This is a genomic window from Nocardioides sp. cx-173, assembly GCF_021117365.1.
Lineage (GTDB): Bacteria > Actinomycetota > Actinomycetes > Propionibacteriales > Nocardioidaceae > Nocardioides.
Map to the genome: position 1 here is coordinate 792,308 of NZ_CP088262.1, position 218,129 is coordinate 1,010,436.

Annotated in this window: 236 protein-coding genes and 1 pseudogene (2 of these 237 running past the window's edge); 133 read left to right on the plus strand and 104 right to left on the minus strand. The window is 72.2% G+C overall.

The annotated features are described in order from the left end of the window. Positions 1-534, plus strand: the 3' portion of a protein-coding gene (locus LQ940_RS03685; RefSeq protein ID WP_231243216.1) for a cystathionine beta-synthase. It extends 870 nt beyond the left edge of the window; only the last 534 of its 1,404 coding nucleotides appear in the window; the start codon falls outside the window, past its left edge; it ends in the stop codon at positions 532-534. A 4-nt stretch (positions 535-538) separates the two neighbouring features. Here the strand turns inward: LQ940_RS03685 and LQ940_RS03690 are convergent, their stop codons facing one another. The 3 genes from LQ940_RS03690 to LQ940_RS03700 are packed head-to-tail and all read right to left on the minus strand — an operon-like array spanning position 539 to position 3,490. Beyond that, entirely contained in the window at positions 539-1,519 is a 981-nt protein-coding gene (locus LQ940_RS03690) for a quinone oxidoreductase family protein (RefSeq protein WP_231243427.1), read from the minus strand. Between the two features lie 2 nt (positions 1,520-1,521). Next, the gene (locus LQ940_RS03695; protein ID WP_231243217.1) at positions 1,522-2,322 is read right to left on the minus strand and encodes a citryl-CoA lyase; all 801 of its coding nucleotides are present in this window, start codon (positions 2,320-2,322) and stop codon (positions 1,522-1,524) included. A 22-nt stretch (positions 2,323-2,344) separates the two neighbouring features. After that, complete coding sequence (locus LQ940_RS03700) at positions 2,345-3,490, minus strand: CaiB/BaiF CoA transferase family protein (RefSeq protein ID WP_231243218.1); 1,146 nt, start codon at positions 3,488-3,490, stop codon at positions 2,345-2,347. A 151-nt stretch (positions 3,491-3,641) separates the two neighbouring features. Here LQ940_RS03700 and LQ940_RS03705 point away from each other — a divergent pair, with 151 nt between their 5' ends. After that, the gene (locus tag LQ940_RS03705) at positions 3,642-5,099 is read left to right on the plus strand and encodes an amidohydrolase family protein (RefSeq protein ID WP_231243219.1); all 1,458 of its coding nucleotides are present in this window, start codon (positions 3,642-3,644) and stop codon (positions 5,097-5,099) included. 21 nt (positions 5,100-5,120) lie between these two features. Here the strand turns inward: LQ940_RS03705 and LQ940_RS03710 are convergent, their stop codons facing one another. Further along, complete coding sequence (locus LQ940_RS03710; RefSeq protein WP_231243220.1) at positions 5,121-5,921, minus strand: IclR family transcriptional regulator domain-containing protein; 801 nt, start codon at positions 5,919-5,921, stop codon at positions 5,121-5,123. Positions 5,922-6,025: 104 nt separating this feature from the next. Between LQ940_RS03710 and LQ940_RS03715 the strand changes: the two genes are divergently transcribed. From LQ940_RS03715 to LQ940_RS03730, 4 genes are all read left to right on the plus strand, one after another. Then, positions 6,026-6,886, plus strand: a complete 861-nt coding sequence (locus LQ940_RS03715) for a hypothetical protein (RefSeq protein WP_231243221.1) — start codon at positions 6,026-6,028, stop codon at positions 6,884-6,886. Beyond that, on the plus strand, positions 6,883-7,245 hold the full coding sequence (locus LQ940_RS03720; RefSeq protein WP_231243222.1) for a hypothetical protein: 363 nt from the start codon (positions 6,883-6,885) through the stop codon (positions 7,243-7,245). Before LQ940_RS03715 ends, LQ940_RS03720 begins: the two co-directional genes overlap by 4 nt. 61 nt (positions 7,246-7,306) lie before the next feature. Further along, positions 7,307-7,753 (plus strand): Zn-ribbon domain-containing OB-fold protein, encoded by a 447-nt coding sequence (locus LQ940_RS03725; RefSeq protein ID WP_231243223.1) that lies wholly within the window; start codon positions 7,307-7,309, stop codon positions 7,751-7,753. Then, positions 7,750-8,940 (plus strand): lipid-transfer protein, encoded by a 1,191-nt coding sequence (locus tag LQ940_RS03730; RefSeq protein WP_231243224.1) that lies wholly within the window; start codon positions 7,750-7,752, stop codon positions 8,938-8,940. The genes LQ940_RS03725 and LQ940_RS03730 overlap by 4 nt, the downstream gene beginning before the upstream one ends. Here LQ940_RS03730 and LQ940_RS03735 read toward each other — a convergent pair. Genes LQ940_RS03735 through LQ940_RS03745 form a run of 3 tightly spaced genes read right to left on the minus strand, consistent with a single transcriptional unit; the run spans position 8,937 to position 11,850 of the window. Next, positions 8,937-9,638 (minus strand): hypothetical protein, encoded by a 702-nt coding sequence (locus LQ940_RS03735; protein WP_231243225.1) that lies wholly within the window; start codon positions 9,636-9,638, stop codon positions 8,937-8,939. The two genes, LQ940_RS03730 and LQ940_RS03735, sit on opposite strands and share 4 nt — an antisense overlap. A gap of 14 nt (positions 9,639-9,652) precedes the next feature. Beyond that, the gene (locus LQ940_RS03740) at positions 9,653-10,429 is read right to left on the minus strand and encodes a tryptophan synthase subunit alpha (protein WP_231243226.1); all 777 of its coding nucleotides are present in this window, start codon (positions 10,427-10,429) and stop codon (positions 9,653-9,655) included. Next, the gene (locus LQ940_RS03745; RefSeq protein WP_231243227.1) at positions 10,426-11,850 is read right to left on the minus strand and encodes an FAD-dependent oxidoreductase; all 1,425 of its coding nucleotides are present in this window, start codon (positions 11,848-11,850) and stop codon (positions 10,426-10,428) included. The genes LQ940_RS03740 and LQ940_RS03745 overlap by 4 nt, the downstream gene beginning before the upstream one ends. Positions 11,851-12,010: 160 nt before the next feature. Between LQ940_RS03745 and LQ940_RS03750 the strand changes: the two genes are divergently transcribed. Continuing rightward, a complete protein-coding gene (locus LQ940_RS03750) occupies positions 12,011-12,988 on the plus strand; it encodes an AraC family transcriptional regulator (protein WP_231243228.1) in 978 nt (325 codons plus the stop codon). Positions 12,989-12,992: 4 nt separating this feature from the next. Here the strand turns inward: LQ940_RS03750 and LQ940_RS03755 are convergent, their stop codons facing one another. Beyond that, a complete protein-coding gene (locus LQ940_RS03755; protein ID WP_231243229.1) occupies positions 12,993-13,355 on the minus strand; it encodes a YchJ family protein in 363 nt (120 codons plus the stop codon). 74 nt (positions 13,356-13,429) lie between these two features. On the opposite strand from LQ940_RS03755, the gene LQ940_RS03760 reads away from it, so the two are divergent. Beyond that, positions 13,430-14,824 carry a sigma 54-interacting transcriptional regulator gene (locus LQ940_RS03760; protein ID WP_231243230.1) on the plus strand — a complete coding sequence of 465 codons (1,395 nt, stop codon included), beginning with the start codon at positions 13,430-13,432 and terminating at the stop codon, positions 14,822-14,824. Further along, positions 14,817-16,859: a vWA domain-containing protein gene (locus LQ940_RS03765; RefSeq protein ID WP_231243231.1), complete on the plus strand. Its 2,043-nt coding sequence runs from the start codon at positions 14,817-14,819 to the stop codon at positions 16,857-16,859. Before LQ940_RS03760 ends, LQ940_RS03765 begins: the two co-directional genes overlap by 8 nt. Before the next feature lie 7 nt (positions 16,860-16,866). Here LQ940_RS03765 and LQ940_RS03770 read toward each other — a convergent pair whose 3' ends face one another. Next, entirely contained in the window at positions 16,867-17,718 is an 852-nt protein-coding gene (locus tag LQ940_RS03770) for an ABC transporter substrate-binding protein (protein WP_231243232.1), read from the minus strand. A gap of 23 nt (positions 17,719-17,741) precedes the next feature. Here LQ940_RS03770 and LQ940_RS03775 point away from each other — a divergent pair, with 23 nt between their 5' ends. From LQ940_RS03775 to LQ940_RS03800, 6 genes are read left to right on the plus strand one after another with little or no spacing between them, the layout of a single operon-like run. After that, entirely contained in the window at positions 17,742-18,392 is a 651-nt protein-coding gene (locus LQ940_RS03775) for an AzlC family ABC transporter permease (RefSeq protein ID WP_231243233.1), read from the plus strand. Next, complete coding sequence (locus tag LQ940_RS03780; RefSeq protein ID WP_231243234.1) at positions 18,389-18,694, plus strand: AzlD domain-containing protein; 306 nt, start codon at positions 18,389-18,391, stop codon at positions 18,692-18,694. The genes LQ940_RS03775 and LQ940_RS03780 overlap by 4 nt, the downstream gene beginning before the upstream one ends. 13 nt (positions 18,695-18,707) lie before the next feature. Continuing rightward, positions 18,708-19,487, plus strand: a complete 780-nt coding sequence (locus tag LQ940_RS03785; protein ID WP_231243235.1) for a sulfite exporter TauE/SafE family protein — start codon at positions 18,708-18,710, stop codon at positions 19,485-19,487. Continuing rightward, positions 19,484-20,116 (plus strand): YigZ family protein, encoded by a 633-nt coding sequence (locus tag LQ940_RS03790; protein ID WP_231243236.1) that lies wholly within the window; start codon positions 19,484-19,486, stop codon positions 20,114-20,116. Before LQ940_RS03785 ends, LQ940_RS03790 begins: the two co-directional genes overlap by 4 nt. Beyond that, on the plus strand, positions 20,113-20,832 hold the full coding sequence (locus LQ940_RS03795; protein ID WP_231243237.1) for a VOC family protein: 720 nt from the start codon (positions 20,113-20,115) through the stop codon (positions 20,830-20,832). The genes LQ940_RS03790 and LQ940_RS03795 overlap by 4 nt, the downstream gene beginning before the upstream one ends. A gap of 9 nt (positions 20,833-20,841) precedes the next feature. Further along, positions 20,842-21,363: a DinB family protein gene (locus LQ940_RS03800; protein WP_231243238.1), complete on the plus strand. Its 522-nt coding sequence runs from the start codon at positions 20,842-20,844 to the stop codon at positions 21,361-21,363. A gap of 3 nt (positions 21,364-21,366) precedes the next feature. Here the strand turns inward: LQ940_RS03800 and LQ940_RS03805 are convergent, their stop codons facing one another. After that, on the minus strand, positions 21,367-22,707 hold the full coding sequence (locus tag LQ940_RS03805; protein ID WP_231243239.1) for an ABC1 kinase family protein: 1,341 nt from the start codon (positions 22,705-22,707) through the stop codon (positions 21,367-21,369). 651 nt (positions 22,708-23,358) lie between these two features. On the opposite strand from LQ940_RS03805, the gene LQ940_RS03810 reads away from it, so the two are divergent. Then, complete coding sequence (locus LQ940_RS03810) at positions 23,359-24,645, plus strand: HNH endonuclease signature motif containing protein (RefSeq protein ID WP_231243240.1); 1,287 nt, start codon at positions 23,359-23,361, stop codon at positions 24,643-24,645. A gap of 77 nt (positions 24,646-24,722) precedes the next feature. Here LQ940_RS03810 and LQ940_RS03815 read toward each other — a convergent pair whose 3' ends face one another. Both LQ940_RS03815 and msrA read right to left on the minus strand, forming a co-directional pair. After that, positions 24,723-25,139 carry a VOC family protein gene (locus LQ940_RS03815; protein ID WP_231243241.1) on the minus strand — a complete coding sequence of 139 codons (417 nt, stop codon included), beginning with the start codon at positions 25,137-25,139 and terminating at the stop codon, positions 24,723-24,725. Between the two features lie 76 nt (positions 25,140-25,215). Then, entirely contained in the window at positions 25,216-25,863 is a 648-nt protein-coding gene (gene msrA / locus LQ940_RS03820; RefSeq protein ID WP_231243242.1) for a peptide-methionine (S)-S-oxide reductase MsrA, read from the minus strand. A 131-nt stretch (positions 25,864-25,994) separates the two neighbouring features. Here msrA and LQ940_RS03825 point away from each other — a divergent pair, with 131 nt between their 5' ends. Genes LQ940_RS03825 through ilvA form a run of 4 tightly spaced genes read left to right on the plus strand, consistent with a single transcriptional unit; the run spans position 25,995 to position 31,117 of the window. Beyond that, positions 25,995-27,164 carry a cystathionine gamma-synthase gene (locus tag LQ940_RS03825; protein ID WP_231243243.1) on the plus strand — a complete coding sequence of 390 codons (1,170 nt, stop codon included), beginning with the start codon at positions 25,995-25,997 and terminating at the stop codon, positions 27,162-27,164. Continuing rightward, positions 27,157-28,545, plus strand: coding sequence for a glutamate mutase L (locus LQ940_RS03830; RefSeq protein WP_231243244.1), 1,389 nt, complete (start codon positions 27,157-27,159; stop codon positions 28,543-28,545). The genes LQ940_RS03825 and LQ940_RS03830 overlap by 8 nt, the downstream gene beginning before the upstream one ends. 9 nt (positions 28,546-28,554) lie before the next feature. After that, entirely contained in the window at positions 28,555-29,919 is a 1,365-nt protein-coding gene (locus LQ940_RS03835; protein WP_231243245.1) for an AI-2E family transporter, read from the plus strand. Continuing rightward, positions 29,912-31,117 carry a threonine ammonia-lyase gene (ilvA, locus tag LQ940_RS03840; RefSeq protein ID WP_231243246.1) on the plus strand — a complete coding sequence of 402 codons (1,206 nt, stop codon included), beginning with the start codon at positions 29,912-29,914 and terminating at the stop codon, positions 31,115-31,117. The genes LQ940_RS03835 and ilvA overlap by 8 nt, the downstream gene beginning before the upstream one ends. A gap of 4 nt (positions 31,118-31,121) precedes the next feature. Here ilvA and greA read toward each other — a convergent pair whose 3' ends face one another. Beyond that, a complete protein-coding gene (gene greA, locus LQ940_RS03845) occupies positions 31,122-31,625 on the minus strand; it encodes a transcription elongation factor GreA (protein WP_231243247.1) in 504 nt (167 codons plus the stop codon). Between the two features lie 145 nt (positions 31,626-31,770). Further along, the gene (locus tag LQ940_RS03850) at positions 31,771-32,187 is read right to left on the minus strand and encodes a DUF4307 domain-containing protein (protein WP_231243248.1); all 417 of its coding nucleotides are present in this window, start codon (positions 32,185-32,187) and stop codon (positions 31,771-31,773) included. Positions 32,188-32,216: 29 nt separating this feature from the next. On the opposite strand from LQ940_RS03850, the gene mca reads away from it, so the two are divergent. The 4 genes from mca to LQ940_RS03870 all read left to right on the plus strand — a co-directional run bounded on the left by mca (position 32,217) and on the right by LQ940_RS03870 (position 36,425). Further along, on the plus strand, positions 32,217-33,113 hold the full coding sequence (gene mca, locus LQ940_RS03855; RefSeq protein ID WP_231243249.1) for a mycothiol conjugate amidase Mca: 897 nt from the start codon (positions 32,217-32,219) through the stop codon (positions 33,111-33,113). 12 nt (positions 33,114-33,125) lie between these two features. Next, the gene (locus tag LQ940_RS03860; protein WP_231243250.1) at positions 33,126-33,347 is read left to right on the plus strand and encodes a myelin proteolipid family protein; all 222 of its coding nucleotides are present in this window, start codon (positions 33,126-33,128) and stop codon (positions 33,345-33,347) included. Between the two features lie 61 nt (positions 33,348-33,408). Further along, complete coding sequence (locus LQ940_RS03865) at positions 33,409-34,629, plus strand: serine/threonine-protein kinase (RefSeq protein WP_231243251.1); 1,221 nt, start codon at positions 33,409-33,411, stop codon at positions 34,627-34,629. Then, positions 34,626-36,425: a thiamine pyrophosphate-requiring protein gene (locus LQ940_RS03870; protein WP_231243252.1), complete on the plus strand. Its 1,800-nt coding sequence runs from the start codon at positions 34,626-34,628 to the stop codon at positions 36,423-36,425. The genes LQ940_RS03865 and LQ940_RS03870 overlap by 4 nt, the downstream gene beginning before the upstream one ends. A gap of 8 nt (positions 36,426-36,433) precedes the next feature. Here the strand turns inward: LQ940_RS03870 and trxA are convergent, their stop codons facing one another. Together trxA and trhA are read right to left on the minus strand one after the other, a co-directional pair. Further along, complete coding sequence (gene trxA, locus LQ940_RS03875; protein WP_231243253.1) at positions 36,434-36,814, minus strand: thioredoxin; 381 nt, start codon at positions 36,812-36,814, stop codon at positions 36,434-36,436. Between the two features lie 32 nt (positions 36,815-36,846). Next, positions 36,847-37,578: a PAQR family membrane homeostasis protein TrhA gene (gene trhA / locus LQ940_RS03880; protein WP_231243254.1), complete on the minus strand. Its 732-nt coding sequence runs from the start codon at positions 37,576-37,578 to the stop codon at positions 36,847-36,849. Positions 37,579-37,685: 107 nt separating this feature from the next. On the opposite strand from trhA, the gene LQ940_RS03885 reads away from it, so the two are divergent. The 4 genes from LQ940_RS03885 (at position 37,686) to LQ940_RS03900 (ending at position 41,302) form a co-directional block, all read left to right on the plus strand. Then, complete coding sequence (locus LQ940_RS03885; protein WP_231243255.1) at positions 37,686-38,459, plus strand: isoprenyl transferase; 774 nt, start codon at positions 37,686-37,688, stop codon at positions 38,457-38,459. Positions 38,460-38,727: 268 nt separating this feature from the next. Next, entirely contained in the window at positions 38,728-40,074 is a 1,347-nt protein-coding gene (locus LQ940_RS03890; protein WP_231243256.1) for a PhoH family protein, read from the plus strand. Between the two features lie 197 nt (positions 40,075-40,271). Then, entirely contained in the window at positions 40,272-40,949 is a 678-nt protein-coding gene (locus LQ940_RS03895) for a lytic transglycosylase domain-containing protein (RefSeq protein WP_231243257.1), read from the plus strand. Between the two features lie 101 nt (positions 40,950-41,050). Then, complete coding sequence (locus tag LQ940_RS03900) at positions 41,051-41,302, plus strand: hypothetical protein (RefSeq protein ID WP_231243258.1); 252 nt, start codon at positions 41,051-41,053, stop codon at positions 41,300-41,302. A gap of 100 nt (positions 41,303-41,402) precedes the next feature. On the opposite strand, the gene LQ940_RS03905 is transcribed toward LQ940_RS03900, so the two are convergent. Genes LQ940_RS03905 through LQ940_RS03915 form a run of 3 tightly spaced genes read right to left on the minus strand, consistent with a single transcriptional unit; the run spans position 41,403 to position 44,331 of the window. Next, a complete protein-coding gene (locus LQ940_RS03905) occupies positions 41,403-42,110 on the minus strand; it encodes a class I SAM-dependent methyltransferase (RefSeq protein WP_231243259.1) in 708 nt (235 codons plus the stop codon). Positions 42,111-42,115: 5 nt separating this feature from the next. Then, complete coding sequence (locus LQ940_RS03910) at positions 42,116-42,952, minus strand: SDR family oxidoreductase (RefSeq protein ID WP_231243260.1); 837 nt, start codon at positions 42,950-42,952, stop codon at positions 42,116-42,118. Next, entirely contained in the window at positions 42,949-44,331 is a 1,383-nt protein-coding gene (locus LQ940_RS03915; protein ID WP_231243261.1) for a class II fumarate hydratase, read from the minus strand. Before LQ940_RS03915 ends, LQ940_RS03910 begins: the two co-directional genes overlap by 4 nt. Positions 44,332-44,383: 52 nt before the next feature. Between LQ940_RS03915 and LQ940_RS03920 the strand changes: the two genes are divergently transcribed. Both LQ940_RS03920 and LQ940_RS03925 read left to right on the plus strand, forming a co-directional pair. Then, positions 44,384-44,752 carry an ArsR/SmtB family transcription factor gene (locus LQ940_RS03920; protein WP_231243262.1) on the plus strand — a complete coding sequence of 123 codons (369 nt, stop codon included), beginning with the start codon at positions 44,384-44,386 and terminating at the stop codon, positions 44,750-44,752. Then, a complete protein-coding gene (locus LQ940_RS03925; RefSeq protein WP_231243263.1) occupies positions 44,749-45,270 on the plus strand; it encodes an SRPBCC family protein in 522 nt (173 codons plus the stop codon). The genes LQ940_RS03920 and LQ940_RS03925 overlap by 4 nt, the downstream gene beginning before the upstream one ends. Here LQ940_RS03925 and LQ940_RS03930 read toward each other — a convergent pair. Beyond that, entirely contained in the window at positions 45,249-45,938 is a 690-nt protein-coding gene (locus LQ940_RS03930) for a hypothetical protein (RefSeq protein ID WP_231243264.1), read from the minus strand. The two genes, LQ940_RS03925 and LQ940_RS03930, sit on opposite strands and share 22 nt — an antisense overlap. Positions 45,939-46,009: 71 nt before the next feature. After that, positions 46,010-46,309 carry a TFIIB-type zinc ribbon-containing protein gene (locus LQ940_RS03935; protein ID WP_231243265.1) on the minus strand — a complete coding sequence of 100 codons (300 nt, stop codon included), beginning with the start codon at positions 46,307-46,309 and terminating at the stop codon, positions 46,010-46,012. Between the two features lie 82 nt (positions 46,310-46,391). Here LQ940_RS03935 and LQ940_RS03940 point away from each other — a divergent pair, with 82 nt between their 5' ends. From LQ940_RS03940 to LQ940_RS03950, 3 genes are all read left to right on the plus strand, one after another. Beyond that, positions 46,392-47,009, plus strand: coding sequence for a hypothetical protein (locus tag LQ940_RS03940; RefSeq protein ID WP_231243266.1), 618 nt, complete (start codon positions 46,392-46,394; stop codon positions 47,007-47,009). A 51-nt stretch (positions 47,010-47,060) separates the two neighbouring features. Next, positions 47,061-47,264, plus strand: coding sequence for a hypothetical protein (locus LQ940_RS03945; RefSeq protein ID WP_231243267.1), 204 nt, complete (start codon positions 47,061-47,063; stop codon positions 47,262-47,264). Positions 47,265-47,371: 107 nt separating this feature from the next. After that, on the plus strand, positions 47,372-48,229 hold the full coding sequence (locus tag LQ940_RS03950; RefSeq protein ID WP_231243268.1) for an SDR family oxidoreductase: 858 nt from the start codon (positions 47,372-47,374) through the stop codon (positions 48,227-48,229). Between the two features lie 23 nt (positions 48,230-48,252). On the opposite strand, the gene LQ940_RS03955 is transcribed toward LQ940_RS03950, so the two are convergent. Beyond that, the gene (locus tag LQ940_RS03955) at positions 48,253-49,956 is read right to left on the minus strand and encodes a fumarate hydratase (RefSeq protein ID WP_231243269.1); all 1,704 of its coding nucleotides are present in this window, start codon (positions 49,954-49,956) and stop codon (positions 48,253-48,255) included. A gap of 130 nt (positions 49,957-50,086) precedes the next feature. On the opposite strand from LQ940_RS03955, the gene LQ940_RS03960 reads away from it, so the two are divergent. Further along, positions 50,087-51,811: a sulfatase-like hydrolase/transferase gene (locus LQ940_RS03960; RefSeq protein WP_231243270.1), complete on the plus strand. Its 1,725-nt coding sequence runs from the start codon at positions 50,087-50,089 to the stop codon at positions 51,809-51,811. Here the strand turns inward: LQ940_RS03960 and LQ940_RS03965 are convergent. After that, complete coding sequence (locus LQ940_RS03965) at positions 51,808-52,971, minus strand: hypothetical protein (RefSeq protein WP_231243271.1); 1,164 nt, start codon at positions 52,969-52,971, stop codon at positions 51,808-51,810. The two genes, LQ940_RS03960 and LQ940_RS03965, sit on opposite strands and share 4 nt — an antisense overlap. Before the next feature lie 147 nt (positions 52,972-53,118). Between LQ940_RS03965 and LQ940_RS03970 the strand changes: the two genes are divergently transcribed. From LQ940_RS03970 to LQ940_RS03995, 6 genes are all read left to right on the plus strand, one after another. Then, complete coding sequence (locus LQ940_RS03970; protein ID WP_231243272.1) at positions 53,119-54,240, plus strand: ABC transporter substrate-binding protein; 1,122 nt, start codon at positions 53,119-53,121, stop codon at positions 54,238-54,240. Between the two features lie 2 nt (positions 54,241-54,242). Next, a complete protein-coding gene (locus LQ940_RS03975; RefSeq protein ID WP_231243273.1) occupies positions 54,243-55,169 on the plus strand; it encodes an ABC transporter permease in 927 nt (308 codons plus the stop codon). Beyond that, positions 55,166-55,951, plus strand: a complete 786-nt coding sequence (locus LQ940_RS03980) for an ABC transporter permease (protein WP_231243274.1) — start codon at positions 55,166-55,168, stop codon at positions 55,949-55,951. The genes LQ940_RS03975 and LQ940_RS03980 overlap by 4 nt, the downstream gene beginning before the upstream one ends. Then, entirely contained in the window at positions 55,948-57,030 is a 1,083-nt protein-coding gene (locus LQ940_RS03985; RefSeq protein ID WP_231243275.1) for an ABC transporter ATP-binding protein, read from the plus strand. Before LQ940_RS03980 ends, LQ940_RS03985 begins: the two co-directional genes overlap by 4 nt. Positions 57,031-57,040: 10 nt before the next feature. Next, positions 57,041-57,697, plus strand: coding sequence for a DUF1707 SHOCT-like domain-containing protein (locus tag LQ940_RS03990; RefSeq protein ID WP_231243276.1), 657 nt, complete (start codon positions 57,041-57,043; stop codon positions 57,695-57,697). 148 nt (positions 57,698-57,845) lie between these two features. Next, positions 57,846-58,820, plus strand: a complete 975-nt coding sequence (locus LQ940_RS03995; protein ID WP_231243277.1) for a type IV toxin-antitoxin system AbiEi family antitoxin domain-containing protein — start codon at positions 57,846-57,848, stop codon at positions 58,818-58,820. A gap of 233 nt (positions 58,821-59,053) precedes the next feature. Here LQ940_RS03995 and LQ940_RS04000 read toward each other — a convergent pair whose 3' ends face one another. The 5 genes from LQ940_RS04000 to LQ940_RS04020 form a co-directional block, all read right to left on the minus strand. Next, positions 59,054-60,325, minus strand: coding sequence for an ABC transporter ATP-binding protein (locus tag LQ940_RS04000; RefSeq protein WP_231243278.1), 1,272 nt, complete (start codon positions 60,323-60,325; stop codon positions 59,054-59,056). A 4-nt stretch (positions 60,326-60,329) separates the two neighbouring features. After that, positions 60,330-61,169 (minus strand): carbohydrate ABC transporter permease, encoded by an 840-nt coding sequence (locus LQ940_RS04005; protein ID WP_231243279.1) that lies wholly within the window; start codon positions 61,167-61,169, stop codon positions 60,330-60,332. Between the two features lie 4 nt (positions 61,170-61,173). Then, positions 61,174-62,124 carry a carbohydrate ABC transporter permease gene (locus tag LQ940_RS04010; RefSeq protein WP_231243280.1) on the minus strand — a complete coding sequence of 317 codons (951 nt, stop codon included), beginning with the start codon at positions 62,122-62,124 and terminating at the stop codon, positions 61,174-61,176. After that, positions 62,121-63,455 (minus strand): extracellular solute-binding protein, encoded by a 1,335-nt coding sequence (locus LQ940_RS04015; RefSeq protein WP_231243281.1) that lies wholly within the window; start codon positions 63,453-63,455, stop codon positions 62,121-62,123. Before LQ940_RS04015 ends, LQ940_RS04010 begins: the two co-directional genes overlap by 4 nt. 85 nt (positions 63,456-63,540) lie before the next feature. Beyond that, positions 63,541-64,473, minus strand: a complete 933-nt coding sequence (locus LQ940_RS04020; RefSeq protein ID WP_231243282.1) for an alpha/beta fold hydrolase — start codon at positions 64,471-64,473, stop codon at positions 63,541-63,543. Positions 64,474-64,562: 89 nt separating this feature from the next. On the opposite strand from LQ940_RS04020, the gene LQ940_RS04025 reads away from it, so the two are divergent. Then, positions 64,563-65,399, plus strand: a complete 837-nt coding sequence (locus LQ940_RS04025) for an esterase/lipase family protein (RefSeq protein ID WP_231243283.1) — start codon at positions 64,563-64,565, stop codon at positions 65,397-65,399. Here the strand turns inward: LQ940_RS04025 and glpX are convergent. From glpX to LQ940_RS04055, 6 genes are read right to left on the minus strand one after another with little or no spacing between them, the layout of a single operon-like run. Then, positions 65,364-66,380, minus strand: coding sequence for a class II fructose-bisphosphatase (glpX, locus tag LQ940_RS04030; protein ID WP_231243284.1), 1,017 nt, complete (start codon positions 66,378-66,380; stop codon positions 65,364-65,366). The two genes, LQ940_RS04025 and glpX, sit on opposite strands and share 36 nt — an antisense overlap. Positions 66,381-66,401: 21 nt before the next feature. Continuing rightward, complete coding sequence (locus LQ940_RS04035) at positions 66,402-67,385, minus strand: ABC transporter ATP-binding protein (RefSeq protein WP_231243285.1); 984 nt, start codon at positions 67,383-67,385, stop codon at positions 66,402-66,404. After that, on the minus strand, positions 67,367-68,167 hold the full coding sequence (locus LQ940_RS04040; RefSeq protein WP_231243286.1) for an ABC transporter permease: 801 nt from the start codon (positions 68,165-68,167) through the stop codon (positions 67,367-67,369). The genes LQ940_RS04035 and LQ940_RS04040 overlap by 19 nt, the downstream gene beginning before the upstream one ends. Then, on the minus strand, positions 68,164-68,901 hold the full coding sequence (modA, locus tag LQ940_RS04045) for a molybdate ABC transporter substrate-binding protein (protein ID WP_231243287.1): 738 nt from the start codon (positions 68,899-68,901) through the stop codon (positions 68,164-68,166). Before modA ends, LQ940_RS04040 begins: the two co-directional genes overlap by 4 nt. Next, the gene (locus LQ940_RS04050) at positions 68,901-69,296 is read right to left on the minus strand and encodes a TOBE domain-containing protein (RefSeq protein WP_231243288.1); all 396 of its coding nucleotides are present in this window, start codon (positions 69,294-69,296) and stop codon (positions 68,901-68,903) included. The genes modA and LQ940_RS04050 overlap by 1 nt, the downstream gene beginning before the upstream one ends. A 24-nt stretch (positions 69,297-69,320) precedes the next feature. Then, the gene (locus tag LQ940_RS04055; protein ID WP_231243289.1) at positions 69,321-70,577 is read right to left on the minus strand and encodes an SLC13 family permease; all 1,257 of its coding nucleotides are present in this window, start codon (positions 70,575-70,577) and stop codon (positions 69,321-69,323) included. A 35-nt stretch (positions 70,578-70,612) separates the two neighbouring features. On the opposite strand from LQ940_RS04055, the gene LQ940_RS04060 reads away from it, so the two are divergent. Then, a complete protein-coding gene (locus LQ940_RS04060) occupies positions 70,613-71,167 on the plus strand; it encodes a DUF4245 domain-containing protein (protein WP_231243290.1) in 555 nt (184 codons plus the stop codon). Here the strand turns inward: LQ940_RS04060 and LQ940_RS04065 are convergent. Both LQ940_RS04065 and xseA read right to left on the minus strand, forming a co-directional pair. Further along, positions 71,164-71,382, minus strand: coding sequence for an exodeoxyribonuclease VII small subunit (locus LQ940_RS04065; RefSeq protein WP_231243291.1), 219 nt, complete (start codon positions 71,380-71,382; stop codon positions 71,164-71,166). The genes LQ940_RS04060 and LQ940_RS04065 overlap by 4 nt on opposite strands. Further along, positions 71,379-72,629 carry an exodeoxyribonuclease VII large subunit gene (gene xseA, locus LQ940_RS04070; RefSeq protein ID WP_231243292.1) on the minus strand — a complete coding sequence of 417 codons (1,251 nt, stop codon included), beginning with the start codon at positions 72,627-72,629 and terminating at the stop codon, positions 71,379-71,381. The genes LQ940_RS04065 and xseA overlap by 4 nt, the downstream gene beginning before the upstream one ends. Positions 72,630-72,829: 200 nt before the next feature. Between xseA and LQ940_RS04075 the strand changes: the two genes are divergently transcribed. Further along, positions 72,830-73,831 (plus strand): 4-hydroxy-3-methylbut-2-enyl diphosphate reductase, encoded by a 1,002-nt coding sequence (locus LQ940_RS04075; RefSeq protein WP_231243293.1) that lies wholly within the window; start codon positions 72,830-72,832, stop codon positions 73,829-73,831. On the opposite strand, the gene LQ940_RS04080 is transcribed toward LQ940_RS04075, so the two are convergent. Together LQ940_RS04080 and LQ940_RS04085 are read right to left on the minus strand one after the other, a co-directional pair. Then, a complete protein-coding gene (locus LQ940_RS04080) occupies positions 73,809-74,237 on the minus strand; it encodes a GtrA family protein (RefSeq protein ID WP_231243294.1) in 429 nt (142 codons plus the stop codon). The genes LQ940_RS04075 and LQ940_RS04080 overlap by 23 nt on opposite strands. Positions 74,238-74,269: 32 nt before the next feature. Further along, a complete protein-coding gene (locus LQ940_RS04085) occupies positions 74,270-75,331 on the minus strand; it encodes a glycosyltransferase family 2 protein (RefSeq protein WP_231243295.1) in 1,062 nt (353 codons plus the stop codon). Between the two features lie 170 nt (positions 75,332-75,501). Between LQ940_RS04085 and LQ940_RS04090 the strand changes: the two genes are divergently transcribed. Then, the gene (locus LQ940_RS04090; RefSeq protein WP_231243296.1) at positions 75,502-76,122 is read left to right on the plus strand and encodes an L-threonylcarbamoyladenylate synthase; all 621 of its coding nucleotides are present in this window, start codon (positions 75,502-75,504) and stop codon (positions 76,120-76,122) included. Between the two features lie 12 nt (positions 76,123-76,134). Here LQ940_RS04090 and LQ940_RS04095 read toward each other — a convergent pair whose 3' ends face one another. Genes LQ940_RS04095 through LQ940_RS04110 form a run of 4 tightly spaced genes read right to left on the minus strand, consistent with a single transcriptional unit; the run spans position 76,135 to position 79,692 of the window. After that, the gene (locus LQ940_RS04095; RefSeq protein ID WP_231243297.1) at positions 76,135-76,563 is read right to left on the minus strand and encodes a DUF6542 domain-containing protein; all 429 of its coding nucleotides are present in this window, start codon (positions 76,561-76,563) and stop codon (positions 76,135-76,137) included. A 19-nt stretch (positions 76,564-76,582) separates the two neighbouring features. Continuing rightward, positions 76,583-77,668, minus strand: coding sequence for a DNA recombination protein RmuC (locus tag LQ940_RS04100; protein WP_231243298.1), 1,086 nt, complete (start codon positions 77,666-77,668; stop codon positions 76,583-76,585). Between the two features lie 46 nt (positions 77,669-77,714). Further along, complete coding sequence (locus LQ940_RS04105; protein ID WP_231243299.1) at positions 77,715-78,491, minus strand: exodeoxyribonuclease III; 777 nt, start codon at positions 78,489-78,491, stop codon at positions 77,715-77,717. A 4-nt stretch (positions 78,492-78,495) separates the two neighbouring features. Further along, a complete protein-coding gene (locus tag LQ940_RS04110; protein ID WP_231243300.1) occupies positions 78,496-79,692 on the minus strand; it encodes a cysteine desulfurase-like protein in 1,197 nt (398 codons plus the stop codon). A 68-nt stretch (positions 79,693-79,760) separates the two neighbouring features. Between LQ940_RS04110 and ychF the strand changes: the two genes are divergently transcribed. The 3 genes from ychF to LQ940_RS04125 all read left to right on the plus strand — a co-directional run bounded on the left by ychF (position 79,761) and on the right by LQ940_RS04125 (position 81,730). Beyond that, positions 79,761-80,837, plus strand: a complete 1,077-nt coding sequence (gene ychF / locus LQ940_RS04115) for a redox-regulated ATPase YchF (RefSeq protein WP_231243301.1) — start codon at positions 79,761-79,763, stop codon at positions 80,835-80,837. Between the two features lie 57 nt (positions 80,838-80,894). Next, on the plus strand, positions 80,895-81,398 hold the full coding sequence (locus tag LQ940_RS04120) for an HIT family protein (protein ID WP_231243302.1): 504 nt from the start codon (positions 80,895-80,897) through the stop codon (positions 81,396-81,398). Between the two features lie 86 nt (positions 81,399-81,484). Further along, complete coding sequence (locus tag LQ940_RS04125) at positions 81,485-81,730, plus strand: addiction module protein (protein ID WP_231243303.1); 246 nt, start codon at positions 81,485-81,487, stop codon at positions 81,728-81,730. Between the two features lie 429 nt (positions 81,731-82,159). Here LQ940_RS04125 and LQ940_RS04130 read toward each other — a convergent pair whose 3' ends face one another. Together LQ940_RS04130 and LQ940_RS04135 are read right to left on the minus strand one after the other, a co-directional pair. After that, complete coding sequence (locus LQ940_RS04130) at positions 82,160-82,819, minus strand: hypothetical protein (RefSeq protein ID WP_231243304.1); 660 nt, start codon at positions 82,817-82,819, stop codon at positions 82,160-82,162. A gap of 197 nt (positions 82,820-83,016) precedes the next feature. Beyond that, complete coding sequence (locus LQ940_RS04135; protein ID WP_231243305.1) at positions 83,017-83,550, minus strand: DUF2243 domain-containing protein; 534 nt, start codon at positions 83,548-83,550, stop codon at positions 83,017-83,019. A 165-nt stretch (positions 83,551-83,715) separates the two neighbouring features. Between LQ940_RS04135 and LQ940_RS04140 the strand changes: the two genes are divergently transcribed. From LQ940_RS04140 to LQ940_RS04150, 3 genes are all read left to right on the plus strand, one after another. Then, complete coding sequence (locus LQ940_RS04140; protein WP_231243306.1) at positions 83,716-84,159, plus strand: GreA/GreB family elongation factor; 444 nt, start codon at positions 83,716-83,718, stop codon at positions 84,157-84,159. A 58-nt stretch (positions 84,160-84,217) separates the two neighbouring features. After that, the gene (locus LQ940_RS04145; protein WP_231243307.1) at positions 84,218-85,678 is read left to right on the plus strand and encodes a serine/threonine-protein kinase; all 1,461 of its coding nucleotides are present in this window, start codon (positions 84,218-84,220) and stop codon (positions 85,676-85,678) included. Positions 85,679-85,742: 64 nt separating this feature from the next. Then, entirely contained in the window at positions 85,743-86,549 is an 807-nt protein-coding gene (locus LQ940_RS04150; RefSeq protein ID WP_231243308.1) for a thioesterase family protein, read from the plus strand. A 28-nt stretch (positions 86,550-86,577) separates the two neighbouring features. Here the strand turns inward: LQ940_RS04150 and LQ940_RS04155 are convergent, their stop codons facing one another. Beyond that, positions 86,578-87,654: a hypothetical protein gene (locus LQ940_RS04155; protein ID WP_231243309.1), complete on the minus strand. Its 1,077-nt coding sequence runs from the start codon at positions 87,652-87,654 to the stop codon at positions 86,578-86,580. 42 nt (positions 87,655-87,696) lie between these two features. On the opposite strand from LQ940_RS04155, the gene LQ940_RS04160 reads away from it, so the two are divergent. After that, on the plus strand, positions 87,697-88,371 hold the full coding sequence (locus LQ940_RS04160) for a (deoxy)nucleoside triphosphate pyrophosphohydrolase (protein WP_231243310.1): 675 nt from the start codon (positions 87,697-87,699) through the stop codon (positions 88,369-88,371). Here the strand turns inward: LQ940_RS04160 and LQ940_RS04165 are convergent, their stop codons facing one another. Further along, positions 88,372-89,436, minus strand: coding sequence for a hypothetical protein (locus LQ940_RS04165; protein WP_231243311.1), 1,065 nt, complete (start codon positions 89,434-89,436; stop codon positions 88,372-88,374). 25 nt (positions 89,437-89,461) lie between these two features. Between LQ940_RS04165 and mshB the strand changes: the two genes are divergently transcribed. Genes mshB through LQ940_RS04180 form a run of 3 tightly spaced genes read left to right on the plus strand, consistent with a single transcriptional unit; the run spans position 89,462 to position 92,512 of the window. Then, the gene (gene mshB, locus LQ940_RS04170) at positions 89,462-90,376 is read left to right on the plus strand and encodes an N-acetyl-1-D-myo-inositol-2-amino-2-deoxy-alpha-D-glucopyranoside deacetylase (protein WP_231243312.1); all 915 of its coding nucleotides are present in this window, start codon (positions 89,462-89,464) and stop codon (positions 90,374-90,376) included. Between the two features lie 3 nt (positions 90,377-90,379). Beyond that, positions 90,380-90,727 carry a hypothetical protein gene (locus LQ940_RS04175; RefSeq protein WP_231243313.1) on the plus strand — a complete coding sequence of 116 codons (348 nt, stop codon included), beginning with the start codon at positions 90,380-90,382 and terminating at the stop codon, positions 90,725-90,727. A gap of 9 nt (positions 90,728-90,736) precedes the next feature. Continuing rightward, positions 90,737-92,512 (plus strand): VanW family protein, encoded by a 1,776-nt coding sequence (locus LQ940_RS04180; protein ID WP_231243314.1) that lies wholly within the window; start codon positions 90,737-90,739, stop codon positions 92,510-92,512. 100 nt (positions 92,513-92,612) lie between these two features. On the opposite strand, the gene LQ940_RS04185 is transcribed toward LQ940_RS04180, so the two are convergent. From LQ940_RS04185 to LQ940_RS04265, 17 genes are all read right to left on the minus strand, one after another. Further along, a complete protein-coding gene (locus tag LQ940_RS04185) occupies positions 92,613-93,593 on the minus strand; it encodes a type IV toxin-antitoxin system AbiEi family antitoxin domain-containing protein (protein WP_231243315.1) in 981 nt (326 codons plus the stop codon). Positions 93,594-93,766: 173 nt separating this feature from the next. Further along, on the minus strand, positions 93,767-94,561 hold the full coding sequence (locus LQ940_RS04190; protein WP_231243316.1) for an ABC transporter permease: 795 nt from the start codon (positions 94,559-94,561) through the stop codon (positions 93,767-93,769). Beyond that, positions 94,558-95,340 carry an ABC transporter permease gene (locus LQ940_RS04195; protein WP_231243317.1) on the minus strand — a complete coding sequence of 261 codons (783 nt, stop codon included), beginning with the start codon at positions 95,338-95,340 and terminating at the stop codon, positions 94,558-94,560. Before LQ940_RS04195 ends, LQ940_RS04190 begins: the two co-directional genes overlap by 4 nt. Next, the gene (locus tag LQ940_RS04200; protein ID WP_231243318.1) at positions 95,333-96,151 is read right to left on the minus strand and encodes an ABC transporter ATP-binding protein; all 819 of its coding nucleotides are present in this window, start codon (positions 96,149-96,151) and stop codon (positions 95,333-95,335) included. Before LQ940_RS04200 ends, LQ940_RS04195 begins: the two co-directional genes overlap by 8 nt. Positions 96,152-96,208: 57 nt before the next feature. Beyond that, positions 96,209-97,282 carry an ABC transporter substrate-binding protein gene (locus LQ940_RS04205; RefSeq protein ID WP_231243319.1) on the minus strand — a complete coding sequence of 358 codons (1,074 nt, stop codon included), beginning with the start codon at positions 97,280-97,282 and terminating at the stop codon, positions 96,209-96,211. 162 nt (positions 97,283-97,444) lie between these two features. Beyond that, complete coding sequence (locus tag LQ940_RS04210) at positions 97,445-100,105, minus strand: molybdopterin-dependent oxidoreductase (protein WP_231243320.1); 2,661 nt, start codon at positions 100,103-100,105, stop codon at positions 97,445-97,447. Next, entirely contained in the window at positions 100,102-100,908 is an 807-nt protein-coding gene (locus tag LQ940_RS04215; protein ID WP_231243321.1) for an FAD binding domain-containing protein, read from the minus strand. The genes LQ940_RS04210 and LQ940_RS04215 overlap by 4 nt, the downstream gene beginning before the upstream one ends. Before the next feature lies 1 nt (position 100,909). Then, positions 100,910-101,719 carry a MurR/RpiR family transcriptional regulator gene (locus tag LQ940_RS04220; protein WP_231243322.1) on the minus strand — a complete coding sequence of 270 codons (810 nt, stop codon included), beginning with the start codon at positions 101,717-101,719 and terminating at the stop codon, positions 100,910-100,912. After that, a complete protein-coding gene (locus tag LQ940_RS04225; RefSeq protein ID WP_231243323.1) occupies positions 101,716-102,948 on the minus strand; it encodes an allantoate amidohydrolase in 1,233 nt (410 codons plus the stop codon). The genes LQ940_RS04220 and LQ940_RS04225 overlap by 4 nt, the downstream gene beginning before the upstream one ends. After that, the gene (locus LQ940_RS04230; protein ID WP_231243324.1) at positions 102,945-104,174 is read right to left on the minus strand and encodes a pyridoxal-phosphate-dependent aminotransferase family protein; all 1,230 of its coding nucleotides are present in this window, start codon (positions 104,172-104,174) and stop codon (positions 102,945-102,947) included. The genes LQ940_RS04225 and LQ940_RS04230 overlap by 4 nt, the downstream gene beginning before the upstream one ends. Positions 104,175-104,250: 76 nt before the next feature. Beyond that, complete coding sequence (allB, locus tag LQ940_RS04235; protein WP_231243325.1) at positions 104,251-105,582, minus strand: allantoinase AllB; 1,332 nt, start codon at positions 105,580-105,582, stop codon at positions 104,251-104,253. Beyond that, positions 105,582-106,469 (minus strand): factor-independent urate hydroxylase, encoded by an 888-nt coding sequence (gene pucL / locus LQ940_RS04240; protein ID WP_231243326.1) that lies wholly within the window; start codon positions 106,467-106,469, stop codon positions 105,582-105,584. Before pucL ends, allB begins: the two co-directional genes overlap by 1 nt. Position 106,470: 1 nt before the next feature. Then, positions 106,471-106,788 carry a hydroxyisourate hydrolase gene (uraH, locus tag LQ940_RS04245; protein WP_231243327.1) on the minus strand — a complete coding sequence of 106 codons (318 nt, stop codon included), beginning with the start codon at positions 106,786-106,788 and terminating at the stop codon, positions 106,471-106,473. Further along, complete coding sequence (gene uraD, locus LQ940_RS04250; RefSeq protein ID WP_231243328.1) at positions 106,785-107,279, minus strand: 2-oxo-4-hydroxy-4-carboxy-5-ureidoimidazoline decarboxylase; 495 nt, start codon at positions 107,277-107,279, stop codon at positions 106,785-106,787. The genes uraH and uraD overlap by 4 nt, the downstream gene beginning before the upstream one ends. Before the next feature lie 38 nt (positions 107,280-107,317). Then, on the minus strand, positions 107,318-108,826 hold the full coding sequence (locus LQ940_RS04255) for an AtzH-like domain-containing protein (RefSeq protein ID WP_231243329.1): 1,509 nt from the start codon (positions 108,824-108,826) through the stop codon (positions 107,318-107,320). Next, positions 108,823-109,908: an acetamidase/formamidase family protein gene (locus LQ940_RS04260; RefSeq protein WP_231243330.1), complete on the minus strand. Its 1,086-nt coding sequence runs from the start codon at positions 109,906-109,908 to the stop codon at positions 108,823-108,825. The genes LQ940_RS04255 and LQ940_RS04260 overlap by 4 nt, the downstream gene beginning before the upstream one ends. A 66-nt stretch (positions 109,909-109,974) precedes the next feature. Further along, on the minus strand, positions 109,975-110,886 hold the full coding sequence (locus LQ940_RS04265; protein ID WP_231243331.1) for a GNAT family N-acetyltransferase: 912 nt from the start codon (positions 110,884-110,886) through the stop codon (positions 109,975-109,977). Positions 110,887-110,976: 90 nt separating this feature from the next. Between LQ940_RS04265 and fdxA the strand changes: the two genes are divergently transcribed. Both fdxA and dapC read left to right on the plus strand, forming a co-directional pair. Next, positions 110,977-111,303: a ferredoxin gene (gene fdxA / locus LQ940_RS04270; protein ID WP_231243332.1), complete on the plus strand. Its 327-nt coding sequence runs from the start codon at positions 110,977-110,979 to the stop codon at positions 111,301-111,303. Positions 111,304-111,310: 7 nt separating this feature from the next. Then, positions 111,311-112,417, plus strand: coding sequence for a succinyldiaminopimelate transaminase (dapC, locus tag LQ940_RS04275; protein ID WP_269217229.1), 1,107 nt, complete (start codon positions 111,311-111,313; stop codon positions 112,415-112,417). Here dapC and LQ940_RS21710 read toward each other — a convergent pair. From LQ940_RS21710 to LQ940_RS04295, 3 genes are read right to left on the minus strand one after another with little or no spacing between them, the layout of a single operon-like run. After that, entirely contained in the window at positions 112,414-113,670 is a 1,257-nt protein-coding gene (locus LQ940_RS21710) for a calcium-binding protein (RefSeq protein WP_269214714.1), read from the minus strand. The genes dapC and LQ940_RS21710 overlap by 4 nt on opposite strands. Before the next feature lie 26 nt (positions 113,671-113,696). After that, positions 113,697-114,956 (minus strand): calcium-binding protein, encoded by a 1,260-nt coding sequence (locus LQ940_RS04290; protein WP_231243333.1) that lies wholly within the window; start codon positions 114,954-114,956, stop codon positions 113,697-113,699. Between the two features lie 31 nt (positions 114,957-114,987). Next, positions 114,988-115,950, minus strand: coding sequence for a hypothetical protein (locus LQ940_RS04295; RefSeq protein WP_231243334.1), 963 nt, complete (start codon positions 115,948-115,950; stop codon positions 114,988-114,990). Between the two features lie 149 nt (positions 115,951-116,099). On the opposite strand from LQ940_RS04295, the gene LQ940_RS04300 reads away from it, so the two are divergent. Then, entirely contained in the window at positions 116,100-116,660 is a 561-nt protein-coding gene (locus LQ940_RS04300; RefSeq protein WP_231243335.1) for a LemA family protein, read from the plus strand. Positions 116,661-116,732: 72 nt separating this feature from the next. Here the strand turns inward: LQ940_RS04300 and LQ940_RS04305 are convergent, their stop codons facing one another. Both LQ940_RS04305 and LQ940_RS04310 read right to left on the minus strand, forming a co-directional pair. Further along, the gene (locus tag LQ940_RS04305) at positions 116,733-117,596 is read right to left on the minus strand and encodes an aldo/keto reductase (RefSeq protein ID WP_231243336.1); all 864 of its coding nucleotides are present in this window, start codon (positions 117,594-117,596) and stop codon (positions 116,733-116,735) included. Positions 117,597-117,642: 46 nt separating this feature from the next. After that, positions 117,643-118,257, minus strand: coding sequence for an alpha-ketoglutarate-dependent dioxygenase AlkB (locus tag LQ940_RS04310; protein ID WP_231243337.1), 615 nt, complete (start codon positions 118,255-118,257; stop codon positions 117,643-117,645). A 113-nt stretch (positions 118,258-118,370) separates the two neighbouring features. Here LQ940_RS04310 and LQ940_RS04315 point away from each other — a divergent pair, with 113 nt between their 5' ends. The 3 genes from LQ940_RS04315 (at position 118,371) to LQ940_RS04325 (ending at position 122,471) form a co-directional block, all read left to right on the plus strand. Beyond that, positions 118,371-119,147 (plus strand): ABC transporter ATP-binding protein, encoded by a 777-nt coding sequence (locus LQ940_RS04315; RefSeq protein ID WP_308217433.1) that lies wholly within the window; start codon positions 118,371-118,373, stop codon positions 119,145-119,147. 5 nt (positions 119,148-119,152) lie between these two features. Further along, positions 119,153-121,681, plus strand: a complete 2,529-nt coding sequence (locus LQ940_RS04320) for an ABC transporter permease (RefSeq protein WP_231243338.1) — start codon at positions 119,153-119,155, stop codon at positions 121,679-121,681. Between the two features lie 76 nt (positions 121,682-121,757). Further along, positions 121,758-122,471 carry a GntR family transcriptional regulator gene (locus tag LQ940_RS04325; protein WP_231243339.1) on the plus strand — a complete coding sequence of 238 codons (714 nt, stop codon included), beginning with the start codon at positions 121,758-121,760 and terminating at the stop codon, positions 122,469-122,471. Positions 122,472-122,498: 27 nt separating this feature from the next. Here the strand turns inward: LQ940_RS04325 and LQ940_RS04330 are convergent, their stop codons facing one another. Next, a complete protein-coding gene (locus LQ940_RS04330; protein ID WP_231243340.1) occupies positions 122,499-122,858 on the minus strand; it encodes a hypothetical protein in 360 nt (119 codons plus the stop codon). 82 nt (positions 122,859-122,940) lie between these two features. On the opposite strand from LQ940_RS04330, the gene LQ940_RS04335 reads away from it, so the two are divergent. Further along, positions 122,941-123,651: a copper homeostasis protein CutC gene (locus tag LQ940_RS04335; protein WP_231243341.1), complete on the plus strand. Its 711-nt coding sequence runs from the start codon at positions 122,941-122,943 to the stop codon at positions 123,649-123,651. Beyond that, positions 123,648-123,908, plus strand: coding sequence for a DUF4031 domain-containing protein (locus tag LQ940_RS04340; protein ID WP_231243342.1), 261 nt, complete (start codon positions 123,648-123,650; stop codon positions 123,906-123,908). The genes LQ940_RS04335 and LQ940_RS04340 overlap by 4 nt, the downstream gene beginning before the upstream one ends. Here the strand turns inward: LQ940_RS04340 and LQ940_RS04345 are convergent. Genes LQ940_RS04345 through LQ940_RS04355 form a run of 3 tightly spaced genes read right to left on the minus strand, consistent with a single transcriptional unit; the run spans position 123,849 to position 126,642 of the window. After that, positions 123,849-124,487 carry an HD domain-containing protein gene (locus LQ940_RS04345; RefSeq protein WP_231243343.1) on the minus strand — a complete coding sequence of 213 codons (639 nt, stop codon included), beginning with the start codon at positions 124,485-124,487 and terminating at the stop codon, positions 123,849-123,851. The two genes, LQ940_RS04340 and LQ940_RS04345, sit on opposite strands and share 60 nt — an antisense overlap. 46 nt (positions 124,488-124,533) lie before the next feature. Then, entirely contained in the window at positions 124,534-125,394 is an 861-nt protein-coding gene (locus LQ940_RS04350) for an oxygenase MpaB family protein (protein WP_231243344.1), read from the minus strand. 36 nt (positions 125,395-125,430) lie between these two features. Beyond that, entirely contained in the window at positions 125,431-126,642 is a 1,212-nt protein-coding gene (locus tag LQ940_RS04355) for a carboxypeptidase-like regulatory domain-containing protein (RefSeq protein WP_231243345.1), read from the minus strand. A 173-nt stretch (positions 126,643-126,815) separates the two neighbouring features. Between LQ940_RS04355 and LQ940_RS04360 the strand changes: the two genes are divergently transcribed. Further along, positions 126,816-127,355 carry a hypothetical protein gene (locus tag LQ940_RS04360; protein WP_231243346.1) on the plus strand — a complete coding sequence of 180 codons (540 nt, stop codon included), beginning with the start codon at positions 126,816-126,818 and terminating at the stop codon, positions 127,353-127,355. On the opposite strand, the gene LQ940_RS04365 is transcribed toward LQ940_RS04360, so the two are convergent. The 3 genes from LQ940_RS04365 to LQ940_RS04375 form a co-directional block, all read right to left on the minus strand. After that, positions 127,352-129,004, minus strand: coding sequence for a DNA repair helicase XPB (locus tag LQ940_RS04365; RefSeq protein ID WP_231243347.1), 1,653 nt, complete (start codon positions 129,002-129,004; stop codon positions 127,352-127,354). The two genes, LQ940_RS04360 and LQ940_RS04365, sit on opposite strands and share 4 nt — an antisense overlap. Positions 129,005-129,128: 124 nt before the next feature. After that, the gene (locus LQ940_RS04370; RefSeq protein ID WP_231243348.1) at positions 129,129-129,671 is read right to left on the minus strand and encodes a CGNR zinc finger domain-containing protein; all 543 of its coding nucleotides are present in this window, start codon (positions 129,669-129,671) and stop codon (positions 129,129-129,131) included. A gap of 9 nt (positions 129,672-129,680) precedes the next feature. After that, positions 129,681-131,945: a helicase C-terminal domain-containing protein gene (locus LQ940_RS04375; RefSeq protein WP_231243349.1), complete on the minus strand. Its 2,265-nt coding sequence runs from the start codon at positions 131,943-131,945 to the stop codon at positions 129,681-129,683. 42 nt (positions 131,946-131,987) lie between these two features. On the opposite strand from LQ940_RS04375, the gene LQ940_RS04380 reads away from it, so the two are divergent. The 3 genes from LQ940_RS04380 to LQ940_RS04390 are packed head-to-tail and all read left to right on the plus strand — an operon-like array spanning position 131,988 to position 135,296. Beyond that, positions 131,988-132,809, plus strand: coding sequence for a PP2C family protein-serine/threonine phosphatase (locus LQ940_RS04380; RefSeq protein WP_231243350.1), 822 nt, complete (start codon positions 131,988-131,990; stop codon positions 132,807-132,809). Then, a complete protein-coding gene (locus LQ940_RS04385; protein WP_231243351.1) occupies positions 132,806-134,092 on the plus strand; it encodes an FHA domain-containing protein in 1,287 nt (428 codons plus the stop codon). Before LQ940_RS04380 ends, LQ940_RS04385 begins: the two co-directional genes overlap by 4 nt. Before the next feature lie 16 nt (positions 134,093-134,108). Continuing rightward, positions 134,109-135,296: an RDD family protein gene (locus LQ940_RS04390; RefSeq protein WP_231243352.1), complete on the plus strand. Its 1,188-nt coding sequence runs from the start codon at positions 134,109-134,111 to the stop codon at positions 135,294-135,296. A 99-nt stretch (positions 135,297-135,395) separates the two neighbouring features. Here the strand turns inward: LQ940_RS04390 and lepB are convergent, their stop codons facing one another. From lepB to LQ940_RS04400, 3 genes are all read right to left on the minus strand, one after another. Beyond that, a complete protein-coding gene (gene lepB, locus LQ940_RS04395) occupies positions 135,396-136,124 on the minus strand; it encodes a signal peptidase I (protein WP_231243353.1) in 729 nt (242 codons plus the stop codon). A 74-nt stretch (positions 136,125-136,198) separates the two neighbouring features. After that, positions 136,199-136,333, minus strand: a complete 135-nt coding sequence (locus LQ940_RS21715; RefSeq protein WP_269211812.1) for a hypothetical protein — start codon at positions 136,331-136,333, stop codon at positions 136,199-136,201. Between the two features lie 38 nt (positions 136,334-136,371). Next, the gene (locus LQ940_RS04400; RefSeq protein WP_231243354.1) at positions 136,372-138,516 is read right to left on the minus strand and encodes a S8 family serine peptidase; all 2,145 of its coding nucleotides are present in this window, start codon (positions 138,514-138,516) and stop codon (positions 136,372-136,374) included. A 55-nt stretch (positions 138,517-138,571) separates the two neighbouring features. Here LQ940_RS04400 and LQ940_RS04405 point away from each other — a divergent pair, with 55 nt between their 5' ends. Both LQ940_RS04405 and LQ940_RS21720 read left to right on the plus strand, forming a co-directional pair. Further along, entirely contained in the window at positions 138,572-139,186 is a 615-nt protein-coding gene (locus tag LQ940_RS04405) for an HAD family hydrolase (RefSeq protein ID WP_231243355.1), read from the plus strand. Positions 139,187-139,236: 50 nt separating this feature from the next. Further along, complete coding sequence (locus LQ940_RS21720) at positions 139,237-139,632, plus strand: cold-shock protein (protein WP_269217231.1); 396 nt, start codon at positions 139,237-139,239, stop codon at positions 139,630-139,632. A gap of 7 nt (positions 139,633-139,639) precedes the next feature. On the opposite strand, the gene LQ940_RS04415 is transcribed toward LQ940_RS21720, so the two are convergent. Then, positions 139,640-141,040 (minus strand): MFS transporter, encoded by a 1,401-nt coding sequence (locus tag LQ940_RS04415; protein WP_231243356.1) that lies wholly within the window; start codon positions 141,038-141,040, stop codon positions 139,640-139,642. A 78-nt stretch (positions 141,041-141,118) separates the two neighbouring features. Between LQ940_RS04415 and LQ940_RS04420 the strand changes: the two genes are divergently transcribed. After that, positions 141,119-141,907, plus strand: coding sequence for a DUF3027 domain-containing protein (locus LQ940_RS04420; RefSeq protein ID WP_231243357.1), 789 nt, complete (start codon positions 141,119-141,121; stop codon positions 141,905-141,907). A gap of 66 nt (positions 141,908-141,973) precedes the next feature. Here LQ940_RS04420 and LQ940_RS04425 read toward each other — a convergent pair whose 3' ends face one another. Then, positions 141,974-142,492: a Dps family protein gene (locus tag LQ940_RS04425; protein WP_231243358.1), complete on the minus strand. Its 519-nt coding sequence runs from the start codon at positions 142,490-142,492 to the stop codon at positions 141,974-141,976. An 89-nt stretch (positions 142,493-142,581) separates the two neighbouring features. Then, on the minus strand, positions 142,582-142,905 hold the full coding sequence (locus tag LQ940_RS04430; RefSeq protein ID WP_231365069.1) for a DUF2530 domain-containing protein: 324 nt from the start codon (positions 142,903-142,905) through the stop codon (positions 142,582-142,584). Positions 142,906-142,964: 59 nt separating this feature from the next. Between LQ940_RS04430 and LQ940_RS04435 the strand changes: the two genes are divergently transcribed. The 8 genes from LQ940_RS04435 (at position 142,965) to trmB (ending at position 151,606) form a co-directional block, all read left to right on the plus strand. Then, on the plus strand, positions 142,965-144,422 hold the full coding sequence (locus tag LQ940_RS04435; RefSeq protein WP_231243360.1) for an NCS2 family permease: 1,458 nt from the start codon (positions 142,965-142,967) through the stop codon (positions 144,420-144,422). Positions 144,423-144,540: 118 nt separating this feature from the next. After that, positions 144,541-144,987: a MarR family winged helix-turn-helix transcriptional regulator gene (locus tag LQ940_RS04440; protein ID WP_231243361.1), complete on the plus strand. Its 447-nt coding sequence runs from the start codon at positions 144,541-144,543 to the stop codon at positions 144,985-144,987. Next, complete coding sequence (locus LQ940_RS04445) at positions 144,984-146,237, plus strand: MFS transporter (RefSeq protein ID WP_231243362.1); 1,254 nt, start codon at positions 144,984-144,986, stop codon at positions 146,235-146,237. Before LQ940_RS04440 ends, LQ940_RS04445 begins: the two co-directional genes overlap by 4 nt. A gap of 197 nt (positions 146,238-146,434) precedes the next feature. Beyond that, the gene (gene rpsL, locus LQ940_RS04450; protein ID WP_028644777.1) at positions 146,435-146,809 is read left to right on the plus strand and encodes a 30S ribosomal protein S12; all 375 of its coding nucleotides are present in this window, start codon (positions 146,435-146,437) and stop codon (positions 146,807-146,809) included. Continuing rightward, positions 146,809-147,279, plus strand: coding sequence for a 30S ribosomal protein S7 (gene rpsG, locus LQ940_RS04455; RefSeq protein ID WP_134738135.1), 471 nt, complete (start codon positions 146,809-146,811; stop codon positions 147,277-147,279). The genes rpsL and rpsG overlap by 1 nt, the downstream gene beginning before the upstream one ends. 74 nt (positions 147,280-147,353) lie before the next feature. Beyond that, complete coding sequence (fusA, locus tag LQ940_RS04460; protein WP_269217232.1) at positions 147,354-149,465, plus strand: elongation factor G; 2,112 nt, start codon at positions 147,354-147,356, stop codon at positions 149,463-149,465. 79 nt (positions 149,466-149,544) lie between these two features. After that, complete coding sequence (tuf, locus tag LQ940_RS04465; protein WP_231243363.1) at positions 149,545-150,738, plus strand: elongation factor Tu; 1,194 nt, start codon at positions 149,545-149,547, stop codon at positions 150,736-150,738. A gap of 145 nt (positions 150,739-150,883) precedes the next feature. Beyond that, the gene (gene trmB, locus LQ940_RS04470) at positions 150,884-151,606 is read left to right on the plus strand and encodes a tRNA (guanosine(46)-N7)-methyltransferase TrmB (RefSeq protein WP_231243364.1); all 723 of its coding nucleotides are present in this window, start codon (positions 150,884-150,886) and stop codon (positions 151,604-151,606) included. Between the two features lie 11 nt (positions 151,607-151,617). Here trmB and LQ940_RS04475 read toward each other — a convergent pair whose 3' ends face one another. Beyond that, entirely contained in the window at positions 151,618-152,424 is an 807-nt protein-coding gene (locus LQ940_RS04475) for an RDD family protein (RefSeq protein ID WP_231243365.1), read from the minus strand. Between the two features lie 73 nt (positions 152,425-152,497). Between LQ940_RS04475 and LQ940_RS04480 the strand changes: the two genes are divergently transcribed. Continuing rightward, positions 152,498-153,493, plus strand: a complete 996-nt coding sequence (locus LQ940_RS04480; protein ID WP_231243366.1) for a stage II sporulation protein M — start codon at positions 152,498-152,500, stop codon at positions 153,491-153,493. A 109-nt stretch (positions 153,494-153,602) separates the two neighbouring features. On the opposite strand, the gene LQ940_RS04485 is transcribed toward LQ940_RS04480, so the two are convergent. From LQ940_RS04485 to LQ940_RS04505, 5 genes are all read right to left on the minus strand, one after another. Further along, complete coding sequence (locus LQ940_RS04485; protein WP_231243367.1) at positions 153,603-154,895, minus strand: DUF58 domain-containing protein; 1,293 nt, start codon at positions 154,893-154,895, stop codon at positions 153,603-153,605. Positions 154,896-154,922: 27 nt separating this feature from the next. Then, the gene (locus LQ940_RS04490; protein WP_231243368.1) at positions 154,923-155,915 is read right to left on the minus strand and encodes an AAA family ATPase; all 993 of its coding nucleotides are present in this window, start codon (positions 155,913-155,915) and stop codon (positions 154,923-154,925) included. Further along, entirely contained in the window at positions 155,912-156,976 is a 1,065-nt protein-coding gene (locus tag LQ940_RS04495) for a DUF4350 domain-containing protein (protein ID WP_231365070.1), read from the minus strand. Before LQ940_RS04495 ends, LQ940_RS04490 begins: the two co-directional genes overlap by 4 nt. Before the next feature lie 83 nt (positions 156,977-157,059). After that, positions 157,060-157,698, minus strand: coding sequence for a DUF4129 domain-containing protein (locus tag LQ940_RS04500; protein WP_231243370.1), 639 nt, complete (start codon positions 157,696-157,698; stop codon positions 157,060-157,062). Beyond that, complete coding sequence (locus LQ940_RS04505) at positions 157,695-158,645, minus strand: hypothetical protein (protein ID WP_231243371.1); 951 nt, start codon at positions 158,643-158,645, stop codon at positions 157,695-157,697. The genes LQ940_RS04500 and LQ940_RS04505 overlap by 4 nt, the downstream gene beginning before the upstream one ends. Positions 158,646-159,257: 612 nt before the next feature. On the opposite strand from LQ940_RS04505, the gene rpsJ reads away from it, so the two are divergent. The 33 genes and pseudogenes from rpsJ to rplQ all read left to right on the plus strand — a co-directional run bounded on the left by rpsJ (position 159,258) and on the right by rplQ (position 178,478). Next, a complete protein-coding gene (rpsJ, locus tag LQ940_RS04510) occupies positions 159,258-159,566 on the plus strand; it encodes a 30S ribosomal protein S10 (RefSeq protein ID WP_139977667.1) in 309 nt (102 codons plus the stop codon). 10 nt (positions 159,567-159,576) lie between these two features. After that, positions 159,577-160,236, plus strand: coding sequence for a 50S ribosomal protein L3 (gene rplC, locus LQ940_RS04515; RefSeq protein ID WP_231243372.1), 660 nt, complete (start codon positions 159,577-159,579; stop codon positions 160,234-160,236). A 115-nt stretch (positions 160,237-160,351) separates the two neighbouring features. Beyond that, a pseudogene (gene rplD, locus LQ940_RS04520) lies at positions 160,352-160,948 on the plus strand (50S ribosomal protein L4); the annotation flags it as partial. An 11-nt stretch (positions 160,949-160,959) separates the two neighbouring features. Continuing rightward, positions 160,960-161,265 (plus strand): 50S ribosomal protein L23, encoded by a 306-nt coding sequence (gene rplW, locus LQ940_RS04525; RefSeq protein ID WP_231243374.1) that lies wholly within the window; start codon positions 160,960-160,962, stop codon positions 161,263-161,265. 24 nt (positions 161,266-161,289) lie between these two features. Further along, positions 161,290-162,126: a 50S ribosomal protein L2 gene (rplB, locus tag LQ940_RS04530; RefSeq protein ID WP_231243375.1), complete on the plus strand. Its 837-nt coding sequence runs from the start codon at positions 161,290-161,292 to the stop codon at positions 162,124-162,126. 5 nt (positions 162,127-162,131) lie between these two features. Continuing rightward, positions 162,132-162,413, plus strand: coding sequence for a 30S ribosomal protein S19 (gene rpsS, locus LQ940_RS04535; RefSeq protein ID WP_231243376.1), 282 nt, complete (start codon positions 162,132-162,134; stop codon positions 162,411-162,413). Continuing rightward, positions 162,410-162,856: a 50S ribosomal protein L22 gene (gene rplV / locus LQ940_RS04540; RefSeq protein ID WP_231243377.1), complete on the plus strand. Its 447-nt coding sequence runs from the start codon at positions 162,410-162,412 to the stop codon at positions 162,854-162,856. The genes rpsS and rplV overlap by 4 nt, the downstream gene beginning before the upstream one ends. Then, positions 162,856-163,701: a 30S ribosomal protein S3 gene (gene rpsC / locus LQ940_RS04545; protein ID WP_231243378.1), complete on the plus strand. Its 846-nt coding sequence runs from the start codon at positions 162,856-162,858 to the stop codon at positions 163,699-163,701. Before rplV ends, rpsC begins: the two co-directional genes overlap by 1 nt. A gap of 3 nt (positions 163,702-163,704) precedes the next feature. After that, positions 163,705-164,124 (plus strand): 50S ribosomal protein L16, encoded by a 420-nt coding sequence (gene rplP, locus LQ940_RS04550; RefSeq protein WP_231243379.1) that lies wholly within the window; start codon positions 163,705-163,707, stop codon positions 164,122-164,124. Next, positions 164,124-164,369: a 50S ribosomal protein L29 gene (rpmC, locus tag LQ940_RS04555; RefSeq protein ID WP_231243380.1), complete on the plus strand. Its 246-nt coding sequence runs from the start codon at positions 164,124-164,126 to the stop codon at positions 164,367-164,369. The genes rplP and rpmC overlap by 1 nt, the downstream gene beginning before the upstream one ends. Then, positions 164,366-164,650 carry a 30S ribosomal protein S17 gene (rpsQ, locus tag LQ940_RS04560; RefSeq protein WP_231243381.1) on the plus strand — a complete coding sequence of 95 codons (285 nt, stop codon included), beginning with the start codon at positions 164,366-164,368 and terminating at the stop codon, positions 164,648-164,650. The genes rpmC and rpsQ overlap by 4 nt, the downstream gene beginning before the upstream one ends. Positions 164,651-164,738: 88 nt before the next feature. Then, positions 164,739-165,107 (plus strand): 50S ribosomal protein L14, encoded by a 369-nt coding sequence (rplN, locus tag LQ940_RS04565; protein ID WP_231243382.1) that lies wholly within the window; start codon positions 164,739-164,741, stop codon positions 165,105-165,107. A gap of 3 nt (positions 165,108-165,110) precedes the next feature. After that, positions 165,111-165,482 carry a 50S ribosomal protein L24 gene (rplX, locus tag LQ940_RS04570; RefSeq protein ID WP_231243383.1) on the plus strand — a complete coding sequence of 124 codons (372 nt, stop codon included), beginning with the start codon at positions 165,111-165,113 and terminating at the stop codon, positions 165,480-165,482. Continuing rightward, on the plus strand, positions 165,482-166,060 hold the full coding sequence (gene rplE / locus LQ940_RS04575; RefSeq protein ID WP_231243384.1) for a 50S ribosomal protein L5: 579 nt from the start codon (positions 165,482-165,484) through the stop codon (positions 166,058-166,060). Before rplX ends, rplE begins: the two co-directional genes overlap by 1 nt. A 1-nt stretch (position 166,061) precedes the next feature. Further along, positions 166,062-166,247: a type Z 30S ribosomal protein S14 gene (locus LQ940_RS04580; protein ID WP_011757321.1), complete on the plus strand. Its 186-nt coding sequence runs from the start codon at positions 166,062-166,064 to the stop codon at positions 166,245-166,247. A 73-nt stretch (positions 166,248-166,320) separates the two neighbouring features. After that, on the plus strand, positions 166,321-166,728 hold the full coding sequence (gene rpsH / locus LQ940_RS04585) for a 30S ribosomal protein S8 (RefSeq protein ID WP_091025724.1): 408 nt from the start codon (positions 166,321-166,323) through the stop codon (positions 166,726-166,728). Positions 166,729-166,756: 28 nt separating this feature from the next. Next, positions 166,757-167,296 carry a 50S ribosomal protein L6 gene (gene rplF, locus LQ940_RS04590; protein WP_231243385.1) on the plus strand — a complete coding sequence of 180 codons (540 nt, stop codon included), beginning with the start codon at positions 166,757-166,759 and terminating at the stop codon, positions 167,294-167,296. A gap of 1 nt (position 167,297) precedes the next feature. Further along, positions 167,298-167,681: a 50S ribosomal protein L18 gene (rplR, locus tag LQ940_RS04595; RefSeq protein WP_231243386.1), complete on the plus strand. Its 384-nt coding sequence runs from the start codon at positions 167,298-167,300 to the stop codon at positions 167,679-167,681. Positions 167,682-167,715: 34 nt separating this feature from the next. Beyond that, on the plus strand, positions 167,716-168,354 hold the full coding sequence (gene rpsE, locus LQ940_RS04600) for a 30S ribosomal protein S5 (protein ID WP_231243387.1): 639 nt from the start codon (positions 167,716-167,718) through the stop codon (positions 168,352-168,354). Beyond that, entirely contained in the window at positions 168,354-168,545 is a 192-nt protein-coding gene (gene rpmD / locus LQ940_RS04605) for a 50S ribosomal protein L30 (protein WP_231243388.1), read from the plus strand. The genes rpsE and rpmD overlap by 1 nt, the downstream gene beginning before the upstream one ends. Positions 168,546-168,549: 4 nt before the next feature. Then, positions 168,550-168,990, plus strand: a complete 441-nt coding sequence (rplO, locus tag LQ940_RS04610; RefSeq protein WP_231243389.1) for a 50S ribosomal protein L15 — start codon at positions 168,550-168,552, stop codon at positions 168,988-168,990. A gap of 186 nt (positions 168,991-169,176) precedes the next feature. Then, positions 169,177-170,475 carry a preprotein translocase subunit SecY gene (secY, locus tag LQ940_RS04615; protein ID WP_231243390.1) on the plus strand — a complete coding sequence of 433 codons (1,299 nt, stop codon included), beginning with the start codon at positions 169,177-169,179 and terminating at the stop codon, positions 170,473-170,475. 99 nt (positions 170,476-170,574) lie between these two features. Further along, positions 170,575-171,150 (plus strand): adenylate kinase, encoded by a 576-nt coding sequence (locus LQ940_RS04620; protein ID WP_231243391.1) that lies wholly within the window; start codon positions 170,575-170,577, stop codon positions 171,148-171,150. A gap of 8 nt (positions 171,151-171,158) precedes the next feature. Continuing rightward, a complete protein-coding gene (gene map, locus LQ940_RS04625) occupies positions 171,159-171,977 on the plus strand; it encodes a type I methionyl aminopeptidase (RefSeq protein WP_269217233.1) in 819 nt (272 codons plus the stop codon). Between the two features lie 299 nt (positions 171,978-172,276). Continuing rightward, positions 172,277-173,269: a TerC family protein gene (locus LQ940_RS04630; protein ID WP_231243392.1), complete on the plus strand. Its 993-nt coding sequence runs from the start codon at positions 172,277-172,279 to the stop codon at positions 173,267-173,269. A gap of 72 nt (positions 173,270-173,341) precedes the next feature. Further along, positions 173,342-174,376: an LLM class flavin-dependent oxidoreductase gene (locus tag LQ940_RS04635; RefSeq protein ID WP_231243393.1), complete on the plus strand. Its 1,035-nt coding sequence runs from the start codon at positions 173,342-173,344 to the stop codon at positions 174,374-174,376. Between the two features lie 246 nt (positions 174,377-174,622). Continuing rightward, a complete protein-coding gene (infA, locus tag LQ940_RS04640) occupies positions 174,623-174,844 on the plus strand; it encodes a translation initiation factor IF-1 (protein ID WP_026145687.1) in 222 nt (73 codons plus the stop codon). A gap of 32 nt (positions 174,845-174,876) precedes the next feature. After that, on the plus strand, positions 174,877-174,990 hold the full coding sequence (rpmJ, locus tag LQ940_RS04645; protein ID WP_137756603.1) for a 50S ribosomal protein L36: 114 nt from the start codon (positions 174,877-174,879) through the stop codon (positions 174,988-174,990). A gap of 198 nt (positions 174,991-175,188) precedes the next feature. After that, entirely contained in the window at positions 175,189-175,563 is a 375-nt protein-coding gene (gene rpsM, locus LQ940_RS04650; protein ID WP_231243394.1) for a 30S ribosomal protein S13, read from the plus strand. A gap of 65 nt (positions 175,564-175,628) precedes the next feature. After that, positions 175,629-176,033, plus strand: a complete 405-nt coding sequence (rpsK, locus tag LQ940_RS04655) for a 30S ribosomal protein S11 (protein ID WP_091025736.1) — start codon at positions 175,629-175,631, stop codon at positions 176,031-176,033. A gap of 28 nt (positions 176,034-176,061) precedes the next feature. After that, the gene (gene rpsD, locus LQ940_RS04660; protein ID WP_231243395.1) at positions 176,062-176,670 is read left to right on the plus strand and encodes a 30S ribosomal protein S4; all 609 of its coding nucleotides are present in this window, start codon (positions 176,062-176,064) and stop codon (positions 176,668-176,670) included. Positions 176,671-176,783: 113 nt separating this feature from the next. Further along, entirely contained in the window at positions 176,784-177,797 is a 1,014-nt protein-coding gene (locus LQ940_RS04665) for a DNA-directed RNA polymerase subunit alpha (RefSeq protein ID WP_231243396.1), read from the plus strand. Between the two features lie 105 nt (positions 177,798-177,902). Then, positions 177,903-178,478: a 50S ribosomal protein L17 gene (rplQ, locus tag LQ940_RS04670; protein WP_231243397.1), complete on the plus strand. Its 576-nt coding sequence runs from the start codon at positions 177,903-177,905 to the stop codon at positions 178,476-178,478. Between the two features lie 90 nt (positions 178,479-178,568). Here the strand turns inward: rplQ and LQ940_RS04675 are convergent, their stop codons facing one another. After that, complete coding sequence (locus tag LQ940_RS04675) at positions 178,569-179,534, minus strand: ketopantoate reductase family protein (RefSeq protein WP_231243398.1); 966 nt, start codon at positions 179,532-179,534, stop codon at positions 178,569-178,571. 103 nt (positions 179,535-179,637) lie between these two features. Here LQ940_RS04675 and LQ940_RS04680 point away from each other — a divergent pair, with 103 nt between their 5' ends. Beyond that, positions 179,638-180,132, plus strand: a complete 495-nt coding sequence (locus tag LQ940_RS04680) for a SigE family RNA polymerase sigma factor (RefSeq protein ID WP_231243399.1) — start codon at positions 179,638-179,640, stop codon at positions 180,130-180,132. After that, positions 180,132-181,406, plus strand: coding sequence for a hypothetical protein (locus LQ940_RS04685; RefSeq protein WP_231243400.1), 1,275 nt, complete (start codon positions 180,132-180,134; stop codon positions 181,404-181,406). The genes LQ940_RS04680 and LQ940_RS04685 overlap by 1 nt, the downstream gene beginning before the upstream one ends. Here LQ940_RS04685 and LQ940_RS04690 read toward each other — a convergent pair. Then, a complete protein-coding gene (locus LQ940_RS04690; protein ID WP_231243401.1) occupies positions 181,403-181,759 on the minus strand; it encodes a GntR family transcriptional regulator in 357 nt (118 codons plus the stop codon). The genes LQ940_RS04685 and LQ940_RS04690 overlap by 4 nt on opposite strands. A gap of 50 nt (positions 181,760-181,809) precedes the next feature. Between LQ940_RS04690 and LQ940_RS04695 the strand changes: the two genes are divergently transcribed. After that, positions 181,810-182,673 (plus strand): carbohydrate kinase family protein, encoded by an 864-nt coding sequence (locus LQ940_RS04695; protein WP_231243402.1) that lies wholly within the window; start codon positions 181,810-181,812, stop codon positions 182,671-182,673. Between the two features lie 13 nt (positions 182,674-182,686). On the opposite strand, the gene LQ940_RS04700 is transcribed toward LQ940_RS04695, so the two are convergent. Further along, positions 182,687-184,345, minus strand: a complete 1,659-nt coding sequence (locus tag LQ940_RS04700) for an FAD-dependent oxidoreductase (protein ID WP_231243403.1) — start codon at positions 184,343-184,345, stop codon at positions 182,687-182,689. Between the two features lie 34 nt (positions 184,346-184,379). Between LQ940_RS04700 and truA the strand changes: the two genes are divergently transcribed. Beyond that, positions 184,380-185,168: a tRNA pseudouridine(38-40) synthase TruA gene (truA, locus tag LQ940_RS04705; RefSeq protein ID WP_231243404.1), complete on the plus strand. Its 789-nt coding sequence runs from the start codon at positions 184,380-184,382 to the stop codon at positions 185,166-185,168. After that, positions 185,161-185,793, plus strand: a complete 633-nt coding sequence (locus LQ940_RS04710) for a class I SAM-dependent methyltransferase (protein ID WP_231243405.1) — start codon at positions 185,161-185,163, stop codon at positions 185,791-185,793. The genes truA and LQ940_RS04710 overlap by 8 nt, the downstream gene beginning before the upstream one ends. Here the strand turns inward: LQ940_RS04710 and LQ940_RS04715 are convergent. The 5 genes from LQ940_RS04715 to LQ940_RS04735 are packed head-to-tail and all read right to left on the minus strand — an operon-like array spanning position 185,751 to position 190,638. Then, positions 185,751-187,091: an ABC transporter substrate-binding protein gene (locus LQ940_RS04715; protein WP_231243406.1), complete on the minus strand. Its 1,341-nt coding sequence runs from the start codon at positions 187,089-187,091 to the stop codon at positions 185,751-185,753. The genes LQ940_RS04710 and LQ940_RS04715 overlap by 43 nt on opposite strands. Next, positions 187,088-188,224, minus strand: coding sequence for a branched-chain amino acid ABC transporter permease (locus LQ940_RS04720; protein WP_231243407.1), 1,137 nt, complete (start codon positions 188,222-188,224; stop codon positions 187,088-187,090). Before LQ940_RS04720 ends, LQ940_RS04715 begins: the two co-directional genes overlap by 4 nt. Then, entirely contained in the window at positions 188,224-189,102 is an 879-nt protein-coding gene (locus tag LQ940_RS04725) for a branched-chain amino acid ABC transporter permease (protein WP_231243408.1), read from the minus strand. The genes LQ940_RS04720 and LQ940_RS04725 overlap by 1 nt, the downstream gene beginning before the upstream one ends. Positions 189,103-189,119: 17 nt before the next feature. Next, positions 189,120-189,812: an ABC transporter ATP-binding protein gene (locus LQ940_RS04730; protein ID WP_231243409.1), complete on the minus strand. Its 693-nt coding sequence runs from the start codon at positions 189,810-189,812 to the stop codon at positions 189,120-189,122. A 10-nt stretch (positions 189,813-189,822) separates the two neighbouring features. Further along, positions 189,823-190,638 (minus strand): ABC transporter ATP-binding protein, encoded by an 816-nt coding sequence (locus LQ940_RS04735; protein WP_231243410.1) that lies wholly within the window; start codon positions 190,636-190,638, stop codon positions 189,823-189,825. A gap of 153 nt (positions 190,639-190,791) precedes the next feature. On the opposite strand from LQ940_RS04735, the gene LQ940_RS04740 reads away from it, so the two are divergent. Further along, positions 190,792-192,036: a PucR family transcriptional regulator gene (locus LQ940_RS04740; RefSeq protein ID WP_231243411.1), complete on the plus strand. Its 1,245-nt coding sequence runs from the start codon at positions 190,792-190,794 to the stop codon at positions 192,034-192,036. Positions 192,037-192,044: 8 nt separating this feature from the next. On the opposite strand, the gene LQ940_RS04745 is transcribed toward LQ940_RS04740, so the two are convergent. The 4 genes from LQ940_RS04745 to LQ940_RS04760 all read right to left on the minus strand — a co-directional run bounded on the left by LQ940_RS04745 (position 192,045) and on the right by LQ940_RS04760 (position 196,455). Next, entirely contained in the window at positions 192,045-192,977 is a 933-nt protein-coding gene (locus LQ940_RS04745; RefSeq protein WP_231243412.1) for a phosphotransferase, read from the minus strand. 106 nt (positions 192,978-193,083) lie between these two features. After that, positions 193,084-194,232: an acyl-CoA dehydrogenase family protein gene (locus LQ940_RS04750; RefSeq protein WP_231243413.1), complete on the minus strand. Its 1,149-nt coding sequence runs from the start codon at positions 194,230-194,232 to the stop codon at positions 193,084-193,086. Between the two features lie 15 nt (positions 194,233-194,247). Continuing rightward, entirely contained in the window at positions 194,248-195,423 is a 1,176-nt protein-coding gene (locus LQ940_RS04755; protein WP_231243414.1) for an acyl-CoA dehydrogenase family protein, read from the minus strand. Positions 195,424-195,483: 60 nt separating this feature from the next. Next, the gene (locus LQ940_RS04760; RefSeq protein WP_231243415.1) at positions 195,484-196,455 is read right to left on the minus strand and encodes a phosphatase PAP2 family protein; all 972 of its coding nucleotides are present in this window, start codon (positions 196,453-196,455) and stop codon (positions 195,484-195,486) included. A gap of 110 nt (positions 196,456-196,565) precedes the next feature. Between LQ940_RS04760 and LQ940_RS04765 the strand changes: the two genes are divergently transcribed. Both LQ940_RS04765 and LQ940_RS04770 read left to right on the plus strand, forming a co-directional pair. Next, on the plus strand, positions 196,566-198,266 hold the full coding sequence (locus LQ940_RS04765; RefSeq protein ID WP_231243416.1) for an ABC-F family ATP-binding cassette domain-containing protein: 1,701 nt from the start codon (positions 196,566-196,568) through the stop codon (positions 198,264-198,266). After that, a complete protein-coding gene (locus LQ940_RS04770; protein ID WP_231243417.1) occupies positions 198,263-199,291 on the plus strand; it encodes a GNAT family N-acetyltransferase in 1,029 nt (342 codons plus the stop codon). Before LQ940_RS04765 ends, LQ940_RS04770 begins: the two co-directional genes overlap by 4 nt. 48 nt (positions 199,292-199,339) lie before the next feature. Here the strand turns inward: LQ940_RS04770 and LQ940_RS04775 are convergent, their stop codons facing one another. Beyond that, positions 199,340-200,611 carry a S1C family serine protease gene (locus LQ940_RS04775; RefSeq protein WP_231243418.1) on the minus strand — a complete coding sequence of 424 codons (1,272 nt, stop codon included), beginning with the start codon at positions 200,609-200,611 and terminating at the stop codon, positions 199,340-199,342. Positions 200,612-200,701: 90 nt separating this feature from the next. Here LQ940_RS04775 and LQ940_RS04780 point away from each other — a divergent pair, with 90 nt between their 5' ends. Together LQ940_RS04780 and LQ940_RS04785 are read left to right on the plus strand one after the other, a co-directional pair. Then, the gene (locus tag LQ940_RS04780; protein WP_231243419.1) at positions 200,702-201,667 is read left to right on the plus strand and encodes a YihY/virulence factor BrkB family protein; all 966 of its coding nucleotides are present in this window, start codon (positions 200,702-200,704) and stop codon (positions 201,665-201,667) included. Positions 201,668-201,751: 84 nt separating this feature from the next. Then, positions 201,752-202,159: a nitroreductase family deazaflavin-dependent oxidoreductase gene (locus tag LQ940_RS04785; RefSeq protein WP_231243420.1), complete on the plus strand. Its 408-nt coding sequence runs from the start codon at positions 201,752-201,754 to the stop codon at positions 202,157-202,159. Here LQ940_RS04785 and LQ940_RS04790 read toward each other — a convergent pair. Both LQ940_RS04790 and LQ940_RS04795 read right to left on the minus strand, forming a co-directional pair. Continuing rightward, positions 202,125-202,811: a ceramidase gene (locus tag LQ940_RS04790; RefSeq protein WP_231243421.1), complete on the minus strand. Its 687-nt coding sequence runs from the start codon at positions 202,809-202,811 to the stop codon at positions 202,125-202,127. The genes LQ940_RS04785 and LQ940_RS04790 overlap by 35 nt on opposite strands. Positions 202,812-202,962: 151 nt before the next feature. Beyond that, a complete protein-coding gene (locus LQ940_RS04795; protein ID WP_231243422.1) occupies positions 202,963-204,252 on the minus strand; it encodes a citrate synthase in 1,290 nt (429 codons plus the stop codon). A gap of 152 nt (positions 204,253-204,404) precedes the next feature. On the opposite strand from LQ940_RS04795, the gene LQ940_RS04800 reads away from it, so the two are divergent. From LQ940_RS04800 to LQ940_RS04810, 3 genes are read left to right on the plus strand one after another with little or no spacing between them, the layout of a single operon-like run. Continuing rightward, positions 204,405-205,853 (plus strand): hypothetical protein, encoded by a 1,449-nt coding sequence (locus tag LQ940_RS04800; protein WP_231243423.1) that lies wholly within the window; start codon positions 204,405-204,407, stop codon positions 205,851-205,853. Further along, positions 205,853-206,248, plus strand: a complete 396-nt coding sequence (locus LQ940_RS04805; protein WP_231243424.1) for a hypothetical protein — start codon at positions 205,853-205,855, stop codon at positions 206,246-206,248. Before LQ940_RS04800 ends, LQ940_RS04805 begins: the two co-directional genes overlap by 1 nt. After that, positions 206,241-206,873, plus strand: coding sequence for a hypothetical protein (locus LQ940_RS04810; RefSeq protein ID WP_231243425.1), 633 nt, complete (start codon positions 206,241-206,243; stop codon positions 206,871-206,873). The genes LQ940_RS04805 and LQ940_RS04810 overlap by 8 nt, the downstream gene beginning before the upstream one ends. Before the next feature lie 54 nt (positions 206,874-206,927). Here the strand turns inward: LQ940_RS04810 and LQ940_RS04815 are convergent, their stop codons facing one another. Next, positions 206,928-208,217: a citrate synthase gene (locus tag LQ940_RS04815; RefSeq protein WP_231243422.1), complete on the minus strand. Its 1,290-nt coding sequence runs from the start codon at positions 208,215-208,217 to the stop codon at positions 206,928-206,930. A 274-nt stretch (positions 208,218-208,491) separates the two neighbouring features. Here LQ940_RS04815 and rplM point away from each other — a divergent pair, with 274 nt between their 5' ends. From rplM to LQ940_RS04835, 4 genes are all read left to right on the plus strand, one after another. Further along, a complete protein-coding gene (gene rplM / locus LQ940_RS04820; protein WP_231242190.1) occupies positions 208,492-208,935 on the plus strand; it encodes a 50S ribosomal protein L13 in 444 nt (147 codons plus the stop codon). A gap of 33 nt (positions 208,936-208,968) precedes the next feature. Then, a complete protein-coding gene (gene rpsI, locus LQ940_RS04825; RefSeq protein ID WP_231242189.1) occupies positions 208,969-209,469 on the plus strand; it encodes a 30S ribosomal protein S9 in 501 nt (166 codons plus the stop codon). Positions 209,470-209,479: 10 nt separating this feature from the next. Further along, positions 209,480-210,826: a phosphoglucosamine mutase gene (glmM, locus tag LQ940_RS04830; RefSeq protein WP_231242188.1), complete on the plus strand. Its 1,347-nt coding sequence runs from the start codon at positions 209,480-209,482 to the stop codon at positions 210,824-210,826. A gap of 143 nt (positions 210,827-210,969) precedes the next feature. After that, positions 210,970-211,677, plus strand: coding sequence for a hypothetical protein (locus tag LQ940_RS04835; protein WP_231242187.1), 708 nt, complete (start codon positions 210,970-210,972; stop codon positions 211,675-211,677). 21 nt (positions 211,678-211,698) lie between these two features. Here LQ940_RS04835 and coaA read toward each other — a convergent pair whose 3' ends face one another. Then, positions 211,699-212,685 carry a type I pantothenate kinase gene (coaA, locus tag LQ940_RS04840; protein WP_231242186.1) on the minus strand — a complete coding sequence of 329 codons (987 nt, stop codon included), beginning with the start codon at positions 212,683-212,685 and terminating at the stop codon, positions 211,699-211,701. A 66-nt stretch (positions 212,686-212,751) separates the two neighbouring features. Between coaA and glmS the strand changes: the two genes are divergently transcribed. The 5 genes in view from glmS to LQ940_RS04865 are tightly spaced (at most 31 nt apart) and all read left to right on the plus strand, a layout consistent with a single transcriptional unit that may run on beyond the window. Then, the gene (gene glmS, locus LQ940_RS04845) at positions 212,752-214,596 is read left to right on the plus strand and encodes a glutamine--fructose-6-phosphate transaminase (isomerizing) (protein WP_231242185.1); all 1,845 of its coding nucleotides are present in this window, start codon (positions 212,752-212,754) and stop codon (positions 214,594-214,596) included. 13 nt (positions 214,597-214,609) lie between these two features. Beyond that, positions 214,610-214,963, plus strand: coding sequence for a holo-ACP synthase (locus LQ940_RS04850; RefSeq protein WP_231242184.1), 354 nt, complete (start codon positions 214,610-214,612; stop codon positions 214,961-214,963). Positions 214,964-214,989: 26 nt separating this feature from the next. Beyond that, entirely contained in the window at positions 214,990-216,369 is a 1,380-nt protein-coding gene (locus LQ940_RS04855; RefSeq protein ID WP_231242183.1) for an NAD(P)H-hydrate dehydratase, read from the plus strand. Between the two features lie 31 nt (positions 216,370-216,400). Continuing rightward, the gene (gene alr / locus LQ940_RS04860; protein WP_231242182.1) at positions 216,401-217,540 is read left to right on the plus strand and encodes an alanine racemase; all 1,140 of its coding nucleotides are present in this window, start codon (positions 216,401-216,403) and stop codon (positions 217,538-217,540) included. Then, positions 217,537-218,129, plus strand: partial view of an alpha/beta fold hydrolase gene (locus LQ940_RS04865; protein ID WP_231242181.1) — the 5' portion only. It continues 496 nt past the right edge of the window; the window shows 593 of its 1,089 coding nt (coding positions 1-593); its start codon is at positions 217,537-217,539; the stop codon falls past the right edge of the window. The genes alr and LQ940_RS04865 overlap by 4 nt, the downstream gene beginning before the upstream one ends.

Here is a 218,129-nt window from a genome sequence, read left to right on the forward strand (position 1 = left end):
GGCACCCCGGAGGGCGAGAACGCCGTCATCGTCGTCCTGCTGCCCGACTCCGGGCGCGGCTACCTCACCAAGGTGTTCAACGACGAGTGGCTCGGCCAGTACGGCTTCGACAGCGGCCAGGAGCCCGCGGCGCAGACCGTCGGCGAGGTGCTCCGCGGCAAGTCCGGGCAGCTGCCGCAGCTGGTCCACACGCACCCGAGCGAGACCATCGCCGAGGCGGTGCACATCCTGCAGGAGTACGGCGTCTCGCAGATGCCGGTCGTGCGCGCCGAGCCGCCGATCGTGGCGGCGGAGGTCGCCGGTTCGGTCTCCGAGCGCACCCTGCTCGACGCGCTCTACGCCGGCACCGCCCGCCTGACCGACCCCGTCGAGGACCACATGTCCCTGCCGCTGCCGACGATCGGCTCGACCGAGGACGCTCGGGACGCCGTCGCGCTGCTCGGCGACGCCGACGCCGTACTGGTCCACGAGGACGGCAAGCCGATCGGCGTGCTCACCCGCCAGGACCTGTTGACGTTCCTGACCCGCGGCTGAGCCGCTAGTCCCGCAGGTCGACGACCGCGCGGCCGTGGACCTCGCCGTTGGCCTGGCGGGTCCAGGCCTCGCCGACGCGGTCGAGGCCGAAGACCTCGTAGGGGACCGCCAGGCGGCCGGCGGCGGCGTGCTCCTCGATGCGCGTCATCGCGTCGCTGCGCTGCTCGGCGGTGAGGTCGTTGTTGGTGTAGCCCAGGATCGTGCGCGAGCCGCTGCGCAGCTGGGCGGAGGAGAACGTCGCGGTGGCGCCGGCGCTGCTGCCGAGGTTGACCAGCCGGCCGTGGGGCGCCAGGCAGCCGAGCGCCGCGGTCGCCGGTACGCCGCACAGCGGGTCGAGCACCAGGTCGACCTCGCCCACGGTCTCGCGCATGCGCTCGGTCAGGCTCTCGGCCGAGTCGTCGCGGGCCAGCGCCACGAACCCGTCGGCGCCCAGGTCCAGCGCGTCCTGGTGGGCCTCGGGTTCGAGGGCGGCCCCCCAGACCGCCCCCGCCCCGTGCAGTCGGGCGGCCTGAAGCGCCACCCGCCCGACGACTCCGCTGGACCCCAGGACCAGCACCCGCTCGCCCGCCTCCAGCCCGCCGCGCAGCAGCAGCGCCGTCCATGCGGCGATGGCCGACAGCCCGAGCGCGGCGAGGTGCTGCTCGTCGACCGTCCCGGAGAGGACCACCAGCTCGGCGTCCGCCACGACCACCCGCTCGGCGAGGCTGCCGTCGCCCGGGGCCATCCCGGCCGACGTGGGGAACCACACCGGCGTCCCGGCCGGCACCGAGGCCGACGACTCCACCACCCCCACGCCCTGGACGCCCGGGACGTACGGCGTCGCCGGCTCCCCGAAGTACGACGTGCCGCTCGCGCACAGCAGGTCGAGCGGCGTGATCGGGGCCGTGACCGTGCGGACCAGGGCCTGCCTTGGCCCCGCCGACGGCGCGGGGTGGTCGCCGACGACCGGCGGCTGCCCGCACCGGGCGACGAGGGCCGCGCGCATGGTCACGACCGGGCCTCCGGGTCGACGTAGACCGCGTTGCGGTCGACGGTGTCGTAGATGGCGGCGGCCACGCCGGGGCTGCGGATCTCCTCGGCGATGTGGCCGAGGAGCCCGGCGCACCGGGCCAGCAGCACCGTCCCTCGCAGCAGCTCCTGGGGGATCCCGAGGTCGGCGAGCGCGGCGCCGCTCACCCCGGCGCCGTTGAGCGGCAGCCGCTTGCCCAGCACCTGCTCGTGGGTGCGGCCGATGGCCTCGAAGAGCGCCAGGTGAGGGCCGTAGAGGCCCTCCTCGTGGGCGATCTGCACCAGTCGCGGCGTGCGCGGGTCGCCGTCCTTGTGCACGGGGTGCCCCAGCCCCGGCACGAAGCGCCCCGCCTCGTGCTGGGCGCGCACGGCCTCGAGCGCGACCGCGTCCCAGCCGGCCTCGTCGGAGGGCGGCGTCTCGAGCCCGGCCAGCACATCGCCCAGGAAGCGCCCGGTGTCCTCCGTGACGCCCAGGAAGCGCGAGCCGCCGCCGAGCAGCCCGGCCGCGAGCGCGCCCTGGATCGAGTCCGGCGCGCTGAGGAAGGTTACCCGGGTCGCGATCGCGGTGGGGGTGAACCCGTGGTCGGCCAGTCCGATGAGCACGGCCTCGAAGAGCCGGCTCTGCTGCGGGGTGGGGCGCTCCAGGGTGATCAGCCAGTAGGCCAGCTCGCCGAAGGAGACCCGCCCCATCAGCTCCTCGGTCACGTCGTGGCCCAGCAGCGACATCGTGGCGAGGTCGGAGGTGCCCAGCGAGGTCGGGAACTGTGGTGCGTCGGCCATGGCGGCGCCCTTCGGTCGGTGGTCAGGCGGACGGGAGACCGAGCCAGGCCCGGACCTCGTGCCCGTGCTCGTCCAGTGCGGGCGGCGGCAGGTCGTAGCGGGTCGGGCTGGCGCTCATCCGGATCGGGTTGCGGACGGTCGGGACGTCCCCGGCGAGCACGACCGGCTCCAGGCCCAGCCGCTCGGCGAGCTCGACCCCGCCCCGCACGTCGTTGATCGGGCCGCACGGGACGCCGGCCTCGGTGAGGACGTCGAACCACTCGTGCGCCGAGCGCTTCGCCAGCGCCTCCAGCAGCAGCGGGCGCAGCTCCTCGCGGTGATCGTTGCGCCGGCCCACGCGGTCGAAGCGCTCGTCGTCGGCGAGCTCCGGCACGCCCAGCGCGTCGACGAGACGGCGGAACTGCCCGTCGTTGCCGGCCACGACGATCAGCTCGCCGTCGCCGGTCGCGAGGGGCTCGTAGGGGAAGAGGCTCAGGTGGGCGTTGCCCATCCGGTGCGGCACGACGCCGCCGGCGACGTACGCCGAGCTCTGGTTGACCAGCGAGGAGAGGGCGGTCGAGAGCAGGTTGGTCTCGACGTGCTGGCCCTCGCCCGTGGCGTCGCGGTGCCGCAGCCCGGCCAGGATCCCGATCACGGAGTTCAGGCCGGTCATCACGTCGAAGACCGAGATCCCGGCGCGGTAGGGCGGACCGTCCGGGCTGCCGGTCAGGCTCATCAGCCCGGACATGCCCTGGACCAGCAGGTCGTAGCCCGGCAGCGCCGCACCGCCGGCGGCGCCGAAGCCGCTGATCGAGCAGTAGACGCTGGCCGGGTTGCGGCCGGCGACGGCGTCGTACCCCAGGCCGAAGCGATCGAGCCCGCCCGGCTTGAAGTTGTGGATGAAGACGTCGGCGCGCTCGGAGAGGGCGTGCGCCACCTCGAGGTCGCCTGGGTCCTTGAGGTCGAGGGCGATCGAGCGCTTGTTGCGGTTGATCGCCAGGTAGTAGGTGCCGACCTCGTCGCGCGTCGGGGGCACCCAGTGCCGGGTGTCGTCGCCGTCCGGGCTCTCCACCTTGACCACGTCGGCGCCCAGGTCGGCCAGCAGCATGGTGGCGTAGGGGCCGGCCAGCACCCGGGAGAAGTCGGCGACCAGCACCCCGTCGAGGGGTCCGCGCGGTGCTGGGCTCATCGAGACTCCTGTAATGCGGACGACTGTCCGCAAACTGTCGCCCGCTTCAAGGTGCCTGTCAAGGCGTACGAACGGGCCTTGACAGGTGACGGGCGTTACACGAGGGTACCGAGCACGGACATCTGTCCGTTGAGTCGACACGGAGGCCGCCATGACCGACAGCAGCGACACCCAGTCCGTCGCCGGCGCCCCCGCGGTGGTCTTCCGTGGCGGCACCGTCCTGACCATGGACGAGCGGCGCACCGTGCTGGAGAACGCCGACGTCCTGGTCGTGGGGGAGCGGGTCGAGGCGGTCGGGCCGGCGCTGGAGGTGCCCGAGGGCGCCGCCGAGATCGACGCCTCCGGCGGGATCGTGATGCCCGGCATGATCGACACCCACCGGCACATGTGGCAGACCGCGCTGCGCGGCTACGGCGCGGACTGGACGCTGACCCAGTACTTCGTGTGGAACTACCTCGAGCACGGCAAGCACTTCCGCCCCCAGGACATCTACGCCGGCAACCTGCTCAGCGGCCTCGAGGCGCTGGAGGCGGGCGTGACCACCAGCGTCGACTGGTCGCACAACCTGCAGACGGTCGAGCATGGCGAGGCCGCCGTCGACGCGCTCGAGGAGGTGCCGGGCCGCTTCGTGTTGGCCTACGGCAACATCCAGGCCGGCCCGTGGGAGTGGGCGACCTCGCCGGACTTCCGCTCCTTCGTGGAGCGCCGCATGAAGCGCACCGACATGCTCGGCTTCCAGATGGCCTTCGACGTCACCGGCGACCCGGCGTTCCCCGAGAAGGCGGCCTTCGAGGTCGCGCGCGAGCTGGGTGCCCCGGTGACGACGCACGCCGGGGTCTGGGGCGCCACCAACGACGACGGCATCCGGCTCATGCACGACCACGGGTTCATGACCCCCGAGACCGTCTACGTCCACGCCGCCACGCTGAGCGAGGACTCCTACCACCGGATCGCGGCCACGGGCGGCCACGCGTCGGTCTCGGCCGAGAGCGAGTCCAGCTGCGGCCAGGGCTACCCGTCGAGCTGGGCCCTGCGCCGCTACGGCGTGCCGATCTCGCTGTCGGTCGACACCAGCGTGTGGTGGAGCGGCGACGCCTTCTCGGCGATGCGCTCGACGCTGTCCTCGGACCGCACCCGCGAGCACCACGAGGCGCACGCCGCCAACGAGACCGTCACCCACATCGGCCTGCGCGCCGCCGACGTCGTGGGCTGGGCGACCCGCGGTGGCGCGCGGGCGCTGGGCCTCGACGACGTCGTGGGCAGCCTCGAGGCCGGCAAGAAGGCCGACGTGGTGCTGATCAAGAACGACGCCTCGCCGGTGATGTTCCCGGTGCTCAATCCCTACGGCCACGTGGTCTTCCAGGCGCAGCGCGGCGACGTGCACACCGTGCTCGTCAACGGCCGCCTGGTGAAGCACGAGCACCGGCTGGTCGACGCCGACCTGGCGAAGGCGCGCGCGGCGGTCGAGGACACCATCGAGCACCTGCGCAGCACGCTCGGTGAGGACGAGTGGCTGGCCGGCATGAGCCCGGAGATCCCGGAGTCCAAGGTGCTGGACAACCCCTACACCTACACCGACTACGCCGACTCCTCGACGCACCGCCGCTGAGCCGGCGGCGGTAGGGGAGGCTCAGCGATGCGGCTCGGTCATCGGTCGCGACAGCCACAGGGACCAGTCTGCGGAGATCTCGCCGGCGGCCTGGATGAGCATCGGCAGGTAGCTGCCGGTCAGGGTCTCGACGCTGGTCTCGGCGGCGTGGACGGTGACGTTCATGGCGGCGCGCACGGCGCCCTCGCCGTCGCGCACGGGGACCGCGACCGAGCGGACGCCGCGCGCGAGCTCCTCGTCCGCGAGCGCCCAGCCCCGGGCACGCACGTCTCGCAGCTCCTGCTCCAGCGCGTCGCGGTCGGGCTCCGGCTGTGTCAGGCCCGAGCGGGTCGGCAGCGCCAGCACCCGCTCGCGCTCCTCGGCGCTCAGGGCGGCGAGCAGCACCTTGCCCTGAGAGGTGAGCGTCGCGGGGAACAGCGTGCCGATCTCGACGCGCAGCGCGATGATCTTGGGCACCGCCGCGCGGGCGACGTAGACGATGTCGGAGCCGTCGAGCTGCGACATCGAGGACGACTCGCCGGTGCGGGCGACCAGGTCCTCCAGGTGCGGGCGCGCCATCTCCCACAGCCCGAGCGAGCTCGCGTACGCCGAGCCGAGCCGCAGCACCCGCGGGGTCAGCGTGAAGCCGCCCTTGCCGGAGCGGACGAAGCCCAGCTCCTCCAGGGTGAGCAGCAGCCGGCGGGCGGTCGGCCGGGCGAGGCCCGTGGCCGTGGCGATCTCGCTGAGGCTCTGCTGGCGGTGGGTGGCGTCGAAACAGGCGATCACGTCCAGACCGCGTGCCAGCGCCTCGACGAAGTCCGCGCTCTGCCCTCGACCTGCCATGCCTGCATGTTCGCACAGCGGACGCTCCGAGTGCGGTATTGGTGCTCGTCGATCCGCATGCCGGACGAACGTACGTCTCATCCCGCCGAGAGGAGCCGCTGACGATGGCGAAGCTGGTCGCGATCCTGGCCACCACCCACCACCCGTTCTACTACCGCACCAGCCGGCTGGCGCCGGAGGAGGCGCCGCCGTTCGCCGCCGAGTGGGTGAGCAAGGTGGCGTCCTACCGCGAGACCCTGACCCGGATGCGCCCCGACCTGCTGGTGATGGTCGGCTCCGACCACTTCCACCAGCTCTGGCTGGACAACATGCCGCAGTTCCTGGTCGGCAAGGCGCCGTTCTACGACGGCAACTGGGAGAACGAGACCCGCGAGTTCGGTCTGCCCAAGCTCCTCTTCCGGGGCCACGAGGAACTCTCGGAGTACCTGCTGCGCGAGGGCATCGACAAGGGCTTCGACCTGGCGTTCTCCAACGAGCTGCGCGTCGACCACTCGATCACCTGCCCGATCTTCACGGTCCGCCCGCAGAACGACCTGCCGATCGTGCCGATCTACACCAACATCTTCGCCCCACCCCTGCCGCGCCCCGAGCGGTTCGTGCGGTTCGGTCAGACCATCCGCGAGCTGATCGACGCCTGGCCCAGCCACCTGCGGGTCGCCGTGATCGGCACCGGCCATCTCTCGCTCGAGCTCGGCGGGCCACGCCAGTTCGGCCCGCACGGGCCGGACCCGGACTTCGACGCCAAGGCGGTCGAGTGGATCCGCAGCGGCGACATCGACGGCTGCCTGGCCAACGTGACGCTGGACAGCCTGCACGCGCCGGGCAACGCCACGCACGGCTTCATGGACTTCATGCTGATGATGGGCATCGCCGGCTACGCGCAGGCCGACTACGCCGACCACCTCGACCTCTTCCACACGATGGAGGCCTACTTCACCTGGTATCCGAACGGAGTCGAGGCATGAGCAAGTACCTGGTCAACAAGTTCCTCTTCACCGTCGACCGCGACCACGCGCTTACCGAGAGCTATCGCGAGGACCCGGCCGGCACCGTCGCCTGGTGGGAGGACGAGGAGGCCAACCGGATCCTCAACTGCATCACCGCCGAGCAGAGCACCTGGCTCTCCTTCACCGACGCCGAGCGCCAGGCGCTGGCCACCCACGACCACGTGGCGCTCTTCGAGCTCGGGGCGCACCCCTTCCTCACCCTCACGCTGTGGATCGCGATGTTCGAGCGCGACTTCGAGGAGCCGCTCGGCATGCAGCTCGACTACGCCGCCAAGCTGGCCCACGTCGAGCTGCCGTACCCCGACATCGCCACCTGAGCCGTGCGGGCCGTCCCCGGCTAACATGGAACGTGTTCTAGTTCTGCGACCCGGAGGCGACATGACGGCGACCCCTGCCATCGAGGGCTGGTTCACGACGGGCGCCGACCCGGCGCTGCTCGGCAGCCGGTGCACGCCCTGCGCGACGGTGTTCTTCCCGAAGGTGGACGGCTTCTGCCGCAACCCGGCCTGCTCCGGCGAGACCTTCGAGGAGGTTCCCCTGTCGCGGCACGGGCGGGTGTGGTCCTACACCGACGCGCAGTACCAGCCGCCGCCGCCGTACGTCCCGGCCGCCGAGCCCTACGAGCCGTTCGCGCTCGCGGCCGTCGAGCTGCCCGAGGGCCTGGTCGTGCTCGGCCAGGTCGCCCAGGGCTACGGGGTCGCCGACCTGAGCGTCGGCCAGGAGGCCGAGCTCGTGGTCGAGACGCTCTACACCGACGAGACGGGCGAGCGCACGATCTGGCGCTGGAAGCCGGTCGTGGAGCTGGGACAGGAGGCCGACCAGTGAGCACGGAGGTCGCGATCGCCGGCGTGGGGATGCACCCTTGGGGCAAGTGGGGCAGGAGCTTCGTCACCTACGGCGTGCACGCGGCCCGGGAGGCGCTGGCCGACGCCGGCATCGCGTGGACCGACGTCGACCTCGTCGTCGGCGGCGAGACCGTCCGCAACGGCTACGCCGGCTACGTCGCCGGCGCGACGTTCGCCCAGGCGCTGGGCTGGAACGGCGCGCGGGTCGCGACGTCGTACGCCGCCTGCGCGACCGGGGCGCAGGCCCTCGACACCGCGCGCGCCCGGATCCTCGCCGGGATGTGCGAGGTGGCGGTGGTGATCGGCGCGGACACCACGCCCAAGGGATTCCTGGCGCCCAACGCGGGGGAGCGGTGGGACGACCCTGACTGGCTGCGCTTTCGGCTGCTGGGGATGACCAACCCGGCGTACTTCGCGCTCTACGCGCGCCGGCGCATGGACCTCTACGGCGCGACGCAGGCCGACTTCGCCCAGGTGAAGGTGAAGAACTCCAGGCACGGCCTGCACAACCCCTACGCCCGCTACCGCAAGGAGGTGTCGGTCGACGACGTCCTCGGCTCGGCGGTGGTCTCCGATCCCCTGCACCTGCTGGACATCTGCGCCACCTCCGACGGTGCGGCGGCGGTCGTGCTGACGAGCGTCGACTACGCGCGCCGGCACGGGCGCGACTCGCCCGTGCGGGTGCGGGCGGTCTCGACGGTGACCCCGACCTTCCCGCACACCGTCCTGGACATGCCGAACCTCTCCACCGACTCCAGCGCGGTCGCCGGGGTGCCGGAGCGGACGTTCAAGGAGTCCCTTGCCCGGGCGGCCTACGAGGAGGCCGGGATCGGCCCCGAGGACGTCGACGTCGCGGAGGTCTACGACCTGTCCACCGCGCTCGAGCTGGACTGGATCGAGGACCTCGCCCTGTGCCGGCGCGGCGAGGCCGAGGCCCTGCTGCGCGCCGGCGACACGACGGTCGGCGGCCGGATCCCGGTCAACCCGTCCGGCGGCCTCGCCTGCTTCGGCGAGGCCGTCCCCGCCCAGGCCCTGGCCCAGGTCTGCGAGCTCACCTGGCAGCTGCGCGGCCAGGCCACCGGCCGCCAGGTCGAGGGCGCCCGCGTCGGCATCACCGCCAACCAGGGCCTCTTCGGCCACGGCTCCTCGGTGATCCTCTCGACCTAGGTCGCGAGGCCCAGCTCGACCACGAGCTCCTCACGGAGCCGCTGGGCGGGCCTCCACCACGCGGGCACGGCGGTTCGCTCCCACGCTGCAACGGGGACCAGCCCGCGCGCCGCGAGGGTGGTCATCACGAGGCTCTCCGCTTCCGGATCGCGGGCGAACGCGAAGGGGTTGCGGTATCGCCCGTCCCGGAGCCGGGGGTACTTCGCATCGTCCTCGGCGATGAGGCGCAGGAGCTCGTGGCCACGTCCCTCGACGTAGGAGAGGTAGGCGCGGTCGAAGGGCCCCACCTGTCGCCTGGTGTCGGGGTCGTTGCGCACCCACTTGGACCAGTCGAAGCCGTAGAGGAAGTCGTGCAGGTACTGGAACCCGACGCTCGAGCTGCCGCCGTAGATCCGCATGATCCGCGTGTACAGCAGCTCGTAGCCCTGGATCAGCTCGATCGGGTCTCGCGCCGCGATCGCCTGCCGGAGCAGGCTCTCGGCGAGGTAGCCGAAGTCCCAGAAGATGTTGTTCGGGAAGTGTCGCGCCGACTCGACCACGATGCGCTCGAGCGAGGAGAGCAGCTGACCTGCCGTCCCCTCCTCGAGATGGGTGTCGGCGAGCCAGCGCGACGGGTCCTCGCACCGGGGTGCTCGCCGGGGGTCGAGGGTCCGCGGCTCCAGGCCGTGGTCGAGCAGGACAGCGTCAAGCCAAGGCACGGTGCTCTCTCCCCTCAGGCCCGGGGACGGGCGCATGCTTCGTGGACCTCGGTCAGCCAGCGCTCGAAGGAGTCGAGGCCGCGGGCCAGCTGCCGCATGGCCTCGGTCCCGATCGCCACGCCGTCCACGCCGGCGACGCCGCGGATCCGAGCCACGTCTCCCGCGCTCCGGATGCCGAAGCCGCAGAGGACGGTGGAATCGGGCGCGTGCCTCTTGATGCCCTCGACGGCCGACCGGATCACCGCGGTGGGCAGCATCGTGCCACCGGTCCGATCGGCGACCCCGAGGTAGATCAGGGCCGGAGCCTCGACGCTGCGCAGCTCGTCGCCCAGATCCCCGGACAGGGCGGAGACGAAGCGGACCAGGCCGGGTCGAGGCCCGACGCCGGATCGCACGGCGTGCTCGACCCTCACGTCGTCGGTCATGACGGCGTCGATCGCAGTGCCGAGCTCCTCGCCGGCGAAGGCGGCCGCGTCGCGCCCCCCGTCCGCGATGTGGATCAGCAGGTTGGGCCGGAACTGTGCATAGAACCGCAGCAACGCGGTGTCGGACAGTCCCAGCCCGGCGGACTCGTCGTGCGCCTCTCGGATCGTCCGGCTCACCGGCGAGTCCCGCCAACGGGCCACGGGAAGGCCGCACTCCACGACGTCGACGCGCCGTTCACGCAGCAGGTCGAATGCGCGCTCGGAGCGTGATCGGGAGGGGAAGCCGTGGACGAGGTAGACCGCCAGAGCCAGCCGACCAGTGTCGCCGGCGGCGCGGATCGCCTCGACGACGCCGAGGTTCGTCACGGTCGTCTCGAGGTGGCGGCGACCGCTCTTGCCAGCACTGCCGGATCGGCCAGGGTCGCGGGATGACGCAGCATGTAGGTCACGTCGTTGAATGCGCGCGTGACCTCGCCGTCGAGCAAGGTCGCGGCGGTGATCTGCTCCATGGCCCAGCGCTGCTGCCGTACGTCGTCGGGCACCTCGGTCCCCTTCTCCGCATCGAGGCGAGCGGCGTCGCCCCCGGCCGAGACCGCCCAGGCCGCGTCCACGACCACGCCCTGAAGCTCGAAGAACCGCCGAGCAGCCGTGCCGAGATCGGGCTCGCCCCCGAGGTAGAGCGCCAGGCAGGACGCATGCAGCGCGGCCGAGCTCATGCCCTGGCCGTAGATGGGGTTGAACGACGCGACCGCGTCGCCCACGCTGACCAGGCGCGCGGGGAAGTGGCTCGCCTGGGTGAAGTGGCGACGTCGGCTCTCGGCCTGGTGGTAGGTCACCACGTCGCGCGTGAGCGCTCCGGCAGTGGCCTCGGAGAAGACGCCGGGCAGCCCGGCGCAGGCGGCGCGGAACTCCTCGATCGTGCGCCCGGGCCGGCTCGCGCCGTAGCCCATCAGCATGACGAGCCACTGCTGGTCCTCGATCGCGTTCGCTGCGGCGACCGACACCCCGCCCGAGGGGTACTCGGGCGAGAAGAGCCCCAACGCGCCGGCTGTCGCCAGTTCCGCGAGCGTCACCGGCCGCTCGAACAGGGCTGTCGCGTAGTTGATGGGGGCTTCCAGCCGCTCGAGCTGCGGTTCGGTGTACCCGCTCGCCCTGAGCCAGCTCGACAGCCTGCTGGAGCGTCCCATGGCATCCACGACGAAGTCCGCTTCGAGCACCTCGGTGCTCCCATCGCCCCGGCCTCCCTCCGCGGCCGGGGCGTACTCGACGGCGCTGACCGCATCGTCGACGTACTGCAACCCGGTGGCCCGCCCCCGCACGACGGAGACGTGGGGAAGAGAGGTCACCCGGTCCCGGATCAGGGCCTCCAGGAGGGGCCGTCCGATCGCGAGCAGGTGATGGCCCGCACCGTCCGGCGCTTGACGCACGCCGTCGAAGGCGGTGACCGCCTGGTCCGGACCGACCAAGGAGGCGCCGCGGCTCTGTGCCTCCTCCGTGATGCCCGGAGCCCACCGCTCCAGCCACAGGTGGCCGGCCGGGAGCAGCGTGTGCACCTGCTGGTCCTGGGGGACTCCGGGACGCGAGCCCCCCGGCGCCAGGGGCTCGTCGGCCTCGATGACGACCACCCGGCGGGCGTGGTCGGAGAGCACCCGCGCGGCCAGGAGCCCCGCGATGCTGCCGCCGATCACGCAGGCCGTGTCCAGAAGCACGGACAGGTCTCCGTGCGGGTCTCCGGGCGGGCTGACCCGGACGATCTCTTCGAAGAGGGGGAGTGGGGACTCGGTCATGGAACCAGCTTCCGTCGGTGGAGGTCGCGTCCACGGTGGTCCGACCGGAGCCTCTGCGTCTTGTGCCAGCCGGTCGTCCGGTCGGTACCTCCGTGCCACGCCGGATCCGGAGCCGCTCGCACGCAGCTGCGTCCCTTCTCGACGCACGTAGCCTGTCGTGGTGGACCGTGCCGAGGGCATCGTGGGCTGGCGGGTCGGCGGTGCCTCGCGCCCCGTCCTCGACATCACGGTGCCCTATGCCGACGAGCGCCGGAACCAGGCATTGCTGAGGGAGTGGCGACGCCAGGCCGGCGCATCGTTCCCGGTGCCGCCGCTCAGGCTGCCGCGGCGCAGCGAAGGGTCCTATCGGGTCCGCATCCGCGCCTACGAGCTGCTCGACCTCCCGGTCCAGGACCAGTACAGCGACGCGGTCGCCGGGAGCACCGGAGGCGAGGGTGGGCACTACGGGGACGAGGTCGTCACCCACGTCACCCTCAGCGGGGAGTGGCGGTTCGCATCCCGGGGCCAGGAGTCCCGGGTGGGAGCCGGGATGCTGGCCGTGCGACGCAACGAGCGACCCTGGGACTTCGAGGTCGCCCGCGGGACGCGAGCGATCGCGGTGGTCCTGCCGGCCAGCGCGGTCCGGTTCCCGGCGGGGACGGACCTGGTCGCCACCGATCAGGCGGCTCCCGCCGCACGGCTGCTCCTCGCCCAGCTGCGTCTGTTCGCAGAGGTCTCGGGCGACCTCGGGCTCGCCGCCACGACGGCGGCACGCGACGCCACGGTCGAGCTGTTCCAGGGCCTGGTGAACGACCAGGTCAACGACGACGCGAGCTTCGCTCCGGCGCTTCTGGAAGCGGCCAAGGGCCTGATCGAGGCCCGCCTGCTCCACGATCCCGACATCGACCCCCGATCCATCGCGGAGGCGCTCCACGTGTCTCCTCGCACGCTTTACCGGGTCTTCGCCGAGGAGGCCGCGCCGTCGGTGATGGCCTACGTCCTCGGGCGGCGCCTCGAGCGCGCCCGGGCCGAGCTCCTCTCCACGCGCCTGACCGTGTCCGAGCTGGCCGGCCGCTGGCACTTCGCCGACGGCAGCCACTTCGCCAAGGCGTACAAGAGGCGGTTCGGCGAGACACCGACCGCCAGTCGCCGGTCGTGAGCCGCTACGCGTCCTCGCCGACGTAGACCCAGTCGCCGCGCCGCAGCTCGAACGTGCTTCGCTCGCGCCGCTCGCCGGCGACCCCGTCGCGCGTGTACGACGCCACGAACTCCACCCAGTCCTCGCCGGAGTCGACGATCTCCAGGCCGGTCCACGTCAGCGCCGGGTCCGGCTCGATGGCGTCCGGGCGGGTGCGCGGGTGCCACGTCCGGAAGACGTAGTCGAGGTCGTCGACGGCGTAGGCCGCGTAGCGTGCGCGCATCAGCTCCACGGCGGACACCGCGGTGGCCGAGCCGCGGTGCAGGCGGCCGCAGCAGGCGTCGTACGTCGCGCCGCTGCCGCAGGGGCACGTCTGCTGCAGGCTCATGGACGGCACCCTAGGCCAGCGCCCAGAGGCCTTGGACCCGGCACCGGGATTGCGCAGGTGGTTAGGTTTGAGGTGTGACTTCCACTACGGCTCCGACCATCTCCACCGTCGGCGAGCTGCGCGCGTCCGGCCATGTCGCCAAGACGCTGCGCACCGAGATCCGCGACAACCTCCTCGCCGCCCTCGCCGAGGGCCGCGACCCGTGGCCGGGCCTGCACGGCTTCGAGACCACGGTCATCCCGCAGCTCGAGCGGGCGCTCATCGCCGGCCACGACGTGGTGCTGCTCGGCGAGCGCGGCCAGGGCAAGACCCGGATCCTGCGTACGCTCGCGGGCCTCCTGGACGAGTGGACGCCGGTCATCTCCGGCTCGGAGCTGGGCGAGCACCCCTACGAGCCGATCACGCACGCCTCCCAGGCGGCGGCGGCGAGCTACGGCGACGACCTGCGCATCTCGTGGCGCCATCGCAGCGAGCGGTACGCCGAGAAGCTGGCCACGCCGGACACCTCGGTCGCCGACCTCATCGGCGACGTCGACCCGATGAAGGTGGCGGAGGGCCGCTCGCTCGGCGACGTCGAGACCATCCACTTCGGCCTGATCCCGCGCAGCCACCGCGGCATCGTCGCGATCAACGAGCTCCCCGACCTCGCCGAGCGCATCCAGGTCGCGATGCTCAACGTGATGGAGGAGCGCGACATCCAGATCCGCGGCTACGTCCTGCGGCTGCCGCTCGACGTCCTGGTCGTGGCCAGCGCCAACCCCGAGGACTACACCAACCGCGGCCGGATCATCACCCCGCTCAAGGACCGGTTCGGCGCCGAGATCCGCACCCACTACCCGAACGAGCTCGACGCCGAGATCGCGGTGATCCGGCAGGAGGCCGACCTCGTCGCCGAGGTCCCGGACTACCTGGTCGAGATCCTGGCCCGCTTCACCCGCAACCTGCGCGAGTCGTCCTCGGTCGACCAGCGCAGCGGCGTCTCGGCCCGCTTCGCGATCGCCGGCGCCGAGACCATCGCTGCCGCGGCGATCCACCGCGCCACCGTCCGGGGCGAGGACGCGGCCGTGGCCCGCGTCGTCGACCTGGAGACCGCGGTCGACGTCCTGGGCGGCAAGATCGAGTTCGAGTCGGGCGAGGAGGGCCGCGAGGACGAGATCCTGACGCACCTGCTGCGCACCGCCACCGCCGAGACCGTCCGGGCCCACTTCCGCGGCCTCGACCTCGGGCTGCTGGTCGACGCGATCGAGTCCGGCGCGATGGTCACCACGGGCGAGCAGGTCACCGCCCGCGACTTCCTGACCGGGCTGCCGGTGCTGGGGGAGTCGGAGCTCTACGACGACATCTGCGACCGGCTCGACGCCACCAACGACGGCCAGCGCGCCGGCGCTATCGAGCTCGCCCTCGAGGGCCTCTACCTCGCCCGCAGGATCGGCAAGGACTCCGACGGATCCGAGACCGTCTATGGCTAGGTCCCGCGCCAGCCGCTTCCGGCGCTACGACGGCGGCGACCCGCTCGCGCCGCCGGTCGACCTCGCCGAGGCGCTCGACGCCATCGGCGAGGACGTGATGGCCGGCTACAGCCCTGAGCGGGCCATGCGGGAGTTCCTGCGCCGCGGTGGCAAGGACCAGCAGGGCCTGGACGACCTGGCCCGGCGCGTGGCCGAGAGGCGCCGCGACCTGCTCCAGCGTCACAACCTGGACGGCACCCTGCAGGAGGTCAAGGAGCTCCTCGACCACGCCGTGCTCGAGGAGCGCAAGCAGCTCGCCCGGGACGCGATGATGGACGACGCCGAGCGGGCCTTCGCCGAGATGCGCCTGGAGAACCTCCCCGACTCCACCTCCGCGGCGGTCAGCGAGCTCTCCGACTACCAGTGGCAGAGCCGCGAGGCCCGCGAGGACTACGAGAAGATCAAGGACCTGCTCGGCCGCGAGATGCTCGACCAGCGCTTCGCCGGGATGAAGCAGGCCCTCGAGAACGCCACCGACGAGGACCGCGCCGCGGTCAACGAGATGCTGCAGGACCTCAACGGCCTGCTGGAGAAGCACCACCGCGGCGAGGACACCACCGCGGACTTCGACGAGTTCATGGACAAGCACGGGGACTTCTTCCCGGAGAACCCGCAGAACATCGACGAGCTCCTCGACGCCCTCGCCCAGCGGGCCGCCGCCGCCCAGCGGATGCGCAACTCGATGACCCAGGAGCAGCGCGACGAGCTCGACGCGCTGGCGGCGCAGGCGTTCGGCTCGCCCGAGCTCATGCAGTCGCTCGCGCAGCTCGACGCCAACCTCCAGTCGCTGCGTCCCGGCGAGGACTGGGGCGGCTCCGAGCGGCTCGAAGGCGAGGAGGGGCTCGGCCTCGGCGACGGGACCGGCGTACTCCAGGACCTGGCGGACCTCGACGCCCTCTCCGAGCAGCTCTCGCAGTCCTACGGCGGCGCCCGCATGGACGACGTCGACCTGGACAAGCTGTCCCGTCAGCTCGGCGACCAGGCGGCGGTCGATGCGCGCACCCTCAAGGAGCTCGAACGCGCCCTGCGCGACAGCGGCACCCTGCGCCGCGACTCCAGCGGCCAGCTCAAGCTCACCCCCAAGGCGATGCGCCAGCTGGGCAAGGCGCTGCTCAAGGACGTCGCCGACAAGATGTCGGGGCGCCAGGGGCAGCGCGACCTGCGCCAGGCCGGGGCCGCGGGCGAGCGCTCCGGCGGCACCCGCGAGTGGGCCTTCGGCGACACCGAGCCCTGGGACGTGACCCGCACCGTCACCAACGCCGTGATCCGCACCGTCTCCGAGGGCGGCGACGCCAGCCACGGCGTCCGGCTCGAGATCGGCGACGTCGAGGTCACCGAGACCGAGGCCCGCACCCAGGCCTGCGTGGCGCTGCTCGTCGACACGTCGTTCTCGATGGCGATGGACGGCCGCTGGGTGCCGATGAAGCGCACGGCGCTGGCGCTGCACACGCTGATCAAGTCGCGCTTCCGCGGGGACGCCCTGCAGCTGATCTCGTTCGGGCGGCACGCGCAGGTGATGGACATCGAGGAGCTCACGGCGCTCGACGCGATGTGGGACAAGGGCACCAACCTGCACCACGCGCTGCTGCTGGCCAACCGCCACTTCCGCAAGCACCCCAACGCCCAGCCGGTGCTGCTGATCGTCACCGACGGCGAGCCGACCTCCCACCTGGAGGCCGACGGCGAGGTCTACTTCTCCTACCCCCCGCACCCGCTGACCGTCGCGTACGCCGTACGCGAGCTCGACAACGCCGGCCGGCTGGGCGCCCACACGACGTTCTTCCGCCTCGGCGAGGACCCCGGCCTGGCTCGATTCATCGACTCCATGGCCAAGCGCGTCGACGGCAGCGTGGTGGCCCCCGAGCTCGACGACCTCGGCGCCGCGGTCGTGGGCTCCTACCTCGGCTCCCGCCAGGGCGGCAGCAGCCCCATGGGCGACCTGCGCGGTGCCTACGGCGACTGGTTCGGCGGCCGCGGCTTCTGGGCCGGCGGCTGATCCATCGTCAGTGGGGTGCGCGGAGCAGTCGGGCGAGCTCCTCGACGCCGTCGACCAGTCGCGGGGCCGGGCGCGCCCAAGAGGCGTCGGCGTCGACGGCGTGCACGGGTACGCCGGGCGGCAGGACGCCCCTGGTGACCAGCTCGTCGGCGAGGGCCTGGGCTCCGTCGAGGTCGTAGCCGCAGGGCGCGACGATGACGACGTCGGGGCGGGCGTCGTGGACGGCCTGCCAGGTGACGCGCACGGAATTCGCCCCCGCGGTGCCGAGGGCGACCTCGCCACCCGCGGCCTCGATCATCTCCGGGATCCAGTGGCCCGGAGCGAACGGCGGGTCGGTCCACTCCAGCAGGGCGACGCGCGGTCGCGGCCCGGCGGGTACGCCGGCGCGCACCGCCGCCAGCCGGTCTCGCAGCGACGTGACCAGCGCGTCGGCCTCGCCCTCGTGGCCGGTGGCCTTGCCGAGCACCAGGACCGAGTCGAGCACGTCCTCCAGCGTGTGCGGGTCGTGCGTCAGCACGTCCGCCGTACAGCCCAGGTGCGCGAGCGCGTCGTCCACGACCGAGACGTCGACCGCGCAGACCGCGCACAGGTCCTGGGTGACGACCAGGTCGGCGTCCAGGCCGGCGAGGGCGCCCGCGTCGAGGCGGTACAGGTCCTCCCCGCGCGCCACCGCCTCCGACACGAACGCGTCGATCTCCGCCGGGGTCAGGCCCGCCGGCATCGCGGAGCTCGACACGACCCGACGCGTCCGGGCCTCGCGTGGGAAGTCGCACTCAAAGGTCACGCCGACCACAGCGTCCCCCGCGCCCAGGGCGAAGAGGATCTCGGTAGTGGCGGGCAACAGCGACACGATGCGCACGCATCCACCCTAGGGTTGGGCGCGTGAACGAGGCGTTTCGTCGGGGGGTGCGCCTGGGTGTGCCCTTCTCCCTGGCCGGCTTCCTGATCTCGCTGTCGTTCGGCGTGCTGGCGGTGCGCTCGGGCTTCACGCCGCTCCAGGCGATCGTGATGTCGGCGGTCGTCCACGCCGGCTCGGCGCAGTTCGCGGGGCTCTCCATCGTGGACGCAGGCGGCGGCGCGCTGCCCGGCGTCCTCGCCGGAAGCCTCATGAACGCCCGTTTCCTGGCCATGGGCATCGCGATCGCGCCGTCCCTGACCGGGGGACCGCTGCGCCGGGCCGTCGAGGCCCAGGCGGTCGTCGACCCGTCGTGGGCGCTCGCCAACCAGGGCGACGGGACCTTCGACCGGTGGCAGCTGATCGGCTCCACCGTGCCGCAGTACGTCGGGTGGGTCTCCGGCACCGTGGTCGGCGCCTTCGCGGGCGACCTGCTCGGCGACACCGACCGCTTCGGGCTGGACGCGATCTTCCCGACCTTCTTCGCCGGCCTGCTGCTCGCCGAGCTGCGCAACCCCCGCGCGCGCCCGGTGGCGCTCACGGGCGCCCTGATCGCGCTGGCGCTGGTGCCGTTCACGCCGCCGGGGATCCCGATCCTGGCGGCGTCCGCCGCCGCGCTGGTGGGGCTGCGCCGATGACCGTCTGGCTGCTCATCGGTGGGATGGCCGTGCTCACCGCGGTGATCAAGGCGGCGGGACCGGTCCTGCTCGGCGGGCGCGAGCTGCCGGCCCGGGCCATGGGGGTCGTGGCCCTGATGCCGCCGGTCCTGCTCACCGCGCTCGTCGTGACCTCGACCCTGTCCGACGGGCGCCGGATCACCGTGGATGCCAGTGTGGTGGGCGTCGCCGCCGGCGCGCTGCTGCTGTGGCGCCGCTGCCCCTTGGTGCTCGCCGTCCTCGTCGCGGCCGGGGTGACCGCGCTGGTCCGCGCCCTGGCCTGACTACGGTGTTCGCGTGGACGACCCGACCCTGACGGTGCTCGCGCTGCTCGGGCTCGCGGCGCTCGTGGCGGGCTACGTCGACGCGGTCGTGGGCGGTGGCGGCCTGGTGCAGCTGCCCGCCCTGCTGCTGGGCCTCCCGGACGCGACCCCGGTGCAGATCCTCGCCACCAACAAGCTGGCGTCGTTCTGCGGCACCACCGTCAGCTCGGCGACGTACTACCGCCGGATCAAGCCGGACCCGCGCACGTTCCTGCCGCTGATGCTCCTGGCGTTCCTCGGCTCGGCCAGCGGCGCCGGGATCGCGTTCCTGATCCCGCGCTCGGCGTTCGACCCGATCGTCCTCGTCGTCCTGGTCGCCGTCGGGGCCTACGTCGTGCTCAAGCCGGGGCTCGGCGGCCGGACCGCCCTGCGCTTCGCCGGGCGCCGGCACACGGTCGCCGCGATGGCCATCGGCTTCGTGATCGGCTTCTACGACGGCGCGCTGGGCCCGGGCACCGGCAGCTTCTTCGTGTTCACCCTGGTCGGCCTGCTCGGCTACTCGTTCCTGGAGGGCTCCGCCAAGGCCCGCCTGGCCAACTGGGCCACCAACCTCGGCGCCCTGGTGGTCTTCGTCCCCCAGGGCGTCATGCTCTGGAAGATCGGTCTCGTGCTCGGCGTGGCCAACCTGGTCGGCGGCTACCTCGGCGCCCGTACGGCGGTCGCGCGCGGCGCGGGGTTCGTCCGGGCGTTCTTCATCGTGGTCGTGTCCGGGTTCGTCATCCGCATCGGCGGGGGGCTGGTCGGCCTGTGGTGACCAGCTACCTCACGATCGCCCGCGACGCGCAGGCCGAGATCGAGGTGCGCCGCTCGCGCTTCCTCTGCACGCTGGCGCGGGTCGAGACCGAGGAGGCCGCGCGCGCGGTCGTCGCGGGGCTGCGCAGCGAGCACCACGACGCTCGCCACCACTGCTCGGCCTTCGTCCTCGGGCCAGGCGGGGCGGTCGAGCGGTCCAGCGACGACGGCGAGCCGTCCGGCACGGCGGGGGCGCCGATGCTGGAGGTCCTGCGCGGTCAGGGGGTCAGCGACGTGGTGGCGGTCGTGACCCGCTGGTTCGGCGGCACGCTGCTGGGCGCCGGCGGCCTGGTCCGCGCCTACGGCGACGCCGTGCGCGCGGGGCTCGAGGTCGCCGGAACGCTCCGCCGCGACCTGGTCCGGGAGCTGGCGCTCGAGGTCGGGCACGCCGACGCCGGACGGGTCGAGAGCGAGCTGCGCAGCCGGGGGTTCGTGGTGCTCGACGCGACGTACGGCGCCACGGTGTCGCTGCTGCTCGGGGCGCCCCCCGACGACGTGGAGCGGCTGCACGCGGCCGTGGCGGAGCTGACGTCCGGGGCGGGTCTCGCCGAGCCGGTGGGGGATCGGTGGGTCGATAGCATGGGAGTGTGACGTGGCTCACGGCGTTCCTCGACCTGCCCGCCGACGAGGTGGACGGGGCGACCGCGTTCTGGGCCGGGGTGACCGGCTACGCCGTCTCGCCGCCGCGCGGGCCGTCCGGGGAGTTCGTCAGCCTGGTGCCGCCCGACGGCGACGTCCACCTGAAGCTGCAGCGCCTGGGGGAGGGACCGCGCCGGCTCCACCTCGACGTGCACGTGCCCGACCCCGACCAGGCCGCCCTACGGGCGGAGCGGCTGGGGGCCACGGTCCTCCACCGCAGCGAGCACGGCTACGTCGTGCTGTCGTCTCCCGGCGGCCTGACCCACTGCCTCGTCGGGCACGCCGGCGCGCGGCGCGCCCCGCCGGCCGACTGGGGCGCCCACCGCTCCGCGGTCGACCAGGTCTGTCTGGACGTGCCCCCGTCGGCGTACGTGCGGGAGACCGAGTTCTGGACGGCCCTCACCGGCTGGGCCTTCGAGCCGCACGAGAACGAGGAGTTCGACAGCCTGGCCCGCCCGTCCGGGGCGCCGCTGCGCGTGTTGTTCCAGAAGCTGCGGGCCGAGCAGGAGCAGGTGAGCGCGCACCTCGACCTGTCGACCACCGACCGCGCCGCCGAGACCACACGGCATGAGGCACTGGGCGCCCTGGCGGTGTCGATCCGCGGGCGGTGGACGGTGCTGCAGCCGCCCGCCGGCGGAGTCTACTGCATCACCGACCGCACCCCCTAGGTTCAGCACATGGACCGCCAGCAGCGACGCTTCCCGCCCACCGACGCCGACGAGCGCACGACCCTCCTGGCCTACCTCGACTACCACCGCGACACGCTGCGGATCAAGACCGCCGGCCTCGACGCGGCGCAGCTGGACATCCCGCACCCGCCCTCCGAGCTCACCCTGGGCGGCCTGCTGAAGCACCTCGCCTACGTCGAGAACTGGTGGTTCCGCTCCGTCATGGCCGGCCACACCGACGAGCCGTGGGCCTCGGTCGACTGGGCCGCCGACGAGGACTGGGACTGGCACAGCGCCACGAACGACACCCCCGCCCAGCTGCGCGACCTCTTCGACGCCGAGGTCGCCCGGGCCGACGCCGTCATCGCCGCCTACGAGAGCCTCGACGCCGTGGCCGTCCGGCCCAACCGCCGCACCGGCGGCTACTACAACCTGCGCTGGATCGTGCTCCACATGATCGAGGAGTACGCGCGGCACAACGGCCATGCCGACCTGATCCGGCAGGCGGTCGACGGCGCGGTGGGTGAGTAGGCCTCAGGCCTCGGGATCGGCGAAGCCCGGCAGGTAGTCGATGAGGATCTGGCGGAACGGCGCCTCCGCCTCGAGCTGGCTGAGCACGCCGATCCCGCCGATCCAGGTGCGGTGGATGAGCATGTACGACGGCGGCAGGTTGAGCTTGACGGCGACCGTGTAGCCGGGCTCGCGCGGGTTGTTGATGCGCTGGAACTGCTCGCGCATCCACTCCCGGGTGAACTGGAAGCGCTCGACCATCGTCGGCTCCACCAGCGGCGCGAGGTAGTCGACCAGCAGGTCGGGGTCGACGTCGATCCGGTCCTTGATGAACCCCTCGCGGCGCAGCTCCTCGATGAGCGGCTCCTTGTCCGCCAGCGCCGTCAGGCGGATCAGCCGGCCCATCACCTCGGGGAAGCGCCCGCCGGGCAGCCGCGCGACCGCGCCGAAGTCCAGCACCCCCAGCCGTCCGGGTTTGCCCTTCTTGCCCGGGATGATCCGGTAGTTGCCCGGGTGCGGGTCCGCGTGCAGCATGCCGGTGCGGCTCGGGCCCTCGAAGAGGAAGCGCACCATCAGCTCGCCGTAGTGGTTGCGCTCCTCGACGGTGCCCTCGCGGATGATCCGGGCCAGGGAGGACTCGGAGTCGAGCCACTCGGTGACGAGGACCGTCTCCCCGACGTCGACCACGTCGGGTACGACGATGTCCGGGTCGTCGCGGAAGACCTCGGCGAAGGCACGCTGGGCCTCGGCCTCCAGGAGGTAGTCGAGCTCGTCCTCGGCGCGCGCCTGGACCTCCTCGACGAGCGGCTTGATGTCGACCCCGGGGAAGAGCGGCCCGATCGTCCGCGCCAGGCGGGAGAGCTGGCGCAGGTCGGAGCGCAGCGCATCGCCGGCCCCGGGGTACTGCACCTTCACCGCGACCTCGCGCCCGTCGTGCCAGCGCCCCTTGTGCACCTGTCCGATCGACGCGGCCGCGCTCGGCCCACCGTCGAGCCAGACCAGCTTGTCCTTCCAGTCCGGCCCCAGGTCGCGGCTGAGGATCTCGCGCACGGTCTGGGTCGGCATCGGCGGCGCCGAGTCCTGCAGCCGGGTCAGCTGCTCTCGGTAGGGGCCGGCCAGCTCCTCGGGTAGGGCCGCCTCGAAGATCGAGAGCGCCTGCCCGAACTTCATCGCCCCGCCCTTGAGCTCCCCCAGCGTGCGGAAGAGCTGCTCCGCGGTGCGCTGCTGGATCTCGTCCAGCACCTGCTCCGCCGGCGCCCCGCCCAGCCTCCGCCCCAGGCCCATCGCGCTGCGACCGGCGTACCCCAACGGCAGCGCCGCCAGCCGCGCCGTACGCGCCGCCGCCCTGCGGGGAAGGTCCACCATGCCCCCATTGTTCCAGGACCCCCCGCATCCCCGCGGCTTTCAGTGGTCGAGGTGCCCCTCTCGGTGGTCGAGGTGCGAGGAGCGCCAGCGCTAGTCCTGAGGTGCGAGCGCAGCGAGCCTCGAAGGGACGAGCCTCGAGACCCGGTGAGTCGAGAAGTAGCCGGGGGGTACGGCGGCCAGGTCGCCGGCGGGGGTCTCGAGGCTCAGGCGCCAGGGCGCCTTCGCACCTCGACCACCGAGGCCTGTCGGTGGTCGAGGTGTGAGGAGCGTCAGCGACGAGCCTCGAGACCCGGTGAGGCGCGAAGCAGCCTGGGGGTGCGGCGGTTGGGTGGCGGGGGTCTCGAGGCTCAGGCGCCAGGGCGCCTTCGCACCTCGACCACCGAACGGGCCGCGTCTTTCCGGTGGTCGAGGTGTGAGGAGCGTCAGCGACGAGCCTCGAGACCCGGTGAGGCGAGAAGCAGCGTGGGGTACGGCGTCGGTGGCGGGGGTCTCGAGGCTCAGGCGTTGCACGCCTTCGCACCTCGACCACCGAAGGGGCTTTGCACGCCTTCACACCTCGACCACCGACGGGTTGAGAAAGTTCTCAGAGCCCTGTGGATAAAGGGGATTCTCGGCCCTTCGACTGTCGGTGGCGGGTGCTTGAGTAGTCCTATGACCAGCACCCCCGCCGACCTGCTGCAGGTCATGCGCGACGAGACCCAGGCCGCGGTCGCGGCCGAGGTCCGGCGCCTGCACGCCGCGGTGGACTGGTGCGCCCTTCACGCCACCGACGACGAAGCCGACGCCGCGTTCGGGGACCACGGCATTCCCCTGGCCGGACCCGGGGCACCCATGGTCAGCGAGTTCGCGGTCATGGAGCTCGGCGCCGCCCTGGGCATGTCGACCGACTCCGCCAAGCGGTACATCGGCGCCGCCCTCGAGATCAAGTACCGCCTCCCACGGATCTGGGCCCGCGTCGAAGCCGGTCAGCTCGGGTTCTGGAAAGCCCGGTGGATCGCCGAGCACACCATGTGCCTGCCCCTTGCCGGCGCGGCGTTCGTCGACGCCCGGGTGGGCTACTGCGCGCACAAGGTCTCCTACGCCGAGGTCGAACGCCAGATCACCACCGCGATCGCCAGGTTCGACCCCGAGCAGGCCGAGAAGCTCCGCCGCCAAGCCGCCGACGGACGCAAGCTCGACGTGCACAAGGACGACCTGACCCTCGAGGGCACCATCGAGGTGTCCGGGACTTTGGATGCGCAGGACGCATTGGACCTCGATGCCGCGATCAGCCGGCTCGCGGCGGACCGGAAAGCCGCGGGGTCGAGCGAGTCGCTGGACGTACGGCGCGCCCAGGCCGCCGGCGATCTGGCGCGCGGGCAGGACACGCTGCCGTTCGGTGACCAGGACCGCGGCGGTGGTTTCGAGACAGGACTTCGTCCTTCCTCAACCACCGAGAGCATCAAGATCACCCGGGTGATCGACCTGCACATCCACCAGGCTGGGGTGTTCGGCGACCCGAACGCCACCGTCGGCAGATGCGGCCGCAAGCCGGTGCTCGTCGAGACCATCCGCGAGTGGTGTGGGGCACCCGGCACCACGGTCATCAACGTCAAGCCCGTGCGGGACCTCGCCGAGCACATTCACGTCGCCGGCTACGAGCACCCGACCCGCCTCGTCGAGCAGGACGACCTGGTCGATCACCACTGCGTGTTCCCCTGGTGCACCCGACCAGCCGAACGCTGCGACCACGACCACGTCACCCCCTACAACCAGGGCGGACCGACCTGCTCCTGCAACTCCGCACCTCTGTGTCGCGGGCACCATCGCCTGAAGACCCACGGCGGTTGGTCCTACGACGTCCTGGACCGTGGCAGCTACCTGTGGCACTCACCCCGCGGGCACACCTACCGCTGCGACCACACCGGCACCGAGCCGGTCCCACGCCAGAGACCCTGAGCGCCCCACACCCCGCCACCCGCGGGGCCACCGGCATGCCTGCTCCGTGAGGAGTTGCCGACGGCCGCTGCCGTAGCTCAACCCACGAAGATGCAGAACGGATGCCCGGCCGGGTCGGCGAAGACGTACAGCGGCTCGTCGGGGTCCTCGCTGCGGTCGACGAGCTGCCGAGCCCCCAGCGCGAGGGCCCGCTCGCGCTGCCGCTCGAGCTCAGCGGCGCCCGTGACGGTGAAGTCCAGGTGCAGCTGCATCGGTACGTCGTGGTCGGGCCACGTCGTCGGGGTCAGCCGCTCGACCAGCTGGAAGGCGAGCACCCGCGCGTCGTCCTCCGGCCGGACCAGCACCAGCCAGTCGGCGTCGTCGGGGGAGCCGTCGGTGGGCGGCTCGTCGCCCGAGCGGTAGCCGAGCCCGAGCAGCTCGCGGTAGAACTCCGCGAGCCGCCGCGGCTCGGTCGTGTCCAGGACGGTGTGCAGCAGCTGGGGGAACTCCGCCATGTGATGACCTCCGTGATCTCCGGGACCGCCAGTACCTCGCTGGGCGCCGGGCATGCCGCAGGACGCGAGACGCCGCTCAGGCGGTCTCGGGGAACTTCACCCCGGTGTTGGCGTGGCAGCGGTAGCCGTTCGGGTTCTTCGCCAGGTACTGCTGGTGCGCGTCCTCGGCGTAGTAGTACGTCGGGGCCTCGCGCACCTCGGTGGTGATCTCGCCCAGGCCGCGGCGGGCGAGCTCGGCGCCGTACACCTCGGTCAGCTCCTTGGCCACGGCCTCCTGCTCGGGGGTCGTGAAGTAGATCGCGGAGCGGTACTGGGTGCCGACGTCGTTGCCCTGGCGCATCCCCTGGGTGGGGTCGTGGACCTCGAAGAAGCGCTTGACCAGGTCGGCGTAGGAGATGCGAGCCGGGTCGTAGACGACTCGGACGGCCTCGGTGTGGGCGGTGCGGCCCGAGCAGACCTCCTCGTACGACGGGTGCGGGGTGTGGCCGCCCGCGTAGCCGACGGACGTGGACCACACGCCGGGCAGCTGCCAGTAGACCTCCTCGGCGCCCCAGAAGCAGCCGAGGCCGAAGATCGCGACCTCGTAGCCGGCGGGGGCCTCGTCGGTGACCAGCGGCGTGCCGAGGACCAGGTGCTTCTCGGCCAGAGGGAAGTTGCGCTCGCTGCGGCCGGGCAGGGCCTCCTCGGCGTCGACGAGCTCGGTCTTGGTGCGGGAGAAGAACAAGGTGACTCCTTCGGTGGGCTTCCAGTGTCTCAACACCGGCAAGGAGGGGTTCGTTCCCGCCTGGCTGGTGCCCCCATGACGAGGCGGCTCCGGGTCATCACCCCGGGCCGCTGCCTGAGTACGCTCGTCGGGTGAGCGAACAGCAGCACAGGAACAAGTCCGGATTCGAGACGCGCGCGATCCACGCCGGCTACGAGCCGGACCCGGCGACCGGCGCCGTGATCGCGCCGATCTACGCGACCTCGACGTACAAGCAGGACGGCGTCGGCGGGCTGCGCGGCGGCTACGAGTACAGCCGCTCGGGCAACCCCACGCGCACCGCCCTCGAGGGCGCCCTGGCGGCGCTGGAGGAGGGTGAGCGGGCCTTCGCGTTCGCCTCCGGCCTGGCCGGCGAGCACACCGTCGTCCGGGCGCTGTGCCGCCCCGGAGACCACGTCGTCATCCCCGACGACGCCTATGGCGGCACCCACCGGCTCTTCGACAAGGTCGAGCAGGCGTGGGGCCTGACCCACAGCACCGCGGCCGTCTCCGACGTCGACGCGGTGCGGGCGGCCATCCGGCCGGGTGAGACCAAGCTCGTGTGGGTCGAGACGCCCACCAACCCGCTGCTCAACATCGGCGACATCGAGGCGCTGGCCGCGGTCGCCCACGACGCGGGCGCGCTGCTCGTCGTCGACAACACCTTCGCCTCGCCGTACCTGCAGCAGCCGCTCACCCTCGGCGCGGACGTCGTGGTCCACTCGACCACCAAGTACGTCGGCGGCCACTCCGACGTGGTCGGCGGCGCCGTCGTCGTACGCGACCTCGCGCTCGCCGAGGCGGTCGGCTACCACCAGAACGCCATCGGCGCCGTGCCCGGCCCGTTCGACGCGTTCCTCACCCACCGCGGCATCAAGACCCTGGGCGTGCGCATGGACCGGCACTGCGACAACGCCGAGCGCGTCGTGGAGTTCCTCGCAGCGCACCCCGCGGTCGAACAGGTCATCTATCCCGGCCTCGAGGACCACCCCGGTCACGCCGTCGCGAGCCGCCAGATGAAGCGCTACGGCGGCATGGTGTCGTTCCGCGTCACCGGCGGGGAGGAGCACGCGCTGGCGGTCTGCGACCGGGCCGAGGTGTTCACGCTGGGCGAGTCGCTGGGCGGGGTCGAGTCGCTGATCGAGCACCCCGGCCGGATGACCCACGCCAGCGTGGCCGGCACGGACCTGGAGGTGCCGGCCGACCTGATCCGCCTGAGCGTCGGCATCGAGACGGCCGACGACCTGCTGGCCGATCTCGACGCCGCACTGTCCGGTGGCTGACCCGCAGGTCGCGATCTGCGTCGACTTCGGCTCGACGTTCACCAAGGCCTCCCTGGTCGACCTCGCCGAGGCCCGCATCGTCGCCGCCGCGGAGCACCCCACGACGCTGCCCGTGGACGGGCACGGCGACATCCTCGACGGGTACGACGCCTGCCTGGCCGCGCTGACCGAGGCCGACCCCCGCGCTGCCGGGGCCGAGGTGCTGGCCTGCTCCAGCGCGGGCGGCGGCCTGCGGATCGCGGTGATCGGCAACGAGGAGCTGGTCACCGCGGAGGCCGGGCGCCGGGTCGCGCTCTCCAGCGGCGGCAAGGTGGTGGCGGTGCTGGCGGCGGCTGCGCAGGCGGGCGACGCCGCGCCGTACCGCGCGCTGCGGGACGCGGCACCGGACGTCCTCCTGCTCACCGGCGGCACCGACGGCGGCAACAGCGAGGTGCTGCTGCAGGCGGCGCGGGATCTGGTCGCCAGCGGCTGGGACGGCCCCGTCGTGGTCGCGGGCAACGCGGACGCGCAGGCGGAGGTGAGCGCGGTGCTCGGCGACGTGCCCCACGTGCTGGCCGACAACGTCGTGCCCCGCATCGGGGTCCTCGCCCCCGACAGCGCGCGGGCCGCGATCCGCGAGATGTTCCTGACCCACGTCATCGGCGGCAAGCACCTGAGCCCGCGCGCCGACTTCCTCGCGATGGTCCGCGGCGCGACCCCCGACGTCGTGCTCACCGGCGTCGAGCTGCTCGCCGACGGCCTGGACGCCGAGCGGCCCGGCGCGGGCGACGTCGTGGTCGTCGACGTCGGCGGCGCCACCACCGACGTCCACTCCGTCGTGGAGCTCGATCCCGAGGACTCGGGCCTGTCGCGCGAGGTCGTCGCCACGACCCGCGTCACCCGTACTGTCGAGGGAGACCTGGGGATGCGCTGGTCGGCGCAGAGCACGGTCGAGGCGGCGAACCTGCCCGAGCTCGCCGACGCCGCCCGCGCGCGCACCGACGACCCCGGCTTCCTTCCGGCCGACGCGGCCGACCTCGACGACGACGAGGCGATCGCCCGCGCCGCCGTCGGCCTCGCGCTGCGCCGACACGCCGGCCGCTCCCGGGTCGTGGTCTCGCCCGAGGGTCGCGTCGTCGAGCGCACCGGCAAGGACCTGCGCGCGGTCGATCTGGTGGTCGGGTCCGGCGGCGTCCTGCGCCATGGTCGCGACGGCGTGAGCGAGCGGGTGCTCGCGGGCAGCGTCGGGGCCGACCTCGAGGGCGGTTGGCAGCTGCCCGAGCGGGCACCGGTCGTCGTGGACACCCAGTACCTGCTGGCGGCCGTGGGGTTGCTGGCCCCGGAGGACCTCGACACGGCTCACCGGCTCGCGCGGCGCCTGCTCGCCGCCGGGCGCGTCTAGGGTGACCGCGTGACCAACGACGAGCAGCCGCAGTCGGGCGCGCCGGACGACGAGAGCCCGCCCGAGGCGCCCTCCGGCTCCCGCCTGCGCCTGCCCCTGCGCCGCACCCGCTCCCACCGCGAGGCGGAGGCCCGCGCCCACGAGGAGCGCATCACCCAACGCCTCGCCCACCAGTGGGCGCTGATGCGCGGCGAGCGCCGTAGCGAGCCGGAGCCGATCGTCGCCGGACCTTCCAACTTCAGCCGGGCCCAGGTCCCGTGGGGCGTCGACCTCGCCGCCGCCTGGGGCTGGCGCTTCCTGGTCATCGTCGCCGCCGGGCTGGTGCTGGTGAAGACGATCGCGTTCTTCTCGGTCATCGTGCTGCCGGTCGCGGTCGCGTTGCTGATCTCGGCCCTGGTCGCGCCGGTGGTCGGGTGGCTGGCCCGCCACGGCTTCCCCCGCGGGCTGGCCTCGATCCTGGTCGTCCTGGGCGGGATCGCCCTGGTCGGCGCCCTGCTCACCTTCGCCGGCCAGCAGGTCGCCAACGGCGCCACCGACCTCGCGGACTCCACGGTCGACGGCCTGGAGCGGATCCGCGAGTGGCTCAAGGACGGGCCGCTCAACGCCTCCGACTCCCAGATCAACGACTGGATCGGGCAGGCGCAGGAGGCGATCACCGAGCGGACGCAGAACGGCGAGTTCGTCGGCCAGGTCACCTCGCTGGGCGCGACGCTGGGCCACGTCTTCGCCGGGTTCTTCATCGTCCTCTTCGCGACCTACTTCTTCCTGGCCGACGGCGAGCGCATCTGGGCCTGGTTCGTCCGGCTCGCGCCCCGGGCCGCGCGCCACCACGTCGACGGCTCGGGCCGGGTCGCCTGGATCTCGCTGACGCAGTTCGTACGGGCGACCGTGCTGGTCGCGCTCGTCGACGCGGGCGGCATCATGATCGGCGCGGCGGTGCTGCAGGTCCCGTTCGTGCTGCCGATCGGCGTCCTGGTCTTCCTCGGCGCGTTCATCCCGCTGGTCGGCGCCACCGTCGCCGGCGCCGTGGCGGTGCTCGTCGCGCTGGTCGCCCAGGACCCCCTCACCGCGCTGCTCATGCTCGCGGTCGTCATCGGCGTGCAGCAGATCGAGGGGCACATCCTCCAGCCGTTCCTCATGGGCCGCTGGGTCTCGGTGCATCCGCTCGGCGTGATCTTCGCGCTGGGCGCCGGCGTCATCGTGGGCGGCGTCGCGGGTGCGCTGGTCGCCGTACCGCTCGCCGCCGCGGCCAACGCCGTCATCCAGCACCTGGCGTCCAACACCCAGGTCGGCGACGACCCTGTGGAGGAGCTCGAGGAGGACTACGAGGAGACCGGGTCCACGGTCCCGGTGGAGGACCCGGTCGATGGATGAGGTCACGCTCGCCGACATCGAGGCCGCGCGCGCGGTGCTCGACGGCGTCGCGATCACGACGCCGATGGAGGAGTCGCGCTGGCTCTCCGCGCTGGTCGGCGGCCCGGTCTCGCTCAAGTGCGAGAACCTCCAGCGCACCGGCTCGTTCAAGGCCCGCGGCGCCTACGTGCGGATCTCGGGACTCTCCGCCGAGGAGCGCGCCCGCGGCGTCGTCGCCGCGTCCGCCGGCAACCACGCGCAGGGCGTCGCGCTGGCGGCCCAGCTCCTGGGGATCCAAGCGACCGTCTTCATGCCCGAGGGGGCGCCGATCCCCAAGGAGAAGGCGACGCGCGGGTACGGCGCCGACGTGGTGTTCGAGGGCCGCTACCTGGAGGACGCGCTGGTCGCGGCCCGCCGGTTCGCGGCCGAGACCGGGGCGGTCCTGATCCACCCCTTCGACCACGCCGACGTCGTGGCCGGCCAAGGCACCTGCGGCCTGGAGATCGTCGAGCAGGCCCCGGACCTGCAGACCGTGCTGGTGCCGACCGGGGGCGGCGGTCTGCTCGCCGGCATCGCGGTCGCGGTCAAGGCGGTGCGCCCCGACGTCCGCGTGGTCGGCGTGCAGGCGGCCGGCGCGGCGGCGTACCCCGACTCGCTGCAGCAGGGCCGCCCGGTGGCGCTCTCCTCGATGCAGACCATGGCGGACGGGATCGCCGTCGGGCTGCCCGGCGAGATCACCTTCGCCGCGGTGCGCGACCACGTCGACGACATCGTGACCGTCTCTGAGGAGTCGATGTCACGGGCCCTGCTCGCGCTGGTGGAGCGGGCCAAGATGGTCGTGGAGCCGGCCGGCGCCGCGGCGGTGGCCGCGATGCTCGACCAGCCGTCGGCGTTCCGCACGCCCGCGGTCGCCGTGCTGTCGGGCGGCAACATCGACCCGCTGCTGCTGGGCAAGGTGATCCGGCACGGCATGGCGGCGGCGGGCCGCTACCTCAACCTGCGCGTCAACATCCCCGACACCCCCGGCGGCCTGGCCCGCCTGCTGGCCGAGGTCGGAGACGCGGGCGCCAACGTCCTGGAGGTCGTGCACGAGCGGATCTCGCCCGCGCTGCACCTCGACGAGGTGGAGGTCCACCTCCAGCTCGAGACCCGCGGCGAGCCGCACGCCGAGAAGGTGCTGACCCGCCTACGCCAGTGCGGCTACCGGATCTTCGAGTGACGCCTCAGCCGGTGTAGGGCTTGGCGTCGACGATGACGACCTCGAGCATCTTGCCGTTGGGCGCCTCGTAGGAGACGGTCTCGCCGCGCTTCTTGCCGTTGATGGCCGAGCCCAGCGGGGACTGCGGGGAGTACGCCGTGAGGCCCTCGGGCTCGATCTCGCGCGCGCCGAGCAGGAAGGTCTCGGTCTCGTCGTCGGAGTCGCCCACGAAGCGGTAGGTCACGACCATGCCGGGCTCGACGACGCCGTCGTCGGGAGGGGTCTCGCCGACCTCGGCGCGGCGGAGCATGTCCTCGAGCTGGCGGATGCGGCCCTCGAGCTTGCCCTGCTCCTCGCGGGCGGCGTGGTAGCCGCCGTTCTCCTTGAGGTCGCCCTCGTCGCGGGCCGCGCTGATGCGCGCGATGACGTCCTCGCGCACAGGTCCCTTGAGGTTGGCGAGCTCGGCCGTCAGCTTGTCGAAGGCGTCCTGGGTGAGCCAGATCGTGCCCTGCTGGGTCTGCTGCGTCATCGGGGTACTCCTGTACTGCTGCGTGGTGAGGAAGTGTGGGTGCGAGGACCTGCGGCCGGTCGTCGGCGTCGCGGGCCTGTCGGCCCAGCGGGACGGTCAGACTCACGAGTATACAAACAGCCGAGCGAAACGACGTTTCCGCAGGTCAGCGAGGACGCGACTGGCCCTCCGCGGTGCACCCGACGGATTCGACCGAGGTGGCGCGCCGCTCGGTGCGGATGGTCTGCTCGATGCGCTCGCCGTCGCCCGGCTCGGGCGTGAACGACAGCTCCCCGACGACGCTGTGGTCCTCGGCGTAGGCCCGCAGCAGGCAGGACGGGTCGACGGCGTCGTCGGCCAGCTCCACGTGGACGACCGCGACGGCGGTGTGCTCGTCGACCACGTCGAAGCTGATCAGGTCGGAGTCGACCGGCGGCGCGGCGTGCACGACCGTCGTCCAGACCAGCCAGCCGAGGAAGGCGACGACCAGGGCCACCACACCGGACAGCAGTGCGCGCCGGCGCCAGGGGGCCGGTGCGCCGTACCGGTCGGTGGGGATCGTCGGGGCATGCTGCGAGCTCACCTCACCAGGGTGACACCTACGATGGAGGGATGCCGCAGCACCCTCCCGCCGGCCCCCGCGCGGGCCTCCGACTCATGCACGTGCACGCCCACCCCGACGACGAGTCCAGCAAGGGCGCGGCGTCCACGGCCAAGTACGTCGCCGAGGGCGTCGACGTGCACGTCGTCACCTGCACCGGCGGCGAGCGCGGCTCGATCCTCAACCCCAAGATGGACCGCCCCGACATCCTCGAGAACATCACCGAGGTCCGCCGTCAGGAGATGGAGCGGGCCCGCGACATCCTCGGCATCACCCAGGACTGGCTGGGCTTCGTCGACTCCGGCTGGCCCGAGGGCGATCCCAAGCCGCCGCTGCCCGAGGGCTGCTTCGCGCTGGTCCCGCTCGAGGAGGCCACCGAGCGGCTGGTCGCGCTGATCCGGTCGTTCCGCCCGCACGTGATGACGACCTACGACGAGCGCGGGGGCTACCCGCACCCCGACCACGTGCGTTGCCACGAGGTGAGCGTCGCGGCGTTCGAGGCCGCCGGCGACCCCGAGCGGTTCCCCGACGCGGGGGAGCCCTGGCAGCCGCTGAAGCTCTACTACCACCACTCCTTCAACCGCGAGCGGATGCAGCGGCTGCACGACGCGATGCTCGAGCACGGCCTGGAGTCGCCCTGGGGCGAGCGGCTCAAGGAGTGGAAGGAGGAGCCGGAGTGGGACGCCCGGGTCACCACCAAGGTGCCGTGCGGGGACTACTTCGGCGTCCGCGACCAGGCGCTGCTGGCGCACGCGACCCAGATCGACCCCGACGGCTTCTGGTTCGCGGTGCCGCGCGAGCTGCAGGAGCGGATCTGGCCCACCGAGGACTTCGAGCTCGTCGTGAGCCACGTCCCGTCCACCATCCCCGAGGACGACCTGTTCGCCGGGATCACCGACCCTTCCTGAGAGACTGTGACCATGACCCCCGTGCTGCTGCTCCTGCTTCCCCTCGTGGAGAAGGGACCCGACGAGGAGGACGTCGTCGCCGGCTGGACCGCGTTCGGCCTCTTCGGGCTGCTGATCCTCGCGGTCGCGCTGCTGGGCTTCAGCCTCACCAAGCACCTCAAGCGCGCCGAGCGCTCCGAGCAGGAGGGGCGCTACGACCCGCCGACCCGACGGCCGGCGCCGCCCGAGGCCTGAGCACCGGCGGCCGCCAGCGACGGACGGTTTCACCGCGCCCCGGCAGGGCACCGGTGGATCGATGAGCCCCGACGAGCACCCGCGCGACCCCGATCCCACCGAGGCAGTGGACATGTCGGGGCTCCTCGGCGACCAGCCGCCGCCGACGTCGGTCCCCGCACCCGACCTCCTGGGCGGGCGCTACCGGCTGGGCCCGGTCCTCGGGCGCGGCGGCGTCGCGGACGTGCACCGGGCGACCGACACGCTGCTGAGCCGTGAGGTGGCCGTCAAACGGCTGCGCGAGGCGACGCCGTCGGACGTCGATCGGGCGCGGTTCACCGCCGAGGCGCGCACGCTCGCGGTCCTCTCGCACCGCTCGCTCGTGACCCTCCTCGACGCCGGCGAGTCCGAGGACCGCCCCTACCTGGTGCTGGAGCTCGTCGAGGGCCCCACGCTGGCCGCGCTGATGGCCGCGGGTCCGCTGCCGGTCCGCGAGGCGGCGTACCTGCTGGGCGACGTGGCAGCCGCCCTCGCCTACGCCCACGCGCAGGGCGTGGTCCACCGCGACGTGAAGCCCGGCAACGTCCTGGTCGGGGACGACGGTCGGGTCCGGCTCGCCGACTTCGGCATCGCCCGCATCGTCGGGGACGCCGTGCGGCACACGATGACCGGGACGACGGTCGGGACGGTCGGCTACCTCGCGCCGGAGCAGGTGAGCGGCGCCGAGATCGGCCCCGCCGTCGACGTCTACGCCCTGGGCCTGGTGCTGCTCGAGGCGGTCACCGGCATCAAGGCCTTCACCGGCTCCACGGCCGAGGCCGCTGTCGCCCGCCTCGCACGCGACCCGCACGTTCCCGACGACCTGGCGCCCGCTCTGGCCGACCTGGTGCGCGCGATGACCGCCCGCGACCCCGCTGCCCGGCCCTCCGCAGCCGTCGTCGCCGAGCGCCTCGCCCTCATCGCCGCGGACGACGCGACGACGCTGGTCCCCCTCGTGCCACCGGCTCGGCGCCGGGTCCGGCCCGTGCTCGTGGCGGCGGCCGCCGCCGTGGCCCTGGCCGTGGCGCTCGCGGGCGTGGGGCTGTTCGGCGGGGGCGAGCCGAGCCAGGCCGAGAGGCCGGCCGACTCCTCGTCCACCTCCCCGTCTTCGGCGCCCTCCGGGGCCGCCCCGTCCACCACCACGTCGCCGGCGGTCGTGCGCAGCACCACCGCCCGGGCCGCCCCGAAGGCGGGGCCGCCGAAGGCGAAGAAGAAGGGCAAGAAGAAGGGGCCCAAGTCCGGCAAGGGGAAGGGCCCCCGATGAGCGAGCAGTCCAAGCTCGTCGCCGACGTCGTGGTCGAGCGGCTCCGGGAGTGGGGCGTCTCGCGGATCTTCGGCTACTCCGGCGACGGCATCAACGGCTTCATGGGCGCCCTGCGCCGGGCCGGGGGAGACCCCGAGCTCATCCAGGCGCGGCACGAGGAGAACGCCGCCCTCATGGCGGTGGGCCACGCCAAGTACACCGGCGAGGTCGGCGTCATGACCAGCACCCAGGGGCCGGGCGCGGTCCACCTGCTCAACGGCCTGTACGACGCCAAGCTCGACCACGTGCCGGTGGTGGCGATCGTCGGCCAGCAGGAGACGACCGTGCTGGGCTCGGAGTACCAGCAGGAGATCGACCTGCAGAGCCTGTTCAAGGACGTCGCCGCGCAGTTCCTGCAGACGGCGCTCGCGCCGGAGCAAGTGCCGATGCTGATCGACCGTGCGTTCCGCACCGCGCTGGCCACCCGGTCGCCGTGCGTGGTCGTCCTGCCGCACGACGTGCAGCAGGAGGAGGCCTCCGGCCCCGAGCAGGAGCACGGCGTCGTGGTGACCGCCCCCGAGTGGCGGCGACCGCACGTCGTGCCGCGTGCGGAGGATCTGCGCCGCGCCGCCGAGGTGCTCGACGCGGGCGAGCGGGTGGCGCTGCTGGTCGGGCAGGGTGTCCGCGAGGCGGGCGACGAGGTGCGGGCGGTGGCCGAGCGGCTCGGGGCCGGCGTCGCGACCAGCCTGCTTGGCAAGCCCTGGTGGGACGAGTCGCTGCCGTACTCCTGCGGGGTCATGGGCCACCTGGGCACCTCGGCCTCCGCCCACCTCCTGGGCCACTGCGACACGCTGCTGGTCGTCGGCAGCAACGACCCGTGGACGGAGTTCTACCCCGCGCCCGGGCAGGCGCGCGCCGTGCAGGTCGACCTCGACGGTCGCCACCTCGGCAACCGCTACCCCGTGGAGGTGGGGCTCACCGGCGACGCGGCCGAGACCCTGCGCGCGCTCCTGCCGCTGCTGCGCGAGCGCGATGACACCGCCTGGCGCGAGGAGGTCGAGGAGCAGGTCCGCGCCTGGCACGACCTGGCGGAGCAGCGCTCGAGGCTCGAGGCGCGCCCCCTCAACCCCGAGCTCGTCGTGCGCTCGCTGAGCGCACACCTGCCGAAGGACGCCATGGTGAGCGTGGACGTCGGCTCGGTCGTCTACTGGTACGCGCGTCACCTGCGGCTCCCGCCCGGCGTGCCCGCGCACCTGTCCTCGACGCTCGCGAGCATGGGCTCCGGGCTGCCCTACGGCATCGCGGCCAAGCTGTCCGCCCCCGACCGTCCAGTGGTGGCGCTGGTCGGCGACGGGGCGATGCAGATGAACGGCATCGCCGAGCTGATCACGGTGGCGCACCGCTGGCGGGACTGGTCGGACCCACGCTTCGTCGTGCTCGTCCTGCACAACCGCGAGCTCGCGGAGGTGACCTGGGAGCAGCGCGAGACCGAGGGGGACCCCCGCTTCGACGACAGCCAGAGCCTTCCGGACTTCCCCTACGCCGGCTACGCCGAGCTGCTCGGGCTACGGGGCATCCGCATCGACGGACCCGAGGCGGTCGAGGACGCCTGGGCCGCGGCGCTCGCCGCGGACCGGCCCACCGTGATCGAGGCGGTGACCGACCCCGACGTGCCGCTGCTGCCGCCGTTCCCCGCCGGTCGCGAGAAGCTGGAGAGCTTCCGCCGGGCGCTCGCCCAGGAGGGCCCGGGCGGGGAGCACGCGCGTGACCTGCTGGACCGGCAGGCCGCCCAGGAGGAGCGCCTCCCGGAGGCGTGAGGCCCGGGTCAGCCCTCGGGCTGCTCCTGGGTGGCGGCCTCGGCGATCTGGCGGCGTACGTCGTCCATGTCCAGGCTCTTGACGCCGGTGATGACCTGCTCCAGCGCCTGCGGCGGCAGTGCGCCGGGCTGGGCGAAGACCAGGATGCCCTCGCGGAACGCCATCAGGGTGGGGATGGACTGGATGCCGGCAGCCGAGGCCAGCTCGCGCTGCTCCTCGGTGTTGATGGAGCCGAACGTGACGTCCGGGTGGGCCTCGGAGGCCTTCTCGTACGTCGGGGCGAACTGCTGGCACGGTCCGCACCAGCTCGCCCAGAAGTCGACGAGCAGGATGTCGTCGTCCTCGACGTGGGAGGTGAAGTTCTCGGTGGTCAGCTCGATGGTGGCCATCCGAACAGCCTACGAGGTGGCGCGCAGACCTTCTAGCGCAGCGTGTAGGTCGCGATCGAGACGCTGACGTAGTGGCTGACGAAGGCGAGGATGGTGAAGGTGTGGAAGACCTCGTGGAATCCGAACCACTGGGGCCAGGGGTCCGGCCGCTTGAAGCCGTAGACGACACCGCCCAGGGTGTAGAGCGCACCTCCCACCGCGACCAGCACCAGCACGGTGGTCCCCGTGGTGGTGCCGAGGCGCGAGACGGCGCCGTCGATGAAGCCGGGGATGAAGAAGACCGCCGCCCAGCCCAGGCCGATGTAGAGGGGCGTGTAGAGCCAGCGTGGGGCGCCGATCCAGAACACCCGGAACAGCACGCCGAGGATCGCGCAGCCCCACACGGTCGTCAGCAGCACGACCCGCTCGGTGCCCTCCAACAGCATCAGCGTGAGGGGCGTGTAGGAGCCCGCGATGAGGATGAAGATGTTGGCGTGGTCGAAGCGCCGCAGCGCCGCCCAGACCCGCGGCGACCAGGACCGGGTGTGGTAGAGCGCGGAGATCCCGAACAGCAGCAGGGCGCTGAACGCGAACACCGCCGAGCCCCAGCGGGTGGTGGCGTCGGGGGACAGGACGATCAGGACGATGCCGCCGGCGAGCGCCAACGGCGTGAGGACGAGGTGCATCCAGCCGCGGAGCTTCGGCTTGACCTCGGCGATCGTCTCGCTGAGTGACTCAAGGCCGGCGCGGACAGCCTCGTTCGCGTGGTCGAGGGTCGGTGGCATACCCCCGACGATAGCGACCGGAAGCACGCATGTGACAACCCAGGGACGGATGTCACCCGGCCCGTCGGTGGCCGGAGTGACGGCCCTCACCCCCTACCATCGAAGGCATGGCGGACTGGAAGCGAGGACTCCGGCGGGTGCTCTACCCGGCGTACGAGTCCCGGCTCCTGCGCCGGCTGCCCGACAACCTCCCCCAGCACATCGGCGTGATGCTCGACGGCAACCGGCGCTGGGCCAAGGCGGTGGGCCGCGACACCGCCCACGGGCATCGCGCGGGTGCCGCCAACATCGAGCCGCTGCTGGGCTGGTGCGACGAGGTCGGCATCCAGGTGGTCACGCTCTGGCTGCTCTCGACCGACAACCTCAACCGCCCCGAGGCCGAGCTCGAGCCGCTGCTGCGGATCATCGAGGAGGCGGTCGACTCGCTCGCCGACCAGCGCCGCTGGCGGCTGCACCCGGTGGGTGCGCTCGACCTGCTGCCGGCCCGCACGGCGGAGCGGCTCAAGGCGGCCGCCGAGGCCACCCACGACGTCGACGGGATGCTGGTCAACATCGCGGTCGGGTACGGCGGTCGTCGCGAGATCGCGGACGCCGTACGGTCCCTGCTCCTGGAGCACGCCGCCAAGGGCACCACGCTCGAGGAGCTCGCGACGATCATCGACGTCGAGCACATCTCCGACCACCTCTACACCAAGGGCCAGCCCGACCCGGACCTGGTGATCCGCACGTCGGGGGAGCAGCGGCTCGGCGGGTTCCTGCTCTGGCAGAGCGCCAAGTCGGAGTTCTACTTCTGCGAGGCGTACTGGCCGGAGTTCCGCCGGGTCGACTTCCTGCGCGCGATCCGGGCCTACGCCCTGCGCGAGCGACGCTTCGGCTCGTGAGCACCGGCGTAACGCAACCGTCACCGGCCCTTCACCCCTCGGGGCGGGCGTGTCGCCGCGTGTCGGTCCTCCGGCAGGCGTAATTTTCGTCTCATGGTGAGTGGGGAAGCTCACCAATCGGAGGCCCGTTCGTGACAGCTCACGACCAGCTCGCTGGGACGAGGAGGCAGGTCCACACCTGCCGTCCGCCCCGGTCGATCGGACGCCGGCACTCCGGCGTTCGGGTCACTCTCCGGTCCATCAGCGTCAACTAGGGCCGGGGCGTCGAGTGCGCGCGCCGACCCGTGAGGGGTACCCCGTGCCGCAGGCCCAGAAGTCCCAGCACCGCACCTACGTCCTCGACACCAGCGTCCTGCTGGCCGACCCGGGGGCGTTGCGCAGGTTCGACGAGCACGAGGTCGTGCTGCCGGTCGTCGTCATCACCGAGCTCGAGGGCAAGCGGCACCACCCCGATCTGGGGTTCTTCGCCCGGTCGGCGCTGCGCATGCTCGACGAGCTGCGCACCACGCACGGGCGCCTCGACGAGCCGGTCCCGGTCGGCGAGCACGGCGGCACCGTCCGGGTGGAGCTCAACCACACCGACCCCCAGACGCTGCCCTCCGGCTTCCGCCTCGGCGACAACGACACCCGGATCCTCGCCGTGGCCCGCAACCTCGCGGACGAGGGGCACGACGTCACGCTCGTGTCCAAGGATCTGCCGCTGCGGATCAAGGCCTCCGCCGTCGGCCTGGACGCGCAGGAGTACCGCGCCGACGCCGTCCACGACTCCGACACCGGCTACAGCGGCATGGCCGAGATCGAGGTCGAGGCCGCGATGCTCGACGAGCTGTACGACGACGGCGTACTCGACCTCGACACCGCCCGTGACCTGCCCTGTCACCAGGGCCTGGTGCTGCTGTCGGACCGCGGCACCGCGCTCGGCCGGGTCGGGGCGGACAAGCAGGTGCACCTCGTGCGCGGCGACCGCGAGGCGTTCGGCATCCACGGCCGCAGCGCGGAGCAGCGGATCGCCCTGGAGATGCTGCTCGACCCCGAGGTCGGGATCGTCTCGCTGGGCGGGCGCGCTGGCACCGGCAAGTCGGCGATGGCGCTGTGCGCCGGCCTGGAGGCGGTCCTCGAGCGCGGGCAGCACAAGAAGGTCGTGGTCTTCCGCCCGCTGTTCGCGGTGGGTGGGCAGGAGCTGGGCTACCTGCCCGGCTCGGAGTCGGAGAAGATGTCGCCCTGGGGCCAGGCCGTCTTCGACACCCTGGGCGCGATGACCTCCAAGGACGTCATCGACGAGATCCTCGACCGCGGGATGCTCGAGGTGCTGCCGCTGACCCACATCCGCGGCCGCTCGCTCCACGACGCGTTCGTCATCGTCGACGAGGCTCAGTCGCTCGAGGCCAACGTCCTGCTGACGGTGCTCTCCCGCATCGGCGCCAACTCCAAGGTGGTCCTCACCCACGACGTCGCCCAGCGCGACAACCTGCGGGTGGGGCGCCACGACGGCGTGGTGGCGGTGATCGACAAGCTGAAGGGGCACCCTCTGTTCGCCCACGTGACGCTCACCCGCTCGGAGCGCTCGCCGATCGCCGCCCTGGTGACCGAGATGCTGGAGAACGTCACGTTGTAGTCCGTGGCGACTGTGGCCTGAGGGGCTGGTGTGACGAAGAGGAGCGATGTGGCGGGCCTCTCGGGGAATTTTCCCCTGGAAAGTGGAGGTTCGGTTTGCACGCGTCCGGTGGGTCAGGCAGGGTGGCCCGTGATCAGTCCGTGACCTAACGGCGCGTGATCGCCTTCCGTGTCGTCTAGCCCCTGGACTCCTCCTCTGTGACGAAGCAGGTCAAGCCCGCCCCCAAGCACCGCGCTCCCGTCGAGCGGTCCGCCCTCGTGGCGGCTCCCCGCAAGGCGCTGCGCAACACCGTGATCCTGTCCTCGGTCGCCGTGGCCGTCACCGGTGCGACGGTCTCGACCGGCGTGCTCGGGCAGGGGTCGGCCATCTCCCCGGTCGGCTCGGTCGATGCCGCCGCGTCGAACGCGCGGGCCGACGACGCGTCGCCGGCGAGCTCGCTCCAGGTCGACGACCTGGCGGAGCGCGACACCAGCGTGTCGCGATCCTCGCGCCGCCAGGCCCTCAACTCGGTCAAGAAGGCCTCCGTGGTCCAGACCAAGGTCTCGGCCATGAGCCGCACCGAGGACATGTCCGACGAGGACCCCCGCAGCATCGGCCAGGCGCTGCTCGCGGAGTTCGGCTTCTCCCAGGACCAGTTCGGCTGCCTCGACTCGCTGTGGACCCGCGAGTCCAACTGGACCTGGAACGCCGACAACCCCACCTCCTCCGCCTACGGCATCCCGCAGGCCCTCCCGGGCTCCAAGATGTCCTCGGCCGGCGCCGACTGGGCCACGAACCCCGTCACCCAGATCCGCTGGGGCCTCGGCTACATCCAGGACCGCTACGGCAGCCCCTGCGGCGCCTGGGCCCACTCCGAGTCCCACAACTGGTACTGATCCCCGTCTCCCCGCTGACCCGTCAGAAACTTTCTGACCGGGTCGGCGGCATTTCGGTGCCGTTGGTGACGGGTCGGCGGTGCGTGGGTGAGACTGCCGCCATGACGCCGGACACCAACGACTACCAGCCGTCGCTCGGGCTGGGCTACCTGCTCGGCGGGCTCGCGGTGCTGATCGTCGCCGGCATGTGCCTGGTCAACGCCGACGGCGACCACGCGTACGCCGTGGTCGGGCTGGTCCTCCTGGGGACCGCCGGCTACCTGCTGCTCGTCGGCGGCGTCGCCCGCGGCCTCCAGGTGGCGCGTACCTCCGACCGCGGACCGGTGATCCCGCCGCGGGACCGGTCCCGCTGAGCCCCTGGGTCACACGGGGGTCGAGGAACTCACGGGTTCCGGCTGAAGCTTCGTCGGGGAGCCGTGAGTTTCACCGGGCACCCGGTGAAACTCCTCGCTCTCAGCGGCACACGAACACCGTGACCTGGCCGGCGTACTCGCGGGGGCCGTCGAACCACGGCAGGTCGCGCTGGCTCGGCTCGTCGGCGGAGGCGAGGTAGGCGACGGCCGCGGCGTGGTCGGGGAAGACCGCGCGCGGGCGCAGGTCCTCGCGGCGTACGTCGGAGAAGTGCCGGCCGAGCGCCGCCTCGCCGTTCTCGCTGCTGAAGTGGGTGACCATGGGTGGCCGGCCGACGGCGCGGCGCAGCTCGGCCACGTGCTGGTCGCCGTTGGTGACCGCGACGAAGGTGCCGCCGGGGCGCAGCACCCGCCGGACCTCGGCGAGGCCGCGGTGCAGGTCGGGGACGTGGTAGAGCATCCACAGCGCGGCGACGAGGTCGAAGGAGCTGTCCTCGAACGGCAGCGCCTGGGCGTCGGCCACGTGGGCGGTGACCCCGCGCGCGGAGGTCAGCTCCACGAACCGCTCCGAGGCGTCGATCGCGACCAGGTCGAGCTCGGGCAGCGCGTCGCGCACCCGCGCGGCGAAGCCGCCGGTGCCGCAGCCGACCTCCAGCATCCGTGCCGGCGCGGCCTCGACCACCGCGTCGAGCGCGACCTGCGAAGGGTCGCGCCCGTCCGCGTCGGGGTGCCACACGGAGGATCGGGTCTGCAGGTTGCCCTCGGCGGCGTACTGGCGGCGCACCGCGTCCGGGCTGGTCAGGTCGGTCATGCCGGCTACCCCACCAGACGCAGGCTCTCGGCCCACAGCCGACACGCCACCGCCTCGTTGCGCGCGAGGGTCGACGGCTCGGTGAGCCGGTCCTCGTCGTAGTAGCCGCCGGTGCGTCCCTCGACCTCGGGGCCGACGGCCAGGTACGCGAGGTGAGCACCGCCCTGCTCGGGGGAGATCATCGCGACCCGTTTGCCCAGGGCCAGCACGGGCCGCGCCCACCAGGGGGCGCCGCTCCAGATCGAGGTGGCGACGGCGCCGGGGTGCAGGCAGTTGACGGTGACGCCGGTGCCGTCGAGCTGCCGGGCGAGCTCCCGGGTGTGCAGCACGTTGGCGAGCTTGGAGCGGCTGTACGCGCGCAGGATGGAGTAGCCGCGCTCGAAGCCGAGATCGGTGAAGTCCAGGGTCCCGGAGTAGTGGCCGCGCGAGCTGGTGATCACGACCCGGGCAGGTGCGCTGGCCACGATCCGCTCGCGCAGGAGCTCGGTCAGCAGGAACCCGCCGAGGTGGTTGACCGCGAAGGTCGCCTCGATCCCGGCGTCGGTGAGGGTACGGCGCTCGAAGACCGAGCCCGCGTTGTTGACCAGTACGTCGATCTGCTCGCAGGCGGCCAGCAGGTGCTCGGCCAGCGCGCGGACCGAGTCCTGGGAGGCGAGGTCGACGAGCGCCTGCTCGACCACCGCCCCGGGCGCGGACGCGCGCACCGACGCGACCGCGGCACGGGTCTTGTCGGGGTTGCGGCCCACCATCACGACCCGGTGACCCAGCGCCGCCACCTGCCGCGCGCACTCCAGCCCGATGCCGTCGCTGGCGCCGGTGACGACCACCGTCTTGGGCGTCACGGGTGGGTCATGCTCTCCAGGTCGAGCGCCTCGTCGAGCTGCGCCTCGGTGAGGTCGCCGCGCTCGACGAAGCCCATCTCGAGCACGGTCTCGCGGATCGTGGCGCCCTCCGCGAGCGCCCGCTTGGCGATCTTGGCGGCGTTCTCGTAGCCGACGTACTTGTTCAGCGGCGTGACCACCGAGGGCGACGAGGCCGCGTAGCGCCGCATCCGCTCGGCGTCGGCGGTGATCCCGTCGACGCAGCGCTCGGCGAGCAGGGTCATCGAGGTCGACAGGATCCGCACCGACTCGAGCAGGTTGCGCGCCATGACCGGCATGGCGACGTTGAGCTCGAAGCTGCCGCTGGCGCCGGCCACGGTCACCGCGGCGTCGTTGCCGATCACCTGTGCGCACACCATGAGCGTGGCCTCGGGCAGCACCGGATTGACCTTGCCGGGCATGATGCTGGACCCCGGCTGCAGGTCGGGCAGGTGGATCTCGGCGAGGCCGGTGGTGGGACCCGAGGACATCCAGCGCAGGTCGTTGCAGATCTTGGTGAGGCCGACGGCGAGGGTCCGCAGCACACCGCTCAGCTCCACCAGCGAGTCGCGGGTGCCCTGCGCCTCGAAGTGGTTGCGGGCCTCGGTGAACGTCTCGCCGGTGAGCTCGTTGAGGGCCGCGATCGCGGCCTGGGCGAAGCCCGGGGGAGTGTTGATGCCGGTGCCGACCGCCGTACCGCCCAGCGGGAGCTCGCGCACTCGCGGCAGCACGGAGTCCAGTCGCTCGGCGGCGTAGCGCACCGTCGCGGCGTAGCCGCCCAGCTCCTGGCCGAGCATCACCGGGGTCGCGTCCATCAGGTGCGTGCGGCCGGACTTCACCAGGCCGGCGAACTCGTCGGCCTTGGCCTCCAGGCTGGATCCGAGTACGTCGATCGCCGGCAGCAGGTCGCCCACGACCGCGCGCGTGACCGCGACGTGGATCGCGGTGGGGAAGGTGTCGTTGCTGGACTGGCTCGCGTTGACGTGGTCGTTGGGGTGCAGCTCGACGCCGGCGCGGGTGGCGAGCGAGGCGATCACCTCGTTGGTGTTCATGTTCGAGCTCGTGCCCGACCCGGTCTGGAAGACGTCGATCGGGAAGTGCTCGTCGTGCTCGCCCGCGGCCACCTCCGCGGCGGCATCGGCGATCGCGGCGGCCTGCTCCTCGGGCAGGATCTCCAGCTCGCGGTTGGCGCGCGCGGCGGCGCCCTTCACCAGCGCCAGCGCCTCGATCATCCGGCGCTCCAGCGGGGTGCCGCTGATCGGGAAGTTCTCGACCGCGCGCTGGGTCTGCGCGCGCCACAGGGCGTCGCGGGGGACGAGGACCTCGCCCATGGAGTCGTGTTCGGTGCGGTACTCGGTCATGGGGTCACGCTAACCCTTGACCGATTGGTAAAGCATCTGTTACCAATAACCCATGGACGTCTTCGCCGCGCTGGCCGACTCGGTACGCCGGGAGCTGCTGCGGGCGCTCGCGGCCGGGCCGGCGCGCGTGGTCGACCTGGCGGCGGCCCAGACGGTCAGCCGGCCGGCGGTCAGCCGGCACCTGCGGGTGCTCACCGAGGCCGGGCTCGCCGCGGCCGAGGACCGGGGCCGCGAGCGCCACTACCGGCTTCGCGCGGAGGCGATGGCGCCCGTCCTGACGTTCGCCGCCGAGCTGCGGCGCGCTGCGCCCTTCGCGGAGTCCGCGCTGGACGGCCTCGAGCTCGAGGTCCGCCGCACCGGGCGCGAGCGGCACGCCGACCGCGCCGTCGTCGACCCCACCATCACCGAGGAGACCGCATGAGCGGCATCGCCCCCACCGGCCGTCGAGAGGCCCGCGACGGCACGTCGTACGTCGCCTACGCCCGCACGTTCGCCGCCCCCATCGAGGACGTCTGGGCGGCGGTGACCGAGCCGGACCGGCTGGCCCGTTGGATCGGGACCTGGTCGGGGGACCCGGCCTCGGGCGCGGTGTCGTTCCGGATGACCGCGGAGGGTGAGGACGTCGCGGCGGAGACCTACCGGATCGAGGTCTGCGAGCCGCCGCGGCGGCTGGTGACGCACTCGGGCGGCACCGGACCGGAGGATCCCGACGGCATGGTGTGGCAGCTCGAGCTGGACCTCGTGGAGAGCGACGGCGTCACAACCCTGACCTTCGCGCAGGTGATGAGCGACCCGGCCGTCGCCGAGAGCGTCGGGCCCGGCTGGGACTACTACCTGGACCGGCTGGTCGCCGCCGAGACCGGTCGCGACGTGGCCGGGGTCGTCTGGGACGACTACTACCCCGGCCAGGCAGGCTTCTACCGCAGCGCCTTCTCCTGAGCGCGGGCGACGTAGACCCAGTAGTGCTCCTCGCGCCCCTGGAGCAGCACCTCCAGCGGCTGCGCCTGCACCTGGCCGAACACGCCGGTCAGGGCGTCGGCGAGCTCGGGCGACGGGCTCGCCGACCAGATCGCGAGCGCGCCACCGGGTCGCAGCGTCTGCCGCGCGGCGCGCAGCAGCGGCTCCCGGTAGAGCTCGGCGTTGCCCTCGTGGACGAGGTAGCCCGGGCCGTTGTCGACGTCCAGCAGGATCAGGTCGTACGACGCCGGGCGGGCCTCGGCGAGGGCGACCGCGACGTCGGCGACGACGAGGCGCACCCGCTCGTCGGCGAGCAGCGCCGGGCCGTGGGGGATGGTGCCGTCGCGCATCCAGCCGACGAGGGCCTCCTCGATCTCGACCACCGCGCAGACCTCCACGCGGGAGTCGGCCAGGACCTCGTGCATCGTGAACCCGAGCCCGAGCCCGCCGACCACCACCGCCTTCGGGTCCTCGACCAGCGCGAGCGCCGCGGTCGCGAGCGCGCGCTCGGTGCTCACCTCGAGGGTGTCCATCACGAAGGCGCCGTTGGCGCGCAGCTCGATGACGGAGGGGCCATCGGCGGGGCGCCGCTCGCGCAGCACCAGCTCGCCGCGCTCGGACTCGGCGCGGGCGAGCTCGGCGTACTCCATGGCCTCATCCTGCCAAGAGACGCCGGCGGGACCGGGGGCGGACCCGCGGGCACGCCGTGGGCGCGGCCGGGTCAGTCGAAGATCTCGCTGAGCCAGCTCTCCTTGCGCTTCTTCTTGTAGCCCTGCTGCTGGTAGCCGCGCTCGTAGCCCTGCTCGTGGTGGCGCGGCTCCTCGTAGCGCTCGTAGCTGCGCTCGCGAGAGGGCTGCTGCGGCGCGGGCGCGGGGGGCGCCTGCTGGGCCACGGAGCGCTCGATGAGCTTGTCGAGCTCGCCCCGGTCGAGCCAGACGCCGCGGCAGCTCGGGCAGTAGTCGATCTCGATGCCGCTGCGCTCGCTCATCGTCAGCGTGGTTCCGTCGGTGGGGCACTGCATGATGCGCTCCTCTGGGTGGGCCTTCTCCTCGGCCAACGGACGAGGCAGGATCGGGGTTCCCATTCCCTCGCAGGAGCACTTCATGCGTCTCGCCCCCACTGTCGCCGTCGCCGTCCTGATCGCGGTCCTGTCCGGCTGTGCGGGCGAGAGCAAGAGCGAGGCCGAGGTCAGCGACGAGGCGCGGGAGACCTGCGAGCTGCTGTCGGCCGACGACCTGGTCGCGCTCGCCGGCAAGGACCTCGGCGAGCCCGAGCCCGGCGAGGTCACCGGGCTGCCGACCTGCCGCTGGGGCTCGCCCGCCGACGCCGGCGTCCAGGTGATCGACGTGCCCGTCGCCGACTGGGTCGCCAACCTCGGGCCCGCCCTCGACGGGGTCGAGCAGGAGCTCGGCGACGACCCGGTGACCGGCGCCAAGATCGAGGAGGCGCGGCGGATCCTGGCCTCCGGCGAGGTGGACGACGCGGAGGGGTGCGAGCTGTTCTCGCTGTTCGTGGAGCTCCAGGGCCTGGGCCCCGACCTCGAGCGCGTGGTCAACGTGATCCCCAGCCGGGAGGCGCCTGAGGCGGTTACGGCTCAGGCCTGCGGCGGCGGGCGGTTCACGTCCGTGCTGCTGCAGGGGCCGGGGGTCACCGGCTCGGACGCGGAGGTGGACCGGGTGGACGCCGCGCTCGACGTCGCGCTCGGCCGGTCCGGCGAGTGAGCGGGCGCGCGGCGGGGTACCGGCTCGTCCCACGACGAGAGGAGCCCGATGATGGACGACGGTACGCAGGACGAGGGCCAGGTCTCGGAGGTCGCCTCGATGGATCCGGACGTGGCCGACGTGCCGATCTCCGATGACCAGGCGGTCGCCGGCAACCCCGACGACCAGAGCGGCGATGCCCAGGAGGGCACCGCGGGTCCCAACGCCCTCCCGCGGCACAACCCGCCCGAGGAGGGCAACGAGTCGTCGCGCTGACGAGGGGCACCGGCTGGTAGCACCGGTCGGGCGGACCGGGGAAGCATCCGCCGGGATCTGCGGTTCGGTCCAGTGACCCCCGTCCGCACGACCGTGAAGGACCAGCCATGACCCTGCTCGTCACCGCCGCCTCCGGCCACCTCGGCCGCCTCGTCCTGGACTCGCTGCTGGACCGTGGCGTCGATCCGGACACGATCCGCGCGGGGGCCCGCCAGCCCGAGTCGCTGGCGGCGTACTCCGAGCGGGGCGTGCAGGCCGTCCCCCTGGACTACGGGGTCCCCGCCTCGGTGACGGCGGCCGTCGACGGCGCGGACCGGGTGCTGCTGATCTCCGGCTCCGAGGTGGGCCAGCGCGTCGAGCAGCACGCCCGGGTGATCGACGCGGCCGCGGCCGCCGGGGTCCAGCAGCTCGTCTACACGAGCGCCCCCCAGGCGACGACCAGCCCGCTGGTGCTCGCGCCCGAGCACAAGGCGACCGAGGAGCACCTCGCCGCGTCGGGCGTCCCCGCGACGGTGCTGCGCAACAACTGGTACACCGAGAACTACGCCGATGACCTCGAGGTCGCCCGCGAGCACGGTGTGCTCGTGACCAGCGCCGGCGACGGCCGGGTGCCGAGCGCCTCGCGTGCGGACTTCGCGGAGGGCGCGGCCGTGGTCCTCACGACCGACGGCCACGTCGGTCAGGTGTACGAGCTGGCCGGCGACGTCGCGTGGGACTTCGCGACCCTCGCGCAGGCCATGTCGGAGGTGCTGGGCCGCGAGGTCGCGCTGCAGCAGCTCAGCCCCGAGGAGCGCCTCGCCCAGCTTCAGTCGGTCGGTCTCGACGCCGGCACCGCGGGCTTCGTCGTCGCGCTCGAGGGCAACATCCGCGACGGCATCCTCGACCACGCCGACGGCACCCTCTCGCGCCTGATCGGCCGCCCCACCACCCCGCTCGTCGACGGCCTGCGCGCCCTCACCCCCTGACCGACCGCTGACGGGTCGATCGGCTACTGGGCGCTGCGGACGCGCAGGCCGCTGTCGAGCAACGAGCTGAGCGGGACGGTGACGGCGCCGGAGGGGTCGGTGAAGAAGTCGTTGCCCTGGTCGTCGACGACGATGAAGGCGGGGAAGTCCTCGACCTCGATCCTCCAGACGGCCTCCATGCCGAGCTCCTCGTACTCCAGCACCGACACCGAGCGGATGCAGTCCTGGGCGAGGCGGGCGGCGGGGCCGCCGATGGAGCCGAGGTAGAAGCCGCCGTGGGCGTGGCAGGCGTCGGTGACCTGCTTGGACCGGTTGCCCTTGGCCAGCATGACCAGCGACCCGCCCGCGGCCTGGAACTGCTCGACGTAGGAGTCCATCCGCCCGGCCGTCGTCGGCCCGAACGAGCCGGACGCCATGCCGTCAGGGGTCTTGGCGGGGCCGGCGTAGTAGACGGGGTGGTCGCGCAGGTACTGCGGCATCTCCTCGCCGGCGTCGAGGCGCTCCTTGATCTTGGCGTGCGCGATGTCGCGCGCGACCACGAGCGGGCCGGTGAGCGAGAGCCGGGTCTTGACCGGGTGGCGGCGCAGCTCGGCGAGGATGTCGGCCATCGGCTGGTTGAGGTCGATCGGTACGACGGCGCCGCCGGCGATGTCCTCGGCCACGCCCGCGTCGGGCATGTACTGCGCGGGGTCCATCTCGAGCTGCTCCAGGAACACCCCGTCGGGCGTGATCTTGCCGAGCGCCTGCCGGTCCGCCGAGCACGACACCGCGATCGCGACCGGGCACGAGGCGCCGTGGCGCGGCAGGCGCACGACGCGGACGTCGTGGCAGAAGTACTTGCCACCGAACTGCGCGCCGATCCCGAAGGACTGCGTGAGCTTGAAGACCTCCTCCTCGAGCGCGAGGTCGCGGAAGCCGTGGGCGCTCATCGAGCCCTCGGTGGGCAGGTTGTCGAGGTAGTGCGCGGAGGCGTACTTGGCGGTCTTGAGCGCGAACTCCGCGGAGGTGCCGCCGATCACGATCGCCAGGTGGTACGGCGGACAGGCGGCGGTGCCGAGTGAGCGGATCTTCTCGTCGAGGAACTCCAGCATCCGCGGGGGGTTCAAGACGGCCTTGGTCTCCTGGAACAGGAACGACTTGTTGGCCGAGCCGCCGCCCTTGGCCATGAACAGGAACTTGTACTCCGGGCGGCCCGAGGTCTGCGGCGTCGAGTAGAGCTCGATCTGCGCCGGCAGGTTGGTTCCGGTGTTCTTCTCCTCCCATGTGGTCAGCGGGGCCAGCTGGGAGTAGCGCAGGTTGAGCTTGGTGTAGGCGTCGTAGACGCCGCGGCTGATCGCCTCACCGTCGTCGACGCCGGTGAGCACGCCCTCGGTCTTCTTGCCCATGACGATCGCGGTGCCGGTGTCCTGGCACATCGGCAGCACGCCGCCGGCGGAGATGTTGACGTTCTTCAGCAGGTCGAGCGCGACGAAGCGGTCGTTGCCGGACGCCTCCGGGTCATCGATGATCCGGCGCAGCTGCGCGAGGTGCGCGGGACGCAGGTAGTGCGAGATGTCGTGCATCGCCTCCGCGGTGAGCCGCTGGATCGCCTCCGGCGAGACCCGCAGGAAGCTCTGCCCGTCGGCCTCGAAGGTGGACACCCCCTCGGTCGTGAGCAGCCGGTACGGCGTGTCGTCACGGCCGGTCGGCAGCAGGTCGGAGTAGCGGAAGTCGGCGCCGGTGGTCACCGGGGCAGGCTATCGCCGCGCCTCCACGAGACGCCCGCCGACCTCGGGCAACCTGAATGGGTCCCCGTGCGTCTGAGAGGCAGGGGCACAGTCAGGCCGGCCCCAGCGGGGACCGGCCGGAGGAGGGGTGATGGCCGGGTCCGGGCGTCTCGGGGTGGTCGCGGCCACGCTGGCGGTCACGATCTCCGGCGTGCTCGCCGCCGGGGCGATGACCGACCCGGACAGCCGAGAGCCCGGGCCTCCCGCGGCGTACGGCGAGCGCCCGCCCGCCACCCCGGGGCAGCCGGCCGGCGCCGACGGCCCCGACGGACCCGCGGACATCGTGCTGATCCTGATGGACGACTTCTCGCTGGAGCTGCTGGCGACGATGCCGCACGCGCAGCGGATGGCCGCGGAGGGTGCGACCTACGACAACGCCTTCGTCGTCGACTCGCTGTGCTGCCCCTCGCGCGCGGCGATGGCGACCGGGCAGCTGCCGCACCAGACCGGCGTACTGACCAACACGCCGAACGACCCCGAGGACCCCATCGGCGGCTACGAGGCCTTCGTCGCCCACGGCAACGAGCAGCGGCAGTTCAGCGTGACGCTGCAGGACGCGGACTACCGCACCGGCTTCGTCGGGAAGTTCCTCAACGGCTACCGGGGGGAGTCCGTCGCCGGGGTCGAGCTGCCCGCGCCGAAGGTCCCCGGCTGGAGCGACTGGCAGGCCCTCTCGGGAGCCGCCTACAACGGCTGGGACTTCCAGAGCACCTATCTCGACGCCGACGGGGAGGTGCAGGTGCAGGAGCACCCGAAGCCGCCGCTCTCGGCGCCGGCGCGGCGGCGCGACCGGGCGTATGCCACCACCGTCACCGCCCGCAAGGCGGTGGAGTTCCTCAAGGAGCAGCGACCGGGCGACCCGCCGTACTTCCTCGAGGTCGCGACCTACGCACCCCACAGCTCGATGGCGGCGGCCTATCCCGGCGGCACGCAGTTCCCCGCCGCCTTCCGCGACCGGCCTCCGAGAGGCGGGCCCACCGGCGGCAACTGCGGCACCCGCCCGTGCGGTGAGCTGGCTCTCGAGGACCTGGTGGGCTACGACGACCCGCGCGAGGACAACGCGCCCACCTACCTGCTGCCCGACGGCTCGACCGCCCCGGCGCCGCCCTGGCGCACCAACGAGATCACGCTGACCGACCAGCAGGCGCTGACCCGCTACCGCGACCGCGCGCGGATGGTGCAGTCCGTCGACCGGCTGGTCCAGCGGGTGCGCAAGGCCGCCGGCCCGGACGCCTACGTGTTCCTCACCTCCGACAACGGCTTCCACCTCGGCCAGCACCAGCTCAACGGCGGCAAGGGCACGCCGTACGACTCCGACAGCCGGGTGCCCCTGGTGGTGGTCGGGCCCGGCGTGGTGCCCGGGACCCGTCACCAGTTCGTCAGCAACATCGACCTCGCGCCGACCTTCGAGGAGCTGGCGGGCGTGCGGACGCCGCGCTTCCGCTCCGGGCGGTCCTTCGCCGCGACGCTGAGCCGCCCCGAGGCACCGGGCGCGCGCTACGCCTTCTTCGAGCACACCTACGCCAAGTCGCAGCCGGGCGAGGTGGACACCGACGAGGGCTCGGGCGGGACCATCGACCTGATCCCGTCGTTCGTGGCGGTGCGGGGCGAGCGCGGGCTGCTCGTCCGCCTCGACCTCGACCCGTCCTGGACCGGCGTCGATCCCGCCTTCGAGCTGTACCGCTACGACCGGCCGTGGGAGGACGTCAACGTGTTCGCCCAGGACCACGACAAGCCCTACGCCCGCGACCTGATGCGGCGGCTGCTGCGGCTCGACGGGTGCCGCCCGGCGCAGTGCCGCGCCGCCGTGCGCTAGCCGGGCCAGGACGCGCGCCAGACCCGCCCGGCCAGGCCGTCGTCGGCGAGCAGCAGCAGGGTCTCGTCGGTCCCGGCCACGGTCAGGACCTGGCCGCCGCCGGCGGCGGGGTTGACCGGGACCTCGACGGGGCGCCAGGAGGACGAGTCGAGCGTCGCCCACGCGGCGTACGACGTCCCGTCGCTGGCCGTGGCCAGCGCCCGGTCGCCGGATGCGACCAGGCCCGACGGCCCGGCGAACGCGGCGCGGTCGGGGTCCAGCGGGCCGAACGACTCTCCGGCCACCCAGCTGGAGCCGGTGCGGCGCCAGCTGCCGACCGCGCCGTCGCGCAGGCCGACGGCGAGCACCCCGTCGTCCGTCGCGGCGACCCGCTGCAGCTCGGTGAACGTCTCCCCGGCCGGGACCTCCTGGCGCGACCAGGTGCGGCCGTCGGGGGAGACCCAGGCCATCGGCACGATCCGGCCCTCCACCTGGCCGCTCCCCACCACCGTCCAACCCTCGCCGTCATGCACCTGCGCGATCGCGAGGGTGTCGACGCGCTCGTCGCGGCCCAGGGCGGGGTCGTCGTCGACGAGCTCGAACTCGCGCTCGTCCTGCGACACCCAGACCGCCGCCCCCGAGGTGCGGTTGCCGGCGATCAGCCAGTCGGACGGCCCGGCAGCCACCCGCTCCACGCTGACCGCCTCGACACCGCCGAAGAGCGGGAACGGCGCGATCACGTCGACGAAGGCGCCGTCGCCGCGCTGGTACCAGGTACTGACCCGCGGGTTGCCGTGTGCGCCCCCGGACTTGGCGCCGACCATGACCACCCGGTCGCCGCGGCACGCCACCGAGGAGAGCACCGCGCGCCGGGCCCAGTAGGCGCGCGGCGCGAACCGCAGCGGCTGCCAGGTCCGGCCGTCGTCGTCGCTGCGCCAGGCCGCCGGCCGCGTCCCGTCCCCGCCGGTGAACACCGTCCCGACCAGCCACCAGGTGCCGTCGCACGCCACGGCGTCGCGTACGCCGACCCGCCCGGCCGGTCCGTCTGGCACCGGCAGCGGGACCTGCTCCCACCCGACCACGACCGGCGTCGGGTCCTCCGGCGGCTCGTCCGGTGAGGTGCACGCGGAGCCGCCCCACAGCACGAGGACCCCGACGAGGGCGGGCACGGCACGGCGCACGCCCTCAGGCTAGTGCGCTGCGGTGCGCCGACCGAGATGTTCGGCAGCGTGATCGGCTGGATTCGCGTGGGAGTAACGTCAGGGCAGGCCCCACCTGCGAAGGTGGGCGCCGACGCGCGGCCTCTCGCGCTTGGAACAAGGAGAAACGTGAAGCCCAAGATCTCACTGCTGGCCGTCATGGCGCTGCTGTCGACCGCCGCTCTCGCCGCGTGCGCCCCGCCCGAGGACGACGACAAGAACTCCGGCTCCTCCTCGGAGGCTGCGACCGCGACCTCCCTCGACGACTTCGGCTCGATGGAGGACCTCGTCGCCGCCGCCGAGGAAGAGGGCGAGCTCAACGTCATCGCCCTGCCGCCCGACTGGGCCAACTACGGCCAGATCATCGAGACCTTCGAGAAGAAGTACGACATCAAGGTCAACTCGGCGCAGCCCGACGCGGCCAGCCAGGACGAGATCAACGCCGCCGAGCAGCTCGCCGGCACCGACCGCGCGCCCGACGTGTTCGACCTGGGTCAGTCCGTGGCCCTGGCCAACACCGACATGTACGCGCCGTACAAGGTCGAGAAGTTCGACGAGATCCCCGAGGAGTTCAAGGACCCGAACGGCGCCTGGGTCAACGACTACGGCGGCTTCATGTCGGTGGGCTACGACTCCAGCGTGGTGCCCGAGGTGACGTCGCTGGACGACCTGCTCGGCCCCGACTTCAAGGGCAAGGTCGCCCTCAACGGTGACCCGACGCAGGCCGGCGCCGCGTTCAGCGGGGTCGTCATGGCGGCCATCGCCAACGGCGGCTCGGTCGAGGACATCAAGCCCGGCGTCGAGTACTTCGCCGAGATGAAGAAGGCCGGCAACTTCCTGCCCGTCGACCCGACCTCGGCCGCCATCGAGTCCGGCCAGACCCCCGTCGTCATCGACTGGGACTACCTCAACGCCATGGAGTCGGCCAAGCTCGACACCTGGGAGGTCTACGTCCCGGACGAGGCGGCCGTCGCCGGCTACTACTTCCAGGCCATCAACGCCGACGCGCCGCACCCCGCGGCCGCCCGGCTGTGGCAGGAGTTCCTCTACAGCGACGAGGGCCAGAACCTCTGGCTCGCCGGAGGGGCGCGCCCCGTGCGCGCCGAGGCGATGGTGGAGGCGGGGACGATCGACCAGGAGCTGTACGACGCCCTCCCGCCGGTCGGCGGTGAGCCGGTGATCCCCACCAACGAGCAGACGGAGAAGATGGCCGCCTACCTCGCGGACAACTGGGCGAAGGCCATCGGCTGACCATGTCGGCAGCCGCACCGCTCGCCGCAGCGGCGACCGCCGCTCCGGAGACGGTCCCCGGGAGAGGACGGCGCCCTGGCGCCGGGCTCTCCCTGGGGCCGGCTCTGGGGCTGGTCCCGTTCCTGGTCTTCATCGGGATCTTCCTCGTCATCCCCACCATCACCGTCGTGGTCGGTGCCTTCCAGGCCGAGTCCGGCGGCTTCAGCCTGGAGAAGATCCGGGCGCTGGGCGAGGGCACGCCGCTGCGCGCGCTGCGCGAGAGCGTGATCTTGTCGTTCACCTCGGCCGCGGTCGGTGCGGTGCTGGGCGCGCTGCTGGCCTACCTGGTCGTCACCGCCCCGCCCACCAGCGTGATGCGCCGCGCGGTCACCGCCGTGTGCGGGGTGCTGGCCCAGTTCGGCGGGGTCACGCTCGCCTTCGCGTGGATGGCGACGCTCGGCTTCGGCGGACTGCTCACCAGCGTCCTGGCCGACCTGTTCGGCGCGAGCGAGACCGGGGCGAGCTGGCTCTACGAGCTGCCCGGGCTGATCCTGGTCTACTCCTACTTCCAGATCCCGCTGATGGTGATCGTCTTCATGCCGGCGCTCGAGGGCCTGCGCCCCCAGTGGCGCGAGGCGGCGGTCAACCTCGGCGCCACGACCCGGCAGTACTGGCTGCAGGTGGCGTTCCCGCTGCTGCGGCCGGCCTTCCTCGGCTCGGCGCTGCTGCTGTTCGCCAACGCGTTCGCTGCCTATGCCACCGCGGCGGCGCTGGTCAACCAGGGCGCCCCGATCACGCCGCTGCTGATCCGCTCCGCCCTCACCAGCGAGATCGTGCTCGGCCAGGCCAACTTCGGCTACGCCCTCGCCCTCGAGATGGTCGTGGTCGTCGCCATCGTGATGTCGCTGTACGCCTGGCTGCTCCGTCGTACGTCGCGGTGGCTCTCGTGACCGGGGGACGGGTCTGGCGCGTGGTCCGCTGGCTGCTGCTGGCGGTGTTCGCGGTCTTCTTCCTGCTGCCCTTGGTGGCCCTGCTCGACTTCAGCACCAAGGTGCCGCGCACCGGCGAGCGCACCGGCGAGGCCTGGCGCGGGCTGCTCGAGGACCCCGCCATGACCGAGGCGATCACTACCTCGCTGCTGCTTTCCCTGCTCACCGTCGTGGGCATGGTGGTGCTGCTGGTGCCGACCATGGTGTGGGTGCGGCTGCGGGTGCCGCGGGCCTCGCGCCTCGTGGAGTTCCTGTGCCTGCTGCCACTGACCATCCCGGCGCTGGTGATCGTCGTGGGCATCAAGAACGTCTACGCCTGGGTCGACTACCTGATGGGCGACTCCGCCTTGACGTTGACGTTCGTCTACGTCGTGCTCGTGCTGCCCTACGCCTACCGCTCCATCGACGCCGCGCTCTCCTCGATTGACTCGCGCACGCTCTCGGAGGCGGCGCGCTCGCTCGGCGCCGGGTGGCTCACGGTCATCGTCCGGGTGATCTCGCCCAACATCTGGACCGGTGTGCTCAGCGCCGCCTTCATCTCGGTGGCGCTCGTGCTCGGCGAGTACACCGTCTCGTCCCTGCTCAACTACGACACCCTGCCCGTCGTGATCGTCGCGCTCGGCAAGAGCGACGCGCCGCAGTCCATGGCCGCCGCCCTCGCCTCGATCCTGTTCGCCGCCGCCCTGCTGGTGGTGCTGTCGTTCCTCGACCGCCGGCGGCGTACCCCCGGAGGAAGTAGATGACCGTGTCCCCGTCTCCCCATGAGACCTCCCGTGAGACCTCCACGCCACCCGGCCTCGCGGTCGAGATGAGCGGGCTGCGCCGTACCTACGGCGACGTCCAGGCGCTCGACGGCCTCGACCTGCGGCTGGAGCCCGGGGAGATGGTCGTGCTGCTGGGGCCCTCCGGCTGCGGCAAGACCACCGCGCTGCGGCTGCTGGCGGGCCTCGAGCGCCAGGATGCCGGCACCATCAGCGTGGGCGGCAAGGACGTCTCGCGGGTGCCCGCCAACAAGCGCGACATGGGGATGGTCTTCCAGGCCTACAGCCTGTTCCCGCACCTCACCGTGCTCGACAACGTCGCGTTTGGGCTCAAGCTCCGCGGCCGCCCCCGAGCCGAGCGGCGCAGGCGGGCCGGCGACATGCTGGACCTGGTCGGGCTGGGGGAGCAGAAGGACCGCTACGCCAACCAGCTCTCGGGCGGCCAGCAGCAGCGGGTCGCGCTCGCCCGCGCGCTCGCGGTGGAGCCGGCGGTGCTGCTGCTCGACGAGCCGCTCTCCGCCCTGGACGCCAAGGTCCGCGTTCAGCTGCGCGACGAGATCCGCCGCGTGCAGATGGACGTCGGGACGACCACGCTGTTCGTCACCCACGACCAGGAGGAGGCCCTGGCGATCGCCGACCGGGTCGGGGTCATGAACGCCGGACGGCTCGACCAGATCGCGCCGCCGGCCGAGCTCTACTCCGCCCCGGCGACGCCGTTCGTCGGCGAGTTCGTCGGGCTCAGCAACCGCATCCCGGCGCGGGTCGTCGACGGTCGCGCCTCGTTGCTCGGCACCAGCGTGCCGGTGCTCCCGGGCTCGGCGGCGGAGTCGGGCGTCGCCCTCGTGCGCCCCGAGTCGATCTCGGTGGTCCCGGACGACGCCGGGCACGGGCACGTCGCCTCGGTGTCGTTCCTCGGCCCGGTGACGCGCGCTAGCGTGATGTTGGACGACGGCACCCTGGTGGTCGCCCAGCTCATGAGCAGCGACGCCGCCCGGCTGGAGCCGGGTGTCCGGGTGCGACTCGAGGTCGCGCCGGCGGCGGTCCTGGTCGTCGCGCCGTAGGATTCGTCACATGGGTGGGATCGAGCGCCCCGACGGCGACCCCCGGCAGCTGCGGGTCTCCGACGCCGAGCGCCACGAGGTGGCCGAGCTGCTGCGCACCGCCGCGGGCGACGGCCGCATCGACCTGGAGGAGCTCGACGAGCGGCTCGAGGCGACGTACGCCGCCAAGACCTACGCCGACCTGCTGCCGATCACCTCGGACCTGCCGGCGCACCGCGACGCGGCCCCGCCGCCCGTGCCCCGCCCGGCCCCCGCCTCCTCCCAGATCACCCCCGGAGGTGCGCGCGAGCAGCGCCACCTGGCGATCATGAGCGGCCTGGACCGCTCCGGGGTCTGGACCGTCCCGGAGCGGCTCACGATCACCTGCTTCATGGGCGGGGCCAACCTGGACCTGCGCCAGGCGACGTACGCCGCCCAGGAGGTCGTGATCACGGTCAACGCCTTCATGGGCGGCGCCTCGATCGTCGTCGGCCCCCACACCCATGTCGTCATCGAGGGCGTCGGCATCATGGGCGGCTACTCCGGCCCCTCCGGCCTGGTCGATCCCGAGTACGACGACAGCTCACCCACCGTGCGGGTCCGGGGCCTCGCGATCTGGGGTGGCGTCTCCGTCGAGCGCAAGCCCCGCCCCGACCCCCGCCCCACCCGCCACCACCGCCTGCACTGAGCCGCGCTGCCCCGAGATTCACCGGGTGCCCGGTGAATCTCACGGCTCCCGTACGAAGCTTCATACGGGAGCCACCAGTTTCGTGCGGAGCGTGTGATCCGCACGGCTCTGCCCCGCTGTGCGCTATCCACAGGCAACGTCGAGGCGGATGCGCGAACGGCGAAGAACGGGCAACGTCGAGGGCATGTTGGATGCACTTCTGGGGACGGGCAGTACGCAGGGCTTCCTGCTCAGACGCGATGCCGTGGCGCTCGGTATCGACGACAACGCCCTTGGTCGGCTGGTCCGGGTCGGCGAGCTCGTGCGCATTCGTCAGGGGGTGTACGCCCCACGACGGGAGTGGTCGACGACGTCGCGCCGGCAGCGGCACGGCGTACTGACCCGCGCCGTCCAGGCGCTGTACCGCGACCATGTCGTCGTGTCGCACACGTCCCAGGCGATCGCCGACGGCGCGCCCGATTGGGGCGTCGACCTCTCATCGGTCCACCTGACCCACCTGAGTGGGGGTGGGCGTCGGAGCGCGGGCGTCGTTCACCATGAGGGCTCGCTGCGGGTTGTCGACGTGACCCGCTCCCGGGAGGGCTGGCGTACGACGCCGACCCGCACGGTCCTGGACTGCTGCAACCTCGTGGGCACGGAGGCGGGGCTCGTCCTCGCGAACTGGTATCTGCACGAAGGGCTTACCTCGGTCGACCAGCTCGAGGCGCGGTACGTCGAGATGCAGCGGTCACGGCGGATGCTCGCTGTTCGGCTCGTGCTCGGGCTGGCCAACGGACGAGTGGAGTCCGTCGGAGAGAGCCGTCTGCTGTATCTGATCTGGCGGGCCGGACTGCCGATGCCGATCGTGCAGTGGGAGGTCTGGGACGGCGATCGGCTGGTGGGGACTGTCGACTTCGCCTGGCCGGAGCTCGGGCTGATGGCGGAGTTCGACGGAAGGGTGAAGTACGGCCGGCTGTTGCGTCCGGGGCAGGACGCGGGCGACGCGGTCTTCGCCGAGAAGCGCCGGGAGGACGAGCTACGTGAGGTCACCGGGTGTCGGATGATCCGGCCGATCTGGGTTGATCTCGACCGACCCGACGCCACGGCGGAGCGCATCCGCCGCATGCTCAAGCGCGCGGCGTAGCGCCGGCGAGCCCCGGGCGGCCACCGGCATTGGGGTCCTCCGCCGTTCACTCCTGTGACACCACCGGTGCCAATCTCCCGGCTCCCGTACGAAGCTTCGTGGGGGAGGCGTGAGATTCACCGGGTGCCCGGTGAATCTCCTCCCAACTCCGCGCCCGCGCGCCGCAGAGACGCGGGAGCCCGGCCACCACGAGGGCGACCGGGCTCCCGGGTCGGGTGCGAGGGGCGAGGGGGTCAGCCGTCGGCGGCCTCGGCGGCGGCGGTCTGCTGGTCGGCGACCTCGTGCTCGGAGCGCGCCTGGGCGGCGGGGTCGTGGCCCTGCTCGAGCGAGGGCACCCGGCCGGCGTGCTCGAGGTCGAGGGTGAGGTTCTCCCCGGTGGCCGGGTCGAAGAGGTGCATCTGGGAGGTGTCGACCCAGATGTCGGCCTCGTCGTCCTCGGCGATCCGGCTCGACCCGTCGAGCGAGATGACCAGCTGGGTGCGCACGGTCTCGCCGTCCAGGTCGCGCTCGAGCTGCTGCAGCTGCTCCTGCACCTCGGGCGGGGCCTCGAACGGGATGTAGGCGTAGGCGGTGTTGCCGAGCCACTCGACCTGGTCGACCTTGGCGCGGAACGTCGAGCCCTTGCGCGAGGGGTCCACCACCGAGGCGTCCTCGAACGCCTCGGGACGGATGCCCGCGATCAGCAGCCCGCGCCCGGCAGCCGCGGAGGCCTTCTCCGGGGAGATCTCCACCTTGCCGAACGGCAGCTCGACCGTCGTGCCGTCGACGGTGGCCGGCAGGAAGTTCATCGGCGGGGAGCCGATGAAGCCCGCGACGAACAGGTTGCCGGGGTTGGTGTAGAGCTCACGGGGGGACGCCAGCTGCTGCAGGATGCCGCGCTTGAGTACGGCGACCCGGTCGCCCAGCGTCATGGCCTCGGTCTGGTCGTGGGTGACGTAGACCGTGGTGATGCCGAGCTTCTTCTGCAGCCGCGCGATCTCGCTGCGCATCTGCCCGCGCAGCTTGGCGTCGAGGTTGGACAGCGGCTCGTCGAACAGGAACGCATCGGCGTCGCGGACGATCGCGCGGCCCATCGCCACGCGCTGGCGCTGCCCTCCGGAGAGGTTGGCCGGCTTGCGCTCCAGGTGCTCGTCGAGCTCCAGGGTCTTCGAGGCTGCCCGCACCTTCTCGTCGACCGTCTTGTCGTCGACCTTGGCCAGGCGCAGCGGGAAGGCGATGTTCTCGTAGACGGTGAGGTGGGGGTAGAGCGCGTAGTTCTGGAAGACCATGGCCAGGTTGCGGTCCTTGGGGGGCAGGTCGTTGACGCGCCGGTCCCCGATGATCATGTCGCCGGACGTGATGTCCTCGAGCCCCACGATCATCCGCAGCAGCGTCGACTTCCCACAGCCGGACGGGCCGACCAGGATCATGAACTCTCCGTCGTGGACGTCGATGGAGACGTCGTTGACGGCCGGGAACCCGTCGCCGTACTTCTTGACGATGTTCTTCATGTCGATGGCAGCCATGAGCTCAACCCTTCACTGCGCCGGAGGTCAGACCGGCGACGATCTTGCGCTGGAAAATCAGGACGATGATGATGATCGGGACCGTGGAGATGACGGCGCCCGCGGCCAGCAGCGAGGCCGGCCGGTTGAACGGATCGGCTCCCACGAAGAAGGACAGCGCCGCCGGGATCGGGCGGGCGTTCTCCGTCGAGGTGAGCGAGATGCCGAACACGAAGTCGTTCCAGGCGAAGAAGAACGTCAGGATCGCGGCGGTGAAGACACCGGGCGCCGCGAGCGGGACGATCACCTTCCGGAACGCCTGCCACGACGTGGCGCCGTCGACCTGGGCGGCCTGCTCGAGCTCCCACGGGATCTCCCGGAAGAACGCGGACAGGGTCCAGATCGCCAGCGGCAGCGTGAAGGACATGTAGGGGATGATCAGTCCCGGCCAGGTGTCGTAGAGGCCGAAGGTGCGCCACATGTCGAACAGCGGGCCGACCAGCGAGACCACCGGGAACATCGCGATGGCCAAGGCCATCGTCAGCACGAGCTTCTTGCCCTTGAACTCCAGGCGGGCGATCGCGTAGGCGGCCAGCGTCGCGATGATCACCGACAGCACCGTGGCGATCAGGCTGATGCCGATCGAGTTGAGGATCGCCCGACGGAACTGGGCGTACTCGTCACCGGTGAGCAGGTCCTTATAGTTCTGCCAGCCGGCGCTGTCGCCGTCGGCCGGGAAGAACCCCGGGCTGCCGTTGGTGATCGCTTCCTGCGACTTGAAGGACAGCGAGATGATCCAGGCGACCGGCAGCAGGCACCACAGGAGGATGAGCAGACAGCCGATGGCGGTTCCGAGCTTTCTCATGCCCTCATCCCTCCTGCCGCGCCGCGGCGAGGTCGACCCGGAACAGCTTGACGATCAGGAACGCGATGAGCAGCACCGAGAGGAACAGCAGCACCGACAGCGCCGAGCCGATCCCGAGCTGGAACTGCTCGATGGTCTGGCGATAGGTGAGGAACGAGATCGACTCGGTGTTCACCGCTCCCGCCGTCATCACGAAGATGTTGTCGAAGATCCGGTAGGCGTCGAGCGCCCGGAACAGCACCGCGACCATGATCGCCGCACGCATGTTGGGCAGGATCACCTTCCACAGCCGCTGCCACCACGTGGCGCCGTCGACCTTGGCGGCCTCGATCATGTCCTCGGAGACCTGGGCCAGGCCGGCCAGGAGCAGCAGCGACATGAAGGGCGTGGTCTTCCAGATCTCCGAGACCATGATCGCGATGACCGCCGGTGTGGTCTCACCGAACCAGTTGAAGGTGGCGTCCAAGCCCGGGATCCAGGAGTTGACGAAGCCGTTCTGGTAGCTGAACGCGAACTGCCAGGCGAAGCCCGAGACCACCGTGATGATGCCGTAGGGGATCAGGATCGAGGTGCGGATGACCCCGCGGGCGAAGATCACCCGGTGCATCACCATCGCGAAGATGAAGCCGATCACGAGCTCGACGGCCACCGTGACGACCATGTAGAGGACCGTGATCCCCGTGACCTTCCAGAAGAGCGGGTCGGTGAGGGCGGTGAGGTAGTTGCTCAGCCCCACGAACTCCTTGTCCTCGGGGGCCGTCAGCGAGTAGTTGTACAACGACAGGTAGAGCGCCCGGAGCATCGGGAACGCGGTGACGATGAGCATCACGACGATCGCGGGCGCCACCAGCTTGCGGCCGAGGGAGTTCTCGGCCCGGGCCCGCTGGTTGTCCGGCGGCGTCGTCGTGTCCGGCCTGGCCTTCTCGCCGGCCGTGGCGACGTAGGAGGTGGTCACAGCAGGGCCTTCCCTTCGAGGACGTCCTTGAGGAACCGCGCCGACTCACGGGGCGTGGACTCGGGGTCGACGGACCGGGGCGAGTGCCAGACGCTCTGCAGCGCCGCCGAGATGGTGGCGTAGTAGGAGCTCTTCGGTCGCGGCCCACCGGAGTCGACGCTCTGGCTGAACAGCTCGAGCAGGTCGGCGGGGTAGGCCTCGGTCAGCTCCTTGGCGTCGTACGCCGACTGGCGAGCGGGCATCAGGCCCGACTCCACGGCGAGCGCGACCTGGGACTCGCTGGTCGTCACGCACTCGGCCGCCTCCAGGGCGAAGTCCGGGTGCTTGGAGAACGCGCCGACGCCGATGTCGATCCCGCCGATGGGGGGCTTGGACTCCTCGCCCTCCACCGTCTCGGGGTAGCGCGCCCAGCCCAGGTCGTCGAACTGCTCCTGGGTCAGGCCTCCGGTGTCGACCAGCGTCTTGTAGTTCTGGTAGACGAAGGTCCAGTTGACCATGAACTCCCCGGGGCCCTCGAACATCAGCCCGAGGCTGGTGCCCTCGTTGGAGGTCGTCAGGTCGGGCTGCGCGGCCTTGGAGTCCGCGAGCTTCTCGATGACCGCCGCCGCGGCCTTGCCGGCCTCGGAGTCGATGTCGACCGAGGCGTCCTTGCCGGCCTCGTTGTTGCTGATGATGTCGCCGCCCGCGCCCTGGATCAGGGCGTTGATCCACACGACGTAGGCCTCGTACTTGTTGGCCTGGACGCCGACCGTGCCGCCGTTCTCGGCGGCGGCGTCGATGACCTGGTCCCAGGTGACCGGCTGGCTCATGTCGAGACCGGCGGCCTCGGCGAGCGACTTGCGGTACCAGAGGACCTGGGTGTTGGCCCACTGCGGGAAGGCGTAGACGCCGTCGTCCCACTTGACGGTCTCCGCCGCGCCCTCGAGCACGTCCTCGTCGGTCGCGGTGGCCGCGCTCTCCTCGGGGAGCTTCTCGAGCCAGTTGGCGTTGGCGAACTCCGCCACGAAGACCGGGTCGAGGCTCATCAGGTCGGTCGAGGAGTCCTCGGCCGCGAGGCGACGGGCCAGCTGGGTGCGCTGGTCGGTGGCGCCCGAGGGCAGCAGCTGCACCTCGATGTCGTACTCGTCGGTGCTGCACTGCTCGGCCAGCTTCGTCAGCGTCGGGACGCCGTCGGGGTTGACGTACCAGTTGAGCGTCGGCTTGCCGGAGTCGCCGGAGCACCCCGCGAGGAGACCGCTGGCCAAGGTGGCGGCAGCGAGGACCGCGATGCCGCGGCGACGTCGCCGTCCCCCACCTCTGCGATCTCTCGGTGGTGCGGATGCGAACGTCATGCGGCCCCTCCCGAATCATGTGGCTGTGCTCACATGGTCTAGTTCTGACCGACGTTTGTCCACTGCCCACACGGGCGTGGCGGGCTCAGGCTCGGTCGGCGGTTCGCCGGATCCCGGCGGCGAAGGTCTCGAAGAGGTCACGCGGGAGGTCGTGGCCCATTCCGTCGATGAGCAGGAGCTCGGCGCCGGGGACGGCGGCCGCGGTGGCGCGCCCTCCGGACACGTGCACCATCCGGTCGGCGAGGCCGTGCACCACGAGCGTCGGCACCCGCACCGACTTCAGGCGCGGGCCGCGGTTGGGCTGGTTGAGGATGGCCAGCATCTGGCGCAGCACGCCCTCGGGGGTGACGCCGCGGTCGTAGGTCTCCTCGGCCCGGGCGCGCACCTCCTCGTCGCTCTGCGGGAAGCCGGGGGAGCCGATCAGCTTCCACAGCGCCGCACTGGCCTTGACGTAGGCCTCGCGTCCCGCGCCACGGTTGGCGAGCAGCGACGGCAGCAGGCTGGGGTGCTGCCAGCCGACGGTGCGCTTGCCGGTGGTCGACATGATGCTGGTCAGGCTGCGCACCCGTGCCGGCTTCACGATCGCCATCGTCTGCACGATCATCCCGCCCATCGAGACGCCGGCGACGTGCGCGGACTCCACGCCGAGGTGGTCGAGCAGTCCGAAGGCGTCCTCCGCCAGGTCGTCCAGCGTGTACGGCGGTCGGCTGCGGGCACCCGCGAACGCGCGTACCAGTGCCGCGCGGCCCACGCGCCCGCCGACCCGGCTGGACCGCCCGGTGTCGCGGTTGTCGTAGCGGATGACGTAGAAGCCGCGCGCGGCGAGCATCGAGCAGAGCTCGGGGTCCCACCACGTCATCGGGCCGCCCAGGCCCATCACCAGCAGCAGCGGCTCGTCGTCGGGGTCGCCGAAGGTCTGGTAGCAGAGCTCGACGCCCTTGCCCACGGGGGCGAACAGCTCCCCGGACACGGCGACATCGGGGACGTCCGGGGTCTTGCGGCGGGGTCGAGAGGACATGACGGAAGTCTCTCGCACCCGACCCGACCTGTCGTCGAACGGGGCCAGGTTGCCGGCCGGAATCGTTACCTGCGCGTAACGTGACCCGGGTGAGCACCCCGACCCTCGCGGCCTTCCTGCTGCCGGAGGGCTTCGCCCGCCCGGCCCTGGCGACGGTCGTGCGCGAGGGCAGCGTGCTCGGCGAGGCCGGGCGCTACATGCTGCGTACGGCGGGCGACCGGCGTGCCCGCCGCAGCGCGCCGTACACCGGGCGGACCCGTCCGCGCGCCGCGGACCCCGTGGTGCTGGTGCCCGGGTTCCTGGCCGGCGACGCGTCGCTCGCGCTGATGGCGCGCACCCTGCGGGGAGAGGGCTTCCGGACCTATCGCTCCCACATCCGGGCCAACGTCGGCTGCACCCTGGACGCCGCCGATCAGCTGGAGGAGCGGCTGGAGTCCATCGTGATCCGGCGCGGCACCCGGGTCCAGATCGTCGGGCACAGTCTGGGCGGGATGCTCGCGCGCGGGATCGCCGTACGCCGCCCCGACCTGGTCGCCGGCATCGTCACGCTCGGCAGCCCGATGCTGGCGCCCGGCGCGCACCACCGGGTGCTCACGGCGAGCGTGGACGTGCTGGTGCGGCTGAGCCGGGCCGGCCTCCCCGGGCTGATGGCGGAGGAGTGCGTCGCCGGCGGCTGCGCGCGCCAGAGCTTCGACGAGAGCCAGGAGCCGATGCCGGCGAACGTCGGGTTCACCGCGGTCTTCTCCAAGCGCGACGGGATCGTCGACTGGCGCGCGTGCGCCCCGGCCGCCGCGCACGCCATCGAGGTCACCGCCTCGCACGTCGGCATGGCGCTCGACCCCCGGGTCATCGACCACGTGGCGGCGTCGCTGCGACGCCACGCGCTCGACTCAGTGGTCGAAGTCGATCGAGGAGTAACTGCGTAGCTTCTGCAGGCGGTGCTCGGAGGTGATCGAGCGGATCGTGCCGCTGCGCGAGCGCATGACCAGCGAGTGCGTGGTGGCACCGCCGCCGGCGTAGCGGACGCCGCGCATCAGGTCGCCGTCGGTGATGCCGGTCGCGACGAAGAAGCAGTCGTCGCCGGTCACCAGGTCGTCGGTGGACAGCACGAAGTCGGGGTCGAGGTTGTGGCCGGCGTCGAGGGCGCGCTGGCGCTCGGCGTCGTCCTGGGGCCACAGCTGGCCCTGGATCACGCCGCCCATGCACTTCATCGCGCAGGCGGTGATGATCGCCTCGGGGGTGCCGCCGACGCCGAGGAGCAGGTCGACGCCGCTGTCGGGGCGGGCGGCCGAGATCGCGCCGGCCACGTCGCCGTCGACGATGAACTTGATCCGCGCGCCGGTGGCGCGGATCTCCTCCGCGAGCCGCTCGTGGCGGGGCCGGTCCAGGAGCACGACGGTCACGTCCTCGGCCTTGCCGCCCTTGGCCTTCGCGACCTGGTGGATGTTCTCCGCGACCGGGTAGCGGATGTCCACGACGTCGGCCGCCTCGGGGCCGGTGGCCAGCTTGTCCATGTAGAAGACCGCCGACGGGTCGTACATCGAGCCACGGGGCGACACCGCGAGCACCGCGACCGCGTTGCTCATGCCCTTGGCGGTGAGCGTCGTGCCGTCGATCGGGTCGACGGCGACGTCGCAGTCCGGCCCGGTGCCGTCGCCGACCTGCTCGCCGTTGTAGAGCATGGGCGCGTTGTCCTTCTCGCCCTCCCCGATCACGACGGTGCCGTTCATCCCGATCGTCGAGATCATCACCCGCATCGCGTTGACGGCCACGCCGTCGGCGCCGTTCTTGTCCCCGCGGCCCACCCAGCGCCCGGCCGCCATGGCCGCCGCCTCGGTGACGCGCACCAGCTCCAGCGCGAGGTTGCGGTCGGGAGACTGGGGGGCGACGTCGAGGGAGGGATCCATGAGCGCATGGTATCGGTGCGATCAGGGTGCGCCGTACGTCTGCACGGCGGTCTCCTTCACCGAGAGCCAGACCTCGCGGCCCGGAAGCAGATCGAGCTCGCCCACGGCGGCGGGCGTGACGTCGGCGAGCAGGTCGGTGTCGGCCGAGACCAGCAGCCGTACGGCGTCGCCGTGCGGCGCCGCGCTGACGACCGCTCCTCGCCACCGGTGCCGCGCGGAACCCTCCGGCCTGAGCAGCGAGACCGTCACCGCGCGCGGGCTGAACGAGCGGAACGTGTCGCCCTCGCGCAGCACGTTGAGCCCGACCAGGCGGGCGACGTGGTCGGTGCGCGGGTGGGCGGCGACCTCGCCCGGCGTGCCGTCCTGCGCCACCCGGCCCTCGTCGAGCACCAGCACGCGGTCGGCGAGGGTGAGGGCGTCGATGGCGTCGTGGGTGACCAGCAGCGCGACGCCGTCGTAGCCGGCGAGGTGGCGGGCCAGCTCCACCCGCAGGGCCGACGCGACACCGACGTCGAGTCCTGCGAACGGCTCGTCGAGCAGGAGCAGCGCCGGGTCGGTCGCGAGCGCGCGGGCGATCGCCACCCGCTGCGCCTGCCCGCCCGACAGCTGCCCCGGCCGGCGTGCCGCCAGGTCCGCGACGCCGAGACGGTCGAGCCAGCCCTGGGCGGTGGCCTCGGCGGCGGCGCGGCGGGCGCCTCGCGAGCGGGGGCCGAAGGCGACGTTCGCGAGCGCGGAGAGGTGGGGGAAGAGCGACTGGTCCTGGAAGACGAAGCCCAGATGGCGCTCGCGGACCAGCCGGGCCGGGTCCGTCCAGCTCTCGCCGGCCACGGTGACCGAGCCGGTCATCTCGACCAGCCCGGCCAGCGCCCGCAGCAGGGTGGTCTTGCCGGCGCCGTTGGGGCCGATCACGGCCACGACCGAGCCGGGCTCCGCGGCGAGCGACGCCTCCAGCCGGCCGGGGACGTGGATCCGCGCCTGCAGGCCGCTCACGGGGTGGTCAGCCATCGGTTGCGCAGGGCCGCCAGGATCGCCACGGAGGCGACCAGCAGGATCATGCTGAGGGTGCGGGCGACCTCGGGGTCGCCCTGGAGGGTCGTGTAGATCAGCGAGGGCATGGTCTGCGTGGTGCCGGGGTAGTTGCCCGCGAAGGTGATCGTGGCCCCGAACTCCCCGAGCGAGCGCGCCCACGCCAGCACCGCTCCGGCCAGGACCCCCGGCATCGCGAGCGGCAGCGTCACCCGGCGGAACGTCGTCCAGCGGGTGGCGCCCAGGGTGGCCGCCACGACGTCGTAGCGCTCGCCGGCGCTGCGCATCGCCCCCTCGACGCTGAGCACGTAGAAGGGCATCGACACGAAGGTGTGCGCGATGACCACCGCCGGGGTCGTGTACGGCAGCGAGACCCCGCCCTCGCGCAGCAGCGGGCCGAGGAGCCCGCCGCGGCCCAGTGCCGTCACGAGCGCCACGCCGGCGACGACCGGCGGCAGCACGAGCGGGACGGTGACCGCCGCACGCAGCAGGGCGCGACCGCGGAAGTCGACCCGGGCCAGCAGCCAGGCCAGCGGGGTGCCGAGGACCAGGCAGGCCACGACCGTCGCGCCGGAGGCGACGGCGGTGAGGCGCAGCGCCTCCCGCACCTCCTGGCTGCGCAGCCGGTCGAGGAACGTGCCCCATGGCGTGTCCAGCACCAGGCTGACCAGGGGCAGCACCAGCAGCGCGGCGGCGAGCGCGGCCGGCACGAGCAGGACCAGGGGAGGCCGCCCGAGGCCACGGCCGGAGGCGTCGGTCACGGCGGACCGAACCCGGCGTCCCGCAGGACCCGCCGCCCGGCGTCGGAGAGCACCAGTGCGACGAAGTCCTGGGCCAGGGCGGGGTCCATGGCCTGCTCGAGCGGGGCGATCGGGTACGCCGTGACCACCTCCTGGGCGCCGGGGATCTCGAAGCGGCGTACCTCCTCGCCGGCCGCGACCGCGTCGGTGGCGTAGACGAGCCCGGCGTCGGCCTCGCCGCTGGTGACCTTGGCGAGCACCGCCTTGACGTCCACCTCGAGGCTGGCGGGCTCGGCTCGCTGGCCGGTGGCCTCGAGCAGGGTGGTCGCGGTCCGGCCACACGGCGCGGTCGCGACGCAGACGACGTAGGTGACCTCGCCGGAGGCGAGATCGGCGTACGACGTGATGCCGGCCGGGTTGTCGGCCGGGGTCACGAGCACCATCGTGTTGGTGGCGAAGACGACCGGGTCGGCCGCGAGGGCGTCGGCCGCGCGGTCCATGGTCGTCGTGTCGGCGGTGGCGATCACGTCGGCCGGCGCGCCGCCCACCGCCTGCTCGGCCAGCGTGGCCGAGGAGTCGAAGGCGAGCCGGACGGTGACGCCGTCGTGCTCGGCCTCGAAGTCCTCGGCGAGCGCGGTGAAGCTCTCGGTCAGCGAGGCGGCGGCCAGGACGGTGATCGTCGTGTCGTCGTTGCCCCCGCAGCCCGCGAGGGGGAGGAGCAGGGCGAGGCAGGCCAGCGTGGGCAGCGGCCTCATCAGGGGCGCTCCACGACCACGTTGGTGGACTTGACCGACGCGACGGCGCGCACGCCGGGGGCGAGACCCAGCTCGTCGGCGGCCTCGGCGCTCATCAGCGAGACGATCCGGTACGGGCCGCAGATCAGGTCGACCTGCGCCATCACCGTGTCCTTCTTGACCCGGACGACGATGCCGGTGAGCCGGTTGCGGGCGCTGACCGCGGCGGCCCGGCCGGGGTCGGGGTCGCGGGAGTCGGCCAGGGACTCCGCCAGGACCGCGAGGTCGGCGCCGTCCACCACGGTGCGGCCGTCGGCGACCGAGGCCTCGACGCGGCCGGCCTCGACCCAGCGCCGCAGCGTGTCGTCGCTGACGCCGAGGATTTCGGCGGCCTCCGCAACTCGGTAGCTGGTCACGTCGAGAGTCTGCCGCACGTGCGGTCAGGTGGCCAGCCACAATGCCGCGACTGCGGCGGCGAGGCTGAGCGGGGTGAGCGCGAGGGAGACCCGGTGGAAGCGGCGCAGGTCGGGGCGCTCGCCGTACCGGCCCAGGTGGCGGGCCCACAGCAGGTTGGCCAGGGAGCCGCTGTAGGTGAGCCCGGCGCCGATGTTGAGGCCGAGCAGCGCGGCGAGCACGGCGGTGTCTCCGAGGGGGGCGAGCAGCGGCACCAGGAGCAGGGTGGCCGAGAGGTTGGTGAGCAGGTTCGCCAGGACGGTGGCGAGCGCCGCGATCAGCGCCAGGGCGCCGAGGGTGGTCGAGCTCGGGAGGGCCCGCGCCACCAGGTCGCCGAGGAAGCCCTCCGAGATCGCGGCCACCACGACGCCCAGCGCCAGGACGAAGCAGGCGAAGCCGGGATGGGCGGCGCGGAGCACCTCGCGTGCGCCCACCAGGCGACGGCGGCGCCCCCAGCCGACGAGCACCAGCGCCGCCACCGACGAGACGGCGTACGGCTCGAGTCCGAGCGGCGAGGTCACCGCGAAGCCGGCGAGCATGAGCGCCACGACCGCGACCGGGAACGGCTCCATCGCGGGCGCGCCCACCTCGCCGCCGTCGGACACGGGCGTCGACAGCTCGCGGCGGAACACGACCCGCAGGGCGACGTACTCCACGACGAGCACCGCCGCGAGCACCGGGGCCATCGTGAGGGCGAAGCCGGCGAAGGTGAGGTCGAGGTGGGGCATGGCCAGCAGGTTGGTGAGGTTGGAGACGGGTAGCAGCAACGAGGCGCTGTTGGCCATCCGCAGGCAGGCGTAGGCGCCCGGCGTCGGCGAGGTGCCGATCGCGACCGCGGCGCCGACCACCACCGGAGTGAGCAGCACGACCGTCGCGTCGAGGCTCAGCACGGCGGTGACGGCGGCGGCCACCAGGAACGCCGCGGTGAACAGCCGGCGCGGGCCGTGGGCACGGTCCGGCCCGGGGCGCAGCAGGCGGCCGAGGGCCGCGAACAGCCCGGCGCGCGCGCAGACGTCGGCGACCACGAGGATCGTGGCGAGGAAGGCGACCACGGGCGCCAGGTGCCGCAGGGCCTCGCCGGCCCGGTCGAGGGGGACCAGGCCGGTGGCCAGCACCGCGCCGGTCGCGACCACGGCGACCAGGGCCTCGACGCGTCCGGAGGGGTGCCGGTAGGCCGTGACCAGCAGCGTCAGCAGCGCCGCGACAGCGACCAGCTCGGCCGACAGCTGGGCGAGGGTCGGCACGCGCGCAATCTACGACACCTGTGAGGATGGGCCTCGTGAGCGACAGCGAGAAGCCGGGCCGGTACCCGCGCTCGGCCAACAGCCTGATCGCCTCGCTCGTCGTCACCCTGCTGGTCGTCGCCGCGTTCGTGGTCTTCCGGGCCGTCACGCGCGACAACCAGGAGATCGAGCCGGAGGCGGTCGACTACCTCGAGACGGTCGAGCAGATCCAGGGATCCGGTGCCCGCGTCGCCTACCCGCGTGAGCTGCCCGAGGGCTGGAAGGCGACCAGCGTGGCGTTCACCCCCGGTGAGCGGGGCGCCTTCGGGCTGTCGATGCTCACCGACGACGGGACGTTCGTCGGGCTCCGTCAGGAGGACGAGGGCGTGGACGACCTGCTGGAGACGTACGTCGACGAGGAGACGGTCGAGGGCGAGACGGTGGACATCGACAGCCAGATCGCCCGGACCTGGGAGAGCTACTCCGACGAGGGCGGCGACCGGGCCTACGCGACCGAGCTCGGCGAGGACACCCTGCTGGTCTTCGGCTCGGCCGACGAGGACGACCTGCGGCTGCTGATCGAGTCGCTGACGACCGAGCCGGTCTCCTAACCCTCGTCCTGCTGGTCGTTCTGTTGGGCCAGCACCGCGTCGAGGCGCTGCCGGGCGCCGTCGAGCCACTCCTGGCAGATCGTCGCGAGCTGCTCGCCGCGCTCCCAGAGGGCCAGCGACTCCTCCAGGGTGGTGCCGCCGGTCTCGAGGCGGCGTACGACGTCGAGCAGCTCCTCGCGGGCTGCCTCGTAGGAGGGGGTGGCGTCGTCGGTCATGCGGGCTCTTCTTCCTGGTGCGGTGCGGGGTCGGGGACGGTCGAGTCGACGGTGGCGGCGATGCGGCCGTCGGCCACCCGGACGCTCACGGCGGCGCCGGCGCCGACCGCGTCGATGGTCGTGACGACGTGGCCGTCGGCGTCCTGGAGGACGGCGTAGCCGCGCTCGAGCGTGGCCAGCGGGGACAGGGCGCGGGCGCGGGCGCGCTGGTGGCCGATGTCGTCGGCGGCGCGGTCCAGGGCATGGCGCAGCGTGCGGCGGCTGCGCTCGAGCAGCGCCGCGAGCTCCGCGCCGCGGTCGTCGATGAGGGTGCGCGGGTCGGCCAGCGACGGTCGCTCGCGCAGGGCGTCGAGGCGGTGCTGCTCGTGCTCGACGCGGGTGCGGACCGCCTGCCGCATCCGCAGCCGGGCCTGCCCGAGGCCGGACAGCTCCTGGTGGACGTCGGGGACGACCAGCTTGGCCGCGTCGGTGGGCGTCGAGGCCCGCACATCGGCGACCAGGTCGAGCAGCGGCGAGTCCGGCTCGTGGCCGATCGCCGAGACGACCGGCGTACGGACCCGCGCGACGGCGCGGATCAGCCCCTCGTCGCTGAACGGGAGCAGGTCCTCCACCGCGCCGCCCCCGCGGGCGATGACGATGACCTCGACGGCCGGGTCGCGGTCGAGCCGCGCCACCGCCTCCATCACCTCGGCCGCCGCGCGGGTGCCCTGCATCGCCGCGTGCACCACCTCGAACGCCACCGCCGGCCACCGCCGGCGGGCGTTGTCGAGGACGTCGCGCTCGGCGGCGCTGTTGGGCGCCGTCACCAGCCCGACCTTGCCCGGCAGGAAGGGCAGGCGGCGCTTGAGCTCCTGCGCGAAGAGGCCCTCGGCGGCCAGCAGCTGGCGGCGCTGCTCGAGGCGGGCCAGCAGCTCGCCGAGTCCCACCATCTTGATCTCGCGCGCATAGAGGGAGAGCGTGCCGCGGTTGGCGTAGTAGGACGGCTTGGCGTTGATGACCACGCTCGCGCCCTCGACCAGTGGCGGGTTGAGCCCGTCGAAGAGCTGGCGCGAGCAGGTCACCGGCACCGACACGTCGGCCACCGAGTCGCGCAGCGTCAGGAACACCGTCCCGACCCCGGGCCGGCGGCTCACCTGCGCCACCTGCCCCTCCACCCAGACCGCTCCCAGCCGCTCGATCCACCCGGCGATCGCGTTGGCGATCTGTCGAACCGGCGCCGGCGACTGCGCAGACGTCTCCAGTGCCATGCCCGCGACCCTAGGCCACGCCTCCGACCGGGTGGCGGGGTGCGCCAGTTTCACCGGGCACCCGGTGAAACTGGTGCCTCCCGTACGAAACTTCGTTAGGGAGGCGTGAGTTTCACCGGGCACCCGGTGAATCTCCTCGGGCTGGTGGCGCCGCCGGCGCCGACTCGGCGACGCACGGCGCCGCCCGTAGACTGGGCGCCATGACGATCGACCTGGGCACGCCGAGTCTGCTCTCGCCCGAGGAGGCCGACAAGGCCGTCCTGCTCGCGGCGCCGCGGGGCTACTGCGCCGGGGTGGACCGGGCCGTGGTGACCGTCGAGAAGGCGCTGGACCTGTACGGCGCGCCGGTCTACGTCCGCAAGCAGATCGTCCACAACAAGCACGTCGTCGCCGACCTGGAGTCGCGCGGGGCGGTGTTCGTCGAGGAGCTCGACGAGGTGCCGGCGGGGGAGACCGTCGTCTTCTCGGCCCACGGGGTGTCGCCCGCGGTGCACCGCCAGGCCCAGGAGCGTGAGCTCAAGACGATCGACGCGACCTGCCCGCTGGTGACCAAGGTCCACCACGAGGCCAAGCGCTTCGCCGACGACGACTTCGACATCCTGCTGATCGGCCACGCGGGTCACGAGGAGGTGGAGGGCACGGCGGGCGAGGCGCCGGACAACATCCAGCTCGTGCAGAGCCCCGCCGACGTCGCCAACATCGTGGTCCGCGACCCGGCGCGAGTGGCGTGGCTGTCGCAGACGACGCTGTCGGTCGACGAGACGCTGGAGACCGTGGCGGCGATCCGCGAGCGCTTCCCGCTGCTGCTCGACCCGCCCAGCGACGACATCTGCTACGCCACCCAGAACCGCCAGCTCGCCGTCAAGGAGATCGCCCGCGGCTCCGACCTCCTGATCGTCGTCGGCTCCGGCAACTCCTCCAACTCGGTGCGCCTGGTCGAGGTGGCGCTGGAGGCCGGCGCCAAGGCCTCCTACCGGGTCGACGACGCCTCGGAGATCGACGAGACCTGGCTCGACGGCGTGCGCAGCGTCAGCGTCACCTCGGGCGCGAGCGTCCCGGAGGCGCTGGTCGAGGGCGTCCTGTCCTACCTCGCCGAGCGCGGGTTCCCGGATGCGAAGGCGGTGCACAGTGCGGAGGAGTCGCTGATCTTCTCCCTGCCCAAGGAACTGCGCCGCGACCTCAAGGCCGCGGGTCGGAGCTGACGCTCCCGGTCCGGTCGGCCTCCCGCGTCCCGGCGGCGGGCCACACGACGAAGCGGTAGGCCACGAAGTTCAGCACGAAGCTGACGCCGATCGCGACGAGCTTGGCGCCGAGCACCAGCAGGTCGTCGGGCCCGACGACGTCCTCGAGCAGCGCGAGCAGGCCGTGGATGACCAGCGGCTGGACCATCCAGAGGGTCACGGCATTGGTGGCGAGGAAGAGCGCGGCGTGGCGCAGGGTCAGCCGGTCGGCGCGGAACGTGAACAGCCCGTTGACCACGAAGCTGAACGTCATGCCGGCGATGGTGGACACGCAGTTGGCCGCGAGGATGCCGAGCCGGTCGTGCAGCAGCATGAACAGCACGACGTCGATGAGCGTGTTGGCCACGCCGACCGCCGCGAAGCGCACCAGGACGGTCCCGCGACGCGGAGCGGACCCGCTCAGGACGCACCGTCCCGCCGCGTCGCGCCCGCGGGGGGCTCGGTCCGCGGCGTCCGGGGCAGCGACCGTACGCCGGCACGCTCCCCACGCGCGGCGAGCGCGAGCGAGTACAGCGGCCGGTCCTGCACCTCGACGTAGACGCGTCCGAGGTAGCTGCCGATCACGCCCATCATGATCAGCTGCAGCCCGCTGAGGGCGAACATGCCGACGCCGAGGAAGGCCCACCCGGGCACCGCCTGCTCGGGCACGAACAACCGCACCCCCAGCACGTAGACGGCCAGCAGCAGGCTCAGGAACGAGATGACGTAGCCGAGCCGGGAGATCCACCGCAGCGGGGCGGTCGAGAAGCCGAGGATGCCGTTGGCGGCGAACGCGATCATCTTGCGCAGCGGGTAGCCGCTCTTCCCGGCGTACCGCGGGTCCCGGTCGAAGAGGAGCGCCTCCTGGCGGAAGCCGACGTGCGCCACGATGCCGCGCAGGAAGCGCTCGTGCTCGCGGTAGCGAGAGACCTCGGCGACGACCTTGCGGTCCATGAGCCGGAAGTCGCCCACGTTGCGAGGGATCTTGATGTCGGCGAGACGGTCGAGCAGCCAGTAGAACCCGTAGGCCGTGGTGCGCTTGAACACCGAGTCCTTGCGGGTGCGGCGCTGGGCGTAGACGACGTCCACGCCGTCCTCCCACATGGAGATCATCTCCATGCTGACGCGCGGCGGGTCCTGGAGATCGGTGTCCATGACGATCACGGCGTCGGCGTCCGTGGCGGCGTCGAGCCCGGCCGTGACGGCGATCTGGTGGCCGCAGTTGCGCGAGAAGCTCAGGACGCTCACGCGGGTGTCGGCGTCGCGGAGCTCGAGGAGCTTGGCCAGCGAGTCGTCGCGGCTGCCGTCGTTGACGTAGATGAACTCGAACTCGAGGTCGCCACGGGCCTCGGTGGCCCGGACCAGCGCGCTGTGGAAGGCACCGATGTTCTCGGACTCGTTGTAGACGGGCAGGACGTAGGCGACCTTCGGCGGCGCCTCGTCGCGCCCGTGCTGGTCGGTGGGCTGGTGCAGCTCAGACATCGGTTCGCTCTCAGGTCCTCGATCGGCTCCGCGGCTCCGGCCGCGGCGGGCATCCGGCGTTCCTACCCGTCCCGCCTGCGTCGACGCTGTGGATCAGCCATGACGATGCTACGTGGCCGCGCGCCGCTCGCCCCGCATGGTCCGCCGTCCGCACGTCGTAGAGTGGCGCGATGGCCAGGTTCGTCGACATCCACCCCGACAACCCGCAGCCTCGCCTGCTCCAGCAGGTGGTGGACGCCCTGCGCGACGACGCCCTGATCGCCTACCCGACGGACTCCGGCTACGCCCTCGGGTCCCGCGTCGGCAACCGCGACGGTCGCGACCGGATCCTGCGGATCCGCGGGCTCGACGACCGGCACCACTTCACCCTGGTGTGCAAGGACTTCTCGCAGCTCGGACAGCTGGTCCATGTGGACAACTCGGCGTTCCGCGCGATCCGGGCCGCGACCCCCGGCCCCTACACGTTCATCCTGCCGGCGATGCCCGAGGTGCCACGCCGGCTGATGCATCCCAAGAAGCGGACCGTGGGCGTGCGCATCCCGGACCACAAGGTCGCCCAGGCCCTCCTCGAGCTGCTGGGCGAGCCGCTGCTCAGCAGCACGCTGATCCTCCCGGGTGAGACCGAGGCCCGCACCATGGGCTGGGAGATCAAGGAGGAGCTCGACCACGAGGTCGACCTGGTCATCGAGGCCGGCGAGACCACCTCGGAGCCGACGACCGTCGTCGACTGGTCCTCCGGCGCCCCCGAGGTCGTACGCCGCGGCGCGGGCGATCCGGACCGCTTCGCCTGAGGCTCGCGCGGCTCAGCGGGCCGGCGTACGCCGGGTGTCCGGGACGGCCGACACCGCGCGCTGCCGGACGAAGAGCACCGCGAGACAGAGCAGGTAGCCGACCACGAGCGCCACGCTGTGCTGCGACATGCCGGTGATGACGGCCTGGACGGTGCCGTCCTCGGGGTGGCCGAGCACGCCGGGCCGGCTGACCGCGACGAGCACGAAGACCCCGACCAGCAGCAGCGGCGGCATCACCCCGACCGTGAAGAAGTCGGCGGGACGGACGCTGAGCGCGAGCGCGACGCACAGCGCCACGAACGTCAGGTCGAAGAGCAGCCCGACGTCGTCGGTGAGCCAGAGGTCGAGCACGGCGACGGTGAGAGAGGCGGCCGCGCCGAGCGCGGCGACCTCCCGGCCCGGCTGTCGCCCCTCTTCCCAGAGCCTCCGGGCGTGCGTCACGAGACTCTCGCCGCTGCGGTCACAGCGCCACCGTATGGTCCCGATCCGGCTCATCCGGGGCGGCGCGCCGGGCGACCGCGCGGAGCTCGACCGCCCTCGGGGCCGGCAGCTCGTCGTCGGTGACCGAGAGGTCGGTGAACCGGCGCGCCGCCACCAGCACCCGTGACTCCAGCGACCCGACCGCCTGGTTGTAGTGGCCGACGGCCGCGTTGAGGGAGCGGCCGACGGCGTCGACGTGGGCGCCGAGGGTGCCCAGGCGGGCGTGCAGGTCGCGACCGAGGCGGTGGATCTCGCGGGCCTGGTCGGCCAGCGCCTCGTGGCTCCACCCGTGGGCGACGGTGCGCAGCAGCGCGATCAGGGTGGTGGGCGTGGCCAGCACGACCTGCCGCGCGGCGGCGTAGTCGATGAGGTCGCCGTCGCTCTCCAGCGCGGCGGCGAGGAACGACTCGGCCGGCATGAACAGCACCACGAACTCCGGGCTCTCCTCCAGGGAGCGCCAGTAGGCCTTGCCGGCGAGCGTGTCGACGTGGGCGCGCACCTGGCGGGCGTGCCGGGCGAGGTGGCCCTCGCGCTCGTCGTCGTCATCGGTCGTCGTGGCATCGAGGTAGGCGTCCAGCGGCACCTTGGCGTCGACCACGAGCCGTCGGTCGCCGACCAGGTGCACCACCAGGTCGGGACGTCGCGCGCCGTCGTCGAGGCGCACCTGCTCGGAGAAGTCGCAGCGGTCGACCAGCCCGGCCAGCTCGACCGCGCGCCGCAGGTGCAGCTCGCCCCAGCGTCCCCGCACCTGCGGCTTGCGCAGCGCCGTCGACAGTGACTGGGTCTCGCGGCGCAGGAGGTCGTTGGACTGGCGCATGTCGAGCACCTGCTGGTGCAGCTGGCTCTGCCACGCCACCCGGTTGTGCTCCAGGTCGCGCATCTGGTCCTGCAGGCGCTCCAGGCCCTCCTTGACGACGGCCTGGTCGGCGGCGCGCTGGTCGAGCGCGGCCACCGTCCGATCCTCGTACGGCGCACGGTCGCGGCCGCGCAGCAGCCCGGCGGCGTAGCCCAGCCCGGCGCCCGCGGCGAGGCAGACGAGCAGCGCGAGCAGTGTGGTCAGGTCCATGGCAGCAGCATGGACCCGACCACCGACAGCCGCCGCCGGACGCGCCTCAGTCGAGCTCCACGACCACCGGCGCGTGGTCGGAGGCGCCCTGGCCGGCGCGCTCCTCGCGGTCGATGAAGGCGCCGGTGACGCGCTCGGCGAACGGTGCCGAGCCGAGCACGAAGTCGATGCGCAGGCCGCGGTTGCGCTCGTAGCGCTGGCGGTAGTAGTCCCAGTAGGTGTAGACCTCCGGGCCCGGCGCGTGCGGGCGCACGACGTCGACGTACCCGTCGTCGAGGAAGGCCTGGAAGGCCGCGCGCTCGCGGGGCGTCACGTGCGTGGACGCGGCGAACTGCCTCATGTCGAAGACGTCCTCGTCCAGCGGCGCGATGTTCCAGTCGCCCATGAGCGCCGTGGGCTCCTGGCGCCACCCCAGCGCGGCGTCGCGCAGTGCCGCCAGCCACTCGAGCTTGTAGAGGTAGTGCGGGTCGTCGACCTTGCGGCCGTTGGGGACGTAGAGCGACCACACCCGCACCCCGCCGCAGGTGGCGCCGATCGCCCGCGCCTCGGAGGTCAGCGGATCGCCGAACCCCGGCATCCCGTCGAAGCCGACCTGGACGTCCTCGAGGCCGACGCGGCTGATGATCGCGACGCCGTTCCACTGGTTGTAGCCGGCCGTCGCGATCTCGTAGCCCATGGACTGCAGCCCCATCAGCGGCAGCTGGTCCTCGCGCGCCTTGGTCTCCTGCAGGGCCAGGACGTCGAGGTCGTGGCGCTCCAGGAGCCGCTCGACCCGGTCGATGCGGGAGCGGAGGGAGTTGACGTTCCAGGTGGCGAGGCGCACCCGCTCAGCCTAGGAGTGCCCGCAGCCGCTCCAGCAGGCGGTCGACGTCGTCGGGCGAGGAGTACGCCGCCAGCCCGACGCGCACGCCGCCCTCGTCGCCCAGCCCGGCGTGCCGGGACGCCTCGATCGCGTAGAAGTGCCCCGACGGCGCGTTGATGCCGACGGCGCCGAGGTGCTCGTGCACCTCGCGCGGCGAGCGGCCGGCGACGGTGAACAGCACCGTCGGGGTGCGGCTCGCCGGGCGCCCGTGGACCGTCACGCCGTCGATCGCCGCCATCCGCTCGAGCAGACGCCACATCAGGCCGGCCTCGTGCCCCGCAACCGCGCTCATGGAGGCCAGCACCCGCCGGCGTCGCGTGCCCTCGCCCGGCACGAGCGAGGCGATGAAGTCGACCGCCGCGGTGACGCCCGCCAGCAGCTCGTAGGGCAGCGTGCCGAGCTCGAACCGCTCCGGCACCGCGTCGCTCGACGGCAGCAGCTTGTCGGGCCGCAGCCCTTCCAGCAGCGCCGGCTCGGCGACGAGCGCGCCCAGGTGCGGGCCGAAGAACTTGTACGGCGACACCGCCAGCAGGTCGGCCCCCAGCGCGGCGAGGTCGACCGGCGAGTGCGGCGCGAGGTGCACCGCGTCGACGTACACGAGCGCTCCCGCCTCGTGCGCCTGCGCCGCGGTCGCCGCCACGTCGGGACGGGTGCCGAACAGGTTGGACGCCGCGGTCACCGCCACGAGGCGGGTGCGCTCGGACAGCAGCGGCCCGAGGTCGTCGAGCTCGGCGGTGACCGGGTCGAAGCCCAGCCAGCGCACCGTCGCGCCCGCGCGCTCGGCCGCGAGCACCCAGGGCCTGATGTTGGCGTCGTGGTCCAGCCGCGTCACCACGACCTCGTCACCCGGGCCCCACCCGCTCGACAGCGTGCGCGAGAGGTCGAACGTCAGCTGGGTCATCGAGCGTCCGAACACCACCCCACGCGGGTCGCCGCCCACGAGGTCGGCGATCGCCCGGCGTGCCTCGAGCACCACCTCCTCAGTACGGCGCTCGGTCGCCGACGCCGTACCTCGCTGGCACAGGCCCGAGGTCATCGCCTCGGCCACCGCCGCCGCCACCGTCGAGGGGACCTGAGCGCCGCCGGGGCCGTCGAAGTGGGTGACCCCCAGGGCCAGCGAGGGGAAGGCGGCGCGGATGCGTTCGAGATCGAGGTCGCTCACCGCTCGACCCTAGGACGCCTCCGCGCTGATTGGGAGCGCGGTCGCGCGCGCTCGTAGACTCGCCGCTCGTGGCACTCACCATCGGCATCGTCGGTCTCCCCAACGCGGGCAAGTCAACGCTCTTCAACGCGCTCACCAAGAACGACGTCCTCGCGGCGAACTACCCGTTCGCGACGATCGAGCCCAACGTCGGCGTCGTGGCGGTGCCCGACGACCGGCTGCCGCGGCTGGCCGAGGTCTTCGGCTCCGCGAAGATCCTGCCCGCCACGGTGGAGTTCGTGGACATCGCCGGCATCGTCAAGGGCGCCTCGGAGGGCGAGGGCCTGGGCAACAAGTTCCTCTCCCACATCCGCGAGGCGTCCGCGATCTGCCAGGTGACCCGCGTCTTCCGCGACGAGGACGTCACCCACGTCGACGGCGAGGTCAACCCCGCCAACGACATCTCCACCATCCAGACCGAGCTGATCCTCGCCGACCTGCAGACGGTCGAGAAGGCGATCCCGCGCCTGGAGAAGGAGGCCCGCGGCAACAAGGCCGTCGTGGCCAACCTCGAGGCCGCCAAGGAGGCCCTCGGCCACCTCGAGGCCGGTACGCCGATCAGCTCGACGTCGGTCGACCGCAGCCTGGTCCGCGAGCTCTCCCTGCTCACCGCCAAGCCCTTCATCTACGTCTTCAACTGTGACGCCGACGAGCTCGCCGACGAGGCGCTCAAGGACCGCATGCGCGCCCTCATCGCGCCGGCCGAGGCGATCTTCCTGGACGCCAAGTTCGAGTCCGAGCTCGTCGAGCTCGGCGACGACGAGGAGGCCCGCGCGATGCTCGCCGAGATGGGCGTCGAGGAGCCCGGCCTGGACACCCTGGCCCGCGTCGGCTTCGACACCCTCGGCCTGCAGACCTACCTCACCGCCGGCCCCAAGGAGACCCGCGCCTGGACGATCCCGAAGGGCGCCACCGCCCCCGAGGCCGCCGGCGTCATCCACACCGACTTCCAGCGCGGCTTCATCAAGGCCGAGATCGTCTCCTTCGACGACCTGATGGCCGCCGGCTCCATGCAGAAGGCCAAGGAGGCCGGCAAGGTCCGCATGGAGGGCAAGGACTACGTGATGGCCGACGGCGACGTCGTGGAGTTCAGGTTCAATGTCTAGTTGCGGTCCAACCGGAGGGCTCTTCGCGGGCTGAGTGCTGAGGCGTAGCCTCCTCGCATGACCGAGCTACGAGACTGGCGTCAGGAGCGCATCCAATCCGCGATCGATGGGCGGAATCCGACAGTGCTCGCGGAGTTGTCTGCCGCTTACGCGGTCATCGGCGATGTCCAGTTCCTTCCCGGCTACGCACTCGCCCTGACCAAGACTCCGGGTGTCGACCGGCTGTCCGATCTGCCGCGTGCTGAGCGTTTGCGCTACCTCGCCGATGTCGACCTCCTCGCCGACGCGGTCGAGACCGTGTGTCGTCGGTTGGACCCGGCCTTTCGGCGGCTCAACGTCGAGATCCTCGGGAACACCGACGCCTTTCTGCATTGCCACATCTGGCCTCGTTACGAGTGGGAGTCGCCCGACATCGTCGGTCGGCCAGTCTGGCTGTACGACGCCAGCAACTGGCGCGACCCCGCGACCGCGTTGGGTCCCGCTCACGACGAGTTGAGGGCGGCGTTGGCCGCAGGGGTTGTTTCGCGACGCGACTCGGTGGAGTTCCGCTTCAACGTGTGAATCTGCGCGTGTGCGCAGTCAGAGGGCTCAGTCGTCCGCGCGGCTTCGTTCCTCCCAGCCGTCGGGGCTCGGAGTAACCTGACGTCATGTCGATGAGCGAATCGGAGTTCTACGAGGCGGGGATGTCCCTTCCTCCTGACGTGCGCAAGCACGTCGCTCTCCGATTGCTCGAATCGGTCGACCCGCAGGAGGCGTTCGACCTTGCCTCGGATTCGTGGCTGCGCACCGAGGCTGCCGCCGCTTACGACGCTCTGAAGGCCGACCCATCCCAGGCGATCCCGGCTGAGAGCGTCCGCGCCGGCTTCGACGCCAAGTGGGCCGCCCGTCCATGACGGGCCGGATCAACTACGCCCCTCAGGCCCAGCAGTAACTGCACGCTCTCGACGACTGGATCACCGAGACGGCGTCTCGGGATGTCGCGCAGCGCTTCGTCTCGACGATCCTCGATGGCATCGACGGCATCCTCGTCTTCCCTCGGGCTGGTCGGACGCGCGACGACATCCGACCGGGAATGCGGACGACCACCTTCAAAAGCGATCGCTGATCGCCTACGAGGTCGACGAGTCCTCCGGGGAGCTCGTGGTGAACGTCCTCGGCGTGTTCCACGGCGGCCAGGACTGGGAAGCCGCCCTCAGCGACGAATGACCCGCGACGGCCGCTGGCTTTCGACCAGTTGGCGAGGGTGTCCGACCGTCCAGGGCCGCAAACAATCCCCAAGAAGTCCGGCCGTGACCAATTCCCGCCGACGTCTGAGGGCGCTCCTAGCTGATGCCCGGCGGCATCGTCCCCAGCGGTTTGACGCCGGGAGGCAGTTGGGTGTCGTCGATGTTGCCCTCGAAGTAGAACTGCCCCTGCCGGCCGAAGTAGGAGAGGTTCCAGTGGATCTGGTGGCGCTGGACGCGGACCCGCTCGGTCCGTCCCGGCTTCACCAGGAACCGACCGTCGCGCGGCGCCTCGTCGTTGCCCTCGCCGTAGTCGAACCAGAACGGGACGTCGCCGGGGTTGGTGATGCTGAGCACCCCCGGCCCGACGACCTCCACCTCGACGTCGGGTGTGGCGCGCACCACGATGGCGACCTCGCCCGAGTCCCTCTCCTCGCCGGAGCAGAGCGTGTAGCCCAGGACGTACCGGCCGGGGTCGAGGGTGGCGTTCGCGTCCACGTCTATCGTCCCGGTGGCGTCGTAGAACTCGATGGAGAGCCCGGCGGCGTCGGGGTCCTCGACGTCGCAGATCCGGCCCGCGGAGGGATCGATGTGGTCGTTGTCCATCGGCCGGATGCTTTCGGAGAACCCGGCGTAGACGCCCACCACGTCATCGGCCACGAGGTCGGGGCCGGCGTCACGGGTCAGCACGACGACCCCGGCCACCGTGACCGCGGCCAGCACCGCTGCGAGGGCGAGCACCGGGGCGCGACGCGTCACCGGTCCTCCTGGGCCAGCGCGGCCGGCCGGGTCCGCCGTTCTCCGGCACTCGAGGGCGCGCCGGGCCCGGCGCGGACGTGGCGACGGCTCATGGGGGTCCTCCTACCCCGGCGCAGACCCGCCAACCGCCCCGGGTCCCGGTCCTCCGTGCGTGCGAGCTCGGGGGTGGAGTCCGCAGCCGGTCAGAAGGCGACGTTCTAGGTCGACCTGTGTGCCGCGGGTGCGGTCTCCGGGCTGACCGCCCGCGTCGCCCAGGCACGGGCTCCGCTGCGGTGGAGCAGCCAGCCGACGAGGACCAGAAGGGCGCCGGAGGCCAGGAAGCCCAGGTCCCATGACAGTGGTGCCCCGAGGTCGTCGCGGACATGGTGGACGCCCAGGATCTGGTGGTTCACCAGGCCCTCTGCCAGGTTGAACAGGCCCCATCCCGCCAGCATCAGGCCGAGGTGGAAGCGCCAGGTGGGGGCCAGGCGCCCGCGCTGCCACGTGGAGATGGCCAGGACCGTGGCGGCGAGCAGGCACACCCAGGTGGCCACGTGGAACAGGCCGTCGGCCAGCGTGTTGGCCTCCAGGCCCGCGACCGTCGTGGTCGGGTACTCAGCGACGTCGCTGACCATGTGGTGCCACTGGAGGATCTGGTGGAGCACGATGCCGTCGACGAACCCGCCGAAGCCGATGCCGTAGAGCAGTCCGAAGGCCCTCGGAGGTGGCGGGGGAGTGGCGTTCTCGGTCACAAGCGGCGGTACCCAGGCCCCGTCCGGTCATGCGCCGGGGAGGCTCGGCCCGGCTGCGGCGCCACTGGCACAATTGCCTCGCCTTTCGGGGCATAACTCGGGACCGCAGGCGGTTGAGGCGGGACCGGGCGATCCCCGGACCCACCTCCGTGCGAAAGAGCCACCATGACGACCACCACCGCCACTGCCAGCACCGAGATCCTCACCGATCGCCTCGCCGCCCTTCGTGAGGAGCGCGACCAGGTACGGGCCGAGAGCCTCATCGTCGCCACCGGGGACGCCGCCGACCGCGCCACCAACGTGGAGGCCACGATCCGCCTCCAGCTCCTCGACGAGCGGATCGCCGCGGTGGAGAAGGAGATCGAGGAGAGCCGGCGCCGCCGGCCCACCGACGGCGTCGTGTCCGTGGGCGACGTCGTCACCCTGGACCTGGGCGACGGCCCGGAGAAGTACCTGATCGGCTCGGTCGAGACCGCCTCCGCCGGTGTGGACGTGGTCACCCCGTCGAGCCCGCTCGGCCGCGCGATCGTCGGGACGCGGGTCGGCGAGACGGTCACCTACAAGCCCCGAGGCAGCGTCACGCTGGAGGCGAAGGTCCTCGGGGTCTGAGTCCGGGGTCACGGCCCGCCGAGGACTGATCGGCCGCCGACCTGGGTAGAGGGCCGTCATGGACTCTCCAGGAGACGCCCCGCCCCCGGAGCCCATCGGGGGGCGCTACCGCGTGGAGCGGGAGGTGGGCCGCGGCGGCATGGGCAGCGTGTGGCTCGCCTACGACGAGCGGCTCGGGCGACAGGTCGCGGTCAAGCGGGTCGGCCGTCTGCCCGGAGAGTCGCTGCCCCACCTGGCCCGCGCGATGCGTGAGGCCCGCTCGTCCGCCGCCCTCAACCACCCCCACGTCGTCTCGGTCTACGACGCGGTCGAGGAGGGCGAGCACCTCTGGCTGGTGATGGAGTACGTCCCCGGGCGCACCCTGGCCGAGATCGTCGCCGCCGAGGGGCCCCTGCCGGCCGAGCGGGTGGCCGCTATCGGCGCCCAGGTGGCCGAAGGGCTGGCCGCGGCACACGCGGCGGGCACCGTCCACCGCGACGTCAAGCCGGGCAACGTGCTGGTCGGCGACGACGGCGTCGCCAAGATCAGCGACTTCGGCATCGCCCGCAGCCAGGGGGACGACAAGCTCACCCAGACCGGGCTGATGACCGGCACGCCGGCGTACTTCGCCCCGGAGCTGGCCCGGGGCGGCGACGCGACGCCCGCCTCGGATGTGTGGGGGCTCGGGGCCACGCTGTACGCCGCCGTCGAGGGACACTCGCCCTACCCCTCGCAGGAGAACCCGCTCGCCCTGATGGCGCGGATCGCCCACGAGGAGCCGCCCGCCCCGCAGAGCGCCGGCCCCCTGCGGACGCCGATCGCCCGGATGATGGACCCCGATCCCGAACGCCGTCCGACCATGGCCGAGTGCGCCCAGGTGCTTCGCCGTGCGTCGTCCGGGCCGACGACGACCGCCGCGCGCACGCCCGCCCCGCCTCCGGACACGACGCCCGAGGAGCCGGTGGTCGCTCCCGCGCCCCCGGTCGACGAGCCGCACCGCCGGCGAAGCCCGCTGATCGTCGCCGGCCTGGTCGCCCTGGTGCTGATCGTCGGTGGCGCTGCGTTCCTGCTGCTGCAGGGCGACGGCGACGACCCGTCCGCCGACCCCGACGAGCCCAGGTCGGCTGCGCCGTCGGAGAGCGGCGGCGCTCAGACGCCGGAGGCGTCCGACGACCCGCCGAGCAGCGCCGGCACCCCCGAGTCGACCGAGGAGACGTCCCAGGCGCCGCCACCTCCGGCCTCCTCCGATGCCGAGGCGTTCGCCCAGGACTACTACGCGGCCCTGCCCGGCGAAACCGACCGCGCGTGGCAGCTGCTCGCCCCGTCGTTCCAGAGCGAGGTGGGCCGCGACTCCTTCGAGGGGTTCTGGGGCGGCGTCGACGACGTCGTGGTCGAGGGCACCGAGGAGTCCGAGCCCGGCACCGTCGACGTCACGCTCTCCTACACGACCGGAGGCGTGGTCAAGACCGAGGTGCGCCGGCTCTACCTCGAGCAGACGGGCGACGGCCTGCTGATCGCCGACGACGAGATCATCGGCTGAGCGGCGCTCACGGCGGCGCGACCCAGCCGCCAGGTCGAGCGTGAGCGGCCCTAGGCTCTCCCGCATGCCATCGGTGTTCGACAAGACGACCGCGGTGACCCCCGAGGGCGACGGGCGCTACGCCGCGGAGCTCGACCCCGGCTGGCAGGTCGGCGGCGCGGTCAACGGCGGCTACCTGCTCGGTGTGGTGGGCAACGCCATCCGCGCGGCGCTGCCCGACAAGCCGGACCCGCTGGTCCTGAGCGCCTACTTCCTGAGCGCCGCGGCCCCCGGCCCGGCCACCGTCGACGTCGACGTACGGCGCTCCGGTGGCAGCACCTCGACCGTCGCCGCCGACCTGCGCCAGGACGGCCACGACCGGATCACCGTGCTGGCGACGTACGGCGACCTCGGGCGCCACGGGCACGACGTCCGCACCACCGCCCGGCCCTTCGACCTGCCGCCGGTCGAGGACTGCGTGCCGAGCTCGATGGCGCCGGAGGAGATCCGCCGGATCGCGCCGCTCATGGGCCGCTTCGATATGCGCTTCCACCCCGACCAGGTCGGCTGGGCGGTGGGCAAGCCCAGCGGGCAGGCCGTGATGAGCGCCTGGTTCAAGCTCGAGGACGGCCGGGAGCCCGACCCGCTGTCGCTGCTGATGGTGCTCGACGCGCTGCCGCCGGTGACGTTCAACATCGCCGGGCCGGGGTGGGCGCCGACGCTGGAGCTGACCGCGCACGTGCGGGCCAGGCCGGCGCCGGGATGGCTGCGGGTGCGCCACGAGAGCCGCAACGTGGCCGGGGGGATGTTCGAGGAGGACTGCGAGGTCTGGGACGCCGCGGGCCGCCTGGTCGCGCAGAGCCGCCAGCTCGCGTTGCTCCCGCGCGTCTGACTCCCAGGGAGCGACGAAGTCGCTGCCCTCAGTCGAACCACGACCTCCGCATGGAGAAGATCCAGCGCCGACGCGGGTGCTCGGTGACCGACCACAGCAGGTCCGTCTCGGGCCAGTAGGCGAGGTCCTCCGGGCCCATGGGCGTGGCCAGCCGCCGCTCGCGCCACCGCCCGGGGCTGCCGGTGAACACCGACCCGAACCAGTACGGCGTGCGCGACACCGTGACGTGGTAGCGGCCGCGGGCCACGACGGCGCCCTGCATGTGTCCCACACCCTCCTCCATGCCGCTCGGGAGGGAGCGGCCGTCGTCGCCGGTCTCCAGGAGCGTGGTCTCCGGGTCGGTGGGGAACCGCGCCAGGCGTCGGGTGCGCCCCCGCGTGGCGTACTCGCCGGCCACCAGCGCCGGCGGCGAGGAGCCCCGGTCCAGCGACAGGAAGGAGTAGCGCAGGCGCTCCTGGTCCTCCTCGGCGTGGGCGCGGTAGGAGAACCGGACCGGGAGCACGTAGCGGTAGCCGTAGGACGCCACGCGGTCGCCCTCGACGCCGATCGCGCCGCGCTCGCCCGCGACCGCGTCGGGCACCCGCATCAGGTCGCTCATGCGGCAGGTCATGAAGCCCTTGGCCGTGGCGGCGACGTGCAGGTGGTCGCCGAACCACACGATGCCGCCGGCGTGCACCCGCAGCGGCGAGAGCCCCAGGACCCCGTCCTTCATCGTCGGCACCACGAGCAGGACGTGCCGGTAGCGGCGGCTGTCCAGGTCGAACAGCGTGACCCGGGCGCCCTGGCGGCCGGGAGGGTCGCCGGGCAGCTGCTTGGCGTACCAGGCGACGACGACGAGCCGGCGGCCCTCGACCCGGCCGGTGTCGGAGGCGTCGGCCGACGTGGTCACGCCCTGCGGCCACCAGCGCGGGTCGCGCCGGTCGCGGGCGTCGAAGGTGAAGGCCTCGTGCACCGCGCGCCCGGGAGCCCAGGTGCGCCGTCCCTGCCGGTCGAGGTCGGACAGGACGCCGCCGAGGGGCACGCGGCCGCCCAGCAGCCGCGCGAGCGCGTCGATCTCGGCGACGTTCTCGTCGGTCCGCGTCAGGTGGACGCCCTCACCGGTCATGGGCCGACGGTACCCAGGGGTGCGGGGCCTAGGCTCGGGTGCGTGAAGCAGGTCGTCGGAGCCGCCCTCGTGCGCCACGCACGGGTGCTCGCCGCACGCCGTACGACGCCGCCCGAGGCCGCGGGCCGCTGGGAGCTGCCCGGCGGGAAGGTCGAGGACGGCGAGCTGCCCGGGGACGCGCTGGTGCGCGAGGTCGCCGAGGAGCTCGGCTGCACCGTCGAGGTCACCGACTGGCTGAGCGGCCGGGTGCCGATCGGCGACAGCCACGAGCTCAGCGTCGCGCTGGTGCGGCTGGTCGCGGGGGAGCCGGAGCCCACCGAGCACGACGAGGTCCGCTGGCTGACGCGTGACCAGCTCGCGGACGTCGACTGGCTCGAGCCGGACCGGCCGTTCCTCTCCGAGCTGGCCGCCCGCCTGGGGGCGCCGGCGCCCCTGCTGCGCGCGGTCTTCTTCGAGGAGGACCACGCGCGCAGCGCCGCCCGCCGCCTCGCGCGCGACGGCTACGAGGCCGGCGTCGTACGCGAGCGACTGCAGGGCGAGGACGACGACGAGGACCACCCGTGGGCGGTCGTCAGCGACGCCCCGGCGTTCGTCGTCGAGCTGCTCGTCGACGAGTACGACGGCTGGCTGGACGCGGACTCACCCGCGCCGGAGGCCGCGGCCGAGCCGGTCGAGCTGCCGACGCAGCCCAAGCGGCGGTTTCGCGACGCCCCGTAGCTACGGGGCGCAGAGGGTGAAGCCGTCGCCGGCCAGAGCCGCCCGGGCGGCCCAGTCGATCCCCTCATCGAACGCGTGGTCGACCCGCACCAGCGAGTCGTCGGCCTCGACGCTCCAGTCGGCGATGTCGTCGATCGGCTGCTGGGTGCGCAGCAGCCTCCCTCCGTCCTCGAGCCACGCCTCGCGCGCGCTGGCGTCGGCTTCGGCCGTGTCGGCGTCGGCGAAGCCGAGCACGGTCGTCGTCTCGGCGTCGTCGCCGTGGACGAAGAAGGCCGTCGCGTCCGGTCGCCGCAGGTCCTCGAGCCCCGCCTCGGAGATCATCGGCTCCGCCTGACCCGAGTCGTCCTCGCCCGTGGCGCCGCCGAGCGCGGCGGCACAGTCGAGGTCGCGCTGCAGGTGGGCGAACTCGGGGTCGTCGACGACCCCCACGACCTCCTCGAAGTCCTGGGCGTCGACCAGCGAGTCCTCGTCGTCCGTCACGACGTCGAGCAGGGCCTCGGGGTCCGCGCCGGCGAGGATCAGGTGCTCGTCCGGCACGAGGACCACCTGGCTCATGACCCCGACCGGGTAACGACCGCCCACCAGCTGCGTGTCTGGGTCCGCAGAGCCGAGGTCGGTGGTGAACGCCCGCTCGCCGCCGATCTCGGACTCCTCGTAGCCGGCATCGACGAGGTCGTCGCCGACGTCGTCGAGGTCGAGGTCGTCGTCGATCTTCCAGGCCGTCCACGGCCCGCTGTCGGCGCCGGAGGCGACGACCTCCCACTGGACGTCGAGATCGGTGAACGCCGCCTCCTGCATGATTCCCAGGTACCGGGTGAGGCTCGTGGACGCCGCCGCCGTCGCGGCCTCGAGGTACCGCCGGAGCTCCTCGTCGTCGGCGCCGGTCTCGACGTCGTCGACGCCCTCCCGCTCGGCGAACGCGGCGCGACCGACGTAGGTGACGGTGGTGGCGTCGGCCGGGATCACCTCGAGGGCCTCGTCGAGGTCGGAGCCGGGCAGCAGCCCGCATCCGGCCAGGGAGCAGACGGTGACCAGGGCGAGGGCTGACAGGGGGCGACGGCGCATGGGGGACATCATTACGCTTCGGGACATGACTGAAACCCCGCGCCACCGGATGCTGCTGGTCCACGCCCATCCCGACGACGAGTCCATCGGTCAGGGCGCCACGATGGCCAAGTACGTCGCCGAGGGCCGCGGGGTGACGCTGGTGACCTGCACGGGTGGCGAGATGGGCGAGATCCTGGTGCCGGAGCTGGAGCACTTGGCCGCCGACCGCGACGACCTGCTCGGCGAGCACCGCCGGGGCGAGCTCGCCGACGCCATGGCGGCGCTGGGCGTGACCGACCACCGCTACCTCGGGGGGTTCGGCACCTACCGTGACTCCGGCATGAAGTGGCACGAGGACGGCCACGCGGTGCCCGCCGACGACGTGCACGAGAGCGCGTTCTGGAACGCCGACCTCACCGAGGCGGCCACGCATCTGGTCGAGGTGATCCGCGAGGTGCGCCCGCAGGTGCTGGTCACCTACGACGAGTTCGGCGGCTACGGTCACCCCGACCACATCCAGGCCCACCGGGTCGCGATGTACGGCGCGGCGCTCGCGGCCGTGCCGTCGTACCGTCGGGACCTCGGCGAGGCCTGGGACATCGCGAAGATCTACTGGGGCGCGATGTCGGAGACCCGCATGCGCGAGGGGCTGCGCGTCCTGCGGGAGTCGGGGGACACCACGACCTTTGAGGGCATGGACCCCGACGGCCCGCTGCCGCCGTTCGTCACCAGCGACGAGAACCTCGCCGCCGCCGTCGACGCACAGGACTACCACGAGCAGAAGATGCGGGCCCTGGCCGCGCATAAGACCCAGATCACCACCGACGGGCCGTTCTTCGCGCTGTCCAACAACGTCGGGTCGCCCGCCTGGGGGATCGAGTACTTCCGCATCGCCAAGGGCGTTCAGGGCGAGGTCGGCGAGGACGGGCTCGAGACCGACCTCTTCGCCGGCGTCTGACGCGTGCGGGCCCTGGCGGCGGTCGGCCTGCTCGTCGCGGGCGCGGCCACGGCGGTGGCGTCGGTCGCCCTGCACCAGGCCTGGTGGGGGCTGCTCCTCGCCGTCCTGGCCACCACCGCCGCGCTGCTGGCGCTGCCCGCGGGCTGGTGGTCGCGGACGGCGTACGGCGTCGGCTGGGCGGCCATGGCCGGCTACCTCTCGGTGCCGCGGGACCGCGGCGGCTACCTCATCTCGTCGGACGTCAACGGCTACCTGCTGCTGGCCCTGGGGTTGCTGGTGACGGTGGTGTCGGTGGCGACGCTGCCGCGGCCGGCGCGCGCAGATGCCGGTCAGGGCCCGCCTGCTTCGTAGGATGCGTTCGTGACCCTGTGGGACGAGCAGACCGCGACCAAGCAAGAGCCGCGCCGCGAGCGCGAGGGCGGGCGACTGGTCCTGATGCTCGTGGTGGGCCTCGTGCTGCTGCTCGCCGGCGGCTACACCGCGGCGTACCTCGCCGCCGGTGACAAGGTTCCGCGCGGCACGACGGTCGCGGGCATCGACATCGGCGGACGCAGCCAGGACGCCGCGGTCGCTGCGCTCGAGGACGGGCTCGCCGACCGCGACGACGCGCCGCTCAGCGTGCAGGTCGGTGGCCGCACCGAGGTCGTGACGGCGACGGAGGCCGGGCTGTCGGTCGACTACGAGGCGTCGGTCGCCGCCGCGGGCGGCGAGCAGAGCTGGGAGCCCGGGCGGCTCTGGGACTACTTCACCGGTGGCGACGACCTGGACGCGGTGGTCGACGTCGACGAGGCTGCCATGACCGCGCTGGTCGAGCGCCTGGGCGAGGATCTCGGTGCCGAGCCGACCGACGGCGAGGTGCGCTTCCGCAAGGGCGAGATCGTCGTGACCGACCCCGTGGTCGGGGAGGCGATCGACCCCGAGGCCCTGCGCGAGGCGCTGGTTCCGGCCTACCTCTACGGCGACCCGGTGCCCGAGCTCCGCCTGACGCCGGCGCAGCCCGACATCGACGACGCCGACGTGCAGCGGGCCCTGGACGACTTCGCCAACCCGGCCCTCTCCGGCCCGGTCACCCTGGTCTTCGGGGACTCGCCGGTGCGGCTGCAGCCGCGGCAGTTCGGCTCCGTGCTCGGCATGAAGGCTGAGGGGGGTGAGCTCGTGCCGGAGCTCGACACCGACAAGCTGACCCGGCTCGTCTCCAAGGGCATCAGCGAGGACGGCGCCCCCGTCGACGCGAGGTTCGAGGTGGTCGACGGCAAGCCCCGCGTGGTGCCGGCCAAGCCGGGCGTCACCTACGAGCCGGCCGACGTCACCGACGCCTTCCTCGCCCTCGTGGTCAAGCCCGAGGGGGAGCGGGAGATGAAGGTCGAGGCGACGGTCGCCGAGGCCGACTTCACCACCGAGGAGGCGCGCGCGCTCGGGATCAAGAGGCGGGTCTCGACGTTCACGACGTACTTCCCCTACGCGGAGTACCGCAACACCAACATCGGGCGCGCCGCCGAGCTGGTCGACGGCACCCTGCTCCAGCCCGGCGAGACCTTCTCGCTCAACGACACCGTCGGTGAGCGCACCCGGGAGAACGGCTTCACCGAGGGCTTCATCATCAGCAACGGCATCTTCAAGGAGGACCTGGGCGGCGGGGTCTCGCAGATGGCCACCACCGTGTTCAACGCGATGTTCTTCGCCGGGCTCAAGGACATCGAGCACAAGCCCCACTCCTTCTACATCGACCGCTACCCGGTCGGGCGTGAGGCCACCGTCGCCTGGGGTGCGGTCGACCTGCGCTTCCAGAACGACACCGACCACGGCGTCCTGATCAAGGCCGCGCTGAACCCGAGCACCCCGTCGAGCCAGGGCGAGCTCACCGTGTCGATGTACTCGACCAAGACCTGGGACATCACGACCCGGACCAGCGAGCGCTACGCCTACGTCCCGCCCAAGACCCGCACCCTGGACACCCCCGACTGCTACGCCAACACCGGCTACTCCGGCTTCCAGGTCGACGTCTGGCGCTACTTCAAGAAGCCCGGCTCCGACGAGCTCGACCACGAGGAGAAGTTCCACACCGTCTACACCCCCTCCGACACGGTCGTCTGCAAGCCGCCTGCGCCCGAGCCGAAACCGAAGCCCGACCGGTGACGCTGCCGGGTGGATGGATACCCGGCTGACCGGGTATCCCGTCGCTTGTCAGGTGTTGCAACCCCTGACAAGCGACCGGATCGCCCGCGAAGTACGGCGGTCAGGCCGCCCGGCCGGTGGCGAACAGCAGCCTGCGGATCCTCAGGCCGACCTGCTCCGGCCTCGCGAGATCCGACCAGATCAGGCGGATACAACGCCAGCCCGTCAGCTCGCAGATCTCCTGCTCGCGCAGCTTCTCGCGCACGACGGCGTCGGCTGCCGATTCCCCTTCGCGCAGCAGCCGCTGGTACTTGGCGAGGCCGTCGAACTCGAGGAAGACGCCGTACTCCGGCCACGCGAAGTCGACGCGCGCGATCACCCTCCCAGTCCGGTCTCGGACCTCGTACTGCGGGACTGGCATGGGCAGGTGCTGTCTCCAGAGGAGGAACAGGCAACGCACCTCGCCCACGGACTCGCACCGGCGATCGGCCAGACGCAACAACAGGTCCGTGGTCAGGGTGTCGGGCCAGTGGTCCATGGCCGTCCCGCGGTCGGCCGAGAGCGCCCGGTAGCGCGCATCGACACGTTCCAAGGTGGTGAGCCGCTTGTGCAGGAAGTAGTTCCACGCGACCAGGCAGGGCTCGACCCCGACCATGGTCGTCAGCTCGACCATCACCCGCTCGGGGCTGCTCAGCAGGACGCCGTTTCGCTCGACGACGTCGCCGTCCAGCAGCCGCCCGCGATGTTGTCGCACTCCTGCCTCCCGACGTCCGGCCTTCGTGTCGGGGCGCGTCACCTGGACCACGTCGAGAGGCATGCCCCAGGTAGGTGCCTCCCAGTCCGGGAGGGCGGAGACGTGGCTGATCACGAGGTCTGTCTTCGCCTGTCTGACGACCGCCCGCGCTAGCACCGCGTGTCGAGAGTCCGCGTCGAGCAGGTCCCAGGCCCCGGCGTCGAGGTAGGCCCCGCGCCGGACCTTGACCAGCGTGCCGTTGCGCACGAGCCGAGCGATGGCCCGGTCGTTGAGACCCTGCTGCTCGAGCAGCTCCTTGCGCAGGTGGATGCGAGACAGGCGCGGGTGGTCGGGTGGCAGCTCCTTCATACCAAGACGATTCCGCGACCGAAGGCTCTCCACGCCTACGATCTCGAGGCTGTGGATAGGCGCCTCGCCTCGCCGTACTTCGCGCGCGTGTCGGGCACTTGTCAGGGGTTGCAACCCCTGACAAGTGCAGGGATACCCGGCTGACCGGGTATCCATCCCGCGGCCAACGCCGGCTACGACCGCCCCAGGTCGGCACCGAAGCGGGCGAGGACGAGCCGCTCGCAGGACTGTGCGAGCAGGTAGAGCACGACCGAGGCGAGGGTGACGACGACGACGAGCGACCAGAGCTGGTCGTAGCGGTACAGCGCGAGGGCCTGGTTGACGGCCTTGCCGACGCTGTCGGTGGTGGTGAAGTACTCCGCGATGAGCGCCCCGGTGATGGCGCCGGGCACGGAGATCCGGATCGCGGCGAAGATCGACGGCAGCGCGGTGGGGTAGGCGACGCGGAGCAGCACGTCCCACGACGAGCCGCCGTAGACGTGGACGACGTCGCGCATCTGCGGGGTGACCGACCGCAGCCCGAACGCGATGGTCACCAGGGCCGGGAAGAGTACGACGATCCCGCTCATCACGGCCACGCAGAGCAGGCCGTTGCCGAAGATCAGCGTGATGATCGGCGCGAGCGCCACGAGCGGCACCGTGCGCACGAGCATCGCGACCGGCAGGGTGGCGGCCTCGACGCCCTTCGACAGCACCATGCCGGTGGCCAGCGCGGTCGCGGCCAGGAGGCCGGCGACGAAGCCGATCCCGGCGTCGAGCAGGGTCTGCCACAGCGGCCCCAGGACGCCGGCCCGGTTCTCCGCGGCCTCCGGCTCGGTGAACAGGTAGTCGAAGATCTCCCGCGGCTGCCGGACGACCAGCGGCGACACGTCGGCGAGCCGCAGCAGCAGCACCCACAGCCCGACGACCACCACGACCACGAACGCGAGGTTCAGCAGGGGCCGACCCAGGGCCCGTACGACGCTCATCGCGCCACGCCCTTGGACCACGGCGCGACCCAGCGCCCGACCAGCCCGATCAGCGCGTAGGCCAGGCCGGACACGATCGCGCAGCCGATGCCCAGGGACCAGGCCAGCGCGGTCTCGCGGTTGTTCTGGCTGAGGATCAGGGACGGGCCGACGCCGATCTCCAGGTGGCGGTCGAAGTACTCGCCGAGCAGCGCCCCCAGGTACGCCGCCGGCGCGGCGATCTGCAGCGTGGTGAACAGCGCGGGGAGCGCCGAGACCAGCCGCACCCGCCCGAACTGCTGCACCTTGCCGCCGCCGTAGACCGAGACGACGTCGAGCGTCGTCGGGTCCGCGGAGCGGAAGCCCAGCACCGCCCCTACGACGGTCGTGAAGAACACCGAGATCGCGGCCAGGTCGACGGCGGTCTGCGACAGCCCACCCTTCTCGGGGATGTCGTGGATGATGATCAGGATGGGTGCGAGCACCACGATCGGCAGGCAGTAGGTGACCACCGCGAACTGCATGATCACCGGCTCCAGCCGGGGCACCAGCAGCACCAGCATCGCGAGCACCAGCGCGACCCCGACGCCGACGACGTAGCCCTGCCCGGCCTCCTGGAGCGTGACCGAGAAGATCCGCCAGTAGTAGTCGGGGCCGCGCTCGGTGAACACGTCGAGCACAGCGGGCGGGGTCGGGACGTTGTTGTCCCTCAGGAACGTCGCGGCGGACAGCCACCACACGCCGACCGAGACGGCGGCACCCGTCGCGCCCATCGCGAGCGTCCGCGCGCGCTCACCCATCCGAGCCGCTCCCGAAGAGGAGCTCCGAGGCGTGGTCGTGCAGCGCGTGGAACTCCGGGGTCCGCATCATCTCCGGCGTACGCGGCCGCGGCAGGTCCACGTCGATGACCTCCTTGACCCGCCCGGGTCGCGGACTCATCACCGCGACGTGGTCGGAGAGGAAGATCGCCTCGGAGATGCCGTGGGTGACCATCAGCGTGGTGGCCGGCTTCTCGGTCCAGATCCGCAGCAGCTCGAGGTTGAGCCGCTGGCGGGTCATGTCGTCGAGCGCGCCGAAGGGCTCGTCGAGCAGCAACACCGACGGCTTGACCACCAGCGAGCGCGCGATGGAGACCCGCTGCCGCATGCCGCCGGAGAGCTGCGCCGGCTTGGCCTTCTCGAAGCCCTGCAGGCCCACCAGCTCAATCAGCTCGCGCACCAGGGCCTCGTCCGGCTTGGTGCCCGACACCTGGAACGGCAGCCGGATGTTGGACTCGACCGAGCGCCACGGCAGCAGGGCCGAGTCCTGGAAGGCGATCCCGAGCCGGTGGTCGCGGCGCAGCTCGGCGGGGGTCTTGCCGTCGACCAGCGCGGTGCCGCTGGTGGCCTGCTCCAGCCCGGCCAGGACCCGCAGGATCGTCGACTTGCCGCAGCCCGAGGGCCCCAGCAGCGAGAGGAACGTGCCCTTCTCGGTGTGCAGCGTGGCGTCGGAGAGGGCCACGACCTCGCCGCGGCCGACGGAGAAGGTCTTGTTGAGGTCCTGGACGTGCAGGCCGGTGCCGGCGAGCCCCCCGGTGGGGGACTCGCCGACCGGCGTCCTCGTGGTGCTCACATGCCGCCTTCGGTCACGGTTCGGTCACGGACGGGTCACGGTTCGACACGTACGGCCTCACTCGACGAGCTCCGGGTTCTCCTCCAGCACCTCGGCGAGGAGGCTGGTGTCGAAGAGGTCCTCGGCGGTGACGTCGATCTCGGCGGCCTCGAGCGAGGCCAGGTTGGCCTCGATCATCTCGTCGCTGATCGTGAACAGCCCGTTGGCGGCGGTCTCGTCGGTGTTGACCAGCAGCTCGCACTGCTGGTCGGCCTGGGCGATCTCCTTCTCCATCTCCAGGGGCGGGTCGATGTCGGCGCCGTACTTCTCGACGGCCAGCTTGGCGCCCAGCTCGGTGTCGGCGCAGGCGTCCTTCCAGCCCTTGATCTCGGCCTCCAGGAAGCCCTTCACGACGTCGGGCTTGCTCTCGATCATCTCGTCGGTGGTGATGACGCTCTCCGCCACGAACGGCAGGCCGTTGTCGGCGAAGGTGAGGTCGACGGTGTCGAAGCCGTGGCCGGCGACGAGCAGGGACTCGTTGGTGACGTAGGCGACCAGGCCGTCGATCTGGCCGTCCTCGAGGGGTGCGATGTCGAAGCCGTTGGGGACGATCTCGACGTCGTCGGGGTCGATGTCGTTGGCGGCGAGCAGCGCGTTGAACAGGCTGAGGTTCGGGTCCTGGACGCCGATCTTCTTGCCCACCAGGTCCTGCGGCGTCTGGATGTTGCCGCCGTCGGCCAGCGACAGGATGGAGAACGGGTTCTTCTGGAACGTCGTCCCGACGATCTTCAGCGGGAAGTCGGAGTTGGCGATGGCCGCCGCGGTCGAGATCGCGTTGCTGAGGCCGAAGTCGGCCTTGCCCGTGGCGACGAGCTCCTCGGTGCCGACCGGGCCCGCCAGCAGCTCGACGCCGTCGAAGCCGGCCTCGGTGTAGTAGCCCTTGTCGTCGGCGATGAACTCGCCGGCGAACTCGGCGTTCTTGATCCAGGAGAGCTGGACGGTGATGTCGCCCAGGCCGTCGCCGGAGCCGCCCCCGGAACCATCGTCGGCCTTCTCGTCGTCGGAGCCGCACGCGGCGAGGGCGAGGACCGCGGCCGCGGCCACCGCGCCGAGGCGGAGAGCGCGGGTGCGCGCGAAGGACGGCTGGGTCATGTGGGCTCCTGGTGGTCGCATGCGTGTGTCGCCGCCGGTCGCGGCTCCCCCTGACGCACCCGCACCGTAGGAAGGCCGGGTTTCACCGCTCGGCCCGCGACGTTTCGCCGGTGTAAAACGTCCGTTTCAGTCCCGCCGGTCCAGACCGACGGCGTCGCGCGCTCATGGGCTCTCCTCCGTGCGGTGGCTGGGGTGTGCGTGGTGGGCCAGGCGCCAGATCCGGTCGCGGCTCATCGGCAGCGCGTGGGGACGCACGCCCACCGCGTCGCGCACGGCGTTGGCGATGGCCGGCGCGACCGGGTTGTACGGCGCCTCGCTCATCGACTTCGCGCCGTGGGGCCCGAGGGTGTCGTAGGTGTCGGCGAAGAGCACCTTGGTCGGTGGCACGTCGGCCATCTGCGGCACCCGGTAGCTGCGCAGGGTCCGCGTGGCGACGCGGCCGTGGTCGAGGAGCAGCTCCTCGTAGAGCGCGCTGCCGATGGCCTGGGCCACGCCGCCCTCGACCTGCCCGCGCAGCTGCTCGGGGTTGATCACGACACCGGCGTCCACGGCCTGCACCGACCCCAGGATCCGCACCTCGCCGGTCTCGGGGCGGACCGCGACCCGGACGCCGTGCACGTTGAAGGCGACCGAGCGCGGGTCGCCGTGGTGGGCCGCTCGCCCGGTCACCGATCCCTGGGCTCCCGCCTCCAGGCGCCGGCGCAGGTCGCGGGCGGCGTCGAGGACCGCCATGCCGGCGACGACCGAGCCGGTGGAGCCGTAGGCGCCGGAGTCGTAGGTGGTGGCGTCGGTGTCCGAGGACGTCAGCCGTACGGCGGCCGGGTCGACGCCGAGCTCGTGGGCGACCAGCTGCACGTGGACCGTGGCGGTGCCGTTGCCGAACTCCGCGGATCCGACGAACACCTCGACGGTGCCGTCGGCGTGCCGGGTCACGGCGGCCTCGGCGTGGTGCCCGCGCGGGGGGATGGTCGCGATCATGGCGGCCGCCAGGCCGCTGCCCACCGCCCAGCCGGGTCCGGGGGCGGGCGTCGTGTCGGCGGCAAGCTCGGCCTCGACCAGGTCGAGGCACTGGTCCAGCCCGTAGCTGCCGAAGACCAGGTCGTCGTGCGGCGGCCCGGTGACCACGAACCCGTCGCCGGGCACCACGACGTTGCGGCGGCGCACCTCGGCGGGCGTCAGCCCGCACTCGCGCGCGAGGTCGTCGAGGGCCGACTCGATCGCGAAGATGACCTGCCCCAGCCCATAGCCGCGGAAGGCGCCCGACGGCACCTGGTGGGTGTAGACGGCCTCGGCGTCGACCCGCTTGTTGGCGCAGCGGTAGAGCGCGACGGACTCGTTGGTCCCGTGGAACATCACGCCCGGCGCGTGGTTGCCGTAGGCGCCGGTGTCGGTGAGCACGTCGACCTTCATCGCGGTGAGCACCCCGTCGGCGTCCGCGCCGAGCTCGACGCCGACCCGCATCGGGTGCCGGCACGGGGTGTGGGCCAGCTGCTCCTCGCGGGTCAGCTCGAGCTGGACCGGTCGGCCGAGCCGCAGCACCGCCAGGGCGACGACGTCCTCGACGAGCAGCTCCTGCTTGCCGCCGAAGCCGCCACCGACCCGGGCCGCCAGCACCCGCACGCGGGCCGGGTCCAGGCCCAGCACGCGGGCCAGCTCGTCGCGGACCAGGAACGGCACCTGGGTGCTGGTGCGCACGACCAGCCGGCCCGCGTCGTCCAGCCACCCGCGGGCGCCGTGGGTCTCGAGGAAGGCGTGGCTGACCCGGCCCGTGGTCCAGGTGCCGGACACCGTGACGGCCGCCCGCTCGAGCCCGGCGGCGACGTCGCCCACCTCGCCGTGCAGCTGCGCGACGACGTTGCGGCCGGGGTCGTCGATGCGGCACTGCTCGGCCCGGCCGACCTTGTCGCCGTGCACCAGCGGGGCGCCCGGCTGCCGGGCGGCCTCGGGGTCGAGGACCGCCGGCCGGACGTCGTAGGCTACGCGGACCAGCCGGCAGGCCGCCTCCGCCACGGCGACGCTGTCGGCGACGACCACCGCGACGCGCTGGCCGGCGAAGCGGACCACCCGGTCCAGGAGCCGGGTGTCGTCGGGGTCGTCCAGGCGGCTCTCGTGCCGGCCGGTCGAGTACAGGACGTCGGGGGAGTCGCGGTGGGTGAGCACGAGGTGCACTCCGGGCAGTGCCTCGGCCGCGGCGGTGTCGATGTCGAGGACGAGCGCGTGCGGGTGCGGGCTGGTCACCAGCCGGGCGTGCAGGACCCCGTCGGCCGGCAGGTCGAGGGTGAACGGCTCGGTGCCCCGCACGACGCGGTCGCCGGCCGGCGCGCCGGCGGAGCGGCCGAAGCCGGCCTGGGGATCGCGGTTGGTCGTGCCGGACAGGGCGTCCCGGATCGAGCGGTAGCCGGTGCAGCGGCACAGGTTGCCCTTGAACAGCCGGGCCAGCGCGTGCCCGTCCCCGTCGTCGGCCGGGTCGGGGTGCACGTGGCCCTCGGCGTCGGCCAGGGCGGCCGCGGTGACCACCTGACCCGGGGTGCAGAAGCCGCACTGGAACGCGCAGGCCTCGCGGAACGCGCGCTGCACCGGGTGCGGCCGCTCCGGGGTGCCCAGCCCGGCGGCGGTGGTGATCTCGGCGCCCTCGGCCCGCACCGCCGGGAACACGCAGGAGTGACGCGCCTCGCCGTCGACGAGGACCGCGCAGGCGCCGCAGTCTCCCGCGTCGCAGCCGCGCTTGACGTCGAGGTGCCCGGCCTCGCGCAGGAACGTGCGCAGGCACTGGCCCGGCGCGGGCGGCCCCGGCACGTCGACGCCGTTGACCCGCAGGCTCACGCCGTGACTCCGGCGAGCTCGTCGCAGACCTCGCGGGCCAGCGTGCGGGTGACGGCCTCGCGCCAGTCCGGCGCTCCGTGCGGGTCGTCGTACCAGCCGTCGACGCCGTCCAGGGCGCCGTCGAGCTCCTGGGTGCCCGGGACGCCGGCGAAGCGCAGCACGACGGGGCGCGGCGTCGCCGCGGTCACGGTGAGGCTCACGTGGCTGTCCTCGTCGAGGCGGCCGATCACGACCGACGCCGAGCGGCCCAGCGTGTTGAGCGAGGTACGGCGGAAGGCCGTGCGCGCGGCGAGGGAGGCGGCCGGGAGGTCGACGGCTCGCAGGACCTCACCGGGGGCGAGGCTGGTGCGACCGGGCCCCCGGACCAGGCCGGCGACGGCCTCACGGCGCTCGCCGCCGCCGGGTGTCCACACCACGGCCTCGGCGTCGAGCGCCGCCGCGACCGAGATGACCGCACCGGCGGGCAGGGCCAGGGCGAGGTTGCCCCCGACGGTGGCCATCGCCTGGATCTTGAACGACATGGCGAGCGCGTCGGCGGCTTCGCGCAGCAGCCGGGCGATGCCGGGTGGGACCGGCGCCCGCTGCAGCCGCTCGATGGTGCAGGTCGCCGCGACCCGCAGGCCGCCGTCGCCCGGCTCCCAGTCGGGCCAGCCCATCGCGGTCAGGTCGACCAGCCCGGTGAGGTGCGGCTGCGGCTCGGAGAAGAGCCAGCTGCCGCCGGCGAGCAGCGCCTCGCCCGGTCCGAGCGCGAGGTCCGCGCGCTCCCGGGCCGGGCGGAAGCGGGTGACGGTCGACAGGTCCACGTCAGGCCTCGATCTCGGCGAGCCGGGCGTAGGTCCGGCTGATCCCCGAGATCCGGTCCTGGGCGCCCTGGCCACAGGCGGTGAGGACCCCGTCGGCCAGGACGCTGACCAGGCTCATGGCGGCGGCGTAGCTGTCGAAGGCCAGCTCGGTCGCGATCGAGCATTCGAGCCACAGGGTCGCGCGTCGGGCGTGCTCGATGGCGGTGGGGTCGGCGAGGAGCAGGACCGGCGCGCCGGTCTCCGTGGCCGCCTCCAGGAAGGCACCGAAGCCGGCGGGCCGGCGCCGGAAGCCCACGAGCACGATCGCGTCGCCGGGGCCGACGTCGGCCAGCTCCTCGCCCAGCACCTGCCCCGGGACCGGCGCGACCCGGACGTCGCCGCGCACGTGGGCGAGCTGCTGGCGCAGGTGGAGCGCCACGGGGTGGGAGTTGCGCCAGCCGACGACCAGGACCCGGCGGGCGGACGCCACCAGCTCCACGGCGGGGGTCAGCGCCGGGTGCTCGACCGCCCGGCGCAGCGCCTCGGCCTCGCGGGCCAGGTGGGCGGGCAGGTCCGCGCCGCCCCGGAGCAGCCGCGGCTCGCCGCCGTGACGGCTCTCGCGCAGCTGCTCGCGGACCTCGCCGAAGTCGGCGTACCCCAGGCTCCGGAACAGCCGGCTCATCGTCGCCTTGGAGACTCCGGCCAGTGAGGCGAGCTCGGCGGCGCGGTACGTCGCCAGGTCGTCGAGGTGCTCCAGCAGCGTGGCCGCCGCCCGGCGCTCCTGGGGGGAGAGGTCGCGGTGGCGCGACGCGATCCGCTCGTCGATCCTCATGCGCTCCTCCGCTCGGCGACGGCCAGCACGGCGTGCTCCAGGGCGTCGATGGCCGCCGCCACGTCGACCTCGCGCACGTCCTCGTCGGGGTGGTGGCTGATGCCGTCGAAGCAGCGCACGAACAGCATCCCGACGTCGGTGACCGCGGCCATCGCCATCGCGTCGTGGCCGGCGCGGCTCCACAGCCCGAGCGGCTCGGCGAGGCCGGCGGCGCGGATGCCGTCGACCACCGCCTGCTGCAGCCAGGGCGCGCACGGCACCGCCGGCGCGCGGTGCACCTCGAGCGCCTCGAAGCGCAGCCCGCGGGCGTCGCACAGGCCGCGGACCTCGGCCTCCAGCCGCTCCCACATCGCGTCGCGCTCCCGGTCGGTGGCGGCGCGCAGGTCGAGGCTCAGGTCCGCGCGGCCGGGGATCACGTTGACCGCTCCGGGGGTGACCTCGATCCGCCCGACCGTGGCGATGCACTCCGAGGCCTTGGCCAGCCGCTCGATGGCGACGATCGCCTCGCTCGCACCGACGAGCGCGTCGCGGCGCCGGGCGTACGGCGTCCCACCCGCGTGGCGCGCCTCGCCAACGACGGAGAGCCGGAAGCGCCGGGCGCCGGCGATCGCGGTGACGTAGCCGAGCGGCTCGTCGCGCGCCTCCAGGTAGGGGCCCTGCTCGATGTGGGCCTCGAGGTAGCCGACCAGGCTCTCGGGCGGCCGCGCGGCCTCCCCGACGCGGCGCGGGTCCAGGCCGAAGTCGTGGAAGGCCCGGTGCAGCGTGACGCCGTCGCGGTCGCGCAGGTCCCACCACTCCTCGTCCCAGGCTCCGGCCACGGCCTGGGAGCCGAGCAGCGCGGTCCCGAAGCGGGCGCCCTCCTCGTCGCCGAAGCCGATGACCTCCAGCGCGAACGGCAGCGTGTCGGCCCGGTCGCCGAGGCGCGCGACCACCGCGATCGCCATGACCACGCCGAGCATCCCGTCGTAGGAGCCGGCGTCGGGGACCGTGTCGAGGTGGGAGCCCAGCAGCAGCGCGGGCAGGCCCGGCTCCCGGCCCTCGCGGCGACCGCAGACGTTGCCGGCCGCGTCGGTCCAGGTGCTCAGCCCCGCCGCCTCCATCCACCCGGCCGCGGCGGCGTTGGCCCGCGCGTGCTCGGGGCTGAGGTGGACCCGCTCCAGGGCGGGGGCGCATGAGGTGAACCGGTCCAGCTCGGCGCAGCGGGCGAGCACCTCGGCGGCGTCGCTCATGCGCCGGCGTCCGCGTAGGTCTCCTGGGCGGCGCCCACCCCGCCGCCGGCGGTCACCGGCGCACCGGCCGCGCGCAGCACCTGCTCGAGCGCGGCCAGGGTCATCAGGACGGCGTCCTTGCGGGCGTTGTAGCCCATGGTGCCGATCCGCCACACCTTGCCGTGCAGCGGTCCGAACGAGGTGCCGAGCTCGATGCCGAAGTCGGCCAGCAGGCCGGCCCGTGTGCGGTCGCCGTCCACGCCGTCGGGGATGTGGACGGCCACGACGTTGTGCATCTTGTGCGCGGGGTCGCCGAACACGGTGAGGCCCAGGCCGCGTACGCCGGCGAGCATGGCCGCGCCGTGGCGCCGGTGCCGGGCGACGGCCTCCGCGAGGCCCTCCTCGACCAGCAGGCGCGCGCACTCGCGGGCGCCGTAGAGCATCGTCGTGGCCTCGGTGTGGTGGTTGAGCCGGCGCGGGCCCCAGTAGTCCATGACCTGCGCGAGGTCGAGGTAGTTCGACGCGATGCGCACGCCGCGGTCGGAGTCGCCGGGCTCGCGGATCCCGGCCTCGACGTGCTTGCGCTGCTCGATGACCGCCGCCGCCCGGGGCGAGATCGTGATCGGCGCGCTGCCGGACGGGCCGCCCAGGCACTTCTGCAGGCCGGCGGTCACGACGTCCAGGCCCCAGGCGTCGGAGCGGAGCTCGTTGCCGCCGATCGAGGCGGTCGCGTCGCAGTACAGCAGGACGTCGTGGCGGCGGCAGATCTCGCCCAGGTCGGCCAGCGGCTGGCACATCGTCGTGGAGGTGTCGCCCTGCACGACCGCGAGCACCTTGGGGCGGGTCGCGACCACGGCCTCCTCGATGGCGGCCGGGTCGACCACCTGGCCCCACGGGACCTCGACGGTGTGCACCTGCGCCCCGCACCGGGTGGCGATCTCGGCGAGCAGGTGCCCGAAGCGCCCGAACACCGGCACCAGCACCCGGTCGCCCGGCTCCAGCAGCGAGACCAGCGCGGCCTCGATCCCCGCGCGCGACGTGCCGTCGACGACGAACGTCTGCTCGTTGGCGGTCTCGAAGACCTCGCGGTACAGCGCCATCGTCTCGTTCATCGTCCGCGTCATGAACGGGTCGTACTGCCCCACCAGCTGGGCCGACATCGCCCGCAGCACCCGCGGGTCGGCCGTGCTCGGGCCGGGCCCCATGAGCAGCCGTGCCGGCGGGTCCACGGGGCCGAGTTCGGTCATGCGAGGACTGTATGAAACGTCCGTTTCGCGAGTGTTTCGGCTGTGCGGCGACGGAGGTCCGGGTCGAGCCGGGTCGTCAGGGGCGGGGGAGCGGCCGGCCCCAGTGGTGGTCGGGGCGGTCGGGATCGAGGAGCCGGCCGCGGGAGACGGTGTGGGTGACGCGACCGGCGTACCGCTGGCCGTCGTACGCCGAGAGCGGGTTGCGGTGGGCCAGGCGCGCGGCGTCGACGACCAGCTCGACGGTGGGGTCGTAGACGGCGAGGTCGGCGTCGGCCCCGGGCGCGATGCGGCCCTTGGCGCCCAGGCCGACGAGGTCGGCGGTGTGCCGCGACATCCACCGGCTCACCCGCTCCAGGCCGAGGCCGCGGCGCCGGGCCTCGTGGGCCACCGCGGCCAGCCCGACCTGCAGCCCGGACACCCCGCCCCAGGCCTGCTGCAGGTCGCCGTCGCCGCGTCCCTTCTCCTGCGCCGTCGCCGGGGAGTGGTCGCTGACGACGCAGTCGATGACGCCGTCGGCCAGGCCCTGCCACAGCAGGTCGCGGTTGCCGGCGTCGCGGATCGGCGGACAGCACTTGAACTCCGCGGCGCCGTCGGGGATGCTCTCGGCCGCGAAGCAGAGGTAGTGCGGGCAGGTCTCGACCGTCACCGGCAGCCCCTCGGCGCGGGCATCGGCGAGGAGGTCGAGGGCTCGCGCGCTGGACAGGTGCAGGACGTGCACGCGCGCTCCGGTCTCGCGCGCCCCGTCGAGGACCTGGCGGATGGCGGCGGTCTCCGCCTCGTCGGGGCGGCTGAGCAGGAAGTCCGCGTAGGCCCGGCTCGGTGGCGCCGGCGAGCGCTCCAGCACTTCCGCGTCCTCGGCGTGCACGATCATCGGCGCCCCGAGCCGGGCCACCTCGCGCAGCGCCGCGTGGAAGGCCGAGGGGTCCAGCGGTGGGAACTCCGCCACCCCGGACGGCGACAGGAAGCACTTGAAGCCGAAGACGCCGGCCTCCCACAGTGGCTCGAGGTCGCCGACGTTGCCCGGCACCGCGCCGCCCCAGAACCCCACGTCGACCATGAGCTCGCCCTCGGCGGCGCGCTGCTTGGCGCGCAGTCCGACCAGCGTGGTGGTCGGCGGGAGGGAGTTGAGCGGCATGTCGACCAGCGTCGTGACGCCTCCCAGCGCGGCCGCCCGGGTCGCGGTGACGAACCCCTCCCACTCGGTGCGGCCGGGCTCGTTGACGTGGACGTGGGTGTCGACGACGCCCGGCAGGACGTACGCCGCGTCGTCGACCGCGAGCACCGCGCCGGTGGCCTCGGCGTCGTACGGCGCCACCGCGGCCACCCGACCGTCGGCGAGGCGGAGCGTGGCCGGGACGAACGCGTCGCCGATCAGCACGCGGCGGGCGCGCACGGCGTCGAGCCGCATCAGGCGCCCTCGCGCAGCACCGTCGCCTGGATCAGGCCGTAGGGCCGGTCGGCGGCGAAGAAGACCTCGCCGGGGTTGTCCAGACCGAAGGGCTCCAGGTCGACCAGGAAGTGGTGCTTGTTGGGGCACGACAGGCTGATCTCGGCCACCTCGCCGAACCGCTCCAGCACCTCCTTGCCCATCTCGAAGATGGTCTGCTGCAGCGCGAGCGAGTGCACCGACGCGAAGGTCGACAGCAGGGTGTCGCGGATGCCGGCGTACAGGCCGTCGTAGTCGGGGCCGTCGTAGTCCGGGCCGTCGTGGGGGCCCGTCTCGACGTAGCGCCAGGTCGCGGTGAGGCTGGTGGCGAGGATCCGGTCGGTCGTCTCCGGCAGCGTCGTGTAGCCGTCGCGGGGGAACCCGCCGAACTCCGAGCCGGTGCTCTTGAGGATCGTGCAGTCCTTGAGCCCCGCCACGACGGTGCTCCGCTCGCCGTCGAGGGTGACCACGGCGGTGCGGGTCTCGCGGCCGCTGCGCAGGAACGAGTGGTCGTGCGGTGCGCCGTCGGCGACGATGCGCTCCCATGCGAACACCTCCGTCGAGAAGTCCCCGCCGGTGACCCAGTCGAACTCCTCGACGAAGTGCCGCCCCACGGTCGTCAGGAACTCCTCGGGCGAGGCGATCGGGTGCCTGCGGGCGAACGCGTAGACGGTGTTCTTCTGGGTGTCGGTGGCGACCACCTGGGAGTTGTCGCCGTCGGTGTGGCAGGCCGCGAAGTCGCCGCGCAGCTGGGTGGTGACGTTGAGGTCCTGCAGCTCGTGGACCGGGGTGTCCCGTCTGACCCGCACCAGCCGGCACTCCGCCTTGCCGTACTGGTTCGCCCCCAGGACGATGTCGCCCGCGGCCATGTCAGCTCCCTCGGTAGGTGGTGTAGGAGTACGGGCTCAGCAGCAGCGCCAGGTGGTAGTGCTCCTCGGCCTCCGCCTGGAACGTGAGCCCGACGAGCGGGTAGAGGGTCGCCCGCCCGGCGGCGGCGAACCAGTCGCCGGTCTCGAACGACAGGGTGTGCGCACCGGGCTGGAGGTCGACCTCGAAACGGAGCCGCCCGTCGGCGTCGGTGGCCCCGGTGGCGAGGACCTCGCCCGCCGGTCCGCCCAGGTGCACGCGCAGCCCCGCCGCGGGCCGGCCCAGCGCCGCGTCCAGCACGTGCGTCGAGCAGGTCGTCATGGCGTCACGCTGTCGTCCAGCCGCAGCATCGCGATCTCCTTCAGCTGGCCCATGGTGACCAGCAGCTCGGTGTCGGGGTCGTGGCGCAGCCGCTGCTCGAGCAGTGCGAGCATCTCCTCGGCGCTGCGCCCCTTGGCGCGGACCAGGTAGATCCGCCCGAACGTCTCCTCGTAGCGGCGGTTGCCCTCGGCGAGGCGCGCCAGGACGTCGTCGTCCTCGGGGACGCCGGCCTGCTCGGCGCGCGACATCGCCGCGCTGGCGCCGTCGCCGGCGGCGCGCTCGCCGATGCGGGGATGGCCGGCCAGCGCGGCGGTCACCTCCTCGGGCGTCCAGGCATCGGCGTACGCCGCGGCGGCGGCCCGCAGGGCGGGCACGTCGGCGTACGGTCGCGCCCCGACGACCGCCGCGGCCCAGGCCGGGACGTCCGCCCACCCCCGCACGAGCGCGGTGGCCTCGTCGGTGCTTGCGGCGTTGAGCTCACCCAGCTGCACGGCTCCTCCTGTCGTGAACGGTAGGTGCTGGACGGCGCTCACGGCGCGAGCTCGCAGGCGAGCGCCAGCAGGTCGCGGTCGCGACCGGGCGCCGCGACCAGGCAGGCCCCGGCGGGCAACCGGTCACGGGTCTGCAGGGGCACGCTCAGCGCGGGGAGGCCGGCGATGCCGGCCAGGCAGGTGAGCCGCATCGTGGCCTCGCGCACGGCCTGCAGACCCTCGCCGAGCGGGGGCGCCACCGACGAGGCCGACGGCAGCACCAGCACCCGGTCGCCCACGAGCGCCCGGATCGCCTCGCGCGCCGCGGCCACTCCCGAAGCAGCCTCGGCCGCCTGGTCGGCGGTGACCGTGGCGGCGTAGGCGAACCGCGCCCGCACGTCCTCGCCCAGGGTGTCCAGCCGACCGGTGAGCCACTCGCCGTGCGCGGCCCACGCCTCCGCGGCCTGTGCGGTGAGGAACGCGCCGAGCCAGGCGTCGTGGTCGCTCAGGTCCCAGTCCTCGCCCGTCGCCCCGAGCTCCGCGGCGTACGCCGACACCGCCTCGCCCACGTCGGGCTCGGCGAGCGCCAGCAGACCCGGCACGACGACCAGGTCGCGCCCGCCGCCGGGACTCTCCGGCAGCAGCACGTCGCCCACCGCGGCCAGCCGGTCCGCGTCGCGGGTCAGCCACCCGACCGCGTCGAAGGACGGCGAGAGCGGCACCATCCCGAGCCTCGGCACCAGGTCGTGGGTGGTGCGCAGGCCGTAGAGACCCTGGTAGGACGCCGGGACGCGGATCGAGCCGCCGGTGTCGCTGCCCAGCCCGATCGTCGCGTGGCCCAGCGAGACCGCCGAGGCCGAGCCGGAGGACGACCCACCCGGCACCCGGTGAGGGGCCTTCGGGTTGGGTGGGGTGCCGTAGTGGGCGTTGGCGCCGGCCAGTGAGTAGGCGAGCTCGTCGGTGCGGGCGATCCCGCGCAGGTCGGCGCCGGCGTCCAGGAGGGCCGAGACGACGCCCGCGTGCTGTGGCTCGGTGGGCGCGGCGGCCAGCCGCGCGGGGTTGCCGGCACCGACGGCCTGGCCGGCGACGGCGTACAGGTCCTTGACCGCCACGCTCTCCCCGGCCAGCGGCCCCTCGGCCGCGCCCCGCACCAACGGGTCGCCGACCACTCGCCAGATGCGCGGGTCGAACGCGGGCGGCGGCACGGACACGTGGGCCGCGGTGACGACCCAGCGGCCGTCCTGCCGGGCCCAGAGCTGGGTCTGCTGGCCGCGTCCGCCGCGGGCCAGCTCGGTGACCGCGACGACGAGCGCTGCGTCGTCGCCGATCGCCTGCACGTGCGTCTGCACGATACGCCGCTGTGGCGCCCCGCCCCGCGCCCCGCGGAAGGCACTGATGCGGTCGTGGCCGACGAGCAGGCCGGCGGCGTCGCCGCGCAGGGTGGTGGGGCCGGGCGCGAAGAGCCGGTCCAGGGTCTCGACGTCGTCGGCCATGAGCGCCCGCTCGTACTCCCAGAACGCCGCCTCCAGGCCGTCGGGCCTCGCCGCGCCCATCGGGGCCGTGCTCATGCGGCGCCCGGGAAGTCGGCCTTGCGGATGCGGGCGTGCACGCCCTTGACCCGGTCGACGACCTGCGACACCTCGAAGTCCGTGGCGGCGGAGAGGTAGGCCAGCGCCAGGCTCGGATCCATCCCGAAGCGGGCCTGGAGGAGGCTGATCGCGGAGCGCACGCAGTTCTGGACGGCCACGTCGAGGTCGGGGTCAAGCCCCGTCGGCACCAGGTGCTCGTGGGTCTCGGCCACCGGCCCGACGAGCTCGCCGAACGCCGCCACCGCGTCCTCGCGCGCGATGACGTCGAGCCGGACCGTCGCCCGCAACGAGGCCTCCATCGCCGTGAGGGCGACCTCGCCGTTGCCCTGGGCGAAGTGCGGGTCGCCGACGTAGGCGAGCGCACCGTCGACCTGGACGGGCAGGTAGAGGGTGGCGCCGACGGTCAGCAGCGAGATGTCGAGGTTGCCGCCGTGGGCGCCGGGGGGCACCGAGTGGGGGCGGCGGTCGCCGGGCACCGCGACGCCCATGACGCCCAGGAACGGCGCAAGGGGGAACGAGACCGTCGGCTCGGCGCCGGGGGTCAGCGGCAGCAGGCCGTGCGTGCCGTCGTCGTCGGTGCGCGCGAACGCGCTGAAGACCGCGGCCCCGTCCAGCGGGTACTCACCGGGCAGCGCTCCCTTGCCGTGCCGGTTGGAGATCACGCCGTACGGCACCCGGGGGAGCGTCTCCAGGACCGTCACCGCCAGCAGGTCGCCCACGCGGGCGCCCGCGACCGCCACCGGGCGGCTCACGACGTGCGGTCCGTCGGCGGTGAAGCTGCGCGGGACGTCCGCGGCGGCCAGCGCCACGGCGTCGGCCAGCACCGGGACGTCGTACGGCGCGAAGAAGGCGCGCGGGTCGCGACCCTGGTCCTCGAGGATCCCCTCGTGGCTGAGCGTGTCGAAGGTGACCTCGTCGCCGGGCTCGACCTTGGCCACGGGCGCGTCGGCGGCAGACGGCAGCCGGCCCCAGAGGACGTCGTCGACCCCCGACGGCACGTAGTGGCCCCGGACCGGTCCGCAGCCGGTCTCCAGCGGCGCGGACTGCGTCGGGTGGGCCATGGCCAGAGAGTAGGGAACGTTTGTTTCAGGGATGTTGTGTGCGGCGTGCCGCCCGAGACCGCCGGGTCAGGGGGCGAGGTAGCGGTAGCGGTGGTGCTCGCGGAAGCCGAGGCGCGCATAGAGGGCGAGCGCCGGCTCGTTGTCGCCGAGGACCTGGAGGTAGGCCGTCGTGGCGCCCCGCTCGGCGCCCCAGTCGAGCAGCTCGGCCATGACCACCAGCGCCAGCCCGCGGCGCCGGTGGGCCGGGGCCACCTCGAGGCTGCGGAAGCCGACCCAGTCGCCGGCGTACGCCGCCACGCCGCCGCCCACCTGCTCCCCGTCCAGCAGGAGCCGAACCGTGGCCTGGTCGCCGGCGACGTCGAGCGCCACCTCCACCCCGTCGGCGCGGACGCCGCGCAACGACCGCGAGGCCTGGCTGACCGCGGCGAGCTGGAAGACGGTGTCGGCGTCGTGGCTCTCGAGGCCCCAGCCGTGGTCGCGGAACAGCGCCTCCTCCTCCGAGCCCGGGAGCACGGCGGCGATCGGCCGGGTGCCGTGGGCGTCGTAGAACGCGACCACCTCCGCGTAGGCGTCCGGGACGCCCGCGGGCCCGAAGGCCAGCACCGAGTTGGCGCGGCGGGCGGTGGCGGTGGGGGAGCGGCGCAGCACCCAGCCGCCCAGCGGTCGGGTCTCCAGGTCGGCGAACAGCGCGAAGCCCCGCCGCTGCGCCTCGGCGGGCGGCACCCGCTGGCGCACCGAGGGCCGCGGCGGCACCGGCTTGCCCGACACGATGTCGGCGAGCGGGATCCGCACCGGCGCCCCGGTCTGGGGCTGGATCACGCAGGCGTCGTCGCCCCACGCCGTACAGACGCCGAGCAGGTCGGTCAGGGCCGGACCGCCCGACGGCCCGGTCTCGCCCCGCACCACCCGACGCACGACCACGCGCTGGCCGACGACGTGCGGCCCGAGCGTGTGCCGGCCGACTGTGCCCTCGCTCACATGGTGGGGTTCATGTATCTGGGCCACGGCGGGATACTAGGCTGACCACGCTCTCGCATGCTCGGACCGAACCGTCCTCAGGAGGAACCGGTGACCTACGTCATCTCCCAGCCGTGTGTCGACCTCAAGGACCGCGCCTGCGTCGACGAGTGCCCGGTCGACTGCATCTACGAGGGCAAGCGGATGCTCTACATCCACCCCGACGAGTGCGTCGACTGCGGTGCGTGCGAGCCGGTCTGCCCCGTCGAGGCCATCTTCTACGAGGACGACGTGCCGGAGCAGTGGAAGGACTACTACACCGCCAACGTCGGCTTCTTCGACGACCTCGGCTCGCCCGGCGGCGCCGCCAAGATGGGGGAGATCGACAAGGACCACCCGATCGTCGCCGCGCTCGAGCCGCAAGAGCACGACGAGTGACTGCTGCGTGACGCTGCGCCACCGGCCCCTGGTCTCCTCGCGGCTCCCCGACTTCCCCTGGGACAGTCTCACCACGTACGCCGCTCGGGCGGGAGCGCATCCTGACGGCATCGTCGACCTGTCGGTCGGCACCCCGGTCGACCCCACCCCCGAGGTGGTGCAGCAGGCGCTGCGCGACGCCGCCGACGACCCGGGCTACCCGATCACGGTGGGCCTGCCCGAGACCCGCCAGGCCTGCCTGGACTGGCTGGCGCGCCGCCACGGCGTGACCGGGCTGGGCCTGGACCAGGTGCTGCCGGTGATCGGCTCCAAGGAGCTCATCGGCACGCTCGCCGCCCACCTCGGCATCGGCGAGGGCGACCTGGTCGTCTACCCCGAGCTGGCCTACCCCACCTACGAGGTCGGGGCCAAGCTCGCCGGCGCCCGCGCCGTGCCGAGCGACTCACTCACCGCGCTCGGCCCCGAGGTGCCGGCGCTGCTGTGGCTCAACTCGCCCTCCAACCCCACCGGCCGGGTGCTGCCCGTCGAGCACCTCAAGAAGGTCGTCGACTGGTGTCGCGAGCGCGGCACCATCCTGGTCTCCGACGAGTGCTACCTCGAGAGCGGCTGGGACGTCTCGCCGGTCTCGGTGCTGCATCCGGACGTCTGCGGCGGCTCGGCGGAGGGGATCCTGAGCGTCCACTCGCTGTCGAAGCGCTCGAACCTGGCCGGCTACCGCTGTGCGTTCGTGGTCGGCGACCCCGCGCTCGTCGGCGAGCTGCTCGCCGTACGGAAGAACCTCGGGCTGATCATGCCCGGGCCCCAGCAGCGCGCGATGGTCGCGGCCCTCGACGACGACGTCCACGTCGCCGAGCAGCACGCCCGCTACGCCGCCCGCCGTACGGCGCTGCGGTCCGCACTCGAGGGTGCCGGCTTCCGGATCGACCACTCCGAGGCGGCGCTCTACCTGTGGGCCACCCGCGAGGACTGCTGGGAGACCATAGCGTGGCTGGCCGAGCGCGGCATCCTGGCCGCCCCCGGCGCGTTCTACGGTGCCGCCGGCGCCCAGCACGTGCGGGTGGCCTTCACCGCCACCGACGAGCGGGTCGCCGCGGCGGTGTCCCGCCTGGCCTAGAGGTAGTCCGGAGCGTACGTGCGCACCTCTTCGATGTCGGTCAGCCGATCCTCGGCATCCCCCTCGCGAACGACCGCGACGTCGTAGCCGGAGCCGCCCCGGAGGTCGTCGGCGCGCGACGTGCCGTTGAGCAGGTCGTCGCCCCTGCGGCCGTCGAGGATCCCCGAGGCCACCGGACCGAGCAGGTCCAGGTCGTCATCGCCGGCGGTGCCGAGCACCGTCCACCGACCGGTGGCGTGCACCGCGAGGGCCTCCGTCGCCCTGAGCTCCCACCGCACCGTGCGCGTCCGGGTGTCGTAGCGCCCCGTGGTCGTGGCGAGGTCGATCCGTCCGGTGACCACCTTCGTGGCGGGCTGCCGACGCCACAGGTCCGGTGACCACAGCAGTCCGCGGTCCGCTCCCGCACCGCCGTCGAGGACCTGGCCGTCCTGCGGTGTGAGGTAGTCCGAGAAGTCGTCGTTGCCCGGGCCGGCCAGCAGCGCCCGCGAGCCCAGGCCTCTCAGGATGTCGTGGCCCGCCCCGCCCAGCAGGCGGTCGCCGGTGCCACCGCCGTAGACCACATCGTCACCGGACCCGCCGGCGACGAGGTTGCCCCGGTCGGTGGGCCGGAAGGGGTCCGGGTTCAGGGCGCCGGCGGCGACTACGTCGTCACCGCCGCCGCCGCGAACGACGTCGGCTCCGCGCTCGCCGAGCAGCATCTCGGGGCGCTCGGTCCCGAGGAGCTGGTCGGCGTGGTCGCTGCCGATCACCTGGTAGACCGGGCTGACGATGCGGTCGGACCCGTCACCCGTCGCCCGGCCCTTGCCGAGGTCGACGCGCACGGAGCGAGGGGCGCCCGCGAAGGTCAGCCGGTCGTTGCTGCGGGAGGCGCGGGTGTCGCGTCCGCCGTGCAGCACGTCGTCACCGCGCCCGCCGTCCAGCGTGTCGCCGGTGAAGACGCTGCGGTCCGAGCGCATCACCCGTCGGTCCCGCTCGCCGTACAGGCGATCGTTGCCGGCTCCGCCGAGCAGCCTGTCGGCACCGTCGCCGCCGCACAGGACGTCGTTGCCGCCTCTCCCGTCGATGACATCGTCGCCGCCTCGCCCGTCGATGACGTCACGGCCCGACGTGCCGGTGATCCGGTCGTTTCCGCTGGTGCCGACGATCGTCGCCGACGCGCACGGGGCGGCGGGAGCGCGCTGGGTCGGGGCGGCGTGCGCGGGGAGCGCGAGCAGCGGTGCGGCGAGCAGGACGGCGATTCCCGAGAGGCGCATCACCGCAACCTACGTCACTCTCGCCGTCAGCGCCGCCGCTCGATGGACTGGAAGCGGTCCCGGCCTCCGCGACCCCAGCCGGTGTCGAAGCCGGGTCCGCCGCGCAGGACGTCGCCCCGCTCTGACCCGCGCAGCATGTCGTTGCCGCCGCGGCCGATCAGGACCGCGCCGTGGTCGGCCTCGACCTCGAGCAGGTTGTTGCGCGGCGTTCCGACCAGCGTCCAGCGCCCGGTGGAGTAGATGCCCGCCCCTTCGATGCCTTGGAGCGGGACCCGCACCATGCCGCGCCGGCGATGGAAGCGGGCCACCTGGGAGGCGAGCTCGACGCGGCCACGGACGATCTCCGATGCCGTGCCGCGCCACGCGACCGGCGCCGTCAGCGATGCCCGGTCCCATCCCGGCCCGCCCCGGAGGAGCTGGGGACCGCGAGACGCGATCGTGTTGTACAGCACGTCGCGGCCGGGGCCGCCGAGGAGCGTCCGGGCCCGGCTCCCATCCAGGAAGTCGTCGCCGGTCCCACCCGCGAGCCGGTCGCCGCGGCCGCCGTTCAGCCAGTCGTCGCCGGGGCCGCCGTCGGCGCGGTCGCGGGCGCCGTCGTTCGCTCCGTCGGCGCCGTCCTCGTCGTCGTCCTCGTCGCTTCCGGTCAGGACGTGGTCGTCGCCTTGACCGCCCGAGATCGTGTCCGCGCCGCCGCGGCCCAGGATGGTCTCGTCGTGGGCGGCGCCGGCGATCCGGTCGGCGTGGTCACTGCCGACGACCTCGTGGAAGTCACCGACGAGCGTGTCGGTCCCCTCGCCCTCCGCCGTGCCGGCCAGGAGGTCCAGATCGACGCCTGCCGCGGCGCGCTCGAAGCTCAGCACCTCGCCCTCGTCCCCCATGTCGCCCCCGGGGTCCGGCCGCGGGTCGTGGCCGGCGTCCAGCAGGTCGTCCCCGGGGCCGCCCTCGAGCGTGTCGCCCTCCCAGAACCCCACCTCCTCAAGGCTGACGTAGCCGTCGAGCTCGCCGTAGAGGGAGTCGTCGCCGTCGCCGCCGATGAGCGAGTCGGACCCGCCGCCGCCGCAGAGCACGTCGTCGCCCCCGGCGCCGTCGATGAGGTCGTGCCCGCCGAGACCGTCGATGACGTCCGGGCCGCTCGTGCCGGTCAGCTCGTCGCTTCCCGGTGTCCCGACCATCGTCGGCGAGGCACAGGGGTCGGTTTCGGCGGCCGCTGTCGACGGCGCGGCCGCGGCTGGAAGCGCGATCAGCGGGAGGGCGACCAGTGCGGCGGCGAGTCTCGAAGCGCTCATCGCCGCATGCTACGTCGCGCGAGCGGTCGCGTCAGTCGAAGACGTCGACGTGCACGTGGTCGCGGTGCTCGAGGATCCTGCGGTCGCCGCTGCGCGACGGCGGGTCGTAGTCGCGCCAGCCCTCGTCGTTACCGGCCCGCCAGATCCGGTCGTCGAAGATCACGGTCTGCACGTCGAGCCGCTGGGCCTGGGCGACCAGGTAGTGCGCGATCGCCCAGCCGCGCTTCTTGTTCTGGGCGCTGATCGGGCGCACGAAGATGTCCACCGCTCGCCCGTCGTAGTGGGCGGATCCCTCCATGTGGCCGTCACGCACCCCGCCGGGGGCGAAGCCCCCCAGCGGGACCTCCCCGAAGACGCCCCGGACCTCCTCGCGCACGTTGTCGGCGCGCGCGGTCAGCCCGCTGCCCACCAGCGCGGGGTCGGTGGCGTCGCTGTCGTCGTCGATGTCGCAGGTGAAGGCGCGACGCGAGTTGCCCGTCAATGCCGAGGCCAGCGCCCGGGCGTCGGCCTCGTGGTCGGCGTACGCCGTGGGGAAGCCGGAGCGCTGCACCTCCTGCGCGGCCGCGGTGATCTCCATCCCCTGGTAGCCGTCGACCTCGACGAGCTCGTCGTAGAACGCGTTGGTCGCGTAGACCGGGTCGAGGATCTCGTCCACGGTGCCCCAGCCCTGGGACGGGCGCTGCTGGAACAGGCCGACGGAGTCCCGGTCGCCGTAGTCGATGTTGTAGAGGTCGGACTCCTGGTACGCCGTGGCCAGGGCGATCGACGCGGCGCGCGCGGGCAGCCCCCGGCGCACCGAGATGGCGGAGATGAGCGCGGCGTTCTCGGCCTGCTCGACCTCGAGCTCCACGGTGTGTCCGTCGACGGTCACCGAGCAGGTGTCGGCTGCGCCGAGACCGAGCTCGTCGCCTTGCGTGAGCACGCCGTAGCCGACCGCGGCCACGACCCCGACCGCCGCGAGCGCGACGATGGCCGTTCCCCTCCCTCGTCCCATGGGTCCCATTCTCCGGATGGCACCCAAAGGCCCACGGCCGACGTGCCGCTGGCCTAGGCTCCGACGGCGGGAGCCGCGGTGGAGGTGGCGGCTCGTGGTGAGCACCCCCAGCGGCGCCTCGGCGTCCCCCAACGAAAGAAGGCACCCCCGTGTTGATCCTCCTCGTCGTCCTGGTGCTCGTCGTCCTGCTCGTGGGCCTCGTCGTGGTCGGCTTCAACAGGCTGCGCACGGCCGACGTCGGCGCCGAGGAGGCGCTGGGCGGGATCGACGTACGACTGACCCGGCGCGCGGACCTGATCCCCAACCTGGTGGAGACCGTCAAGGGGTACGCCGCGCACGAGAAGGGCGTCTTCGAGGAGGTCACGCGCGCCCGCGCCGCGGTGCAGACCGCGGCCGCCGGCAACGACGTCGCGGCGAAGGCCGCCGCCGACGCCGCACTCCAGGAGTCGCTGGTGCGGGTCAACGCCGTCGCCGAGGCCTACCCCGATCTCAAGGCCAACCCCAGCTTCCTCGAGCTGCAGACCCAGCTCGCCGAGACCGAGGACCAGATCTCGTCCGCGCGCCAGGAGTACAACGACGCCGTCGCGACCCTCAACAGGCTCGTCCTCACCATCCCGTGGATGTTCCTCACCGGGATCGCCGGCGTGCACAAGCGCGAGTTCTACGACGCCCCCGAGGGTCAGCAGGCCGCCCCCGCCGTCGAGTTCTGAGCGCCGACCCGTCAGCAACTGCACGAAAAATGCGCTGACCCGTCAGAAAGTTTCTGACGGGTCAGCGGTTCGTCAGGCGACCTGGGTGAGCTTCTGGAACTCCGCGTCGGTCAGCTCGATGTCGGCGGCGGCGACGTTCGACTCGAGGTGGGCGACGCTCGAGGTGCCGGGGATCGGCAGCATCACCGGCGAGCGGCGCAGCAGCCAGGCGAGCGCGAGCTGCGATGGCGTGGCGTCGTGCTCCTGGGCCGCGGCGGCGAGCGGCCCGTCCTCCCGTGAGAGCTCGCCGGTGGCCAGGGGGAACCACGGGATGAAGCCGATGCCCTGCTCCTCGGCGTACTCCAGCAGCGGCTCGGCATCGCGCTTGACCAGGTTGTAGAGGTTCTGCACGGTCGCGATCGTGGCGACCTGCTGCGCGGCCTTGGTCTGCTCGACGCTCACCTCGGACAGGCCGATGTGGCGGATCTTCCCCTCCTCCTGCAGCTTCTTGAGCTCCCCGACCTGGTCCTCGAGCGGTACGACGGGGTCGATGCGGTGCAGCTGGAAGAGGTCGATCGACTCGACGCCGAGGTTGCGCAGCGAGAGCTCGGCCTGCTGGCGCAGGTACGCCGGCACGCCGACCGGCGTCCACACGTCCGGCCCCTGGCGGGTCAGGCCGGCCTTGGTCGCGATGACGACGTCGTCGGCGTAGGGGTGCAGCGCCTCCCTGAGCAGCTGCTCGGCGACGACGGGGCCGTAGGAGTCGGCCGTGTCGAAGAACGTCACGCCCAGCTCGACCGAGCGCCGCAGCACCCGCACCGCCTCGTCGTGGTCCTTCGGAGGTCCCCACACCCCGTCGCCGGTGAGCTGCATGGTGCCGTAGCCGAGGCGCACGACCGGGAGGTCGCCGCCGATCTGGAAGGTGCCGGACGCTGCTGCTGTCGTGGTGGTGGTCATGGTGGTCTGCAACCGGGCGGGGCCCTGGGGTGTTCCCCCCGCGAGGTCAGAACACGTTGAGCGGCCGGAACTGCACGGACATGCGCGGCCCGGCGTGCGCCACCTTGGGGACGGCGTGCTCCCACGTGCGCTGGCAGCTGCCGCCCATGACCAGCAGGTCGCCGTGGCCCATCTCGATGGCGAGGGAGTCGCCGCCGCCGCGGGGGCGTAGGTGCAGCTTGCGCGGGTCGCCGACCGAGACGATCGCGACCATCGTGTCCTGGCTGCTGCCGCGCCCGATCGTGTCGCCGTGCCAGGCGACGCTGTCGCGCCCGTCGCGGTAGTAGCAGCAGCCGGCCGTGCGGAACGGCTCGCCGAGCTCCGGCAGGTAGTGCTCGCTGAGCGCGTCGCGCGCCTCCTCGAGCATGGGGTGGGGGAGGGCCTCGCCGATCATGTAGGTGTGGACGAGACGGGGCACGTCGACGACGCGGTCGTACATCTGGCGCCGCTCTGCGCGCCACGGCACGGCGTCGACCATGGTCGTGAAGATGTCGTCGGCCTCGGGCACCCACGAGCGGAGCACGTCCACCCAGGCGCCTTGGCTCAGGGTGCGGCGCTCGAGCCCTTCAAAGGACGCGAGCCCGTGCGGCGGCGCCGCGAACAGGGAGGTCTGGAAGTCCATGGGGACACGATACGCGATCCATCGAACACGCGTTCGATGCTGTGCGTGGTTTGCCCCCACGCCCGGACGAAAGGCCCTGGCGGTCGGCCGGTGCGGCGCGAGAGGGTGAGGCCATGACCGACGCCCCCCTCGCCGGTGCCGACGCGACGGCGTCGCGGCCGCCCGCCGCCCGCGTCCAGCACCTCACCAAGACCTACGGCTCCGGACAGGCCATGGTGCGCGCGCTCGACGACGTCAGCCTGGACATCCACGCGGGCGAGTTCACCGCCGTCATGGGGCCCAGCGGCTCGGGCAAGTCGACGCTGATGCACCTGTGCGCGGCGCTCGACACCGCGACCAGCGGCAGCGTCGTCATCGGCGACCGCAGCCTGGAGCACCTCTCGGACAAGGAGCTCACCCGGCTGCGCCGCGACGAGATCGGCTTCGTGTTCCAGTCGTTCAACCTGGTGCCGACGCTCACGGCGAAGGAGAACATCCTGCTGCCGCTGTCGATCGCCGGCCGCAAGCCCGACTCGGCCTGGTACGACGAGGTCATCGCGACCGTGGGTCTGGGCGACCGGCTCGGTCACAAGCCCAACGAGCTCTCCGGCGGCCAGCAGCAGCGGGTCGCCGTGGCCCGGGCCCTGGTCAGCCGCCCGCGGATCGTCTTCGCCGACGAGCCGACCGGCAACTTGGACTCGCGCTCCGGCGCCGAGGTGCTCGAGCTGCTGCGCAGCAGCGCCGCCGACCACGGGCAGACGGTCGTGATGGTCACCCACGACCCGGTGGCGGCGGCCTACACCAACCGCGTGGTGTTCCTGGCCGACGGCCGCGTGGTCGACGAGCTGCGCGACCCCGACCGCGAGCAGGTCCTCGAGATCATGGCCCGCATGGCCGAGCCGGGGGCCTGAGCGGCATGTGGCGCGCCTCCCTCAAGAGCCTGCTCGGGCGCAAGGTCCGGCTGCTCATGAGCACGTTCGCGATCGTGCTCGGCGTGGCGTTCGTCGCCGGCTCGCTGATCTTCTCCGACACCTTGAGCCGCAGCTTCACCGCGCTGTTCGCCTCCACCGTCGGCGACGTGGTCGTCCGACCGGTCGGCGGTACGACGGCGAGCGGCTCGATCTCCGCGCTCACCCTGCCCGGGTCGCTGGTCGAGGAGCTGGGAGAGGTCGACGGGGCGGACCGGGCCGACGGCAACGTCACCGCGCTGGGCGTCTACGTCGTCGGCGACGACGGCAAGGTCATCGGCGGCCTCGGCCCACCGGCTCTCGGCGGCAACTACACCACCGCGCCGGCCGCCGGTGGTGAAGGGCTCACCCTGGTCGAGGGGCGCGAGCCGCGCGGCCGCGACGAGATCGTCCTGGACGAGACCACGGCCGAGAACGGCGGCTACGAGGTCGGCGACACCGTGCCGCTGCTCCTGCCGCGGGGGCTGAGCAAGCTCACCGCGACCCTGGTGGGCGTGGCCGGCTTCCCCGACGGCGGGTCGTTGAACGGCGCCACCTTGACCATGTTCGACACCCGGACCGCGCAGGAGCTGTTCCTCGACGGCGAGGACGTCTACAACGACGTCTGGGTCACCGCAGAGGACGGCGTCTCCCAGCAGGAGCTGCGCGACGCCGTCGCGAAGGTGCTGCCGGAGGAGACCGAGGCGGTCACCGGCGACGAGGCGGCCGACGAGTCGGCCAGCGACCTGCTCGAGGCGATCTCGTTCATCACCACCTTCCTGCTGATCTTCGCCGGGATCGCGCTGGTGGTCGGGTCGTTCCTGATCATCAACACCTTCTCGATCCTGGTCGCGCAGCGCAGCCGCGAGCTGGCGCTGCTGCGGGCGCTCGGCGCCTCGAAGCGGCAGGTCGTGCGCTCGGTCCAGCTCGAGGCGTTCGTGCTCGGGTTGCTGGGGTCCACGCTCGGCCTCGGGCTGGGCGTGCTGCTCGCCATGGGGCTGCGCTCGCTCTTCGCGCAGTTCGGGCTCGACCTCTCCGGTCAGCCGATGATCTTCGGGTGGCGCACCGTGGTCGCGTCCTACCTCGTCGGGGTGCTGGTGACGATGGCGGCGGCCTGGCTCCCGGCCCGCCGTACCTCGCGGATCTCGCCGGTCCAGGCCATGCGCGACGACATCGCCCTGAGTGAGAGCTCGATGACCACCCGCTTCATCCGGGGGGCGGCCCTCGGCGTGGTGGGGCTGGTGGTGCTCGGCCTGGGCCTCTTCTCCGGCCTGCCGTATGGCGGTCAGATGGTCGGCGCCGGGGTGCTGGCGATCCTGCTGGCCGTCGCCGCGATGAGCCCGGTCCTCTCCCGGCCGCTGCTGTCGGCGGCTCGCTCGGCCTATGCGCGGCTGTTCGGCTCGATCGGCAACCTGGCCGGGCAGAACTCCCTGCGCAACCCGCGCCGGACGACCGCGACCGCGTCGGCGCTGATGATCGGCCTGACCCTGGCCTGCACGATGGCGATCGTGGGCGACTCCGCCAAGGCGTCGGTCGACAAGTCGGTGGAGGAGAGCTTCGTCGGCGACTACGTGGTGAGCAACGTCTTCGGGGGCGAGTTCAACCCGGCCATCGCCGACCGCATGGCGCAGCTGGAGGGGGTCGACGCGGTGGTGCGCCAGCGCTACCAGTTCCAGGACTTCGGGGGGCAGGGCATCTCCGCCATCGACCCGGCCACCGCCGACCGCCTCGAGCTCACCGTCACCGAGGGGGACCTGGCCGACTTCACCGACGGGACCGTGATCGTCCAGGAGTCCCACGCCGAGGACGAGGGCCTCGAGGTGGGCGACGAGGTCGAGGTCGAGACGCCGGCCGGGAAGCGGAGCTGGCCGGTGGTGGCCGTCTACGAGGACAACCCGATCGTCTTCCTGCCGGTCGTGACCACCCTGACCACGATGGAGGAGGCCGGCTACGAGCCCGCCGACAACGCGGTCATCGTCTTCGCCGAGCCGGGCGCCGACGACCTGCAGGCCGGCCTCGACGCGATCGTCGAGGAGCTGCCGATCGTCACCGTCAAGGACCAGGCGGCCTTCGCCGAGGAGCAGCGCGAGCCGATCGACCAGTTCGTGCTGATCATCTTCGCGCTGCTCGGCCTCGCGCTGGTCATCGCGGTCCTGGGGATCGTCAACACCCTGGCGCTGTCGGTGATCGAGCGCACCCGCGAGGTCGGGCTGCTGCGCGCGATCGGGGTGTCGCGCTCGCAGCTGCGCTGGATGATCACGCTGGAGTCGGTGGTGATCGCCGTGCTCGGGGCGGTGCTCGGCGTGGTGCTCGGGGTCGGCTTCGGGGTGGCGCTGATGTACGCGCTGCGCGACGAGGGCCTGGAGGTGATCAGCGTGCCGTACGGCCAGCTCGCCGTGTTCCTGGTGCTGTCGGTCGTGATCGGGATGCTGGCGGCGGTCTTCCCGGCCCGCCGAGCGGCCCGACTGGACGTGTTGAGGGCGATCGCCACCGAGTAGCGGGTCCCGCCGCAGGTCAGCGCCCTAGTGCCGGATTCGGGGGACGCGAGGGCTCGCCACGTCCTAGTCTGAACAGGTGGAAGAAGCGCTCCTGGTCGATGGACGGACGCTCAAGCACGTCCAGGTGCGCGAGTACGTACGGGCCCTCGTCACCGGCTCCGCGCCCGGCTCCCCGGCGCCGTCGGAGCGCGAGCTCGTGCACCGCTTCGGGGTCGCGCGGATGACGGTGCGCCAGGCGCTGGACGCGCTGGTCGCCGAGGGCCTGCTGGAGCGGATCCCCGGTCGCGGCACGTTCGTGGCCCGGCCCCGTCAGGCGGTCACCCGGATCTCCGGCTTCACCGAGGAGATGACGCGCCGCGGGCTCCTCGCGGAGTCGCAGACCCTCCTCGCCCGCCGCGAGCAGGCCGGCCCGGGGGTCGCCCGGGCCATCAACGTCTCCGAGGGCGACGCGGTCATCCACTGGCGCCGGCTGCGGCGCGGCGACGGCTCGCCGGTCTGCGTCGAGGACGCCTACCTCAACGAGATCCTGCTGCCCGGCTTCCTGCAGAGCGGCATGCCCACCAGCCTGTACGACGCCCTCGGCCAACGCGGCCTGCGGCCCACTTGGGCCGAGGACTCCATCACCGCCGACCGGCCCACCGTCGAGGAGTCCTCCCTGCTCGAGCTGCCCGCCGGCGGCGTCGTCCTGCGCCAGTCGCGCCGGGCGCTGTCCGGCGAGAAGATCGTGATGGTCTCGCGCTCGGTCTACCGCGCCGACCGGTTCACGATGTGGGTGCAGCTCGGCGGCTGAGCGCGCTTGTGCGCGGCCGCGGGCCGCTCAGCTCTCGCCGAGGTGCCCGAGCGCGGCCACGACCCGGCCGGTCTCCTCGCACACCCACACCGGGTCGGGACCGCCGAGGTCGGGCTGGATGTAGAGCGAGTGGACCGGTCCGTCCTGGCAGCTCAGGCACAGCGGCCACCGACCCGAGTGCTCGAACAGCGCGTCCTGCACGTCCTGGGCGACCAACCCGGCGACGTACACCTCGCCCTCGGGCCACTGCTCGGCCCACCACCGGCGCGAGGCGCACGCGTCCTCCAGAGCGGACACGGCCTCGCGAGTGGCCACGCGGCGGGCCTGCAGATCGGCGAGCACGCGGGCGCGGGCGTCGAAGTACAGGGCGTCGTCCACGGACCCCATTGTGCCGACGGGCCAAGCAGCCCGGCCGTACGACCTGTTGCGCCTCCCCGGGATGCGGCCCAGGGGCGCCTAGCATGCCCCTATGAGCAGAGGGCTCCTCGAGGTCGCCGTGCTCCACGCGCGCGACGTGCCGGGCTGCGAGCGCGGCGGTGCGGACCGGCTCTCGCTCGCCGTCGAGGGTGAGGGTGAGGGCCGTACGCCGGACCTGGCCACCGCCGCCTCCGTCATCCGGGCCACCGAGCTGCCGGTGCGAGTGATGCTGCGCCTCAACGACACCCTCACGACGACCGGCGGCGAGTTCGTGCGCCTCGTCGGTCTGGCCGAGGAGCTCGTCTCCCTCGGGGCCGAGGGGGTCGAGTTCGGCTTCCTGGACACTGACCTCGAGGTGGACGTCGAGACCTGCCGCGCGCTCGCGACCGCGCTGCCCGGGGTCCCGTGGACCTTCCACCGTGCCATCGACCAGGTCCTCGAGCCGGCCCGCTCCTGGCGCCGCCTGACGGCCGGCCTGCCGGGCCTGAGCGCCGTACGCTCCGGGGGCTCGCCGCAGGGCTTGGCCCACGGGTACGACGACCTGCTCGCCCTCGCGGAGGCCGACCCCGACGTGGCGCGGCTGCTGATGCCGGCCGGGGGCCTGCTGCCCGAGCACGTGCCGTGGCTGCTGCGCGCGGGGGTCCGCCAGCTGCACGTCGACGTCCAGGTGCGCCCCGGCGCGACCACCCGCTCCTACGTCGACGCCGACTTCGTGCGGTCGTGGCGGCTGATCCTCGACGACGCGGCGTCCCGCTCGGCATGACGGTCCTGATCGACCCGCCCAACGCGGCGGGCCACGGCCGGCTGTGGTCGCACCTGGCCAGCGACGCCTCCTACGACGAGCTGCACGAGTTCGCGCGGGGGCTGGGCATCCCCGAGCGCGGCTTCGACCGCGACCACTACGACGTGCCGTCGCAGTGGTACGACCGGGTGGTCGCCGCCGGCGCGGAGCCGGTCAGCTCACGCGAGCTGGTCGCCCGGCTGATCGCCGCCGGGCTGCGTCGCCGCAAGCCGCGCTAGCTCCGCCTCGACGTTGGCTCGCGCGGGACCCTCCCAGCGCTCCTGGGCGTAGGCGGTGTGGAAGAGGTGGGGCTTCGAGAGCAGGTCGTGCAGGACCGCCCGCCGACCCGCGACGAACACGTCCTCGGGGAGGTGGGCGTAGTCGACACGCACGGCCGCGACGTAGTCGGCGTAGCGGGCGTCGTCGGCGGCGAGGATCCCGAGATCGGCGTCGGACAGCGCGCACCCGGCCCGGTCGTCCGGCTCCGGGCGATGGGTCTCGGTCAGCCGCACCAGCCGCGCCACCTCGTGGACCAGGGGCGCGTCGACGAGGTCCGCCAGCGCCATCTCGGCCCACACCGCCGAGCGCTCCTCGGCGTCGCGCTCGCCGTCGTAGACCGCGTCGTGGAACCACGCGGCCAGCACCACCGGCACGCGCTCGTACGTCGCGCCGTGGGCGGCCAGCTCGTCCAGGCGTCCCAGGACCTCGGTGAGGTGCCGGGTGTCGTGGTAGCCGCGCGCCGGGTCGGCGTAGGCGGCGAGGAGCTCGTCGCGCAGGCGGGTGTCGCCGGTCAGGGGCCAGGCCGAGAGGAGGTCCACCCGGACAGTCAAACAGGCATCGCCCACCGGCGCTTGACGCGCGGCGTCAGGAGGCGCGCGGCGCGCCCATCGCCCAGCGGATGGCCCCGGTGGCCGCGGTGCCGAGCGCGCGCACGACGGTCCGCTCGGAGACCGGCAGCCACGGCAGGCGGAGGGGACGCCGGGTCCAGCGCGGCATCAGGCCCACGGCGGCCGCGACCAGCACGCCGTACGGCGCCCGCGCGGCCAGCGGCAGCGGCGGCTTGAGCATCAGGAAGCGCACGGCCTCGCGCGCCTCCGGCGTCCCGCGCAGCTCGGGTTCGTAGGCCGCGAGCGCGTCGGCCAGCTCGGCCTCGGTCAGCGGCGGGTCGACGACGCCGAGCCGGCGTGCGACCTCGGCGGTCTGGGCGACGTACTCGTCGCGCCCGGCCTGGTCCAGCGGCTTCTTGCCGTAGACGGTGTGGGCCCGCAGGAAGCTGTCGACCTCGGCCACGTGCACCCAGCGCAGCAGGTGCGGGTCCGAGGCGGCGTACGGCGTGCCGTCCGGCATGGTGCCGACGACCCGCTCGTGGATCCTGCGCACCACGTCGACCGCCTGCTGGGCGTCCTCGGCGGTGCCGAACGTGGTCACCGCCAGGAAGCGGCTGGTCCGGTTGAGGCGGCCCCACATGTCGCCGCGGAAGCCCGAGTGCTCCGAGACCGCCCGCATCGCCGCCGGGTGCAGCGTCTGCAGGAGCAGCGCGCGGATGCCGCCCACGAACATGGACGCGTCGCCGTGCACGCGCACGATCGCGCTGTCCGCGGCGAACCACCGTGGCCCGGGCGTCCCGTGGATCCGCGCCGCGTGCCTGGCGCCGTCGGGTCCGGCGACCCTCAGGAAGAGCGCGCTGCCGAGCCGCTCGCGTACCTCGCCCACCGTCGCCACCATCCGACCATCGTGGCAGGGCCCACAAAGGCCGTGGGGCTACTCGACGCGTGGCAGCGCGATCGTGCCGAGGGCCCGGTCCTGGTTGGCGGCGATGTCGAGGTCCGCGATGACCTGGGTCTGGTAGTTCGGGTCGTAGGGGTGGTCGATCACCAGCCGCAGGGCCGACTGGGCGCGCAGCTGCCCGCCCGAGAGGAAGGCGCCGGTCTGGGACGTCGTGGTCTCGTGGAGCAGCTGGCCGGCCCGGTCGTAGAGCCGCACGCGGGCGCCCTGGATCGCCGCCCCGCCGTCACCGCGCACGACCTGGCCCACGAAGGCGCCGCCGCGCTGGGTCAGCCGGAAGCTGCCGAAGGCGCCGCGGCCGGGCCGCACGTTGCCGTTCGTCACCGCTCCGGTGCGGCCGAACCACCGGCCGACGCCGGGCATGACGAGCTTGTAGCGGCCCGGGAAGACCCCGGGGAAGGCGACCGAGCCGCCGGAGAACCGCACCGTCCAGAACTGACCGCTGCGCCGGCTCACCGCCGTGGCGTAGCCGCTGCCGCGCAACGGCTCGCCCCCGGCGTACAGGTCGACGCGCAGCTCACCGCCCTTGCGGTTCAGCGCGATGCGGACGTGGGCCGGTGTGCGGGCGGCGAGCTTGGGCACGTAGGTGCTCTTGCCCACCCAGGTGCGCCGCCGGTCGTAGGTGAAGAGGGAGTAGCTGCCCGCCGGGAGCCCGCCCAGCGCGAACTCGCCGCGCTCGTTGGCCACCGTCTCGAACGACTGCTCGCTGGGATTGGCCGCGACCACGCGGGCGCGGGCACCCGGCTTGCCGCCGGTGCGGACGGTGCCGGTGATGACGGCCCCGGCCCTCATCCGGACGTTCTTGACCGTGGTCCTGCCCGCCCGCACCCGCACGAACGCGTCGGTCGGCGCGTACTTCGAGACGTCGTAGGCGGGGCGGCGGTCGACGAACTGGAGCCGGTAGCTGCCCGGTCCGAGCGAGAGGGAGTACGTCGAGCCGCTCACGTTGCGGGCGCCGAGATAGGTCCAGTCGCCCCGGAACAGGAGCAGTCGCAGGCGCGGCGGCGCGCCGCCGGCCCGACCGAAGATGCTGCCCCGCACCTTGCCGACGCTCGCCTTCTGGGCGGCCGGACCGTCGGGGGCGGCAGGTGCGGCGGGCGCCGGGGCGACGAGCAGCAGGTAGGCGACGAGTGCGGCCAGGACCGCGCCCACGAGGGCGCGGTGACGGCGCGACGAGACGGTTGGCATGCGGGCTCGCTCCAGGTCGTGACCTCAGGGCCGAGTCGCCGCGGGTCGATCGCCCCATCGTAGGCGGGGGCGTCGGCCTGCGGACCCGAACCTCGCGCGGGTGCGCGAGGTCATGGGCGACGACCATGCGGTCGGCACGGTTACGAGGCCCGGCCGCGGGGCATGGTCGAGGCATGACCCAGCCGACGACGCCCCCGCCGCCGTACCAGCCGCCGCCGTCCCAGCAGGTGCCGCAGCACCTGCCGCCCCCGCCCAGCTCGCCGCCGCCCAGCGCACCCCCTGCGGGCGGCCCCCCGCCGGCCCCGGCCCAGCAGCACCAGCCGGGCCCGCCGGCCGCCGACCCCAACGCCGGCTACCTCGTGCTCACGCTGCAGGGCAACGTGATGACCAGCAGCATGATCCCGCCGAAGGTGCGGCTCAACGGCTACCCCGTGGCGACCTCGTACGGCCAGAACGTGCTGCCGGTCCCGCCGGGGCGCTGGCACCTCGACGTCTCGTGTCAGTGGCTCAAGGAGTTCGGGCAGGCGGCGATCGACGTCGACGTGGCCCCGGGACAGCACGTGCCGATCTTCTACGCGGCGCCCATGCACCAGTTCACGACCGGCAGCATCGGCTTCGAGAAGCAGCCCCGCAAGGGCGTCGCGGTGTTCGCGCTGATCATCGCCGTGGCGCTGGCACTGGTGAGCCTGAGCATCGTGCTCGCGGTGCTCTAGGCCTGGCTCAGCCCGGGCAGGTCCTCGGCGTCGACGATCCGGTAGGCGTAGCCCTGCTCGGCGAGGAAGCGCTGGCGGTTCTGGGCGAAGTCGGCGTCCACGGTGTCACGGCTCACGATCGTGTAGAAGTGCGCCGAGCGGCCCTCGGTCTTGGGTCGCAGCAGCCGGCCCAGACGCTGCGCCTCCTCCTGGCGGGAGCCGAAGGAGCCGGACACCTGGATCGCGACCTCGGCGGAGGGCAGGTCGATGGAGAAGTTGGCGACCTTGCTGACCACCAGCATGCCGATCTCGCCGCTGCGGAAGGCGTCGAAGAGCCGCTGACGCTCCTTGACCGGCGTCTCGCCCTTGATGACCGGCGCGTCCAGCGCCGCGGAGAGCTCGTCGAGCTGGTCGAGGTACTGGCCGATGACCAGCGTCGGCTGGCCCGGGTGCTGGGCGACCAGGTCCCGCACCACCTGCACCTTGTGGTGGGTGCACGACGCGAGTCGGTAGCGCTCCTCGGGCTCGGCTGTCGCGTAGGCGATCCGCTCCTGGGTGGGCAGCGTGACCCGCACCTCGACGCAGTCGGCCGGCGCGATCCATCCCTGCGCCTCGATGTCCTTCCACGGGGCGTCGTACCGCTTGGGCCCGATCAGCGAGAACACGTCGCCCTCGCGGCCGTCCTCGCGCACCAGCGTGGCGGTGAGCCCGATCCGGCGGCGGGCCTGCAGGTTGGCGGTCATGCGGAAGATCGGTGCCGGGAGCAGATGCACCTCGTCGTAGACGATCAGCCCCCAGTCGCGGGCGTCGAGCAGCTCGAGGTGCGAGTAGACGCCCTTGCGGCGCGTGGTCATCACCTGGTACGTCGCGATCGTGACCGGCCGGATCTCCTTGACCGCGCCGGAGTACTCGCCGATCTCGTCCTCGGTGAGCGTCGTGCGGCGCACCAGCTCGTCCTTCCACTGCCGCGCGCTCACCGTGTTGGTGACCAGGATCAGCGTCGTGGCCTGCGCCTGGGCCATCGCGGCCGCGCCGACCAGCGTCTTCCCGGCCCCGCAGGGCAGCACCACGACCCCGGACCCGCCGTGCCAGAACGACTCGGCGGCGTCCCGCTGGTAGTCACGCAGGTGCCACTCCGACTCGTCGAGCGCGATCGGGTGCGCCTCACCGTCGACGTACCCGGCGAAGTCCTCGGCCGGCCACCCCAGCTTGAGCAGCGCCTGCTTGAGGTTGCCCCGCTCCGAGGCGTGCACCAGCACGGTGTCTCCGTCGAGGCGCTCGCCGATCATCCCGGCGACCTTCTTGGCGCGCAGCACCTCCTCGAGCACCGGCCGGTCGTTGCTGACCATCACCAGCCCGTGGACGGGGTGCTTCTCCAGGCGCAGCCGGCCGTAGCGGGCCATGGTCTCGGCGATGTCGACCAGGAGCGCGTGCGGGACGGCGTACCGGCTGAACTCCAGCAGCGTGTCGATCACCTGCTCCGCGTCGTGCCCGGCGGCGCGTGCGTTCCACAGCCCCAGGGGCGTCAGCCGGTAGGTGTGGATGTGCTCCGGAGACCGCTCCAGCTCCGCGAACGGCGCGATCGCCCGCCGGCACGCGGCGGCCTGCTCGTGGTCGATCTCGAGCAGGAGGGTCTTGTCCGACTGGACGATGAGGGGGCCGTCGTTCACCTGGTGAGTCTACGGACCGGGTGAGTTTCACCGGGTCCCCGGTGAAACTCCTGCCTCCCGCACGAAGTTTCGTAGGGGAGGCGTGAGTTTCACCGGGTGCCCGGTGAAACTCCCGGCGCTGCCCTCACGCGGACTGCGCAAGCGCCTCGGCCTCGGCCTTGCGGCGCGCGCGGTACGCCGCCACGTTGGCGCGCGAGGAGCAGCGCTCGGAGCAGTAGCGGCGCGAGCTGTTGGGGGAGGTGTCGACGAAGACGTGGTCGCAGGAGGCCGCCTCGCAGACCCCGAGGCGGGTGGGGCCGAGATCGCAGACGAGGGTGGCCAGCCCCAGGAGCGCCTCGCCGACGAGCAGCTCGGCGACCGAGGCCGCCTTGGTGGCGACGTGCAGGTGCAGGTCGTCGCCGTCGTGGTCGGAGATCCGCGGGGTGATCGGGTGGCGCACCATCAGCTCGTTGAGGCCGTCGACGACGCCGCGCGTGTCCGCGGCGGCCGACGCCTCGAAGACCGGGCGCAGCTCGCGCTGGAAGCGCCGCAGCTGCTGGAGGTCGCGCTCGGTGCACTGCTCGTGCAGCCACTCGCGGCCGTCGAGGTGGTCCACGAGCGCCTCGATGTCGCTCAGCTCGGTGTTGAGCAGACCGGCCGAGCGCTCGGCGTACCTGACGAAGTCCACGCAGCGATTCTACGAACTGCTGTCCAACGACTTCACGTTGGTGATGCGGTGGACGGCGAAGGTGCGCACGTCGTCGGCCCGGTGGTCGCGCGCGGTGAGCTGTCCGCCCTCGACCGAGAGCGGGTCGACGATGCGGTCGGTGGCGGTGCCGTGGTTGTCGACGTAGCCGATGAGCACCGAGCCACCGGCCTCGATGGCCTCGCGCAGCGCGGCCAGCGAGCCACTGGGCGACAGGGTGGACCCGGACGCCGGCCGCGACGCCGCCGCCCGGTCGCCGGAGCGCACGGCGGTGATGGTCGCGGCGATCCTGGCCGCCTCGTGGGCCGTCGCGGTCGCCGCGCGGCGACCGCGCGGGATGCGGGCGCGCAGCTGGTCGGGCCGGGTCACCCGCACCGTGCCGTCGGCGGCCTCGACGACCGGTGCCGCCCCGAGGTCGCGCAGCCGGGGGAGCAGCACCTCGATCGGGGTGTCGCTCACGATCACCGTCGGCGCCAGCCGCCGCAGGCCGAGCGCTCCGGCCTTGGGGTGGTGCAGCAGCTCGGTCAGGGCGGCCTCGTCGTCGGAGCGCAGAAAGGACTCGGCCTGCCCCACCCGGATCGCCCCGAACGTGCGCACCGTGTCGTCCACGAGGTAGGTCAGCGGCTGCGGGACGGGGGTGCGCGAGACCGTGCCGAGGAACTCGTGCACCTCCGCGGCCGTCCAGCCGAGGTCGAGCGCGCGGCGTACGGACGCCGGCGTGAAGCGGTACGTCGTCGCACCCCCGCGCGACTCCACGTCCGCCACGAGCTGCAGTCGCCGTGCGAGCGAGGACTCCAGCGGGCCCGGCGCCACGGCGGTGAGGTCGGCCTGGATGAGCACGTGGTCGACCGGCTCGGGCAGCAGGGCCGCCATCGTGTCGTGGGAGTCGCCGCCGTCGAGCAGGACGCGCGCGTAGGACGCCAGCCCGCCCAGGCCGGTGAGACCCAGTGCCGCGGCCTCCTCGACGGCCCAGGCGACCTGGTCGGCCCGCGAGCGCGGCCGGCGGGGACGCAGCCAGGCCAGCCGTGCCAGGAGGGACGGGAGCCCGGTGCCGGCCGCGAGGACGGTGCCGGGCGGCAGCTCGGCGAGCACCCGCAGCGTCATGGCCCGGGACTCGGGCATGCTCCGCGCGGCGAGCTCGGGGGTGAGTACGTTCCACGGCTTGCCGGCCGCGTCGCGGCTGCCGACCAGGCCCGGCATCCGCGGGCTCTCCAGCCACGAGCGCGCCACGGTCGCCCAGCGGGCCGGCACGTCCTGGGCGGTCCAGGTGTCGAACACGTCGGTCGGCACCCACACCAGGTTGCCGTCGGCGTCGGCCCGCGAGGCGAGGAGCCCCGCGGCCGAGGCGGTCTCGACGAGCAGGGCCGCGGCGCGCTCGTCGACGTGCAGGAAGCTGGCCGCGGCCTTCAGCTCGCGGACCCCCAGCCCGCCGCTGCGCAGGGCCGGCGGAGGGTGGGTGCCCCAGTGGTCGAGCAGCAGCTCGAGGCGGCGTACGAGCTCGAAGGCGGCGCCACCCGCGACCCGGTCCACCAGGGCCGGCTCACGCTGCGTGGTCGAGAGCGCGGGGACCTGGTCGACCGGCTCGGTCGTGGTCCGGCCGCCCCGCAGCACCAGGCCCACCTCGCCGGGCAGGACCACGGTGCCCGTGGCGCGCGGGACCAGCAGCCGCCGGGAGAGCAGCTCCTCCGCCGGGGTCGCGGCCTCGCTCGGCAGCAGCGTGTGGCGCGCGGCGCTGGTGGTCGCCTCGCCGCCCTGCTCGAGGACGTGGTCCAGCAGCGCCCGAGCCGGGGCCGACAGCTCGGCCAGAGCGTGCTCGACCTGGTCGGGGGTCAGTGGGTCGGCGCTGCGCGGTCGCAGCCCGCTCACGCCGGACTCCGGGCCGCCGGTCAGGGCCTCAGCGACCCCGGTGAGCGGACGCAGCCCGGAGGTCGAGTCCCAGACCAGCGCAAGCCCGCGCAGACGCTCCAGAGCCGCCTCCACAGCACCCGGCGCGGCGTGCACGGTGGAGCCGAGTTCGGCCGGTGTGGTTTGACCGCTGACCACCAGGGCATCTAGGACACAGAGCTCGAGACGCGTCAGCGCGTCGAGGGCACGGACGACCGACGTACGCACGGCAGCGCGCGAGGCGAGCTGACCGAAATCATGAGGGGCGGGAGTGGCGAGATCGGGACGCTCGGAGAGCAGGGTCGACAGCCGCTCGTCCGTCCAGCTGCGCAGCTGGTCGGCGAGCGATCGGAACCCCCTGGTCGTACTCATCCTTCCCACGCTATCCGGCCACGCCACCCGGGGAGGCAGAAGATGACCGGTGTGGAGCTGCACCACGGGGCCGCCACGGACGTGGGGCTGGTGCGTGAGGCCAACGAGGACGCCTTCCTGGTCGCGCCGCCGGTGTTCGTCGTGGCCGACGGGATGGGCGGCCACGACCGCGGCGACGTCGCCTCGGCGATCGTGGTGGAGGAGTTCGCGCGGCTCGCCGACCAGGGCTACGACCCGGCCCGCGGCGCCGCCGTCGTCGCGGAGACGCTGGAGGAGTGCCAGGCCCGGATCGCCGAGTACGACGCCAGCCAGCGCGCGCAGGGAGCTCCCGACTTCTCGGCCGGCACCACCGCGGTGGTCGCGCTGCTGATCGAGCAGTCCGGTGAGCCCAAGTGGCTCCTGGCCAACGTCGGTGACTCGCGCGTCTACCGCTACAACCACGGGGCGCTCGAGCAGGTGAGCGTCGACCACAGCCTGGTGCAGGAGCTGGTCGAGTCCGGTGCGATCACCGCCTCCGACGCCGCGGTGCACCCCGAGCGGCACGTGATCACGCGGGCGCTCGGCGGCTCCGGCAGCACGGAGGCCGACTACTTCGTGCTGCCGCTGTCCGCCGCCGAGCGCCTGGTCCTGTGCTCCGACGGGGTCAGCGGGATGATCGACGACCGCCGGATGGAGGAGATCCTGGGCGCTGCGGACGACCCTCGCGACGCCGCCGACCAGATGGTCGCGGCCGCCGTCGCGGCGGGTGGGCGGGACAACGCGACCGCAGTGGTCGTCGATGTGGTGGGATTGGTCGCCGAGACCCCGTACGACTCCGAGCGCCAGCGGGTGAGTCTCGAGGAGAAGTTGGGAGCCCTGCCATGACCCAGGACGTCAGCACGTGGTCCTACCGGCCCGGAGACTGGCTGGCGATCTTCGGCGCCGCCACGACCCTGCTCCTCCCGGCCAGCGAGAAGGCCAGGGCCGCCCAGCTGTGGGACAAGGTCGACGGAGGCGCCGGCTTCGCCGAGACCCTCGACGGGGTGGTCGCCCCAGGTCTGAGCGCGCTCCCGGCCTTCGTGCTCATCGGCACCGGGGAGGGGCCGACCAAGGTGATCGTCCGCGGTGCTGGCGTCCGCGCCACGCTGACGACCTCCGAGGACACCGTCGTCCTCGACGGGGCGACGGCCACCATCTGGCACGAGCGCTCCCTGGACGGGGTCACCGCGCTGAGCGTCGAGGTGGGGGACGCGCCGTCGGGTCCCGACTACCGCATCGAAGGCGGCCTGGTCCGGGTCTCGCGCCTGGACCTGCCCCCGCACGGCGCCGGGGCCGGCGCCCCCATGCCCGCGCCCGTCGCCGCCCAGCCCGCCGTCGTCGAGCAGCCCGAGACCGAGCGCCTCGACGTCCCCGCCCATGCCGCGGCCCTGGACGGCGAGGAGGAGCCGGTGGACGCCGGCAGCGGCGACTTCGGCGACGGTGAGAGCCGTGGCCTCAGCCTGATGGAGCCGGTGCCGGAGGCCGAGCCGGAGTCGGAGCCGGACACGTCCGGCCTCGTGTGGGCCGACGAGGGCGGCAGCGAGCCGATCGAGGCCGCGGAGCCCTCGGGCGGCCCGTTGCCGCCCTTGCCTCCGCCGCCGGTGCCCGGGGTAGCGCCCCTCCCCGGCCCGCCTCCGGCCGACGCGACGACGCCGCCCGCGTCCGCCGCCCCGCACACCGACCACGACGGGCTGACCCAGGCGGGGGCGTCGACCGGCGAGTTCGCCCGCGAGCAGCCCGGCATCCCGGGCCAGCCGCCCGCGCCCCAGGTGACCCGGCCGGTGGCCCGGCTGGTGATCTCCAACGGCGACACGGTCGAGGTCGACCGCGTGGTCCTGATCGGGCGCGCGCCCGAGGCTCGCCGGTTCACCGCGACCGAGCAGCCCCGGCTGGTCACCGTGCCCAGCCCGCTGCACGAGATCTCCTCCACCCACGTCGAGGTACGGCCCGGCTCCGGCGCCGACCACGGCAGCGCCGTCGTCACCGACATGGGCTCCACCAACGGCACCGTCCTGGTCCAGCCCGGGCTGGGGCCCGAGGACCTCAAGCCGGGCATCGCCGTGCAGCTCATCCCGGGGGCGATCATCAACCTCGGCGACGGGGTGACCATCCAGGTCACCAACCCCTGACCCGAGAGACGGACACATGAGCGCGCCGCAAGACGCCACGACGTACCCGCCTGCCGAGCTGGACCGTCGCTTCTACGCCTTCACGATCGATCGGCTCCTCGCGTGGAGCTTGTACGCCGCCGCGTCGTACGCCGCCTACGTCTGGCTCCTCGAGCCGGGCAACGTCGCCGGCGGGGTCGCGCTGATCGCCGGCACGGTGCTGCTGCTCGGTCTGCTCTCCGCGCTGCTGCTCGGGCTCAAGGGCACCTCGCCCGGCAAGGCGCTGGTCGGGCTGCGGGTGGTGGAGGACGAGTCCGGCAGGCCGATCGGCGTCGCCCGTGCGCTGCTGCGCACGCTCGTGCTGGGCATCGCGACCCTGCCCACGGCCGGGCTCGGCGTCGCGACGCTGGCCTGGACGGCGGTGATGGATCCGGCCAACCAGCGCCGCGGGTGGCACGACCACCTCAGCCACGGTGTGGTCGTGGACGTCCGGCCGGTGCCCGAGGTCGAGGAGGAGGAGGATGTCCGTCCGCGCCAGCTCGTGAACCTCACCGCCATGCGCCTGGTCCCCGCCCCCGCGGCGGCTCCCGTGGCGACCCCGGCGCGCGCGCCGAAGCCGAGCTCGCCGCCGGCACCGCGCGCCCCGCGCCCCGCCGCGCCGCCTCCTCCCGCCCCCGTGGCAGCCCCGGCCGCCCCTGCCCCGCCGCCAGCTCCACCGGCACCGGCACCAGCACCGGCACCGGCGCCTCGCCACGCGGCCCCGGTGGCGGCGCCCCCCTCGCCCGCCCCGCCCTCCCCGCCCGCCCAGCCGGCCCCTGCGCCGGCAGCTGCGCCGGCCGCGCCGACCCGGGTGTCGCAGCTGGGTCCACCGCTGGTGCCCGAGCCCAGTCAGGTGCCGCACTGGCGGGTCACCTTCGACACCGGCGAGACCTTCGTCGTCGAGGGCCTCGCCCTCGTCGGGCGCCGGCCCGAGGCGCGGGCGGGGGAGACCGTGGCGCACCTGGTGCCCCTGCGCTCCACCGACATGTCCCTGTCGAAGACCCACGCCCAGTTCCAGGCCACGCCGGCCGGGGCGCTGGTGGTGATGGACCGGGGCTCGACCAACGGCTCGATCGTGATCCGGCAGGGGATCTCCAAGGCGCTGACCGCCGGACGGCCCACGACGCTGCTCGCCGGCGACACCGTGCGCTTCGGTGACCGGCAGATGACGGTCGAGCGCGCCTGACACCGACCCGTCAGAAACTCGCCGTACTCGCCGCTGACCCGTCACAAACTTTCTGACGGGTCAGCGAGATCTGCCGCGAGTTAGTGACGGGTCAGCGGTTCAGTCGGCGTCGGGGACGTCCTCGAAGATGTCGGGGCGACCGACGAAGTGGGCGCGGTCAAGGGGCCAGACCAGGGCGAAGACCTTGCCGACGACGAGGTCGACCGGGACGAACGCGCCCTCGGGGTCGCACGCGTCGCCGCGGTCGACGCACAGCCGGGCCGAGGAGTCGGCAGACGCGCTGCGGTTGTCGCCCATGACGAACAGCTCGCCCTCGGGCACGGGGCCGGCGGTCCAGTCGCAGGCCGGCCCGGGCATCGGCCCGTCGCACTTCTGCGGCTGGATGAAGCCGTCCTCGTCGAGCGGCTCACCGTTGACCTCGAGGCGCCCCGACTCGTCGCAGCAGACGATGGTGTCGCCCTCGACGCCGATGACCCGCTTCACCAGGTGGCCGCCGCTGGGATAGAGACCGATCTTCGTGAGGGCCTTGACCAGGGGGCTCGTCGGCTCCGGAGCCACTCCGTTGAGCCAGCCACCCGGGTCCTCGAACACCACCACGTCGCCGCGGGACGGGGAGCCGCCGAACCAGTACGACACCTTCTCCACCAGGATCCGGTCGTTCTCGACCAGACCGGGCTTCATCGAGGCGGACGGGATGTAGAAGGCCTGGACGAAGAGGGTCTTGATGACCAGGGCGAGCACGACCGCCACCGCCAGCAGGATCACGGTCTCGAGCCACAGCGGGAGCTTGCGCTTCGCGGGCTCCGGGGGGGTGGCGGCGTCGGACACGCCTGGACCCTACGCCAGCCCTCCACCCCGGCTGGGCAGCCGCACGTCATCGGGCCGGGTCGTCGACCCTCGGCTCAGGGCTTGCGCCCGCGCCGGGCCTTGGCCTTGTCGACGGCGGACTTGATCTTGGCCTGGTTGTGGGGCTTGCGGGCCTCGTCGTAGACCTTCTTGGCGATCCCGATCGCGGCCGCGCCTCGTAGCAGCTTCATGAGCCACCGGTACCCGGTCGCCGCCGGCCATACACGCGTCAGCGGACGATGACGGGGACCCGGGTCTCGGTGCCGCCCGCACCCCGCCACACGACGTGGCCGTCGTCGGCGCCGCGTCCGGCGGCGTGGACGGTGTAGGTGCCGGTCTCGCCCGGCTGCAGGCGCAGGGCGGCCGGAGTGATCCACACGTGGCGTCGCGTGAAGCCGCGGGCGCTCGAGGAGAAGTAGAACGTGCGCTGCCCCACGTTGGTGACGGTGCGGGTCGCGGCGCGCTGACCGCGGCCCATGACCACCGACGGGGTGTTGAGCAGGCGCCGCCGGTCCTCCCACCAGGCGCGGTAGGCGGCCGGGTCCTGGCCGTGCACGAGACCGGGACGTTCGGCAGCGCTGGGTCTCAGGAGCCCCGCGCCGGCCCGGGTCACCGGCGTACGGCGGACCTCCGCGGCCGTCGTCGCGAGCGACGAGCGGGTCGCCACGGCCGACCAGCCGTGGCGGGCGCGGAGCACCGCGGCGGCACCGCTCACAGCGGCGGTGGCCGCCGACGTCCCGGTCACGAAGTCCCAGCGGAGCCCGGTGACCGACGGCGGCACCGCCCCGAGGACGCCGACCGCGGGGGCGACCAGGTCCGGCTTGACCAGGCCGGAGGCAGCATCCCCGGCACCGGACCACGGGGCCACCTGGGCCGGGCCGCGGATCACGCCCGCGGGCCGCAGGGACGCCCGGGAGTCGGGGTGAGCGGCAAGCCAGCGCAGGAGCGCCCGGCCCGCCGCGCGGTCGAGATGGACGGTCGGGACCCGGTGGAAGTCGGCGTCGGTCGAGCCGGGCCGGACGTTGACGAGGACCATGCCGACGCCGCCGGCCAGCGCCACGGCCTCCGACTTGTCGACGCGCCCGACCCCGCCTCGCTCGCACACCACGAGGCGCCCGCCGACGGCAGCGGCGTCGAGGCTGCCGGGGGTGCAGGTCCTCGCCTGGCGCTGCGACGCCTCGGTCGTGCGGGCGCTGGCCCCCCGCACCAGGCGGGCCGGGGAGGTCGGCCCGGCGGCGATCATGGCGCCCTGCAGGTCCGGTGCGCCCGGGAGGACGACGGTGCCCCGGCGGCGTTCGCCGAGAGCCCCGCCGACCCAGGGGCTGCGGTGGGCGGCCGAGCCGTCGTTGCCCGCCGCCGCCACCACGGCGATGTCCGCCTCCGCGGCGCCGAGCAGGGCGAGCTCGACGGTGTCGATGCGTGGGGGGCCGTCGACGGCGAGGCCGAGCACGTCCACGCCGTCGCGGGTCGCCTGGTCGACGGCGGCCACGACGTCCGCGGTGGCGCACCCGTCGTCAGCCGGGTCGGGAGCGCTCCAGCACGCCTTGTAGACGGCCAGCCGGGCGCGCGGGGCGACGCCGCTGTAGCGCTCCAGGCGCAGGTCGTGGACGCGGACGTCGACGCCCGCGTTGCCGGCCGCGACCGCGGCCATCTGGGTGCCGTGGCCGTCGTCGTCGCGCGCCGAGAGATGGGAGGCGTCGCGGACCCGGCCGGCGCCGAACCCGTCGACGTACCAGCGTGCGGAGACCAGCTTGCCGTTGCACACCGGGGCCGCCTCGCCGGACTCGCAGGCCCAGTCCTGGCCCACCCCCCGTCCCAGCTGCGGCACCCGCGCGAAGAGCGGGCCCTCGGGGGCGATGCCGCTGTCGACCAGGCCGATGACCGCCCCCGCCCCGCCCGTCGTACGGCGTGAGGCTGCGGGCCAGGCCGCCGCCGGCCCGGCCGGTCGGGGAGCGGACGCCGTCAGCCGGCGTACGGCGTTGCGCTCGATGAGGGCGACCCCGGGGTCGCCAGCGAGCGCGCCGGCCTGGGCCGCGGTCAGCGCGACCGCGACGCCGTTGAGGGCGGTGGTCCAGCGATACACCGGCTCGGCCGCGCCCACCTGCCGCAGGAGCCGGTCCTGGCGGGCGCGCATCGTGGCGGGGGTGAGCCGGTCGGCATCCGGGTCGCCCGCGGTGCCCGGCCCCACCAGGGTCACCAGGTACAGCGCGGTGGCGGGCTCCGCGCTCTCCGGGGCGGCACGACCGGGGGCCGAGAGGCCGGCGAGCGCGGTGGCGGCGAGCGCGAAGGACGGCCAGACGCGACGCGCGTCGGCCGTGGCGTCGTCCTGCTCGGCGCACGGTGCCCCCTGTTCCAGCTCGGTGATGTCGTCCATTCTGTCTCGCCCACCTCGGCAGTGACACCCTTTCCCACACCCCTACGCTGAGGGCGTGCCTGCGTCCCCCCTCGTGGTCGGCTTCGACCTCGACATGACCCTCATCGACACGGTGCCCGGGTTCGGGGCCGTGCTCGAGGTCCTGGGCGCGGAGCTGGGCGTGGCGTTCCCGGTCGCGGAGATGTCGGCCCGCCTCGGGCCGCCGCTCGAGACTTTGCTCTCCGGGCACCTCGACGAGGAGGCGGTCGGGCCGGCGGGCGACCGCTTCCGCGAGCTGTACCCGGCCCACGCCATCGCGTCGGTGCCCGTCCTCAAGGGCGCCCACGAGGCCCTGGCCGCCGTACGCCGCCACGGCGGCCGGACGGTCGTGGTGACCGGCAAGTTCCCGGCCAACGCCCGCCTCCACCTCGACCACCTCGGCCTGGACGTGGACGTGCTGGAGGGATGGGTCTGGGGGGTCGGCAAGGCCGACGCCCTGCGCCGCGAGGGTGCGTCGGTCTACGTCGGGGACCACGTCCACGACGTCGAGGGCGCGCTCGCCGCGGGGGCGCTCAGCGTGTCCGTGCTGACCGGCGGCTGCACCCGCGAGGAGCTCCTGGCCGCAGGCACCCACGTGGTGCTCGACGACCTGCGAGATTTCCCGTCGTGGCTCGACGCCCACATGGCCTAGTCTTCCCTGTCGTGCTCGGAAACGCCGGGCGGTGCTCGAGAGGTGGAGCCGTGCCTACAGGCAAGGTGAAGTGGTTCGACGCCGGCAAGGGCTTCGGATTCCTGTCCCAGGAGGACGGACCGGACGTGTACGTCCACTCCGACGCCCTCCCGGAGGGGACGACCAGCCTCAAGCCCGGCACCCGGGTGGAGTTCGGCATCGCCCAGGGCCGTCGCGGCGAGCAGGCCCTCCAGGTGCGGGTGCTCGACGCCCCCACCTCGGTCTCCCGCAACCAGCAGCACGCCAAGCGCCGTCCTCCCGAGGACATGGTGACGATCGTCGAGGATCTGATCCGCCTGCTCGACGACCTCGGCGAGGGCTACCGCCACGGCCGTCACCCCGACGCCCGCACCGCCAAGCCCACCGCCAAGCTGCTGCGCGCGCTCGCCGCCGAGCTCGAGCTCTGAGGACCCCTCAGACCGGCGCAGTCTGCGCCGCGGCGCGTCGGCTCCGCGGCCGGCTCGCGAGCACGAAGAAGGCCCACGCGGCGAGCACGACCGCGGCGACGCCCAGCCCCAGGCGCGGGTAGAGCGGCAGCGCGATGCCCACGAAGCCGCCGATCACCCAGGCGAGCTGCAGCGTGGTGTCGCTGCGGGCGAACGCACTGGCCTGCACCTGCGGGCGCACGCCGGACTGGATTGTCGCGTCCAGGGACACCTTGGCCAGCGACTGCGCGAGGCCGGCGGTGAGGCCGATCAGGGCGAGCATCAGGATCCCGTAGAAGAGCCCCGCCAGCGCGATCACGATCGCGTCGGCCAGCAGCGCCACCACGACGGTGATCGCGGGGTTGATCTTCTTCAGCAGCGAGGCGCACACGATGCCGAGGGTGTTGCCCAGCCCGGCGCCACCCACCACGACGGCGAGCAGCAGCTCGGGGGCGTAGTCGCCGATCGGGTTGTCGCGGAACAGGAACGCCATGAACATCGTGAGGAACCCCGACAGCCACCGGGGGCCGCAGTTGGCGCGCAGGGCGAAGGACACCTCGGGCGGGATCCGGGTGCCCCGGCGCCCGGCGCTGTCGCCCCGCCGCAGGGTCATCTCCTGCTCGCCGGCGCTGGAGTCGACCTTGGCCGGTAGCCGGATGGCGGCGATGGTGCCCAGCACGAACACCAGGAACGCGAAGCGCAGCGACCACTCGGCGCCGAAGGTCGCGGCCAGTCCCGCGAACGGGGCCGCCACCCCCGCGCCCACCACGCCCGCGAGCGAGACCCGGCCGTTGGCCTTGACGAGGGTGACCTCGTCGGGCAGCAGCCGGGGTACGGCGGCCGCACGCGTCACGCCGTACGCCTTGGAGGAGACCAGCACCCCCAGCGTGGCGGGGAACAGCCAGATGGAGTCGTTGGCGACGGCGTCGGCCAGCACCCAGCACAGGAAGCCGCGCAGCGCGAAGGTGCCGCCCATGGCCCACCGGCGACCGTGGCTGAAGCGGTCCAGGAACGGGCCGATCAGCGGGGCCACGATGGCGAACGGCAGCATCGTCAGTCCCAGGAACAGCGCCACCTGCCCGCGCGCGTCGCTGGTCGCGCCGGCGAAGAACAGGGTCCCCGCCAGCGAGATCACCACGGCGGCGTCGGCCGCGGCGTTGCACGCGTGCAGCTCGATCAGCCGCGAGAGGCCGGACTTGTCGGCCCCCTGGGCGTCGGCGGCGCGGCGTGCCTGGCGCACCGTGAAGGAGCCGGCACGGCCGGTGACCCGGGCGGCCACCCGCACACCGCGGCCCGTGACCCGCGCGCTCGCTCCGAGGCCGCGGCCGACCGCCCGCGCCCGGCCGCCGGCACCCGGCGTCGGAGGGGGCTCCGGGGGCGGCGTCGTCATGGGCCCATCCTGCCCGTTCACGCCCGCGGGTGTGGTGGACACCCCGGCCCGACCTGACAGCCGAGGTGGGAATGAGTCATGCTGTCGCTCGTGGCGATCATCGTGCGCAGCAAACCGGACCCCGTGAGCGCGGCGGCCGTCGACGAGGCCCGCTCGGCCCTCCTCGAGGACGTGCCCGCCTCCGACGTGGGGGAGCACCTCGGCTCCCAGGCGGAGGGCGAGCGCGTCGTCACGCACCTCTTCGCGTGCAACCGCAAGGGCTACGTCGGCTGGCGCTGGTCGGTGACCGTCGCCAGGGCGTCGCGTCAGAAGACCGTCACCATCGACGAGATCGTGCTGATCCCCGGCGACGACGCCATCGTCGCGCCCGAGTGGGTGCCCTACCGCGAGCGGCTGCAGCCCGGTGACCTCTCGCCGGGCGACCTGCTGCCGGTCACCGACGAGGACCCGCGGCTGGTGCCGACGTACTCGTTCGGCGACGACCCGCTGGACGCCGACGACAAGGCCCAGATCCGCATGGTCGCCAAGGACCTCGGGCTCGGCCGGGTGCGCACGCTCTCGCCCGAGGGTCGCGACCTCGCGGCGCAGCGGTGGTACGACGGCGACGCCGGCCCGGGCTCGCCGATCGCCCAGGCAGCGCCCGACCACTGTCACAGCTGCGGATTCCTCGTGCGCCTCGCGGGCCCGCTGTCGGAGACCTTCGGGGTCTGCGCCAACGGTGACGCCAACGACGACGGCCGCGTGGTCTCCTTCGACCACGGCTGCGGCGCCCACTCCGAGGTGCGCCTGGCCAAGAAGCACGAGCGCGAGCCGATGCCCGAGCACGTCTTCGACACGCTCACCACCGACGACTACGAGCTCATCTGAGCGCGGCACGAAAGCAGGGGCCCGACCGGTGATCCGGTCGGGCCCCTGCTGCGAGTGAGGGGAGTACTACTTCGCGGCTGCCGCGGCGGCGTCGGCCTCGGTGTCGGCGCCCTCGGTCGCGAGGTGGCCGCCCTTGTCCTCGAGGTGGGCACGGACGAACCAGTGGAACAGCTCCAGCTGCTCGGTCTGCCCGATGAACATGTCCTCGGTGACCGGGTCCAGCTCGCCGAGCTCCTTGATGCCCTCGCGGTAGCTGCCGATGACGCCCTGGTAGACGAGGTCGAGCGCGCCCAGGTGCTCCTGGGTGGTGGCCCGGCCGATCGAGTACTCGTCCCAGTCGCGGGCCTTGACGAGGGCGCCGGGGGTGCCGACGGGGGAGCCGCCCAGGGTGGCGATGCGCTCGGCCAGGTCGTCGGCGAAGCCACGGACGGCCTCGACCTGCGGGTCGATCATCTCGTGGACCGCGATGAAGTGCGGGCCCACGACGTTCCAGTGCACGTGCTTGAGGGTCAGGTGCAGGTCGTTGCAGGCGTGCAGGCGGCTCTGGAGGAGAGCGACGACCCGCTTGGCATCGGTCTGGCTCATGCCGGGGACGGTGTAGTGCAGCTTCGAAGTCATACTCGCCGGTTACCCGCCAGATACGGCGTCAAACCATGGGCGTGCGACTCACACCGTCAGGGCGTGGGCGCGTCGTCCGGTCGGCCGGCCGGCTCGTCGAGCACCTCGCGCTCGGTGCGGATCGCGCGCCGGCGCTTGCAGTACTCGAGCCCGAAGAGGCCCAGCGCCACCCCGCACAGGCACATCCACAGCCACCAGGTGCGGTCGTCCTCGGCCAGCCGGCCGTAGAACGGGAGCAGGGCCACGAAGGCCAGGAGGAACAGCGCCGTGCCTACCTGGACGGTGCGGACGCCGTCGACGTCGAGCGGCTCCACGTCGGCCAGGAGGTAGGTGCGGCGCCTGAACTCGTGTGCCATGGGTTGGTCGTCGCGCAGCTCCACGGTCTCACGGTAGTCGATCGGGTGACGGCCCTCGCGGATGTCTGGAATGCTCAGCCGCTGTGACGACCAGCACTCATGCCCCACGCGGCGCGATCGACGGCTACTTCAAGATCAGCGAGCGCGGCTCGACCGTGGCCCGGGAGGTGCGCGGCGGCGTCGTCACCTTCTTCACGATGGCCTACATCGTGGTCCTCAACCCGCTCATCCTCGGCTACGCGAAGGACATCGACGGCAACTACCTGGGTGGCGGCAGCGAGCCGAACCTGGCGGTGATCGCGGCCGGTACGGCGCTCGTGGCGGGCGTGCTCACGATCCTGATGGGCGCGGTCGCCAACTTCCCCCTCGCGATCGCGACCGGGCTGGGGCTCAACGCCTTCCTGGCCGTGGCCGTCGCCTCGCAGATGACGTGGGCCGACGCCATGGGCCTGGTCGTCCTGGAGGGGCTGCTGATCCTGGTGCTGGTCCTGACCGGCTTCCGCAAGGCGGTCTTCCACGCCGTGCCGGCGCAGCTCAAGGTCGCGATCTCGGTGGGCATCGGGCTCTTCATCGCGCTGATCGGCTTCGTCGACGCCGGCTTCGTACGCCGGATCCCCGACGCCGCGAACACGACGGTCCCGGTGCAGCTCGGCCAGACCGGCCAGCTGGCCGGGTGGCCGGTGCTCGTGTTCGTCCTCGGACTGCTGCTCCTGATCGGGCTGTGGGTGCGTCAGGTCCGTGGGGCCATCCTGATCTCGATCGTGGTCATGACGGTGGTGGCCATCGTCGTGGAGACGATCGGCGACCTGGGCGCGGCCGACAAGAGCCCGACGGGCTGGGCGCTGACCGTGCCGTCGTGGCCGGGGGACGTCTTCGACCTGCCCGACCTCGCGACGCTCGGCGAGTTCTCGCTGCTCGGCTCCTTCGAGTCCGTGGGGATCGTCTCGGCCATCCTGCTGATCTTCACGCTGATGCTCGCGGACTTCTTCGACACCATGGGCACGATGACCGCCATCGGCGCTGAGGCGGGCCTGAACGACGAGGACGGCACCCCGCCGCACGCGCAGCGCATCCTCATCGTGGACTCCCTGGCCGCAGTGGCCGGCGGCGCGGCCGGCGTCTCGTCCAACACGTCGTACATCGAGTCCGCCTCGGGCGTGGGCGAGGGCGCCCGCACCGGGCTCGCGTCGGTCGTGACCGGCGTGCTGTTCCTGCTCACCGTCTTCTTCGCCCCGCTGGTCGCGATCATCCCCTCGGAGGCCGCGGTCCCCGCGCTGGTGCTCGTGGGCTTCCTGATGATGCAGCAGGTCCTCGGCATCCAGTGGGCCGACGTCGAGATCGCCATCCCGGCCTTCCTCACGATCGTGCTGATGCCGTTCACCTACTCGATCTCGGCGGGCATCGGCGCCGGCTTCGTCTCCTTCGTGCTGATCAAGCTCGTCGTCGGCAAGGCCCGCCAGGTCCACCCACTGCTGTACGGCGTCGCGGCGCTGTTCGTCGTCTACTTCGCGATCCAGCCCCTCACCGCCTGGCTCACCTGATCGTCCAGCTCACCGCTGACCCGTCAGAAACTTTCTGACGGGTCAGCGTGATCGAGGCCTCACCGCGCTCGGGGCGAGCCCGGAATAGTTAGCATGGGTAATGACTTATGCTAACGATATGCCTACCGTTGAGAAGGCCGCGCGCACCGACGCCGGACTCGCCTCCGAGCTCCGGCTGTCGGTCATGCGCCTGCGCCGGCGACTCGCCACCGAGCGCCACCCCGACAACGAGCTGAGCATGAACACCATGGCCGTGCTCGGCGCGCTGCACCGCCACGGCGACCTGACGGTCGGCGAGCTGGCCCGCATCGAGATGGTGCAGCCCCCGAGCATGACCCGCACCGTCAACTTCCTGGTCGACGGCGGCTTCGCGAGCCGGCACCCCCACGAGACCGACGGCCGCCAGGTGCTCGTGGCCCTGACCGAACGCGGTCGCGAGACGCTCCTGGCCGACCGGGCCCGCCGCGACGAGTGGCTGGCGACCCGGCTCGGCACCCTGACCTCCGACGAACGCGCCGTGCTCCGCAGTGCGGCCCCCATCCTCGAAAGGCTGGCATCTGGTTGAGCCCCACCTTCCGCTCGCTGCGCAACCCCAACTACCGGCTGTACGCCGCCGGCAACCTGGTGTCCAACGTCGGCACCTGGATGCAGCGCGTCGCCCAGGACTGGCTGGTCCTGCTGCTGACCGCCAACAGCGCGGCCGCGATCGGCATCACCACCGGTCTGCAGTTCCTGCCCTTCCTCCTGCTCTCGCCGGTGGCGGGCCTGGTCGCCGACCGGATCCCCAAGCGCCGGCTGCTCCAGATGACCAACATCGGCATGGCCGCTCCCGCGCTCGTGCTCGGTGTGCTCGCCATCACCGGCACGGTCCAGATCTGGCACGTCTATGTGCTGGCGCTGGTGCTCGGAGTGGCCTCGGCCTTCGACGCCCCCGCGCGCCAGTCGTTCGTCTCCGAGATCGTCGACGCCGACGACCTCACCAACGCGGTGGGCCTCAACTCCGCCGGCTTCAACTCCGCGCGTCTGCTCGGCCCCGCGCTCGCCGGCGTCTCGATCGCCCTGCTCGGCTCCGGCGTCGTCGCCACCGGCTGGGTCATCCTCCTCAACGCGTTCACCTACATCGGCCCGATCGTCGCCCTCGCCCGCCTCGACGCCAGCACGCTCCATGTCGCCGACCTCGTACGCCGCCAGCCCGGTCAGATCCGCGCCGGCGTGTCGTACGTGCGCCAGCGCCCGGACCTGATGCTGATCCTCGGCATCGTGTTCTTCGCCGGCACCTTCGGCCTGAACTTCCAGATGACCTCGGCGCTCATGGCCACGCAGGTCTTCGACAAGGGCTCCGCGGAGTTCGGGATGCTCGGGACGTTCCTCGCGGTCGGGTCACTGACCGGCTCGCTGCTGGCCGCCAGCCGGACGCGGGTCCGCCACCGCCTGGTGGTGGGCGCCGCGGTGGTGTTCGGCCTCGTCGAGATCGTGGCCGGGCTCGCGCCGTCGTACCTCACCTTCGCGCTCCTGTGCCCGGTCCTCGGCTTCCTCGCCCTGACCATGATCACCAGCGCCAACGCCTTCATGCAGCTCAACACCGACGCGGGAATGCGCGGGCGGGTGATGGCGCTGTACATGATGATCTTCATCGGGGGGACGCCGCTGGGCGCGCCCGTGCTCGGGTGGGTCGGAGAGGTGTTCGGGGCCCGATGGACGCTCATCGGCGGTGGCGCCATGACCGTGGCCGGTGTCTTGTTCGCGAGCGCCGTGTACCTCCGGGCCAAGGCCCAACGCGAGGGACGCCCGGCCCGGGACCTGGTCCACGCCTGAGACCCGGACCGCCCCGCCCCGACGGCGTTTTGACCGCGTTCGGGGCGCCCGGTAATCTCGGTACTTGTGTCTGGCACGACCAGACCGTTGCGCGTGCCCAAATCCGGGCGCACTCACCACAGGCACACAGAACCATTGCAACACGCGTGCCCGGCAAGGCGCCGAGCACTGAGAGCTACATGAAAGGGAACCACCAGGTGCCCACGATTAACCAGCTGGTCCGCAAGGGCCGACAGGACAAGGTGTCCAAGAGCAAGACGCCTGCCCTGAAGGGTTCGCCCCAGCGCCGCGGTGTCTGCACCCGCGTCTACACGACCACGCCCAAGAAGCCGAACTCCGCCCTTCGCAAGGTCGCCCGCGTGCGCCTGTCGAGCGGCGTCGAGGTCACCGCCTACATCCCGGGCGTCGGTCACAACCTCCAGGAGCACTCCATCGTGCTCGTGCGCGGCGGCCGGGTGAAGGACCTCCCCGGTGTGCGCTACAAGATCATCCGCGGCACCCTCGACACCCAGGGTGTCAAGAACCGCAAGCAGGCCCGCAGCCGCTACGGCGCGAAGAAGGAGAAGAGCTAATGCCCCGCAAGGGTCCGGCCCCGAAGCGGCCGATCGACATCGACCCGGTCTACGGCTCGCAGCTGGTCTCCCAGCTCGTCTCCAAGGTCCTGCAGGACGGCAAGAAGCAGGTCGCGCAGCGCATCGTCTACGGCGCCCTCGAGGGCTGCCGCGAGAAGAACGGCACCGACCCGGTCGTGACGCTGAAGCGCGCGATGGACAACGTCAAGCCGTCCATCGAGGTGAAGTCCCGCCGCGTCGGTGGCGCCACCTACCAGGTCCCGATCGAGGTCAAGGGCACGCGCGGCACCACGCTCGCGCTGCGCTGGCTCGTCGGCTACGCCGCCGACCGTCGCGAGAAGACGATGTCCGAGCGGCTCATGAACGAGATCCTCGACGCCTCCAACGGCCTCGGTGCCGCGGTGAAGAAGCGCGAGGACACCCACAAGATGGCCGAGTCCAACAAGGCCTTCGCCCACTACCGCTGGTGACCTGTGCGTGAGGGGTACGCCGTACCCCTCACGCCACCAGCACCCCAACAACTTCCGAGGGACTGAGACTTTCAGTGGCTGTCGACATCACGACCGACCTCAACAAGGTCCGCAACATCGGCATCATGGCGCACATCGACGCCGGCAAGACCACCACCACCGAGCGCATCCTCTTCTACACCGGCATCACCTACAAGATCGGTGAGGTCCACGAGGGCGCGGCCACGATGGACTGGATGGAGCAGGAGCAGGAGCGCGGCATCACGATCACGTCCGCCGCGACGACCTGCTGGTGGAAGGACCACCAGATCAACATCATCGACACCCCCGGGCACGTGGACTTCACCGCCGAGGTGGAGCGCTCGCTGCGCGTCCTCGACGGCGCGGTCGCGGTGTTCGACGGCGTCGCCGGCGTGGAGCCCCAGACGATGACCGTCTGGCGCCAGGCCAACAAGTACTCCGTGCCCCGCATGTGCTTCGTCAACAAGCTGGACCGCACGGGCGCCGACTTCTTCCGCTGCGTCGACATGATGGTGGAGCGCCTCAACAGCACCCCGCTGGTCCTCCAGCTCCCGATCGGTGCCGAGGGCGACTTCCTCGGTGTCATCGACCTGGTCGGCATGCGCGCGCTCACGTGGCGCGGCGAGACCAAGATGGGCGAGGACTACGACGTCGAGGAGATCCCGGCCGAGCTGGCCGAGCAGGCCGCCGAGTACCGCGAGAAGCTGCTCGAGACCCTGTCGGACGCCGACGACGCGATCATGGAGAAGTTCCTCGACGAGGGCGAGTTCACCGTCGAGGAGCTCGAGGCGGCGATCCGCCGCGCGACCCTGGCCGACAAGGTCAACCCGGTCCTGTGCGGCACCGCGTTCAAGAACAAGGGCGTCCAGCCCCTGCTCGACGCGGTCGTCAAGTACCTGCCCTCGCCGCTCGACATCGACGCGATCATCGGTCACTCCGTCAAGGACGAGACCGTCGAGATCAAGCGCCTGCCCTCCGACGACGAGCCGTTCTCGGGCCTGGCCTACAAGATCGCGACCGACCCGCACCTCGGCAAGCTGATCTACGTGCGCGTCTACTCCGGCAAGCTCGCGGCCGGCGCGACCGTGGTCAACTCGGTCAACGGCCGCAAGGAGCGGATCGGCAAGGTCTACCAGATGCACGCCAACAAGCGTGAGGAGATCGCGTCGGTCGGCGCCGGCCAGATCGTGGCGGTCATGGGCCTCAAGGACACCAAGACCGGTCACACGCTGAGCGACCCGCAGCACCCGGTCATCCTCGAGTCGATGACGTTCCCGGCCCCGGTGATCGAGGTCGCGATCGAGCCCAAGACCAAGAGCGACCAGGAGAAGCTCGGAACCGCCATCCAGCGGCTCTCCGACGAGGACCCGACGTTCACGGTCAAGGCCGACGAAGAGACCGGCCAGACGATCATCGCCGGCATGGGCGAGCTCCACCTGGAGATCCTCGTCGACCGCATGAAGCGCGAGTTCCGCGTCGAGGCGACCGTCGGCAAGCCGCAGGTGGCCTACCGGGAGACCCTCCGCAAGGAGGTCACCAAGCACAGCTACACGCACAAGAAGCAGACCGGTGGCTCCGGCCAGTTCGCCAAGGTCGTCGTCTCGCTCGGCCCCAACATCGACCCCGAGACGGGCACCGGTGCGGGCTACGAGTTCGTCAACAACGTCTCCGGTGGCCGCGTGCCGAAGGAGTACATCCCCTCGGTGGACCAGGGTGGCCAGGAGGCCCTCGAGTTCGGTGTCCTCGCCGGCTACCCGATGGTCGACGTCAAGTTCACGCTCGAGGACGGCGCCTACCACGACGTCGACTCCTCCGAGCTGGCCTTCAAGATCGCGGGCAACCAGGCCTTCAAGGAGGCCGCCCGCATGGCCAAGCCGGTGCTGCTGGAGCCCATGTTCGCGGTCGAGGTGACGACCCCCGAGTCGTTCCTCGGCACCGTCATCGGCGACATCAACAGCCGTCGCGGCCAGATCCGAGCGCAGGAGGAGCGTCACGGCGACATCGTCGTCAACGCCCTCGTGCCGCTCTCCGAGATGTTCGGGTACGTTGGCGACCTGAGGTCCAAGACCTCCGGCCAGGCTTCGTACTCGATGGAGTTCGACTCGTACGCCGAGGTTCCCACGAACATCGCCGACGAGATCATCAAGAAGGTGCGTGGGGAGTAACCCCCGCACGGGCCACACGCACCACGCACCACCACGTCAAGTACGAGTCAAGTAACAACCACACCAGGAGGAGCCCACAGTGGCTAAGGCGAAGTTCGAGCGGACCAAGCCGCACGTCAACATCGGAACCATCGGTCACATCGACCACGGGAAGACGACGCTGACCGCAGCAATCACCAAGGTGCTGCACGACAAGCACCCGGACCTCAACGCTGCTTCGGCGTTCGAGGACATCGACAAGGCTCCCGAGGAGCGTCAGCGCGGCATCACGATCTCGATCGCGCACGTCGAGTACCAGACCGAGGCGCGTCACTACGCGCACGTCGACTGCCCGGGTCACGCCGACTACATCAAGAACATGATCACCGGTGCGGCTCAGATGGACGGCGCGATCCTCGTGGTTGCCGCCACCGACGGCCCCATGCCGCAGACGCGTGAGCACGTGCTGCTCGCCCGCCAGGTCGGCGTGCCGGCCCTGGTCGTGGCGCTCAACAAGTGCGACATGGTCGACGACGAGGAGCTCATCGAGCTCGTCGAGATGGAGGTGCGCGAGCTCCTCTCCGAGTACGAGTTCCCGGGCGACGACGTCCCCGTGGTCCGCGTCGCTGCCTTCCCGGCCCTCCAGGGTGACGAGAAGTGGGGCGAGTCGATCGTCGAGCTCATGAACGCGGTCGACGAGTACATCCCGACCCCCGAGCGTGAGACCGACAAGCCGTTCCTCATGCCCGTCGAGGACGTCTTCACGATCACCGGTCGCGGCACGGTCATCACCGGTCGCATCGAGCGGGGCATCATCAAGGTGAACGAGGAGGTCGAGATCATCGGCATCCGCGAGAAGTCGCAGAAGTCGACGGTCACCGGCGTCGAGATGTTCCGCAAGCTGCTCGACGAGGGCGAGGCCGGTGAGAACGTCGGTCTGCTGCTTCGTGGCACCAAGCGCGAGGACATCGAGCGCGGCATGGTCGTCATCAAGCCGGGCACGTCCACCCCGCACACCAACTTCGAGGCCTCGGTCTACATCCTCTCGAAGGAGGAGGGCGGCCGTCACACGCCGTTCTTCAACAACTACCGCCCGCAGTTCTACTTCCGTACCACGGACGTGACGGGCGTTGTGACCCTTCCCGAGGGCGTCGAGATGGTCATGCCGGGTGACAACACCGAGATGTCGGTCGAGCTCATCCAGCCGATCGCCATGGACGACGGTCTGAAGTTCGCGATCCGCGAGGGTGGCCGCACCGTCGGTGCCGGCCGCGTCACCAAGATCACGAAGTAAGTCCGTGATCGCCGCCGGTCACTGACCGGCTCGATCCACCGCTGACCCGTCAGAAACTTTCTGACGGGTCAGCGTCATTTGCGGGGAGTTTCTGACGGGTCACCTCGGGCAGGACCGAGGGTAGGGAGCAGCGAGAATGACGGGCATGAGCGAGCAGGCGACGGCGCGACCGCACATGAAGCTGACCGAGGACGGTCGGCGGCTGCGCCAGGTGCTGAGCTACTCGCGGCGGGGGAGTCGGTTCACCCCGAGCCAGCAGGAGGCGTGGGACGCACACCACCGCGACTGGGTCATCCCGGACGAGGCCGTGGACGAGCCCGGGTTCAGCTGGGCCGAGGTGTTCGGACGTGAGGCACCGCTGGTGATCGAGATCGGCCCCGGCGTGGGCGAAGCGACCGGTGTGCTGGCGGCGGCGCGGCCGGACTGCAACGTGGTCGCGTTCGAGGTCTGGCTGCCGGGCGTCGCGGCGGGTCTCGCGGAGGTCGCGGCGGCGGGTGCCGACAACGTGCGGTTCTGCTCCGTGGACGCCGCGTGGTCCCTCGAGCACCTGGTGGCGCCGTCCTCGGTCCGCGAGCTGTGGACGTTCTTCCCCGACCCCTGGCCCAAGACCAAGCATCACAAGCGCCGGCTCGTGACGCCGGAGTTCGCCCGGCTGGTGGCCTCGCGCCTGGAGCCGGGCGGTGTCTGGCGCCTCGCGACCGACTGGGCGGCGTACGCCGTGCAGATGCGCCAGGTCCTCGACGCCGAGCCGGGTCTCGAGGGTGGGCAGGTGCCGCGCTGGGCGGAGCGACCCGTGACCAAGTTCGAGCGCAAGGGCGTCGCCGTCGGGCGCGAGATCGTGGACCTCGCCTACCGGCGCGTCGGGTAGTCAGGGGCGGGTCAGCGGCGCGACGTGAGCCGGTGGCGCAGCTGCGCCTCGCGACGCAGCCGGGCCTGGTCCCGCTCCCGCCGCGAGGCCACCACCGCGGCCAGGAAGTCCTCGGGCGGCGTGCCCGCGGGCGGCGCGGGCGCCACGTAGCGACGTACCTCGGTCGCGAGCTGGGTCGCCACCGCGGTGCGCGACTGCGGGTCGAAGGCGTGGTAGCGACCGAGGAACTGGCGCACCGCCAGGGCCAAGCCCGTCGGCAGCGTGGTGATGTCCGCCGTCCGCGCCCAGCCGGCGAGGTGCTGGGGCATCTGCGAGGGCACGGTGAGCCGGAGGGGCACCCGATCGCGGACGACGTAGGTGCCGGCGGCGAAGTCGCCCAGCCGCTTGCCGCGGGAGCTGACCAGCGCTGAGAAGAACGCCGGCGCCCCGCCGAAGGCGTAGATCTCGACGAAGCCGACGAGGGCGCGGGTGAACGCGTGCTGGAAGGAGATCGGACCGCCGTCGTCCCGCACGGTGCGCAGCCCCATCGCGAGCTTGCCGAGCGAGCGCCCGCGGGTCAGCGTCTCGAGGGTTGTGGGGATGACCAGGAACACCGTGATCAGGGAGCCGACCAGTGCGACGTGGTTGAGCGCGGCGTCGGCGTTGACGGCCGCGAGCAGGAACAGCATGAAGACGGCCACCAGCGACAGCACCGTCGCGAGCACGTCGATCAGCCCCGACCCGATGCGCGCGGCCAGGCTGGCCGGCGGCAGGTCGAGCGCGACCGCCTCGCCGGTGACGAGGTCGTCGGTGGTGAGGGTGGCGAACTCCGGGGTCATCGCGGTCAGTGTAGGTGCGAGTCTCGTCCGGATCGTCCGGATCGTCCGGCTCGCCCCCGCCTAGAGTGTGCGCGTGGACCTGGACGCGTACGTGCTCGCGCACGCCCACGAGTGGCAGCGGCTGGACCAGCTGGTCCGCACCCGCCGGCTCACCGGGGCGGAGAGCGACGAGCTCGTGGAGCGTTACCAGCAGGTGGCCACGCACCTGTCCGTCGTACGCACCTCGGCGCCGGACGCCTCCCTCGTCGGTCACCTGTCCTCGCTGCTCTCGCACGCGCGCAACAAGGCGGTCGGCACCCGCGTCGGCTCCTGGCGTGGTGTGCGAACCTTCTTCCTCGAGCGGTTCCCCGCAGCGCTGTACCGGTTGCGCTGGTGGTGGCTGGGATGCCTGGCGGTCAACGTCATCGTCATCGCGGTGATGATGTGGTGGTTGCTGGACCATCCCCAGGTGGAGCAGTCGCTGATCCCGCCCTCGGAGGTCGACCAGCTCGTCAACGAGGACTTCGAGGGCTACTACAGCGAGTACGCCGCCAGCCACTTCGCGGCGCAGGTCTGGGTCAACAACGCCTGGGTGGCCGCGCAGTGCGTCGCCCTCGGCATCCTGGGCTTCCCGGTGGTGGTGCTGCTCTTCCACAACATCCTCAACCTCGCGGTGCTGGGCTCGGTGATGACCCGTCATGACCGGGGCGAGCTGTTCTGGGGGCTCATCCTCCCGCACGGCCTGCTGGAGCTGACCGCGGTCTTCGTGGCCGGCGGCGTGGGCCTGCGGCTCTTCTGGTCGTGGGTCGAGCCCGGCCGCCTCACCCGGACCCAGTCGATCGCCCGCGAGGGCCGCACGGCCGCCACCGTCTCGCTCGGCCTGGTGGCCGTGCTCGCCGTCAGCGGGGTGATCGAGGCCTTCGTGACCCCCTCCGGCCTCCCCACCGCGGCCCGGATCGGGATCGGCATCCTCGCCGAGCTGGTCTTCTTCGCCTACGTGTTCGTGCTCGGCCGCAACGCGGCGCGCCGCGGCTTCACCGGCGACGTCGACGCCGCGCTGCTCGAGGACCGGGTGGCCACCCAGGTCTAGCGGCGCCGCGCGGGGTGACGCACCCAGCTGCCGGGCGTTTCCCTGACGTTCTGGGCCAGAACTCCGGCCCAGAACGTCAGGGTTATCAGCAGATGCTGATAACCCTGCCCTACAGCAACCCCCGCGCCTTCAACTGCAGATAGTGGTCGGCGAGGGCGGGCGGGAGACGCTCGGCGTCGGAGTCGACGACGTCGATGCCGAGGGCGTGCAGCAGGTGGGCGGTACGGCGGCGTCGGGCCAGGACCTGCTCGGCGGCGGCGGCGTCGTACACGTCGTCGATCGTGGCCCGGGCGGCGGCGAGGCGGTCCAGGGCGGGGTCGCGGACGGAGGCGAGCACGACCCGGTGATGGCGGGTGAGCGCGGGCAGCACGGTGAGCAGCCCTTCCTCGATCGCGGACGGCTCGAGCGGGGTGAGCAGCACGACCAGGGCCCGCTGTCGGCCCATGCCCTGGACGGCGCCCACGAGGGCGTCCCAGTCGGCCTCCGCGATGACCGGCTCCAGGTCCGCCATCGCCTCCTGAAGGCGGGCGGCGACGTCGCGGGAGCCGGCGGAGCGCAGCCGCGTGCGCACCCGCCGGTCGCCGGCGACGAAGTCGATCCGGTCGCCGGCGCGGGCGGCGAGGGCGGCGAGCAGCAGCGCGGCGTCCATCGCGGAGTCGAGGCGGGGTACGTCCTCGACCCGGCCCGCGGACGTGCGCGAGGTGTCCAGGACGAGCACGACGCGCCGGTCTCGCTCGGGCTGCCAGGTGCGGACCACCACGTTGCGGTTGCGGGCGGAGGCCCGCCAGTCGATCGAGCGCACGTCGTCGCCGCGGACGTACTCGCGCAGCGAGTCGAACTCGGTGCCCTGCCCACGCACGCGAACGGCGGCTCGGCCGTCGAGATCGCGGAGCCGGACCAGCCGTGAGGGCAGGTGCTTGCGGGACTCGAACGGCGGGAGGCTGCGGACGGCCCCGTCGACCTGCACGGTCCGCTGACGGGAGGCGAGGCCGAGCGGCCCCCGCGTGCGGACGGTGACGCCCACCGCGCGGAGGTCACCGCGCCGGCGCGGCCGCAGGGGAGTACGCAGCAGCGCACGGTGGCCGGGGTCGAGACGCACGCGGTGGCGGTTGTCGCTCGCGCCTGCGCTCGGCTGCCACGCGTCGCGCACCAGCGCGCGGACGCGGCGGCGCGAGGCGTTGGAGGCGACGAGCGTGGTCTCGGTGGGGTGGCCCATCCGCACCGCCCCGACCGGCCGGCGCTCCCACGACAGCACGCTCGTCCGCGGCGCCGCCAGCCAGTCGGCCGCCGCGAGCAGGGCGACCACCAGCAGCCACAGGAACACGGTCCCGACGGTCGGCCGGAGCACCACCGGGACGAGTCCCAGCAGGAGGAGCAGCGGCACCCGCCCCGAGATCGCCATCAGCAGGTCACCATCGGCGCGTCCGGCTCACCGGGGGACCGGCACCGAGCCGAGCGCCGAGGCCAGCACCTGGGCGACGTCGACGCCCTCGAGCTCGGCCTCGGGACGCAGGCCCAGGCGGTGGACCAGGGTGGCGTGGGCGAGCGACTTGACGTCGTCCGGGGTCACGAAGTCGCGGCCGACCAGCCAGGCCCAGGCGCGGGACGCGCGCAGCAGCGCGGTCGCGCCGCGTGGGCTGACGCCCAGGCTGAGTGACGGCGACTCCCGTGTGGCCCGCGCGATGTCGACGATGTAGCCGGCCACCTCGGGGGAGACCTGCACCTTCGTGACGGCCGCCTGGCCGGCGGCGATGTCGCTGGCGCCGGCGACCGCGGTGACCCCGGCGCCGGAGACGTCGCGCGGGTCGAAACCCGAGGCGTGCCGGCGCAGGATCTCCAGCTCCTGCTCCCGCTGGGGGATCGGCAGCACCACCTTGATCAGGAAGCGGTCCAGCTGGGCCTCGGGCAGGGGGTAGGTGCCTTCGTACTCGACGGGGTTCTGCGTCGCGGCCACCAGAAACGGCCGAGGCAGTGCGCGCGAGACGCCGTCCACCGACACCTGGCCCTCCTCCATCGCCTCGAGCAGCGCCGACTGCGTCTTGGGCGGCGTCCGGTTGATCTCATCGGCGAGCAGCAGGTTGGTGAACACCGGCCCCTCACGGAAGCTCAGCTGGCCCTGGTGGCTGTCGATCACCATGGACCCGGTGATGTCGCCGGGCATCAGGTCGGGGGTGAACTGCACCCGCCGGGTCTCGACGGACAGCGCCGCGGCGAGCGTGCGCACCAGCAGGGTCTTCGCGGTCCCGGGCACGCCCTCCATGAGCACGTGACCGCCGCACAGCAGGGCGACCAGGAGGCCGGAGACCGCGGCGTCCTGGCCGACGACGGCCTTCGCCACCTCGGTGCGTACGGCGGACAGCCGCTCGCGTGCCCGTTCGTCGTCGACGCGCGGGACCGCGTCCTCGCTGGTCGTCTCGGTCATGTGCGGCGTACCTCTCTGTCGAGCTCGGCCAAGCGGGTGGCCAGAGCGATCAGGGCTGTGTCGGTGGCGGGGGCAGGGGCGTGCGGGCCGATCAGGGCGTCGACCTCGGCCTCGGTGCGCCCGACGTGGCGGGCGACGTCACGCACCAGCGTCCGGGGGTCGGTCGAGGCGCCCAGGCGCAGGCGTTCGGCGGCGCGGTCGCGCGCGGCCCGGCGCAGGGCCTGGGCGGCGTGCTCCCGGTCGCCGGCACGGCGGTAGAGGCGACCGCGGCTGAGGGTGGTCTCGATCGCCTTGACCACCACCGGCATCGGCTCGGTAGCGAGCGGGCCGAGGCGCCGCCCGCGCCACAGGACCAGCCCGAGGACGGTGAGCGCGAGCAGCCAGATCGCCGGAGCGATCCAGTCGGGGACCAGGCTGCCGAGGCTGACCTCGTCCTGTGCCACCAGGTCCTCCACCGCAGGCACGTACCAGACCAGCCGCTGGTCCTGGCCGAGCAGCCGCAGCGCCACCGCCGCGTTGTCGGCGCGCAGCACCTGGTCGTTGGCGAGTGCGTCGCCGGCGCCGAAGAGGAGCACGTCGTCGTGCGCGACCAGCAGGGCCCGGCCGTCCCCGTCGCCGAAGCAGCCGCTGCCGGGGTACGAGAGGCCGCTGTCCGCCTCGATCGTGAGCCCGTCGAACAGCGGGTCGTCGCAGTCGGCCTCGCGGCCGCTGCCCAGGGGGTCGGTGGACCCGCCAGCGCCCAGCCCCAGCTCGTCGGTCACGGCTACGCCCGGGTCGACGAGGACCAGCCGGGCGCTGCCGGCGTGGTCGAGGAGCCGGTCGAGGGTGCTGCGGCCGAGGCTCTGCGTCGAGGTGACGACGACGGTCGTGCCGGCGCCGGCCTCCGTGCGCTCGAGCTCGGCGGCGCCTCGGGCGACGCTGAGGTCGACTCCCTGGTCCTCCAGCACCCGTGCGACGGCGCGCGCCCCGTCGGCGTCGGGGTTGGCCGGGTCGAGGCGCGCGTGCGTCCGCTCCTCGCCGCTGGTCCACAGGACCACGCCCACGGCCGCGACCAGCGCCACCGCGATCAGCAGCGCGCCACGGTGACGCCTAAGCCGGCCGGCTCGGCCGCTCCTGCCCGGCGCGGGAGGTGCCTGCGTCGCGCTCATCGCACGCCCGCCAGCTCGTCGTCGAGCGCGAGGACGCCGGCGGCCTGCTCCTCGGTGGCCGGCCGGTCGCCGTACCGGACGGCGTCGAAGAGCCGGGCGCCCAGGTCGACACGGTCGCGCTGGTGGGGGTACTCCACGGCCAGGGCCAGCGCGACCTCGTGGGCGGTGGCCCCGGGAGCGTCATCGAGCCGGCCCCGCTCCACCTGGCGCAGGGCCAGGGCGCGGAACCCGTCGACGAGCGCGTCCTCGTAGCGCTGCTCGGCCATCGCGGTCACGGCGCGAGCGCGCAGCGCGGCCGCGGTGACGTCCTCGCCGGTGAGGACCGGCTGGTCCTCGTCGTCGCCGCGGGCGGTACGCCGAGCGCGCGAGAGCAGCAGCGCCAGCCCGCCGAGGAGCAGCACCGCGACCAGCATCACCGCCAGGGTCTGCAACGGCGGTGCGTCGCTCGCGCTGCTGACCCCGCCGTCGATGCGGCGAGTCAGCCAGTCGACGAGGCGCTGGAGCAGGTTCTGCTCGTGGTACTCCGGCGCGAGCAGCTCGCGGCGCAGCCGGGAGCGCGCCTCGTCGGGGGTCGGGTCCAGCGGCGGGTCCGCCAGGCGGCCGACGAGCGCGGCAGGCTGAGAGGCGAGCCTCACGACTCGAGGACCCCGGCACGCGACATCAGCTCGACGTCGTAGCCCTCCTTGCGCATGCGCAGGTCGACGTACTGGAGCGAGGCGACGGCGGCGCTGAACGGCGCGACGAACGCCGCGGAGACCACCGTCGACACCGCCTGCCCCAGCACCAGGCCGAGCGCGGCGTACTCCGGCCACGCCAGCCCGACGCCCTGGCCGAGCAGTCCGACCGGGACCGAGAGCACGGAGCCCGCGATGGAGGCGATGAGCAGGGTCAGCAGCGCGATGCCCAGGGTGCGCCAGAAGTGACCGCTGGTCAGGCGGTAGCCCCGCCCGATCGCGCCCAGGACGCCGACGTCCTCGAGCATCAGGGCCGGGGCCGGCAGGTAGTAGAGGCGGGTCCAGAGCCACAGTGCGCCGGCGCCGAACGCGACGGTGCCGAAGCTGGCCCACAGCACGATCACGACCACGCTGTCGCTCACGAGGACGACGACGAACCACAGCGTCACGTACGCGCCGGTGTAGAGCAGCATGCCGAGGTTGACCAGGACGGTCAGTCCGACGAGCCGCCAGCGCTTGCCCAGCGTGGCGGCCCACGCCTGCCCCAGGCTGAGGCGCCGCCCCTCGGCGGCGGCGCGCACCACCAGCGAGACCAGCCCGTTGACCATGCCCAGGGCCACGACGAGGAGGACCAGGCCGCCCAGCATCGAGCCGAAGGCACCGACGACCCCGAGCACCTCCTCGGTGCCGGTGACGTCCTGCGACTCGTCGATGACGACGCCGGTGGTGAACGTCAGCAGCGTCGTCACGAGGACCGGCAGTGCCATGGTGAGCGCGGTGACCAGCACCGCGGCCCCCACGGTCGCCTGGGGGTTGAACCGGATGATCCGGAAGGCCGCGTCGTACATGTCCCCGAGAGCGAGCGGGCGCAGGGGGATCGCGCCGGGCTTGTGGGCGGCACCGAGCATCCCGCGAGGCGCTGCCCAGGCGTGCGGCGGGGCGTGCGGGGGGGCGTACGGCGCGGGCGGTGGCGGTGCTGCCCAGCCAGGCGGGGGAGGGGTCGCCGGCTCCCCAGCCGGTGCTCCCGGCGGCGGAAAGTGTTCGTAGCCCGACATCGCACCCCCTTGGTCCGGCACATCCTGTCAGGTGCTCGTCGGGCCGCCGGACGATCGGGGACATCGGCGTCGTCAGGGGCCGGGCCGCTCCGCGAGCAGGGGCGCTCGCCGGCGCTCGATCCGATTTGGCGCACCGGCACAGATCTGCCAAGATAGTCCGGTTGCTCCGGCGGGTCGCCGGGGTGCGGCATATCTTGACTACTGAATCGCGTCTCCCAGCTCCTCGCGGAGCGATGTTTCGGTAGCAGGCCTGTGTCAGCACCGCACCTGGAGACCCGATCAGCCCGACAAACCGTCGGGCACCACAACACTGCAGATCGATCCTGGTCTCGTGTTGCGAGGAAATCTCGCGACACGCCCGACCGCGGGGGTCGACCGGGGGAGTGGTGAGCACAGGGCGGAGCGGATTCGACCTGAAGACGTTCCGGACAGCGACGTGGACCAGTAGAAGGTAGAGAGAGACCTATGGCGGGACAGAAGATCCGCATCAGGCTCAAGGCCTATGACCACGAGGTGATCGACACCTCGGCGCGCAAGATCGTGGACACCGTCACCCGTACGGGTGCCAGGGTCGCCGGCCCGGTGCCGCTGCCGACCGAGAAGAACGTCTACTGCGTGATTCGCTCGCCCCACAAGTACAAGGACTCCCGCGAGCACTTCGAGATGCGCACGCACAAGCGACTCATCGACATCATCGACCCGACCCCGAAGACCGTCGACTCCCTCATGCGACTCGACCTGCCGGCCGGTGTCGACATCGAGATCAAGCTCTGAGGTCCAAGCCATGACTGTTGAGAAGAACGTGAAGGGGCTGCTGGGCACCAAGCTCGGCATGACCCAGCTCTGGGACGAGAACAACCGCATCGTCCCCGTCACCGTGATCGCCGCGTCGACCAACGTGATCACCCAGGTCCGCCACCCCGAGATCGACGGCTACAACGCCATCCAGGTCGGGTTCGGCGAGATCGAGGGTCGCAAGGTCAACAAGCCGCAGGCCGGTCACTTCGCCAAGGCCGGCACCACGCCGCGCCGCCACGTGGTCGAGATCCGCACCTCCGACGCCGCGTCCTACACCGTCGGTCAGGAGCTCCCGGTCGAGACCTTCGCCGCGGGCGACGTCATCGACGTGACCGGCACCAGCAAGGGCAAGGGCTTCGCCGGTGTCATGAAGCGCCACGGCTTCCACGGCGTGGGCGCGTCCCACGGTGCCCACCGCAACCACCGCAAGCCCGGTTCGATCGGCGCCTGCGCCACGCCGGGCCGCGTGTTCAAGGGCGTCCGCATGGCCGGCCGGATGGGTAGCGACACCGTCACCACCCAGAACGTCACCGTGCACGCCGTCGACGCCGAGAAGGGCCTGATCCTCGTGAAGGGCGCCGTTCCCGGTCCCAAGGGCGGGGTCATCGTGCTGCGCTCGGCTGCGAAGAAGAGCCAGGAGGCCTGATCCAATGGCGACCGAAAGCACGACCAAGAAGGCTGCCGCCAAGAAGGCGCCCGCCAAGAAGGCTGCCTCGAGCAAGAAGGCCGACTCGAGCGCCCCCAAGACCGTCAAGGTCGACCTGCCCGCCGAGATCTTCGACGCCAAGGTCAACATCCCGTTGATCCACCAGGTCGTCGTGGCCCAGCAGGCTGCGGCCCGCCAGGGCACGCACTCGACCAAGCGTCGGGGCGAGGTCCGCGGTGGTGGACGCAAGCCGTACAAGCAGAAGGGCACCGGCCGCGCCCGTCAGGGCTCGACCCGCGCCCCGCAGTTCGCCGGCGGTGGCGTCGTCCACGGCCCCAAGCCGCGCGACTACGACCAGCGGACCCCCAAGAAGATGAAGGCCGCCGCCCTGCGCGGTGCCCTCTCGGACCGGGCCCACAACGAGCGCATCCACGTCGTGGAGTCGCTCGTGTCCGGAGACGCGCCGTCGACCCGCGCGGCGATCGCCGCCCTGGCGTCGCTGACCTCGCGGACCCGCGTGCTCGTGGTGCTCGAGCGCACCGACACCCTCACCTGGCTCTCGCTGCGCAACGCGCCGCAGGTCCACCTGGTGGCCGTCGACCAGCTCAACACCTACGACGTGCTGGCCTCCGACGACGTGGTCTTCACCAAGGGCGCCTACGACGCCCTCGTGGGCGCCGCCTCGGCGACCGAGACGGACCAGAACGCCGAGGAGGGCGACAAGTGAGCACGCTGCACAAGGACCACCGCGACGTTCTGATCGCGCCCGTGGTGTCGGAGAAGAGCTACAGCCTCCTCGACGCCAACAAGTACACGTTCCTGGTCCGCCCCGACTCCAACAAGACCGAGATCAAGATCGCGGTCGAGAAGATCTTCGGAGTCAAGGTCACGTCGGTCAACACGATCAACCGTGCCGGCAAGACGCGGCGTACCCGCAACGGTCTGGGCAAGCGCAAGGACACCAAGCGCGCCATCGTCAGCCTCGCCGAGGGCCACCGCATCGACATCTTCGGGGGTCCGGTCTCCTGACCGGATCTCTGACTAGGAACTGATATGGCTATCCGCAAGTACAAGCCGACCACGCCGGGCCGTCGCGGCTCGTCCGTCGCCGACTTCGCCGAGGTCACCCGGACCACGCCGGAGAAGTCGCTGACCCGTCCGCTGCCCAAGAAGGGCGGCCGCAACAACCAGGGCCGGATCACCACCCGGCACCAGGGTGGCGGTCACAAGCGGGCCTACCGGATCATCGACTTCCGTCGCTACGACAAGGACGGCGTGCCGGCCAAGGTCGCTCACATCGAGTACGACCCCAACCGCACCGCCCGCATCGCGCTGCTGCACTACGCCGACGGCGAGAAGCGCTACATCGTCGCGCCGAAGGACCTGACGCAGGGCACCCACGTGGAGTCCGGCGTGGGCGCCGACATCAAGCCCGGCAACAACCTGCCGCTGCGCAACATCCCGGTCGGTACGACGATCCACTGCGTGGAGCTGCGTCCCGGCGGCGGCGCGAAGATCGCCCGCTCCGCCGGCAACAGCGCCCAGTTGGTCGCCCGCGAGGGCAGCCGCGCCACGCTCCGCATGCCCTCGGGCGAGATGCGGTTCGTCGACGTGCGCTGCCGCGCGACGGTCGGTGAGGTGGGCAACGCCGAGCAGTCCAACATCAACTGGGGCAAGGCCGGCCGCATGCGCTGGAAGGGCAAGCGCCCGACCGTCCGAGGTGTCGTCATGAACCCGGTCGACCACCCCCACGGTGGTGGCGAGGGCAAGACGTCGGGTGGTCGTCACCCGGTGTCCCCCTGGGGCAAGCCCGAGGGCCGTACGCGCAAGCGCAAGGCCAGCGACTCCCAGATCATTCGTCGCCGCAAGTCCGGCAAGGGTAGGAAGTAACTGACATGCCTCGTAGCCTGAAGAAGGGCCCCTTCGTCGACGACCACCTTCAGAAGAAGGTGGACGCCGAGAACGCCAAGGGCAGCCACAACGTGATCAAGACCTGGTCGCGCCGCTCGATGATCGTGCCCGACATGATCGGCCACACCATCGCCGTGCACGACGGGCGCAAGCACGTCCCGGTGTTCGTGACCGACGCGATGGTCGGCCACAAGCTGGGCGAGTTCGCCCCGACCCGCACCTACCGCGGGCACGTCAAGGACGACCGGAAGGGACGCCGCCGATGAGCACCACCGAACGCCACCGCGTCAGCGCGCGGCGCGAGTCGCTGCTCGGCGACCAGCCCGGTGCCTTCGCCAGCGCCCGCTTCGTGCGGATCACGCCGATGAAGGCCCGCCGAGTCGTGGACCTGGTCCGCGGCATGCCGGTCGACGACGCGCTCTCGCTGCTGCAGTTCGCGCCGCAGGCCGCCTCGGAGACCGTCTACAAGGTGCTCGAGAGCGCCGTCGCCAACGCCGGCACCACCGAGGGCCTGGACACCCACGACCTGGTCGTGTCGGTCGCACAGGTCGACGAGGGCCCGACGATGAAGCGCTGGCGCCCCCGCGCCCAGGGCCGCGCGACGCGGATCAACAAGCGCACCAGCCACATCACCCTGGCGGTCCAGCCCGCCGAGGTCGTCGCGGCCGGCAAGAAGAAGCGGACCCAGAAGAACGGAAAGGGCGCCTGATGGGCCAGAAAATCAACCCGAACGGCTTCCGGCTCGGTATCTCCACGGACCACAAGTCCCGTTGGTACGCCGACAAGCTGTACAAGGCCTACGTCGGCGAGGACGTCGCGATCCGCAAGCTGCTCTCCAAGGGCATGGAGCGGGCCGGCATCTCCAAGGTCGAGATCGAGCGCACCCGTGACCGCGTCCGCGTGGACATCCACACGGCCCGCCCGGGCATCGTCATCGGTCGCCGCGGCGCCGAGGCCGACCGCATCCGCGGCGAGCTCGAGAAGCTCACCGGCAAGCAGGTCCAGCTGAACATCCTCGAGGTGAAGAACCCCGAGGTCGACGCTCAGCTGGTCGCGCAGGGTGTGGCCGAGCAGCTCTCCGGCCGCGTGCAGTTCCGCCGCGCCATGAAGAAGGCGATGCAGACCTCGATGCGCTCCGGTGCCAAGGGCATCCGGATCCAGTGCTCGGGCCGTCTCAACGGCGCGGAGATGTCGCGCACGGAGTTCTACCGCGAGGGTCGCGTCCCGCTGCACACGCTGCGTGCCGACATCGACTACGGCTTCTACGAGGCCAAGACCACCTTCGGCCGCATCGGCGTGAAGGTCTGGATCTACAAGGGCGAGGTCGCCGGCACCCGTGCCGAGCGTCAGGCCCAGGCCGCCGCCCGCGCCGGTGTCCCCGGTCGCGGTGGCGCCGGTGGCCGTCCCACCCGTGGTGGCGAGCGCCCGAGCCGTGGCACGCGTCCGACCCGCTCGGACCGCGAGTCCGCGCCGGCCGCGACCGAGGCCCCGGCCGAGGCCGCTGCGTCCGCCGCTCCCGCCGAGGGCGCTGCCGCGCCCGGAACGGAGTCCTGAGCCATGTTGATGCCCCGTCGTGTCAAGCACCGCAAGCAGCACCACCCCAACCGGCGTGGTGCGGCCAAGGGCGGCACCACCCTCGCGTTCGGCGAGTTCGGGATCCAGGCGATCGAGGGTCACTACGTGACCAACCGGCAGATCGAGTCGGCTCGTATCGCGATGACCCGTCACATCAAGCGAGGCGGCAAGGTGTGGATCAACATCTACCCCGACCGCCCGCTGACCAAGAAGCCGGCCGAGACCCGCATGGGCTCCGGTAAGGGCTCCCCGGAGTGGTGGATCGCCAACGTGAAGCCCGGCCGTGTCATGTTCGAACTTTCCGGCGTCGATGAGGTGACCGCTCGCGAGGCCATGCGCCGCGCGATGCACAAGCTGCCGATGAAGTGCCGGTTCATCTCGCGAGAGGCGGGTGAATTCTGATGGCTCAGGGACTGAAGGCCCACGAGCTCGACGAGCTCAACGCGGTCGACCTCGAGGCGAGGCTCCGCGAGTGCAAGGAAGAGCTGTTCAACCTGCGCTTCCAGGCGGCCACCGGCCAGCTGGAGAGCCACGGCCGGCTCAACACGGTCAAGAAGGACATCGCCCGGATCTACACCGTGGTGCGCGAGCGCGAGCTCGGCATCCGGTCCACCCCGGGATCTGACAAGGAAGAGGCGTCCGCATGAGCGAGCAGCCCACGACCGCCACGACGGCGGAGCGCAACGCGCGCAAGACCCGTGAGGGCCTGGTCGTCAGCGACAAGATGGACAAGACCGTGGTCGTGTCCGTCGAGGACCGCGTCAAGCACGCGCTGTACGGCAAGGTCCTGCGCCGTACGAGCAAGCTCAAGGCGCACGACGAGGCCAACGAGTGCGGCATCGGCGACCGCGTCCTCATCATGGAGACGCGCCCGCTGTCGGCCACCAAGCGCTGGCGCGTCGTCAAGATCCTCGAGAAGGCCAAGTAACCCTCCGGGCCCTCTGGCCCGCAACTGACAACCGTTCGGCAAGGCTCGCCGCCCAGGCGGCGAGAACCGGCTCGACAAGGAGAGACTGATGATCCAGCAGGAGTCGCGACTCAAGGTCGCCGACAACACCGGTGCGAAGGAGATCCTTTGCATCCGTGTGCTCGGAGGCTCGGGTCGACGCTACGCGGGTATCGGCGACGTCATCGTCGCCACCGTGAAGGACGCGATCCCCGGTGGCAACGTGAAGAAGGGTGACGTCGTCAAGGCAGTCATCGTTCGCACCGTCAAGGAGCGCCGTCGTCCCGACGGTTCCTACATCCGCTTCGACGAGAACGCCGCCGTCATCCTCAAGGCCGACGGCGAGCCCCGCGGCACCCGCATCTTCGGCCCCGTGGGCCGCGAGCTGCGCGACAAGAAGTTCATGAAGATCATCTCGCTGGCGCCGGAGGTGCTCTGAGTCATGGCCAAGGACAAGAAGACCGTGAACCTGAAGAAGGGCGACACCGTCAAGGTGATCGCCGGCAAGGACAAGGGCGCCGAGGGCAAGATCATCAAGGTGCTCCGTGAGGAGCAGCGGGTGATCGTCGAGGGTGTCAACCGGATCAAGAAGCACACCAAGGTCGTCAACCAAGGCGGTCGCGCCGGCACCACCGGCGGGATCATCACGACCGAGGCCCCGATCCACGTCTCCAACGTCATGCTCGTCGAGGGCGACGGCGTGACCCGGATCGGCTTCCGCCGCGACGAGGTCACCAAGCGCCGCCCGGACGGGTCGACGTACTCCTCGACGCGCAGCGTCCGCATCTCGCGCAAGACCGGCAAGGAAATCTGATGAGCACCGAAACGACCGAGGCGACCGAGAAGGTCACGCCCCGTCTCAAGACCCGCTACCGCGAGGAGATCCTTCCCGCGCTGCAGTCGGAGTTCGAGATCAAGAACGTCATGCAGGTGCCCGGCCTGACCAAGATCGTGGTCAACATGGGTGTCGGCGAGGCGGCTCGCGACTCGAAGCTGATCGAAGGCGCCGTCAAGGACCTCACCGCGATCACCGGCCAGAAGCCGCTGGTGACCAAGGCCCGCAAGTCCATCGCGCAGTTCAAGCTCCGCGAGGGCATGCCGATCGGTGCGCACACCACGCTGCGCGGCGACCGGATGTGGGAGTTCCTGGACCGCCTCCTGTCGCTGGCGCTCCCGCGCATCCGTGACTTCCGCGGCCTGTCGCCCAAGCAGTTCGACGGCAAGGGCAACTACACGTTCGGCCTGACCGAGCAGGTCATGTTCCACGAGATCGACCAGGACAAGGTCGACCGTCAGCGGGGCATGGACATCACGATCGTCACCACCGCCACCAACGACGAGGAAGGCCGCGCGCTGCTCAAGCAGCTCGGCTTCCCCTTCAAGGAGAACTGACATGGCAAAGACCGCGCTCAAGGTCAAGGCCGCCCGCAAGCCGAAGTTCGCGGTGCGGGGCTACACCCGCTGCCAGCGCTGTGGCCGCCCCAAGGCCGTCTACCGCAAGTTCGGCCTGTGCCGGATCTGCCTGCGCGAGATGGCGCACCGCGGCGAGCTGCCCGGCGTCACCAAGTCCTCCTGGTAACACCACCCACAACCGCTGAAGGTCCTGCCGAAGATGTCGGTGGGAAACCACAGGAAGAAAGGGCCATCCGGCCATGACGATGACTGACCCGATCGCAGACATGCTGACCCGTCTGCGCAACGCCAACCAGGCGTACCACGACGCGGTGACCATGCCCTACAGCAAGCTCAAGCAGGGCGTCGCCGAGATCCTCAAGCAGGAGGGCTACATCACGTCGTTCGACGTGAAGGAGCCCGCCGAGGGGGAGGTCGGCCGCACGCTCACCATCACGCTCAAGTACGGCCGCAACCGCGAGCGCTCGATCGCCGGCGTCCGCCGCATCAGCAAGCCCGGTCTGCGGGTCTACGCCAAGCACACGGGCCTCCCGAAGGTGCTCGGCGGCCTGGGCGTCGCGATCATCTCGACCAGCCAGGGCCTGCTGACCGACCGCCAGGCAAACCAGAAGGGCGTGGGTGGGGAAGTCCTCGCCTACGTCTGGTAACGACGAGACCGAGAAGGAGTACAACAGCATGTCGCGCATTGGCAAGCTCCCCATCCCGGTCCCGTCCGGCGTGGACGTGGCCATCAACGACTCCCTGGTGACCGTCAAGGGCCCGAAGGGCACCCTGTCGCACACCGTCGCCGCGCCGATCACGGTCGAGCGCAACGACGGCGTCCTGGACGTCAAGCGCCCCAACGACGAGCGTGAGAGCCGTTCTCTGCACGGCCTGACGCGCACCCTGATCGCCAACATGGTCCAGGGCGTCACCGAGGGCTACGAGAAGAAGCTCGAGATCGTGGGCGTGGGTTACCGCGTCCTGTCGAAGGGCCCCACGCAGCTGGAGTTCCAGCTCGGCTACTCGCACGTGATCGTGTTCGATGCCCCCGCGGGCATCACGTTCAACGTCGAGAGCCAGACCAAGCTGGGCGTGGCCGGAATCGACAAGCAGCTCGTCGGAGAGGTCGCGGCCAACATCCGCAAGCTCCGCAAGCCCGAGCCCTACAAGGGCAAGGGTGTTCGTTACGCCGGCGAGCAGATCCGCCGCAAGGTCGGAAAGGCTGGTAAGTGACATGGCGATCTCCCTGAAGCACAACAAGCACACCGCCACGCGCACCAAGTCGCGGCTGCGTCGGCAGGTCCGGGGGCGCAAGCGCATCTCCGGTACCGCCGAGCGCCCGCGCCTGGTCGTCACGCGTTCGTCGAAGCACATCACCGTGCAGGTCGTGGACGACCTGGTCGGCAAGACGCTGGCGTACGCCTCCACCATGGAGGGCGACCTGCGCTCGTTCGACGGTGACAAGACTGCCAAGGCCAAGAAGGTGGGCGAGCTCGTTGCCGAGCGCGCCAAGGCTGCCGGTGTCGACGGAGTGGTCTTCGACCGCGCCGGGAACAAGTACCACGGACGCATCGCGGCCCTCGCCGACGGTGCTCGCGCTGGAGGCTTGACCTTCTGATGGCCAGCTACAAGCAAGAGAAGAGGAAAGACTCATGAGCGGAGCCCAGCGCGGACAGCGCGGCGGCGAGCGCCAGGGCGGTGGCCGAGGCGGACGCGACGGTGGTCGTGGCCAGGGTGCCGACAAGAACACCTACATCGAGCGCGTCGTCGCGATCAACCGTGTCGCCAAGGTCGTGAAGGGTGGTCGTCGCTTCAGCTTCACCGCCCTCGTGATCGTCGGCGACGGTGACGGCATGGTCGGCGTCGGCTACGGCAAGGCCAAGGAGGTCCCCGCGGCGATCGCGAAGGGCGTCGAGGAGGCCAAGAAGGCCTTCTTCCGCGTCCCCCGCATCCAGGGGACGATCCCGCACCCGGTCCAGGGCGAGAAGGCGGCCGGTGTGGTCTTCTTGCGCCCCGCCTCTCCCGGTACCGGCGTCATCGCCGGTGGCCCGGTGCGTGCGGTGCTCGAGTGCGCCGGCATCCACGACGTGCTCAGCAAGTCGCTGGGGTCGTCGAACCAGATCAACATCGTGCACGCGACGGTCGAGGCCCTGCGGATGCTCGAGGAGCCCGAGGCCGTGGCCGCACGTCGTGGCCTCGCGGTCGAGGACGTCGCTCCGGCGGCCCTGCTGCGCGCCAAGGCCGAGGGCATCGCCCAGGCGGCCGACGTCGCGGCGGCGGGGAGGTCCTGATGGCACAGCTCAAGGTCCAGCAGAAGAAGTCCACGATCGGCTGCAAGGCGAACCAGCGCGAGACCCTGCGTACCCTCGGTCTCAAGCGGATCGGCGACACGGTCGTCAAGGAAGACCGCCCGGAGATCCGGGGCATGGTCCACACCGTCCGTCACCTGGTGACGGTCGAGCGAATCGACGGAGGCGAGTGACGCTATGACGCTCAAGCTTCATCACCTGCGCCCGGCCCCCGGCGCCAAGAAGGCCAAGACCCGTGTGGGTCGCGGTGAGGGCTCCAAGGGCAAGACCTCGGGTCGTGGCACCAAGGGCACCAAGGCCCGCTACCAGGTCCCGGCCGCCTTCGAGGGTGGCCAGATGCCGATCCACATGCGGCTCCCCAAGCTGAAGGGGTTCAAGAACCCGTTCAAGGTGGAGTTCCAGGTCGTCAACCTCGACCGGATCAACGAGCTCTTCCCCGAGGGTGGCACCGTCACCGTCGACCAGCTCGTCGACCGCGGCGCGGTCCGCAAGGGCCAGCCGGTCAAGGTCCTCGGCCAGGGCGACATCTCGGTCAAGGTCGAGGTGAGCGCCAACGCCTTCTCCGCCTCGGCCAAGGACAAGATCGAGGCCGCGGGCGGCACTGCCACCCTGGTCTGACCCGCTCCACCTCGCGACACGCAGGGGCGCCTCCCTCCACTCCTCCGGGAGCCGGGGTGGCGCCCCTCGTGCGCGGAGCAGGACCCACCGGGGTGCCTGTTAGGCTTCCACGGGCCCTGGCACACCTCACACGGTGCGCCGGTCGAGGACACGGGGGCCGCCACCAGCTTGGAGAAAGAGGATGTCGTGCTCAGCGCGTTCGTGAACGCTTTCCGAACCCCCGACCTGCGGCGCAAGCTGCTGTTCGTCCTGCTGGTCATCGTGATCTTCCGGGCCGGTTCCCAGATCCCCGCCCCCGGCGTCGACTTCGGCAACGTTCAGGACTGCCTCGGCAACGACGAGAACAGCCAGGGCGTCTACAACCTGATCAACCTGTTCTCCGGTGGCGCGCTCCTGCAGCTGACGATCTTCGCGCTGGGGATCATGCCGTACATCACCGCCAGCATCATCCTCCAGCTGCTCGTCGTGGTCATCCCACGGCTCGAGGCGCTGAAGAAGGAGGGGCAGTCGGGTCAGACGAAGATCACGCAGTACACGCGCTACCTGACCCTCGGTCTCGCGCTGCTCCAGGCGACCGGCATCGTGGCCCTGGCCCGCTCGCGCAACCTGCTCCAGGGCTGCCCCGAACCGCTGCTGCACAATGAGGACACCCAGACCTTCCTGGTCATGGTCATCACCATGACCGCCGGCACGGCCGTCATCATGTGGCTCGGCGAGCTCATCACCGACCGCGGCGTCGGCAACGGCATGTCCATCCTGATCTTCTGCCAGGTCGTGGCGACCTTCCCGGCCGCCCTGTGGCAGGTCAAGATCAGCCAGGGCTGGTGGATCTTCGGGATCGTGATCGCCGTCGGGCTCGTGGTGGTGGCCGCGGTTATCTTCATCGAGCAGGCACAACGCCGGATCCCGGTCCAGTACGCACGCCGCATGGTGGGCCGCAAGATGTTCGGCGGCAGCTCGACCTACATCCCGCTCAAGGTGAACCAGGCCGGCATCATCCCGGTCATCTTCGCCTCGTCGCTGCTCTACCTGCCCGCGATGGCTGTGCAGTTCAACCAGAACAGCCAGTCCGAGTGGGTCAAGTTCGTCAGCAAGTACTTCGTCACGGGCGGTCACCCGCTCTACATGGCGACGTTCTTCGCGCTCATCGTCTTCTTCACCTACTTCTACGTGTCGATCACCTTCAACCCCACCGAGGTGGCCGACAACATGAAGAAGTACGGCGGCTTCATCCCGGGCATCCGTGCCGGGAAGCCGACCGAGGACTACCTGTCCTACGTCCTGGCCCGCATCACCCTGCCGGGCGCCCTCTACCTGGGCCTGATCTCGTTGATCCCGCTCATCGCACTGGTACTCATCGACGCCAGCCAGAACTTCCCGTTCGGCGGCACGTCGATCCTGATCATGGTCGGGGTCGCCCTCGACACCGTGAAGCAGATCGAGAGCCAGCTGCAGCAGCGCAACTACGAGGGATTCCTGCGGTAGGGGCCCGCCTCGGGGCATCCGCACCGACGCGCCGCGCACCTGCACCCTGCGGCATGAGAAAATGCCAGCACCAGGCCACGACAAGGAGATCCGCCGGTTATGCGACTCATCATGATGGGCCCCCCGGGCGCCGGCAAGGGCACCCAGGCGAAGTTCGTCGCCGACCACTTCAAGATCCCCGCCATCTCCACGGGTGACATCTTCCGGGCCAACGTCAGCCAGGGCACCGAGCTGGGCCTGAAGGCCAAGCAGTACATGGATGCCGGGGACTACGTCCCTGACGAGGTCACCAACCTGATGGTTCGCAACCGGATCGACGAGGCGGACGCGGTGTCCGGCTTCTTGCTGGACGGCTACCCGCGCACGCTCTCGCAGGTCGAGGAGCTCGACGGGATGATCAAGTTCACCGGCCATGAGCTCGACGCCGTCGTCGTGCTGACCGTGGACCAGGACGAGATCGTGCAGCGGCTGCTGCAGCGCGCCAAGGTCGAGGGCCGCGCGGACGACACCGAGGACGTCATCCGCAAGCGCCAGGAGCTCTACGTCGAGCAGACCGAGCCGCTGATCGAGGTCTACCGCGGCCGCGGCATCCTGATCGAGCTCAACGGCATGGGTGAGGTCAGCGAGGTCACGCAGCGGATCTTCGACGCCCTGGACGAGATCCCCCAGAGCTGACCACGCTCGTGGGACTGTTCGACCGCGGCATCGAGATCAAGTCGCCGGACCAGATCGACGCGATGCGTCGTGCCGGCCTCGTGGTGGGCGCCACGCTCGAGCTGATGCGCGCCAGCGTCCGCGCCGGTATCACCACCGCGGAGCTGGACGCGATCGCGGAGGACCACATCCGCTCCTCCGGCGCCGTGCCGTCCTTCCAGGGCTACCAGGGCTTCCCGGCGAGCATCTGCGCCTCCGTGAACGACGAGGTCGTCCACGGCATCCCGGGGCCACGGGTGCTCGCCGAGGGCGACCTGGTCTCCATCGACTGCGGCGCCATCGTCGACGGGTGGCACGGTGACGCCGCCGTCACCGTCGCCGTCGGCCCGGTCACCGACGACCTCAGCGCGCTCATGCGGGTGACCGAGGAGGCGATGTGGCGCGGGATCGCGGCCGCGCGCCCGGGCGGCCGCGTCACCGACATCTCCCACGCCGTCGAGCAGCACATCCGCTCCGCCGGCGCCTACGGCATCCTCGAGGACTACACCGGCCACGGGATCGGCAGCCAGATGCACCAGCCCCCCGACGTACCCAACTACGGTCGGGCCGGCCGGGGCGCCAAGCTGGTCGAGGGCCTCGCGCTCGCAGTCGAGCCCATGGTGACCCTCGGGACCAAGGAGAGCGTGCTGCTCGACGACGACTGGACCGTCGTGACGGCCGACGGCAGCTGGGCCGCCCACTTCGAGCACACCTTCACCCTGACCGACCGCGGCACCTGGGTCCTGACCGCCCTCGACGGCGGCGAGGAGATGCTGCGCCAGCTCGGTGTCCCCTTCGGCGGTCGCTGACCCGTCACCAACTGCACGCAATCACCGCTGACCCGTCAGAAAGTTTGTGACGGGTCAGCGGGCGTTGGCGTGAGTCGGCGACGGGTCATCAGTCGGAGACTCCCCGGTCCGTGGTGGCGGGCGGGTTCGCGGGGTTGTCTGTGGCGTGGGAGGATGGGGTACGTAGGAGGGGAGTATTCCTTTCGCTGCGGTGTCGTCAGCACGACCTGCGTCTCGGCGCGGTCCGGGGCCGTGGGTCGCTTGCGAGCGGCGGAAGAGACCTCTGGGCTTTCCCTGTCCCCTCATCCCTGGAGCCACCTGTGGACGTTTCCACCCTCGAATGGACCATCACGATCGGTGTCACGGTCGCCGTGCTCCTGTTCGACGTCGTCGTGATCGCCCGTCATCCGCACGAGCCCACGATGCGCGAGTGCGCGGTGGCCCTGACCTTCTACCTCGGCGCGGCCGTCGCGTTCGGGGTGTGGACGCTGTTCTTCCACGGTCACGACTACGGGGTGGAGTTCTTCGCCGGCTGGCTGACCGAGTACAGCCTGTCGATGGACAACCTGTTCGTGTTCATCATCTTGATGGCGGCGCTGAAGGTCCCGCGGGAGCTGCAGCAGGAAGCCCTGATGGTGGGCATCATCCTGGCCCTGATCTTCCGGGCGATCTTCATCGCGCTGGGCTACCAGCTCATCGAGAACTTCTCGTTCGTCTTCTACGTGTTCGGCGCCTTCCTCGTCTACACCGCCTACACGCTGGTGAAGAGCTATCGCTCCCATGAGGACGAGCACCCGGAGGAGAACGCCCTGGTGAAGTTCGCGCAGAGTCACCTCAACGTCGGCGACCAGTGGCACGGCCTGAAGCTCTGGTACCGCGAGAACGGCGCGCGCGTCGTGTCCCCGATGCTGATCGTCATCATCGCGCTCGGCAGCACCGACATCCTGTTCGCCCTGGACTCGATCCCGGCGATCTTCGGCATCACCCAGGAGCCGTACCTGGTCTTCGCCGCCAACGTCTTCGCGCTGATGGGCCTTCGCCAGCTGTACTTCCTGCTCGGCGGGCTGCTCCAGCGCCTGGTCTACCTGTCGCTGGGCCTGTCCTTCATCCTCGCGTTCATCGGCGTCAAGCTCGTGCTGCACGCCCTGCACGAGAACGAGCTGCCGTTCATCAACGGCGGCGAGCACGTCTCCGTCCCGGAGATCTCGTCCCTGCTGAGCCTCGGGGTGATCCTGGTGACGCTGGTGCTCACCGCGGTGGCCAGCCTGGTCAAGGACAAGCGCAACGCGGAGGCCGAGCGCCGCACCGCCTGACCTCCGGACGGCGGCGGGCAGGGCGGAATGATCCGCCGTGCCCGCACGTTGACCAGGGTGATGTCGACCAACATGCCTGCCCTGTCCGTGCTCGACCTGGTGCCGGTGCGCAGCGACCAGACGACCGGGGACGCGATCGCTGCGACCCTGGCCCTGGCGCGCGTCGCCGACGAGTCGGGCTACCGCCGCTTCTGGCTCGCCGAGCACCACAACATGCCCGCCGTCGCCGCGACGAACCCACCGGTGCTGATCTCGATGGTCGCCTCGGCCACCTCGCGGATCAAGGTCGGCTCCGGAGGGGTGATGCTGCCCAACCACGCGCCGCTGGTGGTCGCCGAGCAGTTCGCGCTCCTCGAGGCGGCGTTCCCCGGTCGGATCGACCTGGGCATCGGCCGGGCGCCCGGGACCGACCCGGTGACCTCCTGGGCGCTGCGACACGGCGCCGGGGGAGTGAGCGACGAGGCGGTGTCGCTCTTCCCCGAGTACGTCGACAACGTGCTGGCCATGATGGAGCCCGGCGGGGTCGGGCTGGCCGTGCAGGGCCGCAGGCACGTGCTGCGCGCGACGCCCACCGCGACGTCCGTGCCCCAGATCTGGCTGCTCGGCTCTTCGGACTACTCCGCCCGGCTGGCGGCGGAGAAGGGGATGCCGTACGTGTTCGCGCACCACTTCTCCGGCGAGGGCACCCGCGAGGCGATCGCGCTGTACCGCTCCCGCTTCGTCCCCTCGCCCGAGCTGGCCGAGCCGCGCACCTTCCTGACGGTCAACGCTGCCGTGGCCGAGACCGAAGAGGAGGCCCGGCGACTCGCCCTGCCCCAGCTGCTGCAGATGGTCGCCCTGCGCACCGGCCAGCCGCTGACCCCCCAGCGCACGGTCGAGGAGGCCGAGCGCGACGGGGTGCCCGAGGCCCACCGCGCCCTGGTGGAGGCCATGGCAGCGCGCTGGGTCATCGGGGCAGCCGCGGAGGCCCGCGCCCGGGTGACGGAGCTCGCGCAGACCTACGACGTCGACGAGGTCATGGTCAACCCCGTGGCGGGTGCCGTCGCCGGCACCGACTCCGCCTCGAGCCCTGCCCGCGAGGAGACGCTCCGGTTGCTGGCGAAGTAGACCGCCGGATTCGTGTTTCCACGTGGTTATCTCGTAAACTGGCGTGTCGGCCCAACGTGGGTCTGTGCTGCGGTGCCTCGCGGCTGCCCGGAACGTGTCAGTGACTCTCGCAAGAGGGGCTCGGACGTGCCCCGGTCTGAGGCTCCGAGGCACGATCCTACGAGGTCCACCGGTCACCCGACCGGAGGTTCCCGGGCCGGACGGTAGAGACACGAAGCGACATCCAGACAACAGATTGTGGAGGACATGCCGAAGAAAGAAGGCGTGATCGAGCTCGAGGGAACCATTACGGAGGCCCTCCCCAACGCCATGTTCCGCGTCGAGCTGAGCAACGGCCACAAGGTGCTCGCCCACATCAGCGGCAAGATGCGCCAGCACTACATCCGGATCCTCCCCGAGGACCGCGTGGTGGTGGAGCTCTCGCCGTACGACCTCACCCGGGGTCGCATCGTCTACCGCTACAAGTAAGCAAGCAGCCGACCGAGCGAGAAAGGGCTGACATGAAGGTCAACCCGAGCGTCAAGCCGATCTGTGACAAGTGCAAGGTGATCCGTCGCCACGGACGCGTCATGGTGATCTGCGCGAACCCGCGCCACAAGCAGCGCCAGGGCTGAGCCTCGGCTCACCCCCGCTGGACAACTGAAGAACCCATCAACGTGAACGCTTAGCCCAGCACCACAGCACCATCGTGGGAGGTGGCGAACCACCTCCGGAGCAGAAGGCCGGGGCCCCGTCGAGAGGCGGGGGCGCGTCACGATCGAAACCTCTGTGAATCACCGAAGGGCACTCGTCCTTCAAGAAAGGGCCATCACATGGCACGCCTTGTTGGTGTCGACCTCCCGCGCGACAAGCGCATCGAGATCGCACTCACCTACATCTACGGCATCGGCCGTACCCGTTCCCAGCAGCTGCTCGCACTCACCGGGGTCGACCCCAACCTGCGCGTGCACCAGATGGGTGACGAAGAGCTGGTCAAGCTCCGCGACGCGATCGAGGGCAACTTCAAGATCGAGGGCGACCTCCGTCGAGAGGTCCAGGCCGACATCCGTCGCAAGATCGAGATCGGCAGCTACCAGGGTCGCCGCCACCGTCAGGGCCTCCCGGTCCGCGGTCAGCGCACCAAGACCAACGCCCGCACCCGCAAGGGTCCGAAGCGCACGGTTGCCGGCAAGAAGAAGGCCAAGTGACCGGTCGCGTCCGCGCGCCTCGCTGCCTTCCCAACTCACAGACCAGCTAACACAGGAGTAACTGCATGCCTCCCAAGGCTCGTGCGGCCGGGGCCAAGAAGGTCCGCCGCAAGGAGAAGAAGAACATCGCTCAGGGCGAAGCCCACATCAAGAGCACGTTCAACAACACGATCGTCACGATCACCGACCCCACGGGTGCGGTCATCTCGTGGGCCTCTGCCGGCACCGTCGGCTTCAAGGGCTCGCGCAAGTCCACGCCGTACGCCGCGCAGATGGCCGCGGAGGCCGCTGGCCGTCGCGCGATGGACCACGGCATGAAGAAGATCGACGTCTTCGTCAAGGGCCCGGGCTCGGGTCGCGAGACGGCGATCCGGTCGCTGGGTGCCATCGGCCTCGAGGTCGGCACCATCCAGGACGTCACGCCCACCCCCCACAACGGTTGCCGCCCGCCCAAGCGCCGGCGCGTCTGACCCGAGACTGAGAAAGAGAGACTGACCCATGGCCCGTTACACCGGACCCATGACCCGGAAGTCGCGCCGTCTCGGTGTCGACCTCGTCGGCGGCGACGCAGCGTTCGAGAAGCGTCCCTACCCTCCGGGCCAGCACGGCCGCGCCCGGATCAAGGAGAGCGAGTACCGCTCCCAGCTGCAGGAGAAGCAGAAGGCTCGCTTCACCTACGGCGTGATGGAGAAGCAGTTCCTGAACTACTACAAGGAGGCCTCGCGCCGCTCCGGCAAGACCGGTGACAACCTCCTGCAGCTCCTCGAGTGCCGCCTGGACAACGTGATCTACCGTGGTGGGTTCGCCCGCACGCGTCGTCACGCCCGCCAGCTGGTGTCGCACGGACACTTCCTGGTCAACGGCAAGAAGGTCGACATCCCGTCCTTCCAGGTCTCGGCCTACGACATCATCGACGTGCGCGAGAAGTCGCTCGAGATGACGCCGTTCATCGTGGCCCGCGAGACCTTCGGCGAGCGGATCGTGCCGGCCTGGCTGCAGACGCTGCCCGACCGCATGCGGATCCTGGTCCACCAGGTCCCCGTGCGCGCGCAGATCGACATGCCGATCCAGGAGCAGCTCATCGTGGAGTACTACTCCAAGAAGTGAACGCATCGGTGGCCGGGCTCAGCCCGGCCACCGATCGCACGTACGTCGCCGCCGTCAACACGCAAATGTTCGGGTCCGTCATATAGCGGGTGGGTCCGGAAAGGAAAGAAACAGTGCTCATCGCACAGCGTCCCTCACTGTCGGAAGAGTCCGTCGACGAGTTCCGTTCGCGGTTCGTCATCGAGCCGCTGGAGCCGGGCTTCGGCTACACGCTCGGCAACTCGCTCCGGCGCACTCTCCTGTCCTCGATCCCCGGTGCCTCGGTCACGAGCATCAAGGTCGACACCGTCCTGCACGAGTTCTCGACGATCGAGGGCGTCAAGGAGGACGTCACCGAGATCATCTTGAACCTGAAGGGCCTGGTCGTCTCCTCGGAGCACGACGAGCCCGTCACCATGTACCTGCGCAAGTCGGGCGCCGGTGCCGTCACCGCCGCCGACATCGCGCCCCCGGCCGGCGTCGAGGTGCACAACCCCGACCTGGTCATCGCCACCCTGTCCGACAAGGGCAAGCTGGAGATGGAGCTGGTCGTCGAGCGCGGCCGCGGCTACGTCTCGGCGGTCCAGAACAAGGGCGCCGACAACGAGATCGGCCGCATGCCGGTCGACTCGATCTACAGCCCCGTGCTGAAGGTGACCTACAAGGTCGAGGCCACCCGTGTCGAGCAGCGCACCGACTTCGACAAGCTGGTCATCGACGTCGAGACCAAGCCCTCGATCCTGCCCCGCGACGCCATCGCGTCGGCCGGCAAGACCCTGGTCGAGCTGTTCGGCCTGGCGCGTGAGCTCAACGTCGAGGCCGAGGGCATCGACATCGGCCCGTCGCCCGTCGACGAGCAGCTGGCCGCCGACCTCGCCCTCCCGGTCGAGGACCTGCAGCTGACCGTCCGCTCGTACAACTGCCTCAAGCGCGAGGGCATCCACACCGTGGGCGAGCTCATCTCGCGCTCGGAGCAGGACCTGCTCGACATCCGCAACTTCGGCGCCAAGTCCATCGACGAGGTCAAGGCCAAGCTGGTCGAGATGGGTCTGTCCCTCAAGGACAGCGCGCCCGGCTTCGACCCGCACGCTGCCCTGGCGGCGTACGGCGACGACGACGACGCCTTCGTCGAGGACGAGCAGTACTGACCCACCGCTGACCCGTCAGAAACTTTCTGACGGGTCGGCGTCTCAGCAGCACCCGCCCTCTATCCCGGTACCTGACACGGCCGGGGAGAATCGAGAAGAAGAGCAATGCCCAAGCCCACCAAGGGACCCCGCCTCGGCGGCAGCCCGGCCCACCAGCGCCTGATCCTGGCGAACCTCGCGACCCAGCTGTTCCAGCACGGCCGCATCACCACGACCGAGGCCAAGGCCCGCGCGCTGCGCCCGCACGCGGAGAAGCTGATCACCAAGGCGAAGAAGGGCGACCTCCACAACCGCCGCATGGTCCTCAAGACCATCCGCGACAAGGGCGTCGTGCACACCCTCTTCACCGAGATCGCGCCGACCTTCGCCGAGCGTCCGGGCGGCTACACCCGGATCACCAAGCTCAACCCCCGCAAGGGCGACAACGCCCCCATGGCGGTCATCGAGCTCGTGACCGAGGCGTACTCGCCCACCGCGCCGAAGGCGACGAAGTCCGCCCCGGCGAAGTCGGCCACCCCCGTCGGGGAGGCCCCGGTCGAGGAGACCGAGACCACCACCGACGAGGGCACCGACGAGGCTGGCACCGACGAGGCGCCCACCGAGCTCGCCGAGGAGGCGTCGCCCGAGGAGAGCGTCGTCGCCGAGGAGGAGCCCACCGAGGACGAGGCCCCCAAGGCCTGATCCCACCGCTTCACCGCTGACCCGTCAGAAACTTTCTGACGGGTCAGCGTCATTTCCGTGCAGTTGGTGACGGGTCGGCGGTGGTGGGGCTCAGGTGGGGAGGACGGTGGCGGGGTCGACGCTGCGGGGAGCGCCACCGGAGCGGACCAGGTCGTGGGTGGCGCGCTGGATCGCCTCGTTGACCGGTGTCGGTACGCCGTGCAGCCGGCCGAGCAGCACGATCTCGCCGGCGAGATAGTCGATCTCCACGCCGCGGCCGCCGCGCACGACGCTCTGCCAGGTGGAGCCCCCCTCGCCGACGGGCAGCTGCTGGCGACGCGCCAGCAGGTCGCCGCGGCGCTCGCGGTCCTCCTCGTCGGTGACCACGGGGACGCCGGCGAGCCGCAGCACCTGCTCGCCCTCCTCGCGGGCGCGGCGCGCCAGGTCGTCGGCGGCCGGGCCCGGCGTGCACACCGCGCCGACGCCATTGCCGAGGTTCATCAGCAGCTTGCGGTGCTTCCAGGCCATGATGTCGGGCCGGGGGACCGACTCGAAGCCGCCGCGGCGCAGGTCGGCGGCGATCGCCTCGGCGCGGGCGTCCACCCCACCGGCCGCCAGGCCCAGGTCGAGGATCCCGGGGCGGTAGCACTTCTGCACCACGACGCCCGGCTCCAGGTGGGTCGCGGGCAGCATCACGCACACGCCGTACGTCGCCGCGTAGCGGCGCAGCACGGTGAGCTCGTTGGCCACCCCGTTCTGGACGCACGCGATGGTCACGACGGCCGGCGCGTGGGCCCTCAGGTCGTCCAGGGCGGACTGCGTCTGGTGCCCCTTCACGCACAGGAGCACGACGGTGTCGTCGGTCCAGGCGACATTGGCGGCGGTCTCGGCCGTGGGTGCGTCGACGCGGTGGCGGCCGTCGGCACGGTCCAGCACCAGCCCGGCGGCCCGGATCCGCGCGAGGTGCTCCCCGCGGGCCACCAGCGTGACCGGGACCCCCGCCAGGTGCAGGTTCCCTCCGATGACCCCACCCACGGCACCTGTTCCGTACACGACGTAGCGCATGTCGACCTTCATACCGGAGGCAACCTTTGGCAGGGTCCACCGGGTAGGACAGGACATGAGAGCAACGAAGGCTGAGTCTCACGACCTGGGGCCGCGGGGGGAACGGGGTGGTGGGGTGGCCGCGGCCGACTTCGACGAGTTCGTCGTCGCGCGCTCCACGAGCCTGCTCCGTACGGCGTACCTCCTCACCCACGACCACGCGCTGGCCGAGGACCTCCTGCAGACGGCGCTGAGCAAGGCCTGGTTCTCGTGGAGCCGCATCGACGGCAATCCCGAGCCCTACGTGCGCCGGATCCTGGTCAACACCTACGCGACGTGGTGGCGGCGCAAGTGGAACGGCGAGCTCGCCACCGACGAGCTGCCCGAGCGAGGGCACGCCGACGCGAGCGACGCGGTCAGCGCGGGCCACGACCTGTGGCAGGCGATGGAGCGGCTGCCGCGCCGACAGCGCGTCGTGGTCGTGCTGCGCTATTTCGAGGACCTCACGGAGGCGCAGACCGCCGAGCAGATGGACTGCTCGGTCGGCACGGTCAAGAGCCAGCTGAGCAAGGCCCTCGCGAAGCTGCGGATCGATCCCGCGCTCGCCACCACCGACGGGAAGGCGCTGTGATGAACGGCATCGACGAACTCCGCTCGACCCTCGACCGGCACGCCGTCGAGCTCGTGGACCACGACCTCGACGGACGGCTCGGCTCCGTGCGCCGCCGCATCGGCGCGGCGCGCCGGCAGCGGCGCGCCGCGGCCGCCGGAGGGGTGGCGCTCACCCTCGCGGCGGCAGGCGCCGTGGCGCTGCTGCCCGAGTGGGGCGCGCCGACCACCCCGGGACCGGCGTCCGTCGCCGGCGTCGACGTGCCGACCACGATGAGGGCGCTCGGCTACACCTTCGAGTACCGCGAGGGCGTCGACGGTGACGAGACGGCGACCATCGACCTCGCGCCCTCGGACCTGCCGCGGCTGGTCTCCTGGGGCACCTCCGACAGCAACGACCACGTCGAGATCACGGAGGGACGGCAGGTCACGAGCTACACCGTGCCCGACTTCTCCGACTACGTGTGGGTCGACCCCGGCGAGGAGGTCTTGCTGACCGTGGCCGGGACCGGCTCCGACGAGGTCGGCCTGGCGGTCTACGAGCTCACCAACGACGAGCCGGACGGTGTGTCGGGTGACGGGGTCACCTTCCGCAAGCAGGTCGCAGGCAACCTCCTCCTGGGCGCCACGATCGGGGAGCCGGGGGAGTCCGAGGTGTCGGTCGGCCTGCAGGCTGTCGAAGGGAAGGCGGTCGACTACCGATACTTCTGCGCCCGCGGGCCCCAGGACGCCACGCTGCACGTCGACGACGGCAGCGGCGAGGTGACCCGGGGCCGCTGTGGGGACGAGGCGCCCTTCGATCCCGCCGGCGGGGGCGGCATCAGCATCGTCAACGACCGCGACGAGGTGACAGTGCGCCTGTGGGTGACCGACGGCCCGGACGGCCCGCGACTCGACACCGACGAGGTGGTGCTCGGGCTGGGGGTCTACGACCGGGGGGTCTCGCAGCGGGTCACCGGCCTGCCCGTCCCCGAGCTCATCGAGTACGACGGGCACCTCTGGCAGGCGTCCGAGCACGTCCCGTCGGACCTGGGCGGCCGGTCGGTGAGCGTGGCCGGCGACGACGACCCGGCCCGCCCGGTGCTGGCGGTGGGCTACCACGCCGCGGGTGGGGCGACCGTGGTGACGGAGCACAGCGTCACCGGGGAGGGCCTCCGCTCCCAGGGGATCGGCGAGGTGAGCGAGGCGGTGATCGGTCTGCTGTCTGCCCGCAGCGACACGGCGACGATGCGGGTGGAGGGCGACGTCCCGGACGACGCCCGCCTGCTGATCGTCCTGTTCGAGCAGGTCGACTAGTCCGAGGACCAGGCGTCGGCGAGGAGCCGCTGCGCCTGGGCGAGCGTGACGCCGGCGCGACGGGCGGCCGCGGCCAGTGCGGCCGCGGCCGCCCCGACGTCGGCCGGCGCCGCCGGGGCGGCGATGAACGTGCCGCGCCGGCCCTCGGTGACGATGACGCCGTCGGCCTCGAGCTCGCGGTAGGCGCGGGCGACGGTGTTGACCGCGATCCCGAGCTCGGCGGCCAGCGCGCGGACCGTGGGCAGGCGAGTGCCGGCCGGCAGGTCCCCGGACGCGGCGCGCGCGGCCACCTGGCTGCGCAGCTGCTCGAACGGCGGCTCGGGCAGTGACGGGTCGAGGGCGAGGTCCGGCATGCGGGGAAGGTATCGCAGGAGATGGTGGGCGGGGTGGTAGGCATGAGCGCGTGAGCCCCTACGCCCTGGTGGTCGGCGAGTCCCTGGTCGACGTGGTCCTCGAGCCGGACGGGAGCCGGACCGAGCGGCCCGGCGGCAGCGCCGCCAACGTGGCCGTGGCGCTGGCCCGGCTGGGACGGCCGGTGCGGTTGGCGACCAGCTTCGCCGACGACGAGCGCGGGCGGGCGGTCGCCGCGCACCTCGAGCGGGACGGCGTCGTCCTCGCCACCGACCCGTACGCCGTCACGCGGACGTCGTCGGCGCAGGCGACGATCGCAGCGGACGGCTCGGCGTCCTACGTCTTCGATCTCGACTGGCGGCTGAACCCGGTGGGCGAGGAGCACCCCCGGTTCGTGCACGTGTGCTCGATCGGTGCCGTGCTGGAGCCCGGGGCGGACGACGTGCTCGACCTGCTGGGCCGGCTGAGGGGTCCGACCGTCACCTACGACATCAACGCCCGACCCGCCATCACCGGCACCGGTCCGAAGGTCGTCGACCGCGTGGAGCGGGTGGTGGCGGCGTCCCACCTGGTCAAGGCCAGCGACGAGGACCTCGAGGCGCTGTATCCCCGCCGCTCGCTACGGGACGCGGCCGCACACCTGCTCGCGCTCGGTCCGCGCGCCGTCGCCGTCACCCGGGGCGGCGACGGCGCGACCTGGGTCGACGCGGACGGCGTCCACGAGGTGGCGGCCCCGCGGGTCGAGGTCGCCGACACCATCGCAGCCGGGGACACCTTCTCCGCCGCGATCCTCGACGCGCTCTGGGACGACGCCGACCGCGACCCGGCCGAGGTGCTCGCCCACGCGGTGCGCGCCGCCGCCGTCACCGTGTCGCGCCCCGGCGCCGACCCGCCGTACCGCCACGAGCTGGGCTGAGCGTCCGCCCGGCTCAGTCGCCGGGCGCCAGGTAGGCGTGCACCAGCGGGACCACCGACGAGCCCTCTCCGGCGGCGGCCGCGACCCGCTTCATGGATCCCGCGCGGATGTCGCCGGCGGCGAAGATGCCGGGGACCGTGGTCGCGAGGTTGGCGGGCGGGAGCTCGCTGGCCCAGCGGTCGGTGGGGATGTCGCGACCGGTGAGGACGAAGCCGCGGTGGTCGCGCGCGACCTGGGGCGGCAGCCAGTCGCAGTGCGGGTCCGCGCCGAGCAGCAGGAACAGGCCCTGGGTGGCCTCCCGGGTGACCTGGCCGGTGGTCGTGTCCCGGACGTCGATCCACTCCAGGTGGCCCTCGCCGCCGCCGTCGACGACCTCCGAGCACGGCTGCACGGTGATGCGGGGGTTGTAGGCGATCTCGCCGATCAGGTACTGCGACATCGTCGCGGTGAGGTCGGTTCGTCGCACCAGGATCGTGACCGACTGGGCGAAGCGGGCGAGGTGGATCGCGGCCTGGCCGGCCGAGTTGCCGCCCCCCACGACGACGGCCCGCCCGCCCTCCATCTCGCGCGAGGCGCTCATCGCGCTGCCGTAGAACACGCCGAGGCCCTCGTGCTCCTCGATCGAGGGGATGCCGAGCTTGCGGTAGGCCACGCCGGTCGCGACGACGACCGTACGCGCCTCGACGTCGCCGCCGCCGGTGCTGAGCACGTGGATGCCGTCGTCGCGGGACTCGAGCATGGTGACGTCCCAGCCGGTGTAGAACTGCGTGCCGAAGCGCAGCGCCTGGTTGCGCGCGCGCTGGGCCAGTCGCATGCCGGAGATGCCGCGAGGGAAGCCGAGGTAGTTGCGGATCATCGTGCTGGTACCGGCCTGGCCGCCGATCGCCTCCGACTCGAGCACCACCGTGGTGAGCCCCTCGGACGCGGCGTACACCGCGGCGGCGAGACCGGCCGGCCCGGCGCCGACGATCGCGACGTCGACGACGCCCTCGACCCGCACGTCGCCCGGGGCGCCGAACATCGAGATCGCCACGTCGCGCACCGACGTCGCGACGAACGGCGGGCGCCCCGGCGTCGACACGACCGGGTAGGCCGGCCCGCCCGGCGTGGCGCACTGCGCGACCGCCTCCCGCCCGATGTCGGTGTCCGGGGTGTAGAAGCCCGAGGGCATCCCCAGGCGGTCGGCGTAGTCGCGGATCGCCGCGGTCAGCTGGTCCTGCGCCGGGGCCACGACCCGCACGCTCTCGACCTCGGGCTTGGCGACCGTCGAGCCCCAGTCGGACAGCAGCTCGGTCACGGCGTTGTGGAACTCCTCGTCGCGGGCGCCGCGCGGCATCAGCAGGTAGGCGTCGTACTTGCCCTTGGCCATGGCGGACCGCAGCGCGGGCGCGCGCTCCAGGAAGTGGTCCCAGTGGGCCGCGATGATCCGCCGGGAGGTGGGTACGACGGTCCGCCACGCGTGGAAGGCCTCCAGCACATGGGCGTCGGGGAGCTCGGTGTCGGTGACGAAGAGGGCGACCTGACCGCCTGCGTCACGGACGGTCCGGGTGACCTCCAGCGCCTGTGCGCAGGAGCGCGCGGTGTGGAGGTCGTAGTCGCGGGCGTAGCGGCCGAACTCGTCGAGGAGGAAGTCGGCGTGCTCGTGGGAGACCAGGATGATGGCGGGCTGCACGCCTTCCAGTATCACCACCTGCGAAACTGGGCGGGTGCGGTTGCGGATCGAGTGTGCCTACGACGGCACGGACTTCCATGGCTGGGCGACCCAGCCGGGGCTGCGCACGGTCCAGGAGGTGCTCGACCACGCGCTGGCCACGGTGCTGCGCGTCGACTCCGTGGCCACCGTCTGCGCGGGCCGTACCGATGCCGGGGTGCACGCGAGAGGACAGGTCGTGCACGTCGACGTCGAGCAGGTGGTGCCGAACCTGCTGCGCCGGCTCAACGGCGTGCTCCCGCCCGACGTGCGGGTGCGCACGGTCGCGGAGGCGGCGCCCGGGTTCGACGCCCGCTTCTCGGCGCTGTGGCGCCGCTACGCCTACCGCATCGCCGACGACGCCGCCCTCGTCGACCCGCTCACCCGGAACCACGTCCTCGTCTGGTCCCGCCCGCTCGACCTGGACGCGATGAACGAGGCCTCGGCGGCCCTGGTGGGGCGCCACGACTTCGCGTCCTTCTGCAAGCGCCGCGAGGGGGCCACGACGATCCGGACGCTGCTCGACCTGAGCTGGTCGCGCTCGCCCGAGGGGCTCGCGGTGGCGACCGTGCGGGCCGACGCGTTCTGCCACAGCATGGTGCGCGCCCTGGTCGGCTGCCTCCTCGCGGTGGGCGACGGTCGCCGCCCGCCGTCCTGGGCCGGTGACATCCTGCGGGCCGAGGCCCGTGACCCGTCGGTCGCGGTCGCGCACGCGCACGGACTGACCCTCGAGGAGGTCGCCTACCCACCCGACAGCGAGCTGGCGGCGCGGGCCACCACGACGAGGGCGAGACGCGATGGATGAGCACTACTTCTCCGCCGACCCGACGGTCGCCTTCAAGCGCTCGCCGGTCGTAGCGTCGGTGTGGGGTCACGAGCTCCACCTGACCAGCGGGTCGGGCGTCTTCGCCAACGGGCGCGTCGACATCGGCACGGCGATCCTGTTCCGCGAGACCACGCCCCCCGCCGGCGGCCGGATCCTCGACCTCGGCTGCGGGTTCGGCGTGATCGGGCTCGCCATCGCGGTTGCGTCGCCCGGGTGCGACGTGACGGCGGTCGACGTCAACGAGCGCGCGGTGCTGCTCGCCCAGGAGAACGCCACCGCGCTCGGCGTGGCGGACCGGTTCATCGCGGTCACCCCGGAGGGGGTCGACCCCGCCGCGACGTACGACGAGATCTGGTCGAACCCGCCGATCCGCATCGGCAAGCAGGCGCTGCACGAGCTGCTGCTCACCTGGCTGCCACGGCTGGCCCCCGGCGGGCGAGCCGTGCTGGTCGTCGGCAAGAACCTCGGCGCCGACTCGCTCCAGCGGTGGCTGGGGGAGCAGGGCTACCCGACCACCCGGCTCGCCAGCGCCAAGGGCTTCCGCGTGCTGGAGACGCGCGCCTACTCGGGCACGCCGCTCTCGGGCGGAGCGTCCTCGGCCTGACCCGAGGTGTCCTCCTCGATCGGGGCGTCCCCGATGTCGGAGACGAGCACGGGGGTCAGGGGCTCGGCCGCGCCGCCGCCCTTGATCTCGACCACGCGCAGTCCGGAGATGCCCAGGTGCGAGTCGGCGTTGAACCGGAACGGCGCGAGCTGCGGCCCCTCGAGGTCCTGGCCGCCCTCCTCGAGGGCCTCGACCAGCCCTTCGCGGGTCAGGTCCTCGCCGGCGGCCTGCAGCGCCTGGACGAACGCGTAGGCGTGGGACATGCCGTAGACCCGGTAGTTGGTCAGCTCGCCCTCCGTGCCGTGCTCGTCCCAGACCTTCTGCCACAGCTGCACCCACGGGTCGTCGGCCTGGTCGATGCCGGGGATGTACTCCGTGGTCAGCACGCCGTCGAGCGAGCTCGCGCCGCCCTCGACCGCACCCTCGGAGAACTCCGCGAGCAGCGACCCGACGAGGTCGGGGTCGGCGCCGACGTTGCTGTAGAACCACTGCGGCTGGTAGCCCAGCTTGAGCGACACCAGCTGGCTCAGGGCCGTGTACGACGGCGTGTTGAACGACAGCACGACGTCGGCGCCGGAGGCCTGCAGCCCCGCGATCTGCGGGCCGACGTCGGTGTTGCCCGAGGTGTAGCGCTCCACGCCGACGATCTGGTCGTCGAGGAACTGCCGCACGCCCTTCTCCGCGTCCTCCCCGAAGTCGTCGTCCTGCAGGAAGAGCCCCACCTTCGCGTCGGGCAGGTTCTCGGCGACGTACTGGCCGATGATCTTGCCCTCGATCTCGTAGTCCGGCTGCCAGCCGAAGGTCATGGGGCTCGTCTCGACGTCGTCGCCCCACTGCAGCGACCCCGACGAGACGAACAGGTCCGGCACGCCCTCCTCGTTGAGGAAGTCCACCACCGCGCTGTGCGTCGGCGTGCCCAGCCCGCCCACCATCGCGAAGATCTGGTCCTTCAGCACCAGCTCGTTGGTGACGGTGTTGGTGTTGGTCGGGTTGTAGGCGTCGTCCCTGACCAGGTACTCGATCTCCCGGCCGTGGACCCCGCCCTGGGCGTTGACGTAGTCGAAGTAGGCCTGCACGCCGGTCGGGATCTCGCTGTAGCCCGGGGCCGCCACGCCCGTCAGGGGGAAGTGGGCGCCGACGGTGATGGTGTCGTCGGTGACCCCGACGTCGCTGGCGCTGCCTGCGCCGCCTCCGCCGTCTTCGTCGGATCGGTCGTCACCTGCGCCGCAGGCGGCGAGCAGCACGAGTGCGGCCAGGGCGCCGGCGAGCGGCCCCGGCCTGGAGAGGCGTCGGTTCATGTGGGTGTTCCCTTCGAGGTGGTGGTGACGGGCTCGCTGGTGCTCGAGATGGGGTGCTCCGGGGGCAGGTCGGTCGCGGGCTCCGCGGTCGGTCGAGGGCCGGTACGCCGGTGGGCCAGCGCGCGCAGGGTCCCGACGACGCCACGGGGGGCGAGCAGGACGACCAGGACCATGACCAGCCCGTAGACGAGCGGCGCCAGCTCGGCGGCGCGGATGTCGGTGAGTCCGGCGGAGGTGCCCCAGTCGGTGACCACCTGCGGCAGGAACGTCAGCAGCGCGGCGCCGATCAACGCACCGGCCAGGCTGCCGAGGCCGCCCAGGACCACGGCGGTCAGCAGGGTCAGGCTCAGCGTCAGCGTGAACCCGCTGGGTGCCGCCAGCCGCACGGTGATCGCCATCATCGCGCCGGCGGCGCCCGCGGCGGCGGCGCTGACGACGAACGCCGACACCCTGGCCCGGGCCAGGTCGATCCCGGCCAGCTCGGCGGCGACCTCGCCGTCGCGCACGGCGCGCCACCGGCGCCCGACCCGGCTGCGCGACAGGTTGGCGAGCAGGACGAAGGTGACGACGAGGGTCAGCCAGGCGACGTACGCGACGTAGCGGCTGCGGGTGAGCTCCTGGCCGGTGACGAAGAACGCCAGGTCCAGCACCCACGCGGGGATCTCGGGCAGCACCACCCGCAGGCCCTGCTCGCCGCCCAGCTCCTGCTTGAAGAACAGCGCCACGCCGGGCACCGCGACGGCGAGCGCGAGCGTGGCGCCAGCGAGGTAGGGGCCGTGCAGCCGGGCGGCCGCGTAGCCGACCGCGATCCCGACCACGAGGGTGACCGCGACGGCGGCGAGCACGGCCAGCGGCAGCGGCGTCGCGGCGTCCCGGTCAGGCAGGAGCAACGCCGTCGTGTAGGCGCCGATCGCCATCAGGGCACCGTGGCCCAGCGAGATCTGGCCGTTGACGCCGGTGAGGACGGTGAGGCCGCCGGCGGCGATGCCGAGGTAGGCCATGGACGCGAGCTGCAGGTTGCGGAAGTCGCTCGAGGTCTCCAGCACCAGGACCACGACCACGAGCCCGAGCACCGCGCCCACCAGGTGGCGCACCAGCGTGGCCTCCCGCCAGACCTCGCGCAGCCGGGGCATCAGACCCGCCGCTGCGCGGCCGGGGCGAACAGGCCGCCCGGACGCAGGATCAGGACCAGCATCAAGATGGACAGTGCGGTCAGCGCGACGAGCTGCGAGCCGACGTACCCGCTCACGAAGCTCAGGGACAACCCCAGCAGCAGCCCGCCCAGGACGGCCCCGAGAGGGCTGTCCAGGCCGCCGAGCACGGCGGCCACGAAGCCGAACACCACGATCGAGTCCATGAACCCGGGGTGCACCAGGCTGCCGCCGGCGATCAGCAGCCCGGCCAGCGACCCCACGAGCGAGGCCAGGGCCCACCCCAGCGTCAGCATGCGGCCGACCCGGACGCCCAGGAGCCTCGCGACCTCCTGGTTGAACGCGGCCGCCCGCATCCTCAGCCCCACGTCGGTGTAGCGGAACAGCGCCACGAGGAAGGCCATCACAACGAGCACGGCGGCGATGGAGAAGAGGCCGAAGCCGGTGATGCCCAGCGTCGTGTCGCCGACCTCGATCCCGCGCACGCCGAACGGCGCGGGGAAGGAGCGGTAGCGGTTGCCGAAGACCACCGAGGCGAGGGCGTGCAGGACGATGAAGAGTCCGAGGGTGAGGATGACCGAGTTGATCTCCGGCTTGCCCTCCACCGGCCGGATCACCACCCGCTCGGTCACCGCCCCCAGCACCAGCCCGCTGAGCAGGGCGAGGGCGAACCCCAGCCAGTAGGAGTAGCCGGCGTCGATCACCGCCAGGGCCACGAACGTCGTGATCATCGCCATCGGCGCCTGGGCGAAGTTCACGATCCTGGTCGAGCGCCAGATCATCACCAGCGCAAGGGCGAACGCCGCGTAGACCATGCCGAGGGTGAGGCCGCTGAGCGCGGTGTTGACGAACTGCTGCACGAGATCTCCTGTCCTGCTCAGAAGCCGAGGTAGGCGTGGCGGAGCTGGTCGTCGTCGGCGAGGACCGCCGCGTCGGCGCTCGCGACGACGCGCCCGAGGTTGAGCACGACGCCGTGGTGGGCGATGGAGAGCGCGCTGCGGGCGTTCTGCTCGACGAGGAGCACGCTGAGCCCGTCGCTCTCCACCAGCGAGCGCAGGAGGTCGAAGATCTGGGTGACGATGCGCGGCGCCAGCCCGAGCGAGGGCTCGTCGAGCAGCAGCATCCGGGGTCTCGACATCAGCGCGCGACCGATGACGAGCATCTGGCGCTCGCCCCCGGAGAGCACGTGGGCCACCGCCGCACGCCGGTCCGCCAGGGCGGGGAAGAGGTCGTAGACCCGCTCCAGCTCCGCGGCTCGCACGCGGCCGCGCACGAGCGCGCCCAGGCGCAGGTTCTCGTCGACGGTGAGCTCGGTGATGACGCCGCGGCCCTCGGGCACCTGCGCCAGGCCCAGGGCGGGCATCATCTCGGCCGGGAGCCGGTCGACCCGGGTCCCGTCCAGCTCGATCCTGCCGCTGTGGCTGCGGACCAGGCCCGAGATGGTGCGCAGCAAGGTGGTCTTCCCGGCGCCGTTGGCGCCGAGCACCGCGGTGATCCGCCCCCGCTCGGCGCTCAGCGAGACGCCGTGCAGGGCCCGCACCGGCCCGTAGCTCGTCGACAGATCCTTCACGACCAGCACCTCAGGCCTCCCCGCCGCCGACGGCCTCGCCGAGGTACGCCGCCAGGACGGCCGGGTCGTCGCGCACCTGATCGGGGGAGCCCTGCGCGATCACCCGGCCGAAGTCGAGGACCGTGATCTCGTCGCAGACGCGCATCACCAGGTCCATGTGGTGCTCGACCAGCATCACCGCCATCCGGGTGGTCAGGCCGCGCACCAGCTCCCCGAGGTCGTCCATCTCGCCGGTCGACAGTCCGCTCGCGGGCTCGTCGAGCAGCAGCAGGTCGGGCTCCCCGGCCAGCGCACGAGCGAGCGCGACCCGCTTCCGCACCGCGTAGGGCAGGCTCGCGGGGTAGCTGGCGGCGTACTGGGAGATGCCGAGGTCGGCGAGGACCCCGCGGGCGCGCTCCCGGATCTCACGCTCCTCGCGCGAGGCGCGGGGGAGCGCGAGGAGCGAGGAGAGGAACCCCGAGCGCGCGTGGTGGTCGGCGCCCACCATGACGTTCTCCAGCACCGTCACGCGGTCGAACAGACCGAGTCCTTGGAGGGTGCGGGCGATCCCGAGGCCGGCGAGCTCACGTGGGCGCAGCCCGCCGAGCTCCTGGCCCCGCCAGCAGATCCGGCCACGGTCGGGGACCACGAACCCACAGGCGACGTTGAACAGGGTGGTCTTGCCGGCGCCGTTGGGCCCGATCACGCCGAGCACCTGGTGCGGGCGAGCCGTCAGCGCGACGTCGCTCAGTGCGGTGATGCCGCCGAAGGTGACCGTCACGTCCGTGACCTCGAGCTGCGGACCGAGTGCCCCCGGCCGGGCGACGCCCGCCAGCGTGTGGCTCATGCGCTACCTCCGCAGGTGTGCTGTGACGCGCACCACTGTGGTGCGCAGCGCACAGGTTGCGCATTGGGCGCAGCGCCCAACGATCGCTGTCTCAATGCCGCCTCTCGCGAAGGACCCTGGTCAGAACTGTGCGGAGAGTGCGAATCTCTCCTCATGCCAGCTCGCAGCGCAGGCTCGGCCTTCCCGCGGCCCGCCGGTTCCCAGCCGGACGACGCGGCGGTGCTCCACGACGTCGAGGCCGCCTGGGCGGCGCTGCGTCCCCGGGCCGACGAGATCGCGGACACGATCACGCTGACCCTGCTCGTGCGGGACTCGGAGGTCTACGAGCGGGTGGGGCCCGAGCTGCGCGTCGACGTGCGCGACAGCACCCGCGAGCACATCCGGCGCGGGATCGAGGTCCTGGCCGGCACCAGCGACGCGCCGTCCTCGGCGATCGAGCTGTGGCGTGAGACGGGCCGTCGCCGGGCGCGCCAGCTGGTCCCGCTCGAGACGGTCCTCAACGCCTACACGCTCGGCACCCGGGTGCTGTGGGAGGCGCTGGTCGACTCGGGCCGCACCACGGGGGCGGTCACCGACGAGCACGTGCTGCTCGTGGCGGGCCAGCGGGTCTGGTCCGCCCTGGACGTGCAGAACGGCGTCCTGGTGGAGGCCTACCGGCGCGAGAGCACCCGCATGCAGCGCCAGGACCTGCAGCGCCAGCAGAGCGCCCTGGACGCGCTGGCCGAGGGGCGGGGTGCGGACCCGCAGTTCGCGGAGGAGGCGCGCGACCTGCTGGGCATCGCCGCCGACGCCCGGGTCGCCTGCGTGGTGGCGCTGTTCGACGGCTCCCTCGACGAGCCGCTCGGCGCGCTCGAGGACCGGCTGGAGCGCGTGGAGGTCAGCTGTCACTGGCACGTGCGCACGGGTCGCTACTTCGGGCTGCTCTCCGGGCCGATCCCCGACGACGGCGAGCTGGTGGCGCTGATCGAGCCCCATGCCACGGGGAGGGTGGGGATCGCCGCCTCGCCGGAGGGGGTGGCCGGTTTCGCGACGGCGTTCCAGCTGGCCACGCGGGCCGCCGAGACGCTCGCGCGGGGAGAGGCACGGGTCGTCTCGGTCACCGATCGGCTCCCCGAGGTCCTGCTGGCGGGCAGCCCCCAGGTCACGCCGCTGCTGATGCGCGAGACGCTCGGCCCGCTCCTGGCCCAGCCCGAGCCCCTCGGGTCCACCCTGCTCGAGACCCTGGCGGCGCTGCTGCGCCACGACGGCTCGCCCACGCACGCGGCCGAGGAGCTCTTCTGCCATCGCAACACCGTGATCTACCGGGCCCGCCAGATCGAGGAGATCACCGGGCGCACCCTGACCTCGCCGCGCGACAAGATGCTGCTCTCGCTGGCGCTGATGGCGCGCGGGCGCTGACGCCGGACTCAGTCGGCGAGACGACCGTCGACGAACATCGTCAGCCGGGTGATCGTCTGCCGGTCGTCGCCCGCGATGTGGCCGTTGACGGCGCGGCACGCCCAGCCGAGACGGGTCGCGACCCGCGCGGCTTCGGCGAGGTCGGCGGCGGTGAGCCGCGGGTAGGCGTCGGCGTACGGCGCGAGGTAGGCCTCGCGGAACGGCGTGACGTCGACGGAGCCCGCCACGTCGTCGAGGCCCCACGCGAGCACGCCCTCGAGCGTGACCGAGAGCGTGAAGAACGGGTGGGACACGCAGGCGTCGCCCCAGTCCATGACCCAGTGCCGTCCGTCGCGGACGAACACCTGACCGTCATGGAGGTCGTCGTGCTGCACCGTCTCCCGGATGCCGTACGGCGCGAGGTCGCGGGCGAGCGACCGGACCCTCGCGCCGGCCTCCCGGAAGCGCGGCTCGGCACCGATCTGGTCCATGAGCGCGTCGTACCTCTGGGGCAGCGTCTCGAGGCGCAGGTCCGGGACGCCGAGGGCGAGCAGGGCCTCGATGTCGTCCTCGAGCGCGAGCTGGATCCGGGCGGTGCCGGCGAGCACGTCGACCCACCGCTCGAGGCTCTCTTCGACCTGTACCAGCTCGCGCAGCCGGTGCCCGGCGTCGCTCATCAGCAGCCAGCCGCGCTCAGTGTCGGAGGCGAGGAGCGCCTGCACAAGGTCCGGCACCCTGTCCGCGAGCAGGTCGACCAGGGCCGCCTCGTGCATGAGCGGCCCGTGGTTGGCCTTGAACCACACCGGCCCGCCCTGCGTGGGCACCCGCAGCACCGTCGACCACACCTCCGCGTGCGGCTGCTCGATGTCACCGGTGCGGATCAGCCCCAGCGCCCCCAGCCGGTCGTCGATCCAGGCATGCGCCCCCGCCAGCCATGCGGGGTCGGTCCACAGATGCGCCACGCCCGAGTGTCTCGCGCCCCCGCAGCACCGCCACCACCCGTTTTTTCGCTGACCCGTCAGAAACTTTCTGACGGGTCAGCGGGAAGTGGCGCGAGTTGGTGACGGGTCAGCGGTCGAGGGGGTCGAGGAGGTCGTAGTCGGCCACTGTTGCGGAGAGCTTGCGCACCTGGTGGTCGCCGTCGCCGAAGAGGTGGTCGAGGGCGGTGAGGTGGGCGACGTACATGCCGACGTGGTACTCCGCGGTCATCGCGATGCCGCCGTGGAGCTGGATGGCCTCCTGGCCGACGTGACGGCCGCCGCGGCTGACCTGGAGCGAGACCCGTGCGGCGGCCGCGGCGACCTCCTCGGGGGTGCCCGCCGAGATGACCATGGTGGCCCAGTCGACGAGGCTGTGGGTCAGCTCCAGGGAGGTGTACATGTCGGCGGCCCGGAAGGTCAGCGCCTGGAAGTGGTTGAGCGTGACCCCGAACTGCTTGCGGCTCTTGAGGTAGTCGGTGGTCGCCCCGAGCAGCGTCTGCATCGCGCCCAGCGACTGGTTCGCGGCCATGATCCGGGTGATGTCCAGGACGGTGGCGATGGAGCCGGACAGGTCCAGGCCGGGGGCGCCGAGCGGGACGGCCGGGGTCTGGTCGAGGGCCACGCGTGCGGCCCGGCCGCCGTCGTACGTCGGGTAGCCCGCGCGGCTCAGGCCCTCGGCGTCGCCGGCGACCAGGAACGCGCCGGTGCCGCCCCCGGGCAGCGCCGCGCTGACGACCAGTACGTCGGCCCGCGCGCCGTGCAGAACCGGCTCCTTGACGCCGGTGAGCGTCCAGGAGCCGCCGTCCTGCGCGGCGGTGACCGACTCGGCGGCCGCCCCCCAGCGCCGGCCGGGCTCGTCGTGGGCGAAGGCCAGGACGCTGTCGCCGGCCGCGAGCGCGCCGAGCACCTCGGCGCGCTGCTCAGGGGTGCCGGCGGCGGCGACCAGCCCGCCGGCCAGCACGACCGAGGCGAGGAACGGCTCGGGGGCGATGGTGCGGCCGAGCTCCTGGCAGACGATGCCGATCTCCACCGGGCCGGCGCCGACCCCGCCGTCCTCCTCGGAGAAGGGCAGCCCGAGGATCCCCATCTCGGCCAGGCGCGACCACTGCTTCTCGTCGAAGCCCGGGTCCTCCTTGACCACCTGGCGCCGGCGCTCGTAGTCGCCGTAGGCCTTGCCCACGAGGCCGCGGACGGCGTCGCGGAGGGCGACCTGCTCGTCGTCGTACGTGAAGTCCATGTCAGTCCCTTCGGCTCAGAGCCCGAGGATCGTGCGGCTGATGATCTGCCGCTGGATCTCGTTGGAGCCGCCGTAGATGGAGGCCTTGCGGAGGTTGAGGTACGTCGGCGTGACGGTGCGCGCCCAGTCGGGCAGGTCGGAGTCGTCGCCGGCGCCGGACGCCACCGAGGCGGGACCGGCCAGGTCGACCATCAGCTCGCTGACGGCCTGCTGGAGCTCGGTGCCCTTGAGCTTGAGCACCGACGAGGCGGGGTGCGGCTCGCCGTCGCTGGAGTGGGCCACGACCCGCAGGGCGGTGAGCTCCAGTGCGAGCAGCTCGTTCTCGAGCTCGACGATCCGGGCCCGGACCAGCGGGTCGTCGAGCAGCGTGCCGCCCTCGCCGTCGGAGGTGTCCTTGGCCAGGTCCTTGGCCCGGGCCAGGATGCGCTTGGTCGCACCCACCGGGGCGACGCCGACGCGCTCGTTGCCGAGCAGGAACTTCGCGATCGTCCAGCCGCCGTTGAGCTCGCCGACCAGGTTGGCGGCGGGGACCCGGACGTCGGTGAACCACACCTCGTTGACCTCGTGGCCGCCGTCGATCAGCTCGATCGGGCGCACCTCCAGGCCGGGTGAGGTCATGTCGATGAGGAGCATCGAGATGCCGGCCTGCTTCTTCACCTCCGGGTCGGTGCGGACCAGGGTGAAGATCCAGTCGCCGTACTGGCCGAGCGTGGTCCAGGTCTTCTGCCCGTTGACGACCCAGTGGTCGCCGTCCCTGACCGCGGTCGTGCGCAGGCTGGCCAGGTCGGAGCCCGCGTCGGGCTCGGAGAAGCCCTGGCTCCACCAGATGTCGAGGTTGGCGGTCTTGGGCAGGTACTCCTGCTTCTGCTCCTCGGTGCCGAACTGCGCGATCACCGGCCCGATCATCGAGGCGTTGAACGCCAGCGGCGTCGGTACGCCGGCGCGCTGCATCTCCTCGTGCCAGAGGTGGCGCCGCAGCTCGCTCCAGCCGCGCCCGCCGTACTCCTCCGGCCAGTGCGGTACGGCGAGCCCGGCGGCGTTGAGCGTCCGCTGGGCCTCGACGATCTGGTCGTGGGTGAGCTCGCGACCCTCGATCACGGTGCGGCGGATCTCCTCGGAGACCTCGGTGGTGAAGAACTCGCGCATCTGCGCGCGGAACTCCTGGTCGTCCTCGGACAGCTCGAGCTGCATGCGGGGTCGCCCCTCTCCCTGGTCGGCTGCCCCGATGCTACTGAGAGGTAGAAGCCCGGCTCAGGCGCGGACGTCCTCCGCGGTGGCGTGGACCTCCGCGCGCTCCTCGCGCCGCCGCTCCCAGCGGCGCGCCAGCACCATCACCAGACCCGCGAGCGCACCGCCGGCGACCAGGTCGACCACGTAGTGCTCGCCGTAGTAGACCAGCGCCACGCCCATGACGGCGGGGTAGGCGAACAGCAGCCAGCGCCAGCTGCCTCGCAGGCGCCACACGCCGTAGAGCGCCACCAGGAACGCGGTGCCGAAGTGCAGCGAGGGCATCGCGGCGGTCGGGTTGCCCACGCCGTTGAGGATCACGTCCACGCGCTGCAGGCCGATGTCGCGCCAGCCGCGCGAGGTGAGGCGCTCGACATGGCCCATGAAGCCCTCGTCCGAGGCCAGCCACGGCGGCGCCATCGGGTAGGACACGTAGATGACCAGGCCGCCGAAGTTGAGGCCGACGAAGCGGCGCATCCAGACCTGCCACTCGTCGTGGTTGCGCACCCACAGCACCACGGCGATGGTCAGCCCGACCAGGAAGTGGGTGGCGTAGGTGGTGGTGAACAGCACGTCGTACCAGCGCGGGTCGCTCGCCTTCAGGCACGGGTCCCCGCACCAGGCCGACTGCAGGAGCTCGGTGGGGGTCGTGCCGCCGCCCAGCCACCGGTCGGCGTCGATCGGCATCGTCCAGTGGACGGGGATCTGCAGCTCGTCGGTGAGCCCGCGGCTGAAGAAGTAGAACGTCAGCAAGGCTGCGGGGAGCCACCAGTCGCGCAGGAAGTTCAGGTGCTCGCGCGGGTGGGCCTCGATGTTCCAGGCGACCGTGCCCAGCCAGAGCGTGATCATCACGGTGATGGAGTCGTTGGGGATCCCGAAGCGCCACCACCAGACCGCGACGGCGGCCACCCAGACGGCCATGGCCCCGGCGCGGACAGCGGGGCGACGGGTGCGAGTCTCGACGTCACTCGTCGTGACCTCCGCCTGTGCCGTCATGGTGCGCAATCGTAAAACACCGTGCTTCACGCACGGCCATCGGATCGCCCCAAGGGGTGAGCCGGAAACCGGTGTGCCGATCCGGCCGCGATGGCGGACAATCCTCCGACGTGGGACATGTAGAGGTCAGTGGAGTGCGCTTCGAGCTGCCGGACGGGCGGGTGCTGCTCGACGAGGTCTCCTTCCGGGTCGGCGAGGGCGCCAAGGTGGCGCTGGTCGGCGCCAACGGCGCCGGGAAGACGACGTTGCTCAAGATCATCACCGGCGACCTGGTGCCGCACGCCGGCGCCGTGACCCGCAGCGGCGGCCTCGGCGTCATGCGGCAGATGGTGGGCGCCGGGCTGGGTGCCGAGCCCACGGTCGCGGACCTGCTCCTCTCCGTGGCCCCGCCCCGGGTGCGGTCGGCGGCGGCCGAGGTCGAGCGCTGCGAGCTGGCGCTGATGGAGACCGACGACGAGTCGACCCAGATGCGCTACGCCGAGGCGCTGGCGGAGTACGCCGACGCGGGCGGCTACGACGTGGAGGTGACCTGGGACGTGTGCACGGTCAAGGCCCTGGCCGTGCCCTATGACCGGGCCAAGTACCGCGAGCTCCGCACGCTCTCGGGTGGGGAGCAGAAGCGCCTGGTGCTGGAGTACCTGCTGGCCGGCCCCGACGAGGTGCTGCTGCTCGACGAGCCGGACAACTTCCTGGACGTGCCCGGCAAGATCTGGCTGGAGCAGCGCATCCGCGAGTCCGACAAGACCATCCTGTTCATCAGCCACGACCGTGAGCTCCTCGACAACACCGCCACCCGGGTCGTGACGGTGGAGCTGGGGCATGCGGGCAACCCCGTGTGGACCCACCCGGGCGGGTTCTCGAGCTACCACGAGGCGCGCAAGGACCGGTTCGCGCGCTTCGAGGAGATGCGCCGCCGCTGGGACGAGGAGCACGCCAAGATCAAGGCGCTGGTGCTCCGGCTGAAGGTCAAGTCCGAGTACAACGACGGCATGTCGAGCCAGTACCGCGCCGCGCAGACCCGGCTGCGCAAGTTCGAGGAGGCCGGTCCGCCGACCGAGCAGCCGCGCGAGCAGCAGGTGACGATGCGGCTCAAGGGCGGACGCACCGGCAAGCGCGCGGTGGTCTGCGAGGGCCTGGAGCTGACCGGCCTGATGAGGCCCTTCGACCTCGAGGTCTGGTATGGCGAGCGGGTCGCCGTGCTGGGCTCCAACGGCTCGGGCAAGTCGCACTTCCTGCGCCTGCTCGCCGCGGGTGGCAGCGACCCCGACATCGAGCACCGGCCCGTGGGCGAGGTGGCGATCAAGCCGGTGCCCCACACGGGCAAGGCCAAGCTGGGCGCGCGCGTGCGGCCGGGCTGGTTCGTGCAGACCCACGAGCATCCCGAGCTGGTCGGGCGCACCCTCGTCGAGATCCTGCACCGTGGCGACGGCGAGGCCGACGGCCGCGGCCGCTCGGGGATGGGGCGCGAGCAGGCGGCGCGGGTGCTGGACCGCTACGAGCTGGCACACGCCGCCGACCAGCGGTTCGAGTCGCTGTCGGGCGGCCAGCAGGCGCGCTTCCAGATCCTGCTCCTCGAGCTGTCCGGGGCCACGCTGCTGCTGCTGGACGAGCCGACCGACAACCTCGACGTGCAGTCCGCCGAGGCCCTCGAGGAGGGCCTGGAGGCCTTCGACGGGACGGTCGTCGCGGTCACCCACGACCGGTGGTTCGCCCGCGGCTTCGACCGGTTCCTGGTCTACGGGGGCGACGGCGAGGTCTACGAGTCCGACGGTCCCGTGTGGGACGAGGGACGGGTGCAGCGCACGCGATGAGCGAGCTCGAGATCCGCCCCGTCGACCCGTTCGACGATGCCACGTTCGAGGCCTGGCACGACGTCTACGTGCGTGCGGAGCGGCACGGGCGCGAGGAGCTCGCGAGCCCGTGGGCGCTGGAGGAGCTGGGGGTGCAGCTGCAGCAGCCCACCCGGTCGCGCCGCAAGGTGCTGCTGCTCGGCACCGTCGGCGGCACGGCCGTGGTCGTCGGCAGCGTGCAGCTGAGGCTGCTCGACAACCTGAGCCACGCCGAGGTCGAGGTGCACACCGCGCCCGAGCATCGGCGCCGGGGGCACGGGTCGGCGATGCTGGCCCGGGTGGAGGACGTGGCGCGGGAGCACGGTCGCACGACGCTGGCCGCCGAGACCGCCTGGCCCTACGAGGTCGGGCCGACGGGGGCCGGCACGCCGGGTGTGGAGTTCGGCCGCGCGCACGGCTACGAGCTGGGCCTGGGCGACGTGATGCGGGCCCTCGCCCTGCCCGTCGAGCCGGAGCTGCTCGACACGCTGGCCGTCGAGGCCGCCGCCCACCACGCGGCGGCGTACACGCTGCGCTCCTGGGTCGGCCCGGTCCCCGACGACCTGGTCCGGAGCTGGGCCGAGCTCAGCACGACCCTGATGATCGAGGCGCCCACCGGGGAGATGGAGCGCGAGCCCGAGGCCGTGGACCTGGTCGCCCTGCGGGAGGGCGAGGAGGTCAGCCGCCGGCAGGGGCGCACGAAGTACAACACCGTGGCGCTGGACGCCGACGGCACCGTGGTGGCCTACACCGACATCGTCACGACCGTCCACGAGCCGACCCTCGCCTACCAGTGGGGCACGCTGGTGCGCCGCGCCGACCGTGGGCACCGGCTGGGCCTGGCCGTCAAGGTCGCCAACCTGCGGCTGCTGCAGCGCGAGACCTCGGGGCTGGAACGCGTCGTGACCTGGAACGCCGAGGTCAACGACCACATGATCGGCGTCAACGAGCGCCTGGGCTTCGTGCCTGTCGAGCGCTTGGGGGAGCTGCAGAAGCGTTGGGCCTGACGGGCGGGCGGTCTCGGGCCCGCCCGCCCGTCAGGGGTCAGGGGGAGCTCAGGAGGAGCTCTTCTCGGCGTCCGAGTCGAGGGTGACCTTGGTGGTCTCGCTCTCGCCGTCACGCACGTAGGTGAGCGTCACCTCGTCGCCGGGGCGGTAGGTGCGGATCGTGGCGACCAGGGAGTCGGCGCCGGTGATGTTGGCGTCGTCGACCTTGGTGATGACGTCGCCTGGGCGCAGTCCGGCGGAGCCGGCGGGGGAGTCGTCACTGATGGTGCCGACCTGGGCGCCCTCGGTGACCTCCACGCCCGTGGCGTCGGCGACGTCCTGGACGCTGACGCCGAGCTTGGCGTGGGTCGGGGTCTCGCCGGCGGCCATCTGCTCGACGATCGGGAGCACCGCGTCGATCGGGATCGCGAAGCCGAGACCGATGGAGCCGGCCTCGCTGCCGGTGGAGGCGCTGCGGATCGAGGAGTTGATGCCGATGACGTTGCCGTCCATGTCGACCAGCGGTCCGCCGCTGTTGCCGGGGTTGATGGCGGCGTCGGTCTGGATGGCGGGGTACGTCGTCCGGTTGCCCTCGGCGTCCGCGCCCACGTCGACCGGACGGTTGAGGGCGCTGACGATGCCGCTGGTCACGGTCGACTCCAGGCCGAACGGGGACCCGATCGCCACGACCTCCTGGCCGACGTCGAGGCCCTCGGAGTCGCCGATGCTCGCCGCGGTGAGGCCGCTGACGTCCTCGGCCTGGATCACGGCGGTGTCGGTCAGCGGGTCGGTGCCCAGGATCCGCGCGGTGGCCTTGGAGCCGTCGTTGAACGACACGGTGATCTCGCCGCCCTCGCCGGCGACCTCGACGACGTGGTTGTTGGTGAGGATCTGTCCGTCGGAGCTCAGGATGATGCCGGAGCCGGAGCCGGAGCCCTGGACGCCGGAGACGTCGAGCTTCACGACCGAGGGCAGCACCGAGGAGGCGACGGCCTCGACGCGGCCGGTGGGAGCCTCGGAGTCCGGGCTGCTGGCCACCTGCGAGCTCCTCGGGCCGGCCGTGGCGGCCGGGGAGTCGGCGGGCTCGTCGTCCATGGCGTGCCAGGCGGCAGCTCCGCCGAGCCCGGCGGCACCGCCCACGAGGAGCGAGGTGCCGACGACGGCGGCCGCGAGCCCGAGCCGGCCGCGTCCGCGCTTGGGCGCAGCCGTGGAGGCAGCGGCCGGGGCCCCGAAGGGGGAGGAGGAAGGAGCCGCCGCCGGGGCACCGGGCAGCGGACGGGTGGTGTCAGGGGCCTCGTGGGGCCCGTGACTGGGCGGTGGGAAGGGAGGCATCTGGTTCATGACCACCATGGTGGCCGGGTCGCCTGTGAGCCGGCTGAGACGTGGCTGGGTGCTCGCGAAGAACTGTGCGCGCCCGCATAGGGTGCCCGGATGACCACGGCGCGCACGGTCCCCGTCACCACCGAGATGGACGGTGACGAGCTCGATGCCGAGGACGCCTGGCACCTCGCGCGCCGCCACGGGCTGCTGCACATCGCGGTGAGCAGCTTCGTGCGGTTCCGCTACGGCGACGGGTTCACCAACAGCCGGGCCCTGGCGCTGCAGACCTGCCTGGCGGTCGTGCCGTTCCTGCTCGCCGTCACCGGTCTGGCCGCCGACCTCGACGAGGACCGGGCCGCGCAGGTGCTGGCCCGCACGATCAACGCCGTGTCGCCCGGCTCCAGCGGCGACGACGCCCTCGTCGGCGCCATCGCCTCCGGCTCCGAGGGCACCGGGGAGGTCGCGCTCGTCATCGGGCTGCTGCTCGCGCTGGTGTCGATGACCACCGCCATGGCCCAGGTGGAGCGGGGCAGCAACCGCATCTACGGCATCCGCCGGGACCGGCCGGCGCTCGCGAAGTACGGGCGGGCCGCGGTCCTGACCGCCGTCCTGGCCGTGCCGGTGGGGCTCGGCTTCCTACTGCTCGTCGCCGGCGGCGCGTTCGGGGACGCGATGGTCGCGGAGTACGGCTGGTCCGAGGGGCTGCGGACCGCCTGGGAGGCCGGGCGCTGGCCGGTCGGACTCCTGATGCTCGTGCTGACCATCGCGGTCCTGCTCGACCATGCGCCGCGCCGCCGCCAGCCGGCCCTCACCTGGCTGGCGCTCGGCGCCGTCGTCGCCGTCGGGCTCAGCATGCTGGCGGCCGCCGGCCTGGCGCTCTACGTCAACCTGAGCGGCTCCTTCTCCAGCACCTACGGCCCCCTCGCGGGGATCGTCGCCCTGCTGCTGTGGAGCCTGCTGTCGTCGATCTCGCTCTTCTACGGCGTCGCGGTCTGCGCCCAGCTCGAGGCGCTGCGGGCCCACCAGGAGCAGCCCGCCTACGACGACCCGGGCCGGCCGAAGGAGCAGCAGGTCTAGCCGCGCCCCACCTCGCCACCCGCGCACCTTTCACAGGCCGCGACGAGGCGCGCGCCCCAGGCTCGGCTTTGCGAGACTTCTGGGATGAGCGACTTCAACCAGCAGGTCATCGCCGAGTTCCGGGCCAACCACGGCCGCGTCGGCGGCCGCTTCGAGGGCGCCCCGCTGCTGCTCCTGCACAGCACCGGCGCCAAGAGTGGCCAGGAGCGGGTCAACCCGATGATGTACCTGCGTGACGGCGAGCGCTACGTCGTCTTCGCCTCGCGGGCCGGCGCGGACACCCACCCCGACTGGTACCGCAACCTCAAGGCCCACCCGGAGGTCCGCATCGAGGTCGGCGACGAGGAGCTCGCCGTCCGCGCGGTCGAGGTGACGGGGGAGGAGCGAGACCGGCTGTACGCCCAGCAGACCGCCCTGTACCCGCGGTTCGGCGACTACCAGGACCAGACCTCGCGCGTCATCCCGGTCGTCGCGCTGCTGCCGACGGACTGAGGCTGGTCCGGCCGACCGGCCGCTCGCTGACGTAGAGCCGGAACAGGCACCAGGCGGAGACCGCGCACAGCAGGTGCCACACGCCGTGGCCCTGGTAGAGCGACCCGGGCAAGCACAGCGGCGAGCCGTCCTTGGCCGTGGTCCAGATCGCCAGGGCCACCAGGATGCTGCCGGCGGCCGCCCACGCCCAGCGGACGTCCAGGGCGACCGCGCCGGCCCGGGCGACGCGCGACTCCAGCCACAGCGCCGCCGCCAGACACGTCCCGAACGCCACGTTGCCCATGTGGCCCAGCCACGGCACCTCGCCGAGCAGGCCGACGAGCTCGCAGGCCAGCACGACCGCGGCGTACGTCGCCGCCAGGAAGGCGGGGCCGCGATGCCAGCGCCGCATGGCGGCGTAGGCGACGGCGAAGCCCGCGATCAGGTACATGCTGGCCAGGTCGAGATGTCCGCCGAGCGACGACTCGGTGGCGTGCATCGCCATGCTGGCCGGCCCGAGCAGCACGACCACGCACGCGTACGCCGTCGCGAGCCCCGGGCGCAGCGCGAGCGTGCCGGTGCCGAGCCCGCCCTCGCGCCCGGCCCTCGCGGCGACGAGCAGCCCGACGCCGACGAAGCCCAGGTTGCTCAGGGTGTTGACCGGCTGGCGCACCGTGCCGGACGCCGCCTCGCAGAAGCCGGCCCCGCGGTCGACGTCCGGGCCGAGCCAGCCGCCCGCGACGGCCGCGGCGAGCAGTCCCAGGGACAGGACGGCGACAGCCCCCGCCCAGAGGATGGGCGGGGGCTGTCGGCGGTTCAGTGGACTACGCCCAGCGCTCGGAGGCTGGGGTGAAGTCGAGGGTGCGGTCGCCGGTGTAGATCTGCTTGGGGCGGGCGATCTTCTGCTCTTTGTCCTGGACGAGCTCGAGCCATTGGGCCAGCCAGCCGGGGGTGCGGCCGATGGCGAACAGGACGGTGAACATCTCGGGTGGGAACTGGAAGGCTTCGTAGATGAGGCCGGAGTAGAAGTCGACGTTGGGGTAGAGCTTGCGCTTGACGAAGTACTCGTCCTCGAGGGCGATCTTCTCCAGCTCCAGGGCGATGTCGAGCAGGGGGTTGGTGCCGGTGACCTCGAAGACGTCCTCGGCGGACTTCTTGATGATCTTGGCGCGGGGGTCGTAGTTCTTGTAGACGCGGTGGCCGAAGCCCATGAGGCGTTCGTTGCCGTCTTTGACGCCCTTGATGAAGTCGGGGATGTTCTCCTTCGACCCGATGCGGCGCAGCATCCGTAGGACGGCTTCGTTGGCGCCGCCGTGCAGGGGGCCGAAGAGGGCGCCGACGCCGGCGGAGACGGCGGAGTAGGGGTCGACCTGGGTGGAGCCGACCGAGCGGACCGCGTTGGTGGAGGCGTTCTGCTCGTGGTCGGCGTGCAGGATGAAGAGCACGTCGAGGGCCTTGACGAGTCGTTCGTCGGCCTCGAACTTCGACTCGCTCATCTTGAAGAGCATGGAGAGGAAGTTGGCGGTGTAGGAGAGCTCGTTGTCGGGGTAGACGTAGGGCTTGCCCTGGGCGTGGCGGTAGGACCAGGCGCCGAGGGTGGGCATCTTGGCGATCATGCGCACGATCTGCATGTGCCGGTTGTCGGCGTCGGTGATGTTGCGTGCGTCGGGGTAGAACGTCGAGAGGGCGCCGACCGAGGCCATGAGCATGCCCATGGGGTGGGCGTCGTAGCGGAAGCCCTGCATGAAGGTCTTGACGTTCTCGTGGACGAAGGTGTGGTAGGTGATCTCGTGGACCCAGGCGTCGTACTCGGCCTTGGTGGGCAGGGCGCCGTGCACGAGCAGGTAGGCCACTTCGAGGAAGTTGGACTTCTCGGCGAGCTGCTCGATGGGGTAGCCGCGGTACTCCAGGATGCCCTTGTCGCCATCGATGAAGGTCACGGCGCTGCGGCAGGAGGCGGTGTTGACGAAGCCGGGGTCGTAGACGGCCAGCCCGGGCTCGTCCTCTCCGGTCTTGATCTTCCCCACGTCGGCGGCCTTGATGGTGCCGTCGAGGATGGGTACGTCGTACTCCTGTCCGGTGCGGTTGTCGCGGACGGTGAGAGAGTCAGTCACGCGGTCCAACCTAAACCGCGGGTGGGCGAGGCGCGAACCCCGGTCCACGGGTGGGACGGTCCGCACGTCCGCGGTCGTCGAGTGGTCACCGGGTTTCTGGCGCCGTGCGCTGGGTAACAACCCGAGCAGCAGACCACGACAAGGAGTGCGGCATGGGTGACGTCTTGCAGATCCAGTGGGGCAGCCTCGACATGCTGCTCGAGGACATGGTGACCATCAAGGAGCAGGTCACCGACATGGACACCTACGTCGAGGAGCACGTCTGCAGCACCGCGGGCTTCGACTTCGAGCCGTTCGCGCTGAAGCCGCTGGCCGACGCCATGGGCGAGATGCGCGGCTACTTCTCCACGATGAAGAGCACCTTCGAGACGCGGTTCGAGGGCCTGCAGGCGGCCACGATCATGACCGCCAAGCACGTCTACGCGACTGACGAGACGATCAAGTTCGACTTCGACAAGCTCACCGGAGAGCCGGGCCAGGGCGACGGCGGTGGCCCCGGCATCGAGGTCCGCCTGGTGGGCCTCAGGGACCCCGCCGACCGGCTCACCGCTCCCGAGGAGGGCAAGCAGAAGTTCCCCAAGGGCCACGACGAGCCGTTCCAGGAGGTCGTCAGCGGCTGGGACGCCGCCCGCGACAAGGTCAACGAGTGCATCAAGTGGTGCCGCGACCACGGCATCGACATCTTCGAGGAGCTGCCGGACAAGAGCCTCGAGGACTTCATCGTCTTCCCGCTCTCGGGCGACTACTACGCCATCCAGCAGAACTCGTCGGCCTGCAAGAAGCTCGCCAAGGCGTTCCGGGACTACGCAGTGAACTTCGGCCTGCTCGCGGGCAACGCCATCCAGGCGATGAAGGGCCAGGCGGGCAGCGCGCTGAACCTCCACATCGCCCTCTACGGCGCGGTGATGACCGCCATCTCCGGCGTCATCGACGGCTTGGCCGGCGTCTTCGAGAGCCTGGCCACGATGAGCGAGCGGATCGCCATGAAGGTCGAGAAGATCATCCGGGTGCTGGCGCAGAAGCTCTTCAAGCTGATGAGGTTCCTCCTCAAGCGGATCAACGCCGTCATCGGAATCCTGACCACCGTCAAGGAGATCGCGGAGAAGGGGACGGCGTTCTTCACCGACCTCGTCGAGGACGTGAAGACGGTGAAGAACCTCATCGAGGTCGCGTTCGGTCTGGCCACCGAGGTCGAGGAGTGGGCGAGGGAGCAGGCCGACCGCATCAAGACGGTGAAGCAGGTCGTCCGCATCGTCTCGAAGCTGCCGCACGCGCGAGCCAAGATGAACCTCAACGACCTGCCCTCCGACACCGGGGACATCGAGAAGTCGCTCAAGGACCTCAAGACCGACTTCGGCGACCCCGAGGGGACGGCGTACGACGACCTCGAGGACAAGGTCGACGAGGGCGTGGCCGAGGCCGGCAAGACCGACCCCAGCGTCTACTACGACGAGGACTGCGAGCCCGACTCCTCGGGGCCGAACTCCTCGGGACCCGTCAACCCCCTGACCGGGGAGCCTGAGGAGTGGCACCCGCCGATGGCCCCGCCCTCGGTCATCGCTCCTCAGAACGACGTGAAGATCCCGCAGGGAGCCAGGTGATGGAGTACTACGACGCATCCAGCGCCGAACCGGCCGAGCCGGTCGACCTGCTGCTCGAGTCCGCCCGGGCCGGCGGTGCGGCCGCCACCCTGGAGGCGCGGCTGGCCGAGGTCGACGACCTCGTCGACCGGATCCTCGACGAGGAGGCGTCCCGCCCGCTCGAGCCGGAGATCGTCGAGGCCCTCGAGCAGCTCACCGGTGCCGACGATGCGCCCGCGCACTTCCGCACCGTGCACGATCGGGTGGAGCGCCGCGCCATCACCTGGGAGCGGTTCTGGCAGCGGCCCCAGGATGAGTACCGGGGCTTCGAGATCGTCCAGGCGGCGATCGTCGCGACGACCAGAGAGATGGGCGCCACCTTGGACCGCTACACCTCGCAGGTGCGACGTGGCTGATCGACGACACGCCCTCGCCGCCGCTGCGCTCGTGCTGTCCCTCCTCCTGAGCGGGTGCTCGGGCGGCGACGAGGGCGGCGACACCGGGGAGGGGCCGTCCGGGACGAAGTCGTCGGCGAGTCCCTCGCCCGGGCCGTCCGAGACCTCGGGACCCTCCGAGACCTCGGAACCCTCCGAGACCCCCAGCGCCCCGACCAGCGGATCCGCGTCGGCCGCGGCGTGCGACGCCATCGACGCCTCGGCCCTGAGCGCCGAGACCGGCGTGAAGGTGAGCGAGCCGTCGACCGCGGGCACGCCGGGCAAGCAGGAGAGCTGCGCACTCACCTTCGCCGACTACTCCGTGCTGAGGATCGACCTGATGCCTCAGCACGGGACCCTCGAGCGGGATGTGGAGAAGGCGAAGACCCTGGGCACCGAGGTCCCGCAGGACGTGACGGTCGCCGGAGCCCCCGGACTCATGGTGAGCGACGTGGGCCAGACCGTCCGCGTCGGCCTCGTGACGCACGTGGGCGAGCGCCTGCTCCTGGTCACCCTGAACCACTACGAGCCCGACGAGAAACAGCCCGAGCAGATGGAGTCGCTGGTGCTCGCCACCGCGGAGCAGGTCGCGGCTGGAGCCGCCTGAGCCGCGACAGCCCCCGCCCAGAGGATGGGCGGGGGCTGTCGGCGGTTCAGTGGACTACGCCCAGCGCTCGGAGGCTGGGGTGAAGTCGAGGGTGCGGTCGCCGGTGTAGATCTGCTTGGGGCGGGCGATCTTCTGCTCTTTGTCCTGGACGAGCTCGAGCCATTGGGCCAGCCAGCCGGGGGTGCGGCCGATGGCGAACAGGACGGTGAACATCTCGGGTGGGAACTGGAAGGCTTCGTAGATGAGGCCGGAGTAGAAGTCGACGTTGGGGTAGAGCTTGCGCTTGACGAAGTACTCGTCCTCGAGGGCGATCTTCTCCAGCTCCAGGGCGATGTCGAGCAGGGGGTTGGTGCCGGTGACCTCGAAGACGTCCTCGGCGGACTTCTTGATGATCTTGGCGCGGGGGTCGTAGTTCTTGTAGACGCGGTGGCCGAAGCCCATGAGGCGTTCGTTGCCGTCTTTGACGCCCTTGATGAAGTCGGGGATGTTCTCCTTCGACCCGATGCGGCGCAGCATCCGTAGGACGGCTTCGTTGGCGCCGCCGTGCAGGGGGCCGAAGAGGGCGCCGACGCCGGCGGAGACGGCGGAGTAGGGGTCGACCTGGGTGGAGCCGACCGAGCGGACCGCGTTGGTGGAGGCGTTCTGCTCGTGGTCGGCGTGCAGGATGAAGAGCACGTCGAGGGCCTTGACGAGTCGTTCGTCGGCCTCGAACTTCGACTCGCTCATCTTGAAGAGCATGGAGAGGAAGTTGGCGGTGTAGGAGAGCTCGTTGTCGGGGTAGACGTAGGGCTTGCCCTGGGCGTGGCGGTAGGACCAGGCGCCGAGGGTGGGCATCTTGGCGATCATGCGCACGATCTGCATGTGCCGGTTGTCGGCGTCGGTGATGTTGCGTGCGTCGGGGTAGAACGTCGAGAGGGCGCCGACCGAGGCCATGAGCATGCCCATGGGGTGGGCGTCGTAGCGGAAGCCCTGCATGAAGGTCTTGACGTTCTCGTGGACGAAGGTGTGGTAGGTGATCTCGTGGACCCAGGCGTCGTACTCGGCCTTGGTGGGCAGGGCGCCGTGCACGAGCAGGTAGGCCACTTCGAGGAAGTTGGACTTCTCGGCGAGCTGCTCGATGGGGTAGCCGCGGTACTCCAGGATGCCCTTGTCGCCATCGATGAAGGTCACGGCGCTGCGGCAGGAGGCGGTGTTGACGAAGCCGGGGTCGTAGACGGCCAGCCCGGGCTCGTCCTCTCCGGTCTTGATCTTCCCCACGTCGGCGGCCTTGATGGTGCCGTCGAGGATGGGTACGTCGTACTCCTGTCCGGTGCGGTTGTCGCGGACGGTGAGAGAGTCAGTCACGCGGTCCAACCTAAACGCGGCTGGGCCGGGCGCGAACCCCGGTCCGCCGGTATCACGTCCCGCGGCCCCGTTTTGACCCCGTCGGCGGCGGCGCCGTAGTCTTGTCGGTCGCGACTCCTGCCGCGCTCGGACCCGCTCCACGGGTCGGGGTGCAGTCCCGGACGCCACCGCCCTCACGGTCGGTGCCGAGCCGGGCCGTGTTCGTCAGAAGCCGCAGCAGCACCGCCCGGAGGTCACCTCCGCCGGGCCCCACGAACGAGAGAGAAGAACAGCCTTGCGCACCTACAGCCCCAAGCCTGGAGACATCCAGCGCGACTGGCACGTCATCGACGCCGAGAACGTCGTCCTCGGGCGTCTCGCCGTCGAGGTGGCCACGCTCCTTCGTGGCAAGCACAAGCCGATCTACGCGCCGCACATGGACACCGGTGACTTCGTCATCGTCGTCAACGCCGAGAAGGTCGCCCTCTCCGGCAACAAGCGCACGACCAAGATGACCTACCGCCACTCCGGCTACCCGGGCGGTCTGACCTCCACGCCCATCGGCGAGGTGCTCGACAAGGACGCCCGCAAGGCCGTCGAGAAGGCCGTCTGGGGGATGCTCCCGAAGAACAAGCTCGGCCGCGCCCTGATGAAGAAGCTCAAGGTCTACTCGGGCCCGAACCACCCCCACTCGGCCCAGCAGGCCGCCCCCTTCGAGATCACGCAGATCTCCCAGTAATCATCGACGTCGAAAGCAAGGTTGAGGAACACAGTGGCTGACACCAGCACCGAGGTCGAGGAGACCTACGAGACCGACGAGCAGGGCGTTGCCTACAGCTCCGAGAGCGCCGCTCACGCGGACACCCCCGCCCGCCCGGCGACGATCGCCCCGGCGGCCGCCACCGGCCGCCGCAAGGAGGCCGTCGCCCGCGTGCGCATCGTGCCCGGCACCGGCGTGTGGACCGTCAACGGTCGCACGCTCGACTCCTACTTCCCGAACAAGCTGCACCAGCAGGTCGTCAACGAGCCGTTCGCCGAGCTGCAGCTCGAGGGCCGCTTCGACGTCATCGCGCGCATCCACGGCGGCGGCATCACCGGTCAGGCCGGCGCCCTGCGCCTCGGCGTGGCCCGCTGCCTGAACGCCATCGACGTCGAGTCCAACCGTCCGGCGCTCAAGAAGGCCGGACTGCTGACCCGCGACGCTCGCGTCATCGAGCGCAAGAAGGCCGGTCTCAAGAAGGCCCGCAAGGCGCCTCAGTTCAGCAAGCGCTGATCGCACGGCTTTGCCGCGCATCTTCGGCACGGACGGGGTCCGGGGTCTCGCCAACGGTCAGCTGACCGCGGAGCTGGCCCTGGACCTGTCCGTCGCCGCCGCCCGGGTGCTCGTCGATCGCGGCGAGTACGCCGGGCCGCGGCCGATCGCGGTGGTGGGCCGCGACACCCGGATCTCCGGGCAGTTCCTCGAGCACGCCGTGGTGGCGGGTCTCGCCTCCGCCGGTGTCGACGTCGTCCGCCTGCGGGTCCTGCCGACCCCCGGCGTGGCGTACCTGACCCACGCCCTGGGCGCCGATCTCGGCGTGGTGATCAGTGCCTCGCACAACCCGATGCCCGACAACGGCATCAAGTTCCTCTCCCGCGGCGGCTTGAAGCTCGACGACGCGGTCGAGCGCGACATCGAGGCTCACCTCGAGATGGCCTGGGAGCGCCCCCTCGGCGCCGACGTCGGCCGCGTCTCGCCGTACGCGACCCCGGTCGAGGAGTACGTCGACCACCTCCTGGCCACCCGTCAGCGTCCCCTCGACGGGCTCAAGATCGTGCTGGACTGCGCCCACGGTGCCGCCTTCGAGGCCGGTCCCCGCGCTCTTCGCCTGGCCGGCGCCGAGGTGGTCGCGATCGGGACCGAGCCCGACGGGCTCAACATCAACGACGGATGCGGCTCCACCCACCTGGAGCCGCTGCGCGCCGCGGTCCTCGAGCACGGCGCCGACGCCGGCTTCGCGCTCGACGGCGACGCCGATCGCTGCCTGGCCGTCGACCACGAGGGCAACGTCGTCGACGGTGACCAGATCCTGGCGATCTTGGCGATCTCGATGGCGGAGGCCGGCCGACTGGTCAAGGACACCGTCGTCGCCACCGTGATGAGCAACCTCGGCTTCGTCCAGGCGATGAAGGCCGCCGGGCTCGGCGTGCGCCAGACCAAGGTCGGCGACCGCTACGTGCTGGAGGCCATGCGGGTCGCGGGCTACACGCTGGGGGGCGAGCAGTCCGGACACGTCATCATGAGCGAGCACGCCACCACCGGCGACGGCATCCTCACCGCACTGCACGTCCTGGACCGCATGGTCGAGACGGGTCAGACCCTGGCCTCCCTGGCCTCGGTCGTCACCCGGCTCCCGCAGGTGCTGGTCAACGTCCCGGGCGTCGACAAGGCCCGTGCCGACGAGGACCCCGTCCTGGCCGCGGCCCTCGCCGAGGAGGAGTACGCGCTCGGCGACACCGGCCGCATCCTGCTGCGCCCCTCCGGCACCGAGGCCCTCGTCCGGGTCATGGTCGAGGCCCCCACCCAGGAGCTCGCCCAGGACGTCGCCGACCGCCTCGCCGCGGTCGTGCGGGCGCAGCTCGCGCTCTGACCGGCTGCTTGTAACTCACCGTTACGACCTCTGCCGCACCGTTGTAACGGTGCGATTCAAGCTGCAACGCTGAGTTACAAGCGCTCCCGGCACCCTGTGGAGGGCCGGTCGCGCACAGAGCCGGCCCAGGCTAGACACGAGGCATGGAGCGAGTGGCCCTCCTGCTCGGTGCCTGCGCGACGCTGACGACCCTCGTCGCCTGGGCCGTGACGCTCGCCCCGGGGCCCACCGCCCCGCCGGCGGCGACCCCCGCCCCACCGGCGGCGACCCCCGCCCCGCGGGCGGCGACCCCCGCCCCACCGGCGGTGACCCCCGCCCCGCCGGCGGGCTGGCAGGTGGTGGAGCGCCACGGTGGGCGATTCGCGGTGCCGCCGGTGCGGGCCGGCTGGCGCGTCGGCAGGCCGGGGGAGGAGCTGTACTACGCCGACCGGCGCGGCGAGCCGGCCGTGGGGGTCGCGGGGCCGGCGGTGCTCGACGAGGGGTACTGCGTCGGACACGGCGGGCCGTCCAACCGGGCCTTCGCCGGGCTGCTGCCGCCCGCGCCCGGCACGGCGCGCGAGGTCGTCGCTCGGCTCACGCGGGCGTGGGCAGCTGCGGTGGCCGCTCCCGACGCCGAGCCGGCCGGCGTACGGGTCGTGGGGGTGCGGCTCGCCGACGGCTCGTCCGCGGTGCAGACGCACACCGTCGTGCCGGTGGCGCCGGGCCCGTGCCGGCCGGCGAGGGCCGGCGTGGACCTGGTGAGCACCCAGGGTGCTTCGGGCGTCGTCACGCTCGTGCTGGTGCGCGACCTCGGCCGTGGGTCGATGTCGCAGGCCGTGGCCCGACGCATCGTGACGAGTCTTCGCCGATGAGCCGCTAGGCCCGGGAGACGCTCACAGCTTCCGGAGCCGGACGTAGCGGACCGAGTGGTCCCGGTCCTTGCGCAGGACCAGGGTGGCGCGCGAGCGGGTCGGGAGGATGTTCTCCACGAGGTTGGGGCCGTTGATGCCGTCCCAGATGCGCTCGGCCTCCGCGACGGCCTCCTCCTGGGACAGCGCGGCGTACTTCGCGAAGTAGGAGTGCGGGTCGCGGAACGCCGTCTCGCGCAGCCGCAGGAACCGCGAGACGTACCACTCGCGGATCTTGTCGCGCCCGGCGTCGACGTAGACGGAGAAGTCGAAGAAGTCGCTCAGGGTCAGCCCGGCGGTGCCGTCGTCGCGGACGCGGGCCGGCTGGAGGACGTTGAGCCCCTCGATGATCACGATGTCGGGGCGCTTGACGACGACCTTCTCGCCGGGCACCACGTCGTAGACCAGGTGCGAGTACGTCGGCGCCTCGACCTCGTCCCTGCCCGACTTGATGTCCACCACGAACCGCAGCAGGGCGCGGCGGTCGTAGGACTCCGGGAAGCCCTTGCGGTGCAGGATCCCGCGCCGCTCGAGCTCGGCGTTGGGGTAGAGGAACCCATCGGTGGTGATCAGCGCGACGTTGGGGTGCTCGGGCCAGTGGGCCAGCATCTGCTGGAGCACGCGCGCCGTCGTCGACTTGCCGACGGCCACCGACCCGGCGAGGCCGATCACGAACGGGGTGCGGGGCGGCGTGCGCTGGTGCAGGAACGCCTCCTGCTCGCGGTGCAGCTTGCCGGCCGACTCGACGTACAGGCTGAGGAGCTTGCTCAGGGGCAGATAGACCGCCTGGACCTCGTCGAGGTCGAGGGCGTCGCCGAGGCCCCGCAGGTTGCGGATCTCGTCCTCGCTGAGCGGGTTCTCCGTCTCGGCGCCCAGGGCCGCCCACGCCGCACGGTCGAGCTCGATGTAGGGCGACGGCTCCCGAGGGGACTCGTCGTGGGCACCGTTGCGGTTGCCCCCGCCTGTCGACATGCGGAGGATTGTTGCAGCAGCCGGGCCTGGCGGGGCGAGCGGCGTCGTCCCTCTACAGTGGGGCGCATGTGCGGCATCGTCGGATACGTCGGCTCCAGGCAGGCCCAGCAGGTGGTCGTGGAGGGTCTGCGGCGACTGGAGTACCGCGGTTACGACTCGGCGGGGATCGCCCTCGTGGCGAGCGGGGAGCTGGCCACGGAGAAGCGGGCCGGCAAGCTGGCCAACCTCGAGAAGGCCATCGCCGACGCGCCGCTCCCGGAGTCCACGACCGGCATCGGCCACACCCGGTGGGCGACCCACGGCGCCCCCACCGACGTCAACGCGCACCCGCATTCCGGCGGCGCGCGGCGCGTGGCGCTCGTCCACAACGGGATCATCGAGAACTTCGCGAGCCTGCGCAGCGAGATGGAGGCGGCCGGACACGGCCTGCTCTCCGAGACCGACACCGAGGTGGCGGCGCAGCTGCTGGAGTCGCAGGTGCTCTCCGGGCAGGACCTGACGACGGCGATGCAGCATGTCTGCCGCCGACTCGAGGGCGCCTTCACGCTCGTCGCGGTCGACAGCGAGGATCCCGACCGGGTGGTTGCCGCCCGCCGCAACTCCCCGCTGGTCGTCGGCATCGGCGAGGGGGAGAACTTCCTCGGCAGCGACGTCGCGGCGTTCATCGAGCACACCCGCGAGGCCCTCGAGCTCGGGCAGGACAGCGTCGTCACCCTCACCCGGGAGGGGGTCGAGGTCACCGACTTCGACGGCGCCCCGACGGAGGGTCGCCGCTACCACGTCACGTGGGACCTGTCGGCCGCCGAGAAGGACGGCCACGACTGGTTCATGCGCAAGGAGATCTTCGAGCAGCCGCGGGCGGTCGCCGACAGCCTGCTGGGCCGGCACAACGAGGAGGGACTGCTGCAGCTCGACGAGATGCGTCTCTCCGACGACGAGATCCGCGACGTCGCCAAGATCATCATCATCGCGTGCGGCACGTCGTTCTACGCCGGCATGGTGGCCAAGTACGCCATCGAGCACTGGACCCGGATCCCGGTCGAGGTGGAGCTCGCCTCGGAGTTCCGCTACCGCGACCCGATCCTCGACTACTCGACCCTGGTCGTGGCGATCAGCCAGTCGGGGGAGACCGCCGACACCCTGCAGGCGATCCGGCACGCCCGCACCCAGCGCGCCAAGGTGCTGGCGATCTGCAACACCAACGGGTCCACGATCCCGCGCGAGTCCGACGCGGTCATCTACACCCATGCCGGCCCGGAGATCGGCGTCGCCTCGACGAAGGGGTTCCTGACCCAGCTCGTCGCCTGCTACCTGCTCGCGCTGTACATCGCGCAGGTCAAGGGCACGCGCTACGGCGACGAGGTCACCGAGATCATGCACCAGCTCGAGGCCATGCCCGGCCACATCGAGTCCGTCCTGGCGTCCGCCGAGAGCGTCTACGAGCTGGCCCGCAGCCACCTCGACACCCGCTCGGTGCTGTTCCTGGGACGTCACGCCGGCTACCCGGTCGCGCTCGAGGGGGCGCTGAAGCTCAAGGAGCTGGCCTACATCCACGCGGAGGGCTTCGCCGCCGGCGAGCTCAAGCACGGCCCGATCGCCCTCATCGAGCAGGGCCTGCCGGTGCTGTGCGTCGTCCCTCCCCAGGGCCGCGACCAGCTGCACGACAAGATGATCAGCGGGATCCAGGAGGTGCGAGCGCGGGGCGCGCGCACGATCTGCCTGGCCGAGGACGGCGACACCTCGATCGAGCCGTACGCCGACGTCCTCATCCGGCTGCCGAAGGTGCCGGTGCTCCTGCAGCCGCTCGTCGCGGTGGTGCCGCTGCAGCTGTTCGCCTGCGAGCTGGCCACCGCGATGGGCCACGACGTCGACCAGCCGCGCAACCTGGCCAAGTCCGTCACCGTCGAGTGAGCCGGCGGCGACCATGGCGGTGATCGGCGTCGGCATCGACGTGGTGGACATCGAGCGCTTCGGCGCCTCGCTGGCGCGCACGCCGGGCCTCGCCTCGCGGCTGTTCACGCCCGCCGAGGCCGCCCGACCCCTGGCCTCGCTCGCCGCGCGGTTCGCCGCGAAGGAGGCGATGGCGAAGGCGCTCGGGGCGCCGGTCGGCATGGCCTGGCACGACGCCGAGGTGGTCTCGGAGGAGTCCGGCCGACCGGTGCTCGAGGTGCGCGGCTCCGTCGCCGCCCGCGCCGCGGACCTGGGCGTCGCCCACGTCCACCTGTCCCTCTCCCACGACGCCGGCATCGCGTCGGCCGTGGTCGTGCTCGAGTCCTGACCGTGGCTCGCCGCTAGCGTGGGCGCATGAGGTACGCCCACACCGTCGAGCAGGTCCGGGCCGCGGAGGACGCGCTGCTGGCGCGACTGCCCGAGGGAGCGCTGATGCACCGGGCGGCGCACGGGCTCGCCTACGCCGTGCTGGACCTGCTCGGGTCGGCGTACGGGCGCCGGGTGCTGCTGCTGGTCGGTGGGGGCAACAACGGCGGCGATGCGCTGTACGCCGGCGCGGTGCTCGCCAGGCGCGGCGCGGCCGTCGAGGCGTGGTTGCTCGGCGAGACGGCGCACGAGGGCGGACTGGCGGACCTGCGCGCGGCGGGAGGGCGGGTCGGGTGGCAGGGCCGACGCCCGGACCTCGTCGTCGACGGGATCACCGGGATCGGTGGGCGGCCCGGGCTGCGGCAGGACGCGGTGGCCGCGCTGGAGCGGCTCGCCGGTGTCCCGGTGGTCGCGGTGGACACGCCGTCCGGGGTCGACGTCGACACCGGCGAGCTCGACGGGCCCCACGTGCGGGCCGACGTCACGATCACCTTCGGCACGCACAAGGTGGCCCATCTCGTCGACCCGGCCGCGGCCGCCTGCGGCGTGGTCCAGCTGGTCGACCTCGGGCTCGAGCTGCCCCCGGCCGAGGTCGAGGCGCTCCAGCCGGACGACGTCGCGGCCCTGCTGCCGCGGCCTAGCCCGGATGCCCACAAGTACACCCGCGGCGTGGTCGGCGTCCGTGCCGGCTCCGAGGAGTACCCGGGCGCCGGACTGCTCAGCGTCTCCGGGGCCGCCAGCGGCCTGGCCGGCATGGTCCGCTACGTCGGCGACGCCGGTGTCGCGCGGCGGGTGCGCGACACCCACCCCGAGGTCGTCGGCGCGGGACGGGTCCAGGCGTGGGTGGTCGGGTCGGGCAGCGGCCAGCACGCCGCGGCCGAGCTCGCCGCAGCGCTGCGCGACGACGTCCCCACGGTCGTCGACGCGGACGCGCTCGCCCACGTCGTCGCCCCGCTCGAGCGCCCCGCGGTGCTGACCCCGCACGCGGGGGAGCTCGCCGCGATGCTCGACCGGGAGCGCGCCGGCATCGAGGCCCGGCCGCTGGCCCACGCGCGCGAGGCCGCGGCCGCCTACGGCTGCGTGGTGCTGCTCAAGGGGCGGCACACGCTCGTCGCCGCGCCCGATGGTCGGACCCGGGTCACGACGACCGGGACGCCGTGGCTCGCGACGGCGGGCGCCGGAGACGTCCTCGGCGGCCTCGTGGGCGCCCTGCTGGCGGCCGGTCTCGACCCGTTCGACGCCGCCTCGGTCGGCTCCTGGCTGCACGGTGCGGCCGCCACCCTGGCCGGCTCCGGCGGCCCCCTGGTCGCCGGCCAGATCGCCGGCGCCGTGCCCGCTGTGGTGCGGGGCCTCCCGCCCGTGGGCTGACGCAACGGCCTCGGATGGGACAATCGCAGGCATGACCAGCCCGCGCGCCGAGATCGTCGTCGACCTCGCCGCGATCCGCCACAACGTCCGGACCCTGCGCCGTACCACCGGGGTCCCGGTCATGGCGGTGGTCAAGGCGGACGGCTACGGCCACGGCATGCACGAGGTGGCCACGGCCGCGCGGGAGGCCGGCGCGGAGTGGCTCGGCGTGGCTACCCTCGACGAGGCCGTGGCGCTGCGCGTGGCGGGCGACTCCGGCCGGCTGCTGTGCTGGCTGACCGTGCCGGGTGAGGACTACGGCACCGCGCTGGCCACGGGCATCGACGTCACGGCCTACTCGGTCGCCGAGCTCGACGAGATCGCCGCGGCCGCGGCCGCGCTCGCCACCAGGACCCCGGCGCGCGTCCAGCTCAAGGTCGACACCGGTCTCTCCCGTGGCGGCGCGGCCGAGCGCGACTGGGAGGGGCTGTTCGCCCACGCGCGGGCGGGCGAGGAGGCCGGGCACTGGCGCATCACCGGCCTGTGGTCGCACTTCGCGTGCAGCGACGAGCCGGCCCACCCCGCCAACGACGCCCAGGAGGCGGCGTTCGAACGCGCACTCGCGGCCGCCGAGCGGGCCGGCCTGCGCCCCGAGGTACGCCACCTCGCCAACTCCGCCGCCGCGATCCTGAGGCCCAGCAGCCGCTTCGACCTGGTCCGCTGCGGCATCGCGATGTACGGGCTCGACCCCGCGCCCGGGCACACGCCCGACCTCGGCCTGGTGCCGGCCATGACCGCGCGGGCCCGACTGGCGATGGTGAAGTCCCTCGAGGCCGGTGACGCGGTCTCCTACGGGCAGCTCTGGACGGCCGAGCAGCCCACCACCGTCGGGCTCGTCCCGGCCGGCTACGGCGAGGGGGTGCCCCGCGCCGCGAGCAACGTCGCCCAGGTCGCGGTCGCCGGCAGGCGCCGGCCCCTGCGCGGACGCGTCTGCATGGACCAGTTCGTCGTCGACCTGGGCGGTGACCTGCCCGACGCGGGAGCCGACGCGGTGCTGTTCGGGCCGGGTGGAGACGGTGAGCCCACTGCCCAGGAGTGGGCCGAGGCCTGCGGCACCATCAGCTACGAGATCGTCACTCGGATCGGTGGCCGGATGACCCGGACCCATGTCGACAGCGAGGTGAGCTCATGAGCATCCAGCGCAAGCTTCTGGGAGTGGCCGCGGGTGCCGTCGGCCTCGCCGCAGCCGGTACGGCGCTCGAGGTCGCGCGCCGCAACCACGCCATCGAGAGCCGCCGTGACGACGTCACCGCGCCGTTCGGCACTCTCCGCTCCACGCCCAGGACCGTGATCACCGAGGACGGCGTGGCGCTGCACGTGGAGGTCGACGAGGTGGCCGAGTCGCCGGCCCGGCACCGCCGCCTGTCGGGGAGCGGCCCCGGGCCCGAGATCACCGTGGTGTTCGCCCACGGCTACTGCCTGAACCTCGACTGCTGGCACTTCCAGCGTGGCGCCTACCGAGGCCTGGTGCGCACGGTCTTCTACGACCAGCGCTCCCACGGTCGCTCCGGTCGGTCCTCGCACGAGCACGCCACGATCGAGCAGCTCGGGCGCGACCTGAAGCAGGTCCTGGACGAGGTGGTCCCCGAGGGCCCCGTGGTCCTCGTCGGCCACTCGATGGGCGGCATGTCGGTCGTCGCCCTCGCCGAGCAGTTCCCCGAGGTCATCGGCGACCGCGTGGTCGGCGTGGGGCTGATCTCGACCACGGCCGGCGGGCTCGA

Bases quoted from the DNA above. Each gene is read 5' to 3' on its own strand.
- mshB (WP_231243312.1), top strand. From the start codon at position 89,462: ATGACTGAAACCCCGCGCCACCGGATGCTGCTGGTCCACGCCCATCCC.
- LQ940_RS04195 (WP_231243317.1), bottom strand. From the start codon at position 95,340: ATGGGTGAGCGCGCGCGGACGCTCGCGATGGGCGCGACGGGTGCCGCC.
- LQ940_RS04340 (WP_231243342.1), top strand. From the start codon at position 123,648: ATGACGGTCCTGATCGACCCGCCCAACGCGGCGGGCCACGGCCGGCTG.
- LQ940_RS04090 (WP_231243296.1), top strand. From the start codon at position 75,502: ATGGCCAGGTTCGTCGACATCCACCCCGACAACCCGCAGCCTCGCCTG.
- LQ940_RS04165 (WP_231243311.1), bottom strand. From the start codon at position 89,436: ATGCGCCGTCGCCCCCTGTCAGCCCTCGCCCTGGTCACCGTCTGCTCC.
- coaA (WP_231242186.1), bottom strand. From the start codon at position 212,685: ATGTCGACAGGCGGGGGCAACCGCAACGGTGCCCACGACGAGTCCCCT.
- LQ940_RS04620 (WP_231243391.1), top strand. From the start codon at position 170,575: ATGCGACTCATCATGATGGGCCCCCCGGGCGCCGGCAAGGGCACCCAG.
- LQ940_RS03905 (WP_231243259.1), bottom strand. From the start codon at position 42,110: ATGACCGACCTGACCAGCCCGGACGCGGTGCGCCGCCAGTACGCCGCC.
- LQ940_RS03930 (WP_231243264.1), bottom strand. From the start codon at position 45,938: ATGGAGTACGCCGAGCTCGCCCGCGCCGAGTCCGAGCGCGGCGAGCTG.
- LQ940_RS04690 (WP_231243401.1), bottom strand. From the start codon at position 181,759: ATGCCGGACCTCGCCCTCGACCCGTCACTGCCCGAGCCGCCGTTCGAG.
- LQ940_RS04785 (WP_231243420.1), top strand. From the start codon at position 201,752: ATGAGCGACTTCAACCAGCAGGTCATCGCCGAGTTCCGGGCCAACCAC.
- LQ940_RS04015 (WP_231243281.1), bottom strand. From the start codon at position 63,455: ATGACGTTCGCATCCGCACCACCGAGAGATCGCAGAGGTGGGGGACGG.
- LQ940_RS03810 (WP_231243240.1), top strand. From the start codon at position 23,359: ATGACCAGCACCCCCGCCGACCTGCTGCAGGTCATGCGCGACGAGACC.
- LQ940_RS04485 (WP_231243367.1), bottom strand. From the start codon at position 154,895: ATGGCGATCTCGGGGCGGGTGCCGCTGCTCCTCCTGCTGGGACTCGTC.
- ilvA (WP_231243246.1), top strand. From the start codon at position 29,912: ATGGATGAGGTCACGCTCGCCGACATCGAGGCCGCGCGCGCGGTGCTC.
- LQ940_RS03710 (WP_231243220.1), bottom strand. From the start codon at position 5,921: ATGGCAGGTCGAGGGCAGAGCGCGGACTTCGTCGAGGCGCTGGCACGC.
- LQ940_RS04120 (WP_231243302.1), top strand. From the start codon at position 80,895: ATGACCGAGCTACGAGACTGGCGTCAGGAGCGCATCCAATCCGCGATC.
- rplR (WP_231243386.1), top strand. From the start codon at position 167,298: ATGGCGATCTCCCTGAAGCACAACAAGCACACCGCCACGCGCACCAAG.
- LQ940_RS04290 (WP_231243333.1), bottom strand. From the start codon at position 114,956: ATGAGCGCTTCGAGACTCGCCGCCGCACTGGTCGCCCTCCCGCTGATC.
- rpsD (WP_231243395.1), top strand. From the start codon at position 176,062: ATGGCCCGTTACACCGGACCCATGACCCGGAAGTCGCGCCGTCTCGGT.
- LQ940_RS04185 (WP_231243315.1), bottom strand. From the start codon at position 93,593: ATGAAGGAGCTGCCACCCGACCACCCGCGCCTGTCTCGCATCCACCTG.
- LQ940_RS04150 (WP_231243308.1), top strand. From the start codon at position 85,743: ATGCCATCGGTGTTCGACAAGACGACCGCGGTGACCCCCGAGGGCGAC.
- LQ940_RS04125 (WP_231243303.1), top strand. From the start codon at position 81,485: ATGTCGATGAGCGAATCGGAGTTCTACGAGGCGGGGATGTCCCTTCCT.
- LQ940_RS03940 (WP_231243266.1), top strand. From the start codon at position 46,392: ATGCGTCTCGCCCCCACTGTCGCCGTCGCCGTCCTGATCGCGGTCCTG.
- LQ940_RS04635 (WP_231243393.1), top strand. From the start codon at position 173,342: ATGCCTGCCCTGTCCGTGCTCGACCTGGTGCCGGTGCGCAGCGACCAG.
- rpsK (WP_091025736.1), top strand. From the start codon at position 175,629: ATGCCTCCCAAGGCTCGTGCGGCCGGGGCCAAGAAGGTCCGCCGCAAG.
- LQ940_RS04770 (WP_231243417.1), top strand. From the start codon at position 198,263: ATGAGCGAGCTCGAGATCCGCCCCGTCGACCCGTTCGACGATGCCACG.
- modA (WP_231243287.1), bottom strand. From the start codon at position 68,901: ATGAGGCCGCTGCCCACGCTGGCCTGCCTCGCCCTGCTCCTCCCCCTC.
- LQ940_RS03695 (WP_231243217.1), bottom strand. From the start codon at position 2,322: ATGGCCGACGCACCACAGTTCCCGACCTCGCTGGGCACCTCCGACCTC.
- LQ940_RS04375 (WP_231243349.1), bottom strand. From the start codon at position 131,945: ATGAGTACGACCAGGGGGTTCCGATCGCTCGCCGACCAGCTGCGCAGC.
- rplB (WP_231243375.1), top strand. From the start codon at position 161,290: ATGGCTATCCGCAAGTACAAGCCGACCACGCCGGGCCGTCGCGGCTCG.
- rplX (WP_231243383.1), top strand. From the start codon at position 165,111: ATGGCCAAGGACAAGAAGACCGTGAACCTGAAGAAGGGCGACACCGTC.
- LQ940_RS03805 (WP_231243239.1), bottom strand. From the start codon at position 22,707: ATGGTGGACCTTCCCCGCAGGGCGGCGGCGCGTACGGCGCGGCTGGCG.
- infA (WP_026145687.1), top strand. From the start codon at position 174,623: ATGCCGAAGAAAGAAGGCGTGATCGAGCTCGAGGGAACCATTACGGAG.
- LQ940_RS04415 (WP_231243356.1), bottom strand. From the start codon at position 141,040: ATGACGACGCCGCCCCCGGAGCCCCCTCCGACGCCGGGTGCCGGCGGC.
- LQ940_RS04355 (WP_231243345.1), bottom strand. From the start codon at position 126,642: ATGCCAACCGTCTCGTCGCGCCGTCACCGCGCCCTCGTGGGCGCGGTC.
- LQ940_RS03815 (WP_231243241.1), bottom strand. From the start codon at position 25,139: ATGGCGGAGTTCCCCCAGCTGCTGCACACCGTCCTGGACACGACCGAG.
- LQ940_RS04855 (WP_231242183.1), top strand. From the start codon at position 214,990: ATGAGGTACGCCCACACCGTCGAGCAGGTCCGGGCCGCGGAGGACGCG.
- LQ940_RS04140 (WP_231243306.1), top strand. From the start codon at position 83,716: ATGACGACCACCACCGCCACTGCCAGCACCGAGATCCTCACCGATCGC.
- LQ940_RS03870 (WP_231243252.1), top strand. From the start codon at position 34,626: ATGAGCGAGCAGTCCAAGCTCGTCGCCGACGTCGTGGTCGAGCGGCTC.
- LQ940_RS04000 (WP_231243278.1), bottom strand. From the start codon at position 60,325: ATGGCTGCCATCGACATGAAGAACATCGTCAAGAAGTACGGCGACGGG.
- LQ940_RS03915 (WP_231243261.1), bottom strand. From the start codon at position 44,331: ATGACCGAGTACCGCACCGAACACGACTCCATGGGCGAGGTCCTCGTC.
- LQ940_RS03935 (WP_231243265.1), bottom strand. From the start codon at position 46,309: ATGCAGTGCCCCACCGACGGAACCACGCTGACGATGAGCGAGCGCAGC.
- LQ940_RS04380 (WP_231243350.1), top strand. From the start codon at position 131,988: ATGACCGGTGTGGAGCTGCACCACGGGGCCGCCACGGACGTGGGGCTG.
- LQ940_RS04780 (WP_231243419.1), top strand. From the start codon at position 200,702: ATGACCACGGCGCGCACGGTCCCCGTCACCACCGAGATGGACGGTGAC.
- rpsH (WP_091025724.1), top strand. From the start codon at position 166,321: ATGACGATGACTGACCCGATCGCAGACATGCTGACCCGTCTGCGCAAC.
- rpsS (WP_231243376.1), top strand. From the start codon at position 162,132: ATGCCTCGTAGCCTGAAGAAGGGCCCCTTCGTCGACGACCACCTTCAG.
- LQ940_RS04020 (WP_231243282.1), bottom strand. From the start codon at position 64,473: ATGTCCTCTCGACCCCGCCGCAAGACCCCGGACGTCCCCGATGTCGCC.
- LQ940_RS03780 (WP_231243234.1), top strand. From the start codon at position 18,389: ATGACCGTCTGGCTGCTCATCGGTGGGATGGCCGTGCTCACCGCGGTG.
- LQ940_RS04005 (WP_231243279.1), bottom strand. From the start codon at position 61,169: ATGAGAAAGCTCGGAACCGCCATCGGCTGTCTGCTCATCCTCCTGTGG.
- LQ940_RS04230 (WP_231243324.1), bottom strand. From the start codon at position 104,174: ATGACCGAACTCGGCCCCGTGGACCCGCCGGCACGGCTGCTCATGGGG.
- LQ940_RS03985 (WP_231243275.1), top strand. From the start codon at position 55,948: ATGACCGTGTCCCCGTCTCCCCATGAGACCTCCCGTGAGACCTCCACG.
- LQ940_RS04755 (WP_231243414.1), bottom strand. From the start codon at position 195,423: ATGCAGCTCGAGCTGTCCGAGGACGACCAGGAGTTCCGCGCGCAGATG.
- LQ940_RS03800 (WP_231243238.1), top strand. From the start codon at position 20,842: ATGGACCGCCAGCAGCGACGCTTCCCGCCCACCGACGCCGACGAGCGC.
- LQ940_RS04740 (WP_231243411.1), top strand. From the start codon at position 190,792: ATGCCAGCTCGCAGCGCAGGCTCGGCCTTCCCGCGGCCCGCCGGTTCC.
- LQ940_RS04440 (WP_231243361.1), top strand. From the start codon at position 144,541: ATGCCTACCGTTGAGAAGGCCGCGCGCACCGACGCCGGACTCGCCTCC.
- LQ940_RS03725 (WP_231243223.1), top strand. From the start codon at position 7,307: ATGACGGCGACCCCTGCCATCGAGGGCTGGTTCACGACGGGCGCCGAC.
- glmS (WP_231242185.1), top strand. From the start codon at position 212,752: ATGTGCGGCATCGTCGGATACGTCGGCTCCAGGCAGGCCCAGCAGGTG.
- uraH (WP_231243327.1), bottom strand. From the start codon at position 106,788: ATGACGACCTGCTCGACGCACGTGCTGGACGCGGCGCTGGGCCGGCCC.
- trxA (WP_231243253.1), bottom strand. From the start codon at position 36,814: ATGGCCACCATCGAGCTGACCACCGAGAACTTCACCTCCCACGTCGAG.
- LQ940_RS04835 (WP_231242187.1), top strand. From the start codon at position 210,970: ATGGAGCGAGTGGCCCTCCTGCTCGGTGCCTGCGCGACGCTGACGACC.
- LQ940_RS03745 (WP_231243227.1), bottom strand. From the start codon at position 11,850: ATGACCGAGTCCCCACTCCCCCTCTTCGAAGAGATCGTCCGGGTCAGC.
- LQ940_RS04805 (WP_231243424.1), top strand. From the start codon at position 205,853: ATGGAGTACTACGACGCATCCAGCGCCGAACCGGCCGAGCCGGTCGAC.
- LQ940_RS04075 (WP_231243293.1), top strand. From the start codon at position 72,830: ATGACGATCGACCTGGGCACGCCGAGTCTGCTCTCGCCCGAGGAGGCC.
- LQ940_RS04775 (WP_231243418.1), bottom strand. From the start codon at position 200,611: ATGAACCAGATGCCTCCCTTCCCACCGCCCAGTCACGGGCCCCACGAG.
- alr (WP_231242182.1), top strand. From the start codon at position 216,401: ATGACCAGCCCGCGCGCCGAGATCGTCGTCGACCTCGCCGCGATCCGC.
- LQ940_RS04100 (WP_231243298.1), bottom strand. From the start codon at position 77,668: ATGGACCTGACCACACTGCTCGCGCTGCTCGTCTGCCTCGCCGCGGGC.
- rpsG (WP_134738135.1), top strand. From the start codon at position 146,809: ATGCCCCGCAAGGGTCCGGCCCCGAAGCGGCCGATCGACATCGACCCG.
- LQ940_RS04155 (WP_231243309.1), bottom strand. From the start codon at position 87,654: ATGACCGGTGAGGGCGTCCACCTGACGCGGACCGACGAGAACGTCGCC.
- rpsC (WP_231243378.1), top strand. From the start codon at position 162,856: ATGGGCCAGAAAATCAACCCGAACGGCTTCCGGCTCGGTATCTCCACG.
- trhA (WP_231243254.1), bottom strand. From the start codon at position 37,578: ATGCCACCGACCCTCGACCACGCGAACGAGGCTGTCCGCGCCGGCCTT.
- LQ940_RS03885 (WP_231243255.1), top strand. From the start codon at position 37,686: ATGGCGGACTGGAAGCGAGGACTCCGGCGGGTGCTCTACCCGGCGTAC.
- LQ940_RS04085 (WP_231243295.1), bottom strand. From the start codon at position 75,331: ATGTCTGAGCTGCACCAGCCCACCGACCAGCACGGGCGCGACGAGGCG.
- LQ940_RS04420 (WP_231243357.1), top strand. From the start codon at position 141,119: ATGCTGTCGCTCGTGGCGATCATCGTGCGCAGCAAACCGGACCCCGTG.
- LQ940_RS04220 (WP_231243322.1), bottom strand. From the start codon at position 101,719: ATGAGGATCGACGAGCGGATCGCGTCGCGCCACCGCGACCTCTCCCCC.
- rplO (WP_231243389.1), top strand. From the start codon at position 168,550: ATGACGCTCAAGCTTCATCACCTGCGCCCGGCCCCCGGCGCCAAGAAG.
- LQ940_RS04750 (WP_231243413.1), bottom strand. From the start codon at position 194,232: ATGGACTTCACGTACGACGACGAGCAGGTCGCCCTCCGCGACGCCGTC.
- LQ940_RS04685 (WP_231243400.1), top strand. From the start codon at position 180,132: ATGAACGGCATCGACGAACTCCGCTCGACCCTCGACCGGCACGCCGTC.
- LQ940_RS04390 (WP_231243352.1), top strand. From the start codon at position 134,109: ATGAGCGCGCCGCAAGACGCCACGACGTACCCGCCTGCCGAGCTGGAC.
- rplE (WP_231243384.1), top strand. From the start codon at position 165,482: ATGAGCACCGAAACGACCGAGGCGACCGAGAAGGTCACGCCCCGTCTC.
- LQ940_RS03900 (WP_231243258.1), top strand. From the start codon at position 41,051: ATGACGCCGGACACCAACGACTACCAGCCGTCGCTCGGGCTGGGCTAC.
- rpmJ (WP_137756603.1), top strand. From the start codon at position 174,877: ATGAAGGTCAACCCGAGCGTCAAGCCGATCTGTGACAAGTGCAAGGTG.
- LQ940_RS03705 (WP_231243219.1), top strand. From the start codon at position 3,642: ATGACCGACAGCAGCGACACCCAGTCCGTCGCCGGCGCCCCCGCGGTG.
- rplC (WP_231243372.1), top strand. From the start codon at position 159,577: ATGACTGTTGAGAAGAACGTGAAGGGGCTGCTGGGCACCAAGCTCGGC.
- LQ940_RS04320 (WP_231243338.1), top strand. From the start codon at position 119,153: ATGTGGCGCGCCTCCCTCAAGAGCCTGCTCGGGCGCAAGGTCCGGCTG.
- glpX (WP_231243284.1), bottom strand. From the start codon at position 66,380: ATGGATCCCTCCCTCGACGTCGCCCCCCAGTCTCCCGACCGCAACCTC.
- rplQ (WP_231243397.1), top strand. From the start codon at position 177,903: ATGCCCAAGCCCACCAAGGGACCCCGCCTCGGCGGCAGCCCGGCCCAC.
- LQ940_RS03700 (WP_231243218.1), bottom strand. From the start codon at position 3,490: ATGAGCCCAGCACCGCGCGGACCCCTCGACGGGGTGCTGGTCGCCGAC.
- rpsJ (WP_139977667.1), top strand. From the start codon at position 159,258: ATGGCGGGACAGAAGATCCGCATCAGGCTCAAGGCCTATGACCACGAG.
- xseA (WP_231243292.1), bottom strand. From the start codon at position 72,629: ATGGCACTGGAGACGTCTGCGCAGTCGCCGGCGCCGGTTCGACAGATC.
- rpmD (WP_231243388.1), top strand. From the start codon at position 168,354: ATGGCACAGCTCAAGGTCCAGCAGAAGAAGTCCACGATCGGCTGCAAG.
- LQ940_RS04330 (WP_231243340.1), bottom strand. From the start codon at position 122,858: ATGGGGTCCGTGGACGACGCCCTGTACTTCGACGCCCGCGCCCGCGTG.
- LQ940_RS04720 (WP_231243407.1), bottom strand. From the start codon at position 188,224: ATGCCCCGGCTGCGCGAGGTCTGGCGGGAGGCCACGCTGGTGCGCCAC.
- LQ940_RS04310 (WP_231243337.1), bottom strand. From the start codon at position 118,257: ATGGACTTCCAGACCTCCCTGTTCGCGGCGCCGCCGCACGGGCTCGCG.
- LQ940_RS04505 (WP_231243371.1), bottom strand. From the start codon at position 158,645: ATGCTCGGTGCCGCCCACAAGCCCGGCGCGATCCCCCTGCGCCCGCTC.
- LQ940_RS03960 (WP_231243270.1), top strand. From the start codon at position 50,087: ATGGCCGGGTCCGGGCGTCTCGGGGTGGTCGCGGCCACGCTGGCGGTC.
- LQ940_RS03945 (WP_231243267.1), top strand. From the start codon at position 47,061: ATGGACGACGGTACGCAGGACGAGGGCCAGGTCTCGGAGGTCGCCTCG.
- rpmC (WP_231243380.1), top strand. From the start codon at position 164,124: ATGGCTCAGGGACTGAAGGCCCACGAGCTCGACGAGCTCAACGCGGTC.
- rplF (WP_231243385.1), top strand. From the start codon at position 166,757: ATGTCGCGCATTGGCAAGCTCCCCATCCCGGTCCCGTCCGGCGTGGAC.
- LQ940_RS04260 (WP_231243330.1), bottom strand. From the start codon at position 109,908: ATGGCCCACCCGACGCAGTCCGCGCCGCTGGAGACCGGCTGCGGACCG.
- LQ940_RS04580 (WP_011757321.1), top strand. From the start codon at position 166,062: ATGGCAAAGACCGCGCTCAAGGTCAAGGCCGCCCGCAAGCCGAAGTTC.
- greA (WP_231243247.1), bottom strand. From the start codon at position 31,625: ATGACGCAGCAGACCCAGCAGGGCACGATCTGGCTCACCCAGGACGCC.
- LQ940_RS03920 (WP_231243262.1), top strand. From the start codon at position 44,384: ATGGACGTCTTCGCCGCGCTGGCCGACTCGGTACGCCGGGAGCTGCTG.
- LQ940_RS04255 (WP_231243329.1), bottom strand. From the start codon at position 108,826: ATGAGCACGGCCCCGATGGGCGCGGCGAGGCCCGACGGCCTGGAGGCG.
- LQ940_RS04315 (WP_308217433.1), top strand. From the start codon at position 118,371: ATGACCGACGCCCCCCTCGCCGGTGCCGACGCGACGGCGTCGCGGCCG.
- LQ940_RS04675 (WP_231243398.1), bottom strand. From the start codon at position 179,534: ATGAAGGTCGACATGCGCTACGTCGTGTACGGAACAGGTGCCGTGGGT.
- LQ940_RS04205 (WP_231243319.1), bottom strand. From the start codon at position 97,282: ATGACCCAGCCGTCCTTCGCGCGCACCCGCGCTCTCCGCCTCGGCGCG.
- LQ940_RS03765 (WP_231243231.1), top strand. From the start codon at position 14,817: ATGGCTAGGTCCCGCGCCAGCCGCTTCCGGCGCTACGACGGCGGCGAC.
- LQ940_RS03860 (WP_231243250.1), top strand. From the start codon at position 33,126: ATGACCCCCGTGCTGCTGCTCCTGCTTCCCCTCGTGGAGAAGGGACCC.
- LQ940_RS04295 (WP_231243334.1), bottom strand. From the start codon at position 115,950: ATGGGACGAGGGAGGGGAACGGCCATCGTCGCGCTCGCGGCGGTCGGG.
- LQ940_RS04475 (WP_231243365.1), bottom strand. From the start codon at position 152,424: ATGACCCCGGAGTTCGCCACCCTCACCACCGACGACCTCGTCACCGGC.
- LQ940_RS04225 (WP_231243323.1), bottom strand. From the start codon at position 102,948: ATGAGCGACGCCGCCGAGGTGCTCGCCCGCTGCGCCGAGCTGGACCGG.
- LQ940_RS04850 (WP_231242184.1), top strand. From the start codon at position 214,610: ATGGCGGTGATCGGCGTCGGCATCGACGTGGTGGACATCGAGCGCTTC.
- LQ940_RS04800 (WP_231243423.1), top strand. From the start codon at position 204,405: ATGGGTGACGTCTTGCAGATCCAGTGGGGCAGCCTCGACATGCTGCTC.
- LQ940_RS04760 (WP_231243415.1), bottom strand. From the start codon at position 196,455: ATGACGGCACAGGCGGAGGTCACGACGAGTGACGTCGAGACTCGCACC.
- rplP (WP_231243379.1), top strand. From the start codon at position 163,705: ATGTTGATGCCCCGTCGTGTCAAGCACCGCAAGCAGCACCACCCCAAC.
- LQ940_RS04350 (WP_231243344.1), bottom strand. From the start codon at position 125,394: ATGGTGGCGACGGTGGGCGAGGTACGCGAGCGGCTCGGCAGCGCGCTC.
- rplN (WP_231243382.1), top strand. From the start codon at position 164,739: ATGATCCAGCAGGAGTCGCGACTCAAGGTCGCCGACAACACCGGTGCG.
- LQ940_RS04715 (WP_231243406.1), bottom strand. From the start codon at position 187,091: ATGAACCGACGCCTCTCCAGGCCGGGGCCGCTCGCCGGCGCCCTGGCC.
- LQ940_RS04490 (WP_231243368.1), bottom strand. From the start codon at position 155,915: ATGACCGAGACGACCAGCGAGGACGCGGTCCCGCGCGTCGACGACGAA.
- LQ940_RS03720 (WP_231243222.1), top strand. From the start codon at position 6,883: ATGAGCAAGTACCTGGTCAACAAGTTCCTCTTCACCGTCGACCGCGAC.
- LQ940_RS04385 (WP_231243351.1), top strand. From the start codon at position 132,806: ATGACCCAGGACGTCAGCACGTGGTCCTACCGGCCCGGAGACTGGCTG.
- LQ940_RS03690 (WP_231243427.1), bottom strand. From the start codon at position 1,519: ATGCGCGCGGCCCTCGTCGCCCGGTGCGGGCAGCCGCCGGTCGTCGGC.
- LQ940_RS04735 (WP_231243410.1), bottom strand. From the start codon at position 190,638: ATGAGCCACACGCTGGCGGGCGTCGCCCGGCCGGGGGCACTCGGTCCG.
- LQ940_RS03755 (WP_231243229.1), bottom strand. From the start codon at position 13,355: ATGAGCCTGCAGCAGACGTGCCCCTGCGGCAGCGGCGCGACGTACGAC.
- LQ940_RS03950 (WP_231243268.1), top strand. From the start codon at position 47,372: ATGACCCTGCTCGTCACCGCCGCCTCCGGCCACCTCGGCCGCCTCGTC.
- LQ940_RS21710 (WP_269214714.1), bottom strand. From the start codon at position 113,670: ATGCGCCTCTCGGGAATCGCCGTCCTGCTCGCCGCACCGCTGCTCGCG.
- LQ940_RS04035 (WP_231243285.1), bottom strand. From the start codon at position 67,385: ATGGCTGACCACCCCGTGAGCGGCCTGCAGGCGCGGATCCACGTCCCC.
- LQ940_RS03990 (WP_231243276.1), top strand. From the start codon at position 57,041: ATGGGTGGGATCGAGCGCCCCGACGGCGACCCCCGGCAGCTGCGGGTC.
- LQ940_RS04305 (WP_231243336.1), bottom strand. From the start codon at position 117,596: ATGACCACCACCACGACAGCAGCAGCGTCCGGCACCTTCCAGATCGGC.
- LQ940_RS04065 (WP_231243291.1), bottom strand. From the start codon at position 71,382: ATGACCGACGACGCCACCCCCTCCTACGAGGCAGCCCGCGAGGAGCTG.
- LQ940_RS03975 (WP_231243273.1), top strand. From the start codon at position 54,243: ATGTCGGCAGCCGCACCGCTCGCCGCAGCGGCGACCGCCGCTCCGGAG.
- LQ940_RS03925 (WP_231243263.1), top strand. From the start codon at position 44,749: ATGAGCGGCATCGCCCCCACCGGCCGTCGAGAGGCCCGCGACGGCACG.
- LQ940_RS21715 (WP_269211812.1), bottom strand. From the start codon at position 136,333: ATGAAGCTGCTACGAGGCGCGGCCGCGATCGGGATCGCCAAGAAGGTC.
- LQ940_RS04425 (WP_231243358.1), bottom strand. From the start codon at position 142,492: ATGAGCCAGACCGATGCCAAGCGGGTCGTCGCTCTCCTCCAGAGCCGC.
- rpsE (WP_231243387.1), top strand. From the start codon at position 167,716: ATGAGCGGAGCCCAGCGCGGACAGCGCGGCGGCGAGCGCCAGGGCGGT.
- allB (WP_231243325.1), bottom strand. From the start codon at position 105,582: ATGCGGCTCGACGCCGTGCGCGCCCGCCGCGTGCTGATCGGCGACGCG.
- LQ940_RS03715 (WP_231243221.1), top strand. From the start codon at position 6,026: ATGGCGAAGCTGGTCGCGATCCTGGCCACCACCCACCACCCGTTCTAC.
- trmB (WP_231243364.1), top strand. From the start codon at position 150,884: ATGAGCGAGCAGGCGACGGCGCGACCGCACATGAAGCTGACCGAGGAC.
- LQ940_RS03995 (WP_231243277.1), top strand. From the start codon at position 57,846: ATGCGCGAACGGCGAAGAACGGGCAACGTCGAGGGCATGTTGGATGCA.
- pucL (WP_231243326.1), bottom strand. From the start codon at position 106,469: ATGGCCGCGGGCGACATCGTCCTGGGGGCGAACCAGTACGGCAAGGCG.
- rpsM (WP_231243394.1), top strand. From the start codon at position 175,189: ATGGCACGCCTTGTTGGTGTCGACCTCCCGCGCGACAAGCGCATCGAG.
- rpsQ (WP_231243381.1), top strand. From the start codon at position 164,366: ATGAGCGAGCAGCCCACGACCGCCACGACGGCGGAGCGCAACGCGCGC.
- LQ940_RS04335 (WP_231243341.1), top strand. From the start codon at position 122,941: ATGAGCAGAGGGCTCCTCGAGGTCGCCGTGCTCCACGCGCGCGACGTG.
- LQ940_RS04145 (WP_231243307.1), top strand. From the start codon at position 84,218: ATGGACTCTCCAGGAGACGCCCCGCCCCCGGAGCCCATCGGGGGGCGC.
- LQ940_RS04360 (WP_231243346.1), top strand. From the start codon at position 126,816: ATGACCCAGCCGACGACGCCCCCGCCGCCGTACCAGCCGCCGCCGTCC.
- mca (WP_231243249.1), top strand. From the start codon at position 32,217: ATGCCGCAGCACCCTCCCGCCGGCCCCCGCGCGGGCCTCCGACTCATG.
- LQ940_RS04710 (WP_231243405.1), top strand. From the start codon at position 185,161: ATGGATGAGCACTACTTCTCCGCCGACCCGACGGTCGCCTTCAAGCGC.
- LQ940_RS04400 (WP_231243354.1), bottom strand. From the start codon at position 138,516: ATGGACGACATCACCGAGCTGGAACAGGGGGCACCGTGCGCCGAGCAG.
- LQ940_RS04190 (WP_231243316.1), bottom strand. From the start codon at position 94,561: ATGAGCGTCGTACGGGCCCTGGGTCGGCCCCTGCTGAACCTCGCGTTC.
- LQ940_RS03865 (WP_231243251.1), top strand. From the start codon at position 33,409: ATGAGCCCCGACGAGCACCCGCGCGACCCCGATCCCACCGAGGCAGTG.
- rplV (WP_231243377.1), top strand. From the start codon at position 162,410: ATGAGCACCACCGAACGCCACCGCGTCAGCGCGCGGCGCGAGTCGCTG.